The 225,507-nt window shown below is 71.9% G+C and carries 209 protein-coding genes, 4 pseudogenes and 1 riboswitch (1 of these 214 only partly in view); of the genes and pseudogenes, 114 read left to right on the top strand and 99 right to left on the bottom strand.

Translation table 11 applies throughout. From position 1 onward, the window contains the following. Together ACFYMM_RS04425 and ACFYMM_RS04420 are read right to left on the bottom strand one after the other, a co-directional pair. A protein-coding gene (locus tag ACFYMM_RS04425; protein WP_388383710.1) for a hypothetical protein crosses the window boundary here: on the bottom strand, positions 1-345 show its 5' portion. The gene continues 84 nt to the left of window position 1, outside the view; the window shows 345 of its 429 coding nt (coding positions 1-345); its start codon is at positions 343-345; the stop codon falls past the left edge of the window. Next, positions 342-1,019, bottom strand: a complete 678-nt coding sequence (locus tag ACFYMM_RS04420; protein WP_388383708.1) for an ATP-binding protein — start codon at positions 1,017-1,019, stop codon at positions 342-344. The genes ACFYMM_RS04425 and ACFYMM_RS04420 overlap by 4 nt, the downstream gene beginning before the upstream one ends. A gap of 240 nt (positions 1,020-1,259) precedes the next feature. On the opposite strand from ACFYMM_RS04420, the gene ACFYMM_RS04415 reads away from it, so the two are divergent. Together ACFYMM_RS04415 and ACFYMM_RS04410 are read left to right on the top strand one after the other, a co-directional pair. Beyond that, positions 1,260-2,120 carry a helix-turn-helix domain-containing protein gene (locus ACFYMM_RS04415; protein WP_388383706.1) on the top strand — a complete coding sequence of 287 codons (861 nt, stop codon included), beginning with the start codon at positions 1,260-1,262 and terminating at the stop codon, positions 2,118-2,120. Further along, positions 2,121-2,375, top strand: a complete 255-nt coding sequence (locus ACFYMM_RS04410) for a DUF397 domain-containing protein (RefSeq protein WP_132854465.1) — start codon at positions 2,121-2,123, stop codon at positions 2,373-2,375. It abuts the gene before it with no gap. Positions 2,376-2,424: 49 nt separating this feature from the next. On the opposite strand, the gene ACFYMM_RS04405 is transcribed toward ACFYMM_RS04410, so the two are convergent. Further along, entirely contained in the window at positions 2,425-3,849 is a 1,425-nt protein-coding gene (locus ACFYMM_RS04405; protein WP_388383704.1) for a PLP-dependent aminotransferase family protein, read from the bottom strand. 134 nt (positions 3,850-3,983) lie between these two features. Between ACFYMM_RS04405 and ACFYMM_RS04400 the strand changes: the two genes are divergently transcribed. After that, complete coding sequence (locus tag ACFYMM_RS04400; protein ID WP_388384492.1) at positions 3,984-4,493, top strand: carboxymuconolactone decarboxylase family protein; 510 nt, start codon at positions 3,984-3,986, stop codon at positions 4,491-4,493. Positions 4,494-4,510: 17 nt separating this feature from the next. Here ACFYMM_RS04400 and ACFYMM_RS04395 read toward each other — a convergent pair whose 3' ends face one another. The 3 genes from ACFYMM_RS04395 to ACFYMM_RS04385 form a co-directional block, all read right to left on the bottom strand. Then, the gene (locus tag ACFYMM_RS04395; RefSeq protein WP_388383702.1) at positions 4,511-5,998 is read right to left on the bottom strand and encodes a glutamate synthase subunit beta; all 1,488 of its coding nucleotides are present in this window, start codon (positions 5,996-5,998) and stop codon (positions 4,511-4,513) included. A 176-nt stretch (positions 5,999-6,174) separates the two neighbouring features. Beyond that, the gene (locus ACFYMM_RS04390; RefSeq protein WP_388383700.1) at positions 6,175-6,615 is read right to left on the bottom strand and encodes a DUF1772 domain-containing protein; all 441 of its coding nucleotides are present in this window, start codon (positions 6,613-6,615) and stop codon (positions 6,175-6,177) included. A 178-nt stretch (positions 6,616-6,793) separates the two neighbouring features. Further along, positions 6,794-7,489, bottom strand: coding sequence for a DUF2293 domain-containing protein (locus ACFYMM_RS04385; RefSeq protein WP_388383698.1), 696 nt, complete (start codon positions 7,487-7,489; stop codon positions 6,794-6,796). Between the two features lie 59 nt (positions 7,490-7,548). Here ACFYMM_RS04385 and ACFYMM_RS04380 point away from each other — a divergent pair, with 59 nt between their 5' ends. After that, positions 7,549-8,190 carry a uridine kinase gene (locus ACFYMM_RS04380; protein ID WP_388383696.1) on the top strand — a complete coding sequence of 214 codons (642 nt, stop codon included), beginning with the start codon at positions 7,549-7,551 and terminating at the stop codon, positions 8,188-8,190. A gap of 52 nt (positions 8,191-8,242) precedes the next feature. On the opposite strand, the gene ACFYMM_RS04375 is transcribed toward ACFYMM_RS04380, so the two are convergent. Next, entirely contained in the window at positions 8,243-9,370 is a 1,128-nt protein-coding gene (locus ACFYMM_RS04375) for a magnesium and cobalt transport protein CorA (protein WP_388383695.1), read from the bottom strand. Between the two features lie 155 nt (positions 9,371-9,525). Between ACFYMM_RS04375 and ACFYMM_RS04370 the strand changes: the two genes are divergently transcribed. Continuing rightward, positions 9,526-10,329: a methyltransferase domain-containing protein gene (locus ACFYMM_RS04370; RefSeq protein ID WP_388383693.1), complete on the top strand. Its 804-nt coding sequence runs from the start codon at positions 9,526-9,528 to the stop codon at positions 10,327-10,329. A gap of 13 nt (positions 10,330-10,342) precedes the next feature. Here ACFYMM_RS04370 and ACFYMM_RS04365 read toward each other — a convergent pair whose 3' ends face one another. The 4 genes from ACFYMM_RS04365 to ACFYMM_RS04350 all read right to left on the bottom strand — a co-directional run bounded on the left by ACFYMM_RS04365 (position 10,343) and on the right by ACFYMM_RS04350 (position 13,774). Next, positions 10,343-11,296 (bottom strand): carbohydrate kinase family protein, encoded by a 954-nt coding sequence (locus ACFYMM_RS04365; RefSeq protein ID WP_388383692.1) that lies wholly within the window; start codon positions 11,294-11,296, stop codon positions 10,343-10,345. Next, positions 11,281-12,189 (bottom strand): pseudouridine-5'-phosphate glycosidase, encoded by a 909-nt coding sequence (locus ACFYMM_RS04360; RefSeq protein ID WP_388384490.1) that lies wholly within the window; start codon positions 12,187-12,189, stop codon positions 11,281-11,283. The genes ACFYMM_RS04365 and ACFYMM_RS04360 overlap by 16 nt, the downstream gene beginning before the upstream one ends. A 104-nt stretch (positions 12,190-12,293) precedes the next feature. Beyond that, complete coding sequence (locus ACFYMM_RS04355) at positions 12,294-12,848, bottom strand: methylated-DNA--[protein]-cysteine S-methyltransferase (RefSeq protein WP_388383690.1); 555 nt, start codon at positions 12,846-12,848, stop codon at positions 12,294-12,296. Between the two features lie 56 nt (positions 12,849-12,904). Continuing rightward, positions 12,905-13,774: a glycerophosphodiester phosphodiesterase gene (locus ACFYMM_RS04350; protein ID WP_388383689.1), complete on the bottom strand. Its 870-nt coding sequence runs from the start codon at positions 13,772-13,774 to the stop codon at positions 12,905-12,907. Between the two features lie 279 nt (positions 13,775-14,053). On the opposite strand from ACFYMM_RS04350, the gene ACFYMM_RS04345 reads away from it, so the two are divergent. From ACFYMM_RS04345 to ACFYMM_RS04320, 6 genes and pseudogenes are all read left to right on the top strand, one after another. Next, positions 14,054-14,935 (top strand): MHYT domain-containing protein, encoded by an 882-nt coding sequence (locus ACFYMM_RS04345; protein ID WP_388383687.1) that lies wholly within the window; start codon positions 14,054-14,056, stop codon positions 14,933-14,935. A gap of 40 nt (positions 14,936-14,975) precedes the next feature. Next, on the top strand, positions 14,976-17,123 hold the full coding sequence (uvrB, locus tag ACFYMM_RS04340; RefSeq protein WP_388383685.1) for an excinuclease ABC subunit UvrB: 2,148 nt from the start codon (positions 14,976-14,978) through the stop codon (positions 17,121-17,123). Positions 17,124-17,279: 156 nt separating this feature from the next. Next, positions 17,280-17,858 carry a TerD family protein gene (locus ACFYMM_RS04335; protein ID WP_388383683.1) on the top strand — a complete coding sequence of 193 codons (579 nt, stop codon included), beginning with the start codon at positions 17,280-17,282 and terminating at the stop codon, positions 17,856-17,858. 13 nt (positions 17,859-17,871) lie between these two features. Continuing rightward, positions 17,872-18,824, top strand: a pseudogene (locus tag ACFYMM_RS04330) (export associated protein); the annotation flags it as partial. A gap of 219 nt (positions 18,825-19,043) precedes the next feature. Beyond that, a complete protein-coding gene (locus ACFYMM_RS04325) occupies positions 19,044-20,045 on the top strand; it encodes a TerC family protein (protein WP_388383682.1) in 1,002 nt (333 codons plus the stop codon). Positions 20,046-20,153: 108 nt separating this feature from the next. Further along, positions 20,154-21,254, top strand: coding sequence for a calcium:proton antiporter (locus tag ACFYMM_RS04320; protein ID WP_388383681.1), 1,101 nt, complete (start codon positions 20,154-20,156; stop codon positions 21,252-21,254). An 8-nt stretch (positions 21,255-21,262) separates the two neighbouring features. Here ACFYMM_RS04320 and ACFYMM_RS04315 read toward each other — a convergent pair whose 3' ends face one another. Continuing rightward, positions 21,263-22,534, bottom strand: a complete 1,272-nt coding sequence (locus ACFYMM_RS04315; protein WP_388383679.1) for an MFS transporter — start codon at positions 22,532-22,534, stop codon at positions 21,263-21,265. A 170-nt stretch (positions 22,535-22,704) separates the two neighbouring features. On the opposite strand from ACFYMM_RS04315, the gene aroQ reads away from it, so the two are divergent. Next, entirely contained in the window at positions 22,705-23,178 is a 474-nt protein-coding gene (gene aroQ, locus ACFYMM_RS04310) for a type II 3-dehydroquinate dehydratase (protein WP_388383677.1), read from the top strand. A 29-nt stretch (positions 23,179-23,207) separates the two neighbouring features. Here the strand turns inward: aroQ and ACFYMM_RS04305 are convergent, their stop codons facing one another. The 7 genes and pseudogenes from ACFYMM_RS04305 to ACFYMM_RS04275 form a co-directional block, all read right to left on the bottom strand. Further along, positions 23,208-23,960 carry an amino acid ABC transporter ATP-binding protein gene (locus tag ACFYMM_RS04305; RefSeq protein WP_388383675.1) on the bottom strand — a complete coding sequence of 251 codons (753 nt, stop codon included), beginning with the start codon at positions 23,958-23,960 and terminating at the stop codon, positions 23,208-23,210. Then, positions 23,957-24,844 carry an amino acid ABC transporter permease gene (locus ACFYMM_RS04300; RefSeq protein ID WP_388384488.1) on the bottom strand — a complete coding sequence of 296 codons (888 nt, stop codon included), beginning with the start codon at positions 24,842-24,844 and terminating at the stop codon, positions 23,957-23,959. Before ACFYMM_RS04300 ends, ACFYMM_RS04305 begins: the two co-directional genes overlap by 4 nt. Before the next feature lie 50 nt (positions 24,845-24,894). Beyond that, positions 24,895-25,779, bottom strand: a complete 885-nt coding sequence (locus tag ACFYMM_RS04295) for an ABC transporter substrate-binding protein (protein ID WP_388383673.1) — start codon at positions 25,777-25,779, stop codon at positions 24,895-24,897. 324 nt (positions 25,780-26,103) lie between these two features. Further along, a pseudogene (locus ACFYMM_RS04290) lies at positions 26,104-26,289 on the bottom strand (MBL fold metallo-hydrolase); the annotation flags it as partial. A 140-nt stretch (positions 26,290-26,429) separates the two neighbouring features. Next, entirely contained in the window at positions 26,430-28,031 is a 1,602-nt protein-coding gene (locus ACFYMM_RS04285; RefSeq protein WP_388383671.1) for an FAD-dependent oxidoreductase, read from the bottom strand. After that, positions 28,028-28,639 (bottom strand): class I SAM-dependent methyltransferase, encoded by a 612-nt coding sequence (locus tag ACFYMM_RS04280; RefSeq protein ID WP_388383669.1) that lies wholly within the window; start codon positions 28,637-28,639, stop codon positions 28,028-28,030. The genes ACFYMM_RS04285 and ACFYMM_RS04280 overlap by 4 nt, the downstream gene beginning before the upstream one ends. Positions 28,640-28,680: 41 nt before the next feature. Next, a complete protein-coding gene (locus ACFYMM_RS04275; protein WP_388383667.1) occupies positions 28,681-29,877 on the bottom strand; it encodes a lycopene cyclase family protein in 1,197 nt (398 codons plus the stop codon). A 489-nt stretch (positions 29,878-30,366) separates the two neighbouring features. Between ACFYMM_RS04275 and ACFYMM_RS04270 the strand changes: the two genes are divergently transcribed. The 5 genes from ACFYMM_RS04270 (at position 30,367) to ACFYMM_RS04250 (ending at position 35,713) form a co-directional block, all read left to right on the top strand. Then, positions 30,367-31,590 (top strand): polyprenyl synthetase family protein, encoded by a 1,224-nt coding sequence (locus ACFYMM_RS04270; protein WP_388383665.1) that lies wholly within the window; start codon positions 30,367-30,369, stop codon positions 31,588-31,590. Further along, positions 31,587-33,119: a phytoene desaturase family protein gene (gene crtI / locus ACFYMM_RS04265; protein WP_388383663.1), complete on the top strand. Its 1,533-nt coding sequence runs from the start codon at positions 31,587-31,589 to the stop codon at positions 33,117-33,119. Before ACFYMM_RS04270 ends, crtI begins: the two co-directional genes overlap by 4 nt. Further along, positions 33,116-34,120, top strand: coding sequence for a phytoene/squalene synthase family protein (locus ACFYMM_RS04260; protein ID WP_388383661.1), 1,005 nt, complete (start codon positions 33,116-33,118; stop codon positions 34,118-34,120). The genes crtI and ACFYMM_RS04260 overlap by 4 nt, the downstream gene beginning before the upstream one ends. Further along, positions 34,117-35,118 (top strand): DUF5914 domain-containing protein, encoded by a 1,002-nt coding sequence (locus tag ACFYMM_RS04255; RefSeq protein WP_388383659.1) that lies wholly within the window; start codon positions 34,117-34,119, stop codon positions 35,116-35,118. The genes ACFYMM_RS04260 and ACFYMM_RS04255 overlap by 4 nt, the downstream gene beginning before the upstream one ends. A gap of 451 nt (positions 35,119-35,569) precedes the next feature. Continuing rightward, a complete protein-coding gene (locus ACFYMM_RS04250; protein ID WP_388383657.1) occupies positions 35,570-35,713 on the top strand; it encodes a hypothetical protein in 144 nt (47 codons plus the stop codon). Positions 35,714-36,033: 320 nt separating this feature from the next. Here the strand turns inward: ACFYMM_RS04250 and ACFYMM_RS04245 are convergent, their stop codons facing one another. Both ACFYMM_RS04245 and ACFYMM_RS04240 read right to left on the bottom strand, forming a co-directional pair. Next, complete coding sequence (locus tag ACFYMM_RS04245; protein ID WP_388383655.1) at positions 36,034-36,687, bottom strand: MBL fold metallo-hydrolase; 654 nt, start codon at positions 36,685-36,687, stop codon at positions 36,034-36,036. 46 nt (positions 36,688-36,733) lie between these two features. Next, positions 36,734-37,420 (bottom strand): maleylpyruvate isomerase family mycothiol-dependent enzyme, encoded by a 687-nt coding sequence (locus ACFYMM_RS04240; protein ID WP_388383653.1) that lies wholly within the window; start codon positions 37,418-37,420, stop codon positions 36,734-36,736. Between the two features lie 223 nt (positions 37,421-37,643). On the opposite strand from ACFYMM_RS04240, the gene uvrA reads away from it, so the two are divergent. Continuing rightward, on the top strand, positions 37,644-40,691 hold the full coding sequence (uvrA, locus tag ACFYMM_RS04235) for an excinuclease ABC subunit UvrA (protein ID WP_388383651.1): 3,048 nt from the start codon (positions 37,644-37,646) through the stop codon (positions 40,689-40,691). Positions 40,692-40,784: 93 nt separating this feature from the next. Here uvrA and ACFYMM_RS04230 read toward each other — a convergent pair whose 3' ends face one another. Both ACFYMM_RS04230 and ACFYMM_RS04225 read right to left on the bottom strand, forming a co-directional pair. Next, positions 40,785-41,696 carry a carbohydrate kinase gene (locus ACFYMM_RS04230; RefSeq protein ID WP_388383649.1) on the bottom strand — a complete coding sequence of 304 codons (912 nt, stop codon included), beginning with the start codon at positions 41,694-41,696 and terminating at the stop codon, positions 40,785-40,787. 26 nt (positions 41,697-41,722) lie between these two features. After that, positions 41,723-42,865, bottom strand: coding sequence for a LacI family DNA-binding transcriptional regulator (locus ACFYMM_RS04225; protein ID WP_388383646.1), 1,143 nt, complete (start codon positions 42,863-42,865; stop codon positions 41,723-41,725). A 262-nt stretch (positions 42,866-43,127) separates the two neighbouring features. Here ACFYMM_RS04225 and ACFYMM_RS04220 point away from each other — a divergent pair, with 262 nt between their 5' ends. Next, positions 43,128-43,556 (top strand): ubiquinol-cytochrome c reductase iron-sulfur subunit, encoded by a 429-nt coding sequence (locus tag ACFYMM_RS04220; RefSeq protein ID WP_388383644.1) that lies wholly within the window; start codon positions 43,128-43,130, stop codon positions 43,554-43,556. 27 nt (positions 43,557-43,583) lie between these two features. Here the strand turns inward: ACFYMM_RS04220 and ACFYMM_RS04215 are convergent, their stop codons facing one another. Next, complete coding sequence (locus ACFYMM_RS04215; protein ID WP_388383642.1) at positions 43,584-44,531, bottom strand: hypothetical protein; 948 nt, start codon at positions 44,529-44,531, stop codon at positions 43,584-43,586. 281 nt (positions 44,532-44,812) lie between these two features. Between ACFYMM_RS04215 and uvrC the strand changes: the two genes are divergently transcribed. The 11 genes from uvrC (at position 44,813) to pgi (ending at position 59,085) form a co-directional block, all read left to right on the top strand. Further along, positions 44,813-46,864: an excinuclease ABC subunit UvrC gene (gene uvrC, locus ACFYMM_RS04210; RefSeq protein ID WP_388383640.1), complete on the top strand. Its 2,052-nt coding sequence runs from the start codon at positions 44,813-44,815 to the stop codon at positions 46,862-46,864. Next, on the top strand, positions 46,861-47,829 hold the full coding sequence (rapZ, locus tag ACFYMM_RS04205; RefSeq protein ID WP_388383639.1) for an RNase adapter RapZ: 969 nt from the start codon (positions 46,861-46,863) through the stop codon (positions 47,827-47,829). Before uvrC ends, rapZ begins: the two co-directional genes overlap by 4 nt. Then, the gene (gene yvcK, locus ACFYMM_RS04200) at positions 47,826-48,893 is read left to right on the top strand and encodes a uridine diphosphate-N-acetylglucosamine-binding protein YvcK (RefSeq protein WP_388383637.1); all 1,068 of its coding nucleotides are present in this window, start codon (positions 47,826-47,828) and stop codon (positions 48,891-48,893) included. The genes rapZ and yvcK overlap by 4 nt, the downstream gene beginning before the upstream one ends. Beyond that, positions 48,884-49,873 (top strand): DNA-binding protein WhiA, encoded by a 990-nt coding sequence (gene whiA, locus ACFYMM_RS04195; protein WP_388383635.1) that lies wholly within the window; start codon positions 48,884-48,886, stop codon positions 49,871-49,873. The genes yvcK and whiA overlap by 10 nt, the downstream gene beginning before the upstream one ends. 146 nt (positions 49,874-50,019) lie before the next feature. After that, positions 50,020-52,974: a M14 family zinc carboxypeptidase gene (locus ACFYMM_RS04190; RefSeq protein ID WP_388383633.1), complete on the top strand. Its 2,955-nt coding sequence runs from the start codon at positions 50,020-50,022 to the stop codon at positions 52,972-52,974. 251 nt (positions 52,975-53,225) lie between these two features. Beyond that, entirely contained in the window at positions 53,226-54,233 is a 1,008-nt protein-coding gene (gene gap / locus ACFYMM_RS04185; protein WP_388383631.1) for a type I glyceraldehyde-3-phosphate dehydrogenase, read from the top strand. A 147-nt stretch (positions 54,234-54,380) separates the two neighbouring features. Beyond that, positions 54,381-55,592 (top strand): phosphoglycerate kinase, encoded by a 1,212-nt coding sequence (locus ACFYMM_RS04180; RefSeq protein ID WP_388383629.1) that lies wholly within the window; start codon positions 54,381-54,383, stop codon positions 55,590-55,592. Positions 55,593-55,597: 5 nt separating this feature from the next. Then, a complete protein-coding gene (gene tpiA / locus ACFYMM_RS04175; protein WP_388383626.1) occupies positions 55,598-56,374 on the top strand; it encodes a triose-phosphate isomerase in 777 nt (258 codons plus the stop codon). 113 nt (positions 56,375-56,487) lie between these two features. Beyond that, positions 56,488-56,718, top strand: a complete 231-nt coding sequence (secG, locus tag ACFYMM_RS04170) for a preprotein translocase subunit SecG (protein WP_388384486.1) — start codon at positions 56,488-56,490, stop codon at positions 56,716-56,718. A 212-nt stretch (positions 56,719-56,930) separates the two neighbouring features. Further along, entirely contained in the window at positions 56,931-57,266 is a 336-nt protein-coding gene (locus tag ACFYMM_RS04165) for an RNA polymerase-binding protein RbpA (RefSeq protein ID WP_003976875.1), read from the top strand. 166 nt (positions 57,267-57,432) lie between these two features. After that, positions 57,433-59,085, top strand: coding sequence for a glucose-6-phosphate isomerase (gene pgi / locus ACFYMM_RS04160; protein ID WP_388383624.1), 1,653 nt, complete (start codon positions 57,433-57,435; stop codon positions 59,083-59,085). Between the two features lie 32 nt (positions 59,086-59,117). On the opposite strand, the gene ACFYMM_RS04155 is transcribed toward pgi, so the two are convergent. Genes ACFYMM_RS04155 through ACFYMM_RS04145 form a run of 3 tightly spaced genes read right to left on the bottom strand, consistent with a single transcriptional unit; the run spans position 59,118 to position 62,681 of the window. Further along, positions 59,118-61,400 carry an FtsX-like permease family protein gene (locus ACFYMM_RS04155; protein WP_388383622.1) on the bottom strand — a complete coding sequence of 761 codons (2,283 nt, stop codon included), beginning with the start codon at positions 61,398-61,400 and terminating at the stop codon, positions 59,118-59,120. A gap of 7 nt (positions 61,401-61,407) precedes the next feature. After that, positions 61,408-62,169 carry an ABC transporter ATP-binding protein gene (locus ACFYMM_RS04150; protein ID WP_388383620.1) on the bottom strand — a complete coding sequence of 254 codons (762 nt, stop codon included), beginning with the start codon at positions 62,167-62,169 and terminating at the stop codon, positions 61,408-61,410. Next, on the bottom strand, positions 62,166-62,681 hold the full coding sequence (locus ACFYMM_RS04145) for a PadR family transcriptional regulator (protein ID WP_388383618.1): 516 nt from the start codon (positions 62,679-62,681) through the stop codon (positions 62,166-62,168). Before ACFYMM_RS04145 ends, ACFYMM_RS04150 begins: the two co-directional genes overlap by 4 nt. A gap of 116 nt (positions 62,682-62,797) precedes the next feature. Here ACFYMM_RS04145 and ACFYMM_RS04140 point away from each other — a divergent pair, with 116 nt between their 5' ends. The 5 genes from ACFYMM_RS04140 (at position 62,798) to ACFYMM_RS04120 (ending at position 69,460) form a co-directional block, all read left to right on the top strand. Continuing rightward, on the top strand, positions 62,798-64,069 hold the full coding sequence (locus tag ACFYMM_RS04140) for an ABC transporter substrate-binding protein (RefSeq protein ID WP_388383616.1): 1,272 nt from the start codon (positions 62,798-62,800) through the stop codon (positions 64,067-64,069). 135 nt (positions 64,070-64,204) lie between these two features. Beyond that, positions 64,205-65,815: an alpha-amylase family glycosyl hydrolase gene (locus ACFYMM_RS04135; RefSeq protein WP_388383614.1), complete on the top strand. Its 1,611-nt coding sequence runs from the start codon at positions 64,205-64,207 to the stop codon at positions 65,813-65,815. Positions 65,816-65,930: 115 nt separating this feature from the next. Next, complete coding sequence (locus tag ACFYMM_RS04130) at positions 65,931-67,259, top strand: ABC transporter substrate-binding protein (RefSeq protein ID WP_388383612.1); 1,329 nt, start codon at positions 65,931-65,933, stop codon at positions 67,257-67,259. Between the two features lie 6 nt (positions 67,260-67,265). Next, a complete protein-coding gene (locus ACFYMM_RS04125; RefSeq protein WP_388383610.1) occupies positions 67,266-68,624 on the top strand; it encodes an ABC transporter permease subunit in 1,359 nt (452 codons plus the stop codon). Continuing rightward, on the top strand, positions 68,621-69,460 hold the full coding sequence (locus ACFYMM_RS04120; RefSeq protein WP_388383608.1) for a carbohydrate ABC transporter permease: 840 nt from the start codon (positions 68,621-68,623) through the stop codon (positions 69,458-69,460). The genes ACFYMM_RS04125 and ACFYMM_RS04120 overlap by 4 nt, the downstream gene beginning before the upstream one ends. A gap of 73 nt (positions 69,461-69,533) precedes the next feature. Here the strand turns inward: ACFYMM_RS04120 and pgl are convergent, their stop codons facing one another. The 5 genes from pgl to tkt are packed head-to-tail and all read right to left on the bottom strand — an operon-like array spanning position 69,534 to position 76,141. After that, positions 69,534-70,316, bottom strand: coding sequence for a 6-phosphogluconolactonase (gene pgl, locus ACFYMM_RS04115; protein WP_388383605.1), 783 nt, complete (start codon positions 70,314-70,316; stop codon positions 69,534-69,536). Further along, positions 70,313-71,377: a glucose-6-phosphate dehydrogenase assembly protein OpcA gene (opcA, locus tag ACFYMM_RS04110; protein ID WP_388383603.1), complete on the bottom strand. Its 1,065-nt coding sequence runs from the start codon at positions 71,375-71,377 to the stop codon at positions 70,313-70,315. Before opcA ends, pgl begins: the two co-directional genes overlap by 4 nt. Beyond that, on the bottom strand, positions 71,374-72,897 hold the full coding sequence (gene zwf / locus ACFYMM_RS04105; RefSeq protein ID WP_388383601.1) for a glucose-6-phosphate dehydrogenase: 1,524 nt from the start codon (positions 72,895-72,897) through the stop codon (positions 71,374-71,376). Before zwf ends, opcA begins: the two co-directional genes overlap by 4 nt. Before the next feature lie 4 nt (positions 72,898-72,901). Then, positions 72,902-74,020, bottom strand: a complete 1,119-nt coding sequence (tal, locus tag ACFYMM_RS04100) for a transaldolase (protein ID WP_388383599.1) — start codon at positions 74,018-74,020, stop codon at positions 72,902-72,904. 33 nt (positions 74,021-74,053) lie between these two features. Beyond that, the gene (tkt, locus tag ACFYMM_RS04095) at positions 74,054-76,141 is read right to left on the bottom strand and encodes a transketolase (protein WP_388383597.1); all 2,088 of its coding nucleotides are present in this window, start codon (positions 76,139-76,141) and stop codon (positions 74,054-74,056) included. A gap of 376 nt (positions 76,142-76,517) precedes the next feature. Between tkt and ACFYMM_RS04090 the strand changes: the two genes are divergently transcribed. The 3 genes from ACFYMM_RS04090 to ACFYMM_RS04080 all read left to right on the top strand — a co-directional run bounded on the left by ACFYMM_RS04090 (position 76,518) and on the right by ACFYMM_RS04080 (position 79,115). Next, on the top strand, positions 76,518-77,471 hold the full coding sequence (locus ACFYMM_RS04090; protein WP_388384484.1) for a heme o synthase: 954 nt from the start codon (positions 76,518-76,520) through the stop codon (positions 77,469-77,471). An 88-nt stretch (positions 77,472-77,559) separates the two neighbouring features. Continuing rightward, on the top strand, positions 77,560-77,892 hold the full coding sequence (locus ACFYMM_RS04085) for a hypothetical protein (RefSeq protein ID WP_388383595.1): 333 nt from the start codon (positions 77,560-77,562) through the stop codon (positions 77,890-77,892). A 113-nt stretch (positions 77,893-78,005) separates the two neighbouring features. After that, positions 78,006-79,115 carry an amidohydrolase family protein gene (locus tag ACFYMM_RS04080; protein ID WP_388383594.1) on the top strand — a complete coding sequence of 370 codons (1,110 nt, stop codon included), beginning with the start codon at positions 78,006-78,008 and terminating at the stop codon, positions 79,113-79,115. A gap of 7 nt (positions 79,116-79,122) precedes the next feature. Here the strand turns inward: ACFYMM_RS04080 and ACFYMM_RS04075 are convergent, their stop codons facing one another. The 4 genes from ACFYMM_RS04075 to ACFYMM_RS04060 all read right to left on the bottom strand — a co-directional run bounded on the left by ACFYMM_RS04075 (position 79,123) and on the right by ACFYMM_RS04060 (position 82,770). After that, a complete protein-coding gene (locus ACFYMM_RS04075) occupies positions 79,123-80,139 on the bottom strand; it encodes a heme A synthase (RefSeq protein WP_388383592.1) in 1,017 nt (338 codons plus the stop codon). Between the two features lie 93 nt (positions 80,140-80,232). Continuing rightward, positions 80,233-80,949 (bottom strand): ABC transporter permease, encoded by a 717-nt coding sequence (locus tag ACFYMM_RS04070; RefSeq protein WP_388384482.1) that lies wholly within the window; start codon positions 80,947-80,949, stop codon positions 80,233-80,235. 50 nt (positions 80,950-80,999) lie between these two features. Beyond that, on the bottom strand, positions 81,000-81,923 hold the full coding sequence (locus ACFYMM_RS04065; protein WP_388383590.1) for an ABC transporter ATP-binding protein: 924 nt from the start codon (positions 81,921-81,923) through the stop codon (positions 81,000-81,002). A 31-nt stretch (positions 81,924-81,954) separates the two neighbouring features. Beyond that, a complete protein-coding gene (locus tag ACFYMM_RS04060) occupies positions 81,955-82,770 on the bottom strand; it encodes an aminoglycoside N(3)-acetyltransferase (RefSeq protein ID WP_388383588.1) in 816 nt (271 codons plus the stop codon). A 173-nt stretch (positions 82,771-82,943) separates the two neighbouring features. Here ACFYMM_RS04060 and ACFYMM_RS04055 point away from each other — a divergent pair, with 173 nt between their 5' ends. The 8 genes from ACFYMM_RS04055 to ACFYMM_RS04020 are packed head-to-tail and all read left to right on the top strand — an operon-like array spanning position 82,944 to position 89,553. Beyond that, a complete protein-coding gene (locus tag ACFYMM_RS04055) occupies positions 82,944-83,678 on the top strand; it encodes a helix-turn-helix transcriptional regulator (protein ID WP_388383586.1) in 735 nt (244 codons plus the stop codon). After that, positions 83,675-85,096 (top strand): Fe-S cluster assembly protein SufB, encoded by a 1,422-nt coding sequence (gene sufB, locus ACFYMM_RS04050; protein WP_388383584.1) that lies wholly within the window; start codon positions 83,675-83,677, stop codon positions 85,094-85,096. The genes ACFYMM_RS04055 and sufB overlap by 4 nt, the downstream gene beginning before the upstream one ends. Before the next feature lie 60 nt (positions 85,097-85,156). Next, entirely contained in the window at positions 85,157-86,377 is a 1,221-nt protein-coding gene (gene sufD, locus ACFYMM_RS04045; RefSeq protein WP_388383581.1) for a Fe-S cluster assembly protein SufD, read from the top strand. Further along, positions 86,374-86,697 carry a non-heme iron oxygenase ferredoxin subunit gene (locus tag ACFYMM_RS04040; RefSeq protein ID WP_388383578.1) on the top strand — a complete coding sequence of 108 codons (324 nt, stop codon included), beginning with the start codon at positions 86,374-86,376 and terminating at the stop codon, positions 86,695-86,697. The genes sufD and ACFYMM_RS04040 overlap by 4 nt, the downstream gene beginning before the upstream one ends. Before the next feature lie 7 nt (positions 86,698-86,704). Continuing rightward, the gene (sufC, locus tag ACFYMM_RS04035; protein ID WP_388383576.1) at positions 86,705-87,490 is read left to right on the top strand and encodes a Fe-S cluster assembly ATPase SufC; all 786 of its coding nucleotides are present in this window, start codon (positions 86,705-86,707) and stop codon (positions 87,488-87,490) included. Continuing rightward, positions 87,487-88,743 carry a cysteine desulfurase gene (locus ACFYMM_RS04030; protein ID WP_388383574.1) on the top strand — a complete coding sequence of 419 codons (1,257 nt, stop codon included), beginning with the start codon at positions 87,487-87,489 and terminating at the stop codon, positions 88,741-88,743. The genes sufC and ACFYMM_RS04030 overlap by 4 nt, the downstream gene beginning before the upstream one ends. A gap of 10 nt (positions 88,744-88,753) precedes the next feature. After that, positions 88,754-89,224 carry a Fe-S cluster assembly sulfur transfer protein SufU gene (gene sufU, locus ACFYMM_RS04025; RefSeq protein ID WP_388383572.1) on the top strand — a complete coding sequence of 157 codons (471 nt, stop codon included), beginning with the start codon at positions 88,754-88,756 and terminating at the stop codon, positions 89,222-89,224. Then, positions 89,221-89,553, top strand: a complete 333-nt coding sequence (locus tag ACFYMM_RS04020; protein ID WP_388383570.1) for a metal-sulfur cluster assembly factor — start codon at positions 89,221-89,223, stop codon at positions 89,551-89,553. The genes sufU and ACFYMM_RS04020 overlap by 4 nt, the downstream gene beginning before the upstream one ends. A 59-nt stretch (positions 89,554-89,612) precedes the next feature. Here the strand turns inward: ACFYMM_RS04020 and ACFYMM_RS04015 are convergent, their stop codons facing one another. Then, positions 89,613-90,446, bottom strand: coding sequence for an AbfB domain-containing protein (locus ACFYMM_RS04015; RefSeq protein ID WP_388383569.1), 834 nt, complete (start codon positions 90,444-90,446; stop codon positions 89,613-89,615). 255 nt (positions 90,447-90,701) lie between these two features. Here ACFYMM_RS04015 and ACFYMM_RS04010 point away from each other — a divergent pair, with 255 nt between their 5' ends. From ACFYMM_RS04010 to ACFYMM_RS03995, 4 genes and pseudogenes are all read left to right on the top strand, one after another. Then, on the top strand, positions 90,702-91,022 hold the full coding sequence (locus ACFYMM_RS04010; RefSeq protein ID WP_388383567.1) for a DMT family transporter: 321 nt from the start codon (positions 90,702-90,704) through the stop codon (positions 91,020-91,022). Beyond that, a complete protein-coding gene (locus ACFYMM_RS04005; protein WP_388383564.1) occupies positions 91,022-91,555 on the top strand; it encodes a TetR/AcrR family transcriptional regulator in 534 nt (177 codons plus the stop codon). Before ACFYMM_RS04010 ends, ACFYMM_RS04005 begins: the two co-directional genes overlap by 1 nt. A 64-nt stretch (positions 91,556-91,619) precedes the next feature. Beyond that, positions 91,620-92,606: a 2,3,4,5-tetrahydropyridine-2,6-dicarboxylate N-succinyltransferase gene (dapD, locus tag ACFYMM_RS04000; RefSeq protein WP_388383562.1), complete on the top strand. Its 987-nt coding sequence runs from the start codon at positions 91,620-91,622 to the stop codon at positions 92,604-92,606. A 151-nt stretch (positions 92,607-92,757) separates the two neighbouring features. Then, positions 92,758-93,069 (top strand): annotated as a pseudogene (locus tag ACFYMM_RS03995) (SRPBCC family protein); the annotation flags it as partial. A gap of 72 nt (positions 93,070-93,141) precedes the next feature. On the opposite strand, the gene dapA reads toward ACFYMM_RS03995, so the two are convergent. Continuing rightward, positions 93,142-94,038, bottom strand: a complete 897-nt coding sequence (gene dapA, locus ACFYMM_RS03990) for a 4-hydroxy-tetrahydrodipicolinate synthase (RefSeq protein ID WP_388383560.1) — start codon at positions 94,036-94,038, stop codon at positions 93,142-93,144. A 168-nt stretch (positions 94,039-94,206) separates the two neighbouring features. Between dapA and ACFYMM_RS03985 the strand changes: the two genes are divergently transcribed. The 4 genes from ACFYMM_RS03985 to ACFYMM_RS03970 all read left to right on the top strand — a co-directional run bounded on the left by ACFYMM_RS03985 (position 94,207) and on the right by ACFYMM_RS03970 (position 96,030). Continuing rightward, on the top strand, positions 94,207-94,371 hold the full coding sequence (locus tag ACFYMM_RS03985; protein WP_388383558.1) for a hypothetical protein: 165 nt from the start codon (positions 94,207-94,209) through the stop codon (positions 94,369-94,371). Further along, a complete protein-coding gene (locus ACFYMM_RS03980; RefSeq protein ID WP_388383556.1) occupies positions 94,368-95,060 on the top strand; it encodes a hypothetical protein in 693 nt (230 codons plus the stop codon). Before ACFYMM_RS03985 ends, ACFYMM_RS03980 begins: the two co-directional genes overlap by 4 nt. Positions 95,061-95,122: 62 nt before the next feature. Next, complete coding sequence (locus ACFYMM_RS03975) at positions 95,123-95,542, top strand: phage holin family protein (protein WP_388383554.1); 420 nt, start codon at positions 95,123-95,125, stop codon at positions 95,540-95,542. Continuing rightward, positions 95,539-96,030, top strand: a complete 492-nt coding sequence (locus tag ACFYMM_RS03970) for a DUF3618 domain-containing protein (RefSeq protein WP_388383552.1) — start codon at positions 95,539-95,541, stop codon at positions 96,028-96,030. Before ACFYMM_RS03975 ends, ACFYMM_RS03970 begins: the two co-directional genes overlap by 4 nt. A 127-nt stretch (positions 96,031-96,157) precedes the next feature. On the opposite strand, the gene ACFYMM_RS03965 is transcribed toward ACFYMM_RS03970, so the two are convergent. Next, a complete protein-coding gene (locus tag ACFYMM_RS03965; protein WP_388383550.1) occupies positions 96,158-97,984 on the bottom strand; it encodes an endonuclease/exonuclease/phosphatase family protein in 1,827 nt (608 codons plus the stop codon). 266 nt (positions 97,985-98,250) lie between these two features. Here ACFYMM_RS03965 and ACFYMM_RS03960 point away from each other — a divergent pair, with 266 nt between their 5' ends. From ACFYMM_RS03960 to ACFYMM_RS03950, 3 genes are all read left to right on the top strand, one after another. Next, positions 98,251-99,678, top strand: coding sequence for a hypothetical protein (locus ACFYMM_RS03960; protein ID WP_388383547.1), 1,428 nt, complete (start codon positions 98,251-98,253; stop codon positions 99,676-99,678). Positions 99,679-99,748: 70 nt separating this feature from the next. Beyond that, a complete protein-coding gene (locus ACFYMM_RS03955; RefSeq protein ID WP_388383545.1) occupies positions 99,749-100,420 on the top strand; it encodes a GntR family transcriptional regulator in 672 nt (223 codons plus the stop codon). Between the two features lie 19 nt (positions 100,421-100,439). Next, a complete protein-coding gene (locus tag ACFYMM_RS03950) occupies positions 100,440-101,492 on the top strand; it encodes a 1-aminocyclopropane-1-carboxylate deaminase (protein ID WP_388383543.1) in 1,053 nt (350 codons plus the stop codon). 10 nt (positions 101,493-101,502) lie between these two features. On the opposite strand, the gene ACFYMM_RS03945 is transcribed toward ACFYMM_RS03950, so the two are convergent. Beyond that, a complete protein-coding gene (locus tag ACFYMM_RS03945; RefSeq protein ID WP_388383541.1) occupies positions 101,503-102,942 on the bottom strand; it encodes an MFS transporter in 1,440 nt (479 codons plus the stop codon). Positions 102,943-103,089: 147 nt separating this feature from the next. Here ACFYMM_RS03945 and ACFYMM_RS03940 point away from each other — a divergent pair, with 147 nt between their 5' ends. Further along, a complete protein-coding gene (locus ACFYMM_RS03940) occupies positions 103,090-103,680 on the top strand; it encodes a TetR/AcrR family transcriptional regulator (protein WP_388383539.1) in 591 nt (196 codons plus the stop codon). A gap of 52 nt (positions 103,681-103,732) precedes the next feature. Here the strand turns inward: ACFYMM_RS03940 and ACFYMM_RS03935 are convergent, their stop codons facing one another. The 7 genes from ACFYMM_RS03935 to ACFYMM_RS03905 form a co-directional block, all read right to left on the bottom strand. Next, positions 103,733-104,932 (bottom strand): TerD family protein, encoded by a 1,200-nt coding sequence (locus ACFYMM_RS03935; protein WP_388384480.1) that lies wholly within the window; start codon positions 104,930-104,932, stop codon positions 103,733-103,735. Between the two features lie 61 nt (positions 104,933-104,993). Beyond that, positions 104,994-105,986, bottom strand: a complete 993-nt coding sequence (locus tag ACFYMM_RS03930) for a zinc-dependent alcohol dehydrogenase family protein (protein WP_388383537.1) — start codon at positions 105,984-105,986, stop codon at positions 104,994-104,996. Continuing rightward, complete coding sequence (locus ACFYMM_RS03925) at positions 105,983-106,828, bottom strand: carbohydrate ABC transporter permease (RefSeq protein ID WP_388383536.1); 846 nt, start codon at positions 106,826-106,828, stop codon at positions 105,983-105,985. Before ACFYMM_RS03925 ends, ACFYMM_RS03930 begins: the two co-directional genes overlap by 4 nt. Beyond that, entirely contained in the window at positions 106,825-107,763 is a 939-nt protein-coding gene (locus ACFYMM_RS03920; RefSeq protein WP_388383534.1) for a carbohydrate ABC transporter permease, read from the bottom strand. Before ACFYMM_RS03920 ends, ACFYMM_RS03925 begins: the two co-directional genes overlap by 4 nt. After that, complete coding sequence (locus tag ACFYMM_RS03915) at positions 107,760-109,133, bottom strand: ABC transporter substrate-binding protein (protein WP_388383532.1); 1,374 nt, start codon at positions 109,131-109,133, stop codon at positions 107,760-107,762. The genes ACFYMM_RS03920 and ACFYMM_RS03915 overlap by 4 nt, the downstream gene beginning before the upstream one ends. 107 nt (positions 109,134-109,240) lie before the next feature. Next, complete coding sequence (locus tag ACFYMM_RS03910) at positions 109,241-110,011, bottom strand: DeoR/GlpR family DNA-binding transcription regulator (protein WP_388383530.1); 771 nt, start codon at positions 110,009-110,011, stop codon at positions 109,241-109,243. 274 nt (positions 110,012-110,285) lie between these two features. Further along, positions 110,286-111,095, bottom strand: a complete 810-nt coding sequence (locus ACFYMM_RS03905) for an NAD-dependent epimerase/dehydratase family protein (protein ID WP_388383528.1) — start codon at positions 111,093-111,095, stop codon at positions 110,286-110,288. Between the two features lie 222 nt (positions 111,096-111,317). Here ACFYMM_RS03905 and ACFYMM_RS03900 point away from each other — a divergent pair, with 222 nt between their 5' ends. Then, the gene (locus ACFYMM_RS03900; RefSeq protein WP_388383526.1) at positions 111,318-112,259 is read left to right on the top strand and encodes a 5-dehydro-4-deoxyglucarate dehydratase; all 942 of its coding nucleotides are present in this window, start codon (positions 111,318-111,320) and stop codon (positions 112,257-112,259) included. Beyond that, entirely contained in the window at positions 112,256-113,422 is a 1,167-nt protein-coding gene (locus ACFYMM_RS03895) for a hypothetical protein (RefSeq protein ID WP_388383525.1), read from the top strand. The genes ACFYMM_RS03900 and ACFYMM_RS03895 overlap by 4 nt, the downstream gene beginning before the upstream one ends. On the opposite strand, the gene ACFYMM_RS03890 is transcribed toward ACFYMM_RS03895, so the two are convergent. Beyond that, entirely contained in the window at positions 113,359-114,603 is a 1,245-nt protein-coding gene (locus ACFYMM_RS03890; RefSeq protein ID WP_388383523.1) for an MFS transporter, read from the bottom strand. The genes ACFYMM_RS03895 and ACFYMM_RS03890 overlap by 64 nt on opposite strands. A 180-nt stretch (positions 114,604-114,783) precedes the next feature. On the opposite strand from ACFYMM_RS03890, the gene ACFYMM_RS03885 reads away from it, so the two are divergent. From ACFYMM_RS03885 to ACFYMM_RS03825, 13 genes are all read left to right on the top strand, one after another. After that, on the top strand, positions 114,784-115,440 hold the full coding sequence (locus ACFYMM_RS03885; RefSeq protein ID WP_388383521.1) for a GntR family transcriptional regulator: 657 nt from the start codon (positions 114,784-114,786) through the stop codon (positions 115,438-115,440). After that, entirely contained in the window at positions 115,437-116,348 is a 912-nt protein-coding gene (locus ACFYMM_RS03880; protein WP_388383519.1) for a dihydrodipicolinate synthase family protein, read from the top strand. Before ACFYMM_RS03885 ends, ACFYMM_RS03880 begins: the two co-directional genes overlap by 4 nt. Further along, a complete protein-coding gene (araD, locus tag ACFYMM_RS03875; protein WP_388383517.1) occupies positions 116,336-118,066 on the top strand; it encodes an L-arabinonate dehydratase in 1,731 nt (576 codons plus the stop codon). The genes ACFYMM_RS03880 and araD overlap by 13 nt, the downstream gene beginning before the upstream one ends. Before the next feature lie 78 nt (positions 118,067-118,144). Then, positions 118,145-119,080, top strand: a complete 936-nt coding sequence (locus ACFYMM_RS03870) for a carbohydrate ABC transporter permease (RefSeq protein WP_388383515.1) — start codon at positions 118,145-118,147, stop codon at positions 119,078-119,080. Continuing rightward, positions 119,077-119,961, top strand: a complete 885-nt coding sequence (locus tag ACFYMM_RS03865; RefSeq protein ID WP_388383513.1) for a carbohydrate ABC transporter permease — start codon at positions 119,077-119,079, stop codon at positions 119,959-119,961. The genes ACFYMM_RS03870 and ACFYMM_RS03865 overlap by 4 nt, the downstream gene beginning before the upstream one ends. 55 nt (positions 119,962-120,016) lie before the next feature. Next, the gene (locus tag ACFYMM_RS03860; RefSeq protein WP_388383511.1) at positions 120,017-121,165 is read left to right on the top strand and encodes a Gfo/Idh/MocA family protein; all 1,149 of its coding nucleotides are present in this window, start codon (positions 120,017-120,019) and stop codon (positions 121,163-121,165) included. Then, entirely contained in the window at positions 121,162-122,007 is an 846-nt protein-coding gene (locus ACFYMM_RS03855; RefSeq protein WP_388383510.1) for a PmoA family protein, read from the top strand. The genes ACFYMM_RS03860 and ACFYMM_RS03855 overlap by 4 nt, the downstream gene beginning before the upstream one ends. Continuing rightward, entirely contained in the window at positions 122,004-123,506 is a 1,503-nt protein-coding gene (locus ACFYMM_RS03850) for a family 43 glycosylhydrolase (protein WP_388383508.1), read from the top strand. The genes ACFYMM_RS03855 and ACFYMM_RS03850 overlap by 4 nt, the downstream gene beginning before the upstream one ends. Before the next feature lie 126 nt (positions 123,507-123,632). Further along, a complete protein-coding gene (locus ACFYMM_RS03845) occupies positions 123,633-124,967 on the top strand; it encodes an ABC transporter substrate-binding protein (RefSeq protein WP_388383506.1) in 1,335 nt (444 codons plus the stop codon). Positions 124,968-125,067: 100 nt separating this feature from the next. Further along, entirely contained in the window at positions 125,068-125,862 is a 795-nt protein-coding gene (locus tag ACFYMM_RS03840; RefSeq protein WP_388383504.1) for a rhamnogalacturonan acetylesterase, read from the top strand. A 33-nt stretch (positions 125,863-125,895) separates the two neighbouring features. Further along, positions 125,896-127,212, top strand: a complete 1,317-nt coding sequence (locus ACFYMM_RS03835; protein ID WP_388383502.1) for a polysaccharide lyase family 1 protein — start codon at positions 125,896-125,898, stop codon at positions 127,210-127,212. Positions 127,213-127,294: 82 nt separating this feature from the next. Further along, a complete protein-coding gene (locus tag ACFYMM_RS03830; RefSeq protein WP_388383500.1) occupies positions 127,295-128,422 on the top strand; it encodes a pectinesterase family protein in 1,128 nt (375 codons plus the stop codon). Between the two features lie 114 nt (positions 128,423-128,536). Then, a complete protein-coding gene (locus tag ACFYMM_RS03825) occupies positions 128,537-129,334 on the top strand; it encodes an HAD family acid phosphatase (RefSeq protein ID WP_388383498.1) in 798 nt (265 codons plus the stop codon). A 15-nt stretch (positions 129,335-129,349) separates the two neighbouring features. Here the strand turns inward: ACFYMM_RS03825 and ACFYMM_RS03820 are convergent. The 3 genes and pseudogenes from ACFYMM_RS03820 to ACFYMM_RS03810 form a co-directional block, all read right to left on the bottom strand. Beyond that, positions 129,350-130,399, bottom strand: a pseudogene (locus tag ACFYMM_RS03820) (glycoside hydrolase family 43 protein); the annotation flags it as partial. Positions 130,400-130,705: 306 nt separating this feature from the next. Beyond that, entirely contained in the window at positions 130,706-131,551 is an 846-nt protein-coding gene (locus ACFYMM_RS03815) for a hypothetical protein (protein ID WP_388383496.1), read from the bottom strand. Further along, complete coding sequence (locus tag ACFYMM_RS03810) at positions 131,548-132,114, bottom strand: SigE family RNA polymerase sigma factor (protein ID WP_388383494.1); 567 nt, start codon at positions 132,112-132,114, stop codon at positions 131,548-131,550. The genes ACFYMM_RS03815 and ACFYMM_RS03810 overlap by 4 nt, the downstream gene beginning before the upstream one ends. 235 nt (positions 132,115-132,349) lie before the next feature. Between ACFYMM_RS03810 and ACFYMM_RS03805 the strand changes: the two genes are divergently transcribed. Beyond that, complete coding sequence (locus ACFYMM_RS03805; protein ID WP_388383492.1) at positions 132,350-133,801, top strand: NCS2 family permease; 1,452 nt, start codon at positions 132,350-132,352, stop codon at positions 133,799-133,801. 10 nt (positions 133,802-133,811) lie between these two features. Here ACFYMM_RS03805 and ACFYMM_RS03800 read toward each other — a convergent pair whose 3' ends face one another. The 3 genes from ACFYMM_RS03800 to ACFYMM_RS03790 all read right to left on the bottom strand — a co-directional run bounded on the left by ACFYMM_RS03800 (position 133,812) and on the right by ACFYMM_RS03790 (position 136,645). Next, a complete protein-coding gene (locus ACFYMM_RS03800; protein ID WP_388383489.1) occupies positions 133,812-135,263 on the bottom strand; it encodes a peptidoglycan D,D-transpeptidase FtsI family protein in 1,452 nt (483 codons plus the stop codon). 65 nt (positions 135,264-135,328) lie between these two features. Then, on the bottom strand, positions 135,329-135,829 hold the full coding sequence (locus ACFYMM_RS03795) for a GNAT family N-acetyltransferase (RefSeq protein WP_388383488.1): 501 nt from the start codon (positions 135,827-135,829) through the stop codon (positions 135,329-135,331). A gap of 42 nt (positions 135,830-135,871) precedes the next feature. Further along, positions 135,872-136,645 carry an IclR family transcriptional regulator gene (locus ACFYMM_RS03790; protein WP_388383487.1) on the bottom strand — a complete coding sequence of 258 codons (774 nt, stop codon included), beginning with the start codon at positions 136,643-136,645 and terminating at the stop codon, positions 135,872-135,874. Positions 136,646-136,784: 139 nt separating this feature from the next. On the opposite strand from ACFYMM_RS03790, the gene ACFYMM_RS03785 reads away from it, so the two are divergent. From ACFYMM_RS03785 to ACFYMM_RS03765, 5 genes are all read left to right on the top strand, one after another. Beyond that, positions 136,785-138,314: an aldehyde dehydrogenase (NADP(+)) gene (locus ACFYMM_RS03785; RefSeq protein ID WP_388383485.1), complete on the top strand. Its 1,530-nt coding sequence runs from the start codon at positions 136,785-136,787 to the stop codon at positions 138,312-138,314. Continuing rightward, positions 138,315-138,920 carry a DUF1349 domain-containing protein gene (locus ACFYMM_RS03780; protein WP_388383484.1) on the top strand — a complete coding sequence of 202 codons (606 nt, stop codon included), beginning with the start codon at positions 138,315-138,317 and terminating at the stop codon, positions 138,918-138,920. A gap of 73 nt (positions 138,921-138,993) precedes the next feature. Beyond that, positions 138,994-139,500, top strand: a complete 507-nt coding sequence (locus tag ACFYMM_RS03775; protein ID WP_388383482.1) for a GNAT family N-acetyltransferase — start codon at positions 138,994-138,996, stop codon at positions 139,498-139,500. A 95-nt stretch (positions 139,501-139,595) separates the two neighbouring features. Beyond that, positions 139,596-140,312, top strand: coding sequence for a DsbA family oxidoreductase (locus ACFYMM_RS03770; protein WP_388383481.1), 717 nt, complete (start codon positions 139,596-139,598; stop codon positions 140,310-140,312). A gap of 97 nt (positions 140,313-140,409) precedes the next feature. After that, positions 140,410-141,471: an aminotransferase class V-fold PLP-dependent enzyme gene (locus ACFYMM_RS03765; protein WP_388383479.1), complete on the top strand. Its 1,062-nt coding sequence runs from the start codon at positions 140,410-140,412 to the stop codon at positions 141,469-141,471. 6 nt (positions 141,472-141,477) lie between these two features. Here the strand turns inward: ACFYMM_RS03765 and thpD are convergent, their stop codons facing one another. The 5 genes from thpD to ACFYMM_RS03740 form a co-directional block, all read right to left on the bottom strand. Next, positions 141,478-142,368 carry an ectoine hydroxylase gene (thpD, locus tag ACFYMM_RS03760; protein WP_388383478.1) on the bottom strand — a complete coding sequence of 297 codons (891 nt, stop codon included), beginning with the start codon at positions 142,366-142,368 and terminating at the stop codon, positions 141,478-141,480. Positions 142,369-142,375: 7 nt separating this feature from the next. Next, the gene (locus ACFYMM_RS03755) at positions 142,376-142,780 is read right to left on the bottom strand and encodes an ectoine synthase (protein ID WP_388383476.1); all 405 of its coding nucleotides are present in this window, start codon (positions 142,778-142,780) and stop codon (positions 142,376-142,378) included. Positions 142,781-142,845: 65 nt separating this feature from the next. Continuing rightward, positions 142,846-144,117, bottom strand: coding sequence for a diaminobutyrate--2-oxoglutarate transaminase (gene ectB, locus ACFYMM_RS03750; RefSeq protein WP_388383474.1), 1,272 nt, complete (start codon positions 144,115-144,117; stop codon positions 142,846-142,848). Between the two features lie 13 nt (positions 144,118-144,130). Beyond that, on the bottom strand, positions 144,131-144,646 hold the full coding sequence (ectA, locus tag ACFYMM_RS03745) for a diaminobutyrate acetyltransferase (RefSeq protein ID WP_388383472.1): 516 nt from the start codon (positions 144,644-144,646) through the stop codon (positions 144,131-144,133). A gap of 243 nt (positions 144,647-144,889) precedes the next feature. Further along, positions 144,890-145,951, bottom strand: coding sequence for a pyridoxal-phosphate-dependent aminotransferase family protein (locus ACFYMM_RS03740; protein ID WP_388384478.1), 1,062 nt, complete (start codon positions 145,949-145,951; stop codon positions 144,890-144,892). Positions 145,952-146,147: 196 nt separating this feature from the next. Here ACFYMM_RS03740 and ACFYMM_RS03735 point away from each other — a divergent pair, with 196 nt between their 5' ends. From ACFYMM_RS03735 to ACFYMM_RS03720, 4 genes are read left to right on the top strand one after another with little or no spacing between them, the layout of a single operon-like run. Continuing rightward, positions 146,148-147,026: an ABC transporter substrate-binding protein gene (locus tag ACFYMM_RS03735; protein ID WP_388383469.1), complete on the top strand. Its 879-nt coding sequence runs from the start codon at positions 146,148-146,150 to the stop codon at positions 147,024-147,026. 4 nt (positions 147,027-147,030) lie between these two features. Beyond that, complete coding sequence (locus ACFYMM_RS03730; protein WP_388383467.1) at positions 147,031-147,867, top strand: amino acid ABC transporter permease; 837 nt, start codon at positions 147,031-147,033, stop codon at positions 147,865-147,867. After that, a complete protein-coding gene (locus ACFYMM_RS03725) occupies positions 147,864-148,655 on the top strand; it encodes an amino acid ABC transporter ATP-binding protein (protein WP_388383465.1) in 792 nt (263 codons plus the stop codon). Before ACFYMM_RS03730 ends, ACFYMM_RS03725 begins: the two co-directional genes overlap by 4 nt. Before the next feature lie 21 nt (positions 148,656-148,676). Next, positions 148,677-149,768 carry an amidohydrolase family protein gene (locus ACFYMM_RS03720; RefSeq protein WP_388383463.1) on the top strand — a complete coding sequence of 364 codons (1,092 nt, stop codon included), beginning with the start codon at positions 148,677-148,679 and terminating at the stop codon, positions 149,766-149,768. Between the two features lie 198 nt (positions 149,769-149,966). Here the strand turns inward: ACFYMM_RS03720 and cobC are convergent, their stop codons facing one another. The 6 genes from cobC to cobM are packed head-to-tail and all read right to left on the bottom strand — an operon-like array spanning position 149,967 to position 156,296. Beyond that, positions 149,967-151,040: an Rv2231c family pyridoxal phosphate-dependent protein CobC gene (gene cobC / locus ACFYMM_RS03715; RefSeq protein ID WP_388384476.1), complete on the bottom strand. Its 1,074-nt coding sequence runs from the start codon at positions 151,038-151,040 to the stop codon at positions 149,967-149,969. Then, positions 151,030-151,959 carry a sirohydrochlorin chelatase gene (locus ACFYMM_RS03710; protein ID WP_388383461.1) on the bottom strand — a complete coding sequence of 310 codons (930 nt, stop codon included), beginning with the start codon at positions 151,957-151,959 and terminating at the stop codon, positions 151,030-151,032. The genes cobC and ACFYMM_RS03710 overlap by 11 nt, the downstream gene beginning before the upstream one ends. Continuing rightward, complete coding sequence (locus tag ACFYMM_RS03705; RefSeq protein ID WP_388384474.1) at positions 151,956-152,546, bottom strand: precorrin-8X methylmutase; 591 nt, start codon at positions 152,544-152,546, stop codon at positions 151,956-151,958. Before ACFYMM_RS03705 ends, ACFYMM_RS03710 begins: the two co-directional genes overlap by 4 nt. A 5-nt stretch (positions 152,547-152,551) precedes the next feature. Continuing rightward, positions 152,552-154,243, bottom strand: a complete 1,692-nt coding sequence (gene cobJ, locus ACFYMM_RS03700) for a precorrin-3B C(17)-methyltransferase (protein ID WP_388383459.1) — start codon at positions 154,241-154,243, stop codon at positions 152,552-152,554. Continuing rightward, positions 154,240-155,481, bottom strand: coding sequence for a precorrin-6y C5,15-methyltransferase (decarboxylating) subunit CbiE (cbiE, locus tag ACFYMM_RS03695; protein WP_388383457.1), 1,242 nt, complete (start codon positions 155,479-155,481; stop codon positions 154,240-154,242). Before cbiE ends, cobJ begins: the two co-directional genes overlap by 4 nt. Beyond that, positions 155,478-156,296 carry a precorrin-4 C(11)-methyltransferase gene (gene cobM, locus ACFYMM_RS03690; RefSeq protein WP_388383455.1) on the bottom strand — a complete coding sequence of 273 codons (819 nt, stop codon included), beginning with the start codon at positions 156,294-156,296 and terminating at the stop codon, positions 155,478-155,480. The genes cbiE and cobM overlap by 4 nt, the downstream gene beginning before the upstream one ends. A gap of 110 nt (positions 156,297-156,406) precedes the next feature. Here cobM and ACFYMM_RS03685 point away from each other — a divergent pair, with 110 nt between their 5' ends. Next, entirely contained in the window at positions 156,407-157,138 is a 732-nt protein-coding gene (locus tag ACFYMM_RS03685) for a ZIP family metal transporter (RefSeq protein ID WP_388383453.1), read from the top strand. Between the two features lie 20 nt (positions 157,139-157,158). Here ACFYMM_RS03685 and cobI read toward each other — a convergent pair whose 3' ends face one another. The 9 genes from cobI to ACFYMM_RS03640 form a co-directional block, all read right to left on the bottom strand. Continuing rightward, positions 157,159-157,890, bottom strand: coding sequence for a precorrin-2 C(20)-methyltransferase (gene cobI, locus ACFYMM_RS03680; protein WP_388383451.1), 732 nt, complete (start codon positions 157,888-157,890; stop codon positions 157,159-157,161). Then, a complete protein-coding gene (locus tag ACFYMM_RS03675; protein ID WP_388383449.1) occupies positions 157,887-159,272 on the bottom strand; it encodes a cobyrinate a,c-diamide synthase in 1,386 nt (461 codons plus the stop codon). The genes cobI and ACFYMM_RS03675 overlap by 4 nt, the downstream gene beginning before the upstream one ends. After that, on the bottom strand, positions 159,266-159,865 hold the full coding sequence (gene cobO / locus ACFYMM_RS03670) for a cob(I)yrinic acid a,c-diamide adenosyltransferase (RefSeq protein ID WP_388383447.1): 600 nt from the start codon (positions 159,863-159,865) through the stop codon (positions 159,266-159,268). Before cobO ends, ACFYMM_RS03675 begins: the two co-directional genes overlap by 7 nt. Further along, a complete protein-coding gene (locus ACFYMM_RS03665; protein WP_388383444.1) occupies positions 159,865-161,877 on the bottom strand; it encodes a putative cobaltochelatase in 2,013 nt (670 codons plus the stop codon). The genes cobO and ACFYMM_RS03665 overlap by 1 nt, the downstream gene beginning before the upstream one ends. After that, positions 161,874-165,530 (bottom strand): cobaltochelatase subunit CobN, encoded by a 3,657-nt coding sequence (cobN, locus tag ACFYMM_RS03660; RefSeq protein ID WP_388383443.1) that lies wholly within the window; start codon positions 165,528-165,530, stop codon positions 161,874-161,876. Before cobN ends, ACFYMM_RS03665 begins: the two co-directional genes overlap by 4 nt. Next, positions 165,527-167,035: a cobyric acid synthase gene (locus ACFYMM_RS03655; protein ID WP_388383441.1), complete on the bottom strand. Its 1,509-nt coding sequence runs from the start codon at positions 167,033-167,035 to the stop codon at positions 165,527-165,529. Before ACFYMM_RS03655 ends, cobN begins: the two co-directional genes overlap by 4 nt. Continuing rightward, the gene (locus ACFYMM_RS03650; protein WP_388383440.1) at positions 167,032-167,976 is read right to left on the bottom strand and encodes a cobalamin biosynthesis protein; all 945 of its coding nucleotides are present in this window, start codon (positions 167,974-167,976) and stop codon (positions 167,032-167,034) included. The genes ACFYMM_RS03655 and ACFYMM_RS03650 overlap by 4 nt, the downstream gene beginning before the upstream one ends. Positions 167,977-168,076: 100 nt before the next feature. Next, positions 168,077-168,217, bottom strand: a riboswitch (cobalamin riboswitch). A 166-nt stretch (positions 168,218-168,383) separates the two neighbouring features. Further along, positions 168,384-168,611, bottom strand: coding sequence for a hypothetical protein (locus ACFYMM_RS03645; protein ID WP_388383438.1), 228 nt, complete (start codon positions 168,609-168,611; stop codon positions 168,384-168,386). Between the two features lie 49 nt (positions 168,612-168,660). Continuing rightward, positions 168,661-169,932 carry an anion permease gene (locus ACFYMM_RS03640; RefSeq protein ID WP_388383436.1) on the bottom strand — a complete coding sequence of 424 codons (1,272 nt, stop codon included), beginning with the start codon at positions 169,930-169,932 and terminating at the stop codon, positions 168,661-168,663. A gap of 314 nt (positions 169,933-170,246) precedes the next feature. Between ACFYMM_RS03640 and ACFYMM_RS03635 the strand changes: the two genes are divergently transcribed. The 3 genes from ACFYMM_RS03635 to ACFYMM_RS03625 all read left to right on the top strand — a co-directional run bounded on the left by ACFYMM_RS03635 (position 170,247) and on the right by ACFYMM_RS03625 (position 173,936). Beyond that, positions 170,247-170,978, top strand: coding sequence for a class II aldolase/adducin family protein (locus tag ACFYMM_RS03635; RefSeq protein WP_388383434.1), 732 nt, complete (start codon positions 170,247-170,249; stop codon positions 170,976-170,978). A 162-nt stretch (positions 170,979-171,140) separates the two neighbouring features. After that, positions 171,141-172,259, top strand: coding sequence for an alpha/beta hydrolase (locus ACFYMM_RS03630; RefSeq protein ID WP_388383432.1), 1,119 nt, complete (start codon positions 171,141-171,143; stop codon positions 172,257-172,259). A 276-nt stretch (positions 172,260-172,535) separates the two neighbouring features. Then, a complete protein-coding gene (locus ACFYMM_RS03625; protein WP_388383431.1) occupies positions 172,536-173,936 on the top strand; it encodes a hypothetical protein in 1,401 nt (466 codons plus the stop codon). A 43-nt stretch (positions 173,937-173,979) separates the two neighbouring features. Here the strand turns inward: ACFYMM_RS03625 and ACFYMM_RS03620 are convergent, their stop codons facing one another. Then, positions 173,980-174,393: a VOC family protein gene (locus tag ACFYMM_RS03620; protein ID WP_388384472.1), complete on the bottom strand. Its 414-nt coding sequence runs from the start codon at positions 174,391-174,393 to the stop codon at positions 173,980-173,982. A gap of 223 nt (positions 174,394-174,616) precedes the next feature. Between ACFYMM_RS03620 and ACFYMM_RS03615 the strand changes: the two genes are divergently transcribed. The 3 genes from ACFYMM_RS03615 to ACFYMM_RS03605 all read left to right on the top strand — a co-directional run bounded on the left by ACFYMM_RS03615 (position 174,617) and on the right by ACFYMM_RS03605 (position 177,692). Continuing rightward, positions 174,617-176,215 (top strand): ABC-F family ATP-binding cassette domain-containing protein, encoded by a 1,599-nt coding sequence (locus ACFYMM_RS03615; protein WP_388383429.1) that lies wholly within the window; start codon positions 174,617-174,619, stop codon positions 176,213-176,215. A 323-nt stretch (positions 176,216-176,538) separates the two neighbouring features. Next, entirely contained in the window at positions 176,539-176,760 is a 222-nt protein-coding gene (locus tag ACFYMM_RS03610) for a helix-turn-helix domain-containing protein (protein ID WP_004002281.1), read from the top strand. 128 nt (positions 176,761-176,888) lie between these two features. After that, on the top strand, positions 176,889-177,692 hold the full coding sequence (locus ACFYMM_RS03605) for an enoyl-CoA hydratase/isomerase family protein (protein WP_388383428.1): 804 nt from the start codon (positions 176,889-176,891) through the stop codon (positions 177,690-177,692). Positions 177,693-177,793: 101 nt separating this feature from the next. Here the strand turns inward: ACFYMM_RS03605 and ACFYMM_RS03600 are convergent, their stop codons facing one another. From ACFYMM_RS03600 to ACFYMM_RS03580, 5 genes are all read right to left on the bottom strand, one after another. Continuing rightward, complete coding sequence (locus ACFYMM_RS03600) at positions 177,794-178,549, bottom strand: SDR family oxidoreductase (RefSeq protein ID WP_388383426.1); 756 nt, start codon at positions 178,547-178,549, stop codon at positions 177,794-177,796. 5 nt (positions 178,550-178,554) lie between these two features. Then, positions 178,555-180,339, bottom strand: coding sequence for a glycoside hydrolase family 15 protein (locus ACFYMM_RS03595; RefSeq protein ID WP_388383424.1), 1,785 nt, complete (start codon positions 180,337-180,339; stop codon positions 178,555-178,557). A 111-nt stretch (positions 180,340-180,450) separates the two neighbouring features. After that, positions 180,451-181,242 (bottom strand): SURF1 family protein, encoded by a 792-nt coding sequence (locus tag ACFYMM_RS03590; RefSeq protein ID WP_388383422.1) that lies wholly within the window; start codon positions 181,240-181,242, stop codon positions 180,451-180,453. Between the two features lie 76 nt (positions 181,243-181,318). After that, positions 181,319-181,552, bottom strand: coding sequence for a hypothetical protein (locus ACFYMM_RS03585; protein WP_388383419.1), 234 nt, complete (start codon positions 181,550-181,552; stop codon positions 181,319-181,321). Between the two features lie 195 nt (positions 181,553-181,747). Further along, positions 181,748-182,737, bottom strand: a complete 990-nt coding sequence (locus tag ACFYMM_RS03580; protein WP_388383418.1) for a DEDDh family exonuclease — start codon at positions 182,735-182,737, stop codon at positions 181,748-181,750. Positions 182,738-182,895: 158 nt separating this feature from the next. Here ACFYMM_RS03580 and ACFYMM_RS03575 point away from each other — a divergent pair, with 158 nt between their 5' ends. From ACFYMM_RS03575 to ACFYMM_RS03555, 5 genes are read left to right on the top strand one after another with little or no spacing between them, the layout of a single operon-like run. Beyond that, complete coding sequence (locus tag ACFYMM_RS03575; protein WP_388383416.1) at positions 182,896-183,717, top strand: acetoacetate decarboxylase family protein; 822 nt, start codon at positions 182,896-182,898, stop codon at positions 183,715-183,717. Next, complete coding sequence (locus ACFYMM_RS03570; protein WP_388383414.1) at positions 183,717-184,601, top strand: SDR family NAD(P)-dependent oxidoreductase; 885 nt, start codon at positions 183,717-183,719, stop codon at positions 184,599-184,601. The genes ACFYMM_RS03575 and ACFYMM_RS03570 overlap by 1 nt, the downstream gene beginning before the upstream one ends. 20 nt (positions 184,602-184,621) lie before the next feature. Beyond that, the gene (locus tag ACFYMM_RS03565) at positions 184,622-185,911 is read left to right on the top strand and encodes an amidohydrolase family protein (RefSeq protein ID WP_388383412.1); all 1,290 of its coding nucleotides are present in this window, start codon (positions 184,622-184,624) and stop codon (positions 185,909-185,911) included. Next, on the top strand, positions 185,908-187,206 hold the full coding sequence (locus ACFYMM_RS03560) for an amidohydrolase family protein (protein ID WP_388383410.1): 1,299 nt from the start codon (positions 185,908-185,910) through the stop codon (positions 187,204-187,206). Before ACFYMM_RS03565 ends, ACFYMM_RS03560 begins: the two co-directional genes overlap by 4 nt. 25 nt (positions 187,207-187,231) lie before the next feature. Continuing rightward, positions 187,232-187,942: a VIT family protein gene (locus ACFYMM_RS03555; RefSeq protein WP_388383407.1), complete on the top strand. Its 711-nt coding sequence runs from the start codon at positions 187,232-187,234 to the stop codon at positions 187,940-187,942. Between the two features lie 51 nt (positions 187,943-187,993). Here ACFYMM_RS03555 and ACFYMM_RS03550 read toward each other — a convergent pair whose 3' ends face one another. The 3 genes from ACFYMM_RS03550 to ACFYMM_RS03540 all read right to left on the bottom strand — a co-directional run bounded on the left by ACFYMM_RS03550 (position 187,994) and on the right by ACFYMM_RS03540 (position 192,100). Further along, positions 187,994-189,004, bottom strand: a complete 1,011-nt coding sequence (locus ACFYMM_RS03550) for a CopD family protein (RefSeq protein WP_388383405.1) — start codon at positions 189,002-189,004, stop codon at positions 187,994-187,996. A gap of 99 nt (positions 189,005-189,103) precedes the next feature. Then, positions 189,104-190,480: a CoA transferase gene (locus ACFYMM_RS03545; RefSeq protein ID WP_388383403.1), complete on the bottom strand. Its 1,377-nt coding sequence runs from the start codon at positions 190,478-190,480 to the stop codon at positions 189,104-189,106. 93 nt (positions 190,481-190,573) lie between these two features. Then, positions 190,574-192,100, bottom strand: coding sequence for a S8 family serine peptidase (locus ACFYMM_RS03540; RefSeq protein ID WP_388383401.1), 1,527 nt, complete (start codon positions 192,098-192,100; stop codon positions 190,574-190,576). Positions 192,101-192,435: 335 nt separating this feature from the next. Here ACFYMM_RS03540 and ACFYMM_RS03535 point away from each other — a divergent pair, with 335 nt between their 5' ends. The 3 genes from ACFYMM_RS03535 (at position 192,436) to moaA (ending at position 195,577) form a co-directional block, all read left to right on the top strand. Further along, positions 192,436-192,792 (top strand): DUF485 domain-containing protein, encoded by a 357-nt coding sequence (locus tag ACFYMM_RS03535; RefSeq protein ID WP_388383398.1) that lies wholly within the window; start codon positions 192,436-192,438, stop codon positions 192,790-192,792. Beyond that, on the top strand, positions 192,789-194,414 hold the full coding sequence (locus tag ACFYMM_RS03530; protein ID WP_388383397.1) for a cation acetate symporter: 1,626 nt from the start codon (positions 192,789-192,791) through the stop codon (positions 194,412-194,414). The genes ACFYMM_RS03535 and ACFYMM_RS03530 overlap by 4 nt, the downstream gene beginning before the upstream one ends. Positions 194,415-194,587: 173 nt before the next feature. Further along, positions 194,588-195,577 carry a GTP 3',8-cyclase MoaA gene (moaA, locus tag ACFYMM_RS03525; protein WP_388383395.1) on the top strand — a complete coding sequence of 330 codons (990 nt, stop codon included), beginning with the start codon at positions 194,588-194,590 and terminating at the stop codon, positions 195,575-195,577. Between the two features lie 28 nt (positions 195,578-195,605). Here moaA and ACFYMM_RS03520 read toward each other — a convergent pair whose 3' ends face one another. The 3 genes from ACFYMM_RS03520 to ACFYMM_RS03510 form a co-directional block, all read right to left on the bottom strand. Continuing rightward, complete coding sequence (locus ACFYMM_RS03520) at positions 195,606-195,863, bottom strand: hypothetical protein (protein WP_388383393.1); 258 nt, start codon at positions 195,861-195,863, stop codon at positions 195,606-195,608. A 24-nt stretch (positions 195,864-195,887) separates the two neighbouring features. Further along, positions 195,888-196,100, bottom strand: coding sequence for a hypothetical protein (locus ACFYMM_RS03515; protein ID WP_388383391.1), 213 nt, complete (start codon positions 196,098-196,100; stop codon positions 195,888-195,890). A 266-nt stretch (positions 196,101-196,366) separates the two neighbouring features. Then, a complete protein-coding gene (locus tag ACFYMM_RS03510) occupies positions 196,367-196,762 on the bottom strand; it encodes a DUF3099 domain-containing protein (RefSeq protein WP_388383390.1) in 396 nt (131 codons plus the stop codon). 245 nt (positions 196,763-197,007) lie between these two features. Here ACFYMM_RS03510 and ACFYMM_RS03505 point away from each other — a divergent pair, with 245 nt between their 5' ends. After that, a complete protein-coding gene (locus tag ACFYMM_RS03505) occupies positions 197,008-197,286 on the top strand; it encodes a GlsB/YeaQ/YmgE family stress response membrane protein (protein WP_388383388.1) in 279 nt (92 codons plus the stop codon). Between the two features lie 71 nt (positions 197,287-197,357). Here ACFYMM_RS03505 and tyrS read toward each other — a convergent pair whose 3' ends face one another. From tyrS to ACFYMM_RS03490, 3 genes are read right to left on the bottom strand one after another with little or no spacing between them, the layout of a single operon-like run. Beyond that, positions 197,358-198,626, bottom strand: coding sequence for a tyrosine--tRNA ligase (gene tyrS, locus ACFYMM_RS03500; RefSeq protein ID WP_388383386.1), 1,269 nt, complete (start codon positions 198,624-198,626; stop codon positions 197,358-197,360). 43 nt (positions 198,627-198,669) lie between these two features. Next, positions 198,670-200,064 (bottom strand): metallopeptidase TldD-related protein, encoded by a 1,395-nt coding sequence (locus tag ACFYMM_RS03495; protein WP_388383384.1) that lies wholly within the window; start codon positions 200,062-200,064, stop codon positions 198,670-198,672. Continuing rightward, a complete protein-coding gene (locus ACFYMM_RS03490; RefSeq protein ID WP_388383382.1) occupies positions 200,061-201,584 on the bottom strand; it encodes a TldD/PmbA family protein in 1,524 nt (507 codons plus the stop codon). The genes ACFYMM_RS03495 and ACFYMM_RS03490 overlap by 4 nt, the downstream gene beginning before the upstream one ends. Before the next feature lie 248 nt (positions 201,585-201,832). Here ACFYMM_RS03490 and fabG point away from each other — a divergent pair, with 248 nt between their 5' ends. The 3 genes from fabG to ACFYMM_RS03475 all read left to right on the top strand — a co-directional run bounded on the left by fabG (position 201,833) and on the right by ACFYMM_RS03475 (position 203,837). After that, complete coding sequence (gene fabG / locus ACFYMM_RS03485; RefSeq protein ID WP_388383379.1) at positions 201,833-202,537, top strand: 3-oxoacyl-[acyl-carrier-protein] reductase; 705 nt, start codon at positions 201,833-201,835, stop codon at positions 202,535-202,537. 2 nt (positions 202,538-202,539) lie between these two features. Then, positions 202,540-203,307 (top strand): enoyl-ACP reductase FabI, encoded by a 768-nt coding sequence (fabI, locus tag ACFYMM_RS03480; RefSeq protein ID WP_388383378.1) that lies wholly within the window; start codon positions 202,540-202,542, stop codon positions 203,305-203,307. A 179-nt stretch (positions 203,308-203,486) separates the two neighbouring features. Then, entirely contained in the window at positions 203,487-203,837 is a 351-nt protein-coding gene (locus ACFYMM_RS03475; protein WP_388383376.1) for a hypothetical protein, read from the top strand. On the opposite strand, the gene ACFYMM_RS03470 is transcribed toward ACFYMM_RS03475, so the two are convergent. Then, positions 203,815-204,507 carry a FadR/GntR family transcriptional regulator gene (locus ACFYMM_RS03470; RefSeq protein ID WP_388383374.1) on the bottom strand — a complete coding sequence of 231 codons (693 nt, stop codon included), beginning with the start codon at positions 204,505-204,507 and terminating at the stop codon, positions 203,815-203,817. The two genes, ACFYMM_RS03475 and ACFYMM_RS03470, sit on opposite strands and share 23 nt — an antisense overlap. Positions 204,508-204,577: 70 nt before the next feature. Here ACFYMM_RS03470 and ACFYMM_RS03465 point away from each other — a divergent pair, with 70 nt between their 5' ends. The 4 genes from ACFYMM_RS03465 (at position 204,578) to ACFYMM_RS03450 (ending at position 207,272) form a co-directional block, all read left to right on the top strand. After that, positions 204,578-205,903, top strand: a complete 1,326-nt coding sequence (locus tag ACFYMM_RS03465; RefSeq protein WP_388383372.1) for a CynX/NimT family MFS transporter — start codon at positions 204,578-204,580, stop codon at positions 205,901-205,903. 163 nt (positions 205,904-206,066) lie between these two features. After that, positions 206,067-206,183, top strand: coding sequence for an SGM_5486 family transporter-associated protein (locus ACFYMM_RS03460; protein WP_388383371.1), 117 nt, complete (start codon positions 206,067-206,069; stop codon positions 206,181-206,183). Positions 206,184-206,410: 227 nt separating this feature from the next. After that, entirely contained in the window at positions 206,411-206,617 is a 207-nt protein-coding gene (locus ACFYMM_RS03455) for a hypothetical protein (RefSeq protein ID WP_388383369.1), read from the top strand. A gap of 136 nt (positions 206,618-206,753) precedes the next feature. After that, entirely contained in the window at positions 206,754-207,272 is a 519-nt protein-coding gene (locus ACFYMM_RS03450; RefSeq protein ID WP_388383367.1) for a SixA phosphatase family protein, read from the top strand. Between the two features lie 84 nt (positions 207,273-207,356). Here ACFYMM_RS03450 and serB read toward each other — a convergent pair whose 3' ends face one another. Further along, positions 207,357-208,565, bottom strand: coding sequence for a phosphoserine phosphatase SerB (serB, locus tag ACFYMM_RS03445; protein ID WP_388383365.1), 1,209 nt, complete (start codon positions 208,563-208,565; stop codon positions 207,357-207,359). 359 nt (positions 208,566-208,924) lie between these two features. Next, a complete protein-coding gene (locus ACFYMM_RS03440) occupies positions 208,925-210,724 on the bottom strand; it encodes a streptophobe family protein (protein ID WP_388383363.1) in 1,800 nt (599 codons plus the stop codon). A gap of 231 nt (positions 210,725-210,955) precedes the next feature. On the opposite strand from ACFYMM_RS03440, the gene ACFYMM_RS03435 reads away from it, so the two are divergent. Continuing rightward, positions 210,956-213,544: an FHA domain-containing protein gene (locus tag ACFYMM_RS03435; protein ID WP_388383361.1), complete on the top strand. Its 2,589-nt coding sequence runs from the start codon at positions 210,956-210,958 to the stop codon at positions 213,542-213,544. 110 nt (positions 213,545-213,654) lie between these two features. On the opposite strand, the gene ACFYMM_RS03430 is transcribed toward ACFYMM_RS03435, so the two are convergent. From ACFYMM_RS03430 to ACFYMM_RS03420, 3 genes are all read right to left on the bottom strand, one after another. Further along, positions 213,655-214,434, bottom strand: coding sequence for a transglycosylase SLT domain-containing protein (locus tag ACFYMM_RS03430; RefSeq protein WP_388383359.1), 780 nt, complete (start codon positions 214,432-214,434; stop codon positions 213,655-213,657). 298 nt (positions 214,435-214,732) lie between these two features. After that, a complete protein-coding gene (locus ACFYMM_RS03425) occupies positions 214,733-215,818 on the bottom strand; it encodes an S-adenosylmethionine:tRNA ribosyltransferase-isomerase (protein WP_388383357.1) in 1,086 nt (361 codons plus the stop codon). Then, complete coding sequence (locus tag ACFYMM_RS03420; RefSeq protein ID WP_388383355.1) at positions 215,815-216,510, bottom strand: SDR family NAD(P)-dependent oxidoreductase; 696 nt, start codon at positions 216,508-216,510, stop codon at positions 215,815-215,817. Before ACFYMM_RS03420 ends, ACFYMM_RS03425 begins: the two co-directional genes overlap by 4 nt. 247 nt (positions 216,511-216,757) lie before the next feature. Between ACFYMM_RS03420 and ACFYMM_RS03415 the strand changes: the two genes are divergently transcribed. The 3 genes from ACFYMM_RS03415 (at position 216,758) to ACFYMM_RS03405 (ending at position 218,931) form a co-directional block, all read left to right on the top strand. After that, a complete protein-coding gene (locus ACFYMM_RS03415) occupies positions 216,758-217,936 on the top strand; it encodes a GAF domain-containing sensor histidine kinase (protein WP_388383353.1) in 1,179 nt (392 codons plus the stop codon). Continuing rightward, a complete protein-coding gene (locus tag ACFYMM_RS03410) occupies positions 217,929-218,570 on the top strand; it encodes a response regulator (RefSeq protein WP_388383351.1) in 642 nt (213 codons plus the stop codon). Before ACFYMM_RS03415 ends, ACFYMM_RS03410 begins: the two co-directional genes overlap by 8 nt. A 115-nt stretch (positions 218,571-218,685) precedes the next feature. Then, positions 218,686-218,931 carry a chaplin gene (locus ACFYMM_RS03405; RefSeq protein ID WP_388383349.1) on the top strand — a complete coding sequence of 82 codons (246 nt, stop codon included), beginning with the start codon at positions 218,686-218,688 and terminating at the stop codon, positions 218,929-218,931. 97 nt (positions 218,932-219,028) lie between these two features. Here the strand turns inward: ACFYMM_RS03405 and ACFYMM_RS03400 are convergent, their stop codons facing one another. Next, on the bottom strand, positions 219,029-219,817 hold the full coding sequence (locus tag ACFYMM_RS03400) for a hypothetical protein (protein ID WP_388383347.1): 789 nt from the start codon (positions 219,815-219,817) through the stop codon (positions 219,029-219,031). Between the two features lie 150 nt (positions 219,818-219,967). Here ACFYMM_RS03400 and ACFYMM_RS03395 point away from each other — a divergent pair, with 150 nt between their 5' ends. From ACFYMM_RS03395 to ACFYMM_RS03385, 3 genes are all read left to right on the top strand, one after another. Beyond that, positions 219,968-220,759, top strand: coding sequence for an ABC transporter ATP-binding protein (locus ACFYMM_RS03395; protein WP_388383345.1), 792 nt, complete (start codon positions 219,968-219,970; stop codon positions 220,757-220,759). Between the two features lie 48 nt (positions 220,760-220,807). Beyond that, a complete protein-coding gene (locus tag ACFYMM_RS03390; protein WP_388383342.1) occupies positions 220,808-221,239 on the top strand; it encodes an NfeD family protein in 432 nt (143 codons plus the stop codon). A 129-nt stretch (positions 221,240-221,368) separates the two neighbouring features. Then, positions 221,369-222,316, top strand: a complete 948-nt coding sequence (locus tag ACFYMM_RS03385; RefSeq protein ID WP_388383340.1) for an SPFH domain-containing protein — start codon at positions 221,369-221,371, stop codon at positions 222,314-222,316. A 63-nt stretch (positions 222,317-222,379) separates the two neighbouring features. On the opposite strand, the gene ACFYMM_RS03380 is transcribed toward ACFYMM_RS03385, so the two are convergent. The 3 genes from ACFYMM_RS03380 to ACFYMM_RS03370 form a co-directional block, all read right to left on the bottom strand. Beyond that, on the bottom strand, positions 222,380-222,886 hold the full coding sequence (locus tag ACFYMM_RS03380) for an HNH endonuclease (protein ID WP_388383338.1): 507 nt from the start codon (positions 222,884-222,886) through the stop codon (positions 222,380-222,382). Positions 222,887-223,041: 155 nt separating this feature from the next. Continuing rightward, entirely contained in the window at positions 223,042-223,581 is a 540-nt protein-coding gene (locus ACFYMM_RS03375; RefSeq protein WP_388383336.1) for a YbhB/YbcL family Raf kinase inhibitor-like protein, read from the bottom strand. Positions 223,582-223,621: 40 nt separating this feature from the next. After that, positions 223,622-224,404 carry a sporulation protein gene (locus ACFYMM_RS03370; protein WP_388383334.1) on the bottom strand — a complete coding sequence of 261 codons (783 nt, stop codon included), beginning with the start codon at positions 224,402-224,404 and terminating at the stop codon, positions 223,622-223,624. Positions 224,405-224,505: 101 nt separating this feature from the next. Between ACFYMM_RS03370 and ACFYMM_RS03365 the strand changes: the two genes are divergently transcribed. Continuing rightward, positions 224,506-225,147, top strand: a complete 642-nt coding sequence (locus ACFYMM_RS03365) for a DNA-3-methyladenine glycosylase (RefSeq protein ID WP_388383332.1) — start codon at positions 224,506-224,508, stop codon at positions 225,145-225,147. Positions 225,148-225,507 lie beyond the last annotated feature (360 nt).

Genomic DNA, 225,507 nt, shown 5'->3' with positions numbered 1-225,507 from the left:
CGGAATCGTGCCCTCGGGACGGTGGAAGAGGCGGGCGGCCCCGGGGACCAGGGCGCCGGGGGCGTAGCGCGCGGGGGCGGGCCAGGGCAGCGCGTAGTCGGAGTCGGACGGAACGATCCACCACCAGTGCGCCTCGCCGGCGTACAGACATCCCACCCGGGGCAGTCGCGGCACGAGGAGCGGGCCGAGGCGCGCCGGTACGGCTACGGCGTCCCAGCCGAGCGCCGCGGTCATGCCCTCGGGGAGCGGCAGTCTCCCGGCAGGCCCGGTGGAGGGCCGGCGACGCTCCAGACGCACCAGGGTGTCGAGGCCGAGCGGCCGGGTGGAGCCGGTGCCGCCGCTCAAGACCGCTCCCACGTCCGGTTCGGCCTGGGCAGCGGAGCGGGGACCGCGTCGTGCCCGCCCCGGGCCGGCTCCGACCCGCCCGAGCCGTGCGGCGTGCCGTGTGAAGCGCCGTGCGAGTTGCCGTGCGGGGTGCCCGGCTTGGGGCGGGCGCCCCAGCCCAGGTCGTTGCGCACCTGCGCGGTGTCGTGGGCCGCGTCGCTCTGCCGGGGCAGCTCGGCCCAGACCAGCAGACCCGGGCCGTGCTCGTGGGCACCCCAGGCCCGGCACAGGGCGTCGACGAGGAACAACCCCCTCCCCTGTTCCTCGTCCGGCCGCTGTGGGGAGGGGTGGGGCTCGCCGGGTGCGCGGCCCTCGTCGTGCACGGCGATGCGCACCGTGTCGTCGTGGTCGTGCAGCTCGCACACCACCCGACTGCTCACCGTGTGCATGATGGCGTTGGTGACCAGCTCGGACATGACCAGGACGGCGGTGTCGCAGGTGTCCGCGCACACCGACCAGCCGGACAGCCGAGCCCGCGTCAGACGTCTCGCCTGGGCGGCGGAACCCGGATGTGCGGCCAGCTCGAAGCGGAACCGGCGCTCGGCAACGCCCCTGCCAGGGGCGGTTCCCGCGGCGGCACCGAGACCGAGTCGGTCTGCGGCGGCGTCTGTTCCTAAGGGCGCGGACGGAATCACGCTGCCACTATCGCTCCGCCATGAACACTTGGCAAGAGTCACTCTGAAAATTGCAGAGTGCTGTGTGACGCGGTGAAGGGCCGTGGCACACTGCTCACAACAGCACGTTGAGCGGCGCCAGTTGGGATCGTCGGGATCCACGGGATCTTCGAACGGGTCTTCGAATGGCGCCGTAGGTATGTCGGGATTCGTTCGGAAATCGTCCGCGATTCCCTCGCATCAGTCCATGGAGGTGGGAGCGTGAGCGAACCACGGTCCGCGCCGACGGTGGGCCAGGTGGTCCTCGGACGGCGCCTGCTGGACCTGAGGGAACGCGCCGGGCTGAAGCGCGAGGAGGCCGCACGCATCCTCCGCGTCGCCCCCGCCACCGTCCGCCGGATGGAGATGGCCGAGGTCACCCTCAAGATTCCGTACCTCCAACTGCTCCTGAAGGCCTACGGGGTGTGCGACGAGGAGGCCGACGCCTTCGTCCAGCTGGCCGAGGACGCCAACAGGCCCGGCTGGTGGCAGCGGTTCCACGACATCCTGCCCGGCTGGTTCTCGATGTACGTCAGCCTGGAGGGTGCGGCCGGCCTCATCCGTTCCTACGAGCCGCACTTCGTGCCGGGCCTGCTGCAGACCGAGGACTACGCGCGCGGGGTGCTGAAGGCCGGCGCCATCGGCCAGACCAGCCCCGACGAGATCGAGCGCCATGTCGCGTTGCGCATGCAACGCCAGGCCCTGCTCACCCGTGCCGACGCGCCCCGCTTCTGGGCGGTGATGGACGAGACCGTCCTGCGCCGGCCGGTCGGTGGGCCACAGGTGATGCGCGCGCAGCTCGACAGGCTGCTGGAGGCGACGGAGCTGCCCCATGTGACGTTGCAGGTCGCGCCGTTCGCCAACGGGCCGCACCCCGGCACCTACGGCCCCTTCGTGCTGTTCCGATTCGCCATGCCCGAACTGCCGGACATGGTCTACAGCGAGTACCTGACCGGCGCCGTCTACCTGGACGCGCGCACCGAGGTGGCCACCCACCTGGAGGTCATGGACCGCATGGCGGCGCAGGCCGCCACGGCACAACGCACGAAGGAGATCCTCCGGGATCTCCGCAAGGAGCTGTGAATGGATCGCATCAAGCCGCGCAGTCGCGTCTACAACGGCATGCCCGCGCGGGAGTTGGGCAGCGAGGGGTGGCACAAGCCCTGGAGCGGCGGCAACGGCGGCAACTGCCTGGAGGCGATGAAGCTCGCCGACGGCCGGATCGCGGTCCGTCAGTCGACCGACCCGGACGGTCCGGCACTGATCTACACCACGGACGAGATGACCGCGTTCATCGAGGGCGCCAAGGCCGGGGAGGCCGATTTCCTGCTGTCCTGACCAGCCCTGTTGATGGTGACCATGTCCCAGGTGTGTCCTGTCCCGAGGTCTACGGCGGCGGCAGCACCCCGCACAACGCCTCCAGTGCCGCCCCGAACGCGTGCTCGGGGGGTGTCGCGTAACCGACCACCAGGCCGTCGTCGGCGCGCATCCCCGTCTCCGGGTGCCGGAACGCTGCCAGGCCGTCGAGAGCGATGCCCTGCCAGACGGCGGCCTTGACGGCGGTCCGTTCGGTGCCGGGAGGAAGCCGCAGCACCGCGTGCAGCCCGGCGGCGATGCCGCTGACCTGGATGTGCGGCGCGTGCGCGGCGAGCGCCCCGACGAGCCGGTCACGGCGGCGCCGGTACTGCTGCCGCATGCGCCGCACATGACGGTCGTACGATCCCGAGCCCACGAAGTCGGCGAGCGCCAGCTGTTCCGGGACGCTCGCCCACCCCTCGCGCTCGCCCTTGGCCGCCAGCACGGGGGCCACGTACCGCTCCGGCAGCACCATCCAGCCCAGCCGCAGCGCGGGCGACAGGCTCTTGCTGACCGAGCCGACGTACACCACCCGCTCGGGATCGAGGCCCTGAAGGGCGCCGACGGGCTTGCGGTCGTAGCGGAACTCGCCGTCGTAGTCGTCCTCCAGCACCACCGCCCCACGCGCGCGTGCCCAGTCGATGACCGCCGCCCGGCGCTCCGGGCGCAGCGGGCCGCCGGTCGGGAACTGGTGGGCGGGCGTGAGCAGCACGGCCCGTTCCCGCCCCAGTCCGGCCACCAGCGCGCCGTGTTCGTCCAGCGCCAGCGGCACGGTCCGTACGCCGGCCGCCGCGAGCAACTCCCGGTGGAAGCCCAGCCCATACGCCTCCACGGCCAGGGGACCGTCCAGCACACCGCCGCCGCCCTGCCCGAACAGCAGCCGCAGCGCATGCGCGAACCCGGAACAGATCACGATCCGGCCGGGCTCCGTGCGCACGCCACGCGCGCGTGCCAGATACGCGGCGAGTGCCCGGCGCAGTTCGGGCCGGCCGGCGGGATCGCCCGGCCCGAACGCCTCGCTCGGCGCCCCCTGCAGGGCCCTGCGGTACGAGGCCGCCCAGGCCGCCCGCGGGAACGCCGACGCGTCCGGTGTGCCCTGCCTGAGGTCGTGCCGCGGCCCACGCGCGCGTGCGGGTGCCTTTCCGGGCACCCGCACGGCGTCCCGGGCCGGCGGCTCCACGCGCTCCGCGACCCGCGTCCCGGATCCCTGCCGCGCGGTCAGCCAGCCCTCGGCGACCAGTTCCGCGTAGGCGTCCGCCACCGTGTTGCGGGCCACGCCCAGGTCGGCGGCGAGCGAACGGTACGGCGGCAGCCGGGTACCGGGCGCCAGCCGCCCGCCGGCCACCGCCTCCCGCAGCGCCTGGATCAGTGCCGCCCGCCGCCCACCCGAACCCGGCATGTCGAGGTGCAGGTCGGCACCGATCCGCTGCGCGGAATTGACCCATGATTCCGTCATGGAAATGCACCCTACAACCGGTCTTTGAGCCCCGTAGGTTGAAACACATGACGACGCACACGATCACCGACGACACCCGCATCGGCACCCACACCCACACGCCCGCGCACAGCGACACGCCCGCGCACACCGGCATGCACGGGCACACCGGCACCGGGGGCCCTTCCTCCCTCGCCGCGGCGGAGGCCGCCCGCAGCCGCCTGGACTTCGCCAAGTCCGCCCCGAAGGTCTTCCGCGCGCTGATCGGCTTCGACGCCGCCGCCCGCGCGGGCCTCGACCCGGCCCTCGTCGAGCTGATCCAGATCCGCGCCTCGCACCTGAACCACTGCGCCTACTGCTTGCACATGCACACGAACGACGCCCGCAAGGCAGGCGAGAGCGAGGACCGGCTGCACATGGTCGCCGTCTGGCGCGAGGCCCGTCACTTCTTCACCGCGAAGGAACAGGCGGCCCTCGCGCTGACCGAGGCGGTCACCCTCGTCGCCGACGGCGGGGTCCCCGACGACGTCTACGCCGAGGCCGCGACCCGGTTCGACGAGGAGGAACTGGCGCAGGTCCTCGCCCTCATCCTCGCGATCAACACCTGGAACCGGGTGGCGCTGTCGACGGGCAAGGTCGCGGGGACGGACGAGCGCCGCCGCTGACCCACGGCCGGCGGGGGTCAGACCGTCATGGGCCGGTCGTGCGGCGTTATCGGCGCCGGCAGCCGCGAACTCCCCGTCAGATACCGGTCGACGGCCGCCGCCACCGCCCGGCCCTCCGCGATCGCCCACACGATCAGCGACTGCCCGCGCGCGGCGTCCCCGGCGGCGAACACGCCGGGGACCCGGGTCGCGAAACCGCTGTCGCGGGTCAGCGTGCCGCGCGGCTCCAGGGCCAGCCCGAGCTGGTCGATGATCCCGTCCTCCCGGTCCGGCCCCGAGAATCCGAGGGCGAGCAGCACGAGATCGGCGGGCAGCGTCCGGCCGGTGCCCGGCACCGGCTGCCGCCGCGCGTCCACCTCGACCAGGTGCAGCCCCTGTACGTGCCCGCTCCCGTCGCCGGTGAACCGGAGCGTGGAGGCCGCGAACAGCCGCGCGTCCGCGTCCGCCGCCGGCGCCGTCTCCAGGTCCCGGGCCTCCTCGTGCGCGGCCGACAGCCGGTAGACCTTCGGGTACGTCGGCCAGGGCTCGGCGTCCTCGTCGCGCTCGGCACCCGGCTGGGCGTAGATGTCCAGCTGGGTCACGGAAGCGGCCCCTTCGCGCACCGCCGTGCCCAGGCAGTCGGCGCCCGTGTCCCCGCCGCCCACGATCACCACGTGTTTCCCGGCGGCGGACATCGGCGAGGCGTCGAGATCGCCCTCGCACACCCGGTTGGCCAGCGGCAGGTACTCCATCGCCTGGTGTATCCCGGCCAACTCCCGCCCTGGAACGGGAAGTTCCCGCCAGGCCGTGGCCCCCGTGGCGAGTACCACGGCGTCGTACCGGGTCCGCAGCTCCGCCGCCCCGACGTCCCGCCCGACCGTCGTGGAGGTGCGGAACTTGGTCCCCTCGGCCCGCATCTGCGCCAGCCGCCGCTCCAGATGCCGCTTCTCCATCTTGAACTCGGGGATGCCGTACCGCATCAGCCCGCCGATCCGGTCGTCCTTCTCGTACACGGCGACGGTGTGTCCGGCCCGGGTCAGCTGCTGCGCGGCGGCGAGCCCGGTCGGCCCCGAACCGATCACCGCGACCGTGCGCCCCGACAGCCGCTCCGGCGGTCGCGGCTGCGCGAACCCCTCCTCCCAGGCCCGGTCGGCGATCGCGCACTCGACGTTCTTGATGGTGACCGCCGGCTGGTTGATGGCCAGCACACACCCGGCCTCGCACGGCGCCGGGCACAACCGCCCGGTGAACTCGGGAAAGTTGTTCGTGGCGTGCAGCCGGTCGCTCGCCGCCCGCCAGTCCTCCCGCGACACCAGGTCGTTCCACTCGGGGATCAGGTTGCCCAGCGGGCAGGCTTCGTGGCAGAACGGGACACCGCAGTCCATGCAGCGGTCGGCCTGCTTGCTGATGATGGGCAGCAACGCCCCCGGAACGTACACCTCGTCCCAGTCCCGGACCCGTTCCTCGACGGGCCGCCGCGGCCACTCCTGGCGCGGTGTGGTCATGAACCCCTTGGGATCGGCCATGGTCGTCTTCCTCGCGTGCGTCCACCACGGGCCGTGCGTCATCGGGCGGCACTCTTCCGGCCACGATACGTCCCCTCCGGCGGCCCCGCAGAGTGGTGGACAGCGCTTTCTGGGGTGATTCCCGACGGGCGGGCAGCCGGTTTCCGATGCGGCGGACAACCGGACGGCGCTCGCGCTCAGGCGGGGGCCAGCATGCACACGAGTGCGGCGGCGGCCGCGGCCGCGGCACGGACGTGGTTCCACCGGGTCCACTCGCGGACGTACGCCGGCCAGTACGCGGTCGCGTCGGGAGCGCCCGGCTCCAGTCCGGCCGGCGTCTCGTTGCGGGGCACGTTCACGACCAGGGTCAGTCCGAACGAACCGAACAGGTACAGCGCGCTGCCCAGCAGCAACTCCGCCTTGCCGTCGTCCGGCCACACCACGAAGGTCACCACGGCGATCATCGCGCAGAGCACCGCGGAACCGGCGAACAGCAGCATGAACGCGGGCGTCAGGGCGGCCACGTTGATCGCCCTCATCGCGGCGACGCCCTGCGCGGGCGGCAGCACGGCGAGCCCCCTCATCACGAACGTCGAGAACCCGCAGAACACCCCGGCCACCAGGCCGGTCCCCAGCACACCCAGCACGATCAGGACGACCTACGGCCCCGTGATCACGGCGCCGCCCACCTCCCTCTCCCACCCCGACCGGCCGGCCCGGCACCACACCTCACCTCTCCCTCACCCCCGAACCCCGCCCCCAACCCCCGCTCCCCACCCTCACCCCCAACCCTCCACCCCTCGCCCCCACTTCGGCTCAGCCGGCCGCCTCCTCGGACCCCCGCCAGCCCCGCAGCACCGTCTCCACGGCCGCAGCGATCCGTCCACGCGCCTCCGCTCGTGCCACCCCGCTCATCAGCAGCTGGTCGTACGGCGTGTCCAGATGCCGCACGGACGCGACGACCGCCGAGAGCACCGCCCGCTCGGACAACGCCCGCCCGGCCGCGCTGCGCCCCACCCGCCCGCTGCCCCGCAGCGAGGCGTGCCCGGCGATCGCCCGCGCCCGCTCGGGCGGGCACCCGGGAAACAGCCGCCGGATCTCCGCCGCGAACGCCTCCGCGAACCGCGCGTCCTCGGCCGCCCTGCGCCCGGCGTCCCGGGCCCGGCGCCGCCGCCGAGCCTCCGCGTCCGCCAGACACCGCTCCTCGGCCCGGGCCAGGGCCGCCTCCTCCACCAGGACGCCCTGCCGCTCGTACCGGCTGCGGCGCCGGTTGAACCGCACCACCACCGCCGACAGCGCGCTCTCCTCCCGCGACCTGCGGGTCAGCGCGGTGTCGCCGCGCGGCAGGAACACCAGGTGCCCGAGATCGGCGCAGTCGAGACAGCGCGGCACCCCGTCCTCCAGCACCAGCATCGACAGCGGCCCGCGCAGGCACGCCGCACAGCGCTTGCGCCGCAGCGGCTGGACGACCAGGGGTCCCGTGCGCGGAGGGGGAGTGGGGAGGCGGGCCACAAGGTCTTCCTTCCCTCCCGGGACCCACCTTTCCCGCTCGTCCGCAAGGAACCGGCATCATGGCCGCTGTGCGACTCGAAGCGATCACCTGGGACCGGCTCGGCGAGCGGCTTGCCGAGCGGCTGGCCGGTCTGAAGCCCTCGGACGGAGGTGACTGGCCCCGCGTGGGCTTCGACGGCGCTCCGGCCGGCCGGCCCGGAGACCTCGCGCAGCGCGTCGCCGAGGAGCTGCGCGTTCGGGGCAGACCGTCGCTCGTCGTCGGCACCGAGGGCTTCCTGCGCCCCGCCTCGCTCCGCCTGGAGCACGGACACCGGGACGCCGAGTCGTACTACGACGGCTGGTTCGACACCGGCGCCCTGTGGCGCGAGGTCTTCGGCCCGCTCGACCCGGGCGGGACCGGCCGGGTGCTGCCCGACCTGTGGGACCCGGCCGCCGACCGCGCCACCCGCAGCCCCTACGTCCAACTACCGTCCGACGCCGTCCTGTTGATGCACGGCCCCCTCCTTCTGCGGCACTGGTTCCCTTTCGACCTGACCGTCCACGTCCTCCTCTCGCCGGGCGCGCTGCGCCGCCGCACCCCCGAGGCCGAGCACTGGACGCTGCCCGCCTTCGAGCGCTACGCGGCCGAGACCGACCCGGCCGCGACCGCCGACGTCCTGGTCCGCGCCGACGACCCACGGCACCCGGCCTGGAACGGCTGACCGGCGACCCTCCAGGGCTGGCGCCCGGGCCGGAAGGCCGGTCAGAGCCGGGTCACAGCCAGCCGTTGCGCCTGAAGCCCCGGTACAGCGCCAGACACGCCGCGAATATCACCCCGAGGACGAGCGGATAGCCGAACCGCCAGTGCAGCTCCGGCATGCGATCGAAGTTCATGCCGTAGACCCCGCACACCATCGTCGGCACGGCGATCACCGCGGCCCACGCCGTGATCTTCCGCATGTCCTCGTTCTGGGCGACGGTGACCTGCGCCAGATGCGCCTGCAGGATGGAGTTGAGCAGTTCGTCGAAGGCGGCGATCTGCTCCTTCGCCCGCATCAGATGGTCGAGGACGTCCCGGAAGTACGCCTGTATCTCCGGGTCGACCACCCGTATCGGCCGGGTGGCGAGATCCTCGATCGGACGGCCGAGGGGCGCCACCGCCCGCTTCAGCTCCAGCAGTTCGCGCTTCATCTGGTAGATGCGCCCCGGATCCAGCCGCGCGCCGTTCTCCGAGAACACGTCCGTCTCGACCTGGTCGATGTCCGCCTGCACCGCGTCCGTGACGGTCAGGTAGTCGTCGACGACATGGTCCGCGATCGCGTGCAGCACCGCCGCCGGCCCCTTGGCCAGCTGCACCGGAGCCGACTCCAGCTCCTCGCGCAGCGGGCCCAGCGAGCCGTGCCGCCCATGTCGCACCGTGATGACGAAGTCGGGGCCGATGAACGCCATGATCTCGCCGGTGTTCACCACCTCGCTCGTCGCCGTCAGCTGTTCGTGCTCGACGTAGCAGACGGTCTTGAACACCGCGAACAGCGTTTCGCCGTACCGCTCCAGCTTGGGCCGCTGATGGGCCTCGACCGCGTCCTCCACGGCCAGCGGATGCAGATCGAACAGCTCGGCGATGCCGGCGAACTCACGGTCCGTCGGCTCGTGCAGACCGAGCCAGACGAACCCCTCGCCGCTCTTGCGTACCAGCTTCACGGCGTCCACCAGATCCCCGCTGCCGGCCACCCGCACGCCGTCCTGGTAGGTCACGCAGTTCACCACCGAGGAGCCCAGGGGGGAACGGGCGGGGTGGCTCAGGTCGACCCGGGGCCGCCGCCTGGCCAACCGCGCCACCTTGCGCAGGCCACCGACCTTGTCGAGCCCCGTGACCTTCCGCAGATTCCCTGCCATCGACATCTGGATCTCCTCGCGTGGAACTCCTCGCACAACCCTTCCGCGCCTTGCCGGGACAGTCTGCCAGTCCGGCGTGAGACGCGGGTAAGCCTGTGGGAACAGGTCATTCCGCTTTGTTCCCGCCTGTGGACGAGCGGGGCGGCTGGGATGATCGAGGCATGACGCCAACCGACCGGTACCTCCTCGACAACCGGCAGACCGAGGCGGGACAGCGCTTCGACGCCTTCGCCACCCTCTTCGACCCCACCACGTTCCGGCACCTCGAAGGGCTCGGCGTCGGGCCCGGGCTGCGCTGCTGGGAGGTCGGGGCCGGCGGCAGCTCCGTGGTGTCCTGGCTGGCCGGGAAGGTCGGCCCCACCGGCAAGGTCGTCGCCACCGACATCGAGCCCTCGCTGCTCGCCGCCGCCTCCCACCCCTGCGTCGAGGTCCGCGTCCACGACGTCGGCGCCGAGGAACCGCCGGGAGAGGACTTCGACCTGGTGCACGCCCGGCTGGTGCTCGTCCACGTGCCCGGCCGGGAGAGGGCGTTGCGCTCCATGGTCCGGTCACTGCGGCCCGGCGGCCGGCTCCTGCTGGAGGACGCCGACCCCGCTCTGCAGCCCCTGACCTGCCCCGACGAACACGGCCCCGAGCAGCAGCTCGCCAACCGGCTGCGGCGGGGTTTCCGCAAGCTGCTCGCCGACCGCGGCGCCGACCTGGCGTACGGCCGCAAGCTGCCGCGCCTGCTCCGCGAGGCCGGACTGTGCGAGGTGGAGGCCGAGGCCTACTTCCCGGTCACCTCGCCCGCCTGCGCCGCCCTGGAGACCGCGACCGTCCGGCAGATCCGGAACCGGCTCGTGACGGCGGGCCTCGCCACCGACGAGGACATCGACCGGCACCTGGCCAACGTCGCCGCCGGCGGCATGGACCTGGCCACGGCACCGATGATCTCGGCATGGGGACACAAGCCGCAGCCGGCCTGACCCCGGGCAGAGATCAGGGCGACTGAGCGGCCACCGTACGGTCACCGCGCGGTGGGGGGCGGCCGCCCACCCGCCGCACCGCCAGCGCGCCCGCCCGGCAGCCGTGTGCCGCCGCCTCCGTGGGATCCGCGCCCGCGACGAGGGCCGCGAGGAACGCACCGGTGAAGGCGTCCCCGGCGCCCGTCGTGTCCCGGGGCGTCGCCGGTGCGGCCGGGACCCTGGCAAGGACGGACCCGGAGCGGGCCACCAGCGCACCCTCCGCGCCCGACTTCGCCACCACCAGCGGGACCCGGCGGCTCAACTCGGCCGCCGCGTCCGCCGGATCGGGCAGCCCGGTCAGCAGACACGCCTCGTCCCGGCTGGGCAGCAGCACGTCCAGACCCTGCGCGAAGGCCAGGAACCGGGCCGGCCCCGACCGCGCCAGGAAGCCGGCCGACGCCGGATCCAGGCTCACCGGCACGCCCCGCGCGCGTGCCGCCGCGAGCGCCACCGCCGCGAGCGCCCGGCTCGGCTCGGAGAACAGGAGATAACCCGACAGGTGCAGCCGGGCGACCCCGTCCAGCAACGCGTCCGACCAGTCGGCCGGTTCCAGCCGCAGGGAGGCGCCGCTGTCCGTGAGGAACGTACGCTCCGCCGAGGCCCCCGTGTCGACGAGACAGATCACCGTCCCGGTCGCCGCCTCCGGGTCCACCACCAGCCGGGGCGAGACCCCGGCCGCGACCAGCTCCCGCTCCTGCCACCCCGCGGCGTCCGCACCCACCCGCCCCAGCAGCCGTACGTCCGCGCAGCCCGCGTGGGCCGCCCAGCAGGCCACATTGGCGCCGGCCCCACCGGGCACCGTCCGGATCACGGCGGCCGTGTCGGTGCCGGCCGCCAGCGGCCCCCGGTACCGGGCGACGACATCGGTGATGACGTCCCCGACGACCAGCAGTGCCCCGCGCGGGCCGGCCGTCACCCCCTGGTCCACGCCGCGGCGATCCGCGCCGCCAGCCGCACGTTGCCGCGCACGGCCGCCAGGTTCGCGCTCAGCGAGGCGCCGTCCGTGTGCCGGACCAGATGGTCGAGCAGAAACGGGGTGACCGCCTGACCGGTGACTCCCGCGGCCTCGCACGCCCGGAGCGCGTCGGCGAGCACGCGCGCGTGCAGCGCGGGATCGAGCTGCTCCTCCTCCGGCACCGGCTGTGCGACGATCAGCGCCGACTCCACCGCGCCGAGCGCGTCCTGGGCCCGCATGACCTGCGCCACCTGCTCAGGAGTCTCCAGCGTCCAGTCGACCGGATGCCCGGAGTCGGACAGGTAGAAGCCGGGGAAACGGTCCGTACCGTACCCGGCGACGGCCACACCCAGGGTCTCCAGCCGCTGCAGGGTCGCCGGCACGTCCAGGATCGACTTCACACCCGCGCACACCACCGTGATCCGGGTGCGGGCCAGCAGCCCCAGGTCGGCGGACTCGTCCTGGCTCACCGTCCACTCCCGGTGCACCCCGCCCAGCCCGCCCGTCGCGAACACCCGCACACCCGCCAGGGCCGCGAGCCGCGCCGTCGCCGACACCGTGGTCGCCCCGCTCGCACCCGCCGCCACGGCCAGGGGCAGGTCACGGTGGCCCAGCTTGCGTATCCCGTCCTCGTTCGCGACCCGCTCCAACTGCTCCTTGTCCAGGCCGACACGAGGGCGTCCGTCCAGCACGGCCACGGTCGCGGGCACGGCTCCCTCCCGCCGCACCACCTCCTCCAGCTCCAGCGCGACCTGGAGATTGCGCGGGCGCGGCAGCCCGTGCGCGATGATCGTGGATTCCAGTGCCACGACCGGTTGACGCGCGTCGATCGCCGCCCGGACTTCTTCCGACACCACCAGCACCACGTGCCCGCCTCCTGTCAGTCGGTCCTCCCTCATCTCTGGCGGGTGCCACACCGGGCTAAACGCCTGGGGACCGTGGGCGCGGCCACAGGACCGACCGCGTCCCCTCAGAAGAGCGGCTCGGGCAGGACACCCTCCAGCGCCAGCAGCCTCCGCTTGGTCTCCAGACCGCCCCCGAAGCCGCCTATGCCGCCGTCGCTCTCCACCACCCGGTGGCACGGCACGACCACCGGCAGCGGGTTGGCTCCCATCGCCGCGCCCACCGCCTGCGCACCGCCGGGCTGCCCGACCCGCCCGGCCAGATCGCCGTACCCCACCACCGTGCCGTACGGAACGCCGGACGCCAGCTCGCGCAGCACCTGGCGGGGGAAGCCGGAGATCAGCGACCAGTCCAGCGGCAGGTCGAAGTCGTGCCGTTCGCCCGCGAAGTACGCCTCAAGCTGGCCTGCCGCCTTCGCCAGCAGCGGCGAGCCGGGGTCCTCGGCCGGCTCCGCGCCCAGCCGCGCCGCCAGCCGCTCCAGAGCCCGGTCGCGCACCGCGTCCGAGGCATGGAAGACGACGTTGACCAGGCCGTCCCGGGTCGCCGCCAGCATCAGCGGGCCGATGTCGGTACCGACCACGGCCCACACGACCCGCTGCTCGTCCTGCCCATGGCTGTCCATGCGATCCACCGTACGGCCCGCCACTGACAACGCCCGCCCCGCCGCCCGTCCGCGCCTCAGTTCGCGCTCAGCGCCGCCCGGACCACGTCGGGCCTGTTGCTGATCACCCCGTCGACGCCCTCGTCAGCGGCCCTGCGGGCGGTGGCCGCGTCGTTCACGGTCCACGCGAACACCCCGAGCGGCTTGTCGTGCGGTCCCTTCAGGCCGTGCACGGCGGAGACGTACGAGGCGGAGATCGACCCGAACGAAGGGTTGATCAGATCGGTGAAGCGCGCGTACCCGGGCAGCTGGACCACGGACGGCCGGCCGAGGAACGCGGTCGTCACACACGGCTTCAGCCCGTGGACGATCCGCACGCTGTCCGCGCTGAAGCTCTGCACGATCAGGCGCCCCAGGTGCCGGCGGTCCAGCCAGCCCTGGTTGCCCAGCAGCGCGAGGGTCTGCCGTTCGATGCCCGGGTACAACTCGGGGTTCTTGATCTCCAGAAGCAGCTTCTCGTGATTGTGGTCGACCCGGCGCATGTACTGCGCCAGCGTCGGTACGCGCGTGCCCGCGTAGCGGGGGGAGAACCAGCTGCCCGCGTCGAGCCGGGCGATCTCGGCGGCGGTGAAGTCCTTCACCTTCCAGGGCGCCCGGCCGGGGAAGACGTCCTCGACGTTCGTGGTGCGCGCGAGGCTGTCGTCGTGGATGACGACCAGCTCGCCGTCCTTGGTGCGCTGCACGTCGTTCTCCACCCAGGAGAAGCCCATCCGGGCCGCCCTGTCGATGGAGGCCAGAGTGTTCTCGGGGGCGTATGCGGAGGCCCCGCGATGGGCGATCACCGTGGGCTCGACGGCGTCGCCCGCCCGGGCGGCCGAGACGGGGCTCAGCAGGACGGCCGTCCCCACAAGCGCGGTGGTCGTGGCGGCAACTGCGCGCGCGTGCATGCGTACTCCTCGCGTCGAGCGAATACGGACAGGTCCAGACTGACAGCAGAACGTCATCCGCACGCGGGTGCAGGACGGCCACAGATCGAACGGAGATGTCCAAGTCCGCTCACCGGTGCCGCACAACTGGGGCAAGGGCGTGTTTCTTTGCCGGAAAATCGTTCGACCATTCCGGTGGGAGTCATACTCTCTGCGTCTACCCCGACCGCTCCAGCGGTCCTGCGGCAAGGCGCATTTCAGATCTTCACAGGACGCGACAGGGCGGGAGGGCAGCCGCGCATGCAAGGCACAGTCGACGGATTCAGCTACGGGGCCGTCACCCCGTTGGTGGCCTACCTGATGGCCTGCCTCGGCGGTGCCCTCGGCCTGCGCTGCACCACCCGCTCCATGCTCGGGGCGCGCTCGTGGCGCCCCGCCTGGCTCGCCCTGGGCGCGGCCGCGATCGGCTCCGGCATCTGGACCATGCACTTCGTCGCCATGATGGGCTTCACCGTCAAGGAGACGCCGATCCACTACGACGAAGCCACCACGTACGCGAGCCTCGGCCTCGCGATCGTCATGGTGGGCGTCGGGATCTTCATAGTCGGCTCCCGCGGCGCCACCGGCACCGCCCTCTTCACCGGCGGGACGATCACCGGCCTGGGCGTCGCCTCCATGCACTACCTGGGCATGGCGGGCATGCGCTTCAACGGGCAGTTCGGGTACAACACGTTCACCGTCGCCGCCTCGGTCGTCATAGCGGTCGTGGCCGCCACCGCCGCACTGTGGGCCGCCGGGCAGGTGCGGGGCTTCCTGTGGAGCGTGGGCGCCAGCCTGGTGATGGGGCTCGCCGTCAGCGGTATGCACTACACCGGCATGGCCGCACTCAGCGTGCACCTCCACGGCACCGCCGCCACCACCGAGGGCTCCTCGCCCGCCTCCCTCCTCGCGCCCATGCTGATCGGGCCCCTCGCCTTCCTGCTCCTGGCGGGCGTCGTCGTGATGTGCGATCCGCTCATGATCATGGGCAAGCCCGCCCGGACCGTCCTCGCCGAGCACAAGCCGGGCGTCCCGGCCGGCGCCGTGGCCTCGCACCCGGGCCGCCGCCCCCAGCTCCACCCCGCCCGTGAGTACGCCCGCCACCAGGAACACCACGATTCGCGGACCCCGCAGAACCGGTGATCGGGACCCGTTGTCAGTGCGGGGTCGTACGGTGGGTTCCATGCGGCCCGTTTCCCACATCGAACGCACGGTGGCGCCCTTCGAGGTCGTCAGCCAATACCAGCCCAGCGGTGACCAGCCGGCGGCCATCGCCGAGCTGGCCCGGCGCATCGAGGCCGGTGAGAAGGACGTCGTCCTGCTGGGCGCGACCGGCACCGGCAAGTCCGCCACCACCGCCTGGATGATCGAGAAGCTCCAGCGCCCCACCCTCGTGATGGCGCCGAACAAGACCCTGGCCGCCCAGCTGGCCAACGAGTTCCGCGAGCTTCTCCCCAACAACGCGGTCGAATACTTCGTCTCGTACTACGACTACTACCAGCCCGAGGCGTACGTCCCCCAGTCGGACACCTACATCGAGAAGGACTCCTCGATCAACGAGGAGGTCGAGCGTCTGCGCCACTCGGCGACCAACTCGCTGCTCACCCGCCGTGACGTCATCGTGGTCGCCTCCGTCTCCTGTATCTACGGCCTGGGCACCCCGCAGGAGTACGTGGATCGGATGGTCCCCCTGCGGGTCGGCGACGAGATCGACCGTGACGAGCTGCTGCGCCGCTTCGTCGACATCCAGTACACGCGCAACGACGTGGCCTTCTCCCGGGGCACGTTCCGGGTGCGCGGCGACACCATCGAGATCTTCCCGGTCTACGAGGAGCTGGCCGTCCGCATCGAGATGTTCGGCGACGAGATCGAGGCCCTGTCCACGCTCCACCCCCTCACCGGCGAGATCATCAGCGACGACCGGCAGCTGTACGTCTTCCCGGCGTCCCACTACGTCGCGGGCCCCGAGCGCATGGAGCGGGCCGTCAACGACATAGAGAAGGAGCTGACCGAACGCCTGGCCGAGCTGGAGAAGCAGGGCAAGCTCCTGGAGGCCCAGCGGCTGCGCATGCGCACCACGTACGACATCGAGATGCTCCGCCAGATCGGCAGCTGCTCCGGCGTCGAGAACTACTCGATGCACTTCGACGGCCGACTGCCCGGCTCGCCGCCCAACACCCTGCTCGACTACTTCCCGGACGACTTCCTGCTCGTCATCGACGAGTCGCACGTCACGGTCCCGCAGATCGGCGCCATGTACGAGGGTGACGCCTCCCGCAAGCGTACTCTCGTCGACCACGGCTTCCGGCTGCCCTCCGCCCTGGACAACCGCCCCCTGAAGTGGGAGGAGTTCCAGGAGCGGATCGGCCAGACCGTCTACCTGTCGGCCACCCCCGGCGCCTACGAGCTGTCCCGCGGGGACGGCGTCGTCGAGCAGATCATCCGCCCCACCGGCCTGGTCGACCCGGAGGTCGTCGTCAAGCCCACCGAGGGCCAGATCGACGACCTGGTGCACGAGATCCGCAAGCGCACCGAGAAGGACGAGCGCGTCCTGGTCACCACGCTCACCAAAAAGATGGCCGAGGACCTCACCGACTACTTCCTGGAGCTCGGCATCCAGGTGCGCTACCTGCACAGCGACGTCGACACCCTGCGTCGCGTCGAACTGTTGCGCGAACTGCGCTCCGGCGAGTTCGACGTCCTGGTCGGCATCAACCTGCTGCGCGAGGGCCTCGACCTGCCCGAGGTCTCCCTGGTGGCGATCCTCGACGCCGACAAGGAGGGCTTCCTGCGCTCCGGGACCTCGCTGATCCAGACCATCGGCCGTGCGGCGCGCAACGTCTCCGGTCAGGTCCACATGTACGCCGACAAGATCACACCGGCGATGGAGAAGGCCATCGACGAGACCAACCGGCGCCGCGAGAAGCAGGTGGCGTACAACAAGGCGAACGGCGTCGACCCGCAGCCGCTGCGCAAGAAGATCAACGACATCGTCGCGCAGATCGCCCGCGAGGAGGTCGACACCGAGCAGCTGCTCGGTTCCGGCTATCGCAAGCTGAAGGACGGCAAGGGTGCCAAGGCCCCCGTCCCGTCACTGGGCGACAAGGCGGCCAAGGGAGCGAAGGCCACCAAGACCGCCAAGGGCGGGGCGAAGGAGACCGTGCCCACGGACCGGCCGGCGGCGGAACTCGCCGAGCAGATCGAGGAGATGACCGAGCGCATGCGCGCCGCCGCCGCGGACCTCCAGTTCGAGATCGCCGCCCGGCTGCGCGACGAGGTCTCCGAGATGAAGAAGGAACTGCGTCAGATGCGGGAGGCGGGTCTGGCCTGACCCCCGCCCGCCGTGCCGGACCCCGGCGTGTACGCGCCGTGTTGCAACACCGCCACAAAGCGCGTGCCGGGGTTCGGCACCGTCAGTGCCTCTGCATAGGGTTCTGTGCACCGCGCACTGCGCGGCAACAGGGGAAATCCGAGAGGGGAAACAGCCGTGACCGTCAACATGACCAAGGGTCAGGCCATCAGCCTGGAGAAGAAGGACGGGGGCTCCCTGACCGCGGTCCGCATGGGTCTCGGCTGGCAGGCGGCGAAGCGACGCGGGCTGTTCGGCTCGCGCACGCGCGAGATCGACCTGGACGCCTCGGCGGTCCTCTTCGCCGACAAGCAGCCCGTCGACGTCGTGTTCTTCCGCCACTTGGTGAGCGACGACGGCTCCGTGCGCCACACCGGCGACAACCTCGTCGGCGGCGTCGGCCAGGGTGGCGACGACGAGGCCATCCTCGTCGACCTCCAACGCGTCCCGGTCCACATCGACCAGATCGTCTTCACCGTGAACTCCTTCACGGGCCAGACCTTCCAGGAGGTCGAAAACGCGTTCTGCCGCCTGGTCGACGAGACCAACGGACAGGAACTCGCCCGCTACACACTGGCGGGCGGCGGCGAGTACACCGCCCAGATCATGGCCAAGGTGCACCGGGCAGGCCAGGGCTGGACGCTGACCGCCCTGGGCACCCCGGCCAACGGCCGCACCTTCCAGGACCTCATGCCGACGATCCTGCCGAGCCTGTAGGACTACCAGGGCGTCACGGGGCGGCCGGCGGTCGGCGCGCGAGACGGCCCTGGCCAGACGCGGTCTGCTGGTCGGCCGGGCACAAGCCGTATTCGACCGGGACCTGGCCCAGCTCACCGCCGAGTCCGAGGTCGTCGAACCAGCGCTGCCACCCGCCCACGCCCGCTGGGACAGCCCCGTCTGGCACGGCTACCGGACACCGGCCGAGCCGCCGATGGCCGTGCGCCTGTGCGATCTCCATCTCCCCGAAAGCGAGCCGCTGCGCATTCCGATGCTGGTCGGACTGCCGCTGGAACGGGGGCTGTGGATCGACAGCGTCCGTACACCGGCTCCCGACGGCTCCCTCCCCGACGCCGGGGAGACGCGGCGGCTCGCGATGGACGTCGCGGTGGCGCTGGCGGTGAGACTGCTCGCCGTGCACCCGGCGGGGCAGTTCGGCGTGCGGGTCGTCGATCCGGCCGGTGCGGCGGCACCGGCGCTCGTACCGCTGGTACGGGCCGCGGGGTGCTCGCGGCTTTGCCCGCGAGCGGTGCGACGGGCGTCGCGGACGTCCTGGGCCGGCTCACCCGGCACGTCGACCTGGTACGGATGGCGGCCGGTGGCGGTGCGGCCGAGTCATTGCCGGCGGGCTTCGACACCGCCCGGCAACTGCTGATCGTCAACGACTTCCCGCACGGCTTCGACGACCGGGCGGTGACCCGGCTGCGTTACCTCGCGGACGAGGGACCGTCCGTCGGCGTCCACCTGCTGATGGTTGCCGACCGCGAGGACGCCACCGCCTACGGCCCGCTGCTCGACCCGCTGTGGCGTTCGCTCACGCGACTCACCCCCGTGCCGGACGACCACTTCGCCGACCCCTGGGTCGGGCACGCCTGGACGTTCGAGCCATTCCTCGCGCCGGCCGGCGGCGGGGTGCTCCAGCAGGTGCTCGACGAAGTCGCGACGGGTCGCGCCAAGCACAGGTAAAGCACAGGTGAACAGGGGTTTTGGTATTTCCTTTGCCAAACACTTTACCTTCCTTGGTGATTGGGTATGGTTTTCCGTACGGAGGGGAGTACTCCCTGACTGCGGCGCACCCGTCAGTACGGATCCGTTCGGATCCCGGGGCGTCGGCCCATCGCGGGTGGAAGAGACCTCCGGCAGCGACGACGCTGACTGTTTGCCGTGACAACTGCCGGAGGCGTAGTGGAAGTTTCCGTAAACCTGTGGGTCCTGACCGTCGTCGGCCTTGCCGCCCTGATCGCGGTCGACTTCTTCATCGGACGCAAGCCCCATGACGTGTCCGTCAAGGAAGCCGGCATCTGGACCGTCGTCTGGATCGCCCTGGCCGCCCTCTTCGGACTCGGCCTGCTCGCCTTCGCCGGCGGTGAGCCCGCCGGTGAGTTCTTCGCCGGGTTCATCACCGAGAAGTCGCTGAGCGTCGACAACCTCTTCGTCTTCGTCCTGATCATGGCGAAGTTCGCCGTGCCCTCGCAGTACCAACAGCGGGTCCTGCTCGTCGGTGTCCTCATAGCCCTGGTGCTGCGGGCCGTCTTCATCGCCGCGGGCGCGGCCATCCTCGCCAGCTTCTCGTGGGTGTTCTACCTCTTCGGCGCCTTCCTGATCTGGACCGCCTGGAAGCTGATCCAGGAGGCCCGCGCCGACCAGGACGACGAGGAGTTCGAGGAGAACAAGCTGCTCAAGGCGGCGGAGCGCAAGTTCGGCGTGGCCGACCGGTACCACGGCACCAAGCTGTGGATCCAGCAGAACGGCAAGCGGGTCATGACCCCGATGCTGGTCGTGATGCTCGCCATCGGCACGACGGACGTCCTGTTCGCCCTGGACTCCATCCCCGCGATCTTCGGCCTGACCCAGGACCCGTACATCGTCTTCACCGCCAACGCCTTCGCCCTCATGGGCCTGCGCCAGCTGTACTTCCTCATCGGCGGCCTGCTCAAGAAGCTGGTCCACCTCTCGTACGGCCTGTCGATCATCCTCGGATTCATCGGCGTCAAGCTGGTGCTGCACGCCCTGCACGAGTCCGGTGTGCACGTCCCGGAGATCAGCATCCCGGTCTCCCTCGGGGTGATCTGCGCGGTCCTGGCCGTCACCACGATCACCAGCCTGATCTCCTCCAGGAGGCAGGCAGCGGCCGAGGCGGCGGGGACATCCGGCGAGAGCACGCGCACGGACAGCGTCGAGGCCTGACCGCGGGGCACCGGAACACGCACAGGGGGCTCGGGCGCGCCGGCGCCCGGCCCCCGCACCAGAAAGGAACGGAATGCGAAGCCTGTACACCTCTGCCACCATCGCTGCATGATCACTCGGCTGAGGTCGCTCACCACTCAGTGGACGCTCTTCGTGCCGGTGCTCGCGGTCGTCCTCCTCCTCTTCACCTGGGGCCGTCATCTGCCCGGGGCGGTCGTCCCGCTGGTGACCCTGGTCCTCGCGGGATCGGTGCTGGCCGCGGTGCACCACGCGGAGGTGGTCGCCCACCGGGTCGGCGAACCCTTCGGCTCCCTGGTCCTCGCCGTCGCCGTCACGATCATCGAGGTCGCCCTGATCGTCACCCTCATGGCCGACGGCGGCGACAAGAGTTCCACCCTGGCCCGGGACACCGTCTTCGCGGCGGTGATGATCAGCTGCAACGGCATCGTGGGCCTGTGCCTCCTGGTCGCCTCGCTGCGGCACGGCACGGCGGTCTTCAACCCCGAGGGCGCCGGTGCCGCGCTCGCGACGGTGGCGACCCTGGCGACGCTCAGCCTCGTCCTGCCGACCTTCACCACCAGCAAGCCCGGCCCGGAGTTCTCGGTCGTCCAACTGACCTTCGCCGCACTGTCCTCACTGATCCTGTACGGCCTGTTCGTGACCACCCAGACCGTGCGGCACCGCGACTACTTCCTGCCCATCACCCGGCAGGGAACGGTGATCACCGCGGACGAGCACGCGCAGGCCCCGGCCGCCCGCATCGCCTGGATCAGGCTCGCGTTCCTCGCGCTCGCCCTGATCGGCGTGGTCGGTCTGGCGAAGGGCGTGTCGCCGACCATCGAGTCCGGTGTGCAGGCGGCCGGTCTGCCTCAGGCCGTCGTCGGTGTGATCATCGCGCTGCTGGTTCTGCTGCCCGAGACGATCGCCGCGCTGCGCTCCGCTCGCCGCGACCGGGTGCAGATCAGCCTCAACCTCGCCCACGGTTCGGCGATGGCCAGCATCGGCCTGACCATCCCCGCCGTCGCCCTCGCCTCCGTCTGGCTCTCCGGGCCCCTGATCCTCGGCCTCGGTGCCACGCACATGCTGCTGCTCCTGCTGACGGTCGTGGTCAGCTCCCTGACCGTGGTGCCGGGACGGGCCACCCCTCTCCAGGGCGGCGTCCACCTCGTCGTGTTCGCGGCCTACCTGGAGCTGGCGATCAACCCGTAGGCGGTCGGTCAGCCGGTCGCCGGTTCCACCACCGCCACGGGCACCGGGCGGGTCTCCGGCAGAAGCGCGAAGCAGCACAGGCTCAGCAGCGCGATCCCCGTCAGATACGCGCCCACCCCCCAGGGAACGCGCCCGCCCCGCTCCGCGAGCGCCGTCGCCACGATCGGGGTGAGGGCACCACCGAGCACCCCGCCCAGGTTGTAACCCACGGCGGCGCCGGTGCAGCGCACCCGCGGCTCGTACAGCTCCGGCAGATAGGCCGCGATCACCGCGAACACCGTGATGAACGCGATCAGCGCGCCCAGGAAGCCGAGGAACATCAGCAGCGGCTCGCCGGTCGCCAGCAGCGCGACCATCGGGAACATCCACAGGGCGCAGGCCGTGCACCCCGCCAGACACATCGGCCGTCGCCCGTAGCGGTCGCCGAGCAGCGCCATGAAGGGCGTCAGGGACCCCTTCACCAGCACCGCGGCCATGATGCAGGTCAGCATGACGGTACGGCTCACCCCGAGCCGCTCCGTCGCGTACGCCAGCGACCAGGTCGTCACCGCGTAGAACACCGCGTAGCCCACGGCCATCGCCCCGGCCGTCAGCAGCACCAGCCGCCAGTGGTTCCGCACGACCTCCGCGAGGGGCACGCGCGCGTGGTCCTCGATCTCCAGGAAGCGAGGACTCTCGGCGAGCGACGAGCGCAGCCACAGTCCGGCCACGGCGAGCGCCCCCGCCGCCCAGAACGGCACCCGCCACCCCCACCGCGCGAATTCCGCCTCGGACAGCACCGCCGACAGGGCGAGCATCACACCGTTGGCGAGCAGGAAGCCCAGCGCGGGCCCCACCTGGGGAAAGCTCGACCACAGGGCGCGCCGCCCGGCGGGCGCGTGCTCGGCGGTCAGCAGCACCGCCCCGCCCCACTCCCCGCCCAGTCCCAGCCCCTGCAGGAAGCGAAGAGCGAGCAGCAGCACGGGAGCGGCGACGCCGATCGAGCCGTACGACGGCACGCAGCCGACCGCGACCGTCGAGGCGCCGGTCAGCAGCAGCGAGACGACGAGGACCGGCCGGCGCCCCCGCCGGTCCCCGATGTGCCCGAACAGCACCGAACCCAGCGGTCGGGCCAAGAACCCCACGCCGAACGTCGCGAAGGCGGCCAGGGTGCCCGCCACCGGCGAGAAGGTGGGGAAGAACAGCGGCCCCAGGACGAGGGCCGCCGCGGTCCCGTAGACGAAGAAGTCGTAGAACTCGACCGCCGTCCCCGCGAGGGAGGCCGCCGCGAGCCGCGGCATGGAGGGAGGCTTGACGGTGCGTACATCATGCATGTCGCGTCAACTACCCACCGTGATCATCGGTTACGGGGGCGCGCGGAGGCGCGGCGTCCGGTTCCGCGCGCCGTGATAGACCGGGTGTGAGCAGCGGTCGTCGACGCGCCGCCCACCCCGAACGGACCGGAGGAACCGTGCCCCGCACCCTGGCCAACGCCCCGATCATGATCCTCAACGGGCCCAACCTGAACCTGCTCGGGCAGCGCCAGCCCGAGATCTACGGGTCCGACACCCTCGCCGACGTCGAGGCCCTGTGCGCCAAGACGGCCGCCGCGCACGGCGGCACCGTGGACTTCCGGCAGTCCAACCACGAGGGCGAGCTGGTCGACTGGATCCAGGAGGCGCGGCGTGACCACTCGGGCATCGTCATCAACCCCGGTGCCTACTCGCACACGTCGGTCGCCATCCTGGACGCGCTCAACACCTGTGACGGACTGCCCGTGCTGGAGGTCCACATCTCCAACATCCACCAGCGCGAGTCGTTCCGGCACCACTCGTACGTCTCGCTGCGCGCCGACGGTGTGATCGCCGGGTGCGGGGTGCAGGGCTACGCGTTCGGCGTCGAGCGGGTCGCCGCACTGGTGGGGGCGGCCCAGGCCGACGCATAGCGTCCTGCGGGCATGGGGCGAGTGCCCCCTCAGAGGCGTCCTGCCTCCACGATCCGCCGCAGGAAGCGCCGGGTGCGCTCCCGCCGGGGATCGCCGAAGACCTGCTCGGCGGTGCCGCGCTCCAGCACGACCCCTCCGTCCAGAAAACAAACCTGGTCGGCGACGTCCCGCGCGAAGCCCATCTCGTGGGTGGCCAGCACCATGGTCATGCCCTCGTCCTTCAGGTCCCGGACCACGTTGAGCACCTCGCCCACGAGTTCGGGATCCAGGGCGGCGGTGATCTCGTCGAGCAGCAGCAGCCGGGGCCGTACCGCGAGGGCCCGCACGATCGCCACCCGCTGCTGCTGACCGCCGCTCAGCCGGTCCGGATAGGCGTCCGCCTTGCCCGCAAGACCCAGGCGGTCCAGCAGTTCCCTGGCCCGCTCCTCGGCCTGGGCGCGCGAGGCGCCGTGCACCCGGCGCGGGGCGAGCGTGATGTTGTCCAGCACCGTCATGTGCGGAAAGAGGTTGTAGGCCTGGAAGACCACGGCGATACGGCGCCGTACCGCGTCCTGGTCGGCGCGCGGGTCGGTGATCTCCTCGCCGTCCAGCCAGATCGCCCCGTCGTCGATGTCCTCCAGCAGGTTGGCACAGCGCAGCAGCGTCGACTTGCCGGATCCGGAGGCACCGATCAGCGCGGTCACGGTGTGCGGGGCGACCTCCAGATCGACGTCCCGGAGCACGACCGAGCCCCCGAAGGTCTTGCGGACGGCCTCCATCCGAAGCACCGGAGCGTCGCTCATATCGATCCTCCCTGGGCCCGCTGCCGGTCCATCCTGGCCGTCACCCAGTCCGTGAGACGGGTCATCGGGATGGTCAGCGCCACGAAGACCAGCCCGGCGATGATGTACGGCGTGTAGTTCAGGCTGCGTCCCACGATGATGTCCGCGGCCCGTACGGCGTCCACCGCGCCGCCGATCGACACGAGCCCGGTGTCCTTCTGCAGCGACACCAGGTCGTTGAGGAGCGGCGGCACCTGACGGCGCACGGCCTGGGGCAGCACCACGTACCGCAGGGCCTGCCGGTTGGTCAGGCCGAGCGAGCGGGCGGCGGCGCGCTGCGAGGGGTGGACGGACTCGATGCCGGCCCGGAACACCTCGGCGACGTACGCCGAGTAGGTCAGTGTCAGCGCCGTACCGCCCAGCAGCACCGGATCGACCGTCACACCCTGCAGCCGCAGCGCGGGGACACCGAGGACCACGATCATCAGGTTGATGATCAGCGGCAGCCCGCGGAAGAAGTCCGTGTACGCGGCCGCCAGCACCCGCAGCGGGAAGAAGACCGGCCCGCGCAGCGTCCGGGCGACGGCGATCAGCATGCCGAGGACCAGCACGGCGACGCCGCAGACGAGCAACAGCCGGACGTTCAGCCACAGTCCGTCGAGGACCTTGGGCAACGCCTCGCGCGCGTACTGCCCGTTGAAGAACGTCTCCCTGGTGCGCGGCCAGCCGGGCGCGCCGACCACGACCAGGTACAGCACGACGGCCGTGAGCAGGGTCGAGACAGCGGCGACGGCCGTGGCCCGGCGGGCGCGCGCCCGCTTGTAGCGCTCGCGTTCCAGCCGCCGCCCGGAGGGCACGTAGCCGTCGTCCGCGCCGGAGGCGCCGTCCCCGGCGCCGTCCGGCATGTCGCCCTCGTCGTCCGCGCCCTCCGGGGCGGACTCGCCCTCGGTGACCGTCACTTGAGCACCGGGGCGTCGACGGCCTCGGAGAGCCACTGCTTCTCGATCTTCGCCAGCGTGCCGTCCTTGCGCAGGGCGTCGACGGCGCCGGACACGCACGGGGTGAGCGCGCTGCCCTTGTCGAGGACGAGCCCGAACTGCTCGGCGGTGCCGCCCTGGTTCTCGAACTGACCGACGATCTTCGCGTTCGTCACCTCGGCCGCGGTGATGTAGAACGCGGTCGGCAGGTCGGTGACGATGGCGTCCACCTGGCCGTTCTTCAGCGCTGACTTGGCCTGGTCGTTCTTGGCGTACACGGCGGCCTCCTGCGTCGGCCTCACCACGTCGCTGATGTAGTTCAGGCTGGTGGTGCCCACCTGGGCGCCCAGCTTGAGGCCCTTCAGGTCGGCGACGCTCGTCGCCTTGGCGGCCTTCGAGCCCTTGAGGGCGATGACCGCCTGGCGGACGTCGTAGTAACCGGACGAGAAGTCCACGGCCTTCTTGCGTTCGGGGCTGATCGACACCTGGTTGATGTCGAAGTCGAAGCTCTTCACGCCGGGCGCGAACGCCTTGTTGAACGGCACGCTCTGCCAGACCACCGCGCTCCGGCCGTAACCGAGTTGCCGCGCCACCGCGTAGGTGACGGCCGATTCGAAGCCCTCGCCGTTCGCCGGCTTGTCGTCCTTGAACCACGGTTCGTACGCCGGCTCGTCCGTCGCGACGGTCAGCTTGCCGGACGTCTTGGTGGCCAACGCGCCTTTGGCGCAGCTCTTCGAGGCCGAGCCGGACGGCGTGCCGGCCGCCTTCTGCTCGGGCTGCGGAGCGCAGCCGACGGCGGTGGCGAGCAGGGCTACGGTCGCGGCGGCGACGGCGCGGTGCAGGGCGCGAGGAGCAGGGTGCATGGCGGGAGAGTGGCAGCGAAAGACGCGTTTGTCGAGGTCACGACCGTAATTGTCCGCATGGTGGGAACGGGTGTTGCGGTCGTGTGAACGCTTCCGGTCGATGTCTGGGCCGGGCCGCCGGCCGAGGGCGGGGTTGTGGACCGGCGGCCCTCCGCGCAGGAGCCGTCATCCCGTGCGGACTGTTCTCAGTTGACCGCGCAACAACCCGCGCCGGGAGCGCGCGTACGCCCCCGGCGCGTGCGAACCGTTCACACGGGGCGCGCGGACGGATCCGCGCGCCGGGGCGCATTCGTCACCGTATCCGTCGGCGCCCGGCGGGAGTTGTCACCACCCGCGCGCGTGCCACTCCGGCAGATGCGGGCGTTCGGCGCCCAGCGTGGTGTCGTCGCCGTGTCCGGGGTATACCCAGGTCTCGTCCGGCAGTACGTCGAAGATCTTCGTCTCGACGTCGTGGATCAGACTGGCGGAGGCCTTCGGGTCCTTGAACGTGTTGCCGACCCCGCCGGGGAACGTCAGGGGTGGTGATCACACACCTTGAAAGGCGGCTACGAGATCGTCCGCCGCGACACCACCCTCACCAGGTCACTGATCGCCTACGGCCACTGAGCCACATCGGAACTACTCGTCCGGGGCGGCGCCAGGACAGCGCGTCATGCGAGCCCCGTGCGCTCCCGCTTCCCGCTGCTCTCACCCCTCCGAGGCTTGGGTCGGCGGCGTGCCGCCAGGGCTCGCAACAGCGCTGACCGGCCGCGGTCGGGGACTGTCCATACTTCCTCACCGCGCACCCCCCACCGCTCCAGCAGGGCGTTGGCGGCGAGGAAGCCCGAGGTGGCAGCGCGTTCCATCAGCGCCACGGGCAGGTCGGTGCGGACCAGGTCACCGGCGACGACGACGGCCGGATCAGGGGTGCGCACTGTAGGACGGTGGACGTACCCGCCGACGGGGAAGAGGGGACAGTCCGCCCGCCACTCGTGCCGCGCGGCGAGGACACGGGCGCGGCGCGTCTCCGGGTACACCCGGTGGAGTTGCTCGACGAGATCCCGTTCGGCGGTGTCGCGGTCGGTGGCCGGCGGCACGGCGTAGGCGTGGAGTTCGACGACCGAGCCCCCGGTGCGTGCGGCCCAGCGTCGCGCCTCGCCCTCCCACCGGGCGAGAACACTGACGTTGTCCAGCGCTCCGTAGCCGCTGGTGCCGAGGAAGCCAGGGCGGGTGGGGTCCAGGGGGCGGTCCAGCCACAGCCGGGACACGAGGAAAGGCGCGGCCGTGCGCAGCCGCGCGATCCGGTCGCGCCACGCGCTGTCGCCGAGCCGCGGGGAGCGGCCCACCACCGCTTTCAGACCACCGGTGTCCATGGCCAGCACCACGGCGTCGAAGAGCCGGGTGCCGGACGCGTCGACCACGAGGTGCCTTCCGTCCGGGACCGGATGGACGGTCTCGACGGGTGTGGCGGTGCGCAGGACAGCTCCGTACTGCGCCAGATGCCCCGCCAACGGCTCCCAGAGAGCCGTGGGGAAGGGCTCTCGGGGCACGTCGAACAGCAGACCCTCGCTCGAGCCGAGGAAGTAGATGTGGAACATCAGCGCCATCTCGGCCGCCGAAAGCTCCCGGGGCTCGGCGAAGAAGCTCCGGGAGAACACCTCGAAGGCCAGATGCCGCGCGGCCTCAGGGAAGCGCACGGCGTCCAGGAAGGCGTCGGCGCTGACGTGGTCGAGGTCCTCGTGCACTCGGAGGGTACGGACGTCCAGCAGGGGCAGCGCGGCGACCGGGCGCAGGGACAGCAGGTCCCCGAGCCGAAACGTGGGGCTGAGCGCCGCGAAGCCGAGCACGCTCCACGGCGGGGTGCGCGGCACGCGGCGGAAGCTGTCGCACAGGCCGCCGCTGTGCCGAAGGGGATAGTCGGGCAGGCCGGTCAGCATGCCCAGCCCTGGATCCACCCGGCGCAGCAGGGCCCGCAGGTTGTAGTACTGCCGGAAGAAGGCGTGGAAGCCCCGGCTCATCGTGGCGCGGCTGCCGTCGGGCAGGGTGACCGGCCACCCCGCCACCCGGCCGCCGAGGAAGGGCTCCCGCTCGTACAGCACCACGCGCACGCCCCGCTCCGCCAGCACCGTGGCCGCGGCCAGACCGGCGATGCCGCCGCCGATCACCGCGGTGACCGGTGGATCGGCCGGGACGTGGTCCGTTCCCGGCCGGACGGCCACCCTCTGCGCCCGCCGGTCCCGGCCGGGCGGCCGGCCGCTGGTTCGGCCGTTCACCGGGCACCGCCGGGACGCTCCGGTGGCCGCCGGGCGAGGAAGGTGTGCGTGATGCCCGTCTGCCAGCCCGGCAGCGGCAGCACACGGAGGATGACGCCCGCGCAGACCGTGGACCACACCGCGCGGTCCACGCGCCGTCCGCTGAGCGCGTACTCGTGCACCGCGAGTCGGCCACCCGGCGCAAGCAGTTCCAGCACCGTACCCAGCACGGCGTCACAGTCGGCCAGGTTGCGGAACAGATAGGCGGCGAAGACCGCGTCGAACGGGCCGTGCACACCGGCCGCGGCGAGGTCCTCCGCCGGGGCGTGGACGAAGCTCACCCGGGTCGGCCACTCCTTGGCGGCGGCCCGGCGCAGCATGCCCGCCGACGCGTCCACCCCGACGATCCGCGCACGCGGCAGGGCGGCGGCCAGGGCCGCGGTCGAGGCACCCGTGCCACAGCCGAGGTCGAGTACCCGGTGCCCGGCCGTGCCGGCCGCCTGGGCGAGGCGCCGGGCGGAGCGGCGCAACTGCGCGTGATAGCCCGGGTTCAGCGTCACCAGACGGTCGTAGCTGCTGGCGCCGCGGTCGAACGCTTCGGCCAGCGCCGCATCGTGCAGCAAGGTCATCAGCAACTCCTGTGCGGAGGCCGCCTGCCTGGACAGGCCGGTCAGGGGGCGGGGAAGGGGCGGCGGGGCAGCCACCGCAGTTCCGCGGCCGTGCGCAGCATCGGTGCCACCGGGGCGTGCGCGCCGACGGCGAGGTCCTCGTACAGCCGGGTCCGCCCGTCCAGGAACCGCAGCAGCCGCGTGACGGGCACACGGTCGAACAGCCGGCAGAAGAAGTCCGGGCCGTCGACGCGGCCGGTGTCCAGAGCGCGCAGGAGGACGGCGTCCATCATCCGCGCGCGCCTCGGGTGGGGCGGCGGTGGAGCGGGACGGCGGCCCGCGCGGACGGCCCGGGCGACGGCCTCTGTCTGCCGCTGGATGGCGGCGAAGGTGTATCCGGTGGAGGGACGTGTGCAGCCGCCGGCGACTCCGATGCGGAACACCGTGGGTGCGGCGCGGGCGGTGAGGACTGCGTCGGTCATGGGGATCACCCCTTGTTCCGTGGCCAGGACCTGCACCGGGCCGATGCCGAGCACCTGGTGCGTGTAGTGCTCCAGCGCGGTGTCATAGGCGTCGGCGGTCAGCGGCGCCGGGCCGAACTCGGTGTACTCGACCAGGGCGGTGTGGCGGCTGGTGGGCAGGACGTACCCGAAGGACAGTCCGCGCGCCGGCTGCGGTGTGCGGAAGTCCATCAGCTCGGCCACGGCCGGGTCGAACACCGGCCGCCTGGTGCGGACGAACCAGCCGCGGAAGTGCTGAAGCAGGTGGGTGCGGGCGGCGGGCAGGCGGTGCAGGGGCCGGGAGTCGAACACCCAGCGGGCCGCCAGATCGACCCGGGCACCTGAGGCGTCCGTGGCCCGCACGTGCGCCGGGCCGCCGGCACGGAACACCACGTCGTGAACGGTGGCCTCGATCCGTCGGATCCACGGCCGCTGCGCCAGGTCGCCCGCCACCAGCGCCTCGAAGTCGTCGGAGCGGATCATCTTGTAGCGCAGGGGTGCGATGGGGCGCAGCACGGGCGTCCCGCGCCGGCTGTGGATGCGCAGCCATTCCCAGGAGGCCGTCACCGCGGAGTGGTAACGGCCCCGGTCGGCTTCCCAGAAGCACCAGGTCCGCGGCGGTGCCCGCAAAGGACCGGCCGGCGCGTCGACCAGGACGGCGGACACCGCCTGCCGCCGGACCGTGTTCCTCGGCAAGCGGTGCGCCAGGGACAGTCCCGCGGCCCCGCCACCGACGATGACGATGTCCGACTCGACCACTCCTCCTCCGTTCCCGAGCCCGCTCTCCACCGGCCCGCGCCGGTGCCGTCCGCCGCGTCGTCGGCCGGTCCGCACCGACGCCCTCCGCCGCGTCGTCCACCGGGGCCAGCTGGCTGCGCCGGAGTATTCCGGCCCGGCCCCGCCCCCGGGTGCGTGCCACGCTGGTCCGCTTTCCGACGGGTGCCCGCCGAACGGGTGGTGGCGGGGGCCATTCGGTGCCCCGCCCGCGGCAGACCGGCCGCGGCGGGGAAGGCATCGGGGCGTCCGGGTTCCAGGCGTGGGAGGCCGGGACGCGGGCATGCCCGCGTCCCGGCCGCGCGGTGCGGGAGACGCCCCGCTGCCCCGGCACCAGGAAGCGCGCTGCCGGGCGACCGGCTTGCGGTGCACCGCGCGCCCCGCGCTTCCCCGTGCCATGGCGGCGGCGCATCCGAAGCGCTGTGTGCGGCCGAACCACCCCACGACGTCCCCCTGCCTACGAGAGGAAACGGGATGCTCTCCAGCGGAGCCAACGACGTCTCCGACGGGACCCGGCAGCCGCCGCTCACGCCCGCCGGCGCCCGCCCGGGGCCGTTCGCCCCGCACCCGGCGGCCGTGGACGCCGACGTGTCCGCCGCCGTCCGGCGCTGCCTGGAGCAGATCATCGGCGAGCGCCTCGCCCACTGCCGGACGCTCGACCCCGTCTTCGGCGACGACCTGGCCGCCCGGCTCGCCGCTTTCACCCTGCACGGTGGCAAGCGGGTCCGCCCCCAACTGTTGTGGTGGTCCTTCCGCGCCGGCGGGGGAGAGGCCCGGCACACCGCGGCTGTGCTGCGGATCGCGGCGGCCCTGGAACTTCTGCAGACGTGCGCACTGGTGCAGGACGACGTGATGGACGGCTCCCCCCTGCGCCGCGGCCGCGCCGCGCTGCACACCGACGTCGCTCACCAGTACCCCGAGGCCGGCCCGGACTTCGCGAAGGCCGCGGCGGTCCTCGTCGGCGACCTGGCCCTGGCGTGGGCGGACGACGTCGTCGCCGGTACGACCCTGCCGGCGCCGGTGGCCGACGCCGTACGGGAGATCTGGCGGGTCATGCGCACCGAGATGGTCGCCGGGCAGTACCTCGACCTGCACGGCCAGGTGACCGGGACGCCCTCCGCGGCCCGCGCCGTACGGATCGCCTGTCTGAAGAGCGGGCTGTACTCGGTCGAGCGGCCGATGGTCCTCGGCGCCGCGCTCGCCGGGGCCGACGCGCGGACCACGGAGATCCTGTCGGCGGCCGGACGCTGCGCGGGCGTCGCCTTCCAGCTCCGTGACGACCTGCACGGAGTGTTCGGAGCTCCCCGTGCCACCGGCAAGCCCTCGGGCGACGACATCCGGCAGGGCAAGCCGACCCACCTGGTCGCCGTGGCCCGGGCCAGGGCCGGGACCGACGGCGACACCGAGGCGCTGGCCGTGCTGGACGACTGTGTGGGTGCCGGTCGGCTGACCGAGGACCGGCTCGCCGAGGTGCGGCAGGTGCTGGAACGCACCGGAGCCCGCGAGGCGGTGGAACGCCGGGCGGAGCGGCTCGGCTTCCGTGGCCTGCGGCGGCTGGCGGAAGCCGCCCTGCCGGAGCCTGCCGCCGGGCGGCTGCGGGAGCTGCTGCGCGCGGCGGCCGGCTGCGGGCCCGGCCCCCGCACCAGAGCGGTGGACGACGGGGGCGCACCGCTGGGCGCCGGAAAGGGGCGGCGATGAGGACGGTGCGCGGCCGGACGGACCACGTCGTGGTGGTGGGAGCGGGCCTTTCGGGCCTGTCGGCGGCCCTGCACCTGCTGGGTTCCGGCCGCCGGGTGACCGTCGTCGAACGCGACGCCCTCCCCGGTGGCCGAGCCGGACGACGCGACCTCGGCGGCTACCGCATCGACACCGGACCGACCGTCCTGACGATGCCGCAGCTGGCCGACGAGGCGTTCGCGGCGGTCGGCGAGCGCCTCGCCGACCGCGTCGACCTCGTCCCCCTCCACCCCGCCTACCGGGCCTGCTTCGCCGACGGAAGCACCCTGGACGTCCACACCGACGCCGCCGCGATGGAGGCGGAGGTCGAGCGGTTCGCCGGAGCCCGGGAAGCGGCCGGCTACCGGCGGCTGCGCCGCTGGCTCAACCAGCTGTACGCGGTTCAGATGCGCAGGTTCATCGACGCCAACTTCGACTCCCCGCTGGGCCTGCTGACGCCCGACCTGGCGCGGCTCGCCGCGCTGGGCGGTTTCGGCCGGCTGGACACACGCATCGCCCGGTTCCTGACCGACGAGCGCCTCCAGCGGGTGTTCTCCTTCCAGTCCCTGTACGCCGGTGTCGCACCGTCGCGCGCCCTGGCCGCGTACGCCGTCATCGCGTACATGGACACGGTGGCCGGCGTGTACTTCCCGCGCGGCGGCATGCACGCCCTGCCTCGTGCCCTGGCCGCCGCCGCTGCCGACGCCGGTGCCGAACTGCGCTTCGGCCAGGAGGTCACGCGCCTGGAGCGGCGGGGCGACCGGGTCACGGCGGTGCGCACCGAGCAGGAGCGCATCGCGTGCGACGCGGTCGTCCTCACTCCCGACCTCCCCGTCGCCCACCGGCTGCTGGGCCGTGGCCCGCGTCGCCCGGTCCGCCTGCGCTACGCGCCGTCGGCCGTCGTCCTGCACGTCGGCACCACCCGCACCTGGTCACACCTCGCCCACCACACGCTGTCCTTCGGCTCCGCGTGGCGGCGCACCTTCGAGGAACTGACCAGGACGGGCAGCCTGATGACCGACCCGTCCCTGCTGATCACCCGCCCCACCGCCGACGACTCCGGCCTGGCGCCCCCGGGACGGCACCTGCACTACGTCCTGGCCCCCTGCCCCAACACCGAGGTCGGGATGCCGGCCGCGGCCTGGGAAGTGCTCGCCCCCCGCTACCGGGACAGCCTCCTGGCCACCCTGGAGCGCCGGGGAATGACCGGTATCGCCTCCGCCGTCGAAGAGGAGTGCCTGGTGACACCCGCCGACTGGACCGCGCAGGGCCATGCCGCCGGCACGCCCTTCTCAGCCGCCCACACCTTCGCCCAGACCGGCCCGTTCCGCCCTCGCAACCTCGTGCGCGGCGTCGACAACGTCGTCCTGGCGGGCTGCGGCACCACCCCCGGCGTCGGCGTACCGACCGTGCTGATCTCCGGCAGGCTCGCCGCGGCACGGATCACCGGATCCACGTCCCCGCGCCGCCCGCCACAGCGCCCCGCGGCCCCGCGGGGGGCGGAGCGATGAGCCGGCGCGAACTGGACGCCGCCGGCATCACCGACCCGGCCCTGCGTGCCGCTTACGAGCGGTGCCGACGGCTCAACGCCCGCCACGGCCGCACCTACTTCCTGGCCACCCGGCTGCTGCCCGCGGCGCGCAGACCCGCCGTGCACGCGCTGTACGGCTTTGCCCGGTGGGCCGACGACATCGTCGACGACCTGGGCGGACCTGCCACACCCGCGCAGCGCGCGGCAGCTCTGGACCGGCTCGAGGCACAGCTGCGGCAAGCACTCGACGGGGCCCCGCCGGCCGGTGAACCGGTCGTCCTCGCCGTCGCCGACACCGCCTCCCGCCACGCCATCGCCCCGGCCCACTTCACCGACTTCATGGCGTCGATGCGCAGCGACCTCACCGTCGGCGCGTACGCCACCTACGACGACCTGTACGCGTACATGCACGGTTCCGCCGCGGTCATCGGACTGCAGATGCTGCCCGTGCTCGGCACCGTCGTGCCCCGGGACGAGGCGGCGCCGCACGCGGCCGCGCTGGGGGTTGCGTTCCAGCTCACCAACTTCTTGCGCGACGTCGGTGAGGACCTGGACCGCGGCCGGGTCTACCTGCCCGAGGACCTGCTCGCCGCGCACGGTGTCGACCGGGACCTGCTGCGCTGGAGCAGGAGCACCGGGCGCCGGGACCGGCGCATCACGGCCGCTGTGCGGGCCGGGGAGGACATGACCCGGGCCGTCTACCGGCAGGCCGCGCCGGGCCTCGCCATGCTGGACCCGGTGGCGCGGCCCTGCATCAGGACCGCCTACGTGCTCTACGGGAGCATCCTCGACGCCATCGCCGACGACGGGTACGCGGTGCTGCACCGGCGCGCGGTGGTCTCCCGGCGCCGGCGCGCGGTGGTCGCCGCCGACGGACTCACCCGGGTCGCCGCCGCCCGGCTCGCCGCCCGCCGCAAGAGCGGGCCGGCCCCCGTCACCGTGACCAGGTCCTGCCCGATCCCCGTCGAGGAGAGCGGATGACCCCCGGCCCGAGCCCGCGCAGGGCTCGTTATCCGCTGAGTCTGCGCCGCCGCCCGGTGCGCTGGGATCGCCAGTCGCCCACGTGGCGGCACGCCCGGCCCGCCGTCATCGCGGGAGCGCTCAAGCGCGCCCTGGCCCGCCCGTCGGGCAACTGGTTCGTGGTGGGCGCGACCGGGGACGTCCCGCCCACCCGCCCGCTGCCGGTCACCGTCGCGGGCACGGAGGTCGTCGTCTGGCGCGACGCGCGCGGGCGCCTGGTGGGCGGCCCCGGCCGGTGTCCCCACCTGGGCGCCCCGCTGGCGGACAGCCCGGTGCGCTGCGGCACCCTGGTCTGCCACTGGCACGGTCTGTCCCTCGACGGATCGGCGTACGCCGGCTGGGAGCCGCTGCCCGTCCACGACGACGGCGTGCTGGTGTGGGTGAGGCTGGACGCGGTCGGCCGTGAGGAGCCGACGCCCGCTCCGGTGGTGCCGGTCAGGCCCGCGCTCCCGCAGTCCCTCTACGCGGTCTGGACGGGCGTCGGGACCTGTGAGCCGAGGGACGTCGTCGCCAACCGCCTCGACCCCTGGCACGGCGCGTGGTTCCACCCGTACTCGTTCGTCGACCTCACCGTCGTCCGGGCCCCCGGCAACGGGACGGAAGACGACACCTTCGTCGTAGACGTCTCCTTCCGCCTGGCCCGGCGGATCGTGGTGCCGGTGCGGGCGGAGTTCACCGCTCCCGAGCCGCGCACGGTGCTCATGCGCATCACCGACGGTGAGGGAGCCGGGTCCGTCGTGGAGACCCATGCCACCCCCCTCGGCCCGGACGAATTGGGCCGGCCCCGCACCGCCGTCGTGGAAGCCGTCTTGGCCACCTCCGAGCGGCCCGGCTTCGCCCTCGCCCGCGTCCTGGCCCCGGCCCTGCGCCCCCTGCTGCGCACGGCGGCAGGCCGCCTCTGGCGCGACGATCTCGCCTACGCCGAGCGGCTTTGCGACCTGCGGGAAAGCGACCGGTGACCCGGCTGACCCCGGGCGTGCCGGTACTCCCCGAACGCCACATCATCAGTGCGTCCTCGCAGGCGAACCAGCGCGCGAATCGTGCAAGGCGGTCAGGGCCATCGTCGGGCACCCGCTCGGCGGCCACCGCTCCCGGTGACGCGGTGGCACACGGTGCGGCGAGGAGCAACCGGTCGATCTCGGCGCGGTCGGCCGACAGCGAGAACGGGTGGGCAACCGGCCGAGAACGAACCTGCCCATGTTTCGGTCAACCGCCGACGCCGGGCCACCTCCATGCGTGAGTACCGAACCACCAAGCGACAACACTCACGAAGACCAGAACGAAGAGGACCACAAACAGAACACAGCCGCACCCGCCAAGCAGGACCTGTGCCCACAGACCTCGGCCGTCGAGGTGTGGTCCGCGTGACGGTGCTTCCGCGTTCGAACCACGCTGTGACGAAAGACGTGGGTGCCGCATGCCTTCATCGTCCGTTCCCGGCCCGCTTGCTGCACCTCCGAACGGCGCTGCCCCCTGAACGCCACCGACTTCCTCACCGGCCGGTACGCCAACGACGCGGCCGACCGCCACACCATCGACGGGGAAGAGATCTGAACCTGCGGGACCGCACCACGCGTACCCGTACGCCGCGCGCCACCGTTTCGCGCGATCCTGGCAGCCACAGCGGACGCCAAAGGCAAAGGAACTCTCCCCTTGCCCTTCTCCGCACATAGCGCGCCGGGCCGGATACCGGGTCTGGATGCTCATGTGCGCAGACAGGCCCGGCGCCTCCGGTGACGGACTGCGCCGGGCCCTTCGTCTGTCCTGGCCGGTCGCTACGGTCGCTGTCACCGCCTGGTCCCCTCGATCGGGGTCGGCTCACTGCTGTGGCCGGCGACGGGCGTGAGCGGCAAGGTTGCCAACCGCGTACGGAACTACCAGCCGCGCTCGCGCCACTCCGAGAGGTGGGGCCGTTCCGTGCCGATGGTCGTGTCGTTGCCGTGGCCGGGGTAGACCCAGGTCTCGTCGGGCAGGACGTCGAACAGCTTGGCCTCGAGGCCGTCCATCAGGGAGTTGAACTCTGCGGGCTGTGTTGTCCGGCCAGGGCCGCCCGGGAAGAGGCAGTCGCCGGTGAAGACGTGCGGGTGCCCGTGCGGGTCGTCGTAGACCAGCGCGATGGACCCCGGCGTGTGCCCGACGAGATGGCGTGCGGTGAGTTCCACCTGCCCGACCCGGATGGTGTCGCCGTCGTCGACGAGGACGTCCGTGGGCACGGGGATGCCGGGGGCGTCGTCCCGGCCGGCGTGGGTGCGCGCGCCGGTGGCGGCGACGACCCGGGCGAGCGCCTGCCAGTGGTCACCGTGCTGGTGGGTGGTGACGACGGACGCGATGCCGTCGTCACCGATCATGCCGAGGAGCGTGTCCGCCTCGTTGGCGGCGTCGATCAGCAGCTGCTCGTCCGTGGCCCGGCAGCGCAGCAGGTAGGCGTTGTTGTCCATCGGGCCGACCGCGATCTTGGTGATCATCAGGTCCTTGAGCTCGTGCACGTCCGCCGGCCCGCCGACCGTCACCTCTCCGCTGTACGTCATGACGATCAGCCTATAGCGGGTGAGCGGCCGGCGGACGGTCGCCGCCCTACAGCGGGGGCAGCGCCGGCAGCGGCCCGCCCCGCACCTCGAGGGCGGCTCCGTCGCGGCGCCCGGCCAGCCAGCCCAGCAGGTCCTCCGGGCTGCCCTCGACCGTGACCTCCGCCTCGGATGCCTGCCGTCCCGTGCGCCACGCGCGCGTGCCGTCCGTCAGACGTGTCGCGGGCACCCGGGGATGCCCCGAGAAGCGCTCCACGAGGAACTCGGTCTCCCGCTCGACGAACTCGGCCGGAAGATCCTCCAGCTCGTACCCGATCCCGAGGTCCACGTGGTGCAGTTCGACCTCCCCCCAGCGCCGGAACGGCACCCGCGCGGCGGAGTCGGTGACCCCGTTGCGCAGCTCCACCGTGCGCGACCAGTCCGCGGGCGCGGCCGCCGTCCCGTGGAAACGGGCCGCGCTCTCGCGCAGGTCGGCCAGCTGGACGTCGAGGGGGCGCTTGGCGTCCCGCTCGATGTCGGCCTCCCGGGCCTCGGCGCTGTCGTACATGGGGCGCCCCTGGAGGACGTTCACGAGGGCGTCGGCGTTTCGGGCGAGGTGGGCGAGGAGGTGCAGCCGGTTCCAGCCGGGCAGCCGTGACGGCTCGGCGACGGACGCGTTGTCCAGTCGGGCGGCTGCGCTGAGGAGCCGTTCGGTCGCGTCACGTACACATGCCAGGTCATGGGCGTGATCAATCATGGTGCTGACCCTAGTCCGCCGACACCTTCGGGTGAAGCCGGTGAAGGCCGCCCGGTAATCGAATGCGCGTGCTATATCGTCGGGGGTGGCGTCGGGCATGCTGGATGGGCGGGGATTGTTATGCATCCGGGAATCCGACCGGCGTTGTCAGTGGCTCCCCCTAGTCTGAAGAAGCACGGGGGCCCCGCCCCTGTCACTTCTCTCAAGAAAGGTGCGGACCGGCGTGGCCGACCGTCTCATCGTCCGTGGCGCGCGCGAGCACAACCTCAAGAATGTCTCGCTCGACCTGCCACGCGACTCGCTCATCGTCTTCACGGGCCTGTCGGGGTCGGGCAAGTCCTCGCTGGCCTTCGACACCATCTTCGCCGAGGGGCAGCGCCGTTACGTGGAGTCGCTCTCCTCGTACGCCCGGCAGTTCCTCGGCCAGATGGACAAGCCGGACGTCGACTTCATCGAAGGCCTCTCGCCGGCGGTCTCCATCGACCAGAAGTCGACCTCGCGCAACCCGCGCTCCACGGTCGGCACGATCACCGAGGTCTACGACTACCTGCGGCTGCTCTTCGCGCGCATCGGCAAGCCGCACTGCCCCGAATGCGGCCGCCCGATCTCGCGCCAGTCGCCGCAGGCCATCGTCGACAGGGTGCTGGAGCTGCCGGAGGGGAGCCGCTTCCAGGTGCTCTCGCCGCTGGTGCGTGAGCGCAAGGGCGAGTTCGTCGACCTCTTCGCCGATCTGCAGACCAAGGGCTACAGCCGCGCGCGCGTGGACGGCGAGACCGTCCAGCTCTCCGACCCGCCCACCCTGAAGAAGCAGGAGAAGCACACCATCGAGGTGGTCATCGACCGCCTCACGGTGAAGGACTCGGCCAAGCGGCGCCTCACCGACTCCGTGGAGACCGCCCTCGGCCTCTCCGGCGGCATGGTCGTGCTCGACTTCGTCGACCTCCCCGAGGACGACCCCGAGCGCGAGCGCATGTACTCGGAGCACCTGTACTGCCCGTACGACGACCTGTCCTTCGAGGAGCTGGAGCCGCGCTCCTTCTCCTTCAACTCGCCCTTCGGCGCCTGCCCCGAGTGCACCGGCATCGGCACGCGCATGGAGGTCGACCCGGAACTGATCGTTCCGGACGAGGACAAGTCCCTCGACGAGGGCGCCATCCACCCCTGGTCCCACGGCCACACCAAGGACTACTTCGGCCGGCTGATCGGCGCCCTCGCGGACGCGCTGGGCTTCCGGACGGACATCCCCTTCGCGGGCCTGCCGCAGCGCGCCAGGAAGGCCCTGCTGTACGGCCACAAGACGCAGATCGAGGTCCGCTACCGCAACCGGTACGGACGCGAGCGCGTGTACACCACGCCCTTCGAAGGGGCCGTGCCCTTCGTGAAGCGCCGGCACGGCGAGGCCGAGAGCGACGCCAGCCGCGAGCGCTTCGAGGGCTACATGCGCGAGGTGCCCTGCCCCACCTGTGACGGCACGCGCCTGAAGCCCATCGTCCTCGCGGTCACGATCATGGGGAAGTCGATCGCCGAGGTCTCCGCGATGTCGATCAGCGACTGCGCCGACTTCCTGGGTGAGCTGAAGCTGGACGCCCGCGACAAGAAGATCGCCGAGCGGGTGCTCAAGGAGGTCAACGAGCGGCTCCGGTTCCTGGTCGACGTCGGCCTCGACTACCTCTCGCTCAACCGGGCGGCCGGCACGCTCTCCGGCGGCGAGGCCCAGCGCATCCGCCTGGCCACCCAGATCGGCTCCGGCCTCGTCGGCGTCCTCTACGTCCTCGACGAGCCGTCCATCGGCCTCCACCAGCGCGACAACCACCGGCTGATCGAGACCCTGGTCCGGCTGCGGGACATGGGCAACACGCTCATCGTCGTCGAGCACGACGAGGACACCATCAAGGTCGCCGACTGGGTCGTCGACATCGGCCCGGGCGCCGGCGAGCACGGCGGCAAGGTCGTGCACAGCGGCTCCCTGAAGGAGCTGCTCGCCAACGCCGAGTCGCAGACCGGTCAGTACCTGTCCGGCAGGAAGGCGATCCCGCTGCCCGCCGTCCGGCGCCCGCGCGACCTGTCCCGGCAGCTCACGGTGCACGGGGCCCGCGAGAACAACCTGCAGGACATCGACGTGTCCTTCCCGCTGGGCGTGTTCACGGCGGTCACGGGTGTCTCCGGCTCCGGCAAGTCCACGCTGGTCAACGACATCCTCTACACGCACCTGGCCCGCGAGCTGAACGGCGCCCGCAATGTGCCCGGCCGGCACACGCGCGTGGACGGCGACGACCTCGTCGACAAGGTCGTGCACGTCGACCAGTCGCCCATCGGCCGCACCCCGCGCTCCAACCCGGCGACGTACACGGGTGTCTTCGACCACGTCCGCAAGCTGTTCGCCGAGACCACCGAGGCGAAGGTCCGCGGCTACCTGCCCGGCCGCTTCTCCTTCAACGTCAAGGGAGGCCGCTGCGAGAACTGCGCGGGCGACGGCACGATCAAGATCGAGATGAACTTCCTCCCGGACGTCTACGTCCCGTGCGAGGTCTGCCACGGTGCCCGGTACAACCGGGAGACCCTGGAGGTCCACTACAAGGGCAAGTCCATCGCCGACGTGCTGAACATGCCGATCGAGGAGGCCACGGACTTCTTCGAGGCCGTACCCGCGATCGCGCGCCACCTCAACACGCTGAAGGACGTCGGCCTCGGCTACGTCAGGCTCGGCCAGTCCGCGACCACCCTGTCCGGCGGCGAGGCACAGCGGGTCAAGCTCGCCAGCGAGCTGCAGCGCCGCTCCACCGGACGGACGGTCTACGTCCTGGACGAGCCGACCACCGGTCTGCATTTCGAGGACATCAGCAAGCTGCTGAAGGTCCTCTCCGGCCTGGTGGAGAAGGGCAACACGGTCATCGTCATCGAGCACAACCTCGATGTGATCAAGACCGCCGACTGGATCGTCGACATGGGTCCGGAGGGCGGGGCCGGCGGTGGTCTCGTCGTCGCGGAGGGCACACCCGAGGAGGTCGCCGGGGTACCGGCCAGCCACACGGGCAAGTTCCTGCGCGAGATCCTGCGGCCGGAATCGATCAGCGACGCCACACCGTCGGCCAAGGCCAGGGCCACGGCGAAGGCGACGGCCGGGAAGACGGTCGCCGCCGGGTCGACGGCGAAGAAGACCGCGACGGCGAGGACGGCGAAGGCCGTCAACAACACGGCGGCGAAGAAGGCCGCGGCCGCCACGACGAAGGCGGCACCCGCGAAGAAGACGACGCGGGCACGCAAGGCCTGAGAGCGGCGGCCGGGACACCCGGCAGCAGGGAGCGGCGCCCCACGGAACCTCCCGTGGGGCGCCGCCCGTTCCGTCCTCAGGCACCCCGGCCGGTCACCGTCCCGCCAGCTCGGCGGCGTACGGCGGCTCCGCCCCGGCTCGGGAACAGGTGAGGGCGGCCGCCCGCGCCGCGAACCGCAGCAGCCGCGTCCAGGCGTCCGCCCCCAGAGCGGCGAGTGCCTCACCGGAGAGCGCGTCCTGAGCGGACAGGCCGTGCAGCAGGGCCGCGTTCACCGTGTCCCCGGCGCCGATGGTGTCCACGACGTCGACCTTCTCACCGGGCACGGAGTACTCGGCGCCGTCCCGGGTGAAGGCGGTCAGGCCGTCGCCGCCCCGGGTGACCACCACGGCGGAGGGCCCGGCGGCCAGCCACTCGCGCGGGCTTCCGCCCAGCCACCGGGCGTCCTCCTCGGAGAGTTTCAGCAGCGTGATCGAGGGCAGCCAGTTCTCGAAGCGCGCCCGGTAGGCGTCCGGGTCGGGGATCAGACCTGCCCTGATGTTGGGATCGAGCGCGGTGAACAGCCCCTGCCGGGCGGCGGCCCGCATCAGCTCCTCGTAGGCGCTCGCGCCCGGTTCAAGGACGAGGGAGCAGGTGCCGAAGGAGACGGCACGTGCGCCGGCCGGGAGTGCGGCGGGGGTGGTGAAGAGGCGGTCGGCGGTGCCGTCGACGTAGAAGGAGTAGGCGGCCGAGCCGTTCCGGTCGATGGTGGCGACCGCGAGGGTGGTCGGCTCCGCGCCGCGCTGCACGCCCGAGACGTCCACACCGGCCTGCCGCAACCCGTCGAGCAGGGCCTCGCCGAAGGCGTCGTGGGACGTGCGGGAGCAGAAGGAGGTGGGGGAGCCGAGGCGGCCGAGCGCCACGGCGGTGTTGTACGGGCCGCCGCCGAGCGCCGGCCGCAGTCCGGCGAGGGCGCCGGTGCCCTGGGGTACCAGGTCGATGAGTGCCTCACCGGCTACGACGATCACGAGGCGGATCCCTTCTCGAATTGTTTCTACGGCTCGGACGGCTCGGACGGCTCGGACGGCTCGGATGGCTCGGGTTGCCGGGCCTGCTGAGTCTGCCGGGACCGCTGGGCCTGCTGGGCCTGTGGGGACTGCTGCCCGGGTTCGTCCGGGCAGCCGCACGACGTCCGGTGGACGAAGGCGCAGGGCAGCCGGAGGGTCCGGACCGGGCGGTCCGGCGCGGCCAGGCGGTCGAGGAGCACCCGTACGGCCAGGGCGCCGATCTCCCGGCTGGGCTGGGCGACGGCGGTGAGCCGGGGGGAGAACAGGTCGGCCCAGGCGAAGTCGTCGAAGCAGCACAGGGCGATGTCGTCGGGCACCGCAAGGCCGCGTTCCCGCAGGGCGCGCAGGGCACCGAGGGTCATCGCGTTGTTGGCGGTGATCAGCGCGGTGGGCGCGGCGGTGCGGGACAGAAGATCGGTGGTGGCCCGGGCGGCCCCGGCCGACTCGGAGTTGCCGGACACCACGAGACGTTCGTCGGGGGCCAGCCCGGCGGCGGCGAGGCCGTCGCGGTAGCCGGTGATCCGCTCACTGGTGGTGCTGAGCCCGGGCAGGCCCGCGACCAGGCCGATCCGGCGGTGCCCCAGCCCGGCGAGATGGGCGACGAGCCGGGCCGTCGGCTCGGCGTTCTCGGCGCAGACCTGGTCGAAGAGCGGCTCGCGGCCCGTCTCGTCGGCGCCCCGCCCCTGCGGCACGCGATCCAGGAACACCGTCGGAACGGCATGCCGGGCGAGGTAGGCGAGGAGGGCGCGCGGGTTCGCCGAGGGGGCGACGATCATGCCGTCCACTCGGCGTTCGTGGAGAAGCCGGACGACCTTGTGCTCGTGCTCGGGGTCGTCGTGCGGGTCGGCGATGAGCAGGCTGTAGCCCTCCTCCAGGGCGGCCGCCTCGACGCCCTGGAGGATCTCCGTGAAGTAGGGGTTGCTGATCGCGGACACCGCGAGCCCGATGGAGCGGGTGCGGGAGGTCACCAGGGAACGGGCGAGGGTGTTGGGCGTGTAGCCGAGTTCGTCGATGGCGTCGAGGACCGCCTGGCGGGTGTGCGGCAGCACCGGCCGGGTCCCGTTGAGCACGTGGGAGACGGTCGCCACGGAGACTCCGGCGCTGCGGGCGACGTCGGCCATGGTGGGCATCGCGTTCCCCTCCCGGGCGGTGTCAGGACCGGTCTCGGCACCGGATCGGCGGGCCTTCCGACCGGCAAGTTATCCCATCCGGCGCGTGACGTAAACGCTTGCGCAATCGTTTACGCCCAGCAGTCGGCGAGAAAAGCAGCCTCGCGCGCCTCGCCGGCCCCGGCCGCACCCTGCGACCACTTGCCCAGGTATCGTCGCCCCGCCCCGCCCCGCCCCGCCCCTGTCCGTGTCCCGCCCCCGTACCCGACCTGTGGAGTCCCAGATGCCCGGCCGACCGTCCGCGAGCCGCCGTTCCGTTCTGCGAGGAGCCGCCGCCACCCCGCTCGCCGGGCTGGGCCTCACCGCCTGTTCCGTGCCGGGGGCCGGCGGATCGGTGGCGGCGACCCCGACCGCACCGGTCGAGCTGGGGGCCGACAGCGAGGTCGCGAAGGGGAGCGCCAAGCTGTACCGGGACCACGACGTGGTCGTCGGCCGGGACGCCCACGGCACCCTCAAGGCGTACAGCACGGTGTGCACGCACGCCGGGTGCCCCATCGACAGGCTTCAGGGGACGACCCTGATCTGCCCCTGCCACGGGAGCGAGTTCGACGCGCTGACCGGCAAGGTGGTGCGGGCGCCGGCCACCGAGCCGTTGAACGCGCTGCCGGTCAGGACCGCGAACGGAAAGATCGTCGCGGGGCCCGGGGCCTGATCCGCGGCTGCCCGGGGGAGCCCGTGGTCACTCCCAGTCCCAGCCGATGCCCACGATGCCCGGCCGTACCCGGGGCTCGACCAGGTGGACGCAGCGGTGCAGCCCGCTGAGCGGCAGCTGCTGCCGGCCACTGCGCGGGGCGGCCGGGGAGTGCTGGGTGAAGCGGTGGCAGCGCACCGGCAGCACCGCCGCGTCGAAGCGCACCTGCAGGGCGTACTGGCCGCCCGCGAAGCCGAACCCGCGGACGTACTCGCGGGAGGGGCCGGCGGTGCCGTCCTCGACGCCGTACCGGAAGAGGAAGGTCTCGCCGGTGCGCAGCCGGGTGTCGAAGAGCAGCTCGGCCACCAGGACGCCGGTTTCCTCGTCCCAGCGGACCCGCCCGGTCCGGCAGTTCTCCAGGGCGCGCACCGTCATCCGCTGCGGGGCGGCGCCGGGGTCGCCGTGATGGACGGCGACGAAGCGGTCCACGCCGTCCCGGTGCGCCCGGACGATGTGGTGGGACTCGCGGCTCGCCAGCTCGCGGCGCCCCCCGATACGGACCCGTTCGTGGTGCCCCAGCGTGTGCAGCCCGCCGTCGAGGGACCAGCCCAGCTCGGCCTGGAGCCGCTCCAGGACGTCGGAGGCCTCGATCAGGGACCGGTAGGAGCGGGCGGCCGGGCGCCCCGTGACGGAGCGCTCGTCGGCCTCGGCGAGCAGCCGGATGAGGGACTCGTCCGGCAGCTGGAGGATCTCCTCCAGGGCCCGCACGGCGCGCAGGGACTCGGGACGCTGCGGACGCCGGGCGCCCTGCTGCCAGTAACTGAGGCTGGTGACACCCACCTTGACCCCGTGCCGTGACAGATGGTGCTGCACGCGCTGCAGCGGCAGCCCGCGCGCGGCGATCGCGGCGCGCAGCGCCACGTGGAAGGGGCCGCCCCGCAGGGCCGTGTCCAGTTCCGCGGTGGCGACGTCCGCGTGCTGTGTGGCGTGCCGCATGCAGAGGGGCCTTTCTGTGAGGTGTCCCTACGGCTGGTCAGACCGTCGGCGCGGGTCTTCGGGGCCGCCCCGTGGGCGCCGGGGTGCCCGCGCATGCGTACGCGCTTGGGTGCGCCGTCGTTCACGGCCCCGAGTTCCCCCGCATTGAAGCGTGTTGACCTAGCCCCGACAACACCTCGGGCTCCGCCACCGCCCGCACCTGGCCGATAGGCCCCCCGCCGGGCCCCGGCGTCGTCCACGGGCCCGTCACGGTGTCGGTGCTCGCCAGTAGGGTGTGAGACATGGCCGACCCCTCCAGCTACCGCCCCGAGCCGGGACAGATCCCGGACACCCCCGGGGTCTACAGGTTCCGCGACGAGCACCGCCGGGTGATCTACGTCGGAAAGGCGAAAAGCCTGCGCCAGCGCCTGGCGAACTACTTCCAGGACCTGGCGAACCTGCACCCCCGCACCCGGACGATGGTCACCACCGCCGCGTCCGTGGAGTGGACCGTGGTGTCCACGGAGGTCGAGGCGCTCCAGCTGGAGTACTCCTGGATCAAGGAGTACGACCCCCGGTTCAACGTCAAGTACCGCGACGACAAGAGCTACCCCTACCTCGCGGTGACGATGAACGAGGAGTTCCCGCGCGTACAGGTGATGCGCGGTCACAAGAAGAAAGGCGTCCGGTACTTCGGGCCGTACGGGCACGCGTGGGCCATCCGGGACACCGTCGACCTGCTGCTGCGCGTCTTCCCGGTGCGCACCTGCTCGGCCGGTGTCTTCAAGAACGCCACCCGCACCGGCCGCCCCTGCCTGCTCGGCTACATCGGCAAGTGCTCGGCCCCCTGCGTCGGACGGGTCGACCCCGTGGAGCACCGGGAACTGGCCGAGGAGTTCTGCGACTTCATGGCCGGCCGCACCGGCGCCTACCTCCGCCGTCTGGAGAAGCGGATGACGGAGGCGGCCGAGGAGATGGAGTACGAGCGGGCCGCCCGCCTGCGCGACGACATCGAGGCCCTGAGGAAGGCCATGGAGAAGAACGCGGTCGTTCTCGCCGACGCGACGGACGCCGACCTCGTCGCCGTCGCCGAGGACGAGCTGGAGGCGGCCGTCCAGATCTTCCACGTGCGCGGCGGCCGGGTGCGCGGCCAGCGCGGCTGGGTCACCGACAAGGTCGAGGAGATCACCACCGGCGCCCTCGTCGAGCACGCCCTGCAGCAGCTGTACGGCGAGGAGAGCGGGGACGCCGTCCCCAAGGAGGTCCTGGTCCCCGCCCTGCCCGACCCGGTGGACCCGGTCCAGGAGTGGCTGACCGGCCGCCGTGGGTCGAACGTGTCGCTGCGCATCCCGCAGCGCGGCGACAAGAAGGCACTCATGGAGACCGTGCAGCGCAACGCCCTGCAGGCGCTCGCCCTGCACAAGACCAAGCGCGCCTCCGACCTCACCACCCGCTCGCGCGCCCTGGAGGAGATCGCCGAGGCCCTCGACCTGGACAGCGCCCCGCTGCGCATCGAGTGCTACGACATCTCGCACCTGCAGGGCGACGACGTGGTCGCCTCGATGGTCGTCTTCGAGGACGGCCTGCAGCGCAAGAGCGAGTACCGGCGCTTCCAGATCAGGGGATTCGCCGGCCAGGACGATGTCCGGTCCATGCACGAGGTGATCACCCGGCGCTTTCGGCGCTACCTCGCCGAGAAGGAGAAGACCGGCGAGTGGGTGGACGACGGCTCGGCGGACGGTGAGATCAGGGAGGGCCTCAAGGACGAGGACGGCCGGCCCAGGAAGTTCGCCTACCCGCCTCAGCTCGTCGTCGTCGACGGCGGGCAGCCGCAGGTCGCGGCGGCGAAACGGGCGCTGGACGAACTGGGCATCGACGACATCGCCGTCTGCGGCCTCGCCAAGCGCCTGGAGGAGGTCTGGCTGCCCGGCGACGACGACCCCGTGGTCCTGCCCCGCACCAGCGAGGGCCTCTATCTGCTCCAGCGCGTCCGTGACGAGGCCCACCGCTTCGCCATCACCTACCAGCGCGCCAAGCGGGCCAAGCGCTTCCGGTCGAGCCCCCTGGACGAGGTCCCCGGGCTGGGGGACACGCGCAAGCAGGCACTTCTGAAACATTTCGGTTCCTTGAAGAAGCTACGATCCGCCACCATCGACCAGATCTGCGAGGTCCCCGGCATAGGCCGCAAGACGGCCGAGACCATCGCCGCGGCCCTCGCCCAGGCGGCCCCGGCCGCGCCCGCCGTGAACACGGCCACTGGAGAGATCATGGAGGAGGAACCCGGCACCATGGGTTCCGGAGGGCACCCCGTGACGACGGGCGCCCCGGACGAACGACGGGGGCAGGAGACATGAATGTGAACAAGCACGACGAACAAGACGGGCAAACGGGCCAAGGTGGAGACGGAGCACTGGTGAGTACGGGCACGACCAGCGAGACGGCCGGGCTTCCCGAGGCGGCCATCCCCGAACTGGTGATCATCTCCGGCATGTCCGGAGCGGGCCGCTCGACGGCCGCCAAGTGTCTGGAGGACCTCGGCTGGTTCGTCGTCGACAACCTCCCGCCGGCCCTGATCCCCACCATGGTGGAGCTGGGCGCCCGCTCGCAGGGCAACGTGGCGCGGATCGCGGTCGTCGTCGACGTACGCGGCCGGCGCTTCTTCGACAACCTGCGCGAGTCCCTGGCGGACCTGGAGGCGAAGCACGTCACCCGGCGGATCGTCTTCCTGGAGTCCTCCGACGAGGCCCTGGTGCGCCGCTTCGAGTCGGTGCGCCGCCCGCACCCGCTGCAGGGCGACGGCCGCATCGTCGACGGCATCGCCGCCGAGCGCGAGCTGCTGCGCGAGCTGCGCGGCGACGCCGACCTGGTGATCGACACCTCCAGCCTCAACGTGCACGAACTGCGCGCCAAGATGGACGCCCAGTTCGCCGGCGAGGAGGAGCCCGAGCTGCGGGCCACCGTGATGTCCTTCGGCTTCAAGTACGGCCTTCCGGTCGACGCCGACCTGGTGGCGGACATGCGCTTCCTGCCCAACCCGCACTGGGTTCCGGAGCTGCGCCCCTTCTCCGGCCTCAACGAGGAGGTGTCGGCGTACGTCTTCAACCAGCCCGGCGCCAAGGAGTTCCTCGACCGGTACGCGGAACTGCTGCGGCTCATCGCGGCCGGCTACCGCCGTGAGGGCAAGCGATATGTGACCATCGCCATCGGCTGCACCGGCGGAAAGCACCGCTCCGTGGCCGTGTCGGAGAAGCTCGCCGCGCGCCTCGCGGCCGAGGGCGTGGAGACGGTGGTCGTACACCGGGACATGGGACGGGAATGACGGAACGTACACCGCGGCTGGGCAGGCTGCGCCGGATGGCGCCGGAGGCCCGCGCGGGCCGGCCCGTCGAGGCCCGTGGCGCCAGGCCGCGCCGGCGCGGCGCCCAGCCCAAGGTGGTCGCCCTCGGCGGCGGCATGGGCCTGTCCGCCTCGCTGGCCGCGCTGCGCCGGATCACCGGCGACCTCACCGCCGTGGTCACCGTGGCCGACGACGGCGGCTCCAGCGGGCGGCTGCGCGACGAACTGGGCGTGCTGCCGCCCGGCGACCTGCGCAAGGCGCTGGCCGCGCTGTGCGGGGACGACGACTGGGGCCAGACCTGGGCCCGGGTCATCCAGCACCGCTTCCAGTCCCGGGGCGAGATGCACGGCCACGCGGTCGGCAACCTGCTGATCGTCGCCCTGTGGGAGCAGCTCGGCGACCATGTCCAGGCCCTGGACCTGGTCGGCAAGCTGCTCGGCGCGCACGGGCGGGTCCTGCCCATGTCCGCCGTGCCGCTGGAGCTGCAGGCCCTGGTCAAGGGGCACGATCCGGAGCGCCCGGACGACGTGGACACCGTGCGCGGACAGGCCACGGTCGCCCTCACCCCCGGCGAGGTGCAGTCCGTGCACCTGGTGCCGCACGACCCGCCCGCCGTCCCGGAGGCCGTCGCCGCCGTCCTGGACGCGGACTGGGTGGTGCTCGGCCCCGGCTCCTGGTTCTCCTCGGTCATCCCGCACCTGCTCGTCCCCGATCTGCTGGACGCGCTGACCGAGACCAAGGCCCGCCGGGTACTCTCCCTGAACCTCGCCCCGCAGCCGGGAGAAACCGAGGGCTTCTCCCCGCAGCGTCATTTGGAGGTTTTGGGGCGACACGCCCCTAAACTCGCCCTGGACGTGGTGCTGGCCGACGAGGCCGCCGTGCCCGACCGCGACTCGCTCACCGAGGCCGCCAAGCGGTTCGGAGCCGCGGTCGAGCTGGCGCCGGTCGCCCGGCCCGACGGGACCCCGAGGCATGACCCGGAGCTGTTGGCCGCCGCGTACGACCGTATTTTTCGGATGCATGGAAGGATCGGCCCATGGCGATGACGGCAGCGGTGAAGGACGAGATCTCCCGGCTCCCCGTCACCCGGACCTGCTGCAGGAAGGCGGAGGTCTCCGCCATCCTGCGGTTCGCCGGCGGCCTGCACCTGGTGAGCGGGCGCATCGTGATCGAGGCGGAGCTGGACACCGCGATGGCCGCCCGGCGCCTCAAGCGGGACATCCTGGAGATCTTCGGCCACAGTTCCGAACTGATCGTGATGGCACCCGGCGGCCTGCGCCGCGGTTCGCGGTACGTCGTGCGGGTGGTCGCGGGCGGCGACCAGCTGGCCCGGCAGACCGGCCTGGTGGACGGCCGGGGCAGGCCCATCAGGGGGCTGCCCCCGCAGGTGGTCTCCGGCGCTACCTGTGACGCCGAGGCGGCCTGGCGTGGCGCCTTCCTGGCGCACGGCTCGCTGACCGAGCCCGGCCGTTCCTCCTCCCTGGAGGTCACCTGCCCGGGCCCCGAGGCCGCGCTCGCGCTGGTCGGCGCCGCCCGCCGGCTGTCGATCGCCGCCAAGGCCCGCGAGGTGCGGGGCGTGGACCGGGTGGTGGTCCGCGACGGTGACGCGATCGGCGCCCTGCTCACCCGGCTCGGCGCGCACGAGTCGGTGCTGGCCTGGGAGGAGCGCCGGATGCGCCGCGAGGTGCGTGCCACGGCGAACCGGCTGGCCAACTTCGACGACGCCAACCTGCGCCGCTCGGCCCGCGCCGCCGTCGCCGCCGGAGCCCGTGTCCAGCGCGCCCTGGAGATCCTCGGCGACGAGGTCCCCGAGCACCTCGCCGCCGCCGGACGGCTGCGCATGGAGCACAAGCAGGCCTCGCTGGAGGAGCTCGGCGCGCTCGCCGACCCGCCGCTGACCAAGGACGCCGTGGCCGGCCGTATCCGCCGGCTGCTGGCGATGGCCGACAAGCGCGCCTCCGACCTCGGCATCCCGGGCACCGAGGCCAACCTCTCCGAGGACCTGGCCGACAACCTCGTGGGCTGAGACGTCGTCAACTCGCCGGTGCGGGTCACTCGTTCGGGTGGCCCGCACCGGCGTTTACGTGTCCATGAAGCGCTCTTGACTCGATCATGAAGTGTCATGAGCCTGGCAGGGTTCGCCGCTGTGGCGGACCACTGCTAGGGGGGTACATGAGACACAGAGCGAGATCGATCCTCGCTGTCGGCGCGCTCCTGATCGGCGCGGCGAGCCTCGCGCCCGTCGCCCGGGCGCAGAGCGCGAGCCCCGGGAAACCCGACCCCGACGAGGTCAGGGTCTTCCGCGCCGACGTCACCCAACAGCAGATACCCCTGCTGCTCAAGGCCGGGCAGGACAGCCATGAACTCGGCGACAAGGTCACCGGCGGCGGCCGGACCGCCGTCGAGGTCTACCTCACCGACAAGCAGGCCCGGAAGCTGGAGAAGCAGGGCGTCGCCCTCACCGAGCACACCCTCTCGGCCGGGGCCCGGGCCCGCGTCAAGGACGCCTCCCAGCACGTCTTCCGCCCGTACGGCACCAGCGGCGGCCTGAAGGAGGAGATCCTCCGGACCGGGCAGCGGAACCCCGGTCTCACCAAGGTCGAGTCCATCGGCAGGACGGTCGACGGCCAGGACATCCTCGCGCTCAAACTGACCAGGAACGCGAAGACGTCCAAGGACGGTTCCAAGCCCTCCGTGCTGTACTTGTCCAACCAGCACGCGCGCGAGTGGATCACGCCGGAGATGACCCGCCGGCTGATGCACTACTACCTGGACCACTACAGGACCGACCCGCGCATCAAGAAGATCGTCGACTCCACGGAGCTGTGGTTCGTGCTCTCGGCCAACCCCGACGGCTACGACTACACCTTCCGGAACGCCCAGACCCGCATGTGGCGCAAGAACCTGCGGGACGTCAACGGGGACGGAGTCATCGGCACGGGCGACGGCGTCGACCTCAACCGCAACTTCCCCTACAAGTGGGGCTACGACGACGAGGGTTCGTCCCCCAACCCGACCAGCGAGACCTACCGGGGCGCGAGCCCCGAGTCCGAGCCCGAGACCAAGGCGCTGGACTCCTTCGAGAAACGCGTCGGGTTCACGTACGGCATCAACTACCACTCGGCCGCCGAACTCCTCCTCTACGGCGTCGGCTGGCAGGTGGCGACCCCGACCCCGGACGACGTGCTCTACAAGGCCCTCGCCGGCACCCCGGACAACCCGGCGGTCCCCGGCTACCGTTCGCAGGTCTCCTCGGAGCTGTACACCACCAACGGGGAGGCGGACGGACACGCCTCGAACGTCAACGGCATGGCGATGTTCACCCCCGAGATGTCGACCTGCGAGACCGCGTCGAACGTCGACCCGAACGACGCCTGGAAGCCCGAGGACTGCCAGTCGGTCTTCAACTTCCCCGACGACGAGAAGCTGATCCAGCAGGAGTTCGCCAAGAACATCCCGTTCGCGCTCTCCGTCGCACAGACCGCCGCCCACCCCGACCGGCCGGTCTCCCCGGTCGGCCTGAACGCCGCGGACTTCACCCCGGCCGCCTTCTCCACGTCCTACGCACGCGGCGCCGGCCAGGAGGTCTCGGTCGTCGTACGCAAGGCCGTCCGGGACAAGGAGCTCAAGTACCGCGTCAACGGCGGCCGTACCCGCGAGCGGACGCTCAGGCCCTGGAAGGGCGGCGAGACCTACGGCGGTCAGGACAACCTCTACTTCGACGAGTACCGGGCCAGGATCCCGGGCGGTGCGCCGGGCGACAAGGTCGAGGTGTGGTCCACCGGCCGGACGAAGAGCGGCGGGACGGTCTCCGGCCCGCACTTCACCTACACCGTCGCCCAGCGCCCCCCGGCCGACACGCTGGTGGTCGCCGAGGAGGGCACGCCCGCCACACAGGCACGAAGCTACGCGGACGCGCTGCGGGCGGACGGCCACCGGGCGATCGTCTGGGACGTGGCCACCCAGGGCGCACCCGACGCGTTCGGCGTCCTCAAGCACTTCCGGACCGTCGTCCACTACTCCGGCACCGGCGGGCCGGGCAACGCCACCCAGCTCCAGCTGCGCGCCTATCTCAACGAGGGCGGCAGGCTGATCGAGGCCGGAGAGCTGGCCGGCGGCAGCGTCGACCTCGGCGACGGAACCCGCTCGGACGACTTCAGCCAGTACTACCTCGGCGCCTACTCCCGTACGTCGACCCCGGGAGCCACCGGCTTCACCGGCTCAGGCGGCCTCGACGGCTTCACGGGGGCCCTCGGCGACGCGCCCGGCAACCCCCTCGACAAGGCGGGCACCTACGGGCTCACCTCGGACGTGCTGTCCGCCGCCGCCCACCCGCAGTTCGCGGGCGCGGGCGCGGGCCGGTTCGCCGGGGCCGTCAACCCCTACGGGCCCTACGCGGGTTCCTACATGGCCGCCGCCGTGCACACCGACGACGCCTACAAGCGCCTCACCCGCACCATCGACCTCAGCGGTGTCGGCGCCGCCGACAAGCCCACCCTGCGCGCCCGTCTGCTGTGGGACACCGAGCCCGGCTACGACCACGCCGTGATCGAGGCCCACACCGTGGGCGCCGACGACTGGACGACGCTCCCGGAGGCGGGCGGCGCCACCAGCGACGCCGTGCCCGCCGACTGCGGAGCCGGGTTCCTGATCGGCGAGCACCCCTGGCTCAAGCACTATCTGACACTCGCCGGCAACGCCTGCACGGCACAGGGCACCAGCGGCTCCTGGCACAGCCTCACCGGCAGCTCCAGTGGCTGGCAGCCGGTCGACTTCGACCTGAGCGCCTACGCCGGCAGGTCGGTCGAGGTCTCCCTGAGCTACATCACCGACCCGGGCACCGGCGGCCACGGCGTCCTCGCCGACGACGTCTCCCTCGTCGTCGCCGGCACGGCAGGACAGACCGAGGGCTTCGAGACCTCGCTCGGCGCATGGAGCGTTCCCGGGCCGCCCGCCGGCAGCCCCGCCGTCCTCAAGGACTGGACGCGCAGCGGCGCCCTCTTCCAGACCTACGGAGCGGTCACCACCGGCCGGACCGTGCTGCTCGGCTTCGGTCTGGAACAGGTGCCGTCGGCCGCCGATCGCGCGGCTCTGCTGAAGAAGGCGATGGCGACGCTCGACAGGTGAGCCGACCCGCTCACGAACGAGTGAAAATGACGCCAACGAGCATCGGCATTACCTGACATAACGGTGCCATCCGGCGCCCGGACCAGGGCGGTCCGTACCCCTACTGGCCGGTACGGACCGCCTGCCCGTGTATGGGGCATCTCGATGTCACCGAGGGGGCCTCAGGGAGGTAGGGTCGGGGGTGGTCGGGGACATCCCAAATACAGCTCGCCGGCATCTCATGGCCGGCGTACCAACGAGGAGATCGGTTCGTGACGATCCGCGTAGGCATCAACGGCTTCGGCCGCATCGGACGTAACTACTTCCGCGCGCTGCTGGAGCAGGGTGCAGACATCGAGATCGTGGCTGTCAACGACCTGGGCGACACCGCGACCACCGCGCACCTGCTGAAGTACGACACGATCCTGGGGCGCCTCAAGCAGGAGGTCACCCACACCGCCGACACGATCACCGTCGACGGCCACACCATCAAGGTGCTCTCCGAGCGCAACCCGGCCGACATCCCCTGGGGTGAGCTGGGTGTCGACATCGTCATCGAGTCGACCGGCATCTTCACGAAGAAGGACGACGCCGCCAAGCACATCGCCGGCGGCGCGAAGAAGGTCCTCATCTCGGCTCCGGCCAAGGACGAGGACATCACCATCGTGATGGGCGTCAACCAGGACAAGTACGACCCGGCGAGCCACCACGTCATCTCCAACGCCTCCTGCACCACCAACTGTGTGGCGCCGATGGCGAAGGTCCTCGACGAGAACTTCGGCATCGTCAAGGGCCTGATGACGACGGTGCACGCGTACACGAACGACCAGCGCATCCTGGACTTCCCGCACAAGGACCTGCGCCGCGCCCGTGCCGCCGCCGAGAACATCATCCCGACCACGACGGGTGCCGCCAAGGCCACCGCCCTGGTCCTGCCGCAGCTCAAGGGCAAGCTGGACGGCATCGCGATGCGCGTCCCGGTCCCGACCGGCTCGGTCACCGACCTGGTCGTCGAGCTCTCCCGCGAGGTCACCAAGGAAGAGATCAACGCCGCCTTCCAGAAGGCCGCCGAGGGCGAGCTGAAGGGCCTCCTGGAGTACACCGAGGACGCGATCGTCTCCTCCGACATCGTCAACGAGCCGGCGTCCTGCACCTTCGACTCCTCCCTGACCATGGTCCAGGAGGGCAAGAACGTGAAGGTCATCGGTTGGTACGACAACGAGTGGGGCTACTCGAACCGCCTTGTCGACCTGACGGTCTTCGTCGGCAACCAGCTCTGATCGGCCGCAGCAGGCAGCTGATGCGATAAGCAGGGCTCGGGCAGTGCAGGGTCGCACTGCCCGAGCCCTGACGCGCGTCCGGATCGCCCCGGCCGACCTGCGAAGATCAGCCCCCGTACGATCAAGAGCCTTCTCAGGAGTCCCCTCATGAAGACCATTGACGAACTTCTCTCCGTGGGCGTGGACGGCAAGCGGGTCTTCGTCCGCGCCGACCTGAACGTCCCGCTCGCCGACGGCGTCATCACCGACGACGGCCGTATCCGCGCCGTCCTGCCGACCGTCAAGGCCCTCGCCGACGCGGGCGCCAAGGTGGTCGTCGCCTCGCACCTGGGCCGCCCCAAGGGTGCCCCGGACCCCGCCTTCTCGCTGCTGCCCGCCGCCGAGCGCCTCGGCGAACTCCTCGGCGCCCCGGTCGCGTTCGCCGAGGACACCGTCGGCCCCGCAGCGCACGACGCGGTGAACGGCCTGCAGCCCGGCCAGGTCGCGGTCATCGAGAACCTGCGCTTCAACGCCGGCGAGACCTCCAAGGACGACACCGAGCGCGGCGAGTTCGCCGACCGGCTCGCGGCCCTCGCCGACGTGTACGTGGGCGACGGCTTCGGCGCGGTCCACCGCAAGCACGCGTCCGTCTACGACCTCCCGGCCCGCCTGCCGCACTACGCCGGCCACCTCATCGCCGCCGAGGTCGGCGTCCTGAAGAAGCTCACCGAGGACGTCAAGCGCCCCTACGTCGTCGCGCTCGGCGGCGCCAAGGTCTCCGACAAGCTCGCCGTCATCGACCAGCTGCTCGGCAAGGCCGACCGCCTGCTCATCGGCGGCGGCATGGCCTACACCTTCCTCAAGGCCAAGGGCTACGAGGTCGGCATCTCCCTGCTGCAGGAGGACCAGATCCCGGCCGTCACGGAGTACCTGGAGCGCGCCGAGAAGCAGGGTGTGGAACTGGTGCTCCCCGTCGACGTCGTGGTCTCTCCCGGGTTCCCGGACCTGAAGGCCAAGGCGCCGACCGAGCACACCCTGGTCGACGCGGACAAGATCCCCGCCGACCAGGAGGGCCTGGACATCGGGCCGAAGACCCGAGAGCTGTACGCCTCGAAGCTCACCGACGCCGAGACCGTCTTCTGGAACGGTCCCATGGGCGTCTTCGAGCACCCCGACTACGCGGGGGGCACCGTGGCGGTGGCCCAGGCCCTCCTCGACTCGGACGGCTTCACCGTCGTCGGCGGCGGTGACTCCGCCGCGGCCGTGCGCACGCTCGGCTTCGACGAGAACGCGTTCGGGCACATCTCGACCGGTGGCGGCGCCTCCCTCGAATACCTTGAGGGCAAGACGCTCCCCGGCCTCGCCGCACTGGAGGACTGACCCTTATGAGCACGCGCACGCCGCTGATGGCGGGCAACTGGAAGATGAACCTCAACCACCTCGAGGCCATCGCACACGTCCAGAAACTCGCCTTCGCCCTGGCCGACAAGGACTACGAGGCCGTCGAGGTCGCCGTCCTGCCGCCCTTCACCGACCTGCGCTCCGTGCAGACCCTGGTCGACGGCGACAAGCTGAAGATCAGGTACGGCGCCCAGGACCTCTCGGCGCACGACTCCGGCGCCTACACCGGCGAGATCTCCGGCTCGATGCTGGCCAAGCTGAAGTGCACGTACGTGGCGATCGGCCACTCCGAGCGCAGGCAGTACCACAACGAGACCGACGAGCTGGTGAACGCCAAGGTCAAGGCGGCCTACAAGCACGGCCTGACCCCGATCCTGTGCGTCGGCGAGGAGCTGGAGGTCCGCGAGGCGGGCAACCACGTCGGCCACACCCTCGCCCAGGTCGAGGGCGGTCTCAAGGACCTCCCGGCCGAGCAGGCCGAGACCGTCGTGATCGCCTACGAGCCCGTGTGGGCCATCGGCACCGGCAAGGTCTGCGGCGCCGAGGACGCGCAGGAGGTCTGCGCCGCCATCCGCGGCAAGCTGGCCGAGCTGTACACGCAGGAGCTGGCCGACAAGGTCCGGATCCAGTACGGCGGCTCCGTGAAGGCGGGCAACGTCGCCGAGATCATGGCGCAGGCCGACATCGACGGCGCGCTGGTCGGCGGTGCCTCGCTGGACGCCGACGAGTTCGTCAAGATCGTGCGCTTCCGCGATCAGTGAGCCGGCCGTGAGTATGCGGTAACGGCGATTCGTCGTACCCTTGCGGGGTCCAGCGGTGTTTCGCTGGGCCCCGTCGTCCATCCGAATCCGAGGAAGTTGGTCCAGCCGTGGTTCTGGGGTTCTCGATCGCCCTGATCGTCTTCAGCCTGCTGATGATGCTGCTGGTGCTGATGCACAAGGGAAAGGGCGGCGGCCTGTCCGACATGTTCGGTGGCGGCATGCAGTCGTCCGTGGGCGGCTCCTCGGTCGCCGAGCGCAACCTCGACCGGATCACCATCGTGGTCGGTCTGCTCTGGTTCGCGTGCATCGTCGTCCTCGGCCTGCTGATGAAGACGAACAGCTGATCAGCCTGGCACAAGCACCCACATTCCGTACGTAGGGCCCCATGTTCGGTACGCGCAGCTGAGCGCGGCCTATCATGGGGCTTGCGTCTATGAGCGGGTTCCTTGTAACTCCAATCACTGGACGCGCGTTGGGCCTTACGTAGACTGAGGCGCTCGCAACGAAGCGACACGCCGACTCGCTTCGCGGCACCATCACGCAGGGAGTTACGACCGTGGCAAGTGGCAACGCGATCCGAGGAAGCCGGGTCGGGGCGGGGCCGATGGGCGAGGCCGAGCGCGGCGAGTCCGCGCCACGTCTGCGCATCTCCTTCTGGTGCTCCAACGGGCATGAGACGCAGCCGAGCTTCGCGAGCGACGCGCAGGTGCCCGAGACCTGGGACTGCCCGCGCTGCGGCTTCCCGGCCGGCCAGGACCGGGACAACCCGCCGGACCCGCCGCGCACCGAGCCGTACAAGACGCATCTGGCGTACGTACGCGAGCGGCGCAGTGACGCGGACGGCGAGGCGATCCTCGCCGAGGCCCTCGCCAAACTGCGGGGCGAGATCTAGGACTTCTTGACCGGCCGGGTGCCCGAGGGTGCCTGGCCGGAGCCGTCTGTGCGCCTTCTTCGTCCTCGTCGTGCCGTGCCGTGCCGTTCTGATCAACTAGGTTGGGACGGCAGCGGGGCAGGTACGCAGGCAGGACAGGCGCAGGAAAGAAGGCTGAAAGAAGCACATGAACGCAGACGGCCGTACCAGGCTCAACCAGAGGCCCGAGTGGGCCGCTCTCGCCGAGCACCGGGAGGAACTCGCCGGCGCCCATCTGCGGGATCTGTTCGCCGCCGATCCGGGACGCGGCAGCGGGTACACGCTCCAGGTCGGTGACCTGTACATCGACTACTCCAAGCACCTGGTCACCGACGAGACCCTGCGGCTGCTGCGCGAGCTGGCCGCCGCCACCGACGTCTTCGGTCTGCGCGACGCCATGTTCCGCGGTGAGAAGATCAACGCCACCGAGAACCGTGCGGTGCTGCACACCGCGCTGCGCGCCCCGCGCGAGGCGGTCGTCGAGGTCGACGGGGAGAACGTGGTCCCGGCCGTGCACGCCGTCCTCGACAAGATGAGCGACTTCGCCGAGCGGGTCCGCTCCGGAGCCTGGACCGGACACACCGGCAAGCGCATCAAGAACGTCGTCAACGTCGGCATCGGCGGCTCCGACCTCGGTCCGGCGATGGCCTACGAGGTGCTGCGCGCCTTCACCGACCGCGGCCTCACGGTCCGCTTCGTGTCGAACGTCGACGGCGCGGACCTGCACGAGGCCACCCGTGACCTGGACGCCGCGGAGACGCTGTTCGTCATCGCCTCCAAGACCTTCACCACCATCGAGACGATCACCAACGCCACCTCCGCCCGCAACTGGGTGCTCACCGAGCTGAAGGCCGGCCAGGAGGCCGTGGCCCGGCACTTCGTCGCGCTCTCGACGAACGGGGAGAAGGTCGCCGAGTTCGGCATCGACCCGGCCAACATGTTCGAGTTCTGGGACTGGGTGGGCGGCCGCTACTCCTACGACTCCGCCATCGGGCTGTCCCTGATGATCGCCATCGGCCCGGACCGCTTCCGGGAGATGCTCGACGGCTTCCGCCTCGTCGACGAGCACTTCCGCACCGCCCCCGCCGAGTCCAACGTGCCACTGCTCCTCGGTCTGCTGGGCATCTGGTACGACAACTTCCACGACGCCCAGTCGCACGCGGTGCTGCCGTACTCGCACTACCTGTCGAAGTTCACCGCCTATCTGCAGCAGCTGGACATGGAGTCCAACGGCAAGCACGTGGCGCGCGACGGGCGCGAGGTGGAGTGGCAGACCGGGCCGGTGGTGTGGGGCACCCCGGGGACCAACGGGCAGCACGCCTACTACCAGTTGATCCACCAGGGTACGAAGCTGGTCCCGGCCGACTTCATCGGTTTCGCCGAGCCGGTGGCCGAGCTGAGCGCGGAACTCAGGGCGCAGCACGACCTGCTGATGGCCAACTTCTTCGCGCAGACGCAGGCGCTCGCCTTCGGCAAGACCGCCGAGGAGGTCCGGGCGGAGGGTGTGCCCGAGGAGTTGGTCGCGCACAAGACGTTCGAGGGCAACCGGCCGACCACGACGATCCTGGCGCGGGAGCTGACGCCGTCGGTGCTCGGTCAGCTCGTCGCGCTCTACGAGCACAAGGTGTTCGTGCAGGGCGCGGTGTGGAACATCGACTCCTTCGACCAGTGGGGTGTGGAGCTGGGCAAGGTGCTCGCCAAGCGGGTCGAGCCGGCGCTGACCGAGGGGGCGGAGGTGGCCGGGCTGGACGCGTCGACACGGGCGCTGGTCGCCAAGTACCGTTCCCTGCGCGGGCGCTGACGGACTCTCCGCTTCGCACCCCGCCCTGCGGGTCAGGCGACCGCGCTCAGCGTGTCCGCTGAGCGCCGCCTGGTCGCCTGTCTCGCCGGCAGCGCGGCCAGCGCCCCCGCGCCCAGGACCGCCGCCACCCCGAGCAGCAGCAGGAGCGCGGGCGGCGGTCCCTGGGCGATCCCGGCACCGATGCCGCTGGAGCGGCCCTGCAGGTCGATCAGCCAGTGGGCCAGCGGCAGCCCCAGCGCCGTACCGGCGAGCACCGCGACCAGGGCCGTACAGCTGGTGGCCGTCACGGTGATCGCGCCGATCTGGCGGGGGGACATGCCGATCGCCTTGAGCGCCAGCAGGTCCCGTTCGCTCTCACGCAGCGCCGCGCCGATGGCGGTGAGCAGTTCGATGAGGCCGATCGACGCCAGCACGGCGATCAGGCCGGCGACCACCGCGCGCAGCGGGGAGAGCCCGTCGGCCGGGTTGGCCACGGGGTGGACGTCCAGGTGTCCGCGGCCGGCCGTGGTCAGCTCGGCCGCGACGCGGTGCGGGTCGGCGCCCGGGCGCAGGCGCAGCTGGTACAGGGTCGGTGCCAGGCCCGGGTCGTTCTCGCGCAGGGTGTCCAGCGAGGTGGAGATGACCCGGCCGGCATTCTCCGGCTCGATGCTGCGGCCCACGATGTGCAGGATCTGCGGCTGGTCGCCGACCGTCATCCGCACCCAGTCGCCGACCCGTACACCAAGCAGGTCGAGCAGGCCCTGTCCGGCCACCGCCTCGTCGGGACCGTGCGGGGCACGGCCGGCGGCGAGGGCGCGGGGGTAGGGGTGCGCGCTGGTGCCGAGACCGCGCAGGGCGATGGTGGCGGTCTGCCCGGGGACCAGGGCGGCCACCTCCACACCCGGGTAGGCGGCGGCGACCCGCGGGTCGCGGTGCAGCAGGGCCCGGGTGGCCGCGTCACCGAGGCCGGCGTCGGCACGTACCGTGAGCCCGGTCGGCAGACCCATCCGCTCGGGCGTGCTGTGGAAGCGGTCGATGGTGGTCCAGGCGCTCATCGCCACCACGATCAGCAGCAGCGGCAGGGTGAGCCGGCCGACCGTGGCGAGGGTGCGGGCGCGGCGCGGGAACGCCTTGTGCCAGCCCAGTACCAGCGCCGGCGGCAGCCGCAGGCCGAGGGCGCGGCGCGCCAGGCCGGTCAGCCCCGCGCCGGCCGGGGCGACGGGGCGGGGCACGGGCACCGGCGGTACCCGTCCGGCCCGCCAGGCCGCGAGCCCGGTGACCGCGCCGATGAACAGCACCGCGCCCACCGGCACCGCGGCCAGCGCGAGCGCGTGCCCCGGCAGCCCCTCCCACACGCCGACCGCGTCACCGAGCCGCCCCGGGACGCGGGTGCCGAGCCCCTGGATCAGCGCGCCGGCGGCGACCGCGCCCAGCAGGGCGTACGCCACGTGCTGGAGCAGGAAGATCCGGACGACCTGGGCGGGGGTGAAGCCGATCGCCTTCAGGACCGAGATGTCCCGCAGATGGCCGCGGATGCGGGTGCTGATCGCGCCGTGCACCGCGAAGGCGGCGGCGAGCAGCGCGCCGAGGCCGAACAGGCCCAGCACCTGGCCGAGCAGCCGGTTGTCGCCCTGTGCGTCGGCGCGCGCCTGCTGCCAGGTGGAGACCTCGCCGACCGCGCCGGAGCCGAGGACGGTGACCGCGCGCTGGACGGCGTAGTCCGTGTCCGCGGGATCGGCCAGGCGCAGCCCGATCACCCGGCCGCCCGGTGCGCGTACGGCCGACGGCGGGGCCCAGACCAGGCCCGGCTGCTCGCCGGCGCGGTAGCGGGGTTCGGCGCTGTCGGCGACACCGACGACGGTCAGGGTGCGGGCCGTACCGGGCAGGGTGAGCGTGTCCCCGGGCTCGGCCAGCAGGGCGCGGGCGAGGTGGCTCTCCAGTACCACCCCGTCGGGTTCGCGGGGGTCGAGCCAGTGGCCGGAGGTGAGCAGCGGTCGGCCCACCGAGGGCCGTGCGGGCGTGCCGCGCAGTTCGGCCGAGGCGCGGGTGCCGCGCGAGGAGACGGTGACGGACTCGGTGGGGTAGGGGCCGGCGACCGCTGTGACGCCGTCCAGGGTGGCCAGCCGGCCGGTGTCCGCCGACTTGACCGTGTGGATCCACACATGCGCGCCCCGGGACTGGGCGAAGATCCGCTGCCAGGGGTTGGTGGCGTACCCGAACAGCGCCGTGGCCAGCAGCAGCGAGGCGACGATGCCGGCCGTGGCCAGCACGATGAACAGCGCCTCGCCGCGGTGCGTGCGCAGATCGGAGTGCGCCCAGCGCAGGGTGGCCCGCATGGTCCGGTCAGTCCTTCAGTTCGAGTACGCCCGAGACACCCGGCAGCCGGGCACCGCGCGGGGACGGCGCCCCGTCCAGCTCGGCGTCGTCGGCGATCCGGCCGTCGAAGAAGCAGATGACCCGGTCGGCGGCGCTCGCCAGCCGGGCGTCATGGGTGACCAGGACGATGCTCTGCCCGCGCTGGTGGAAGCGGGACAGCAGCCGCATCACCTCGCGGGTGCCCTTGCTGTCCAGGCTGCCGGCCGGCTCGTCGGCGAGCAGCAGCGGGGGATGGTTGACCAGGGCCCGGGCCAGGGCGACCCGCTGCTGCTCGCCGCCGGACAGCTCGCCCGGCATGCTGCGCTCCTTGCCCCCGAGGCCCAGCTCGGCCAGCAGTTCCTCCCGCGCGGCGCGCGCCTGCTTGGGCGAGCGGCCGACCAGCAGCGCGGGCAGCTCGACGTTGTCGGCGACCGACAGGTTGGAGACCAGGTTGAAGAACTGGAAGACGATCCCGATCCGCTTGCGGCGCTCCTCGGCCCAACGGGCCTCCCCGTAGCCGTCGGTGCACCGGCCGTCCAGCCAGATGCTGCCCTCGTCGGGCCGCTGAAGGCCGCCGAGCAGGTGCAGCAGGGTCGACTTGCCGGCTCCGGACGGGCCGGTGACCGCCACGAACTCGCCCTGCCGCACGGTCAGGTCGACCCCGCGCACGGCCCGGGCGGGAGCGCCCTCGCCGTGGTGGGTCTTGACCAGTCGTTCGGCCCGCAGCACGGGAGCGGGGCTCTCGCTCACTCCAGCTCCTCCAGTTCCTCCTGGCACCGTTCCAGCCAGTCCAGGTCGGCCTGCAGGTGCAGCATCGCGCCCTCGATCAGCAGATGGGCGATTCGGTTGTCCCGGCTCTCGGCCGCGGCCAGCTTCGACAGATCGCGCATGGTGTTGAGGTACTGGCGCCGCTGCTTGTTGATGAGGGCGATCTGGTCGGCGAGACCGGTCTGCGGGGCCAGGGCGAGCTTCATGAAGAACTCGTCCCGCACCCGCGGCTCGTCCTCGGTCTCCTCGTACCAGGCGCGCAGCGCCTCCTGCCCGGCGTCGGTGAGGTGGTAGATCTTCTTGTTGGGCCGGCTCGACTGCTCGACCTCCTCGCCCTCGATCAGTCCCGACTTCTCGAGGCGGCCGAGGGTCACATAGATCTGGCCGACGTTCGGCTGAGGGTACGCGGAGCCCAGCAGTTGCTCAAGGTCTCGCTTCAGCTCGTAGCCGTGGGCGGGGCCACGCGCGAGGAGTGCCAGGAGGGGCAGGCGCACTCATCCTCCCGTCCTTGTAATGTGCTCCAGGCCCTAGTATCGCCCATACCTAACAGGTATACATGGCCTGTCCCCGGGCGAGGATGCCCGTGGTGCCGGTGTACAGGGAGGAACCTATGCGGTGGACGCGCGCCGCCGGTAGGGGCCTCCTCGCCCTGGTCGTGGTCATGGCAGGTTACGTCGCCTCGGGCGCCCGCGCCGACGAGGGTGCCGGAAGCGGCCGGGGGCCCCTGACCCTGGCGACGGCCGGAGACCTCACCGGCTATCTCGGCCCGCTGCTCCAGGGCTGGAACCGCGCCCACCCCGGCGAGAAGGTCACCCTCGTCGAACTCCCGGACTCCTCCGACGAGACCCGCGCGCAGATGACCACCGACCTGCGCGACGGCGACCGCGGCCGGTTCGACGTGCTCAACATCGACGTCAACTGGACCTCGGAGTTCGCCGCCGCCGGCTGGATCCGCCCGCTGCCCCGCGACCGCTTCCCGCTCGGCACCTTCCTGCCCCCGGTCGTCGACACGGCCACCTACGACGGGCGGCTGTACGCCGTCCCCTACGTCACCAACGCCGGGCTGCTCCTGTACCGCGCGGACGTCCTCGCCAAGGAGGGCGTCCCGCCGCCGCGCACCTGGGCCGAGCTGGAGCACGACGCCGAGGTCATCGCGCCCAGGTACGGACTCGACGGCTACGCCGGACAGTTCCTGCCCTACGAGGGCCTGACCGTCAACGCGGCCGAGGCCGTGTACTCGGCGGGCGGGAGCATCCTGCGCGAGGAGGGCCGGCGTGTCAGTGTCGACTCCGCAGCCGCCCGCGAGGGCATCGGGTTCCTGGCGCGCGGCGTGCGCGAGGGCTGGATCCCGAAGCGGGCGCTGACGTACAAGGAGGAGGAGTCCAAACAGGACTTCCAGGACGGCCGTCTCCTCTTCCTGCGCAACTGGCCCTACGCGTACGCCGTCGCCTCGGCCAAGGGCTCCAAGGTCGCCGGGAAGATCGGCGCCGTACCGCTGCCCGGGCTGCGCGGACCGGGCACGAGCGTCCTCGGCGGCTCCGACCTGGCCGTCAACACGCACGCCCGGCACCCCGAGTCGGCCGCGCGCCTCATCGCGTACCTCACCAGTGAGCCGGTCCAGCGCCAGGTCCTCACGCGCGGCGCGCTGCCGCCCGTGCGGGCCGCGCTCTACCGGGATCCCGGGCTGATCCGGCGGTTCCCGTATCTGCCCACCCTGCGGGCCGCCGTGATGGCGGCCCGGCCGCGCCCCAAGAGCCCGCGCTACGACCAGGTCAGCCTGGTGGTGCAGGCGGTCGTGCACGACGCGCTCACCGGGCGCGAGACGCCCGAGGCGGCGGTGCGGCGACTGGCGCGCGAGCTGGCGGCCGTTTCCAGCCGCTAGTTACTTGTTAAGTAACGCGGACGTCTCATCTGACTTCAATGCGTCCGGTTAAGTCCGTGTTTGTCGCCCCAACTGGGCAGTAGTCTGCGTTCTTTTCATTGACACCCTCAGGACACGCCTACCTAACATGCATGCATGTTGAGTAAGTACCGCTGGTGGCGGGACGCGGTGATCTACCAGGTGTACGTCCGTAGCTTCCTGGACAGCACCGGCGACGGCATCGGCGATCTCGCCGGGGTCAGGGCCGGGCTGCCGTACCTGAGGAAACTCGGGGTCGACGGCGTCTGGCTGAGCCCCTTCTACCCCTCGCCGCAGCACGACCACGGCTACGACGTCGCCGACTACCGCGACGTCGACCCGCTCTTCGGCGACCTCGCCGAGTTCGACCTGCTGATCGCGGCGGCCCGGCGGCTCGGCGTCAAGGTGCTCCTCGACATCGTCCCCAACCACTGCTCCAGCGAGCACCCGTGGTTCCGGGAGGCGCTGGCGGCCGGACCCGGCAGCCCGGCCCGGGCCCGGTTCCACTTCGCCGACGGACGCGGCCCGGACGGCGCCGAGCCGCCCAACAACTGGCACGCCATGTTCGGCGGCCCCGCCTGGACGAGGGTCGGCGACGGCCAGTGGTACCTGCACATGTTCACGCCCGAGCAGCCCGACTGGAACTGGCGCCACCCGGAGATCCCCGCCGAGTTCGACCGCACCCTGCGCTTCTGGCTGGACCGGGGCGTCGACGGCTTCCGCATCGACGTCGCCGCCGGCCTCTACAAACACCCCGACCTGCCCGACTCGGACGATCCCGAGGCCGACGCCCGCACCCGCGACTCGGTCAACCCGCTCGCCTGGAACCAGCCCGAGGTGCACGACGTGTGGCGGCGCTGGCGGGCCCTGTGCGAGGAGTACGCCGCCCAGGACGGCGATGAACGCCTGCTGGTGGGCGAGGTGTCGGTGCCGACCGCCCGCGAGCACGCCCTGTACGTCCGCCCGGACGAACTCCACCAGGCGTTCTTCTTCGACCTGCTCAGCGCCCCCTGGGACGCCGACGCCTTCCGCAAGGTCATCTCCGAGGCCATGGCGGACATCGCCGGCACCGGCTCCACGGTCACCTGGGTCCTCAACAATCACGACCAGGTCCGCACCGTCACCCGCTACGGCGAACCCACCCCGCAGGGCAGCGGCCTCGGCGCCGCCCGGGCCCGCGCCGCCGCGCTGCTGATGCTGGCCCTGCCCGGGGCCGCGTACATCTACCAGGGCGAGGAACTGGGCCTGCCCGAGGTCGTCGACCTGCCCGACGACGTGCTCACCGACCCGATCTTCCGGCGCACCGGCAGCCGGGCCCGGATCCGCGACGGCTGCCGGGTGCCGCTGCCCTGGTCCGGACAGGCCTCCCCGTTCGGCTTCACCTCCGGGGCCGAGGGCGCGCGGCCGTGGCTGCCGCAGCCGGAGTACTTCGCCGAGTACGCCACCGACCGCGCCCTCGCCGACACCCGCTCCTTCTGGCACCTGTACCGCGACGGCCTGCAACTGCGCGCCTCCCTGCCCCAGTTGGGTGAGGGCACGCTGCGCTGGCTGGACACCCCGCCCGGCGTCCTGGGCTTCGCCCGCGGAGACGGCCTGGTCTGCGCCGTCAACTTCGGTACGGCCCCCACGCCCGCGCCGGTCCCCGGCACCCCGCTGCTGGCCAGCGGCCCGTGCCCGGCCGGGGTGCTGCCCGGTTCGACAGCCGCCTGGTGGCTCACCGGCCTCTGATCCTCCCGCCCGCCTCACCACCGCTCCCACCCCCTCGAAGAACTCGAAGAACTCGAAGAACTCGAAGACCTCGAAGACCTCGAAAACCTCGAAAACCTCGAAAAGGACACCGACGATGACGCGACGACGCACCACCCTGCTCACCGGCAGCACCGCCCTCGCCCTGGCCCTCGGCGCCACCGCCTGCGGGGGTGGCGGGCCCGTCTCCGCGGGCGGCGGCGACAAGGAACTCAGCGGACAGACGGTCACCGTGGCCGGTGTCTGGTCCGGCAGCGAGCAGAAGAACTTCCAGAAGGTGCTCGACGCCTTCAGCGCGAAGACCGGCGCCACCACACAGTTCGTCTCCACCGGCGACAACGTCTCCACCGTCGTCGGCAGCAAGATCGAGGGCGGCAACGCACCCGACGTCGTGATGGTCCCGCAGGTCGGCGTGCTCCAGCAGTTCGCCAGGAAGGGCTGGCTCAAGCCGCTGTCCGGCACCGCCCGCCAGACGATCGACGCCGACTACGCGCCGGTGTGGCGCACGTACGGCAGTGTCGGCGGCACCCTCTACGGCCTCTACTTCAAGGCGGCCCACAAGTCGACCGTCTGGTACAGCCCCCAGGCGCTCGCCCAGGCCGGGGTCACACCGCCGAAGACGTACGACGAGATGCTCAAGGCCGGCCACACCGTCTCCGACTCCGGACTCGCCGCCTTCGCGGTCGCCGGACAGGACGGCTGGACCCTCACCGACTGGTTCGAGAACATCTACCTCTCCCAGGCCGGGCCCGCGAAGTACGACGCCCTGGCCGCCCACCGGCTCAAGTGGACCGACGCCAGTGTGGTCAGGGCCCTGGGCACGCTCGGCAAGCTGTTCAAGGACAGGCAGCTCATCGCGGGCGGCCAGAAGGAGGCCCTCAACACCGACTTCCCCGGCTCCGTCGAGAAGGTGTTCGGACCCAAGCCCGAGGCCGGCATGGTCTACGAGGGCGACTTCGTCGCCGGAGTCGCGCACGACCAGTTCGGCAGGTCCATCGGCAAGGACGCCGACTTCTTCCCGTTCCCCGCGGTCGACGGCGGCAGCGCGCCCGTCGTCAGCGGCGGGGACGCCGCGGTCGTCCTGAAGGACGCCAAGAACTCGAAGGCCGGCATGAAGCTCCTGGAGTACCTGGCCACCCCCGAGGCCGCGGCCGTGTGGGCCAAGGCGGGCGGCTTCCTGTCCCCGAACCGGAAGCTGGACCTCTCGGCATACGCCGACGACGTCACCCGCGCCACCGCCAAGTCACTGGTCTCGGCGGGCGACACGGTCCGCTTCGACATGTCCGACCAGGCACCCGCGGCCTTCGGCGGCACCAAGGGCGTCGGCGAGTGGAAGCTGCTGCAGGACTTCCTGCGCGACCCCTCGGACCCGAAGGCGACCGCGGCGCGGCTGGAGAGCGCGGCGGCCAAGGCCTACCAGGGCTGACGGGCCATGACCGCGACCTTGGTGAAAGAGACGAGCCCGCCGGTGACAGCACCGGCCGCCCGCGCCCGGCGCTCGCGCCGGCGCGCCCGGACCGTCGCCCTGCTCTTCGTCTTCCCCGCGCTGCTCCTGCTCGGCGCGCTCGTCGTCTACCCGGTGCTGTTCTCGGTCGGCCGCAGCTTCTTCGACGCCTCCGGCACCCGCTTCGTCGGCGGTGACAACTACACCGCGATGTTCCGCGACCCGGCGACCCTCAAGGCCATCCGCAACACCGTGATCTGGGTGGTGGTGGCCCCGGCCCTGCTCACCTCACTGGGCCTGATCCTGGCCGTCCTGGTGGAGAAGGTCCGCTGGGCGACGGCGTTCAAGCTGCTGCTGTTCATGCCGATGGCGGTCTCCTTCCTCGCCGCCGGGATCATCTTCCGGCTCGCCTACGACGAGGACCCGGCCAAGGGCGTGCTGAACGCCGCCGCGGTCTCGGTCCACGACGCCTTCGAGGGCACGTCCTCCTACCCGACGGCGCGGGCCCGCGAGGGGCAGGGGCTGACCCGGGGCCGCGACGGCTCGTACACCACCGACTCGGCTGTCCCGCCCGGCAGTTCGGTGACCTTTCCGATGGTCGGCGTGCTGCCCGGGGACCTGCCGAAGGGCGCCTCGCCGGCCTACCGGGCGGCCGGCCTGAAGGCCGCCCCCGGTGAACTGCGCGGGGTCGTCTACCTCGACTTCACGCCCGGCGGCTCGGGCCGGCCGGGCAAGGTCGACCGGCGGGAGAGCGGCCTGCCCGGGATGCGGGTCGAGGCGGTGCGCGACGCGAAGACGGTCGCCGGCGCGACGACCGCGTCCGACGGATCCTTCCGCTTCGAGGGGCTGCGCCCCGGGTCGTACGACGTGAAGCTGCCCGCGTCCAACTTCGCCGCGCCCTACCAGGGCGTCTCCTGGCTCGGCCCGACCCTCGTCACACCGGCGATCATCGGGGCGTACCTGTGGATCTGGACCGGCTTCGCGATGGTGCTGATCGGCGCCGGACTGTCCACCCTGCCCCGGGACGCGCTGGAGGCGGCGCGGATGGACGGAGCGGGCGAGTGGCAGATCTTCCGCCGCATCACCGTCCCGCTGCTCGCGCCCGTGCTCACCGTGGTCTTCGTGACCCTGGTGATCAACGTGATGAAGGTCTTCGACCTCGTCTACATCATCGCCCCCGGACCCGTGCAGGAGGACGCCACCGTCCTCGCCACCCAGATGTGGCTGGTGTCCTTCGGCGGCGGCAACAACCAGGGCCTGGGCAGCGCGCTGGGCGTCCTCCTGCTGCTGCTCGTCATCCCCGCGATGGTCTTCAACGTCCGCCGTTTCCGAAGGAGTCAGCGATGAACGCGGTCAGGCGGGGCCTCGGCAACGGACTGGTGCAGGCCTTCCTGGTGGTGGTCGGCCTGCTCTGGCTGACCCCGCTGGCCGGACTGTTCCTGTCCTCGCTGAGGTCGGCCCAGGACACCGCCAAGGGCGGCTGGTGGACGGCACTGGCCAGCCCCGGGCAACTGTCCTTCGCCAACTACTCGACGCTGCTCGGGAACGCCGGGATGACCCGGGCCTTCTGGAACACGGTGCTGATCTCGGTACCGGCGACCGTCCTGGTGGTGGTTCTCGCGGCCCTGGCCGGATACGCCTTCGCCTGGCTGGACTTCCCGCTGCGGGAACCGCTCTTCCTGCTGGTGGTCGCCCTGCTGGTGGTGCCCGTCCAGATCGGACTGCTGCCGGTCGCCAAACTCTTCGGTCAGCTAGGCCTGTTCGGCACGATTCCCGGCGTCGTCCTCTTCCACGTGGCGTACGGCCTGCCGTTCGCGGTGTTCCTGCTGCGCAACTACTTCGCGGAGATGCCCAAGGAGATGCTGGAGGCGGCCCGGATGGACGGGGGCGGCGAGTGGCGGATCTTCACCCGGCTGGTGCTGCCGGTGGGACGGCCTGCGATCGCGAGCCTGGCCATCTTCCAGTTCCTGTGGGTCTGGAACGACATGCTGGTGGCGCTGCTCTTCGCCGACAGCTCCGCCCAGCCGCTGACCGTGGAACTCCAGTCGCAGATACGGCAGTTCGGCAGCAACATCGACGTGCTGGCGCCCGGGGCGTTCCTGTCCCTGATCGTGCCGGTGGTGGTGTTCTTCGCCTTCCAGCGGCACTTCGTGCAGGGCGTGATGGCGGGGTCGGTGAAGTGACGGGACCCGTGAGCGTCACGGCACCGGTGGGGTGAGAAGGGCGGCGGGGCCGGTGGCCCCGCCGCCCCGGTGCTCACGGCGAAGCCGGCGGATACAGCGACCGCGGCAGCCGCGAGGCCGCCGCCGCGTCCAGCAGCCACAGGGTGCGCTGCCTGCCCTGCGCGCCCGCCGCCGGCGCCTGGATCTCGCCCGCGCCCGACAGGGCGATGGCCGCGGCCTGCGCCTTGTCCTCGCCGGCTGCCAGCAGCCACACCTCGCGGGCCGCGCGGATCGCCGGCAGGGTCAGGCTGACCCGGGTCGGCGGCGGCTTGGGGGCGCCGTGCACCCCGACCACCGTGCGCTCGGTCTCCCGGACGGCGGGCAGCTCCGGGAAGAGCGAGGCCACGTGCGTGTCCGGGCCGACGCCCAGCATCAGCACGTCGAAGGTGGGCACCGAGCCGTGGTTCTCGGGACCCGCCGCCCGCGCCAGTTCCGCCGCGTACGCCTGCGCCGCCGCGTCCACGTCGCCGCCGTGGGGACCGTCCGAGGCGGGCATGGCGTGCACGCGCTTCGGATCCAGCGGTACGGAGTCCAGCAGGGCCTCGCGGGCCTGCGTCACATTGCGTTCCGGATCGCCCTCGGGCAGGAAGCGCTCGTCGCCCCACCACAGGTCGAGGCGGCCCCAGTCGATGGCGTCCCGGGCCGGCGCCGCAGCCAGCGCGGCGAGCAGGCCGTTGCCGTTGCGTCCGCCGGTCAGGACCACGGACGCCTCGCCCCGGGAGGCCTGGGCGTCCACGATCCGCGTGATCAGCCGGGCCGCGGCGGCCCGCGCCATCAGTTCCTTGTCGCGGTGCACGACCAGCTGCGGGGTGCTCACTTCGCCGCCGCCCTGCGCGCGGGAGCCTTCTTGGCGGCGGCCTTCTTCGCGGGCGCCTTCGCGGCCTCCCGAACCGGTTCCGCCACCGGCTCCTGCCCCGGCTCGGCCACCGCTTCCGGTGCGGCCTCCTGCTCCGGAACCGTCAGCCGCTCCACCCCGAACCGCAGCGCCGACGCGTAGGTGTCGTCCGGGTCGAGCCGGCGCAGCTCCTCCGCGATCAGCTCGGCCGTCTCGCGCCGCTTCAGCGCCACCGCGCGGTCCGGCTGCCCCTCGATGGAGAGGGTGGCCAGCGAACCGTCGGCACGGTCCAGGCTGATCGGGCCGTGGCTGGTGTCCATCCGGACCGCCGTGAGCCCCGGTCCGGACGACAGGGAACGCCTGACCGGCACGTCCAGCCGGTCCGCGAGCCACATCGCCAGCAGCTCACAGCTGGGGTTGAACTCCTCGCCCTCCACCTCGACGGCGTTGACCTCGCACACGACCTGGTCCAGGGCCGCCGCCAGCATCGAACGCCACGGCGTGATCCGGGTCCAGGACAGGTCCGTGTCTCCGGGCGTGTACGCGTCGGCGCGGGCCGACAGCTCCCGTACCGGCTGCTCGGCCGCGTAGGTGTCGGTGACCCGGCGCTGCGCGAGCGCGCCCAGCGGGTCCTTCGCCGGGTCCAGCGGGGCGTTCACCGGCCACCAGACGACGACCGGCGCGTCCGGCAGCAGCAGCGGCAGCACCACCGAGTCGGCGTGGTCGGACACCTCGCCGTACAGCCGCAGCACCACCGTCTCGCCGGTGCCCGCGTCCGCGCCGACCCGCACCTCGGCGTCCAGCCGGGACTGCGTGCGGTCGCGCGGGGTGCGCGAGACGCGCCTGATGACGACCAGCGTGCGCGAGGGGTGCTCGCGCGAGGCGTCGTTGGCGGCCTTCAGGGCGTCGTAGGCGTTCTCCTCGTCGGTGACGATGACGAGGGTCAGGACCATCCCGACGGCCGGCGTGCCGATGGCGCGACGGCCCTCCACCAGCGCCTTGTTGATCTTGCTGGCCGTGGTGTCCGTGAGGTCTATCTTCATGGCCGCCGCCAGCTCCGTCCGTCTCGTGCGAGCATCTCGTCGGCCTCCGCGGGACCCCAGGTGCCCGACGGGTACTGCGCGGGCCTGCCGTTGGTGTCCCAGTACTCCTCGATCGGGTCGAGGATCTTCCAGGACAGCTCGACCTCCTCGGTGCGCGGGAAGAGGTTGGCGTCGCCCAGCAGCACGTCCAGGATCAGCCGCTCGTACGCCTCCGGGCTGGACTCGGTGAACGACTCGCCATAGGCGAAGTCCATCGACACGTCCCGGATCTCCATCGAGGTGCCCGGCACCTTGGAGCCGAAGCGGACCGTGATGCCCTCGTCGGGCTGGACGCGGATGACGACCGCGTTGGAGCCCAGCTCCTCGGTGGCCGTGTGGTCGAAGGGGGAGTGCGGGGCGCGCTGGAAGACGACCGCGATCTCGGTGACCCGGCGGCCCAGCCGCTTGCCGGTGCGCAGGTAGAAGGGGACGCCCGCCCAGCGGCGGTTGTCGACCTCGACCTTGATGGCCGCGTAGGTGTCGGTCTTCGACTTGGCGTCGATGCCGTCCTCTTCGAGGTAGCCGATGACCTTCTCGCCGCCCTGCCAGCCCGCCGCGTACTGCCCGCGCACGCTGCTGGCGCCCAGGTCCTTCGGCAGCCGTACCGCGCCGAGCACCTTGGTCTTCTCCGCGGCCAGCGCGTCCGCGTCGAAGGAGGCAGGCTCCTCCATGGCGGTCAGCGCCATCAGCTGGAGCAGGTGGTTCTGGATGACGTCACGGGCGGCGCCGATGCCGTCGTAGTAGCCGGCCCGGCCGCCGATGCCGATGTCCTCGGCCATGGTGATCTGGACGTGGTCCACGAAGGACCGGTTCCAGATCGGCTCGAACATGGTGTTGGCGAAGCGCAGCGCCAGGATGTTCTGGACGGTCTCCTTGCCGAGGTAGTGGTCGATCCGGAACACCTGGTCCGGCTCGAACACCTCGTGCACGACCTTGTTCAGCTCCTCGGCCGACTTCAGGTCGTGGCCGAACGGCTTCTCGATGACCGCGCGCCGCCAGGAACCGCCCTCCTGGTCGGCCAGCCCGTGCTTCTTCAGCTGCTGGATGACGACCGGGAAGGAGCGCGGCGGCACGGAGAGGTAGAAGGCGAAGTTGCCGCCCGTGCCCTGTGCCTTGTCCAGCTCCTCGATGGTGGCACGCAGCCGCTCGAAGGCGTCGTCGTCGTCGAAGGTGCCCTGGACGAAGCGCATCCCCTGGATGAGCTGCTGCCAGACCTCCTCGCGGAACGGCGTGCGGGAGTGTTCCTTGACGGCGTCGTGGACCTCGGCGGCGAAGTCCTCGTTCTCCCACTCGCGGCGGGCGAAGCCGACCAGGGAGAAGCCCGGCGGCAGCAGACCCCGGTTGGCCAGGTCGTAGACGGCGGGCATCAGCTTCTTGCGCGAGAGGTCGCCGGTGACGCCGAAGATGACCAGGCCCGACGGCCCCGCGATACGCGGGAGCCGTCGGTCCGCCGGGTCACGCAGCGGGTTGCTGCTCGACAAAGTGTCAGCCCTCCGAGGGAGCGAGGCGCAACAGCTCCGCCTCGGTCGACTTGAGCAGGTCGGTCCAGGACGCCTCGAACTTCTCGACGCCCTCGTCCTCCAGGACCTGGACCACGTCGTCGTAGGAGATCCCGAGCTTCTCCAGCGCCTCGATGTCGGCGCGCGCCTGCTCGTAGGTGCCGGCGACGGTGTTGCCGGTGATCTGCCCGTGGTCCTCGGTGGCCTCCAGCGTGGCCTCCGGCATGGTGTTCACCGTGTTCGGCGCCACCAGGTCGGTGACGTACATGGTGTCCTGGTACGCCGGGTCCTTCACGCCGGTCGACGCCCACAGCGGACGCTGCTTGTTGGCGCCCGCGTTCTCCAGCGCGCTCCACCGGTCGGACGAGAAGACCTCCTCGTACGCCTGGTAGGCGAGCCGCGCGTTGGCCACGGCGGCCTTGCCGCGCAGCGCCTTGGCCTCGTCGGTGCCCAGCGCGTCCAGCCGCTTGTCGATCTCGGTGTCCACACGGGACACGAAGAACGACGCCACGGAGTGGATCTTGGACAGGTCCAGGCCCTTGGCCTGTGCCTTCTCCAGACCGGAGAGGTACGCGTCCATGACGGCCCGGTAGCGCTCCAGCGAGAAGATCAGCGTGACGTTGACGCTGATGCCGTTGCCGATGGTGTCGCTGATCGCCGGGATGCCCGCCATGGTGGCCGGGATCTTGATCAGGGTGTTCGGGCGGTCCACCAGCCAGGCCAGCTGCCTGGCCTCGGCGACGGTCGCCTTCTCGTTGTGCGCCAGGCGCGGGTCGACCTCGATGGAGACCCGGCCGTCCTGGCCGCCGGTGGCGTCGAAGACGGGACGCAGGATGTCGGCGGCGTCGCGGACGTCCGCCGTGGTGATCATGCGGATGGCCTCTTCGACCGTGACCTTGCGGGCGGCGAGGTCGGACAGCTGCTGGTCGTAGCCGTCGCCCTGGGAGATCGCCTTCTGGAAGATCGTCGGGTTGGTGGTGACGCCCACGACGTGCTGCTGGTCGATCAGCTCGGCGAGGTTGCCGGACGTGATCCGCTTGCGCGACAGGTCGTCCAGCCAGATCGCGACGCCTTCTTCGGAGAGGCGCTTGAGTGCGTCTGTCATGGAATTACATCTCCTACGGGTCGTATATGAGCGTCAGCGCTGGGCGGCGGCGAGGGATTCCCGGGCCTGGGCGGCCACGTTCTCCGCAGTGAAACCGAACTCGCCGAAGAGAACCTTGCCGTCGGCCGAAGCACCGAAGTGCTCCAGGGAAACGATGCGGCCGGCGTCCCCGACGTACTTGTGCCAGGTGAGGCCGATACCCGCCTCGACGGCGACCCGGGCCTTCACGGACGGCGGCAGCACCGAGTCCCGGTACCCCTGGTCCTGCTCGTCGAACCACTCCACGCACGGCATGGACACGACCCGGGTCGGCACCCCGTCGGCCTGCAGCCGCTCGCGCGCCTCGACGGCCACGTGGACCTCGGAGCCGGTGGCGATGAGGACGACCTCGGGCTCGCCGCCGTCGGCCTCGAACAGGACGTAACCGCCCTTGGCGGCGTCGTCGTTGGACTCGTACGTCGGCACGCCCTGCCGGGTCAGCGCCAGACCGTGCGGGGCCCCCTTGCCGAAGACCTTCGTGTAGCGCCCGAGGATCTCGCGCCAGGCGATCGCGGTCTCGTTGGCGTCGGCCGGGCGGACCACGTTCAGGCCCGGGATGGCGCGCAGCGAGGCGAGGTGCTCGACGGGCTGGTGGGTGGGGCCGTCCTCGCCCAGGCCGATGGAGTCGTGCGTCCACACGTACGTCACCGGCAGGTGCATCAGGGCCGACAGCCGCACGGCGTTGCGCATGTAGTCGGAGAACACCAGGAAGGTGCCGCCGTAGACGCGGGTGTTGCCGTGCAGCGCGATGCCGTTCATCTCCGCGGCCATGGAGTGCTCACGGATGCCGAAGTGGACCGTGCGGCCGTACGGGTTCGCCTCCGGCAGCGGGTTGTCCGCCGGGAGGAAGGAGCTGTCCTTGTCGATGGTGGTGTTGTTCGAGCCGGCCAGGTCGGCGGAGCCGCCCCACAGCTCCGGGACGACCGCGCCGAGCGCCTGCAGCACCTTGCCGGAGGCGGCACGGGTGGCGACGCCCTTGCCGGGCTCGAAGACCGGGAGCTTCTCCTCCCAGCCGGTGGGCAGCTCGCCCTTGGCGATCCGGTCGAACTCGGCGGCCCGCTCGGCGTTGCTCGCGCGCCACTCCTGGAACGACTTCTCCCATTCCTCCTTGGCCTGACGGCCCCGGTCGAGGGCCTCGCGGGTGTGCTTCAGCACCTCCTCGGCGACCTCGAAGGACTTCTCCGGGTCGAAGCCCAGGACGCGCTTGGTGGCCGCGACCTCGTCGTCGCCGAGCGCCGAGCCGTGCGCGGCCTCGGTGTTCTGCGCGTTCGGGGCCGGCCAGGCGATGATCGAGCGCATCGCGATGAACGACGGCCGGTCCGTGACCTGCTTGGCGGCCTCGATCGCGTTGTAGATGGCGTGCGGGTCGAGGTCGCCGTCCGGCTTCGGGGCGATCCGCTGCACATGCCAGCCGTAGGCCTCGTACCGCTTGACGGTGTCCTCGGAGACGGCCGTCTCGGTGTCGCCCTCGATCGAGATGTGGTTGTCGTCCCACAGCAGGATCAGGTTGCCCAGCTTCTGGTGGCCGGCCAGCGAGGACGCCTCGGCGGAGATGCCCTCCTGGAGGCAGCCGTCACCGGCGATCGCGAAGATGAAGTGGTCGAAGGGAGACTCGCCCTGCGGGGCCTCCGGGTCGAACAGACCGCGCTCGTAGCGGGCGGCCATCGCCATGCCCACCGCGTTGGCGACACCCTGGCCCAGCGGGCCGGTGGTGGTCTCGACGCCCTTGGTGTGCCCGTACTCCGGGTGGCCCGGGGTCTTCGAACCCCAGGTGCGGAAGGACTTGAGGTCGTCCAGCTCCAGGCCGAAACCGGCCAGGTAGAGCTGCGTGTAGAGGGTCAGGGACGAATGGCCGGCGGACAGGACGAAACGGTCCCGGCCCACCCACTGGGGGTCGGCGGGGTCGTGCCGCATCACCTTCTGGAAGAGGGTGTAGGCGGCCGGCGCCAGGCTCATCGCCGTACCAGGATGGCCGTTGCCGACCTTCTGTACGGCGTCGGCGGCCAGGACGCGAGCGGTGTCGACGGCCCGCTGGTCCAACTCGGTCCACTCGAGGTCTGTGGTGGTCGGCTTGGTGCTCACCCTGGGTCAGGGCTCCTCTCCACATGATCGAATACCGGTGTTTGGGCGCGCGCCCACCGGCTGCCGGTGCACTGGGTGCCCACCGGCCGCTGTCGAGCCTACCCCTGTGAGTACGTGCGTTTTTTCGAGCCATTCCAGACTGCCGGGCCTGTCGGCGCTCCGCCTCCCGGCCGGGCGGGACCCCGTTCGGCACATGAATACGGACCCGCTCATCTGACTGCTCAATCGAGCCCTCGTGCGACCGATGAGCACCCCCGCCGAACACGACCGGACCCCCGCGAAGATCGGGGTATGGGCAACGTCTAAAGTGGCGTGGTACGCGCGAGCCTTTACCGGTGCTTCACACGGGCGGCTTGCTGGGATGTCTCTGTCAGGGGTGTGCGTGACGGCCGTCGAATCCCGTCCATCCGGGGTACTCGGTGCGAGCGAGAGCCCGAGCCACCGGCCGTTCGGGGCCCGTGTCAAAGCTTTCGTGGCACTGACCAAGCCTCGGATCATCGAGCTGCTGCTGATCACCACCGTTCCGGTGATGTTCCTGGCGCAGCGGGGTGTGCCCGATCTGAAGCTGGTGCTGCTGACCTGCGTCGGCGGCTTCCTCTCCGCGGGCGGCGCCAACGCCCTGAACATGTACATCGACCGTGACATCGACGCGCTCATGGACCGCACCTCGCAGCGCCCGCTGGTCACCGGCATGGTCAGCCCGCGCGAGTGCCTCGCCTTCGGTGTCTCCCTCGCCGTCGTCTCGACGCTGCTGTTCGGTCTCACCGTCAACTGGCTGTCCGCCTGGCTCTCGCTCGGAGCGCTCCTTTTCTACGTCGTCGTCTACACGATGATCCTCAAGCGGCGTACCTCGCAGAACATCGTGTGGGGCGGCATCGCGGGCTGTCTGCCGGTGCTGATCGGCTGGTCCTCCGTCACCGACTCCATGTCGTGGGCGCCGGTCATCCTCTTCCTCGTCATGTTCTTCTGGACGCCGCCGCACTACTGGCCGCTGTCCATGAAGGTCAGGGAGGACTACGCGCGCGTGGGCGTGCCGATGCTCCCGGTCATCGCCTCCAACAAGGTGGTCGCCCGGCAGATCGTGATCTACAGCTGGGTGATGGTGGCCGTCTCGCTGCTGCTGACCCCGCTCGGCTACACCGGCTGGTTCTACACCCTGGTGGCCCTCGCGGCCGGCGGCTTCTGGCTGTGGGAGGCGCACGGCCTGCAGAACCGGGCGAAGGCCGAGGTGACCGGGGTGAAGCTGAAGGAGATGCGGCTGTTCCACTGGTCGATCACCTATGTGTCGATCCTCTTCGTCGCGGTCGCGGTGGACCCCTTCCTGCGGTAGGGGCCCGATTCCTGCCCCAGGGGTCTGAGGCAAGGGTCACGCGACCCGCACGTCGCCGTTCGATCTACCCGTCGGTAGCATCCTGGTCATGGCAGACACGCAGCAGGTTGACCCCAAGGCCGAGCGCAAGGTGGCGCGACTCGCCCGGCAGATCAGTGCCTTCTCCACCGCACACGGCGGTGCCGAGGGCCAGGTGGCCTACATCGGCGAGCGCGGCGCCCGGATCGTGCTCGTCGGCGAGGACGGCGGCTGGGGCGACCTGGTGGCACCGTCGTACGAGATCGCCGAGAGGGCCGTGGAGAAGTCCGGCATCACGGTCCACGAGGCCTTCGACGGTGAGTTCGCCGCCAAGGTGAGGACGGGCCCCTACGAGTGGACGCGGATGGCCGGGATCCAGCTGGGCGGCCCCGCCAACCCCTGATCCACCTGCCACGGCCTCTCCGCCGGGCAACAGCCGGCCGGTCGAGCAACACCTGACACCCGGTTCACCCGTTAGGCCCTCGGAAGGACGAGGTCCAGTCACGGGGAGTCCGGATGATCGAAACGCCGTCCCTGGTGGACCAGTACTGCCACGGCGTCCTGCGCACAGAGCTGGGCCTGGGCACCTTCGAGGCCCAGCTGGCCCGCACCGAGGGGCCGCCGGCGGCCGGCACCACGCTCTTCGACACCCAGACCGGGTTCGCCGTACGACGCTGGTGCCCGCCGCTGCTCGGTCTGGAGCCGCACTCGGCGCCCGCCCGCTATCTCGCCCGGCGCCGGGAGCTGGGCGTCCTCGAGGCGGGACGGCGGCTGCTGCGGGGCAGCGGTATCACCACCTACCTCGTCGACACCGGGCTCCCCGGTGACCTCACCGGTCCCGACGAGATGGCGTCCACCGGAGCCGCCGAGGCCCGGGAGATCGTCCGTCTCGAACTCCTCGCCGAGCAGGTCGCCGACACCTCCGGCACCGTCGAGTCCTTCCTCGCCAACCTCGCCGAGTCGGTGCACGGGGCCGCCGCGAACGCCGTCGCCTTCACCTCCGTCGCGGGCCTGCGGCACGGCCTGGCCCTCGCGCCGGAGCCGCCCGGGCCGGGAGAGGTGCGCGGCGCGGCGGGCCGCTGGCTGGCCGGCCGGAGGGTCGGCGGCGAGCTGAACGATCCGGTGCTGCTACGGCATCTGCTGTGGATCGCCGTCGCCTCGGGCCTGCCGCTCCAGCTGCACGCGGGGCTCGGCGAGCCGGGGGCCCGCATCGACCGCACCGACCCGGTGCTGCTGACCGACTTCGTACGGGCCACGGCCGGCCTCGGCACGGACCTCGTCCTGCTGCACGGCTACCCGTACCACCGCCACGCCGCCCATCTGGCCGGCGTCTTCCCGCACGTCTACGCCGACTCCGGTGCCGCCCTCGTGCGCACCGGCGCCCGCGCCGCGACGATCCTCGCCGAGATCCTGGAACTCGCCCCCTTCGGCAAGATCCTCTTCTCCAGCGGCGCCCATGGTTTGCCCGAACTCCATGTCGTGGCGGCCCGGCTGTTCCGTGAGTCCCTCGGCCGGGTGCTGGGCACCTGGGTCGCCGAGGGGGCGTGGTCGCTGACGGACGCCCAGCGGGTGGCCCGGATGCTGGCGGCGGGGAACGCGCACCGGGTGTACGGGCTCGCGGAGTGAGGCGCGGTTACGCGCGCGTGCCGACCGGCACCTCGGCCGAGGGGCCCGGGTCCGCGAGGTCCGCTGCCGTCCCGGGGCGCTCGCGCAGGGCCAGCAGCACCCGCAGCACCCAGATCCACATCACCGAGGAGCCCAGCATGTGCAGGGCGACCATGGCCCCGGGCAGGTGCGTGAAGTACTGGACGTAGCCGATGACGCCCTGGCCGAGCAGGACCAGGAACAGCTCCCGGGTGCGGGCCAGCGGAGCCCTGGGCGCGTCCACCGCCTTCAGCACGAACCACAGCGCGAAGGTCAGCGTCACCACGATCCAGGCGAGCACCGCGTGCAGCTTGGCCACCGTCTCCCAGTCGATCGGGATCCGCTCGACCTCGCTGGAGTCACCCGCGTGCGGTCCGGCCCCGGTCACCACCGTGCCGGCCGCGATGAGCAGCACCGAGGCGGCGACCAGGAACCACACCAACTGCTGGACCGCCTTGCCGACCGTCGGACGCGGCGCCCCGTCGCCCTCGCGGGTGCGCTGCCAGGTCACCGTGGCCACCGCGATCAGGGCCGAGGCGAGCAGGAAGTGCGCCGCGACGGTGTACGGGTTGAGGCCGACGAGGACCACGATGCCGCCGAGGATCGCGTTGCCCATCACGAGCCAGAACTGCGCCCAGCCCAGCCGGGTCAGGCCGCGCCGGTACGGCTTCTCCGACCGCGCCGCGATGATCGCCCAGCCGACGGCCGCGCACAGCACGTACGTCAGCATGCGATTGCCGAACTCGATGGCGCTGTGGTAGCTCAGCGCCCGCGTCGGAGTCAGCGAGCCGTCGGTGCACTCGGGCCAGGTCGGGCAGCCCAGGCCCGAGCCGGTCAGCCGGACGGCACCGCCGGTGACCACGATGACCACCGCCATGACGAGCGCGGCGAGGGCGGCCCGCCGGACGGTCCGGGGGTCCGGGGTCCAGCGGTCGGCGATGAAGGCGAGCGGGTTGCGCAGGGCCGCTACGGCGTCGGCGCGGGTCAGCTTAGGCACGCCCACCATCGTAGGCCGCCCGCTTGTGCATGCTTTCACGAGGGTCCCGCCCGGCAGGCGTCGGCCGGGTGTCACCCCGTCATGCCCGGCGTCGGCCGGGCGTCACTCCCAGCGGAAGAACCTCCCGGCCGCCGCCAGGGCGACGACCGCCCACCCGGCGAGGATCCCCAGGTCGCCCCAGGGCATCCCGGCCCCGTGCTGGAGCACGTTCCTGAGCCCGTCGGACAGCGCGGAGATCGGCAGCAGCCCGAGGACGTGCTGTCCGGTCGCCCCGAACCTGTCCAGCGGCACGATGACCCCGCCGCCGACGAGCAGCAGCAGGAAGACCAGGTTGGCGGCGGCCAGCGTCGCCTCCGCCTTCAGCGTGCCCGCCATCAGCAGGCCGAGCCCGGAGAAGGCGGCCGTACCGAGGACGAGCAGGAGCAGGACGGCGAGGGGGTCGCCGTGCGGGGACCAGCCCAGGGCGAGGGCGATCACCGTCAGCAGGATGACCTGGAGGACCTCGGTGACCAGGACCGACGCCGTCTTCGCCGCCATCAGGCCCCAGCGCGGCAGTGGTGAGGAGGCCAGCCTCTTCAGCACGCCGTAGCGGCGCTCGAAGCCGGTGGCGATGGCCTGCCCGGTGAACGCCGTCGACATCACGGCGAGGGCCAGGATGCCGGGGGCGAGGAAGTCGACGGCCTTGCCGGCGCCGGTGTCGACGATGTCGACGGAGCTGAAGAGCACCAGCAGCAGCGTGGGGATCACGACCGTCAGCAGCAGCTGCTCGCCGTTGCGCAGCAGCATCCTCGTCTCCAGCCCCGCCTGCGCCCCGATCATCCGGGGCAGGGGCGCGGCGCCCGGCTTGGGGGTGTAGGTACCCGCAGTGGTCACGAGCGCAGCTCCTTGCCGGTCAACTCCAGAAAGACGTCCTCCAGGGTGTGCCGTTCGACCGAGATGCGGTCGGGCATCACCCCGTGCTGGGCGCACCAGGAGGTCACGGTGGCCAGCAGTTGCGGATCGACCTTGCCGACCACCCGGTAGGAGCCCGGCGTCAGCTCGGCGGCCGTGCAGTCGGCCGGCAGCGCCTTGAGCAGGGAGCCGACGTCGAGGCCGGGACGGCCGGTGAAACGCAGGGTGTTCTCGGCGCCGCCCTTGCACAGCTCCTCGGGGGAGCCCTGGGCGATGACCCGGCCGGCGTCGATGATCGCCACGTCGTCGGCGAGCTGCTCGGCCTCCTCCATGTGGTGGGTGGTGAGGATCGCCGAGACGCCGTCGGCGCGCAGGTCCCTGACCAGGTCCCAGGTGGCCCGGCGGGCCTGCGGGTCGAGACCGGCCGTCGGTTCGTCCAGGAACACCAGCTCGGGGCGGCCCACCACGGCCATGGCGAGGGCGAGCCGCTGCTGCTGGCCGCCGGACAGCCGACGGTACGAGGTGCGGCCGCAACCGCCCAGCCCGAGTCGCTCGATCAGCGCGTCCACGTCCAGCGGGTGCGCGTGCAGCTTCGCCACGTGCCGCAGCATCTCGTCGGCCCGCGCTCCCGAGTACACGCCGCCGGACTGGAGCATCACCCCCACGCGCGGGCGCAGCTCGGCGGACTGGCGGACGGGATCGAGCCCCAGGACGCGCACCGACCCGGAGTCCGGCCGTCGGTACCCCTCGCAGGTCTCGATCGTCGTCGTCTTGCCCGCCCCGTTGGGGCCGAGGACAGCGGTCACACCCGCCTGGGCCACCAGGTCGAGGCCGTCCACCGCGGTCTTCGTGCCGTACCGCTTCACCAAGGCCTGGACCTGGACCACTGGCTCACTTCGCATGGGTCCAGAGTCTAGGGAGCCGCCGGGTCACTCAGTCGGCCGGGTGCCAGAACTCCTCCGCACGGGGACGGTGCAGCGGCAGCCAGCGCTCGGCGTAGGCCACCGCGTCGGCCACCGGGAACAGCCGGGTGTCGGCCGCGCCGACCTTCCCGCGCAGCACCGCCCGGTCCCGCTCGAAGTCGTGGCCCAGCTCGTCGAACCGCTCCGAGGTGATGGACACCTCGGTCACCGTCTCCCAGCCGCCGCCCGCGGCCGGCCGGCCCACCCGGACCAGGGGCGTCGGTATGCGGTACTCGGCCAGGTGGAAGCTGGTGCACGCGTCGTAGCCCGCGCCGAGCAGCAGGACCCGGGCGCCCAGCTTCTCCAGCCGGGCCAGCGGGCTGCGCTCGCCGAGCCGGCAGTCGCTCGCGTGGCCTTCGGTGATCTCCGCCGCGCGCGGGCCGAGGGCGGCGAAGGAGGTCTGCGGATGGGCGCTGCGCAGGGCACCCGGCCAGGTCCGCACGGTCTCCGGGACGACGCCGACCCCCCGGGAGGGCGTGAGAAGGGGGTCGTAACGGGGCATGGTGGCCCGGATGGTCTCCCACCACTGCTCGGGCACCGGCGGGTTCCCCCACACGGCCGGGTCGGAGAGGTCACCCGTCTGCGTGGGAACGACGAGCGTGCCGTACGGGCCGAGGGCGTCGAGGATGCCCTGGACGACCGCGACGGCGCCTCCGTTGACCCAGCCGAGGGAGCTGAGCGAGGTGTGCGCGAGGAGGATCTCGCCGGCCTCCACGCCCAGCGCGCGCAGCTGTGCGAAGACCGTGTCGCGGGTGACGAGAGGGCCGGTGGGAAGGGGGGTGGGCATGGTTCGCGAGTGTCCCGGAAGGCGGCTCGCGGCGCCACCCGTTCCGGCGGTCGCCGGCCACCGGGAAGATCGTTTCCGCAGGTCGGATTAGGTATGCCTAAGTGATGCAGCGCACCGCCCGGTGATCCCGACGCGGGTTGTCACGTGCTGAGGAATTACGCAACAATGGCGTTGTGAAAAACGTCGGCGAGGCTCGGGAGACCCCCACGGGGGCCCCTCAGGACGAACTCGCGACCGGTGAGCGCTCGACGCGCAACCGGGTCGCGCGCTCGATCCTGGACCACGGGCCGTCGACCGTCGCCGAGCTGGCCGGCCGGCTGGGACTGACCCAGGCGGCCGTACGCCGTCACCTGGACGCGCTCGTCTCGGACGACGTCGTCGAGGCGCGTGAACAGCGGGTGTACGGCACACGCACGCGTGGCCGTCCCGCCAAGGTCTTCGCGCTCACGGACTGCGGCCGTGACGCCTTCGACCAGTCCTACGACAAGCTCGCCGCCGACGCGTTGCGCTGGATCGCCGAGCGCGAGGGCGGGCAGGAGGCGGTCGTCGCCTTCGCCCGGGCCCGCATCGCCGCCCAGGCGCGCGCCTACCGCAAGGCCATCGAGGGGGTCGGCCCCGACCAGCGGGCCGAAGCCCTGGCCAAGGCCTTGAGTGTGGACGGGTACGCTGCTACGGCGCGCAGCGCACCGGTCGGCGAGCAGCTCTGCCAGCACCACTGCCCGGTCGCTCATGTCGCGGAGCAGTTCCCCCAGCTGTGCGAGGCGGAGACGGAGATCTTCGCCGAGCTGCTCGGAACGCACGTCCAGCGACTGGCGACCATCGCCCACGGCGACGGCGTCTGCACGACGTTCATCCCCAAGATTTCCACTGACGCATCTGCAAGCACGGCCGGGAGGAACCCCGCATGACTCTCCCCACGGAGACTGCCCACCCCGAACTCGAGGGCCTGGGCAAGTACGAATACGGCTGGGCCGACTCCGACGAGGCCGGTGCCTCTGCCAAGCGCGGTCTGAACGAGGACGTGGTCCGGGACATCTCGGCGAAGAAGAGCGAGCCGGAGTGGATGACCAAGCTCCGCCTCAAGGGTCTGCGCCTGTTCGAGAAGAAGCCCATGCCGAACTGGGGCTCGGACCTCTCGGGCATCGACTTCGACAACATCAAGTACTTCGTGCGCTCCACGGAGAAGCAGGCGGAGTCCTGGGAGGACCTGCCCGAGGACATCAAGAACACGTACGACAAGCTCGGCATCCCCGAGGCGGAGAAGCAGCGCCTCGTCGCGGGCGTCGCGGCCCAGTACGAGTCGGAGGTCGTCTACCACCAGATCCGCGAGGACCTGGAGGAGCAGGGCGTCATCTTCCTCGACACGGACACCGCGCTCAAGGAACACCCGGAGCTGTTCAAGGAGTACTTCGGCACCGTCATCCCGGTCGGTGACAACAAGTTCGCCTCGCTGAACACCGCCGTGTGGTCGGGCGGCTCCTTCATCTACGTCCCGCCGGGCGTCCACGTCGAGATCCCGCTCCAGGCGTACTTCCGCATCAACACGGAGAACATGGGCCAGTTCGAGCGGACCCTGATCATCGTCGACGAGGGTGCCTACGTGCACTACGTCGAGGGATGCACGGCCCCGATCTACAAGAGCGACTCGCTGCACTCCGCGGTCGTCGAGATCATCGTCAAGAAGAACGCCCGCTGCCGCTACACGACCATCCAGAACTGGTCGAACAACGTCTACAACCTGGTCACCAAGCGCGCCGTGGCGTACGAGGGCGCGACCATGGAGTGGATCGACGGCAACATCGGCTCCAAGGTGACGATGAAGTACCCGGCCGTCTACCTCATGGGCGAGCACGCCAAGGGCGAGACCCTGTCCATCGCCTTCGCGGGCGAGGGGCAGCACCAGGACGCCGGCTCCAAGATGGTCCACATGGCGCCGAACACGTCCTCCAACATCGTCTCCAAGTCGGTGGCGCGCGGTGGCGGCCGTACGTCCTACCGCGGTCTCGTCGAGATCGGCGAGGGCGCCCACGGCTCCAAGTCGAACGTGCTGTGCGACGCGCTGCTCGTCGACACCGTCTCCCGCTCCGACACCTACCCCTACGTGGACGTCCGCGAGGACGACGTGTCCATGGGCCACGAGGCGACCGTCTCCAAGGTCTCCGAGGACCAGCTCTTCTACCTGATGAGCCGTGGTCTGAGCGAGTTCGAGGCGATGGCGATGATCGTGCGCGGCTTCGTCGAGCCGATCGCCAAGGAACTGCCCATGGAGTACGCCCTCGAACTCAACCGGCTGATCGAGCTGCAGATGGAAGGCGCGGTCGGCTGAGACCCGCCCCGACAGCAGCGCAGCAATTTTCTGACGTAGGAAGAGAGCAGACCGACAGCCATGGCTGAGGCCCAGAACTCCCCCACCCTCAACTCCGTTCGGGCGGGGGGACCCCCACCGGTGGGCAGCACGACCGCCGGCCAGATCGCGGTGGCCGCCGAGTCGACCGTCGCCACCCGCATGAGCGCGCCCCCGTCGTTCGACGTGGCGGACTTCCCGGTCCCCCACGGCCGCGAGGAGGAGTGGCGGTTCACGCCGCTGGAGCGGCTGCGCGGGCTGCACGACGGCACCGCGGTCGCCACCGGCGACGGCGTGAACGTGGACGTCCAGGCCCCCGAGGGCGTCACGGTCGAGACCGTCGGCCGCGACGACGCCCGCCTCGGCCGGGCCGGCATCCCCGTGGACCGCGTCGCCGCCCAGGCGTACTCGGCGTTCGAGAAGGCCGGAGTGGTCACCGTCCCCAAGGAGACGGTGCTCACCGAGCCGATCCGGATCGCCGTGCACGGCCAGGGCGGGGTCGCCTACGGCCACCAGGTGATCGAGCTGGGAGCCTTCGCCGAGGCCGTCGTCGTCATCGACCACACCGGTGACGCCGTGCTCGCCGCCAACGTCGACTACGTCCTGGGCGACGGCGCCAAGCTCACCGTCGTCTCCGTCCAGGACTGGGACGACAAGGCCGTCCACGTCGGCCAGCACAACGCCCTGATCGGCCGGGACGCCACCTTCAAGTCGTTCGTGGTCACCTTCGGCGGTGACGTCGTACGCCTGCACCCGCGCGTCGCCTACGCCGGCACCGGCGGCGAGGCCGAGCTGTTCGGCCTGTACTTCACCGACGCCGGCCAGCACCAGGAGCACCGCCTCCTCGTCGACCACAACACCCCGCACTGCAAGTCCAACGTCATGTACAAGGGCGCGCTGCAGGGCGAGGAAGCGCACGCGGTGTGGATCGGCGACGTGCTCATCGAGGCCAAGGCCGAGGGCACGGACACCTACGAGATGAACCGCAACCTGGTCCTCACGGACGGCGCGCGCGTCGACTCGGTGCCGAACCTGGAGATCGAGACCGGCGAGATCGTCGGCGCCGGGCACGCCTCCGCCACCGGCCGCTTCGACGACGAGCAGCTCTTCTACCTGATGGCCCGCGGCATCCCGGAGCAGGAGGCCCGCCGCCTCGTCGTCCGCGGCTTCTTCGCCGGGCTGGTCCAGCAGATCGGCGTCACGGACATCGAGGAGCGCCTGATCGCCAAGATCGAGGAGGAGCTGGAGGCGTCGGTCGCATGAGCGGCGCATTCGTACGCGTCTGTGGGCTGAGCGAGCTGGAGGAGGACACCCCCAAGCGGGTGGAACTCGACGGCACGCCGGTCTCGGTCGTGAAGACCGAGGGGGAGGTGTTCGCCATCCACGACATCTGCTCGCACGCGAACGTCTCGCTCTCCGAGGGCGAGGTGGAAGACTGCCAGATCGAGTGCTGGCTGCACGGCTCCGCCTTCGACCTGCGCACCGGCAAGCCGTCCGGCCTCCCCGCGACGCGCCCCGTCCCCGTATACCCCGTACACATCGAAGGGGACGACGTTCTCGTCTCCCTCACCCAGGAGTCCTGAGGCACCCATGGCAACGCTTGAAATCCGAGACCTGCACGTCACCGTCGAGGCCGACAACGCCACGAAGGAGATCCTCAAGGGCGTCGACCTCACCGTGAAGCAGGGCGAGACGCACGCCATCATGGGCCCCAACGGCTCCGGCAAGTCGACCCTCGCCTACTCGCTCGCGGGCCACCCGAAGTACACGATCACCGGCGGCACCGTGCTGCTCGACGGCGAGGACGTCCTGGAGATGTCCGTCGACGAGCGCGCCCGCGCGGGCCTGTTCCTGGCGATGCAGTACCCCGTCGAGGTCCCCGGCGTCTCCGTCTCCAACTTCCTCCGTACGTCCGCCACCGCCATCCGCGGCGAGGCCCCCAAGCTGCGCACCTGGGTGAAGGAGGTCAAGGAGGCCATGGAGCGCCTCAACATGGACCCGTCCTTCGCCGAGCGCAACGTCAACGAGGGCTTCTCCGGCGGTGAGAAGAAGCGCCACGAGATCCTCCAGCTCGAACTGCTCAAGCCGAAGATCGCGATCCTCGACGAGACCGACTCCGGCCTCGACGTCGACGCCCTTCGCATCGTCTCCGAGGGCGTCAACCGCGTCCGCGAGTCCGGCGAGGTCGGCACCCTGCTGATCACGCACTACACGCGCATCCTGCGCTACATCAAGCCCGACCACGTCCACGTGTTCGCCGGTGGCCGCATCGTCGAGTCCGGCGGCCCGGAGCTGGCCGACAAGCTGGAGAACGAGGGCTACGAGGCTTACACCAAGCAGGACGCGGTCCACACGAAGGGTGGCGCATCCGAGTGACACAGCTGCCGGGCCTCCTCGACACCGAGGCGCTCCGCAAAGACTTCCCCATCCTGGACCGAGTGATCCACGACGGCAAGAAGCTCGTGTACCTGGACAACGCGGCGACGTCGCAGAAGCCGCGCCAGGTGCTGGACGCCCTGAGCGAGTACTACGAGCGCTACAACGCCAACGTCCACCGCGGTGTGCATGTGCTCGCCGAGGAGGCCACGGCGCTGTACGAGGGCGCGCGTGACAAGGTCGCCGAGTTCATCAACGCGCCCAGCCGCGACGAGGTGATCTTCACCAAGAACGCCTCCGAGTCGCTCAACCTCGTGGCGAACATGCTGGGCTGGGCCGACGAGCCCTACCGGGTGGACCACGAGACCGAGATCGTCATCACGGAGATGGAGCACCACTCCAACATCGTGCCCTGGCAGCTGCTGGCGCAGCGCACGGGCGCGAAGCTGAAGTGGTTCGGCCTGACCGACGACGGCCGCCTGGACCTGTCCAGCATCGACGAGGTCATCACCGAGAAGACGAAGATCGTCTCCTTCGTGCTGGTCTCCAACATCCTGGGCACGGTCAACCCGGTCGAGGCGATAGTCCGCCGCGCCCAGGAGGTCGGCGCGCTGGTCTGCGTCGACGCCTCCCAGGCGGCCCCCCACATGCCGCTGGACGTCCAGGCGCTCCAGGCCGACTTCGTCGCCTTCACCGGCCACAAGATGTGCGGCCCGACCGGCATCGGCGTCCTGTGGGGCCGTCAGGAACTGCTGGAGGACCTTCCGCCCTTCCTCGGCGGCGGCGAGATGATCGAGACGGTGTCGATGCACTCGTCGACGTACGCCCCGGCGCCGCACAAGTTCGAGGCGGGCACCCCGCCGATCGCGCAGGCGGTCGGTCTCGGCGCGGCGATCGACTACCTCACCTCGATCGGCATGGACAAGATCCTCGCCCACGAGCACGCGCTCACCGAGTACGCGGTGCGCAGGCTCGGCGAGGTCCCCGACCTGCGGATCATCGGCCCCACCACGGCCGAGGACCGGGGTGCGGCGATCTCCTTCACGCTGGGCGACATCCACCCGCACGACGTGGGCCAGGTCCTCGACGAGCAGGGCATCGCCGTCCGGGTCGGCCACCACTGCGCCCGTCCGGTCTGCCTGCGCTACGGAATTCCTGCGACCACGCGAGCGTCGTTCTATCTGTACTCCACGCCGGCCGAGATCGACGCTCTGGTCGACGGACTGGAGCACGTTCGGAACTTCTTCGGCTGAAGGGCTGGTCGTGAAGCTTGATTCGATGTACCAGGAAGTCATCCTGGACCACTACAAGAACCCGCACGGGCGTGGTCTGCGCGATGGCGACGCCGAGGTGCACCACGTCAACCCCACGTGCGGTGACGAGATCACCCTGCGCGTGAAGTACGACGGCACGAGGATCGAGGACGTCTCGTACGAGGGCCAGGGCTGCTCCATCAGCCAGGCCTCGGCCTCCGTACTCAACGAGCTGCTGGTCGGCAAGGACCTCGCCGAGGGGCAGAAGATCCAGGAGACCTTCCTGGAGCTGATGCAGTCCAAGGGCCGGATCGAGCCCGACGACGCGATGGAGGAGGTCCTGGAGGACGCCGTCGCGTTCGCCGGTGTCTCCAAGTACCCCGCCCGGGTCAAGTGCGCCCTCCTGAGCTGGATGGCGTGGAAGGACGCGACGGCCCAGGCGCTGGGTGGCGCGGCCGACGCCGAAAGGAAGACGGCATGAGCGAGACCGCTGAGATGAAGCCGGCCACGGAGGAGGAACTCCGCGAGGCGCTGTACGACGTCGTCGACCCCGAGCTGGGCATCGACGTCGTCAACCTGGGCCTGATCTACGGCATCCACATCGACGACGCGAACATCGCCACCGTCGACATGACCCTGACCTCTGCGGCCTGCCCGCTGACCGATGTCATCGAGGACCAGGCCAAGTCCGCCACGGACGGCCTCGTCAACGAGCTGCGCATCAACTGGGTCTGGATGCCGCCGTGGGGCCCCGACAAGATCACGGACGACGGCCGTGAGCAGCTCAGGGCGCTCGGCTTCAACGTCTGAGACCCCCGCACACGAAAGCGGCGGCACCCGGCCCGGGTGCCGCCGCTTCGTCGTGCGTCTCAGCTCAGCCCGTCCACGAGCCGGAAGAAGAAGTCCTGCCGGTTGGCCGTGTTGTAGCCGTACGGGTCCAGGCGCAGCTGGAAGTTCTGGTGGCGCAGGGCGTAGTTCGGGTAGTTCACCGACTGGAACATGACGTCGTCGGAGAACGGCGACGTCTGCGGGCAGAAGGTGGCGTCCTGCTTGAACAGGCTGCTGCCGTCGTAGCTCTCGGCGCGCAGCACGAAGTTCTGGTGGCGCAGATACAGCCCGTCATGTGTGGCGAAGGAGTAACAGGACGGATTCCACAGGCCTTTGACCAAGTTGAACGTGGAGTCCTGGCGGGACTCGGAGCCGTGGGGCGGGTCGAGCTTCACATAGCTGCCGCTCACGTGCCAGTAGCGGTCGGGGTAGTTGACCGAGTCGACCGACCTCCAGGTGGCGGAGGGCTTGGAGCCGGTGGAACCTCCCTGCGGGGCCGGGGACTTGGAGGGCTCGGCCGAGGCGGTCGGCGTGGCCGCCGGCTTGTCCTCGCTCGGGGACGGCGAGGGCGTGGGCGTGGCCGACGGCAGGCCGGTGTTCTTCGCCGACTTCGTGGTCGAACCCGACGAGGGAGAGGCGAAGGAGAGCAGTCCGGGGCCGTTGTCCGTAGTGGCGCCGGAGGACCCCGGGGAGGCCGTCTGCCGTACCGGCGCCTGCTGGTTCACGGCGATCGCCGTGACACAGGCGACGACCGTGGCCACGGCCAGTCCGCCGGCCAGCCAGAGTCTTCGGGTGCCCGGCGCGCGGGACGTGTCGGGGGCCCAGCCGTTCTCCCAGGGGTCGTTCCGCGGGGGCTGGGGTGTGCTTTCGTGCATGCGCTGTTCCTCCAGCGGCGCCCAGGGCGGCGGCCGGGGATGTGAGGGTGGGGTGGGTGGGGGGTGAAGCGATGGTGGAGCCGAGGGCTGCACACTAGTGGAGTCGAGGGGTCCCCGGGAGGCGTTTCAGCTAGCGGTTTCTATGAATGTGAAACATTCTCATGTGACGCATGGCCACAACTGTGCGCGAAGTGGTCCCATTTGGCGTCCGCCGTACCAGCGCGTGAGGGCCTCCCGCTGTGTACGCTCGTACATATGGGATACCTGTTGCTCGCCGCGGCCATAGCCGCCGAGGTGGCCGCCACGACGGCGATGAAGTACAGCGAGGGGTTCAGCCGGCCGGGACCCACGCTGCTGACGGCCCTGGGGTATGTCGTCTCCTTCCTGCTGCTCGCCCAGACCCTGAAGAGCGTTCAGATCGGCACGGCCTACGCGATCTGGGCCGGGGTGGGCACGGCGGTCGTCGCGGTGATCGGCCTGCTGCTGTTCGGCGAGGGACTGAACCCGGCGAAGGTCGCCGGCCTCGTCCTCATCGTCGGGGGAGTGGTGGTGCTGAACCTGGGCGGGGCCCACTGATGCCCCGGCGGTACGACCCCGAGCGGCGGCAGCGGATCATCGACGCCGCCATCCGGGTGGTCGGCGACAAGGGCATCGCGGGTCTGACCCACCGCTCGGCGGCCGCGGCGGCCGATGTGCCGCTGGGCTCCACGACGTACCACTTCGCCACCCTCGACGAGCTGTTGGTCGCCGCCCTGCGCCAGGCGAGCGAGGGCTTCGGCAAGGTGCTGGCCGAGCTGCTGCCCGAGGGCGGCCGGGGTGACCTCGCGACGGACCTCGCCCGGGCGCTGGGGGAGTGGCTGGACGGTGACCGCACCGGCGCCGAGCTGGAGTACGAGCTGTATCTCGCGGCGCTTCGGCGCCCCGCGCTGCGTCCCGTCGCGGCCGAGTGGACCGAGGAGACGGCGCTGCGGCTGGCCGGGCGCACGGACCCGGTCACGGCACGCGCGCTGCTCGCGCTGATGGACGGGATCTGCCTCCAGGTGCTGCTGACGGGCGCTTCCTACGACGAGGAGTACGCGCGCGAGCTGCTGGCCCGGCTGATCCCCTGAACCACCGCCCGGCAGGTGAGACGCGGTTCGCCCTCACGACCCCGCTCACGTTAGGTTTTCCCCCATGACCGAGTCTGCTTCCCGTACCACCGGCGCCGTCGCCGCCGGCCTTGCCACCATCGCCTCCGACGGCACCGTTCTCGACACCTGGTTCCCGGCGCCCGAGCTGGTCGAGGCGCCGGGGCCGGCCGGCACCGAGCGGCTGACCGCCGAGCGGGCGGCCGGGCTGCTGGGCGGCGGCGCGACCGCGGCGACCGGCCCGGACGCCCGCCGCGGTGTCGAGGTGGTGGCGGTCCGCACGGTCATCGCCTCCCTGGACGAGAAGCCGATCGACGCGCACGACGTCTATCTGCGGCTGCACCTGCTCTCGCACCGCCTGGTCAAGCCGCACGGCCAGAGCCTGGACGGCATCTTCGGCCACCTCGCCAACGTCGCCTGGACCTCGCTCGGCCCGGTCGCCGTCGACGACGTGGAGAAGGTGCGGCTGAACGCCCGCGCCGAGGGCCTGCACCTCCAGGTCACCTCCGTCGACAAGTTCCCGCGCATGACGGACTACGTGGCCCCGAAGGGCGTCCGCATCGCCGACGCCGACCGGGTCCGCCTGGGCGCGCACCTCGCCGAGGGCACCACGGTCATGCACGAGGGCTTCGTCAACTTCAACGCCGGCACGCTCGGCACCTCCATGGTCGAGGGCCGGATCTCGGCGGGCGTGGTGGTCGGCGACGGCTCGGACATCGGCGGCGGCGCCTCCACGATGGGCACGCTCTCCGGCGGCGGCAACGTCCGCATCACCATCGGTGAGCGCTGCCTGATCGGCGCCGAGGCGGGCGTGGGCATCGCCCTGGGCGACGAGTGCGTGGTCGAGGCGGGCCTCTACGTCACCGCCGGCACCCGCGTCACCATGCCCGACGGCCAGATCGTCAAGGCCCGCGAACTCAACGGCGCCTCCCACATCCTGTTCCGCCGCAACTCGGTCACCGGCACGGTCGAGGCCCGGCCGAACAACGCGGTCTGGGGCGGACTGAACGACATCCTGCACAGCCACAACTGACGTACGGCGGCCGGGTCACCCGTCCGGACCTGCCGGACTGGGCACGGGGTGGGGTCGGCACGAGGCTGGAGGCCGAGCCCATGGGCGGCCGGACGGTGAACCCGGCGCGGCCGCGCCCCGCCGGGCCCCGGCCTCCAGGAGCGTGATGAGCGTGGCCCGCAACCGCCGTCTGATCCTCAGCCCGCCCCCCGAGGTCTGGCGCCTGCTGTCCGACGGCCACCGCTACGGGGAGTGGGTGACGGGAACCCAGCGGGTCCTCGACGCGGACCCGCACTGGCCGGACGTGGGCGCCCGCCTGAAAGTCCGGGTCGGCGCCGGCCCGCTGACCCTCGACGACACCTGCGTCGTCCGTGTCTGCGAACCGCAGCGCCGTCTGGAGCTGGAGGCGAAGGCGGATCCCTTCGGCGCCGCCCGCATCGCCATGAAGCTGATCCCCTGGGGCGAGAACACCCTGCTCATTCTGCAAAGCTAAGGGGGCCGTCGACATCCAGGAACAGCAAGGGGCGGCTCACGGGAACAACGTACGGCAGCAGGGTCACGACCCGCTGAGCAGATCCTCGTACAGCCCGCGCAGTCGGCCGACCGTTTCCGGGCCTGCCGCCCGCAGCGGTGCGCGGACCGGGCCCGCGGGCAGTCGCAGGGCGTTGAGCAGGCCCTTGACGGTGACGGTGCCGGGCAGGTCGGCCGCGGTCATCGCCTCGACGAGCGGCGTGGCGCGGCGCTGGAGGCGGGCGGACACGGCGGTGTCGCCCGCCTCGAACGTGTCCAGGATGTCCCGGACCAGGCCCGGGACGACATTGGCGACCGTGCTGACGCAGCCGGCCGCCCCGACCGCGTACAGGGCGAGGATGTGCTCGTCGCAGCCGGCGTAGTACGCCAGGCCGGTGCGCTCCAGCACCTTCTGGGTGCCGAGGAAGTCGTAGGAGCAGTCCTTCACGGCCACGATCCCGGGATGGTCCGCGAGCCGGATCATGGTCTCCGGTTCGATGCGGGTGCCGGTGCGGCCCGGGATGTCGTACAGCATCACCGGCAGGCCGGCGGCGTCCGCGACCTCGCGGAAGTGCGCCTCCACCGCGTCCTGCGGCGGCCGGCTGTAGTACGGCGTCACCACCAGCACACCGTCGGCGCCGGCCTTCCCGGCCGCCAGGGCAAGCTCGACGGTGTGCCGGGTGTCCGCGGTGCCCACTCCCGCCAGCAGGCGGGCCCGGTCGCCGACCGCGTCCCGGACGGCCGCGATCAGTTCCGTCTTCTCCGCGTCCGTCGTGGTGGGCGACTCGCCGGTGGTGCCGTTGAGCACCAGTCCGTCGCAGCCCTCCGTCACGAGCCGGTCCGCGAGCCGCCCGGCTCCGTCGAGGTCCAGCGCCCCCGACTCGGTGAAGGGGGTGACCATCGCGCAGAGGGTGCGGCCGAAGGGGCGTGAGGGGTTCGTCATGAGGGTAGTCTCGGCGGCAGGTGAGTGAAGCTCCACTTAATTCTTCTATGAGGTATTGATAAGTATCACTGCGATATGTGAGGGTGGGCCGATCAGGCCCTATGTCCAACCCGGTCGTTCATGGGTCACCATGGGTGAAGGTCACCGAACGCAGTCATGGGAGGCACCATGAAGCTCGGCAAGGCACTGGCCACCGGCGTCGCCGAGGAGCGGCCGCTCGCCCACCAGGAAGAACCCGTCCTCCACGAGGAGACCACCGAACCGTCCGAGGCCGCCGCCGCATCCGTGCCCGTGGCCGCGCCCGCTCCCGAAGAGGTCCCGGCCGCCCGATGAGGCTGCGGCTCCCGGCCGAACGCCCCACGGAGCCGCCGACCGGATACAAGATCGCCCACCCGGTGCTGTCCCAGGACGGCACCCGGGCCGGGTTCACCGGTGTGTCGCTGGGCGGCGCGCTGCCGTACAAGGTCGTGGACGACGCGTCCTGCGTCTACGGCCGAAGGCACCGCCCGCCCGCGCGGCTGTGCGACTGCGGTTTCCACTGCGTGCACGACCGCGCGGCCGCCGAGGCCCTGCTGTGCACCGCGGAACACCGGGCGGCGGCCCTGCTCGACGTCCGCGTCCTCGGCGCCTACATCCGCTTCGAACGCGGCTTCCGCTACGCCCGGCAGCGGGTGCGGACCGCGACCGTCGGCCCCTGCGCCTGCGGCGCCGTCCCGGTCGCGCTCGCCGACGCGGGCTGGGGCCGGCCCGGCTGGCAGGCCCTGTCCCCCGCCTGCGCGGGCTGCCTGCGCGGTCGTACGTCCCTCTCGCTCGCCGGATTCGCCCGGCTGGCCGGGGACGGCCTGAGGGTGGTCGCGCGCGGCGGCGCCGGCACGGCGCCACTGGAGCAGGCCGGGTCCGAGGGGCTCGGCGTGCCCGAACTCGTCGCGGAGGCGGCGTTGTTGCAGGCCCGCCTCGACTGGTTCCAGACCCAGCTGGGCCGTCTCGGTGAACGCGGATCCCAAGGGGGCGATCAGGGCTAACGGCCGACGGCCGGGGTACCCGGATGGTCCGGACCGAGAGGACCGAGAGGAGGCCGGACACCGTGACCGGGACCACGGACGTACGGCCCAGGGCCGGCGAGCACCCCTCCACGGGCGAACTCGTCGGACGGGCCACCGAACAGCTTTCCCGTCTCCTGCGGCAGGAAGTGACCCTGGCCAAGGAGGAGTTGGCGGACAAGGGGCGGCGCGCCGGCCGCGGCGGCGGACTGCTGGGCGCCGCGGGCGCCGTCGGATACGTCGGCCTGATCACCCTGGCCGGCGCGGCCACCGCCGCCCTCTCCCTGGCGCTGCCCGTGTGGGCGGCGGCGCTCGTCGTCGCGGTGGTGTTCTTCACCGTGGCCGCGATCCTGGCCGCGACCGGACGCGCCCAGTTGCGCCACGCCGCTCCGCCGGCACCCGAGGAGACCCTCCACAGCGTCAGGGCCGATGTCGACGAGATCAGGGAAAGGGCACACCGATGACGCACAGGACCCCGCACGGCCGGGGCGCCAAGGGCCCCACCGAGCTGCGAGAACAGATCGAACAGACCAGGCACCAGCTCGGCGACACCATCGAGGAGCTGGTGGCGAAGGTGGACGTGAAGGGCCGCGCCTCGGCGCGCGCCGCCGACCTCAGGGACAAGGCGGGCGCGATGACCGTGCAGCTGCGCAGCAGCGCCGCGCTGGCCGGGCACGCCGCCCAGGAGCGGGCGGTCAAGGCCGGACACACCGTCCAGGAACGTGCCCTCAAGGCGGGTCACACCGTCCAGGAGCGGGCGGGCCGCGGCGGCCACGCCCTCCAGGAGACGGCCGGGCACGCGGGTCACACCGTGGAGCGCGGTGTCCCGGTGCGGGTGCGCGCGGTGGTCCAGGCCGGGATGCGGCATCCGCGGCTGGTGCTGATCGCCGGTGTGGCCGGCGCGGCCCTCGCGGCGGGCGTGCTGTGGCGCAAGGGCGGCACCGAGGCCTGACCGGCGTCCGAGGGCGCCGTCCGCGGGCCGCGCCCGAGGCCAGGCGCCCCCCGCCCGTGGCGAGAGCGCCTGGCGGGACTGGCTGGACGGGGCGTCCAGCCAGTCCCGAGCGGCTCGCCCGGCCGCGCTACGGACGGAACCGCAGCACCTGCGGGTCGTGGTCGCTGATCTGGTCGTTGAACTCCGCGTTGATGTGCACGCTGTCGTACCGGAAGTCGCAGCCGCGCCGGATCGCGGGGCTGATCAGGATCTGGTCGAGGACCTGCTCGTTGCCCTGGTAGTCGTAGGTGTACCGCTCGCTCCTGGGCAGCGACTTGATCGCCGACCACAGCTCGCCGTCGCCCTCGAGGATCTTCGCGGTGCCGGAGAACTCGAAGTCGTTCATGTCGCCGAGCGCGACGACGTCCGCGTTCCGCTGGACGGCCAGGATGTTCTTCACGAAGGCGTTCACCTCCGTCGCCTGGGCGTGACGCTGGACCTCGGAGCCGCGCGTCGGCGGCTGGTACTGCGAGGTCAGCCCCTGATCACCGCCCTTGGAGATCAGGTGGTTGGCGATCACGAACACCGTCCGGCCACGGAAGACGAACTGGCCGACCAGCGGCTTGCGGCTGTTCGTCCAGGCCGCGTTCGCCGGGTCGATCCGGCCCGGGGAGACCGTCAGCTCCGCCTTGCCGTGCACCCCGGTGACACCAACAGCGGTGGTGGAGTCGCCGCCCGGGCGGTCCACGAAGGACACCCGCTGCGGGTTGAACAGGAACACCTGGCGGATGTTGCCGCCGGGCTCGCCGCCGTCCTGGTCGTTGACCGGGTTGATCGAACGCCAGTCGTACTTCGGGCCGCCCGCCGCGACGATCGCGTCGATCAGCTTGTTCACCGTGACGCTCGCGTCGACCGTGCCGTCGTCGGTGGCACCGTCGTTGTCCTGGATCTCCTCCAGGGACACGATGTCGGGCGACTGCAGGTTGTTCACGATCGCGGCCGCGTGGTGGTCGAAGGTGGCGTCCGACGGGTCGAGGTTCTCGACGTTGTACGTCGCCACCGCCAGCTCGCCGTGCGACTGCTTGCGGGTCGTCTCGCGCTGCAGGCCGCCGCTCTTCAGCGTGCCGAGCCGGCTCGCGACCAGGGTGTAGCCGCCGAACTGGTTGTAGTCCAGCGGACCCGTGGTGGCGCCCTCCAGGGTGTCGCCGACGTTCGCCTTGGGGAAGTCGGCGGCCGGGCCGAGCGACTGGACCTGGAGGCGGCCGGTGTTCTGGGAGTCGTAGGAGCCGTAGACCGTGCCGCCTCGGCGGTTGCGGTGCTCCCACGGCTTCACCGTGACCCACAGCTCGCTGTACGGGTCGGTGCGCGTGACCACGCGGGTGTCGGCGACCTGGACGTTCATGCCCTCCAGGGACTCGTAGTAGTCCAGGGCGTACTTCTTCGGCTGCAGCGTCAGACCGTTGACGGAGCCGTTCGCGGCCGGGTCACCGCTCGGCGCGTACGCGTCCGGTACGGAGTCCTCGTCGATGACGACCGGCGCCGGGACCGGGTTGCCGCTGGAGACCGTGGTGACCACCGGCTTGGTGATCTCCGTGACCGACTGCTCGCCGGACGAGGCGCCGCCCGGCACGTACTCGGAGACCGTGCCGGTGACCGTGACGGAGTCGCCGACGGCCACCTTCGGCGCGGAGCCGGTGAACACGAACACGCCCTCGCTGGTGGCCGGATCGTCGTCCGGGGTCGGATCCTGGAGCCAGAAACCTCTGGACGAGCCGTAGGCGCGCGTGGCCGTGACGACACCGGGCACGTCCATGACCTTCTGGCCCGCGTACGGCGATATCCGGGTCGTGCCCTGGATGTCGTGGATGCGCACCGAGTCGGCGTGCGCGGGGGAGGTGAGGACGACGGCGGACGCCGCGCTGCAGACGGCGGCGACGGTGAGCGCGGCGAGGCGCGCGGAAGACCTGCTCGGCAAGGGATTCCCTCCGGAAACATGCGTGAGCGCCGGGACGAGGGTGGAACGGGAGCGTGCCGGGCCGGTAGCCCTCCGTGACACGCGTAGAGCCGAGTGAACAGTTGTCCCCCCAACTTCTACGCGCGTCAATCTCCTGCCTGTGCACGGGAGTTGTCAAGGTTTCGGCCATGTGCGAGGGCCGGCGGCGACAGGAACCGGGTGGCATGGGTGGAAATCCGTCTAGGCTGAGCGGCTGAGTCCTTTCACGGTCCGAGGAGAACCAGTCGATGTCAGACAGCTCCCCCCTGCCGCCGGTGCGGCTGCATCCCGAAGCGGAGCTGGCGCGCGCCGCGCTGTCCACGCCGTTGCTCTCCCGGGCCGCCCGGCTCGCCCGCTGGGCCGGACCCGGCACCCGCGTCGACTCCGGCGGCCAGCTGGTCGAGGAACAGCTGCCGGCCGCCGCCGAACTGCTCGGACTGAGCGGCGAGGACGCCGCCGCGCACATCGGCGAGGCCTGGCGGGTCGCCGTGGACGCCGGCCTGGTCGAGATCACCGACGCGGAGGCCGGGACCGTCGCCGCCGGGGAGGAACTCGCGCTGCTCACCGCCGGCTCACCGCGCGACGTGCTCGCGGTCTGGCTGTCCGGTCTGGAGACCGTGATCGCGGACGCCACCGTTCCCGACCTCGACGGACTGGTCGACGCCCTGGACGAGGGCGGCGAGGTCGATTTCTCGTCACTCGGCTGGAACCCCGAGGCGGAGGCCGAGTTCCTCGACGGCGTCCTCGGCAACCTCTACCTCCTGACCGTGAGTGAGGACGGCCCCGGCGACGGTCCGGTCCCGCTGCCCGCCCTCGCCGCCTCGATGATCGTCCCCAGCGACATGGGTGAGCCCACCAACGACGTCCTGGAGAAGGTCTCCGACGCGATGATGCGCCTGGACGACCAGTTCCGGATGCTGGAGCCCGCCGGGATCGTCGAGTACCGGCCCGTCGACGAGGCGCTCATGGCCGACACCGACGAGGAGCCCGCCGCGCCGGTCGACGAGACCGACGTCGCCCGCTACGGCATGGTCCGGCTCACCCCGCTCGGCGCCTACGGGCTGCGGGCGCGCCTGCTGGAGGCCGGCCTGCGGGCGCCCGCGGTCGGTGAACTCGCGGACAAGGGCGCCGACGTGCTGCTCGACGGCACCTCGGGCTTCCCGCCCGCCGCCGCCCAGGCGGAGACCGAGCAGTGGCTGGCCCGCCGCGAACCCCTCGCCGCCGCCCGCGAGTTGCTCGCCGCCGCCCGCGGCACGGACACCGGCGGCCCCCTGCGCCGCCTGCGCTGCCAGCAGGCCCTCTCCCTGGTCGGCGCGGAGGCGGAACCCGCCCTGCGCGAGGTCCTCGACGACCCCGAACTCGGCGGCCTGGCCCGCGTCTGGCTGAGCGAGCGCGGCGCCGCCGACGTGCCGGCGCCCTCGCAGGAACTGGTCTTCTGGCTCACCGTCGACACCGTCGCCGCCCAACTCGCCGCCGAGGGCAACTCGGAGGAACTCCAGGCCCTGGTGGAGGGACTCGCCCGGCAGCACGGCGGCTTCTTCGCGACGGCCTGGCGGGTGGAGCACCCGGCCACCGCCGACGTGCTGGAGGCGATGGGCCGGCTGCACCCGGACAAGAAGGTGGCCAAGGAGGCCCGCAAGGCGGCGTTCAAGGCGCGTTCGCAGCAGGCGGGGTGACGGCGGGCGGACCCTCCGGGAGGAGGCCTCCCGCTTGCCGCGAGGACAACTGACATCTAACATTTCAGCCGTGGAGGCCCTACGACCCGTCCAGCGCACCCTCCTCAGGGACCGTGCCTACGAAGCCATCCGGGACGCCATCGTGGCCGGGGAGATCGAGCCCGGCGCGGTGGTGCGCGACGCCGATCTCGCCGAGCGGCTCGGGCTGTCCCGGGCGCCGGTCCGGGAGGCCTTCTCCCGGCTGGTGGACGAGGGTCTGCTGGAGAGCAAGCCGCAGAGCTACACGCGGGTCACCCCGGTCCTCGCCTCCGACGTACGGGACGCGGCCGCCGTGGTCGGCGCCCTGCACGAGCTGGTCACCCGGGTCGCCGTGGCCCGGCTGTTCGCCGCCGACGTGCAGGCGATGCGCACCGCCAACGAACGGTTCACGGCGGCCGTCGGCGCGGGCGACGTCGACGGGGCCCTGCGCGCCGACGACGCCCTGCACGACGTCCTCGTCCGGGTCGCCGGAAACCGTGCGGCCGCCGCCACCATCGCCCGCTACACCCCGCTGATCCGCCGGCTGGAACGGCGCCGCTTCGCGGAGGGCGGCACCTGCCGCTCGGCCGGCCTGCACGACCGGCTGATCGAGGCCTGCGCGAGCGGCGACACGGACACGGCTGTCCGCGTCACCGCCAGGATCTGGCGCAGCCTCGCAGATCTCGTCGACCTGACCGACGGCGACCCGGCCGACGGCGACTGATCCGATCCCGGGAGGACCCGTGTCCCCGAACCTGCCACCGTCCCCGTCTCCGTCTCCGTCCCTGTCCTCGTACGAGCGCTACCCCCTCCTCTTCGGGCCCTCGCCCGTGCACCCCCTGGAGCGCCTGACCGCGCATCTCGGTGGTGCCTCGCTCTGGGCCAAGCGCGAGGACTGCAACTCCGGGATCGCCTACGGCGGGAACAAGACCCGCAAGCTGGAGTACCTGGTCGCCGACGCTCTGGCGCAGGGCTGCGACACCCTCGTGTCGATCGGCGGGGTGCAGTCCAACCACACCCGCCAGGTCGCGGCCTGCGCCGCCCGGGCCGGCCTCAAGTGCGTGCTGATCCAGGAGAGTTGGGTCGAGTGGCCCGACTCCGTCTACGACAAGGTCGGCAACATCCTGGTCAGCCGGCTCGCCGGAGCCGACGTACGGCTGGTGCGGGCCGGGTTCGGCATCGGGTTCAAGGAGAGCTGGGAACAGGCGCTGCGGGAGGTCGTGGAGGCGGGCGGAAAGCCGTACGCCATTCCGGCCGGGGCCTCCGACCACCCGCTCGGCGGCCTCGGCTTCGCGAACTGGGCCCATGAAGTCGCCGAGCAGGAGCGGGAGTCGGGGGTCTTCTTCGACACGGTGATCGTGTGCTCGGTGACCGGGTCCACCCAGGCCGGCATGGTCGCCGGGTTCCGCGCCCTGGAGGAGGCGGGCGGCCGGCCGCGCCGGGTGCTCGGGATCGATGCCTCGGCCGAGCCCGCCCGCACCCGGGAGCAGATCGCCCGGATCGCCCGGAACACCGGCCGGCTCATCGGGGTGAGGCGGGAGCTGACCGAAGCGGACGTCGAGCTGGACGAGCGGTACCACGCGGGGACCTACGGCATCCCCGACGAGACCACCCTGGACGCCATGCGGCTCGCCGCCCGCACCGAGGGCATGGTCACCGACCCGGTCTACGAGGGCAAGTCGATGGCCGGGCTCGTCGACCTGGTCCGGCGCGGGGAGATCGGCGCGGACTCCACCGTGCTGTACGCCCACCTCGGCGGCCAGCCCGCGCTGAACGCGTACAGCGCCCTGTTCTGAGCCCCTCCGCTCAGGGGGCGGCCGCCTTCCGGCCCCTGAGCGTCACGGCCGCCACCAGCAGCGCGCCCAGCGCGATCAGCGCACCCACGCCGAACGCGCGGGCCGCGCCCTCGGTGAGGACGGCGGCCGGACTTCCGCCGGCGTGCCGGGTCGCGGTGCCGAACACCGTGACCAGGACGGAGAGTCCGAGGGTGCCGCCGAGCCACTGCAGGGTCTGCAGCAGGCCGGAGGCGGCGCCCGCCTCCCCCGGTTCGACGGCGGCCAGGATCGTGGCGTTGAGCGGCATGAAGCTCAGCCCCACGCCCAGGCCGAGCACCAGCAGCGGACCGAGCAGCCCGGCCGCGTAGCCGTCCCCGGGCCCCAGCCGCCACAGCCACCCCGAGCCGGCGACCACCAGTGACATGCCGGTCAGCAGGACCGGCTTGGTGCCGAAGCGGGCCAGCAGGCGCGGCACCAGGCGGACGGTCGTGAACATCGTCAGGGTCATCGGCAGGAAGGCGAGCCCGGCCCGCAACGGGCTGAACATCAGGACCTGTTGACAGATGAGGGTGAGGAAGTAGAAGGCGCCGAACATGCCCGCCGGCAGCAGCATGATGCTCGCGTAGCCGCCCGCCCGGTCCCGGTCGGCGAACAGCCGCAACGGCATGACCGGCCCTGCCGCCCGGGACTCGATCAGGACGAAGCACGCCACCAGCGCGGCGGCCGTGCCGAAGCCGAGCAGCGCCTGGGCATCGCTCCAGCCCGCCTGGGAGACCCGGATGAACGCGTACACCATGGAGGCCGTGCCGGCCGTGCCGGTGAGCGCGCCGGCGAGGTCGAAGCGGCCCGCGTGCCGCTGGGTCTCGGTGACGAAGCGCGGGAGGGCGAGGACGAGGACCGCGCCGATGGGCACGTTGATGAGCAGGGCCCAGCGCCAGGAGGCCCAGGAGGTGAGCATGCCGCCGAGGACCAGACCGGCCGAGCCGCCGATGCCGGCCATGGACGAGTAGACGCTCAGGGCATGGTGGCGGCGCGGGCCCGCCGGGAAGTTGGTGGTGATCAGGGCGAGTGTGCTGGGGGCGATCAGGGCGCCGCCGACGCCCTGGAGCGCACGGGCGGCGAGCAGCCAGCCGCCCTCGGTGGAGATCCCGCCGAGCAGCGAGGACAGGGCGAACAGCCCCGCGCCCAGGGTGAGTGTGCGGCGGCGGCCGATGATGTCGCCGACCCGGCCGCCGAGCAGCAGCAGGCCGCCGAAGGTGAGGGTGTAGGCGTTGAGGACCCAGGACAGCCCGGTGCGGCTGAAGCCCAGGTCCTGTTGGATGTCCGGCAGGGCTACGTTGACGACGGTGGAATCGACGCCGACCATCACATAGGCGGTGACGATGACGAGGAGGGTGGTGCCGAGCCCGGCGGGGTGCGCCGGCCCGGTGGACGTGGCTGCCGTGGTGGACGGTGCGGACGGGGTGGACATGAGGGTCTCCCGGTCTGGGCGTCCCCGCCTCGGGCGCGTCAGGGCAGGTCGGACTGCCCACGGAGCACGCGACGATAAGCGGGGACTGTCTCCGTTTAGTGCTCGATAAGATACGGAGACGGTCCCCGGTTCGCAAGGAGTATCTGGATGGCGCAGGTCAGGCCCATGCGGGCGGACGCTCGGCGCAACTACGAGCGGTTGCTGGAGGTGGCGGCCGAGGCTTTCGCTGAGCACGGGGAGAACGCGTCGCTCGACGACATCGCCAAGCGGGCGGGCGTCGGCTCCGGCACGCTGTACCGGCATTTCCCCACCCGTCAGGCGCTGTTGGAGGCCGCGTACGTCGACCGGATCGAGGCGATGGTGACGCGGGCCGAGGAGCTGGCGAAGGAGCTGCCGCCGGGCGAGGCGCTGGGGGAGTGGCTCTACGAGCTGTGCGTGGGGACCATCCAGGTGCGCGGCATGAAGACCCTGCTGGGCTCGGCCGTCACGGACGCCACGGGTTCCGCCGCGCTCACGGCCTGCGGCACCTCGGTGCGGGCGGCGGCGACCCGGCTGGTCGAGGCGGCCCAGGCGGAGGGCGGCCTGCGCGCGGACATCGAGCCGATCGAGGTGCTGCGGCTGGCGCACGGTGTGGCGACGGCGTCCGAACTGGCGGACGGACGGGGCGGGTACATCCGACGGTATCTGTCGCTGCTGACGGAGGGGCTGCGGCCCGGCCCGGGGGAGGCGGCAGGCTGAGCCCCGGGCGCCCCGGCGGACCGGGGGCGCCCGTGGGCGTCGCTACGGTGGCCTACAGGGCCTTAGCGCCCGGTTCGACCATGTTCCGTACGGTGCGTGCCTTGACGAAGTCGCCCAGCGCGGTCATGTCCCACTCGCCGGAGAACTGCCTGACCAGCTTGGCCATCAGCACGCCGGTCTGCGGCTCGGCGCCGGTGAGGTCGAAGCGCACCAGCTCCTCGCCGCTGGCCGCGTCCACCAGCCGGCAGTAGGCCTTGGCGACCTCGGTGAACTTCTGCCCGGAGAAGGAGTTCACGGTGAAGACCAGCCCGGTGACCTCCTGGGGGATACGGCCGAGGTCGACCACGATCACCTCGTCGTCGCCCCCGCCCTCGCCGGTGAGGTTGTCGCCGGAGTGCTTGATCGCGCCGTTCAGGATGGACAGCTTGCCGAAGTAGCAGCTGTCGACGGGGTTGCGCTGCGGGCCGTAGGCGACGACCGAGGCGTCCAGGTCGATGTCCTTGCCGCGGAACGCCGGCTCCCAGCCGAGGCCCATCCGGACCTGGGTGAGCAGCGGCCGGCCGCCCTTGACCAGGGAAACGGTCTGGTTCTTCCGCAGGCTGACCCGGCCCTTGTCGAGGTTGATCTTCCCGGCGCCGGGGGCGGGGGAGGCCGGTGCCGGGGGCGCGGCGGGCGCCGGCGGCACCGGCTGGGAGGCGGGGGCCGGTGCGGGGGCGGGCGCGGGGGCCGGTGTCGCGGCCGGTGCCGGCGTGGCGGCCGGCTCCTCGACCGTCACACCGAAGTCGGTCGCGATGCCGGCCAGCCCGTCGGCGTACCCCTGCCCCACCGCGCGTGCCTTCCAGACCCCGCCCCGCAGATAGATCTCGACGACCACCAGCGCCGTCTCGGTCCCGAGCCGCGGGGGCGTGAAGGTGCCGAGGACGGAGCCGTCGTCGGCGTCGCGGATGGTCGCCGTGGGTTCGATGCCCTGGAAGGTCTGGCCGGTGGCGTCCGGGCTCGCGGTGACGACGATCTTCTCGATGCCGGGCGGCACGGACCCGGTGTCGACGGTGATCGCGTCCGGTGCCGTACCCCCGCCGGAGCGGTAGGTCACGCCCGGGCCGTTCGGCTGGTTGTAGAAGATGAAGTCGTCGTCGGAGCGCACCTTGCCGTCGGCGGTGAGCAGCAGGCCCGATACGTCGAGCCGCACCGGGGCGGTGACGTCGACCGTCACGCGGGCGGCGGCCAGGGGGATGTTCGAGCCGGGGGTCATAGCTGTCATGCCGGGTGAACGAGCGAGGCGACTTTGCCGTTCCCTTACCCGGCCGCCAGTTCTACGACGGCATGACCACGATCTTGCGCCCCACCCCGGCCGCGAACTGCTCCAGCGCCTGCGGATACCGCTCCAGCGGGACCCGGTCGCTGATGAACACCTCGGGGTCCAGCACCCCGTTGGCGAACAGTTCGGCCGCGCGTTCGAAACTGTGCAGCACTGCCATGGAACCGGTGATGGTGATCTCCTGGTTGTAGATCCGGTACGGGTCGATCGTCACCCGGGTCGCGTAGTCGGCCACCCCGAACTGCAGGAACGTTCCCGCCTTGGCGACCCGGTCCAGACCGTCCTGGATGGCCGCCGCGTTCCCGGTGGCGTCCACCACCACGTCCCAGCCCTGCGGGCGGTCGAGTTCGTCCGCGCTCGCGGCGGACGCCGAGACGCCGAGCCCGCGGGCGGTCTCCAGGCGGGCCGGGTTCACGTCCACCACGTCCACGCTCGCCGCGCCGGTCCGCTTGGCCAGCTCGAGCATCATCAGGCCCATCGTGCCGGAGCCGTAGACCAGGACGTGGGCGCCCAGCCGGGAGCGCAGGACGTCGTAGCCGCGTACCGCGCAGGACAGGGGCTCCACCAGGGCCGCGTCCTCGGTACGGACGTGCTCCGGGAGCCGTACGCAGTTCGCCACGGGGGCCACGGCGTAGCGGGCCGCGCCGCCGGCCGTGGTCACACCGATCGCCGCCCAGCGTTCGCAGAGGTTGTTGTGGCCGCTGCGGCAGTGGCGGCACTCGTGGCAGTACAGGGACGGGTCCACCGCCACCCGGTCGCCGACCGACACCTCATTGACCTGGCTGCCGACGCCGACCACCTCGCCCGCGAACTCGTGGCCGGGGACGATCGGCAGCTCGGGCGCGAACTCGCCCCGCAGGATGTGCAGATCGGTGCCGCACAGTCCGCAGGCGGCGACCTCGACGACGACCTCGCGCGGCCCGGGCGTCGGGTCGGGGACCTCGGTGACGACGGCGCGGCCCACGGACTCGATGACGGCGGCCTTCATTTCACTGCTCCCAACGACAGGCCCTGGACCAGCTTGTCCTGGGCGGCGAACCCCGCGGCGAGCACCGGCAGGGAGATGACGAGCGACGCGGCGCACACCTTGGCCAGGAACAGGCCCTGGCTGGTGATGAAGCCGGTCAGGAAGACCGGGGCGGTCTCGGCGACCACGCCGGTGAGGACCCGGGCGAACAGGAGTTCGTTCCAGCTGAAGATGAAGCAGATCAGGGCGGTGGCGGCGATGCCGGGCAGGGCGATCGGGGCCACCACGCGGGCGAGGACGGTCGGCAGCCGGGCGCCGTCGATCTGCGCCGCCTCGATCACCGCGACCGGCACCTCGGCCAGGAACGACTGCATCATCCACACCGCGATCGGCAGGTTCATGGAGGTGTAGAGGATGACCAGCAGCCAGATGTTGTCGAGCATCCCGGCGTTCCTGGCGAAGAGGTAGACCGGCAGCAAGCCCGCCACGGCCGGGAGCATCTTCGTCGACAGGAAGAAGAACAGCACGTTCGTCCATTTGCGGACCGGCCGGACCGACAGCGCGTAGGCCGCCGGGAGGGCGAGCAGCAGGACGCAGATTGTGGACGCCACGGACGCCACGGTGGAGTTGATCAGCGCGGGCCAGGGGCTGGCGCCGCCGCCGGTGCCGAAGAACTCGCGGTAGCCGTCCAGGGTGAGGGCGGCCGTGAAGGACGGCGGGTTGGTCGCCGCGTCCTGCTCCGAGTGGAAGGACGTCAGCGCCATCCACGCGACGGGCAGGAAGAACAGGATTCCGGCCAGCCAGGCGACCAGCCCCAGGCCGACGCCCTTACGGCGGCGTACTCGTACCGCGACGGCACTCATGCGCGGGACACCTCCTCGCGGAACAGGGACGACACCACGCGCAGGGCGAAGGTCGCGATGACGATCGAGCCGATGACCACCAGGACGCCGGCGGCCGAGGCGAGGCCGTTCTCGTGGGCCTGGTAGAAGCTCTGGTAGACGGTGTAGGGCAGGTTGGCGGTGCCGAGACCGCCGGAGGTGATGGTGAACACCGCGTCGAAGTTCTGGACGATGTAGATCGAGCCCAGCAGAGCGCCCAGTTCCAGGTAGCGGCGCAGATGGGGGAGGGTGAGGTGGCGGAAGACCTGCCAGTCGTTCGCGCCGTCGACCCGGGCCGCCTCGATCTGCTGCTGGTCCCGGCTCTGCAGCCCGGCCAGCAGGATCAGCATCATGAACGGCGTCCACTGCCACACCAGGGAGGCCTCGACCGCGAGCAGCGGAGTGCCCGAGATCCAGTCCGGCTGCGGGCCGCCCACATAGTGCAACAACCCGTTGAAAAGGCCGTATTCGGGGTTGTAGAGCACATGCTTCCAGAGCAGCGCGGCGGCCACCGGCACCACCAGGAACGGGGCGATCAGCAGGGTGCGTACGACGCCCCGGCCGCGGAACCTGCGGTCCAGCAGGAGGGCCAGGGCGAGGCCCAGGACCAGGCTGGCCAGCACCACCGCCACCGTGAGCAGCACCGTCGTCCACACCGAGTGGCGCAGGTCCGCGTCGGTGAGCACCTGGCGGTAGTTGTCGAGGCCGGTGAAGCGGCGGGCCTTGGGGTAGAGGGCGTTCCAGTCGAAGAAGGAGATCACCAGCGTGGCCACGAACGGCAGCTGGGTGACGGCGATCATGAAGACGAGGGCGGGCAGCAGCGGGGCTCTGGTGGCCCAGGCGCGCAGGCGGGCGGGGGGCCGGCTCGGCGTGCGGACGGGGGTGGCGGCGAGCGGGGCCGTGGTGGTGGCGGTCATCGTCCCTGGTACTCCTTGGCGACCTGGTCGGCGAGCTGCTGGGACTTCCTCAGGGCCGAGTCGACGGACTGGCGTCCGGCGATGGCCGAGCTGATCTCCTGGGAGACCTTGGTGCCGAGGTCGGTGAACTCGGGGATGCCGACGAACTGGATGCCGGGTGCGGGACGCGGCTGGACGCCGGGGTCGTCCGGCCGGGCGCTCTCGATGGCCTGCCTGGTCATCTCCTGGAAGGCGCCGGCCTCCTTGCGGTAGGCGGCGTCGGTGTAGGTCGAGGCGCGTTTTCCGGCCGGGACGTCGGACCAGCCGAAGGTGTCGCCGACCAGTCGCTCGTACTGCTTGCCGGAGGCCCAGGAGACGAACTTCCAGGCCTTGTCGGGGTTGTGGGAGGCCTTCTGGATGCCCCAGGCCCAGGTGTAGAGCCAGCCGGAGGACGGGGTCCGCTCCACCGGGGCGGGGGCGTAGCCGAGCCTGCCCTTGACGGCGGAGCCCTTCGCCTCCAGGGAACCGGCCGCGGAGGTGGCGTCGTACCACATGGCGACCTTGCCCTGGGTCATGTTGTTCAGGCACTCGGCGAATCCGGACTGGGCGGCGCCCAGCTCGCCGTGCCGGCGGACCAGGTCCACGTAGAACTTCGTCGCCTTCTCGAACTCGGGGGAGTCGAGGCGCGCCTTCCAGCCCTTGTCGAACCAGGTGCCGCCGAAGGTGTTCACCACCGTGGTCAGCGGTGCCATCAGCTCGCCCCAGCCGGGCAGTCCGCGCAGACAGATGCCGCGCATGCCGGGCCGCGCCCCGTCGGCCCTCGCCGCGAGGTCGGCGACCTGGGTCCAGGTGGGGTGGGCGGGCATGGTCAGGCCCTTGGCCGCGAACACGTCCTTGCGGTACATCAGGAAGGACGACTCGCCGTAGAAGGGCTGGCCGTAGAGCTTGCCGTCGTCACCGGTGAGGGACTGGCGCATCGGCTTCAGGACGTCCTGCTCGTCGTAGCCGGGGTCCCCGGCGACATAGCCGTTCATGTCCTTCAGCCAGCCGTTGCGGGCGTAGATCGGTATCTCGTAGTTGGACAGGGTCGCCACGTCGTACTGCCCGGCCTGGTTGGCGAAGTCCTGGCTGATCTTGTCGCGGACGTCGTTCTCGGGCAGGACCGTGAAGTTGACCTTGATGCCGGTCTCCGCGGTGAAGTGGGCGGCGGTGAGCTTCTGCAACTCGGTCATCTGCGGGTTGTTGACCATCAGGACGTTGATGGAATCGCCGCCGGAACCGGACCCGCCCGCTCCGACCCAGCAGCCGGAGAGCAGCGGGGCGAGCAGCGTCCCTGCGGCGGCCAGCGCGAGTGTGGCTCGCGGAGGCCGTCGTCGGCTCTGGGTTCGCATGGATCGCTCCTGGACGTAAGGGGAGATAAAGGGCGCTACCGGGTGTGGAGGTACTCCCGGGTGGTGAGTTGGGTTCTCGGACGGAGAGGGTGGGCCGGGTTCGGACGTCAGACCCGGATGACCTGCGGCCCCAGCAACGAGTACCGGTGGGCCTCGGCCGCCGGGAGCAGGGTGCTGGTCACGATCGCCTCCAGGACGCCGATCTCGGCGAACCGGCAGAAGCTCACCGCGCCGAACTTGGTGTGCACACCCGCGAAGACGGTGCGCCGGGCGGCACGCACGGCCTGCGCCTTGACCTCGCTGACGGCGGGGTCGGGCGTGGTCAGACCGTGTTCGCGGGAGATGCCGTTGGCGCCGATGTAGGCGAGGTCGACGACGAAGCCGGAGAGCATCCTCGTCGTCCAGTGGTCGACGGTGGCCAGGGTGCCGGAGCGGACCCGGCCGCCGAGCAGCAGCACCGACGTGTTCTCGGCGCCGGCCAGGCTGCCGGCCACCGGCAGGGACGCCGTGACCACGGTCAGCGGCCGGTCCCGGGGCAGGACCTCGGCGATGAGCTGCGGGGTGAAGCCCTCGTCGACGAAGACCGTCTCGGCGTCGCCCAGCAGGTCCGCGGCGGCGGTCGCGATCCTTCGCTTCTCGGGAACATGGCTGGTGGCCCGGAAGGCGAGCGTCGTCTCGAACCCGGCGCTCTCCACCGGATAGGCGCCCCCGTGGGTGCGGCGCACCAGGCCGTGGTCCTCCAGCGCGCGCAGATCGCGCCGGATGGTCTCCCTGGCCACGCCCAGCTCTGCGGCGAGCGCGGTGACGTCGACCGAGCCGGTGGCCCGCGCGGCCAGCACGATCTCGCGCCGGCGGTCCTCCGCCGTCCTGGTGCCCATGTCGTCACCCGCTTTCCCTGTGCCGCTGCCCGTTCGGGCTCATGGGGGAAGTTCTACAGCGGGGGCGCGGTGCTGACCAGGTCTGTTGCGGGCCCGATCCTGCCCGGGTGTGCCCGTTCGCCGGCCCCGGTGCCCGCCTCGGACCTGCGCGGCCGTGCTGGCTCGGGTGGGATCGGGCGCCTTCGGTGCCCGCATGGGGAGGCGGGCGGGCCCGTTCGCTGCCCGCCCGCCCTCGCGAACGCTCGTTTTCCGCCTTCCCCGGTACGGCGGAGGGTCAGTACGGCCAGATCGGCGGGTCGCTCACGAAGTGGCCGCCCAGGTGGGTGTGGGCCGGGTTCCCGGGATCCAGTTCGCCCTGCTCGGCGATGAGCTTGTCGGCGTACGGCTCGGAGTCGTCCCGCGGCTCGTAGCCGAGCGCCCGGGCGGTCGTCAGGTCCCACCACAGGCGCGTGTTGGCGGAGGAGCCGTAGACCACCGTGTGGCCGACCTCCTCGGCGGTCAGCGCCGCGTGGAAGAGGCGGGCGCCGTCGGCCGGGCTCATCCACACCGAGAGCATGCGCACGCTGGTCGGCTCGGGGAAGCAGGAGCCGATGCGCACGGAGACGGTCTCCAGGCCGTGCTTGTCCCAGTAGAGCTGGGCGAGGTCCTCGCCGAAGGACTTGGACAGGCCGTAGAAGGTGTCCGGGCGGTGCGGGGTGTCGACCGGGATCAGCGCGTCGCCCGCGCGCGGGGCCGGGGCGAAGCCGACGGCGTGGTTGGAGGAGGCGAAGACGACACGTGGCACACCCTCCTGGCGGGCGGCCTCGTAGAGGTTGTAGGTGCCCTCGATGTTCGAGCGGAGGATCTTCTCGAAGGGCGCCTCCAGGGAGATGCCCGCCAGGTGGAGGACCGCGTCCACGCCGCGCACCGCCTCGCGCAGGGCCGCCGGGTCGGTGAGGTCCGCGGTGATCGCGTCGGGCGCGCCCTCGACGGGGCGCACGTCGAACAGGCGCAGTTCGTAGCCGTACTCCGGGAGCAGGTCCCGCATCAGCGTCCCGAGCCCGCCTGCGGCGCCGGTGAGCAGAACGGTACGGGGAGCGGGCATCCTGGGTCTCCTAGCGTCGGGCGGCCTCATTCATGTCCAGCATTCACATGCGTGGACACCGTAAGGAGCGGTGGCGTACGGGGTCAAGTGTGGCGTGGCGTGCGGAAATCCGCTGCTGTGTTGCGGGTTTGCGTGCTTGACCCGCATTGTGCGGGGCCCTTAGCGTGGTCGGGTTCAGAAATATAGACGCCGATCAGAGACCTGCATCGACTGGGAGCGCCCGTGACGCCAGCCCCTCTCGCCGACCGGCTCCGTGACCCGCGCGGGCCGCTGTTCTTCCCCGTCACCGCGTACGGCCCGGACGGCTCGGTCGACCTCGACGTGTACCGCACCCATGTGCGCCGCGGAGTCGAGGCCGGGGCCGCCGCCGTGTTCGCCTGCTGCGGCACCGGCGAGTTCCACGCGCTGCTGCCCGAGGAGTTCGAGGTCTCGGTCCGGGCGGCCGTCGAGGCGGCCGAGGGGCGCGTTCCGGTGGTCGCGGGCGCCGGGTACGGCACCGCGCTCGCCGTCCGCTACGCGCGTCTCGCGCGCGAGGCGGGCGCCGACGGACTGCTCGCCATGCCCCCCTACCTGGTGCTCGCCGGACAGGAAGGGCTGCTGCGGCACTACCGGGAGCTGACGGCCGCCACCGACCTGCCGGTGATCGTCTACCAGCGCGACAACGCCCTGTTCACCCCGCGGACCGTGGTCGAACTGGCCCGCACGGACGGCATCATCGGCCTCAAGGACGGCCTCGGCGACCTTGACCTGATGCAGCGCGTCGTCAGTGCCGTACGCACCGAGGTCCCCGGCGACTTCCTGTACTTCAACGGCCTGCCGACCGCCGAACAGACCCAGCTCGCCTACCGTGCCCTCGGCATCACCCTGTACTCCTCGGCCGTCTTCTGCTTCGCCCCCGAGATCGCCCTCGCCTTCCACCGGGCCCTCGGCGAGGGCGACGAGCCGGCCGTACGGCGCCTGCTGGACGGGTTCTTCCGGCCCTTCGTCGAACTGCGCGCCCAGGGCCGCGGCTACGCGGTGGCGCTGGTCAAGGCGGGCGTGCGGCTGCGCGGCCTGGACGTCGGGGAGGTGCGGCCCCCGCTGCACGAGCCGACCGAGGACCATGTCGGACAACTCGCTCGGCTGATCGAGCGGGGTTACGCGCTGCTGGAGGAGGACGCGTGAAGGCGTCGGCATTCGTCTACCCCTGGGACGTCAACGGGGACCCGGAGGCACCCGCGCGGATCGCCGCGCTCGGCGTGGCCGGGGCGACCCTCGCGTCCGCCTACCACTCCACGCGCGCCCTCACTCCCCGCCATCCCCGCCACCGCGTGGTCACGGCCGAGCACGCCGCCGTGCTCTACCCCCTCGACGCCGACCGCTGGGCGGGCCGCCCCCTGCGCCCCCATCCGGCCGGCGACTGGGCCCCGGGCGACGCCCACGGCGAGGCCGCCGAGGCGCTCACCGCGGCCGGCCTGGAGGTGCACACCTGGGTCGTCCTCGCGCACAACTCCCGCCTGGGCGCCGAGCACCCGGACACCTCGGTCGTCAACGCCTACGGCGACCGCTACCCGTGGGCGCCCTGCGTCGCGCAGCCCGCCACGCGCGCGTACCTCGTCGACCTGGCCGCCGAGGCCGCCGTACGGCCCGGCGCGCGGGGCACCGAGCTGGAGTCCCTCGGCTGGTACGGGCTCCAGCACCTGCACGCCCACGACAAGACCTCCGGGGTGAGCCTCGGGGACGCCGGGCAGTACCTGATGTCGCTGTGCTTCTGCCCGGCCTGCCGCGCCGGGTACGGCGAACAGGGCCTGGACCCGGACGCGTTGGCCGCCGCCGTACGAGCCGCGCTGGAGCCGCTGTGGCGGGGCGCGCCGGACGATGGCGGCTGGCCGGCGGTCGAGAAGCTCCTCGGTGACACCACGGCGGCCGCCACGCGCGCGTGGCGCGAGGGAACCGCCCGCGGACTCCAGGAGGAGGCCGTCGCCGCCGTACGCGCCGCCGCGCCGGAGGGCTTCCAGGTGCTGCTCCACGCGGACCCGGTGCCGTACCACTGCGGTGCCAACGCGGGCGTGGACCCCGCGCACATCCTGTCCGTCGCGGACGGAGTCGTGGTGCCGTGCGCGGGTGGTACGGACCTGCTGGCGCCCTTCGCCGAGCGGGCGGGCGAGGACACCGTGCTGGCCGCCAACTTCACCGTGGTCTCCGGGATGGGCGGCAGCCCCGGCACTCTCGCCGCCGACGCGGAACGGGCGCGGTCGCTCGGCGCCACCGAACTGCGCCTGTATCACGCCGGGCTGGCGTCGGACGGGGACCTGGCGTCGGTGCGCGAGGCGCTGTCGGGACGCTGAACCAGGGAGGCCGCCGTCGCGGACAGCGCCAGGCCGAACAGGCCCAGCAGCAGCCGGTGGTCCACCAGTTCGACCAGTCCCGCACCGACGGCGAGGCCGAGCGCGGTCGGCGTGAACATCAGGGTGCCCGCGGTGGCGGTCGCCCGGCCCAGCAGCGGTCCGGGCGTCTCGCGCTGTACGGCGGTGAGCGCGGCGATCAGCACACAGGGCAGACCCAGCCCGCCCGCCACCGCGCATGCCAGCGCCACCGGCTCGGACGGCACCGCCCGCGCGGCCACCGACACCGCCGTCAGCGCGATCCCGGCGGCCGCGAACCGCCGCTCGCCCAGCCGCCGCAGCGCCGTCCCCGACACGAGCCCGGTGGCCACCGAGCCGACGCCCTGGCCGGCGTACAGCACGCCGGCGTAGGCGGGGGAGCGGCCGAGGGCGTCCACGACGGCGTAGGTCATCGTGCTGTTCAGGGCCGTGAAGAGCATCGTGGCACCGCCCGCGCGCACCAGCGGGCGCAGCAGCGGGTGGCCCCACAGATGGCGGGCGCCCTCGGCGGTCTGCCGCCGCCAGTCGCCGGCGGGCCGCTCCGGCCGCTCCTCGGGGGCGCGCACGGGAATCCACAGGACCGCCGCCAGTGCGAAGGTGAGGGCGTCCAGGCAGGCGACGCCCGGGCCGCCGTACGCCCCGTACAGGGCCGCGCCCGTCAGCGGGGCGGCCAGTTTCACGCTCTCCACCGCGGTCGTCCGCAGCCCGTTGAAGTCACCGAGCAGGTGACGGTCGACGGCGGCGGCGACCAGGGCCGACTCGGCGGCGTCCTGGACGACGGTGGTCGCGCCGTACACCAGCAGGACGGCGAAGAGCAGCCACAGTCCGGCCGGGGTGCGGACGGTGAGCAGGGCGGGCAGGAGGGCGGCCAGGCCCAGGTTGGTCCAGATGAGCAGGGGTTTGCGGCGGACGCGGTCGGCGATCGTGCCGAGCGCCGGGCCGGCCAGGGTCGGTGCCCAGACCGCGAGCAGGCACAGGGCGGCCAGGCCGTTCGAGCCGGTGAGGTCCTTGACCCACACGCCGGCCGCCAGGCCGAGCGCGGAGCTGCCGAAGGCGGAGATCACCAGACCGGCGAGATACAGGCCGGCGTTGCGGTCGCGCAGCACGCGCAGCACGCTCCAGGTCGATGTCGTCAAGCTCGTCATGCCTGGCCATCGTGGGTCTGAGGCCCGCCGCGGCGCATCGGGCAGATGCCCTACAGGACGCCCGGGGGCCACTTCCTCTGTCAGAAGCATTGACGGCGACGCCGCATCGCTCCTACTTTCATCGCGTCGTACTTCGTACGTCATATATGAGACGCCATATGTGAGATCCGAGAGGCGCGCATGACCTCTGTGCCCACGCCGATCCCGTCCCGCACGCAGTACGTGCTGGACGCGATCAAGCACCGCATCCTGACCGGTCGGCTGACGCCCGGACAGGCCCTGGTGGAGACCGAGCTGGCCGCGCAGTTCGGGGTCTCCAAGACCCCGGTGCGGGAGGCGCTGAAGACGCTCGCCGGGACCGGGCTGGTCGTGATGAGCCAGTACAAGGGCGTCACGGTGCGCATGGTCGACGCGGACATGGCGCGGGAGGTCTACGACGTACGGCTGCTGCTCGAACCCGAGGCGCTGAAGCGGGCGGTGCGGCGCGGGGCCTCCCTCGACGCCGCCCGTGACGCGCTGACCCGGGCCGACGACGCCACCGACACCGCCGAACGCTCCCTGGCCAACCGCGAGTACCACCGCGCCCTGTACCTGCCCTGCGGCAACCCGCTGCTCGGCCGGATGCTCGACGAAATCCGGGACCAGGCGGCCCTGGTCTCCGCCGTCGCCTGGGCCGCCGACCCCTCCTGGGAGCGGGAGGCCGCCGAGCACCGGGAGATCCTGCGGCTCGCGCTGGCCGGTGACGCGGACGGCGCGGCCGGCGCCCTGCACGCCCACATCGCGTCGTTCGTCCGGCGTGCGTTCCCCGACGCCCAGGCAGAGGAAGGCCAGGAATGAGCAGCGTGGCGTTCGACACCCAGCGGGCCGCCCTGGCCGACGTGGTGGCCATCCCGGTGACCCCGTTCGCCGAGGACGGCACCGTCGACCGGGACACCCACCGGGCCCTGCTGCGCCGCCTGCTCGACGGCGGGATCACCACCCTCACCCCCAACGGCAACACCGGCGAGTTCTACGCCCTCACCCCCGAGGAGCGGCAGCTGGTCACCGAGCTGACCGTCGAGGAGGCCGGCCGGCGCGCCGTCGTCCTCGTCGGCGTCGGCCACGACGTGCCCACCGCCATCGCCTCCGCACGCCACGCCCGTGAACTCGGCGCCCAGATGGTCATGGTCCACCAGCCGGTCCACCCCTACGTCTCGCAGGACGGCTGGGTCGACTACCACCGCGCCATCGCCGAGGCCGTCCCCGAACTGGGCGTGGTGCCCTACATCCGCAACGCCCAGCTGCTCGGCGCCCGCCTCGCCGAACTCGCCGACGCCTGTCCGAACGTGATCGGCGTCAAGTACGCCGTCCCGGACGCCGCGAAGTTCGCCTCCTTCGCGCGGGACGCGGGGCTCGACCGCTTCGTCTGGGTCGCCGGGCTCGCCGAGCCGTACGCCCCCTCCTACTTCTCCGCGGGCGCCACCGGCTTCACCTCCGGACTGGTGAACGTCGCCCCGGCCGTCTCGCTGAACATGATCGAAGCGCTCCGGGCCGGCGACTACCCGGCCGCCATGAAGGTCTGGGAGCAGATCCGCCGCTTCGAGGAACTGCGCGCCGAGGGCGGCTCCGCCAACAACGTCACCGTCGTCAAGGAGGCCCTCGCCTCCCTCGGCCTGTGCCGCCGCGAGGTCCGTCCGCCCAGCAGACAGCTGCCCGAGGACGAGCGCGCCGAGGTCGCCGCCATAGCCGCGGGGTGGTCCCTGTGAAGCGCCCGGAGGAGCTCAGGAGCCACCAGTGGTACGGGACCGAGGGCCTGCGTTCCTTCAGTCACCGCGCCCGCACCCGCCAGCTCGGCTACCTCCCCGAGGAACACCTCGGCAAGCCCGTCATCGCGATCCTCAACACCTGGTCCGACATCAACCCCTGTCATGTGCACCTAAGGGATCGGGCGGGGGCCGTGAAGCGCGGGGTGTGGCAGGCCGGCGGCTTCCCGCTGGAGTTCCCGGTCTCCACCCTCAGCGAGACCTTCCAGAAACCGACCCCCATGCTGTACCGCAACCTGCTCGCGATGGAGACCGAGGAACTGCTGCGGTCCTATCCGGTGGACGGCGCCGTCCTGATGGGCGGCTGCGACAAGTCCACGCCCGCGCTGCTGATGGGTGCCGCCACCGTCGACCTGCCGGCCGTCTTCGTGCCGGCCGGCCCGATGCTCCCCGGGCACTGGCGCGACGAGGTCCTCGGCTCCGGGACCGACATGTGGAAGTACTGGGACGACAAACGGGCCGGCCTCATCGGCGACTGCGAGATGGCCGAGCTGGAGAGCGGCCTGGCCCGCTCGCCCGGCCACTGCATGACCATGGGTACGGCGTCCACGCTGACCGCCGCCGCCGAGGCGCTCGGCGTCACCGTGCCGGGCGCGTCGAGCATCCCCGCGGTGGACTCCGGGCACGACCGGATGGCCGCCCGGGCGGGCCTGCGCATCGTCGAACTGGTCCACCAGGACCGCAGGCTGTCGCACATCCTCACCCAGGAGGCGTTCGAGGACGCCGTCACCACGGTCCTCGGCCTCGGCGGCTCCACCAACGCCGTCATCCACCTCATCGCCATGGCGGGCCGCGCCGGCGCACGGCTCACCCTCGACGACTTCGACCGCATCGCCCGCACGGTCCCGGTCCTGGCCAACGTCCGCCCCGGCGGCCGGACGTACCTCATGGAGGACTTCCACTTCGCCGGCGGCCTGCCCGGCTTCCTCTCCCGGATCACCGACCTGCTCCACCTGGACCGGCCCACGGTGTCGCACGACACCCTGCGCGAGCAGCTCGCCGGCGCGCGGGTGCACAACGACGATGTCATCCGCCCCCGGGACAACCCGGTCGCGAGCGAGGGCGGGGTCGCGGTGCTGCGCGGCAACCTCTGCCCGGACGGCGCGGTCATCAAACACATCGCCGCCGAGCCCCACCTGCTCAAGCACACCGGCCCCGCGGTCGTCTTCGACGACTACAAGCAGATGCAGCGGACCATCAACGACCCGTCCCTCGGCATCACCGCCGACAGCGTGCTGGTCCTGCGCAACGCCGGCCCCAAGGGCGGTCCCGGCATGCCCGAGTACGGCATGCTCCCGATCCCGGACCACCTGCTCAAGCAGGGCGTACGCGACATGGTGCGGATCTCCGACGCGCGGATGAGCGGGACCAGCTACGGCGCCTGTGTGCTGCACGTGGCACCCGAGTCGTACGTCGGCGGCCCGCTGGCCCTCGTGCGCACGGGCGACCGGATCACTCTGGACGTCGAGGCCCGCACCCTCCGGCTCGACGTGGACGACGCCGAGCTGGAACGCAGGAGGGCGCGGTGGGTGCCGCCGCCCACCCGCTACGAGCGCGGCTACGGAGCGCTCTACAACGAACAGATCACCCAGGCCGACACCGGCTGCGACTTCGAGTTCCTGGCCCGTCCGGGCACGGTGCGCGACCCCTACGCGGGCTGACCGCAGTGGTGCGGACTCGCACACCCATGCCCATGGAGAAAGCGCTTCCCGTACGACGTACCGAGAACGGAGACAGTCATGGCCCAAGCCGCAGCCGTGGCGAACCCCCCCGCGCCACCCCGGCGGCGCCGTGCCTCCGCGACGCCGCGCAGACTGCCGTACCTGCTGATCGCCCCGGCCGCCCTGCTCATGCTGGGCTTCATCGCCTACCCGGTCATCAGCGTCTTCTACTACAGCCTGCAGAACTACAACCCCACCAAGCCGTGGCGCAACGGGTTCGCGGGCCTCGACAACTTCACCCAGGCCTTCTCGCACGACCCGCAGTTCTGGGACACGCTGACCTTCAGCGCCAAGTGGGTGGTGGTCGAGGTCGGGCTGCAGCTGCTGTTCGGTCTGGTCCTGGCGCTGATCGTCAACCAGACCTTCGTGGGGCGGGCGGTGGGCCGCGCGCTGGTGTTCTCCCCGTGGGCCGTCTCGGGCGTCCTGACCTCCGCGATCTGGGTCCTGCTCTACAACTCCCAGACCGGCGTCACCCGTTACCTCGCCGACCTGGGCGTCGGCTCCTACGGCACCAGCTGGCTCTCGGACACCTCGACCGTCTTCCCGGCGGCGGTGGTCGCCGACCTGTGGCGGGGCGTCCCCTTCTTCGCGATCCTCATCCTCGCCGACCTCCAGTCCGTCCCCAAGGACCTGTACGAGGCCGCCGAGGTCGACGGCGCGAGCCGGCTCAAGCAGTTCCGGCACATCACCCTGCCCCACCTGAAGGACGCCATCGTCCTGTCCACGCTGCTGCGTGCGGTGTGGGAGTTCAACAACGTCGACCTGCTCTACACCCTCACCGGCGGCGGCCCGGCCGGCGAGACCACGACCCTGCCGCTCTACATCGCCAACACCAGCGTCGACGCCCACAACTTCGGCTACGCCTCCGCCCTGACGACGGTGGCGTTCGTGATCCTGCTCTTCTGCTCGATCGTCTATCTGCGGCTGAGCAAGTTCGGAGGCGACGAGAAGTGATCACCGAGATCGCGCCCGCACCCGAGCGCGTGGCGTCCGAGCCTGCCCGGCCGCGCCGCGGGCGACGCTCCTGGGACCAGGTGCCGCGCCGGCACATCTACGTCCCCCTGGGCATCTACCTCCTGTTCACGCTGATCCCCTTCTACTGGATCCTGCTCTTCGCCCTGCGCCCGGACGGCTCCACCTCGCTCCTGCCCTGGCCCGTCACCTTCGACCACTTCCGGAAGGTGTGGACCGGGCGCGGCTTCGGCACCTACTTCACCAACAGCGTCTACGTCGGCGTCGCGACGCTCCTGCTGACCACGGTCGTCGCGCTGGCCGGCGGCTACGCCCTGGCCCGTTTCGACTTCCGGATCAAGCGCGCCTTCATGCTGGCCCTGCTCTGCTCCCAGTTCGTGCCGGGCGCGCTGCTGCTGGTCCCGCTCTTCCAGATCTTCGCGAAGCTGTCGATGATCAACTCGCTGGGCAGTGTCATCCTCGCCGAGACCGTCTTCCAGCTGCCGCTGTCCATGATCCTGATCAGCGGCTTCATCCGGAACGTGCCGTACTCCCTGGAGGAGGCCGCCTGGGTGGACGGCTGCAACCGGCTGACCGCCTTCCGGATCGTCGTCCTGCCGCTGCTGCGGCCCGGACTGATCGCCGTCGGCTCCTTCGCCTTCGTGCACGCCTGGAACCACTTCCTGTTCGCCCTGATGTTCCTGTCCGACCAGAGCAAGCAGACCATCCCGGTCGGCCTCAACACCCTGATGAGCGTGGACAGCGTCGACCTGGGCGCACTGGCGGCGGGCGGCATCATCGCCGCCGTACCCGTGGTGATCGTGTTCGCCTTCATCCAGAAGTGGCTGATCACCGGATTCAGCGCGGGGGCGGTGAAGGGGTGAGCCCGCGCCGTGCCACCCTCGTCGGCGACCGGACACCGAGCGCGGGGAGGATCCCATGAACAGCACAGCCCCACCGATCGTCCTGGCCGGCGCGCGCGGCCACGGCCACTGGCACCTCGACAACATCCGCCGGCTCCAGCGCGCGGGGCTCGTGCGGCTGGCCGGGATCTGCGAGCTGACCCCGCTCACCGACGAGGAGATCCCGCACGGACTGGGCACGCCCGCGCAGTCCCCCGACTTCGGGGGCCTGCTCGACTCCACCGGCGCCCGCATCGCCGTCGTCTGCACACCGATCCCCACCCACACCGGCCTGGCGCTGACGGCCGCCGAACGCGGGGTGCACATCCTGCTGGAGAAGCCGCCCGCGCCGTCGTACGCCGAGTTCCGCCGGATGGCCGACGGCGTCGCCGAGGCCGGGGTCGGCTGCCAGATCGGCTTCCAGTCGCTCGGCTCGCACGCCGTGCCCGCCATCCGCCGGCTGATCGCCCAGGGCGCGATCGGCGAGATCGTCGGAGTCGGCGGCGGCGGCGCCTGGGCCCGGGACGAGGCCTACTACCGGCGGGCCCCCTGGGCGGGCAGGCGACGCCTGAACGGTGTCGACGTCGTCGACGGCGTCCTCACCAACCCCCTCGCGCACGCCGTCGCCACCAGCCTCGCCGTGCTCGGCACCACCCGCGCCGAGGACGTCACCGGCATCGAGACCGAACTGCTGCGCGCCAACGACATCGAGTCCGACGACACCTCCTGCGTCCGTGTGAGCACCCCGCTGGGCCCGGTCACCGTCGCCGCGACCCTGTGCGCGGAGGAACCGGGGGAACCGTACGTCCTGGTGCACGGCTCCAGCGGCCGGATCACCTACTGGTACAAGCAGGACCGGGTGCTGCTCCAGCGGGCCGGGCACGGCCCGGAGGAGACCGAGTACCGGCGCACCGACCTGCTGGAGAACCTGGTCCAGCACCTCACCACGGGCGCCGGGCTGCTGGTCGAACCCGACGCGACCGGCGCCTTCATGAAGGTCGTCGAGGCGATCCGGCTGGCCGACGACCCGGCCCCGCTGCCCGCCGACGCCTGGCACCTGCTGCCCGCCGAGAACCGCCGGGTGGTGCACGGCATCGACGGCCTGGTCGCCGCCGCCGCCGACACCCTCGCCCTCTACTCCGAGCTGGGCGCCTCCTGGGCCCTTCCGAAGGAGGTGAGCACATGACGGCCCACGACAACCTGGTCCTGCGCGTCGCGGGCCGCCCGGTCGGCCGCTACGTCACCCGGCCCGAACTGCCGGCCCGCCTCTCCCCGCGCCCCTACCTGCACCCCGTCACCACCCTGTCCGGTACGGCGGTCACCGAGCTGAGCCCGGCCGACCACACCCACCACCTCGGCGTCGGTGTCGCCGTTCCCGACGTCGAGGGTCACAACTTCTGGGGCGGGCGCACCTACGTGCGGGACCAGGGGCCGACCGACCTCGACAACCACGGGGCCCAGCGCCACATCTCCTTCCAGCTGCGCGACCAGGACGGCTTCGTGGAGGAGCTGCGCTGGGTGGCGTCGGGAGCGGAACTGCTGCGCGAGCGCCGCACCGTGGCGGCCACCGGACTCACCCGGACCGCCTGGGCCCTGGACTTCACCTTCTCCCTCACCAACATGACGTCCGCCCCGCTCTCCTTCGGCAGCCCGGCCACGAACGGCCGCCCGGGCGCCGCGTACGGCGGCTTCTTCTGGCGCGCCCGCAAGGAGCCCGAAAACCCCCACGTCTTCACCCCCGACCGGGCAGGCGAGCCGGAGGTGCACGGCAGCCGCGCCGACTGGCTCGCCCTCGCCGGCACCACCTGGACCCTCGTCCTGGCCGGTGCCACGGACGCCACCCGCCGCGACCCCTGGTTCGTGCGGAGCGCCGAATACCCGGGCGTGGGCTCCTCGTTGGCGCACGACGAACGCCTCGCGATCGAGCCGGGCGACACCGTCGTCAGGCGCGTCGTCACCGTCGTCGCCGACGGCCGGCTCGACCGCGACGGAGCGGCGGCACTGGTGCGCAAGGCGGTGAGCCGGTGACTACGTACACCAACCCGATCCTCGACGCCGACTGGTCCGACCCGGACGTCCTCCGCGTCGGCGAGGACTTCTACCTCACCGCCTCCAGCTTCGGACGTGCTCCCGGCCTGCCGCTGCTGCACTCCCGCGACCTGGTCAACTGGACGCTGGTGGGCCATGCGCTCACCCTCCTGGAGCCCGCGGCCGAGTTCCGGACCCCGCGCCACGACCGCGGCGTCTGGGCGCCGTCGCTGAGACATCACGACGACCGCTTCTGGATCTTCTGGGGCGACCCCGACCAGGGCGTCTTCCAGGTCAACGCCCCCGCGATCCGCGGCCCGTGGACCCGCCCCCACCTGGTCAAGTCCGGCAAGGGCCTCATCGACCCCTGCCCCCTGTGGGACGACGAGACCGGCGAGGCGTACCTCGTGCACGCCTGGGCCAAGTCCCGCGCCGGTGTCAAGAACCGCCTCACCGGCCACCGGATGCACCCCGACGGCACCGAACTCCTCGACGAGGGCAAGCCGATCGTCGACGGCGACCGGATACCGGGGTGGTTCACCCTGGAGGGCCCCAAGCTCTACCGGCACGACGGCTGGTTCTGGATCCTCGCGCCCGCCGGCGGAGTGGAGACCGGCTGGCAGGGCGCCTTCCGCTCGCGCGACTTCTTCGGGCCGTACGAGGAGAGGATCGTCCTGGAGCAGAAGGACACCGACGTCAACGGACCGCACCAGGGGGGCTGGGTGCGCACCCCGTCCGGCGAGGACTGGTTCGTCCACTTCCAGCGGCGGGGCGCGTACGGCCGTGTCGTGCACCTCCAGCCGATGCGCTGGGGCGACGGGGGCTGGCCGGTGATCGGGAACGAGGGCGCCCCCGTCGCCGTACACGCGAGGCCCGACCTGCCGCCGCAGCCGCCCGCCGCGCCCGCCACCGACGACGACTTCCCCGGCGGACGCTTCGGCCGGCAGTGGAGCTGGACCGCCAACCCACAGGTCGGCTGGGCCACCCAGCACGCGGGCGACGGCCTCAGGCTGACCTGCGTCCGTTCACCCGACGCCCATGACCTGCGGAAACTCGCGAACGTGCTCACTCAGCGGCTGCCCGGCAGCCCGTCTGCGGTCGAGGTGGAGCTACGCCTGCACAGCGAGGAGCCGGGGGCCCGGGCCGGGCTCGCGGTGCTGGGGGACACGTTCGGCTGGATCGGGCTGCGGCGGGCGGCCGACGGGGCGGTGCGCCTGGTGCACCGGTTCGCCGAGGCCGACGCCGAGCAGGAGCGGGAGGCCGCACACGAGCGGCCCGCGCCCGAGGGGCACGCCCGGCTGCGCATCGAGATCGGGGCGGGGGCCCGCTGCCGGTTCCTCGCCGACACCGGGGACGGGTTCCGCCCCTCGGGCCCCGTCTTCGCCGCCACCGCCTGGCGCTGGGTCGGCGCGCTGCTCGGCCTGTTCGCCGTCGCGCCCACCGGACCGGGGCACGCCGGTGCCGCCGCCTTCACGCACTTCCGCGTCACTCCGCTCTGACCTCACCCCGCACGCCTGTTGGGAGCCGCCGTGCCACACCCCCGTAGCAAGCGCTTGCCGACCCATCTCTCCGTATCCCCCGGATCCAGCAGAACCCAGACGAACCCGGAAGAAGAGAGCCGACCGATGAAGAGCAGAATCCGCAGAAGCAGGCGCGCCGCCCTGGCCGTCGCCCTGGGCTCCGTCCTCGTGCTGGCCGCCACCGCCTGCGGTGACAACGGCAGCGGCGGCGCCGGGGACAAGGGCAACGAGGGCTCCGGCAAGGGCACCATCACCTTCTGGGACAACAACGGCGGTGTCCGGACCGACATCTGGAAGCAGATCATCGCCGACTTCGAGAAGCAGAACCCGGACATCAAGGTCGAGTACGTCGGGATTCCCGCCGCGAGCGCCCAGTCCAAGTACGACACCGCCATCCAGGGCGGCGGCCTGCCCGACGTGGGCGGTGTGGGGACCGCGATGCTCGCCGAGGTCGCGGTCCAGGGGGCGCTGGAGCCGCTGGACGGCCGGCTGCGGAAGAGTGCGCTGAACGGCAAGCTGAGCCAGAGCCTGCTGACGAGCAGCCGGGCCGCCGGCGGCGGGGACGAGCTGTACCAGCTGCCGACCTCCGCGAACAACGGCACGCTGTGGTACCGCACCGATCTGTTCCAGAAGGCCGGACTGGACGCGCCGACCACCTGGGCGAAGTTCTACGAGGCCGCCGACAGGCTCACGGACAGGGGCAAGAACCGGTTCGGCTTCACCATTCGCGGCGGCAAGGGGTCCATCGCGCCGGCCCTGGACGCGGCGTACAGCCAGAGCGGGATCACCTCGTTCTGGAACGGTGACAGGACCACCGTCAACGACCCGAGGAACGTGGCCGCCCTCGCGAAGTACGTCGCCCTGTACAAGAAGGACACACCGTCCGCCGACGTCAACAACGACTTCACCAAGATGGTCGCCCAGTGGGACAGCGGCACCATCGGCATGCTGAGCCACAACCTCGGCTCCTACCAGGACCATGTGAAGGCGCTGGGCGACAGGTTCAAGGGCATTCCGAACCCGACGCTCCAGGACGGCACGCGGGTGCAGATCTCCAACCCGGTCGACGGGCTGAGCCTGTTCAAGGCAGGCAAGAACAAGGCGGCCGCCTGGAAGTTCATCGAGTTCGCCGTCTCGCACGAGGAGAACTCGAAGTTCAACAGGTCGGCGGGGCAGGTGCCGGCGAACGTCGAGGCCGCCAAGGACGCCTGGATCCAGCAGGCCGAGCCCACCAAACTCGCGGCCGAGGCGCTGAACGGCGGCAGCACGAAGATCGTCCAGCTGCCGTACTACCTGCCGGACTGGAACACCATCTCCAAGTCGGACAACGAGCCCGACTTCCAGAAGGTGCTGCTCGGGAAGTTGAGCGCGAAGGACTTCCTGGACACGTTGGCCGATCAGCTGAACAAGGCCCAGGCCGACTGGAAGAAGAACCACTGAGTTTCCGGCCGGACCCGGTTCGTGGGGGGCACAGCCGCACAGGACACGGTCCCGCGCCCCCCGGCACGTCGCCCTGCCCCCTGTTCGAAAGGACACCGCAGTGCCGCTTTCCCGTCGACAGGTCACCCTGGCCGCCGCGGCGGCCGTTCCTCTCGCCCTCGCCGCCACCGGTACCGCCCAGGCCGTCCGCCGGCAGCGCACCCTGTACATCGCGGGTGATTCCACCGCCGCCCAGAAGTACGCCGACGAGGCACCCGAGACCGGATGGGGAATGGCCCTGCCGTTCTTCCTCCGCAAGGAGATCCAGGTCGCCAACCGCGCCATGAACGGACGCAGTTCCAAGAGCTTCGTCGACGAAGGTCGGCTCGACGCCGTCCTTTCCGTGATCCGGCCGGGTGATCTCCTGCTCGTCCAGTTCGGGCACAACGACGAGAAGTCCGCCGACCCCACCCGCTACACCGAGCCCTGGACGACCTACCAGGACTATCTGCGGCGGTACGTCGAGGGGGCCCGCGCCCATGGCGCCCGGCCCGTGCTCGCCACCTCCGTCGAGCGGCGGAAGTTCGACGCCGACGGCAACGCCCTGCCCACCCACGGCGACTACCCGGCGGCCATGCGGGCGCTCGCCCGGCGGGACGGCGTGGCGCTGCTGGACATCCAGGCGCTGTCGCTGGCGCTGTGGCAGCGGCTCGGCGTGGAGGCGACGAAGACGTACTTCAACTGGACCGCCACCGAGCAGGACAACACGCACTTCAACCCGCCCGGCGCGATCGCGGTGGCCCGGCTCGTGGCGCGGGAGCTGCTGCGCACCGGCGTGCTGGCCCGGCCGGACGTCGTCCGGCTGGACGAGGACATCCCCACGTCCTGGATCACCTGGCCCGCGCCGGGTGCCTGACCCGACGACCTTCCGACAAAGGAGAGCCGCACAGTGCGCACACGGAAATGTCATGGTCGCGTCATTGCAGTGCTCGGAGGCTGCACGGCCCTCGTCCTGTCCGTCACCGCGACGGCGTCCGCGCGGGCCGGGAACCTCCCCGGCCTCGACCGCCAGGTGCTGGCCGCGGAGGACGGCTGGGGCGCCTCGGGCACCGGGACCACCGGCGGTGCCGCCGCCGACCCCGCGCACGTCTACACCGTCACCACCTGGGACGCCTTCAAGGCCGCCCTCGCGGACGGCGGCAGCGCGCCGAAGATCATCAGGGTGCGGGGGACGATCGACGCCGACGGGCCGAGCTGCGACTCGTTCGCGGTGCCCGGCTACGACTTCGCCGCCTATCTGGCCACGTACTCCCCGCAGGCGTGGGGGCACTCCACCAACCTCGACGGCGAGCCCGCCGGCAGTCCGGAGGGCCTGCGCCGCGCCTCGGAGGCCAGGCAGGACGCCTACGTCAAGGCGTACGTCCCGGCCAACACCACGATCGTCGGCGTCGGCAAGGACGCCGGATTCAAGGGCGCCAGCCTCCAGATCAAGGGCGTCGACAACGTCATCGTCCGCAATCTGAGCCTGGAAAGCCCCCTCGACTGCTTCCCGCAGTGGGACCCGACCGACACCGCCGACGGCAACTGGAACTCCGAGTACGACAGCGCCGTGGTCTACGGCTCGACCCATGTGTGGATGGACCACAACACCTTCACCGACGGGGACCACCCGGACAGCACGCTGCCGTACTACTTCGGGCGGATCTACGAGCGGCACGACGGCGAACTGGACATCGTCAAGGGCGCGGACCTCGTCACCGCCTCCTGGAACGTCTTCGAGGACCACGACAAGACGATCCTGATCGGCAACAGCGACGGCGCCTCCACGGCCGCCGTCGACCGGGGCCACCTCAAGGTCACCTTCCACCACAACCTGTTCGCCAACCTGGTGGAGCGCGCCCCGCGCATCCGGTTCGGCCAGGTCGACTCCTACGACAACCACTTCGTCGCCGAGGACGGCTTCTCCTACAGCTACGGCATCGGCATGGAGTCGCAACTGGTCGCCGAGCACAACGCGTTCACCCTCCCGGACGGGATCCAGGCCGGTTCGATCCTGAAGAAGTGGAAGGAGGCGCCGCTCACCGCCGACGACAACTACGTCAACGGCGCCCCGACGGACCTGATCGCCGTCCACAACGCCCAGATCCCGTCCGAGATCCTCCAGTCGGGCGCGGGCTGGACGCCCACCCTGCGCACCAGGGTGGACCCGGCACGGGCCGTGCCCTGGATCGTCGACCACCAGGCGGGCGCCGGCCACCTGTGCTGAGACCCGTGCCCACGGGTCGGGGCACCCCGCCCCGGCCCACCCCTTCCTCTTCCTCCTCCCCGTGCTGCGAAGGAGCACCCGCATGCCCTCGCCCCACTCCCGACCGTCCCTGTCCCGGCGGGGTTTCCTCGTGGCGGGCGCCGGGGCGGGCGCCGCTCTCGGCCTCGCGACCGCCCCCGCCCGGGCCGCCGGCGGCCACCGCCCCTTCGGCCGGTACGGGACCCCGGCCCGCCGCCTCGACGACCGCACCCTCTACGTCGACCCGCACGGCCGGGGCGACTTCACCTCCGTCCAGGCCGCCGTGACCGCCGCGAGCGGCGGCGGCCGGACCCTGGTCCTGGCTCCCGGCACCTACCGGGAGACGGTCACCCTCGACGTCACCCGCACCGACGCGACCTGGATCGGCGCCTCCGAGGACGCGCGTGACGTCGTGATCGTGTACGACAACGCGGCCGGCACCGCCAAACCCGGCGGCGGCACCTACGGCACCACCGGCTCGGCCACCACCACCGTCCAGGCCGACGGCTTCACCGCCCGCTGGATCACCTTCGCCAACGACTGGCTGCGCGCCGACCACCCGGACATCACCGCCACCCAGGCCGTGGCGATCAAGGTCCAGGGCGACCGCAGCGCCTTCCTGCACTGCCGGTTCCTCGGCCACCAGGACACCCTGTACGCCGACACGACGGCCCTCGCCGCCTTCGCCCGCCAGTACTTCGCGCACTGCTACGTCGAGGGCGACGTCGACTTCGTCTTCGGCCGGGCGACGGCCGTCTACGACCACTGCCACTTCCGCACCCTGAACCGCACCGACCTCACGGCGCCGCCCTACGGGTTCGTGTTCGCGCCCTCCACGGCCCTCGCCGACCCGCGCGGCTACCTCGTCACCCGCGGCCGGATCAGCAGCGAGGCCCCGGACGCCTGCTACAAGCTGGCCCGCCCCTGGGTGCCCGGCTCGGACAGCACCGCCCGCCCGATGCTCACGGTCCGCGACACCTGGCTGGGCCCCGGCATCGACGCGGTCGCGCCCTACACCGACATGTCGGCCGCCCATCCATGGCAGGACCAGCGGTTCGCCGAGTACCGCAACACCGGGCCGGGCGCGGTCGTCACCGTGCCGGAGAACCGGCCCCAGCTCACCGACGCCCAGGCCGGATCGGCGACCAGGGAGGCCTACCTCGGGGACTGGACCCCGTGGAAGGGGTGCTGACGGCGATCCGCAGACACCCGGACGGGGGACGCGAGGGCCGTCCGGCCGGCCGAATGGTATCGATCGGGCAACGGGCCTCGCGCTCACCGGGGTGACGCGCGTAGAAAACCTGTCATGCATAAGCCACTTCGCTTCGCGGCCGTTGCCGCCGCCTGTGCCCTCGCCGGTGGGGCCCTGTACGGCGCCGGCGCGGCCACCGCGGGTCAGTCGACCGCCAACTCCACCCACGAGCCCTACAACATCGGGCAACTGGTGAAGGACATCGACACCTACTACGGCACCACGGCCGACAGCAACGGCGTGTACCAGGCGTCCCCGGACAGCCCGTACGCCAAGGACCTCGCGCGGCTCGACGCCGCCGCCGAGCGCTACATCGACCGGGCCGCGCGCAAGGCCCACCACCGGGGCGAGAAGCCCGCCGTCATGTTCGACATCGACGACACCCTGCTGCTCAGCCTCGACTACGAGAAGCGCTACAACTACACCTACAACGGCACCACCTGGGCCGACTACGTGAACAAGGCCGACCGTCCGGCCGTCTTCGGCAGCCCCGAACTGGTGCGGTACGCCGAGTCCAAGGGTGTCGAGGTCTTCTACAACTCGGGCCTGAGCGAGGCGCAGCGCACGGCGGCGGTGCAGAACCTGAAGAAGGTCGGCGCCGATGTGAACCTCGACGCCGGTCACATGTTCCTGAAGGACAAGGCCGACCCGCCGTCCTACCTGAGCGCCTGCGCGACCCCGGGCACCTGGAACTGCACGACCGTGCAGTACAAGTCCGGGACGCGCAAGCACATCGAGGACGACCTCGGGTACGAGATCATCGCCAACTTCGGCGACCAGTACTCGGACCTCGACGGCGGCTACGCCGACCGCACGTACAAGATCCCGAACCCGACGTACTTCGTGTCGTGACCGCCCGGCTCAGCCGTACGTCCTGAGCAGCCGGTCGTACTCGGCCCTCGTCACCGGCATCACCGTGCCGTGGCGGGGGCTGGCGGGCAGTTCGTAGCCGGTGGACTCGGTCCACTTGCCGGAGTCGAGGTCGGTGGTCTCGAAGGGGACGTAGCCGCGCAGTCCGTACTCGTCGATGAACAGGTACCACTTGTGCTCGGTGTTCGACTTGAACACCGTCGGCCCCTCGCCGCGCTGGATGGAGCCGCTGCCGATGCAGTCGGCGACGAAGCCGTACGCCGTGCTGGTCAGGCTCGTGGACTTCTCGCCGGTGATGAACTTCGCGCAGGGGGAGCTGGACGAGGGGTCCCGCTCGTCCTTGGTGTAGCGGTAGTAGGTGTCCTTGTACTTGACCACGGTCGAGTCGATGACCGAGTGCCCCGGGTCGTCCCAGACCTTCGGCGCGCTGAAGGTGCGGAAGTCCCTCGTCGTCGCGTACAGCATCTTGTTGTACGTCGATCCCGTGTGGCCGGGGTCGTCGTCCGCGTACAGCTTCGACGCCCAGAAGACCACGTACTGACCGAGCGCGTCGTCCCAGTACGCCTCGGGCGCCCAGGTGTTGCCCGCGTTGTCCGGGGACACCTTCGCCAGTCGCCGGTCGGTCCAGTGCACCAGGTCCCGGGACTCCCAGACCATGATCGACCTACTGCCGTGCCGCTGCACGTAGTCCCAGCTGCCGCTGCTGTTCTGGTACATGCGCAGGTCGGTGGCGATGAGGTAGAACCTGTCGCCCTCGGGGGAGCGGATGACGAAGGGGTCGCGCAGGCCCTTCTCGCCGATGGTGGAGGTCAGCACCGGCTTACCGTCGTTCAACTCCCGCCAGTGCAGCGGGTCGTTGCCCTTGCTGAGGGCGTAGCGGATCTGTTCGCCGTCGGCGGTTCCCTCGCCGGTGAAGTAGGCGAAGAGGTAGCCGGCGTAGTGGGGGTGTCTCACGGGCGGGGCTCCGGAGTGCGCGGTGCTGGGCGGGGCCGTCAGCAGGGCCAGCAGAAGGGCGGCGAGGGGAACGAGCAGGGTGCGGGGGCGCATAGCGATCCTGTGGGGGTGTGGGGGATTCTGTGGGATGGTGCGCGTTCTGGGGAGTCTGGCCAGGGGTAAAGCGCACGTCAATCGATCAGCACGCGATCAGACCTCGCGAAACTTTCGACCGTTCGCGAGCGGGGGACGGAGAAGCGCCCCGTCGGTCGTCACCGACGGGGCGCTTCCGTTGGCCGGTGGAGGGGGGCTCCAACCGGCCGGTGCCGGCCGAGGGGGGCTCAGGCCGGCAGCTCGGGGTCGTGCTGGTAGGGACGCGGAAAACGAACAAGTGGTTGTTTCCGCGTCGGCGCCCCGCCGCTACGCACGGCCGCCGTCACCGGTGTGCGGGACGAATCCGCCCCGTACCGCGTGCTGTCCGTCGGCCGCCGTGCCGGTGATCGTGTAGCCGTCGTTCTTCGCGCTGCGGCCGCCGCGCTCGTGGTTGTACTGCCCGGCGAAGACCCACTCGCCCACGGGGACCGTACGGCCCTCCTTGAGTACCCAGGTGTAGACGAGGAACCCGTCCCGCTGCTCCACGGTCTGGGTGAAGTCGGTCTCCGGCAGCGTCCGCCAGGCACCGGTCGGGGACACCCCGCCGGTCTCCGCCACCGTCAGCCGCACGGTCAGCGCGGTCAGTTGCTTCGAGGTCCTCAGGGTGATGTCGCTCTGCGCCCAGAAGTCGTTGCCGTGCGGATCGACCGAGCCGTCCGACCACAGCGGACCGTCCTGCTCGCCCGGGGCGGTGGTGGCCTGCGGGGCGCCCGGGGTCCCCGTGGCCGGGGCCGGGGGTGAACCCGGGTCGTGGGAGGAGCGCGTGGCGCCGGCGCTCGGGACGGCCGAACGGACCGGCGGCCGCATCGTGGCGTCCGGCGAGGGGGCCGGCGTGGGGGAGACGGCGACCGTCTGCCGGGCGGGCGGGTCGCCCTTCACCGCGGACGCCACCGCGTACCCGCCGGCCGCCAGCATCCCGGCCGCCGCGGCCGTGGCGCCGGCCACGCGGAGCCAGCCGTGGAGGGGCGGCCGGACGGCCCGGTGGTCGGGGCGGGTCTGCGCGGCCATCCCCCGCTCGACGCGGGCCAGGATGCGCGCGCGGTCGGGCTCGTGGGCCTCGGCCGCCTCGTGCAGCCGGGCGCGCAGTTCGTCGTGCACGTCCTGCTGCCTCATCGGCTCCGACCTCCGCTCTCACCGCTGCGCGCCATCGCCGCCTGCATCTGCCGCGGCACCCCCTGGGCGCCGAGCAGCCGCTGCAGTTCGGCCATGCCCTTGGAGGTCTGGCTCTTAACCGTACCCACCGACACTCCGAGCGCGAGCGCGGTGTCCTTCTCCGACAGGTCGAACGCGTGCCGCAGCACCACACACGCCCGTTTGCGGAACGGCAGCCTGCGCAGCGCCTCCTGTACGTCGACCACGCCGGCGATGTCGGGGTTCTCGGTCAGCTCCTCCCGGTGCGACCAGAACAGGGCGATCCGGCGGCGCTCGCGCACCGCGCCGCGGATGCGGGTACGGGCCAGGTTGGCGACGACGCCCCGCGCGTAGGCCACCGGGTGGTCGGCCGCGCGCACCCGGTCCCAGCGGTGCCACAGCGCCAGCAGCGCGTCCGCCGCCAGGTCGTCGGCGGCGTCCGCCTCACCGGTCAGCAGACGGGCGAGACGGGAGAGTTCGGCGTAGTGCCGTTCGAAGAAGGCATGGAACTCCACGGAGGCGGCGTCGTCGACGACTGTGCCCACGGGGGGAACCCTCTCTGTGTGTGTCAGGTGAATGACATGTAAGCATCCGGGGGTGGCCCGAGTGAGATGCGGAAGCGTAGCAGCGATCAACAGTTTGGTTCGTACGGGGGTACGAACGCCGTATGACGGGCCGGCACTCGATTCCGTAACACGGGGAAAACCTGAAACGGGTTCGACGCGGGAACAATCCAGCCAGCATCCGCACACCGCTCAGCAGGCGACGAGGAGTTCGACCATGTCCGAGACGCAGAAGGTGGACCAGCGGCCGAGCGCCGCGCCACCGGCCGGGAACAGCGTCGACCGGTACTTCAGAATCTCCGAACGGGGATCCACCTTCGGCCGGGAGATACGCGGCGGCTTCGCCACGTTCTTCACGATGGCCTACATTCTTGTCCTGAATCCGATCATCCTGGGCAGCGCCAAGGACAAGTTCGGCCACACCCTCGACACCGGCCAACTGGTCACCGCCACCGCCCTGGTGGCCTGTGTGATGACGATCATCATGGGCGTGGGCGGCAACCTCCCCCTCGCGATCGCCGCCGGCCTCGGCCTGAACGCCGTCGTCGCCTTCCAGCTGGCTCCCCTGATGAGCTGGCCCGACGCCATGGGCCTGGTGGTCCTCGAAGGCCTCCTCATCTGCGTCCTGGTGGTCACCGGGCTCCGGGAAGCGATCATGAACGCGATCCCGCAGCAGCTCAAGCAGGCCATCGGCGTCGGCATCGGCCTGTTCATCGCGTTCATCGGCTTCGTGGACGCCGGGTTCGTCAGCCGCGTCCCGGACGCGGCGAACACCACCGTCCCGGTGCAGCTCGGCGCGGCCGGCCGGCTCACCGGCTGGCCGGTGCTGGTGTTCTGTCTCGGCGTGCTGCTCACCATCGCGCTGGTCGCGCGCAAGGTGAAGGGCGCGATCCTCATCAGCATCGTGACCATGACGGCCCTCGCCGTCGTCATCGACGCCGTCGCCGACATCAAGAGCTGGGGCCTGACCACCCCGAAGCTGCCGGACAGGATCGTCGCGCCCCCGGACTTCGGACTCGTCGGTCACTTCAGCCTGTTCGGCGGCTTCGCCAAGGCCGGCGCGCTCACCGCCGTCCTGCTGGTCTTCACCCTCATCCTGTCCGACTTCTTCGACGCCATGGGCACCATCGTCGGCATCAGCGCCGAGGCCGGGCTGCTCGACGACGAGGGCCGGGTGCCCGGCATCGGCCGCGTGCTGTTCATCGACGGCGCCGCCGCCGTGGCCGGCGGCATCGGCTCCGCCTCCTCCAACACCGCCTACATCGAGTCGGCGGCCGGCGTCGGCGAGGGCGCCCGCACCGGCTTCGCCAACCTGGTCACCGGCGGCCTCTTCGGCCTGGCGCTCTTCCTCACCCCGCTGCTGACCATCGTCCCGCTCCAGGCGGCGGCCCCCGCGCTGATCGCGGTCGGCTTCCTGATGATGACCCATGTCAAGCACATCGACTGGGACCGGTACGAGATCGCCGTCCCGGCCTTCCTCACCATCGCCGCCATGCCGTTCACGTACTCCATCACCGACGGCATCGGCGCCGGCTTCGTGGCCTACGTCCTCGTCAAGACCGTCCTCGGCAAGGCCAAGGAGGTCAACTGGCTGCTGTGGGGCGTCTCCGCGCTGTTCCTGGTGTACTTCGCGATCGACCCGGTGGAGCAGGTGCTGGGCGTGAAGTAGCCGACGGAACTCAGTTCTTGAGGGCCGCCTCCATCATCGCCCTGGCCACGGGGGCGGCCAGTCCGTTGCCGCTGACCTCCGAACGAGCCGCGTTCGACTGCTCGACCATCACCGCCACCGCGATCTCCTTGCCGCCGCTCTTCCCGAAGGACGTGAACCAGGCGAACGGCGTCTGGCTGTTGTTCTCGCCGTGCTGGGCCGTGCCCGTCTTGCCGCCCACCGTCACACCGGAGATCTTCGCGCTCGTGCCCGTGCCCTGCTCGACCACCGTCTGCATGGCCGACTGCAACTGCTCGGCGGTGGAGGAGCTGACGATCTCCTTGCTGTCGGCGCTGTCGTCGAAGTTCTTCAGCACGTCACCGCCGCTGTTGGTGATCTGCGACACCATGTGCGGCGAGACCAGTTTGCCGCCGTTGGCTATCGCGGCGGACACCATGGCCATCTGCAGCGGGGTCGCGGTGACATCGAACTGGCCGATGCCGGACAGCCCGGTCTGCGCCTTGTCCATGCCGGACGGATACACGCTGGCGTAGGCCCGCACCGGTATGTCCTGGTGGTCGTCGTTGAAGCCGAACTTCTCGGCCATGGCCCGCACCTTGTCCTGCCCGAGGTCGACGGCCATCTTGCCGAAGACGTTGTTGCAGGAGTACTGCAGGGCGACGCGGATCGAGGCGTTCTCACACGGTGCCGACCTGTTCTCGTTCGCCAGCGGACGCACGGTGCCCGGCAGCGTGTACGGGTTGGGGCTGGCGGTGTGGTCGTCCACGTTCTTGTACAGGCCGTTCTCCAGCGCGGCCGCCGCCACGACCAGCTTGAACGTCGAGCCCGGCGGCAGCGGCTGGCGCAGCGCGCGGTTGGTCAGCGGCTTGTCCTTGTCGGCGTTGAGCGCCTGCCAGGCCGCACCGGCGGTGTTCGCGTCGGTGAGCGACGAGGGGTCGTACGACGGCGTCGAGACGGCCGCGAGGATCTTCCCCGTCTTCGGGTCGATCGCCACCGCCCCGCCCTTCTTGCCGCCGAGCGCGTCGTACCCCGCCTTCTGCACGTCCGGGTCGACGGTGGTGACCACGTCGCCCGGATCGGCCCGCTGGCCCGTGATGGTGTCCATCATGGTCTTCAGCCGGCTGTCGGTGCCCTTGAGGAGATCGGCGTAGAGGCCCTCCAGCTGGGTCGGGGCGTACGCCTGCGAGGCGTAGCCCGTCACCGCCGCGTACAGCTTGCCGTTCGTGTACGTCCGCTTGTACGCGAGGTCGCCGCCCTTCGTCCGCGCCGAGCCGGTGACCGGCTTGCCGGCCACGATGATGTTCCCGAGCGGCGCCGAGTACGTCTCGATCGCGTTGCGCCGGTTGTCGTTGTCATTCGCTAGGGCCTGGCCGTCGTAGAACTGCACCCAGGTCGCCCTGACCAGCAGGGCGAGCACGAGCAGCAGCGCGAAGACGGATGCCCGCCTGATCGTCTTGTTCATCCCGCCCGTGAAGACGAGCGGGCGCGGACGATCGTTCCCGTACGCCCGTGATTCTCATGGGCCTTTCAGGAACCGTCACTTCCGGAACCGGTGCTCCTGGGGCCCAGCGTCAGCACCACCTCGTCGATCTCCGCGTCGCGCGCGTTCGCGAACCCCCGCACCCGCACGCTCTCGCGGAAACCGCACTTCTCCAGCACCCGCAGCGACCCCGCGTTGTCCGCCGCCGCCCGCGCGTACAGCGGCCGTTCGGGCACCTCGGCGAGCAGGGCGCGCAGCGCCGCCGTGGCGATGCCGCGTCCCCAGTGCGCGCGCTCGATCCAGTACGTCACCTCGCGCTCGCCCGGCTCCCCGTACACCGCCGCGCTGCCCACCACCTCCCCGTCGGCCAGCACCGCGCGCGGCACGGCGGACGAGGAACGGATCCGCGCCCAGTGGGCCTCGAAGGCGGCGCGGTCGGCCGGGTCCTTGGGACCGAACGCGGCCATCCACAGCGCCTCGGGGTCGTTCAGCTGCCGGAAGAACACCGGCAGATCACGGTCACGGACTTCGCGCAGCACGATCTCCATCGGCCCAGGCTACGTCGGCCACGCCGGCCGGGGCCCGTGGGGTCACAGTCTCCGTGTGGCGAGCGTCAGCCGGTCCCTGGCGTCGAACAGGGCGTCCTTGATCATCTGCTCGTGGGCCGGGGTCAGCCGGGCCACCGGTACCGAGCAGCTGATCGCGTCCCGGGCCGGGGTGCGGTACGGGACGGCCACGCCGAAGCAGCGCAGTCCCAGCGTGTTCTCCTCGCGGTCCACGGCGAAGCCCTGCTCCCGCACCTGGTGCAGCTCCTCGATGAGCTTCTCCCGGTCGGTGATGGTGTGCTCGGTCAGCGCCGGCAGGGTCTCCGGCAGCAGCTTGCGGACCTGCTCGTCGGTGTGGGTGGCCAGCAGCGCCTTGCCCAGGGAGGTGGAGTGGGCCGGCAGCCGGCGGCCCACGCGGGTGAAGGGGCGCAGGTAGTGCTGCGACTGGCGGGTGGCCAGGTACACCACGTTCGTGCCGTCCAGACGCGCCAGGTGGATGGTCTCCGTGGTGTCGTCGGAGAGCCGGTCCAGGGTCGGCCGGGCCGCCGCCACCACCTCGTCGCCGTCGATGTAGGAGGTGCCGACCAGCAGCGCCCGCACCCCGATCCCGTACCGGGTGCCCGTCGCGTCCGTCTCCACCCAGCCCAGCTCCACCAGCGTGCGCAGCAACATGTACAGGCTGGACTTGGGGTAACCCACGGCCTCCTGGACGGCCGCCAGGGAGTGCATACCGGGCCGGCCGGCGAAGTACTCGAGCAATTCAACGGTCCGAACCGCGGACTTGACCTGTGCCCCGCCGCCTGCCTCGCCTGCCGTCATCGCCGTTGACCCCTTCGTTCGACGAGATGCTGGAGTTATAGTCTCCGAACAGCATATTCATCATCAGAGACAGCGTTCAGTATATCGAACGCCACTGGTGGATGACGAAGATCTGCGGCACTACATGGAGGGACCCGCGGTGGCAGCAGCACCAGTCTGGAGTGTCGACCCGCGCACCGGGAAGCAGCGTGAGCAGGTTGCGGTGGAGGCCACGGCCGAGGAGGTGGACGCCACCGTCGAGGCGGCGTACTCCGCGCGCGGAGCCCTCGCCGACCGCACCGTCCGCGCCGCCTTCCTGCGCTCCGCCGCCACCGGTCTGGAAGCGGCCGGGGACGCGCTGGTGGAGACCGCCGACGCCGAGACCGCCCTCGGCCCCGTGCGGCTGACCGGCGAACTCGCCCGGACCTGCTACCAGCTGCGCGCCTTCGCGGACATCGTGGACGAGGGCGCCTTCCTCGACGTCGTCATCAACCACCCCGACGACACCGCGACCCCGCCGATCCCGGACCTGCGCCGCTACAAGGTGCCCCTGGGTGTCGTGGCCGTCTACTCGGCGTCCAACTTCCCCTTCGCCTTCTCCGTCGCCGGCGGCGACACCGCGAGCGCGCTGGCCGCCGGCAACCCGGTGGTCGTCAAGTCCCACCCCGACCACCCGGGCCTGTCCGAGCTGGTCGCCAAGGTGCTGCGGCGGGCCGCCGCCGAGCACGGCATCCCCGAGGGCGTGCTCGGCCTGGTGCACGGCTTCGAGGCCGGCCTGGAGCTGATCCGGCATCCGCGGATCGCCGCCGCGGGCTTCACCGGTTCGGTGCGCGGCGGCCGTGCCCTCTTCGACGCGGCGGCCGCCCGTCCGGTGCCGATCCCGTTCCACGGCGAGCTGGGCTCGCTGAACCCCGTCGTCGTCACCGAGGCGGCGGCTGCCGAGCGCGGGGAGGCGATCGGCGCGGGGCTGGCCGGTTCGATGACGCTGGGCGTCGGCCAGTTCTGCGTGAAGCCCGGTCTGGTCCTGGTGCCCTCCGGCAGCGCCGGTGACGGCCTGGTCAAGTCCCTCACGGACGCGGTCAGCGACACCGACGCGGGTGTCCTGCTCGACCACCGCATGCGGGACAACTTCCTCGCCGGTGTCACCGAACGGGCCGGCCTGGACGGCGTGGACAGCCCGGTGACCCCCGGCGCGGGCGGCGAACACACCGTCAGCGCCGGATTCCTGACGGTGCCCGCGGCCAAGCTGACCGAGGAGGGGGCCCACGACCTGCTCCTGGAGGAATGCTTCGGACCGGTGACCGTGGTCGTCCGGTACGACGACGAGGGCGAGGCGACGGCCGTGCTGTCGCGGCTGCCGGGCAACCTCACGGCGACGGTCCACCTCTCCGAGGAGGAGGCGGCAGGTGCCGGGCGCGGGCAGGACATCCTCGCCGAGCTGACGCCGCTGGCCGGCCGGGTCCTGGTGAACGCCTGGCCGACGGGTGTCGCCGTCGCGCCGGCCCAGCACCACGGCGGTCCCTACCCGGCGACCACCTCCACCTCGACCTCCGTCGGCGGCACCGCCATCGAGCGGTGGCTGCGGCCGGTCGCCTACCAGAACGCCCCCGAGGCCCTGCTGCCCGCGGAGCTGCGGGACGACAACCCGCTGGGCCTGCCCCGCCGGTACGACGGAGTCCTGGAGCGCTGAATGCACCTGCCCGAACTGCCCTTCGAGCTGCGCACCTACGGACCCGACGGCAACTGGTCCTACGACGACGGCGTGCTCACCGGGTGGGCCGGCCCCCGGCAGGACCGGTTCGTGCCGCCCACCGAGGAGGCGCTGGAGCCCGCCTCCGACGCGCCCCGGCTGCTGGGAGCGCCCTCCGAGGCCGACTTCCAGCTGATCGCACGGGTCACCGTGGGCTTCGCCGGCGCCTTCGACGCGGGCGTGCTGTACGTCCACGTCGGCGACCGGGCCTGGGCCAAGCTGTGCCTGGAGTACTCCCCGGACGTGCCCACCGTCTGCACGGTGGTCACCCGGGGACGCTCCGACGACGCCAACTCCTTCACCGTGAACGGCAGTTCCGTCTGGCTCCGGATCAGCCGCACCGGCCGGGCCTTCGCCTTCCACGCCTCCCGGGACGGCGAGCGCTGGACCTTCGTACGGCTGTTCACCCTCGGCGAGGAGAAGGAGACCGGCGCGGCGCTGGTCGGCTTCATGGCCCAGTCGCCGATGGGGGAGGGCTGCGTGGTGACGTACGACCACATCGAGTTCCGGGACGGCTGGCCGAAGGACCTGCGGGACGGAAGCTGAGCCGCCGGACGAGGGCGGGCGGGCCGCGCCGCCGGCGGGGAACCGCGGGCGGCGCCGGCACGTCCTCCACTGCATGATCAAAGCGCACCGGACCAACGACTCCCTGGTGATCAGGACCGCTCTGCCCGCGGAGGCGGAGATCATCGCAGACCTGCACGTCCGCGCCCGCTCGACGTACTACCCGGACGGACTGCCCCAGCAGGACATCGACTGGGCCGAGGCCTGGCGGGGCTCCATCGAGCGGCCGGACGGCCAGGTGCTGTGCGCCGTCGGGCAGGGCCGTACCGTCGCGATCGCCTCCTTCCGCACCCCGGAGGGCGCCCCCGCCGACCGGGTGAAGCTGTTCCAGTTCCACGTCGACCCCGGGCAGTGGCGGGCCGGCATCGGCACGGCCCTGCACGCGGCCTGCGTCGAACAGTGGCGGGCCGACGGCAGGCGGACCGCCGTACTCGACGTCCACGTGGACAACGCCCGCGCCCAGGCCTTCTACGCCCGCCAGGGCTGGGTACCGGACCCGGAGAACCCGCCGGCCGAGGACGACCACCACCTCTTCCTGCGCTTCGACGTGCGGGGCGGATGACGGCGGGGAGCGGGGAATGAAACCGGCTGCTTGAACGTTCATCCACCTGGCGGAGGGAGCCTCCGCAGTGGTACGAGCCGGAAAGAGCCGAGAACATGCGCGTCGAGATCTGGTCGGACATCGCCTGTCCCTGGTGCTACGTGGGCAAGGCCCGCTTCGAGAAGGCGCTGGCCTCCTTCCCGCACCGTGACCAGGTCGAGGTGGTGCACCGCTCCTTCGAGCTGGACCCCGGCCGCGCCAAGGGCGATGTGCAGCCGGTGCTCGCCATGCTCGGCAAGAAGTACGGCATGAGCGAGGCGCAGGCCCAGGCGGGCGAGGACAACCTGGGCGCGCAGGCCGCCGCCGAGGGCCTGGACTACCGCACCCGCGACCGCGACCACGGCAACACCTTCGACCTGCACCGCCTGCTGCACCTCGCCAAGGAGCAGGGCAGGCAGGACGAGCTGATCCAGATCCTGTACCGGGCGAACTTCGCCGAGGAGCGCTCCCTGTTCAGCGAGGGCGACGAACGGCTGGTGGAGCTGGCCGTCGAGGCGGGCCTGGACGCCGACGCCGTTCGCGCGGTTCTCGCCGACCCGGCCGCCTACGCCGACGAGGTCCGCGCCGACGAGCGCGAGGCCGCCCGGCTCGGCGCGAACGGCGTCCCCTTCTTCGTCCTCGACCGCGCCTACGGGGTCTCCGGCGCCCAGCCCGTCGAGGTCTTCACCCAGGCGCTGACCCAGGCGTGGGGCGAGCGTTCGCCGCTTCGGCTGATCGACCGGGGTGACGCGGACGCCTGCGGCCCGGACGGGTGCGCGGTGCCCCAGGCCTGAGAAGACCAGGCCGGGCCGGGTGTATAAGCATCGCTTGGCGAAACCACGTAGAAATCGGCGATGGACGGGGACTTCCCGGGGGCCGCACAGTGGTCCCATGGAGACCACGGAGACGTTCGAGACCCTCGTCCGCGCCGAGTTCGCCCCGAAGAACACCTACCTGAACACCGCGACCAGCGGCCTGCTCCCGGCCCGTACCGTCGCCGCCCTGCACGAGGCGCTGGCGATCAGGGCCGAGGGCAGGCCGCTGGACCCGTTGTTCGAGGACGTGGAGACGGCCCGCGCCGCCTTCGCCCGGCTGGCCGGGGTGCCGGCGGCCCGGGTGGCGGCGGGCGCCTCGGTCTCCGCCCAGAGCGGACTGGTCGCCGCCGCGCTGCCGCCCGGCGCCGAGGTCCTCACCGCCGAGGACGACTTCACCTCCGTGGTGAACCCCTTCCACACCCGCGGCGACCTCAAGGTCCGGGCCGTACCGCTGGAGCGGCTCGCCGAGTCCGTCCGACCCGGCACCGCGCTGGTCGCGGTCAGTGCCGCCCAGTCCGCCGACGGCCGGATCGCCGACCTGCCCGCCCTGCGCGAGGCCGCCCGCACCCACGGGGCACGCACCTACGTCGACTTCTCGCAGGCCGCGGGCTGGCTGCCGATGGACGCGAGCCGCTACGACTTCACCGTCTCCACCACCTTCAAGTGGCTGCTCGGCCCGCACGGGGCGGCCTTCCTCGTCGTCCCGGAGGACTTCGGCGGGCTTACCCCGCTGCTGGCCGGCTGGGTCGCGGCCGAGAACCCGTGGGACAGCTGCTACGGCCCCGTCCGGGAACTCGCCCGCACCGCCCGGCGGTTCGACGTCAGCCCGGCCCTGTTCACCTACGCCGGGGTGCGTCACTCGCTCGCGTTGATCGAGGAGCTGGGCGTGGCCGCCGTACACAGCCACGACCTGGCCCTCGCCGGCCGTTTCCGGGCCGGGCTCGCGGACCTCGGGCACGAGGCGCTGCCCGCGCCCGGCTCGGCCATCGTCTCCGTGCCCGGACTCGGCGGGCGGCAGCCCGAGCTGGGGCGGGCCGGGATCGAGGTGTCCGACCGGGCGGGCAACCTGCGCGCCTCGTTCCACCTGTACAACACGCCGGCCGACGTGGACCGCCTGCTGGACGTGCTGTCCGGCTGACGCCGGCTACCTGACCGGGGTGAAGTCGCGGGCGCCGATGAACTCCGGGCGGCGGATGGGTGCCGCGAAGGGCTCGACCGCGGTGTTCTCCACGCTGTTGAAGACGATGAAGACGTTGCTGCGCGGGAACGGCGTGATGTTGTCGCCGGACCCGTGCATGCAGTTGCAGTCGAACCAGGTCGCCGAACCGGCCCGGCCGGTGAACAGCCGGATGCCGTGCTCGCCCGCCAGGGCGGTCAGCGCCTCGTCGGAGGGCGTGCCCGCGTCCTGCATCTGCAGCGACTTCTTGTAGTTGTCCTCGGGCGTGGCGCCGGCGCATCCCAGGAACGTCCGGTGCGAGCCCGGCATGATCATGAGCCCGCCGTTGGTGTCGTAGTTCTCGGTCAGCGCGATCGAGACGGACACGGTCCGCATGTTCGGCAGCCCGTCCTCGGCGTGCCAGGTCTCGAAGTCCGAGTGCCAGTAGAAGCCGCTGGCCCCGAAGCCCGGCTTGACGTTGATCCGGGACTGGTGGACGTACACGTCGGAGCCGAGGATCTGCCGGGCCCGCCCGACCACGCGCTCGTCGCGCACCAGCCCGGCGAACACCTCGCTGATCCGGTGCACCTCGAAGACCGAGCGGATCTCCTTGGACTTCGGTTCGACGATGGACCGTTCGTCGGCCCGGATCCCCGGGTCGGTGACCAGCCGCTCCAGCTCCCGCTGGTAGACGGCGACCTCGTCCGGGGTGATCAGCTGGTCGACGGCGAGGAAGCCGTCCCGCTCGTACGCCTGGAGGTCGGCGGTCGGGATCGGGCCGGGCGTGTCGGGGGAGCCCCAGACGACCGGGTCCTGGCGGGGGACGGAGGCCTCGGTGGTGCCTCGGGTGGGGTAGAGATCGGTGACGGTCGTGGTCATGGTGATGTCACACCTCCTCGGGTTCGGTGAGCAGCGGGTAGACGCCGTTCTCGTCGTGGTCCTCCCGGCCGGTGACCGGCGGGTTGAACACGCAGACGCAGCGGAAGTCCTCCTTGACGCGCAGCGAGTGCCGCTCGTGGCCGTCGAGGAGGTACATGGTGCCGGGGGTGATCGTGTACGACGTCCCGGTCTCGTGGTCGGTCAGCTCGGCCTCGCCCTCGACGCAGACGACGGCCTCGACGTGGTTGGCGTACCACATCGACGTCTCGGTCCCGGCGTACAGGATCGTCTCGTGGAGGGAGAAGCCGACCCGCTCCTTGGCGAGGACGATCCGTTTGCTCTCCCAGGTGCCGGACGCCGCTTTCACGTGCCGGTCGGTGCCTTCGATGTCCTTGAACGAACGGACGATCACGGTGGTGCACTTCCTCCTGTTGGACGGTTTCCCGGACGGTTCGCCGGGGCTTGCCCGGCGGTCTCTCAGGCCGTTTCGCGGACGGCGCGGGCGAGGACGCTCAGTCCCTCGTCCAGCTCGTCGGGGGTGATGGTCAGGGCCGGCAGCAGCTTGACGACCTCGCTCTCCGGACCGGAGGTCTCGATGAGCAGTCCGAGGTCGAAGGCGCGCCGGGCCACACGGGAGGCCCGCGCCTTGTCGTGGAACTCCAGGCCCCACACGAGTCCGCGGCCGCGGTACTCCTTGACGTCGGCGAGGTTCTCCTCGGTGATGGCGATCAGTGCCCGCTCGACCTGCTCGCCGCGGGAGCGGGTCTGCTTCTCCATGGCGGAGCCGTCGGCCCAGTACGTCTCCAGCGCGGCCGTGGCCGTCACGAAGGCGGGGTTGTTGCCGCGGAAGGTGCCGTTGTGCTCGCCCGGCTCCCACACGTCGAGTTCCGGCTTGAACAGGCACAGCGACATCGGCAGCCCGTAGCCGCTGATGGACTTCGACACGGTGACGATGTCCGGCACGATCCCGGCCTCCTCGAAGGAGAAGAACGCGCCGGTACGCCCGCAGCCCATCTGGATGTCGTCGACGATCAGCAGCATGTCCTGCCGCTCGCACAGCTCCTTGAGCGCGCGCAGCCACTCGGGGCGGGCCGCGTTGATGCCGCCCTCGCCCTGCACGGTCTCCACGATCACCGCGGCGGGCTTGTTCAGCCCGGAGCCCTGGTCCTCCAGCAGCCGCTCGAACCACAGGAAGTCCGGGACCTTGCCCTCGAAGTAGTTGTCGAAGGGCATCGGCGTGCCGTGCACCAGCGGGATCCCGGCCCCGGCCCGCTTGAACGCGTTGCCGGTGACGGCGAGGGAGCCCAGCGACATCCCGTGGAAGGCGTTGGTGAACGACACGATCGCCTCGCGCCCCTTCACCTTCCGGGCCAGCTTCAGCGCCGACTCCACGGCGTTGGTGCCCGTCGGGCCCGGGAACATGACCTTGTACGGCAGATCACGCGGCCGCAGCACCAGATCCTGGAAGGTCTGCAGGAAGGACCGCTTGGCCGTGGTCGACATGTCCAGGCCGTGCGTGACCCCGTCCCGCGACAGATAGTCGATCAACGCCCGTTTGAGCACCGGGTTGTTGTGGCCGTAGTTGAGTGACCCGGCACCGGCGAAGAAGTCGAGGTACGCGTGGCCGTCCTCGTCGTACATCCGGCTGCCCTGCGCACGGTCGAACACGGTGGGCCAGCCACGGCAGTAGCTGCGCACCTCGGATTCCAGGGTCTCGAACACGCTGAGGTCGGGCTGGGTGATGGTCACGGGGAATCGCTCCTCAAGCCGAGGGGGTGGTCAACGGGCCTATGCGGTACAGGACTTCGGGGTCGTGCGGGCCGTCCGGGAACAGGTCCGTGGCGAACAGCACCTCGCGGGTGACCGAGGCGCCGTGGCGGGCGGCGTACGAGGTGAACAGACGTTCGGAGGCGGTGTTGCCCGGGGTGATGGTGGTCTCCACCTCGGTGATCCGGCGCTCGGCGGCGAGCCGTGCGGTCAGTCCGTCGAGCAGCTTGGCCGCGATGCCGTGACCCTGGTGGGCGGCGTCGACCGCCACCTGCCAGACGAGCAGGGTGTGCGGCCGCTCCGGCCGTACGTACCCGGTGACGAAGCCGACCGCCTCGCCGTCGGCGCCGCGTGCCACGGCGGAGGTCGCGGCGAAGTCCCGGCACCACAGCAGATAGCTGTAGGACGAGTTCAGGTCGAGATTTCCGGAATCCTTGGCGATACGCCAGAGCGAGGCTCCGTCCGCCACCGCCGGTTGGTCGATGAGCAGGTCTGCTTGTACGGCAGTCATACGGCTTGAATTTAGCGAGGCAAATTCAAAAATGCACGGGAGGGTCTGTTGGAGAGCGCGTGAAGGTCTGCGAAATGTCCGCTTTCATCCCGGGCAAAAACGGTCAAAACGCCCATCGTGTGGAGTGTGTCACAGAGGTGAAACCCGGACGAAACTCTCTTTGTTTAGCTCCGCAAAAAGCGGGCAGAAGAATACGGGAAGCTATCCTCAGGGGAATTGTGAAATTAATTTGAATTCGCGGAATCAGTTTCGCGATTCCGTCATGGACTCCAGGGCGGAGCCCAGGGCCGTCAGGGTCGCCCGGACCGCTTCCGGTGTCGCGTCGGCGCCGTAGTGGTTGACCCGGACCATCTCCCCGGCCAGGGCTCCGCCGCCCGCGGCCAGGGGCACCGAGGGGTCGGCCCGCAGGGCGCGGGCCACCAGTTCCGACGCCACCACCCCGGCCGGCACCCGCAAGGTCGTCGCCACCGGTGCCGCGTGCCGCTCCTCGTGCACGTACGGCTCCAGACCGCCGCCCAGTGCCGCCGCCCCGGCCCGGGTGGCCCGCGCGGCCTCGCGGTGGCGGGCCATCACCGTCTCCAGCCCCACCGACTCGATCCGCTCGACGCACGCCTGAAGGGCCAGCATCTCCAGCTGCGCCGGAGCATGGGGCAGCGCCTTGCGTCCGCCGTCGATCCAGCGCTCCTTCCAGTCGAGCAGGGAGAGGTACGAGCGGCGTGGCGCCGCCGGGTTCGCCGCCATCCGGGCCCACGCCCGCTCGCTCACCGACACCGCCGACACCCCCGCCGGCCCGCCCATCGCCTTCTGCGCGCCGATCACGCACAGGTCCACGCCCCACGCGTCCGGCAGCACCGGCTCCGCCCCGACGGAGGCGACCGCGTCCAGGTAGAAGAGGGCGCCCTGCTCCCGTACCGCCTCGCCGATCTCCGCGACCGGGTTGGTGTTGCCGGTCGCCGCCTCCGCGTGGACGAGTGACACGAAGTCGATCTCCGGGTGCTCGGCGAACGCCTCCCGGACCTGGTCGGCGCCTACCGCCGCGTGGAAGGGCACGGCGAGGTCGTGCACCGTCGCCCCGCAGTCCCGCAGCCAGTCCCCGAAGGTCTGCCCGTAGGGGCCGGTGATCACGTTCAGCGCGGTGGTCCCCGGACCGGCCGTCGCCCGGATCGCCCCCTCCAGCGGCAGCAGCGCCTCGCCCTGCGTGATCACGACGTCCTGCCGGGTGCCGAGCAGCCGGGCCACCCGGTCCTCGATGGAGGCGAAGTGCGCGGCGCTCAGCGGCGGAAGGTCGAGGAAGGGGTGGGTCACGGCGGTGCTCTCTTCGCTCACGGTAGGAGTCAAGGGGCGGTCACGGGGTAACGAAGTCGAGGGTATCCGGCCCGCTCCCCACCCCTCCGACTGGTGACTTCTCAGGTCGGACGGCCCAGTGACCAACGGTTTGATTTGAGAGACCCAAACTTCTCCTTATAATCGGAACCCACAGTTCCCCCACAGGAGGCCCCCCGTGCACACCTTCTCCGGGCGCCGGACCCGTATCCGGGCCGCCATCACCGCGACGGCAGGGCTGGCGCTCGTGGCTGTCGGTGCCTCCGCCTGCACCTCCACCGGCAACAGCGGCGGCTCGAAGACCGCCGTCGGCGGCGTCGAGGTCGTCAAGGCCGGGCAGCTCACCACCTGCACCCACCTGCCGTACCCGCCCTTCCAGTCCGAGATCGGCGGCAAGGTCCAGGGCTTCGACGTCTCCCTCGTCGACCTGGTCGCCAAGGACCTCGGAGTGAAGCAGGCCGTCGTCGACACCCCCTTCGAGAACTTCAAGACCGGCGCGTTCCTCAACTCCGGCCAGTGCGACCTCGCGGCGGCCGGCATGACGATCACCGCCGAGCGCGCGAAGCACGTCGACTTCTCCGCCCCCTACTTCAACGCCACCCAGGCCGTCCTCGTCGACAAGAAGAGCGGCCTGACCTCCCTGGCCGACGTCAAGGCCAAGGGCAGGAAGCTCGGCGCCCAGGCACAGACCACCGGCGAGGACTACGCGAAGAAGCGGGGCTTCGACGCCGTCTCCTTCGAGTCCTCCGACGCGCTCCTCAACGGTCTGCGCACCGGCCAGGTCCAGGCCGTCATCATCGACTACCCCGTCGTCCAGGGCTGGCTCAAGGACACCACCAACGCCGGCGCCTTCAAGGTGGTGGACAACCTCAACACCGGCGAGCAGTACGGCTTCACGGTGAAGAAGGGCAACACCAAGCTCCTCGCCGCCATCAACAAGGCGCTCGCCGACGCCAAGGCCGACGGCACCTACAAGAAGCTGTACGAGAAGTGGATCGGCCCCTACGACGCCTCCGCCGCCTCCCCGGCCGCCACCGCCTCCCCCTCGGCCTCCTGACCCGATGACCGCCACCGACGTACAGGTACGCCCGCCCAGGAGGAAGGGCCTGACCCGGCGCCAGAAGCGCCGGCTGTCGCGCGGCATCCAGTACACCGTCTTCCTCGGCGTCGTGATCGCCCTGGCGGCCGGCGCCGACTGGGGACGGCTGCAGAACCAGTTCGCGCAGTGGGACATCGCCCGTCAGATGTTCCCGGACGTCATCACGCTGGCCCTGAAGAACACCGTGCTGTACACCCTGTTCGGCTTCGCCGTGGGGCTCAGCCTCGGCCTGGTGCTCGCGCTGATGCGGCTGTCGTCCGTGGCGCCCTACCGCTGGCTCGCGGGCCTCTACATCGAGATCTTCCGCGGCCTGCCCGCCCTGCTGATCTTCATCTTCGTCGGCGTGGCCGTCCCCCTGGCCTTCCCCGGCACGGAGATCATCGGCGGCACCTACGGCAAGGCGGCCATCGCGCTCGGCGTGGTCGCCGCCGCCTACATCGCGGAGACCGTCCGCGCCGGCATCCAGGCCGTCCCCAAGGGACAGCTGGAGGCGGCCCGTTCGCTGGGCTTCTCGCACGCCCGGGCCATGGTCTCCATCGTCATCCCGCAGGCCTTCCGCATCATCCTGCCGCCGCTGACCAACGAACTCGTCCAGTTGTTCAAGGACTCCTCGCTGGTCCTGGTCATCGGCGTCACCCTGGAGGAACGCGAGCTGTCCAAGTTCGGCCGCGACCTGGCCAGCACGACCGCCAACTCCACGCCGATCCTCGTCGCCGGACTGTGCTACCTGCTGGTCACGATCCCGCTCGGCTTCGTCGTCCGCCGCATGGAGGCCAAGGCCCGGGAGGCCGTCAAGTGAGCACCCCCGAGATCCGGATCCGGGACCTGCACAAGTCCTTCGGCGACAACCAGGTGCTGCGCGGCATCGACCTGGAGATCGGCCAGGGTGACGTGGTCTGCGTCATCGGCCCCTCCGGCTCCGGCAAGTCGACCCTGCTGCGCTGCGTCAACCTGCTGGAGGAGCCGACCAGGGGCCAGGTCTTCGTCGGCGGCACCGAACTGACCGACCCGGACGTCGACATCGACGCCGCACGCCGCCGTATCGGCATGGTCTTCCAGCAGTTCAACCTGTTCCCGCACCTCACCGTGACCGAGAACCTCACGCTGCCGCAGCGCCGGGTGCTCGGCCGGGACAAGGCGGCGGCCGCGCGGGTGGCGGCCGAGAACCTGTCGCGCGTGGGCCTGTCCGAGAAGGCGGACGCCTACCCGGCCTCCCTCTCCGGCGGCCAGCAGCAGCGGGTGGCGATCGCCCGCGCGCTGTCCATGGACCCCGAGGTGATGCTCTTCGACGAGCCGACCTCCGCGCTCGACCCGGAACTGGTCGGCGACGTGCTCGCGGTCATGCGGATGCTCGCCCACGAGGGCATGACCATGATGGTCGTCACCCACGAGATGACCTTCGCCCGCGAGGTCGCCGACCGGGTCGTCTTCATGGACGGCGGAGTGGTCGTCGAGGACGGCCCCCCGGACCAGGTCATCACCCGCCCCGCCCACGACCGCACCCGCCACTTCCTCTCCCGCCTCCTCGACCCGGCGATGGCCGAGGTGGAGGAGGGAACCTCCGACCAGGTGGGGACGCGCGAGTAGGGCTTCACTAGGGTGCGGTACATGAGCGATCAGGCGGTGCTGCACCTGAAGGGGCCAATCCTCGTCGGCCCCGACGAGGTCCGTGACGAGCTGTGGGTGGTGGACGGACGGATCTCGTACGACCGTCCGGGCGGCGCCCGCGATGTGCGGGAGGTGCGGGGCTGGGCGCTGCCCGGGCTGGTCGACGCGCACTGCCATGTGGGCCTCGGCGCGCACGGGCCGGTCGACGCCGACACGGCCGAGAAGCAGGCGCTGACCGACCGGGAGGCCGGCACTCTGCTCGTCCGGGACGCCGGCTCGCCCTCCGACACCCGGTGGGTCGACGACCGCGAGGACCTCCCGGAGATCATCCGGGCCGGCCGGCACATCGCCCGCACCCGCCGCTACATCCGCGGCTACGCCCATGAGATCGAGCCGGAGGACCTGGTCGCGTACGTCGCCCAGGAGGCCCGGCGCGGTGACGGCTGGGTCAAGCTGGTCGGCGACTGGATCGACCGCGACCTCGGCGACCTGGCGCCCTGCTGGCCCCGCGAGGCGGCCGGCGCGGCCATCGCCGAGGCGCACCGGCTCGGCGCCCGCGTCACCGCGCACTGTTTCGCCGAGAACAGCCTGCGCGACCTGGTGGAGGCGGGCATCGACTGCGTCGAGCACGCCACCGGCCTGACCGACGACCTGATCCCGCTCTTCGCCGAACGCGGGGTCGCGATCGTCCCGACCCTCGTCAACATCGCCACCTTCCCGCGGCTCGCGGACGGCGGCGCGTCCCGCTACCCGCGCTGGTCGGCGCACATGCGCCGGCTGCACGAGCGGCGCTACGACACCGTGCGCGGCGCCTACGACGCCGGGATCCCGGTGTTCGTCGGCACGGACGCCGGCGGCTCGCTGCCCCACGGCCTGGTCGCCGCCGAGGTCGCGGAACTGGTCACCGCCGGCCTCCCGCCCCTCGCCGCGCTGTCCGCGGCCACCTGGGGCGCCCGCGCCTGGCTGGGCCGCCCGGCCCTCGAAGAGGGCGCCCGAGCCGACCTCGTCGTCTACGACGAGGACCCCCGCGCGGACGTACGCGTACTGGCGGCACCGCGCCGGGTGGTACTGCGCGGCCGAGTCGTCGGGTGAGCCCCGGCGCCGGCCGGCCCCGGACCGCGGGTTCCGCTTGTGCGGGCGGGGGCGGGGGCAGGGGAGGGCGGCGCACCAGGGCGTACGGGCGCCGGCGGCGGCGCTACGGGCGGGCCGTGGCGCCGCCGGGCGCTCCGGGCCCGGGTTCCGCTCGAGAGCGAGCCCGGCGCCGGCCGGCCCTCGGGGGCCGGTTCCGGTTCAGCGGGCTGGGAGGGCGGGGGAGGCCAGGGCGGTGTTCAGGGCCCGTACGAACCCGGTCACCGTCGCCCGGTCGCGCACGGCGATCCGTACCCACTTCTCGTCCAGGCCCGGGAACGTGTCCCCGCGCCGCACCGCGTAGCCCAGGGCGCGCAGCCGTCGCCGTACCCCCGCCGCGTCCGGCATGCGTACCAGCACGAACGGGCCCTCGGCAGGCTCGACCACCCGGACCCCGTGCCCCGCGCAGGCGGCCAGGCCCGCCACCAGATGGGCCCGGTCGACGGCGATCCGATGGGCCGCGTGCGCCGCCTCGGCCAGGGCGCGCGGCGCCACACAGGCCCGCGCCGCCGCCAGCGCGGGCGTGGACACCGGCCACAGCGGCTGCGCCCGCTCCAGCTCCGCGATCGTCTCCGGCGCGGCCAGCACATAGCCGATGCGCAGCCCGGCCAGCCCCCAGGTCTTGGTCAGGCTGCGCAGCACCACGAGCCCCGGCACATCGGTGCGTCCGGCCAGCGCCTCCCGCTCACCCGGCACCGCGTCCATGAACGCCTCGTCCACCACCACCGTCCGCCCCGGCCGTGCGAGCCGGGCCAGGGCGGCGGCCGGGTGCAGCACCGAGGTCGGGTTCGTCGGGTTGCCGATCACCACCAGGTCCGCGTCCTCGGGCACGGCCGCCGGCTCCAGCCGGAAGCCGTCCTCCTCGCGCAGCAGCACCCGGTCCACCGTGTGCCCCGCGTCCCGCAGCGCCGCCTCCGGCTCCGTGAACTGCGGGTGCACCACGACCGGCCGGCGGACCTTCAGGGCCCGGGCGAGCAGCACGAACGCCTCGGCCGCCCCGGCCGTCAGCAGCACCCGCTCCACCGCGACCCCGTGCCGCGCCGCCACCGCCGCCCGCGCCTCCCGGCCGTCCGGATAGGCGGCCAGCGACGTCAGCGACCCGGCGATCACCTCCCGCAGCCAGCCCGGCGGGGTGTCCGCGCGGACGTTGACGGCCAGGTCCACCAGCTCGGCCCCGTCGTCGCGCACCTCCGCGTCCCCGTGGTGGCGCAGGTCATGAGCGCCCTCAGTGCGCATGGGCATGCCCGCCGTGGTGGTGGTGCCCAGGCCCGTGGTGGTGTCCCTCGTCGTCCGGGTGGAAGTGCGGCTGCTGCGGCAGCCCCACCTTGTCCTCGAACCCCGGCAGCGCGATGCGGTACACACACGAGTCGCAGTTCATCCGCAGATCGCCCTCGACGGCCTCCTCGTACCGCTCCCACACGAGGTCCAGCAGCTCCGGTTCGGGCCCGATGACGTCGGCCGAACGCACCTCGGTCTCCGGATGCGCGGCCGCCCAGCCCTCGGTCTGCTGCCGCACCCGGTCCGGCAGGACGCCGGTGAACAGGAAGTAGGGGAGTACGACGATCCGCCGCGCCCCCAGCCGCGCGCACCGGTCGAGCCCGCTCGGCACGTCCGGCGCCGCCAGCGACACGAACGCCGTCTCCACCCCCGCGTACCCGCGCCCCTCCCACAGCAGCCGCGCCGCCTTGTACACCTCGGCGTTGGCGTCCGGGTCGGTCGAGCCGCGCCCCACCAGCAGCACGGTCACGTCCGACCGGTCCCCGGGGGTACGGTCCGAGGCCCCCAGCGCCTCGTCCAGCCGCCGCTCCAGCACCGACAGCAGCGCCGGATGCGGACCCAGCGGACGCCCGTAGGTGTACGAGATCCCCGGGTGCCGCTCCTTCTCCCGGACCAGCGCGGCCGGGATGTCCCCCTTGGCGTGCCCGGCGGCCACCAGCATCAGGGGCACGGCGGCGAACCGGCGTACCCCGCGCTCCACCAGTTCGGTGACGGCCTCGCCCAGCGGCGGCGGGGACAGCTCGATGAAGCCGCCGGCGACCGGCAGTTCGGGGTGGCGGCGGCCCAGCTCCCGGACGAAGTCGCGGAACGCCTCGGCTCCGGCCTCGTCCCGGGTGCCATGGCCGGCGATGAGCAGGGCGGGCGGCGGGGTGGTCACGATTGCTCCTCGGAAGGTGAAACGGGGTGGTACAGCAGGGCGTTGAGCGCGGCGGCGGCGACCGCCGAACCGCCCTTCTCGGACACGTTGCTCACGGCGGGCAGCCCGCTCCCGCGCAGCGCCGCCTTGGACTCGACCGCGCCGACGAAGCCGACGGGCAGTCCGATGACCAGGGCCGGGGCGGCGTCCAGGGTCAGCAGCTCCTCCAGCGCGGTCGGCGCGTTGCCGATGACCCAGAGGGCGCCGGGTCCGACCTGTTCGTACGCCAGCCGGATCGCGTGCGCCGAACGGGTCAGCCCCGGACCGGCCTCGGCGTCCCCGAGCCGGCAGACGGTCTCGCGCCGGGTGATGCCGGCGCCGACCATCGCGACGTCGACGACCACCGGCGCACCGGCGTGCAGCGCGGTGTGCGCCCGCGCCAGATCGCCCTCGTCCATGACGAGATCGGTGGCGTAGCCGAGGTCGGCGGCGGAGTGGACGACCCGCTCCACCACCGCCCGGGTCAGCGGCGGGAGGTGCGTGGTGTCCAGCCGGGCGCGCATCCGCCGGTAGGACTCCCGCTCGATGGGATGGACCACACGGGCCACGGGGTTCACCGGGAGTCCTCCTGCCAGCGGTAGCCGCGCGGGGTCACCATGCGCCCCGCGATGTCACAGGTCGCGGTGTTGCCCACGGTGACGACCGTCATCATGTCGACCGTCGCCGGGTCGAGGGCGGCCAGGGTCGTCAGCAGGCTGGACTCGTCCGGCCGTGAGGCGTTGCGTACGACACCGACCGGTGTCGTCGGCTCCCGGTGCCCGGCGAGGATCGCGAGCGCCTTCGGCAGCTGCCAGTCCCGGCCCCGGGAGCGGGGGTTGTAGAAGGTGACCACGAGGTCCGCCTCGGCGGCGGCCCGCACCCGCCGTTCGATGACCTCCCACGGGGTGTGCAGGTCGGACAGGCTGATGGACACGTGGTCGTGGCCCAGCGGCGCGCCCAGGATCGCCCCGGCCGCCAGGGCCGCCGTCACACCCGGCACGCCGACCACGTCGATGTCGTCGGACGCCTCGGCGAGCGCGGGGGAGGCCATGGCGTACACGCCCGCGTCCCCGCTGCCGATCAGCGCGACCGCGTGCCCCCGGCGGGCCTCGGCGACCGCCGTCCGGGCCCGCTCCTCCTCGGCGCCGAGCCCCGACTCCAGCACCCGGGTGCCCGGCCGCAGCAGATCGCGGATCTGGTCGACGTACTGGTCGAGGCCGACGACCACGGAGGCCCGCCGCAGTTCGGCCTCGGCGCGGGGGGTGAGCAGGTCGCGGGCGCCCGGACCGAGCCCGACCACCGCGAGCCGCCCGCGCCCCGGCCGCCGTACCACGGCACAGGTCGCCCGGGCGGGCCCCGCGTCCGCGCGCCGCGACTTCCGCTTCGGCACGACGAGTTCACCGCCGCGCACCAGCGCCGCCGCCTCCGCGACGGAGGGGGTGCCGACCGCCGCGAGCGGCGCCTCGGAGGGGTTGGGCACCTCGACGGCCGCGAGTTCCCCGGCGGAGTACGTCACCAGCGGGACGCCGAGGCGTTCGGCCGCCCCGACGATGCCGGGCTCCCCGGCCTTGGCGTCGACGGTGGCGAGTTCGGCGACGGACCTCCCCGACAGGCCCGCCTCGCGCAGGGTCGTCGTGACCAGCCCGAGGACCTCCTCGACGGGCGCGCCGGTGGAGGCGCCCACGCCGATCACGAGGGTGGGGGGCCGCAGGACGGCCTCGCGCTCGCCCGGCTCCACGAGACGGTCCGTCAGACGGACCGTGTACGAGCCGCTCACCGCCACCGGCAGGGCGGGCAGCGGCCAGGACACCTCGGTCTCCAGGGCGACCGGCTCGCCGTCCAGAAGAGCCCGCGAGACGGCCGCGACGGCCCCCTCCACGGGCAGGCCGAGCGTGTCGAGGCCCGGCAGCCCGACCGCGTCGGTCGCCGTCGTCACCACCGGCGTCGCCCCCAGCACCCGCCCGACCCCGGCGGCGAGTTCGTTCGCCCCGCCGCCGTGCCCGCCCACCAGCGACACGGCGAACCGGCCGCCCTCGTCGACGCACACCACGCCCGGGTCGGCCGCCTTGTCGCCGAGCAGCGGCGCCAGCAGCCGTACCACCGCCCCCGTCGCCAGGAAGCACACGAGCTGCTCGCACTCGGCGAACGCGGCCCGTACGGCCTCACCGACGGGACCCTCGTACACCCGCGTGCGGTCCGGCCACGCCACGGCCAGCCGGTCCCGCGCCGCAGCCCCCGCCGAGGTGGCGGAAATGAGGCCGATCACTGGGCAACTCCTTCTCGGAAAAGGGGGGTTCTGGTCCCCCACAGCAGGAAAACGGGATTGGTCGCCGCCAGCCGGGTCACGTCCCCCGGCAGCGGCGCGAGCCGCGACGACTGCAACAGCACCCCGTCGCAGGAGAACCCGGCGGCACCCAGCGCCTCGCGCGCCGCCGGCACCCGGTCCAGGGCGGCCACGGCCACCACCACGGCCCGCCGGGCCCGCCGCGCGCACTCGGCGACGACCGCGGGCAGCTCGCGCCCGCCCCCGCCGACGAACACGGCGTCCGGATCGGGCAGTCGGGCCAGCACGCCCGGCGCCGACCCGGACACCACCCGCACGTCCACCCCGTGCGCGGCCGCGTTCGCACGGATCCGCTCGACGCCGTCCGGGTCCTTCTCCACGGCCACGACGGCGGCACCGAGCCGCGCGCACTCCACCGCCACCGAACCCGAGCCCGCGCCGACGTCCCACACCAGGTCGCCCAGGCGCGGCCCGAGCCGGGCCAGGGCCAGCGCCCGCACCTCGAACTTGGTGATCATCGAGTCCCGGTGCGCGAACTCGTCCTCCTCCAGCGCCCACCGCTCGGGCATCACGGGCACCCCCGCGACCGTGCGCACGGCACCCGGCGCCCGCGTCCCGTCCAGGCACAGCACCACGTTCACCGCCGTGCCCCAGTCCCGGCCCGCCGCCTCGGCGGCCGTCACCCGCCGTACGCTCTCGTGCTGCGGGTCGCCGAGCGCGCTCGCCACCACCAGCACCCGGTCCGGGGGCAGCGCGGCCCCCAGCTCGGCGGGCCCCGCGCCCGGACCGGTCAGCACGGCGACCTTGGGATGGGCCAGGCAGACGTTGACGGCCGTCCGCGGATCCCGCCCGTGCGCGCTGACCACGACCGCGTCGTCCCAGGGCAGCCCCAGCCGCGCGAACGCGGCGGCCACCGACGACACCCCCGGCCGCACGTCGAGCCGCTCCGCCCCGAACCGCTCGGCCAGCACCCGCACGACCCCGAAGAACCCGGGGTCACCGGAGGCCAGCACGACCACCGGCAGGTCCTTGCCGACGTACTCCCCGATGGTGTCCAGGGCCGGCCCCAGCGCCCCGAGCACCACCCGCCGCGCACCCTCCGGCAGCCGTACGGCGTCCAGGTGCCGCCGCCCGCCGACCACCAGGGCGGCCCCGGCGAACACCTCCTCGGCGACCGGCGCACCCGTGCCCGTGCCGAGCACGGCGATCTTCGGGCTCATGTGCTCGCACCCCGCTCGCGCAGCTCCCGGCGCGCCTCGGGGTCGGCCTTGCGGAAGCCGTGGAAGTGACCGGGGTGGTACAGGTGCGAGCGGGTGCCGTGGGCGTCCAGGGCAGGCCCGACCAGGAACAGCGTGTGCTTCCACAGCCGGTGCTCCTTGACCGTCTCCTCCAGCGTGCCGATCGTGCACCGCACGAGAAGCTCCTCCGGCCAGGTGACCTGGTAGGCGACGACGACCGGTGTGTCGGTGGGGTAGCCGCCCTCCAGCAGCTCCCGCACCAGCTGCCCGCTGCGGGCCGCCGACAGGAAGATCGCCATGGTGGTGCCGTGCCGGGCGAACTCGCGCACCTCCTCGCCGGGCGGCATCGGCGTCTTGCCGCCGCCGAGCCGGGTGAGGACCACGGACTGGGCGACCTCGGGGATGGTCAGCTCCCGCTGGGCGAGCGCGGCCACGGCCGAGAAGGACGAGACCCCGGGCACGATCTCCGTCTCGATCCCGAGCCCGGCACACCGGTCGAGCTGCTCCTGCGTACCGCCCCACAGGGCCGGGTCGCCGGAGTGGATGCGCGCCACCCGCAGGCCCTCGGCGCGGGCCCGCTCGTACACGGCGACGACGTCCTCCAGGGACATGGCCGCCGAATCCAGGATCTCCGCGTCCGCACGCGCGTGCTCGAGGACCTCCGCCTGCACCAGGCTGGCCGCCCAGATCACCACGTCGGCCTCCGCGATGGCCCGCGCGGCCCGGAATGTCAGCAGGTCGGCGGCGCCGGGGCCGGCACCGACGAAGGTCACCTTGCCGGTGGGGGCATCGGCCATGAGAATCTGTCCTCTCCTACAAGTGGTACGCACGTGGTAATCAAGTCGTACGAGCACGCCGGCTAGGGCCGGACGTGCGCGAGCGCGGGCTGATCGGATAGCAAGAACACATGGCGGTCTTCGTCGCGCTCGGCGCGTTCCTGATGACGCTGGCCGGCGGCTGGACGGCACAGCGCGTGACCGACCGCCGCCACCTGGTCCTCGGCCTGGCCGGCGGCCTCATGCTCGGCGTGGTGGGCCTCGACCTGCTGCCGGAGGCGCTGCGGACGGCCGGCCGCGAGGTGCTCGGCGTCCCCGCCGCGCTGCTGCTGTTCGTGGCCGGCTTCCTCGTGGCCCATCTGGTGGAACGCCTGCTGGCCGCCCGCCAGGCCGCGCACGGCGCAGCCGGGGAACACAACCACCGGGCGCCCGAGGTGGGCCTGACGGCGGCCGGCGCCATGGTCGGGCACAGCGCCATGGACGGCGTGGCGATCGGCGCCGCCTTCCAGGTGGGCGGCGGCATGGGCACCGCCGTCGCGCTGGCCGTGATCGCCCACGACTTCGCGGACGGCTTCAACACCTTCACCATCACCAGCCTGTACGGCAACGCCCGCCGCAAGGCGCTGGCGATGCTCGTCGCCGACGCCTGCGCACCCGTCCTGGGCGCCCTGTCGACCGCTTTCTTCACCATCCCGGCGCAACTGCTCGGCGGCTACCTCGGCCTCTTCGGCGGCGTCCTGCTCTACCTGGCCGCCGCCGAGATCCTCCCCGAGGCCCACCACGAACACCCCGCCCACTCGACCCTGCTGTGCACGGTGGCGGGCGCCGCGTTCATCTGGCTGGTGGTCGGCGTCTCCGGCTGACCGGACGCGCGCGACGGGACTCACAGCTTCCCGCCCCGCCCGCCCGTGCGCCGGGCCGGCGCGATCAGCGTGGACAGGTACGGCAGCGGGCCGCCGTCGAGATCGGCGGCCGGCCGGATGGACTCCTCCGCCAGCCCCAGCGCCGACCCCCACACGGCGTCCGCCAGCCGCCCGCTCACCCGCAGCGCCTCGGCCACCTCGGCGGCCTGTCGGCCGAACTTGTACGCCACGACCGTCCCGGGCCCCTCCAGCGCCTCCTTCAGCACGGCCGAACCGGCCGTCACCGGCACCAGCGTCAGCGGCTCGGTCCCTTCGGTGAGCACCGCCCCCGACCGCGCCGCGAGGTCCTGCATCGCCGTGATCCCCGGCACCGTCTCCACGCCGACGCCCGGCACCAGCTCGGCGATCGTCTGCGCGAGATAGGTGAAGGTCGAGTACACGTTGGGGTCGCCGATGGTGGCGAAGGCCACCGTGCCGTGCTCCCGCAGCAGTTCGGCGACCCGCTCCCCGGCGGCGTCCCAGGCGGTCTCGCGCCGCGCCCGGTCGCTGCGCTCGTTCAGCGCGAACACGACCCGCACCACCTTGTCGCCGGGCACGTAGTGCAGCACGGTGGCCTCGGCCCGTCCGCGCTCGCCGCCGTCCATCACCGGTACGACGACCACCTCGGCGGCCCGCAGCGCGTTGACGCCCTTGACGGTCACCAGCTCCGGATCCCCGGGGCCCACCCCGATCCCCACCAGCCTGCTGTTCATGACGTCCGGCACCTCTCGACGAACCGACGGGCCACACCGGGCACGGACGCCCAGTGCGTGTGCAGATAACTCGCGTGCACGCCCTGCTGTACGAAACCCTCGACGCGCCTGGCCGGCGCGCGCACCCCCCAGGCCGGCGCCGTCCCCGCCCCGGGCTCGACGGCCGTCCGGTGGAACTCGTGGCCGCGCATCCGCGTCCCGGCGGCGGCGAGCGCGCTGTCGCCCACGGCCACGGCGTCCCGGTAGCCGAGGGTGAGCCGCTCGGTCATCCGCGCGGTGGCGTCCAGCACCCCGCACATCGGCCGCCCGTCCAGCTCCCGGCACAGGTACAGCAGTCCGGCGCACTCGGCGGCGACGGGAGCGCCGGACAGCGCGAGGTCCGCGACGGCCTTGCGCAGCGGCTCGTTGGCGGACAGCTCACCGGCGTACACCTCGGGGAAGCCGCCCCCGACGACCAGCCCGGCCGTCCCTTCGGGCAGCCGCTCGTCGCGCAGCGGATCGAAGGCGACGACCTCGGCACCGGCGGCGGTGAGCAGCTCCGTGTGCTCGGCGTAGGAGAAGGTGAAGGCGGCACCGCCGGCGACGGCGACCCGGGGCACCGGCTGCCCGGCGCCCGGACCCGGCCGGCCGGGTGCGGGCGCGGCGAGGGCCTCGGCCGCGTCCCAGGGGGCGTCCGGCAGCGCACCCGCGCTCCGCGCCAGCGCCGCCAGCGCGTCCAGGTCGCAGCCCTGCGACACCTGCGCCGCCATCGCCCGGACGGAGTCGACCGCGGCGGCCTCCCGCTCCGCGACCGGCACCAGCCCCAGATGCCGAGACGGCGTGGCCACCTGCCGGGCCCGCCGCAGGACCCCCAGCACCGGCACCCCGGCCGCGTCCAGCGCCTCCCGCAGCAACTCCTCGTGCCGGTCCGAGGCGACCTTGTTCAGGATCACACCCCCGACCCGCACCCGCGGATCCCAGGACGCGAACCCGTGCACCAGCGCGGCCACCGACCGGGACTGCGACGACGCGTCCACGACCAGCACCACCGGCGCCCGCAGCAGCTTCGCCACCTGGGCGGTGGACGCCAGCTCACCCTCGCCGGCGGCCCCGTCGTACAACCCCATCACGCCCTCGACCACGGCGATGTCACAGCCCCGCGCCCCGTGCAGGAACAGCGGAGCGACAAGCTCCGGCCCGCACAGGTACGCGTCGAGGTTGCGCCCGCGACGCCCGGTGGCGAGCGCGTGGTACCCGGGGTCGATGTAGTCGGGTCCGACCTTGTGCGGGGAGACGGCGAGCCCCCGCGCGGCGAACGCGGCCATCAGCCCCGTGGCGACGGTGGTCTTGCCGCTGCCCGAGGAGGGCGCGGCGATGACCAGCCGGGGCACGGATGTCACCACTCGATGCCCCTCTGGCCCTTCTGGCCCACGTCCATCGGGTGCTTCACCTTGGACATGTCGGTCACCAGATCGGCGAAGCCGACCAGCTTCTCGGGCGCGTTCCGCCCGGTGATCACGACATGCTGGGTCCCGGGCCGGTTCCGCAGGACCTCCACGACCTCGTCGGTGTCGACCCACCCCCAGTGCATGGGGTAGGCGAACTCGTCCAGCACGTACAGCCGGTACGTCTCGGCGGCCAGGTCCCGCTTGACCTGCTCCCAGCCCTCGCGCGCCTTCTCCTCGTTGTCCAGCTGCTCGTCCCGCTGCACCCAGGACCAGCCCTCGCCCATCTTGTGCCAGTCGACGGTCCCGCCCTCACCGGAGGCGCCGAGCACGCGCAGCGCGTTCTCCTCGCCGACCTTCCACTTCGCCGACTTGACGAACTGGAACACCCCGATCGGCCACCCCTGGTTCCAGGCGCGCAACGCCAGCCCGAAGGCGGCGGTCGACTTGCCCTTGCCGATCCCGGTGTGCACGACGACCAGCGGCCGGTTGCGCCGCTGCCGGGTCGTCAGCCCGTCCTCCGGTACGACACTCGGCTGTCCCTGCGGCATTACGCGGCCCTCCTCGACGTCCCCTGCACATCCCTGACCAGCCCGGCGATCGAGTCCGCCCGCAACTCGTCGAGCGTCACCGCCGTACCCCCGAGCTCACCCGCGAGCTGCCCGGCGAGCCCGAGCCGCACCGGCCCCGACTCGCAGTCCACGACCACGGACGCGGTCCCGTCGGCGGCGAACAGCCGCGCCGCGCGCCCCGCGAGCGCGACCGGCTCCGGGCCGCCGGTGGCCCGCCCGTCGGTCACCACCACGACCAGCGCCCGACGCGCCGGATCCCGCAGCCGTTCGATCCGCAGCACGTCGTGCGCCTTCAGCAGCCCGGCGGCGAGCGGGGTCCGCCCGCCGGTCGGCAGCGACTCCAGCCGGGCGGCGGCCGCGTCCACGGACGAGGTCGGCGGCAGCGCGACCTCGGCCGCCGCACCCCGGAACGTCACCAGCCCCACCTTGTCCCGCCGCTGGTAGGCGTCCAGCAGCAGCGACAGCACGGCGCCCTTCACCGCGCCCATCCGCTGCCGCGCCGCCATCGACCCGGAGGCGTCCACGACGAACAGCACGAGGTTGCCCTCCCGGCCCTCCCGCGTCGCCTGCCGCAGATCGTCCCGGCGCACCACCAGCCCCGGCCCGGACCGGCCGCGCGCCCGCTGGTGCGGTGCCGCGGCCCGCACGGTCGCCGCCAGGTGCAGCTTGGTCAGCGCTCCCCGGGGCCGCCGGGCCCCGATGGTCCGCCCGTGCTCGGTCCGGGCCCGCGAACGCCGGCCGGCCGCGCCCTCCCCGAGCCCGGGCACGCTCAGCATCTTGGTCCGGAACGGCTCCGAGGCCCGTACCGGCGACTGCTCCCCGGCGCCGGACGCCTGCGGCTCGCCGTCCTCCCCGGCCTCCGGCCGGGCGCCCGCGTCACCGCCGCTCGGCCCCTCCTCCGGCGAGGGCCGGCCGCCCCCGCCGCCCCCGGGCCCGTCGGGGCCGGGATCGTCGTCGCCCTCGTCCTGGTCCTCGCTGCCGCCGGAGAACTCCTCCAGCGTCCGGTCGAGCTTGTCCTCGTCGAGTCCGGGCGCGTCGAACGGATTGCGGCGCCGCCGGTGCGGCAGCGCGAGCAGCGCCGCCTGCCGCACGTCCTCGGCGAGCACGTCGGTGCGCCCCGCCCAGGCGGCCAGCGCGGTGGCGGTCCGGGCCATGACGATGTCGGCGCGCATCCCGTCCACCTCGAAGGCCGCGCAGGTCGCCGCGATCTGCCGCAGCGCGCCGTCGCCCAGCCGCACCGACGGCAGCAACTCCCGTGCCGCGACGACGCGTCGGCGTACGGCGGTCTCCTCCTCGGCCCACCGGGCGGCGAAACCGGCCGGGTCGTCGTCGTAGGCGAGCCGCCGCCTGACGACCTCCACGCGCTGGTCGGGCTCCCGGGAGGCGGCGACCTCCACGGTCAGCCCGAACCGGTCGAGCAACTGCGGCCGCAGCTCACCCTCCTCCGGGTTCATCGTGCCGACGAGCAGGAAACGGGCGGCGTGCCGCACCGAGACACCCTCGCGCTCGACGTAGGAGGCGCCCATCGCGGCGGCGTCCAGCAGCAGGTCGACGAGATGGTCGTGCAGCAGGTTGACCTCGTCGACGTAGAGGATCCCGCGGTGCGCGTCGGCGAGCAGGCCGGGCTCGAACGCCTTCACGCCCTCCGCCAGCGCCCGCTCGATGTCGAGCGCGCCGACGAGCCGGTCCTCGGAGGCACCGACGGGCAGCTCGACCATCCGCGCCGCACGCGTCTCGACCGCCCCCGGCCCGTGCGGCCCGTCCGGGCACGCCGGGTCGGGGGAGCCGGGGTCACAGGAGAAACGGCAACCGGAGACGACGTCGACCCGCGGCAGCAGCGCCGAGAGGGCGCGCACCGCCGTGCTCTTCGCGGTGCCCTTCTCGCCACGCACGAGCACTCCGCCGACAGCGGGGCTCACCGCGTTCAGGAGCAGCGCGAGCCGCAGGTCGTCCTGGCCGACGACGGCCGTGAACGGAAAGGGGGTACTCACTTCTCGTCGCCCTCCAGGTCGCCTTCCAGCTCCAGGTAGGTGGCCCGCAGCCGCTCCAGGGTCTCGGCGTCCGGCTCGGCCCACAGCCCGCGGTCGGCGGCCTCCAGCAGCCGTTCGGTGATGCCGCGCAGCGCCCACGGGTTGGACTTCTTCATGAAGTCCCGGTTCTCCGCGTCGAAGACGTACTCGGCGCTGAGCTTCTCGTACATCCAGTCGTCGACCACGCCCGCCGTGGCGTCGTAGCCGAACAGGTAGTCCACGGTCGCCGCCATCTCGAAGGCGCCCTTGTAGCCGTGCCGGCGCATCGCCGCCATCCAGCGCGGGTTGACCACCCGGGCGCGGAAGACACGGTGGGTCTCCTCGCCCAGGGTGCGGGTCCGCACCTGGTCCGGTACGGCGCTGTCGCCCACGTACGCCTCGGGGTTGGCGCCCGTCAGGTGCCGCACCATGGCGACCATGCCGCCGTGGTACTGGAAGTAGTCGTCCGCGTCCACGAGATCGTGCTCACGGGTGTCGACGTTCTTCGCGGCGACGGCGATCCGCTTGAACGCCGTCTCCATGTCGCCGCGCGCGGCCCGCCCGTCGAGACCGCGCCCGTAGGCGTAACCGCCCCACACGGCGTACACCTCGGCGAGGTCCGCGTCGCTGCGCCAGTTCCGCGCGTCGATGAGCGGGAGCAGGCCGGCGCCGTAGGCCCCCGGCTTCGACCCGAAGACGCGGGCCGTGGCGCGCCGCCGGTCGCCGTGCGCCGCCGTGTCCTCGTCCACGTGCGCGCGCACGAAGTTGGACCCGGCCGGCTCCGCCAGCTCGGCCACCGCCCGTACCGCGTCGTCGATCAGCCCCACCACATGCGGGAACGCGTCCCGGAAGAACCCCGAGATGCGCACCGTCACGTCGATGCGCGGCCGTCCCAGCTCCTCCAGCGCGACCACCTCGAACCCGGTCACCCGGCGCGACGCGTCGTCCCACACCGGCCGGCAGCCCAGCAGCGCCAGGATCTCGGCGATGTCGTCGCCCTGGGTGCGCATCGCGGACGTACCCCACACCGTCAGGCCGACGGACTTCGGGTACTCGCCGGTGTCCTGCAGATAGCGCTGCACCAGCGAGTCCGCGAGCGACTGCCCGACCTCCCAGCTGAGCCGGGACGGGATCGCCTTGGGGTCGACGGAGTAGAAGTTCCGGCCCGTCGGCAGCACGTTGACCAGACCCCGGGTCGGCGAACCCGAGGGCCCCGCCGGGACGTAACCGCCGTTCAGGGCCCGCAGGATGTGCCCGATCTCGTCGGTGGTCCGCGCCAGCCGGGGTACGACCTCGGTGCAGGCGAACTCCAGTACCGCCACCGCGTCCGGGAGCCCGGTGCCGAGCACGTCGCCGACGAGGGCCGGGACCGCGCCCGCGTCCCACGCCCGGGACTCCATCCCCTCCGCGAGCCGCCGGCACAGCTGCTCCAGCAGGTCGACCGCGTCGGCGGCCGTCCGCGCCGGCCCCTCCACCAGCTCCGTCAGCTCCACCGGCACCTTCACCGGCGCCCCCGGCTCGGCCAGCAGCTCCTTCTCCACCAGCCCGAAGTGCGCGGCCAGCGAGGCCCGCAGCCCCGGCAGGGCGTTCGCCCGCCCGCCCCACACCTGCGAGGCGCGCAGCACGGCGAGGACGAGGTTGACGCGCGGCTCGCCCACCGGCCCGCCGCCCAGGATGTGCAGACCGTCCCTGATCTGCACATCCTTGATCTCGCACAGATAGCCGTCGATGTGCATGACGAACTCGTCGAAGGCCTCGTCGTCGGGCTGTTCGTCCACGTGCAGGTCGTGGTGCAGTTCGGCCGCCTTGACGAGGGTCCAGATCTGCGCGCGAACCGCCGGTGCCTTCGTCGGGTCCAGGTCGGAGACCAGCGCGTACTCGTCGAGGAGCTGTTCCAGCTTCGCCAGGTCGCCGTAGGTGTCGGCGCGCGCCATCGGCGGGACCAGGTGGTCGACGACCGTGGCGTGCCCGCGCCGCTTGGCCTGGGTGCCCTCACCGGGGTCGTTGACGATGAACGGGTAGACGAGCGGCAGGTCCCCGAGGACGGCGTCCGGCGCGCAGCCGCCGCTCAGGCCGAGGCCCTTGCCGGGCAGCCACTCCATCGTGCCGTGCTTGCCCATGTGGACGATCGCGTCGGCGCCGAAACTGTTCTCCAGCCACCGGTACGCGGCCATGTAGTGGTGCGACGGCGGCATGTCCGGGTCGTGGTAGATCGCGATCGGGTTCTCGCCGAAACCGCGCGGCGGCTGGATCATCACCACGACGTTCCCGAACCGCAGGGAGGCGAGCACGATGTCGTCCCCGTCGACGTACAGCGACCCCGGCGGCTCGCCCCACGCCTCCAGCATCCCGTTCCTGAGCTCCGGGTCCAACTTGTCGAACCACGCCCGGTAGTCGGCGAGCGGCACCCGCGCGGGCGCGGCGGCCAGCTGCTCCTCGGTGAGCCACTCCACGTCATGACCGCCGGCGTTGATCAGCCGGTGGATCAGCTCGTCGCCGTTGTCCGGATGCCCCTCGACGACGTACCCGGCATCCCGCAGCGCGTCCAGCACCCGCACCGCCGACGCGGGCGTGTCCAGGCCGACCGCGTTGCCGACGCGTGAGTGCTTGGTCGGGTAGGCGGTGAAGACGAGCGCCAGCTTCTTGTCGGCGTTCGGCTTGTGCCTCAACCGCGCGTGCCGTACGGCGATCCCGGCGACCCGCCCGGCCCGCTCCGGGTCGGCGACGTACACGGGAACGTCGTCGGGACCCTGCTCCTTGAAGCTGAACGGCACGGTGATCAGCCGCCCGTCGAACTCCGGGATCGCCACCTGCATCGCCGCGTCCATGGGGGAGAGGGCGGCGTCCGACGCCTCCCAGGCGGCGTGCGAGGAGGTGAGGCAGAGGCCCTGCAGCACGGGGATGTCGAGGTCGGCGAGCGCCCCGATGTCCCAGGCCTCCTCGTCACCGCCGGCCGAGGCCTCGGAGGCGTGCGTGCCGCCGGCGGCGAGAACGGTGGCGACCAGGGCGTCGGCCCGCGAGAGGAGCTCGTACAGTCCGGCGTCCGCGCCGCGCAGCGAACCGCAGTACACCGGAAGGGCGTTGGCCCCGCGAGCCTCGATCGCGTCGCACAGCGTGTCCACGAAGGCGGTGTTGCCGCTCAGCTCGTGGGCCCGGTAGAAGAGCACCCCGACGGTCGGCCGGCCGTCCACCCGGGAACGCTCCCCGTGCACCCCGTACTCCGGCATCTTCCGCGGCTCGACGAACCCCTCGCCGGTCAGCAGCACGGTGTCGGACAGGAAGCGGGCCAGCTCCACCAGGTTGCCGGGACCGCCCTCCACCAGATAGCGCAGCGCCTCGGCCACCACACCGGCCGGCACCGAGGACTCGGCCATCAGCTCCGCGTCCGGCACCGCCTCACCGCCGAGCAGCACGGTCGGGACGCCGGACGCCTTCAGCGCGGCCAGCCCGTCCTCCCAGGCGCGCCTGCCGCCGAGCAGCCGTACGACGGCGAGGTCGGCGCCGTCCAGGAGAGCGGGCAGCTCCCGCGCCACGTCGATCCTGGTCGGGTTGCCGATCCGGTAGGAGGCACCGGAGGCGGCCCGCGCCGCCAGCAGATCGGTGTCGGCGGTCGACAACAACAACACTGTGCTCATGCGGGCGCTCCCGGTGGGATGAAGGGCAGTCCTTGTGGCGCGCCCGACTCGATGAGCCGCCAGAGCGCGTCCGTGTCCGCGTGCTGTTCGATCAGGTCGCCGAGCCGGTCGAGCTGCTCCTCGCGCAGCGCGGCGAACGAGGTGTCGGCGGCGGGCACGAACCGGCGGCCCGCGGCGGCCGCCACTTCGCGCAGGAACGCCCGTCGGAAGCCGTCCGACTCCAGCGAGCCGTGCCAGTGCGTCCCCCAGGTCTGGTCGACCCGGCAGCCGTCCAGGAACGGCTCCCCGCCTCTCACGTCCCCGATCCCGTGGTGGATCTCGTACCCCTCGACGGGTTCGCCGAGGGCTTCCCCCACCGGGCGGGTGAGGGTCTTCTCGCGGGCGAACCGCACCCGCACGGGCAGGACCCCGAGCCCGTCGACCGCACCGACGCGCGACTCCACCTCGTCCTCGATGCGTTCGCCGAGGATCTGGAAGCCGCCGCAGATGCCGAGGACGGGCCGGTGCTCGGCGGCCCGCCGCACGAGGGCCCGGGCCAGCCCCCGCTCCCGCAGCCACTCCAGGGCCCGCACGGTCCCGCGCGTGCCTGGGACGACGACGAGGTCGGCGTCGGCCAGTTCCTCGGGCCGGTCCACGAACCGTACGAGCACCCCGGGTTCGGCGGCGAGCGCGTCCACGTCGGTGAAGTTGGACATCAGGGGGATCGCGCAGACCGCGACGCGCAGCACGTCCTGCCCGACGGGCGCGGCGGTGGCCGACTCCCGGACCGTGCCGCGCAGGGACACACGCAGCCCGTCCTCCTCGTCGATGCCGAGCCCGTGCCGGAAGGGCAGGACACCGTACGTCCGCCGCCCGGTGAGCCCGCGCAGCATGTCCAGGCCGGGTTCGAGCAGCGAGACGTCGCCGCGGAACTTGTTGACGAGGAACCCGGCGACGAGTTGCTGGTCCTCAGGGGAGAGCAGCGCGACGGTCCCGAAGAAGGAGGCGAAGACACCGCCCCGGTCGATGTCGCCGACCACGAGCACGGGAAGCCGCGCATTGCGCGCGATCCCCATGTTCACGATGTCGGTCCGGCGGAGGTTGATCTCCGCCGGGCTTCCCGCCCCCTCACAGATCACCGCGTCATACGTGCCCCGCAACTCGGCGAGGCAGTCCAGCACGGTCCCGAGCAGCCGCTGCTGCCGCCCCCCGTGGTACCCGCGGGCGCTCAGCTCACCGACGGGCCTGCCCAGCAGCACGACCTGACTGCTCTGCTCGCCACCGGGCTTGAGCAGCACGGGGTTCATCAGCGCGGTCGGCTCGACCCGGCACGCCTGGGCCTGCATGGCCTGGGCGCGCCCGATCTCGGCGCCCTCGCGCGTGACGAAGGAGTTCAGGGACATGTTCTGCGCCTTGAAGGGCGCCACCTTGACGCCCTGTCGTACCAGCCACCGGCAGATCCCGGCCGTCACGACGCTCTTGCCGGCGTCGGAGGTGGTGCCGGCGACGAGCAGACCGCCGCTCATGCGTCACGTCCCTTCGCGATCAGGCGCGCGGCGACGGTGACGCCGAGCGCGAGCAGGCCGACCCGGCGGGAGAGCCGTACGGCCCGCTCGATGTCGGTGACCCGGACGGCCCGCCCCCGGTCGCCGTTGAGCACGGGACGGTGTTCGACGCGGCCGCCGTAGGAGAGGGTCCCGCCCAGCCGCACGCCGAGGGCTCCCGCGAACGAGGCCTCCACCGGGCCGGCGTTGGGGCTCGGATGCCGGTGTGCGTCGGCCCTCCAGGCGCGCACCGCACCCCGGGGGTCGGGTCCGGACGCGGCGGCGAGTACGGCGGTCAGGCGGGCCCCGGGCCAGCCGGCGAGGTCGTCGAGGCGGGCGGAGGCCCAGCCGAAGCGGCGGTGGCGCGGGGACTTGTGCCCGACCATGGCGTCGAGGGTGTTCACGGCCCGGAACCCGAGCAGCCCCGGCATCCCGCCCACGGCACCCCACACCAGGGCGCCCACGACGGCGTCGGAGGTGTTCTCGGCGACGGACTCCACCACGGCCCGGGCGACACCGTCGGCGTCCAGCGTCTGCGGATCGCGCCCGCACAGGTGCGGCAGCCGGTCCCGGGCCCGGTCCAGGTCCCCGGCCTCCAAAGCCCGCCCGATGCTCCGGGCCTCCCGGGCCAGCGAGGTCCCGCCGACGACGGCCCAGGTGGCGGCGCCGGTCAGCACGACGGACGCGGCGGGAGAGGTATGGACGAGGCGCTGCGCCACGGCCCCGAGGGCGACGGCGCTCCCGGCGCAGACGGCGGTGTGCAGCGCCCCCCATCCGCGGTGGTCGTGCCACAGCACCCGCTCCACGGCCCCCGCGGCCCGCCCGAACACGGCGACCGGATGTCCGCGGCGGGGATCGCCGAGGAGCAGGTCACCGAGAAGGCCGGCGGCGGCGCCGTACGCGTATCCGCGATCGGCACCCATCGGCTCAGCCGGCCGTGGGGCGGGACAGCGAGGCGGTGCTGGACCTCAACAGGCAGCCGAGCATGGCGATATGTCCTCACTCAGGGTGTCCGCGCCCTGGTTCGACGAGACCGGCGGTGGGAGTTCCTGGCTCCCGGGGCTTCCTACCCCGGTGACAGTGGCGGGACCGCGCCGGATTCGCACCGGCTTCCTCCCTTGCCGCCGTACATGGCTCCGGCAGTCCACCACGCCCCCGGAACGGCCGTCAACTTGCTGTTGACCTGCGACGCGGGAGTGTGCTGAGGCCCACAGTGGACCCACCGGAGTCGGACCCCGGCCATGCCGGAGCCCCGCGCGTCCCGGTCCGAAGTCCGGGCCCGCGCGGGGCTCCGAGGTGCTGAGTGGTGCTCAGGCCGAGGCTGGGGCGGTCAGGCCTTCGCCGTGATCAGGTAGATGCCGTACGCCACCGCCGCCGCGCATCCCGCGAAGCAGACGTACGCGCCGGTGAGGGCCAGTGCGGCCGAGTCGCCCCGGGTGGCGGCGCGTTCGCGGCGGGACAGGCCGGCGACGCCGAGGGTGAACAGGGCCACCAGGCCCACGGTGGCCACGAGGCTGACGCCGAAGACGGAGCCGATGGCCGCCCAGTCGATCTTCATGGGTTGCTTCCTTGGTTGACCGGGTTTAACCGGGTGCTCGTGGGCGGGCTCAGACGGCGGCGGCCGGCGGGACCGCCGGGGCGACCGGGTCGGTGACGGTCGGGACCGGGGCGGGGATGGTGGCGGTCAGACCCTCGGTCACCGTGCCGGTGGGGGGCGGGGTCACGGCGGCGATCGCCGTGGTCACCACGCCGGCCGGCTCCTCGGGCTCGTTGACGTTGCTCGCGTCGACCACCTCGCGGCGGGAGATCTTCCAGATCGCGGCGCTGGAGGCGACCAGGAAGACGGCGACGAGCGCGGTGCCCCAGTCGCCGAGGCCGGTCACGCTCTCGGCGAGCGCGCCGACCACGGCGGCGGCCGGGAGCGTCAGCACCCAGGCGACGACCATGCGGGTGGCCGTGGACCAGCGGACCACGCCTCCCTTGCGGCCCAGGCCCGCGCCCATCACGGAACCGGAGACGACATGCGTGGTGGAGAGCGAGAAGCCGAGGTGGGAGGAGGCCAGGATGGCCGTGGCCGCGCTGGTCTGGGCGGCGAAGCCCTGCTGCGGCCGGAGGTCGGTCAGGCCCTTGCCCATCGTGCGGATGATGCGCCAGCCGCCGAGCCAGGTGCCGAGCGCGATGGCCATGCCGGCGGAGACGATGACCCAGGTGGGAGGGTTGGAGCCGGGAGCGATGGCACCGCCCGCGATCAGCGCGAGGGTGATGATGCCCATCGTCTTCTGCGCGTCGTTGGTGCCGTGCGCGAGGGAGACCAGGCCGGCGGAGGCGATCTGGCCGACGCGGAAGCCCTTGCGGGTGGCGTCGTCCTCGGTGGCCGCGCCGGTCCCGGCGTTCCGGTGGACCGCGTACGAGAACCGGGTGGCCACCATCGCCGCGACGCCCGCGACGACCGGAGCCGCGACGGCCGGCAGCAGCACCTTGGTGACCAGGACGTCGCCGTGCACCGCGCCGGTGCCGGCGGAGGCGATGGTGGCGCCGATCAGACCGCCCATCAGGGCGTGCGAGGAACTGGAGGGCAGGCCCACCAGCCAGGTCACGAGGTTCCAGAGGATCGCGCCGACCAGGGCGGCGAAGATGACCTCGGGACGGATGCCGTTCTCGTCGACAAGACCCTTGGAGATCGTGTTGGCGACCTCGACGGAGAGGAATGCGCCCACAAGGTTGAGCGTGGCGGACATGGCCACGGCGACCTTGGGCTTGAGGGCACCGGTCGAGATGGTCGTGGCCATCGCGTTGGCTGTGTCGTGGAAACCGTTCGTGAAATCGAACGCGAGTGCGGTTACGACCACAATCGCGAGGATCAGCGAGAAGCTTTCCATTTACCCAGGCAATCGTTCGAGCGTCATTGGCTGGTTGACCGTAGGCAACCAGGGTGAACGGAAGATGAACTGGGGCGGGCGTCGGGGTGTCGGCATGGAGGGGTCGTCATTCCGCTTCGGTCCGACGACCCGTACGCCCCTTGGTCGCTCACCCCGGGTGAACACCCTCGGGCCGGCGGACGAGCCGTCGAGGAGATTCTGGTCACCCGGCACGCCGTGCGCGACTCGGCGCGGGTCCGTATACGGCTCGCGGCAGGTGGCATGGACGCGGCAGGCGACGTGGACGCGCCGATCCGGACTGGCAGGATCGCGGCATGGCTGAACAGCGGTGGGAGCGGCGGGACGCGGAGGACGGCCGGGAGGGCGCGGGAAAGGCGCCGGAGCCGGGGAGACGGGGGGTGCGCGCGGAGGAGGCTCGGGCCTGGGAGGCGCTGGTCGCGGCGGCCCGCCGGACCGTGACCGACGGGCTGGTCGTCGGAACCTCGGGGAACGTGTCCGTACGGGTCGGCGACACCGTGCTGGTCACACCGTCGGGCGTGCCCTACGACCGGCTCACCCCGGACGACGTCACCGGCGTCGACCTGGCCGGCCGGCAGGTGCTCGGCACGCTGGTGCCGACCAGCGAACTGCCCATGCACCTGGCCGTGTACGGCGCCACCGGGGCCCGCGCCGTCGTGCACACCCACGCCGTGCACGCGACGGCCGTCTCCACCCTGGTGAGCGAGCTGCCGTCGATCCACTACATGTCCGCCGCGCTCGGCGGAACCGTCCGGGTCGCCCCGTACGCGCCCTACGGCACCGAGGAGCTGGCCGGGAACATGCTGAGCGCCCTCACCGGCCGCACCGGCTGCCTCCTGCGCAACCACGGCACGATCACCCACGGCACCACCCTCGACCAGGCCTACGACCGCACCGCCCAGCTGGAGTGGATGTGCCGCCTGTGGCTGACGGCGTCCTCGGTGCCCGGACTGACGCCGTCGCTGCTGACCGATGCACAGATCGCCGAAGCCGGGGAACGTCTCAAGGGGTACGGCCAACGGAGGTGACCCTTGTTCCCCAGCGCCCTGATCCACCGGAGTGCCTCGATCCACCGGAGTGCCTCGATCCACCGAGGCGAAGTCCGCCGCGCCGCTCCCCGTCCCGCCGCCCGCTCCCTCGTCGGCGCACTCCCGCTGGCCGGTGGCGGGACCCGCCGGGACACTGGTCCCGTGCGCACTGTCAGAACGGCGGCCGCCGCCGTCACCGCGGTCCTGGCGGCCGGTGCGGTCGGCGTGGCCGCCGGACGGATGGCGAGCGCCGCCGCGCTCAAGGCGCACCCCGGACAGCCGCTGCCCACCGAACCCCGGCTCACCGTGCACGGGGCGGCGGCGGGGCGGCTCACCCTCACCCGTGACCTGGCCTCGCTGCGGCCCGGCACCTACGGTCTCGCCGGTGACGGCTCGCATGCCGTGGTCGGTCCCGTCCTGCAGTCGGCCGAGCACACCGCCGACACCGTCGTACGGCGCCTGGAGCGCGTCACCCACGGCACCCTGGAAGCCGGCGACAAGGTGTGGCTCACCCCGAACGTGCACGTCGGCAACCCCGGCACGGCCCTCGGCCTGGACCACGCGGACGTCGACGTGCCCGGTGAACTCGGCGCGCTCCCCGCCTGGTTCGTGCCCGGACAGCGGGACACCTGGGTGATCACGGTGCACGGTCTGGGCACCACCCGCGAGCACCCGATGAACGTCATGAAGTTCCTGCACGGCCGCCGGCTGCCGGTCCTCGACCTCGCCTACCGCGGCGACCTCGGCGCCCCGCGCCCGCCGGACGGGCTGAACCACCTGGGGGAGACCGAGTGGCGCGACCTGGACGCGGCGATCCGCTACGCGGTCCGCTACGGCGCCCGCCGCGTCGTCCTGTACGGCTGGTCCACCGGCGCCGCCATGGCGCTGCGCGCCGCCGCGCACTCCCCGGTCCGCGACCGTATCGCCGGCCTGGTCCTGGACTCGCCGGTGCTCAGCTGGGAGGCCACGCTGCGCGCCCTGGCCCGGGCCCGGCACACCCCGGAGCCGCTGCTTCCGCTCGCGGTCCGGGCCGCGCAGGGCCGAGCGGGCCTGCGCGCCGACCGCGTCGCCCGGCCGGCCGCCCCGGACGCCCCGACCCTGATCATCCACGGCCCCGACGACACGGTCGCCCCCTGGCACCTCTCCCGCGGCCTCGCCGCCCGTCACCCCGACCGGGTGTCGCTGCACACGGTGTCCCAGGCGCCCCACGCGGCCATGTGGAACCCGGACCCCGAGGACTACGAGGAACGCCTGCGCCGTTTCCTGACCCCCTTGATGTGACCGGCCCGGGCGGGAGGCGGGAGCCGGGGGTCGGCAGTGGCGCGAGTGGCCCGAATGGCGCGAGTGGCCGGAGCGGCGGGAGTGGTCCGGCGGGACAGTGGTCCGGAGTGGGGCGGAACGGATGGTTCCAGGGGATGCGCGCATTCCGTTTAAGGCCGTACCACTGGCTTGAACGCGCCTCTTCCGGCCGTGCCGGAGCCCGTGCCTTGGCCAGCCCCGTCGCCCGGCGTGACATTCCGTTTGGGTTTTCGGACCGTCAACCGGAAGACTGCACCCGTGACGTCCCGTATCCCGCGCGACTCCAGGCTTCGACTCGTCCGACCGCGACCCCTGGCCGCCGCCCCCGGAGCAGTGAACCAGCGACGCCCGCGCCGCCCCGCACCCCGGCCGCCGGAGGGCACCCCGGCCCCCGCCGAACTGGCCAGAATGGCTCGCTCCGGCCTGGCCGGCGCGGCCCGCGTCGCCCGCTGGGCCGACGCCGCCCTCGGCCCCGGCCGCGACGGCGCGACCGACGACGGCAAGGCCACCCTCTCCGCCGCCACCGCCGAACGCGCGGCCGGTGACCTCGGCCTGACACCCGGCCAGGTCCGCGCCGACTGGGACACCGCCCGCCTCGCCGGACTCGTCGAGGTGCACGGCGACAGCGCCCGCCCCGGCTGGCGGCTGCGCGCCTGGAACCGGGACGACAGCGCCGTGCTGCGCGGCTGGGTCGCCCTCTTCGACGCCTGGTCGCTCGCCCACCCGGAACCCGCCGACCACGAGCCCGCCGCCGTCGCGGAGGTCGTCTCGGCCATGCCCCAGGTGCTCTCCTTCCTCCAGCTGTCCGCCGGCCCCGTCCCGGTCGAACAGCTCCTCGACCTGCTCCAGCAGCGGGTCACCGAACTGCGCACGGAGCGCTGCGAGGTCCCCTACGGCCCCCGGCCCGCCGAGCCGGCCGAACCCGCCCCCGCCGAGGACACCCCGCTCGCCCCCCTTCTCGACTGGGCCCTGCACGCCCTGGCCTCCGTCGGCGCCCTGACCTACGGCGACGGCCAGGCCACGCTCACCCCGCTCGGCAGCTGGGCGGTCTGGGTCAAGCTGGAGCAGATCTGCGTGGCCGCGCAGAGCCCCGCCGGGAACATCGAGCAGGCCGCCGAGGACATGCTCCGCGGCTGCGCCCAGCTCCGCCCCAACGCCGCCCGCGCCGAATACCGGGCCTGGCTCGCCGCCCGCCCCGTCGGCAGCGCCGTCTCCCAGCTCATCGAGGCCGCCCGCGGCGAGGACGCCCTGCTGCGCGGCCTCGCCTTCGAGGCGCTGCGGGTCGTCGGCGCCCCCGCCGAGCCCGACGTCCGCGCCGTCGTCGACGAGCCGGCGCTCAGGCCGTACGCCCTGCTGTGGCTCGCCGAGCACGACGGCATCGACCCGGAGGACGCGCACGAGGTCCTCACCCGGGACGAGGCCACCTGGCTGTGGGTGGACACCGCCGCGGCCGTCGCCGACCACGGCGAGGCGCCGATGCTGGTACGGCACCTGGAGTCCGCCGTGCAGCCCACCGTCCCCGCGCTGCTCGACGAGGTGCGCGCGGTCGGCCACCCCCGCACCGTCCAGGTCCTGGTCGCCCTGGCCGCCGCCCACCCCGACCCGGCCCTGGCCAAGGCCGTCCGCCGGGCCGCCTTCCAGGTCCACACCGGCGGCTGACCGGCCCGCCGCCGGCGGCCCCCGGCCGGGAGGCGGCCACCGGTCAGGCGGCGACCTCCGGCGCGTAGGTGCCGAAGCTCCAGATGTTGCCCTCGGTGTCGCGGGCCATGTAGTCCCGCGAGCCGTAGTCCTGGTCCGTCGGGGGCATGAGGATCTCCACACCGTGGTCCACGGCCCGCTGGTGGTGGGCGTCGACGTCGTCCACCACGACGTACACCCCGGCAGGTCCCGCGTCCTTCATCGCCGCGTCGAACACACCGCCGCGGCCCTTGGAGCCGATCATCACGGCGCCGTTGCCCTGGACCAGCTCGGCGTGCATCACCGTGCCGTCCTGCGTCTCGTACACCGACAGCTCGGTGAAGCCCAGGGCCTCGGTGAGCTGCCTGATCGCCGCCTTCGCGTCCGCGTACAGCAGCGTGGGAAAGATGCTCGGTCGTCCGCCCACCGTGCCCGCCATGCCGATCACTCCCTCGTACACCGACCCGGAACTGCCCCGGGTGCCCAGTCTCGCAGCCGCCACTGACAACGCCCCCGGCCAAGCGGATCGAACGCCCGAACTGAAAAAGTGCTTGCGTCACCCCGTTAGAATTGCCGCCATGGCCATTCTCCTCGCGCATTAGACGGCGGGAACGTCCTCAGCCGCCCACCCGCCAAAACCACGTAAGCCCTGGAGTCTGTCCATGATCTCCGCCTCCGGAATCGAGCTGCGCGCCGGCGCCCGCATCCTCCTCGAGAACGCCACCTTCCGGGTCGCCAAGGGCGACCGCATCGGCCTGGTCGGCCGCAACGGCGCCGGCAAGACCACCCTCACCAAGTGCCTGGCCGGCGAGGGCATCCCGGCCGCCGGCCAGATCGCCCGCTCCGGCGAGGTCGGCTATCTCCCGCAGGACCCCCGCACCGGCGACCTCGACGTCCTCGCCCGCGACCGCATCCTCTCCGCGCGCGGGCTCGACGTACTGATCCGCAAGATGCGCGAGAACGAGCAGCGCATCGCCAACGGCCAGGGCGCGACCCGCGAGAAGGCCCTCAGGCAGTACGAGCGCCAGGAGACCGAGTTCCTCACCAAGGGCGGGTACGCCGCCGAGGCCGAGGCCGCCACCATCGCCGCCGCGCTCAACCTGCCCGACCGGGTGCTCGGCCAGCCGCTGCACACCCTCTCCGGCGGTCAGCGCCGCCGTATCGAGCTGGCCCGCATCCTGTTCTCCGACGCGGACACCCTGCTGCTCGACGAGCCCACCAACCACCTCGACGCCGACTCGATCATCTGGCTGCGGGACTACCTGAAGACCTACCGCGGCGGGTTCATCGTGATCAGCCACGACGTCGACCTGGTGGAGACGGTCGTCAACAAGGTGTTCTACCTGGACGCCAACCGCTCCCAGATCGACGTCTACAACATGGGCTGGAAGCTCTACCAGCAGCAGCGCGAGGCCGACGAGAAGCGCCGCAAGCGGGAGCGGGCCAACGCCGAGAAGAAGGCCGCCGCGCTCAACGCCCAGGCCGACAAGATGCGCGCCAAGGCCACCAAGACCGTCGCCGCGCAGAACATGGCCCGCCGCGCGGACAAGCTGCTGGCCGGCCTGGAGGCGGTCCGCCAGTCCGACAAGGTCGCCAAGCTCCGCTTCCCCGAGCCCGCGTCCTGCGGCAAGACCCCGCTGATGGCCGAGGGCCTGTCGAAGTCGTACGGCTCGCTGGAGATCTTCACCGACGTCGACCTGGCCATCGACAAGGGCTCCAGGGTCGTCATCCTCGGCCTCAACGGCGCCGGCAAGACCACCCTGCTGCGCCTGCTGGGCGGTGTGGAGAAGCCCGACACCGGCGAGGTCGTCCCCGGCCACGGCCTGAAGCTCGGCTACTACGCCCAGGAGCACGAGACCCTCGACCCCGAGCGCACGGTCCTGGAGAACATGCGCTCCGCCGCCCCCGACATGGACCTGGTCGAGGTCCGCAAGGTGCTCGGCTCGTTCCTCTTCTCCGGAGACGACGTCGACAAGCCCGCCGGCGTCCTCTCGGGCGGTGAGAAGACCCGGCTCGCCCTGGCCACCCTGGTGGTCTCCTCGGCGAACGTGCTGCTCCTCGACGAGCCCACCAACAACCTCGACCCGGCCAGCCGCGAGGAGATCCTCGGCGCGCTGCGCACCTACAAGGGCGCCGTCGTCCTCGTCACCCACGACGAGGGCGCCGTGGAGGCGCTCCAGCCGGAGCGGATCATCCTGCTGCCGGACGGCGTCGAGGACCTGTGGGGCGCCGACTACGCGGACCTCGTCGCCCTGGCTTGATCCACTGGGTATGGATCATTCGGCCGAGTCGTGATCCATCATCTGTGTGAGATCTCCTCGTATCGAGGTGTGTCGTACATCGATTTCGCGGCCGATCCCCGTGCCACCAAGGGATCGGCCGTGTCGCGCCTCTGACCTGGCATTTCGCGAAACCGCCCGTTCGGCCCAGCGTACGGACACGCATGGAATCGTCGATTCCGTATGTGGGGGCGTGCTCCTGTCGTCACAACCTTGTCTCACGGACCTTGCCGAATGGGTGGCCATCGGGCCCCGGAGGGGTGATCATGAGGGGACCAGAGCGCACTTCCCATGAGGAGGCACGGGTGGCCGAGACTCTGAAGAAGGGCAGCCGGGTGACCGGCGCCGCGCGCGACAAGCTCGCGGCAGACCTGAAGAAAAAGTACGACTCCGGTGCGAGCATCCGGGCGCTGGCCGAGGAGACCGGCCGCTCGTATGGCTTCGTACACCGGATGCTCAGCGAGTCGGGCGTCACCCTTCGTGGGCGTGGCGGCGCGACTCGGGGCAAGAAGGCCGCATCGTCCTGAACCCGGGCGGCCCATCGGCTTCGATGGTGACCACCCGGTCGGTTCTCTGATCGGCCGGGTGGTTACTGTGCAGTCACTTAGTCATGCCGTCCGGCATGCGTGATGACCGCACTCATCGGAGGCGCCCCATGGCTTCGCCCGACCAGGACCTCGCCGCTGTACTCGACAAGGACGGCGTACGGCTCACCGTGGACGACGCGCTCGCCACGGTGACGCTGACCAACCCGGACCGGCGCAACGCCCAGAGCCCCGCACTGTGGCGGGCGTTGGCCGAGGCCGGGCGGCTGCTGCCGGGCTCCGTCCGGGTCGTGGTGCTGCGCGGCGAGGGCAAGTCCTTCTCCGCCGGGCTGGACCGTCAGATGTTCACCCCGGAGGGGATCCCGGGCGAGCCGACCTTCGTCGATCTCGCGCGCCGTGACGACGCCGGGCTCGACGCGACCATCGCCGGATTCCAGGAGGCGTTCACCTGGTGGCGGCGTAGCGACATCGTGTCCATCGCCGCCGTCCAGGGACATGCGATCGGTGCCGGCTTCCAGCTGGCCCTCGCCTGCGACCTGCGGGTCGTCGCGGACGACGTGCAGTTCGCCATGCGCGAGACCGGCCTCGGCATCGTGCCGGACCTGACGGGCACCCATCCGCTCGTCGGGCTCGTCGGCTATGCCCGCGCGCTGGAGATCTGCGTGACCGGGCGCTTCGTGCAGGCCGAGGAGTCGGTGGCGTCGGGGCTGGCCAGTGTCGCGGTGCCCGTCGGGGAACTCGACGGCGCGGTGCGGGACCTGGCCGCGGCGATCCTGGCCGCGCCCCGGGACGCGGTGGTCGAGACGAAGGCCCTGCTGCGCGGCGCGGTGGAGCGTACCTACGACGAGCAGCGTGCCGCGGAGCGGCAGGCCCAGGCACGGCGCCTGCGGGATCTGGCCGGCCTGGGCGAATGAGCCGTGCGCTGTCCGCGGGGCGGCGGGTCTGAGCCTGCCGTCCCGCGGGCAGCGCAGCGGCGGGCCCGTCGGCTCCGCCGCGCCCGCGCCGCTGGGCGGGCTCAGAACCCGTGCCGCATTCCCCCGTCCACCGGCACCATGATCCCGGTCAGATAGGAAGCGGCCGGCGACAGCAGGAACGTCGCCACCCGGCCGAACTCCTCCGGCGTCCCGTACCGCCGCAACGGGATACGGGACTCGTTGGCCGCACGGGTGGCCTCGGGATCCGCGGACAGCCCGTCGAGTTCGCGCACCCGGTCCGTGTCGATGCGGGCCGGGAGCAGCCCCACCACCCGGATCCCGCGCGGCCCCAGCTCGTCCGCGATCGACTTGGCGAACCCGGCGAGCCCCGGCCGCAGCCCGTTGGACACGGTCAGCGCCGGAATCGGCTCGTGCACCGACCCCGACAGCACGAACCCGATGACACCCCCGGCCGCCAGCTCGGCCGCCGCCGCGCGCGCGAGCCGCACCGCGCCCAGGAACACCGACTCGAACGCGTCCCGCCACTGCTCGTCCGTGTTGTCGGCGACGAACCCGGGCGGCGGTCCGCCGACGCTGATCAGGACGCCGTCGAAGCCGCCGAAGTGGGCGCGGGCGGCCGCGATCAGCCGTTCGGGAGCACCGGCGTCGGAGTTGTTGACGGCCACCCCGACCGCGTTCGCGCCCAGTTCGGCGGCTGCGTCGGCGACCCGCTTCTCGTCGCGCCCCGTGATGACCACCTTCGCGCCGTCGGCCACGAGTTCGCGTGCGGTGGCGTTGCCCAGCCCGCGGGTGGCGCCGGTGACGACGTACACCCGGTCCTTCAGTCCAAGATCCATGGCCCCTATCCTGCCTGGTCGCTCCCGAACAGGGCGAAGGCGGTGGTCACCAGCCCGATGTGACTGAACGCCTGCGGGAAGTTGCCGAGCTGACGACCCTCCACCGGGTCGTACTCCTCCGCCAGCAGACCCACGTCGTTGGCCAGCCCCACCAGCCGTTCGAACAGCTCCCGGGCCTCCTTGGTACGGCCGCTCATGTGCAGGGCGTCCGCGAGCCAGAACGAGCACACCAGGAAGGTGCCCTCACTGCCGGGCACTCCGTCGACGACCGTCCCGTCGGCGGTGTAGCGGCGCAGGAAGCCGCCGTGGTCCAGGTCCTCGCGGACCGCGTCGATGGTGCCGAGCACGCGCGGGTCGTCGTGCGGCAGGAAGCCGACGCGCGGGATGAGCAGCAGCGCGGCGTCCAGGTCCCGTGAGCCGTAGTACTGCGTGAAGGTGTTCCGCTCCCGGTCGAAGCCCTTCTCGCACACCTCCCGGTGCACCTCGTCACGCATTGCGCGCCAGCCGTCCAGGTCGCCCTCCAGCTCGGGGTGCTCCTCGAGGGCGCGCACCGCCCGGTCGGCGGCCACCCACACCATCACCTTCGAGTGAACGAAGTGGCGGCGCCCGCCGCGCACCTCCCACAACCCCTCGTCCGGCTGCCGCCACCGCGAGGACAGCCAGTCCATGAGCGCGGTCTGGATCTCCCACATGTGCGGCCGGGTGGACAGGCCGGCCGTGCGGGCCAGCGAGAGCGAGTCCATGACCTCGCCGTACACGTCCAGCTGCAGCTGGTTCACGGCGTCGTTGCCGATGCGTACCGGCGAGGAGGCGGCGAAGCCGGACAGCCACGGCAGCTCCGTCTCCGGCAGTCTGCGCTCGCCCGCCAGGCCGTACATGATCTGCAGGTCGGCGGGGTCGCCGGCGACCGCGCGCAGCAGCCAGTCGCGCCAGGCCTCGGCCTCCCCGTGGTAACCCGCCGTCAGCAGGGCGCCCAGGGTGAGGGTGGAGTCGCGCAGCCAGGAGTAGCGGTAGTCCCAGTTGCGCACCCCGCCCAGCTCCTCGGGCAGCGAGGTGGTCGGGGCGGCGACGATACCGCCGGTCGGGTCGTACGTGAGGGCCTTGAGGGTGATCAGGGAGCGTACGACGGCATCGCGGTACGGGCCGTCGTAGTGGCACCGGGACGCCCACGTGCGCCAGCCCGCGACGCTGGCCCGCAGCGCGTCGTGCGGGTCGGTCAGCGGCGGACGCGGGTGGTGCGAGGGATGCCAGGTCAGCACGAAGGCGACCTTCTGCCCCTCGGACACGGTGAACTCCGAGAGGGTGCCGAAGTCCTCGCCCCAGGTGCGCACGGACGGTTCGGCGCGCAGCCACACCGAGTCCGGGCCGGCCACGGCGACGCGGTGGCCGCCGGACCTGCGCACCCACGGGGTGATGGAGCCGTAGTCGAAGCGGAGCCGCAGTGTGCTGCGCACGGTGACGCGTCCGCTGACGCCCTCCACGATCCGTACGACGTCGGGAGCCTGGTCCCGCTGGGGCATCAGGTCGGTGACCCGTACCGTGCCGTCCGGGGTGTCCCACTCGGTGTCGAGGACGAGGGTGTCCTCGCGGTAGCCGCGTCTGGCGCAGGTGTCCGCGCCCTTGGGGGCGATCCGCCACTGGCCGTTGTCCTCGTCGCCCAGCAGCCGGGCGAAGCAGGCGGGGGAGTCGAAGCGGGGCAGGCACAGCCAGTCGATGGAGCCGTCCCTGCCGACCAGGGCCGCCGTCTGTTCGTCGCCGATGAGGGCGTAGTCCTCGATGCGGGGGTGCACGGGTTCCGGCTTCCCTGGGGACCGGAGGGCCAATCAGGGGATGCGCCGACGGAGTGAGGGTGTTGCCGGGCCCTCGTCACCGGGCCCCGGCGACGGCGTGCGCGGGCACGGTCACACCGGGGCGGGTTCCGACTCCTCGGCCGTCTCCCGCGCCGCCGCCTCGGCGCGCTCGCGTGCCTCGCGGCGGTACAGGACCCACCAGCCGACCGGGACGCCCGCGGCGAACAGCCACCACTGGATCATGTAGGCGTAGTTCAGCGGCGCGTCCTCCTTGCCGGGGTCGGAGATCTGTTCGGGGCTGCCGCCCTTCGGCTCCGGCGCCGTCTGCTGGATGTAGCCGCCGAGCACCTGGGCGCCGAGCCGCCGCGCCTGCTCCTCGCTGTTGATCAGCATGACCTGCCGGTCCGGCAGACCCTTGATCTCCTTGATGCCGCTGGCCGCGGTCGTCTCGTCGGACATCAGCCGCCCGGTGACGGTGGTACGGCCGCCGGGCGGGGCGGGGATCCTCGGGAAGGCGGTCTGTGCCCCGTTCGCCGGGATCCAGCCGCGGTTGACCAGCAGCACCTTGCCGTCGGTGAGGACGAAGGGGGTCAGGACGTGGAAGCCCACCTCGTCGTCGGAGTTGACCCGGCGCCGGACGACCACCTCGTGCGCGGTGTCGAAGGTGCCGGTGGCCGTGACGCTGCGGTACTTGTCCTTCCGGGTCACCGAGTGCCCGGGCGAGGTGAGCTGCTCCACCGGCACCGGCTTGGCCGCCAGCGCGTCGGTCACCAGCTGGTTCCGGGCGCTGCGCATCTCGTACCGGTGCTTCTGCCAGATGCCGAGCCGGATCATCGTCGGGATGAGCAGCAGGGCGACCAGGGTGAGGATCACCCACTGGCGGGTCAACAGGAAGCGGTGCACCCATTGACCGTACCTCGCCCGCGACGGCCCGCCACGAGAGGGTCCCGCAGCGGGCCGGCGGCCCGGGAGAGTGCGCTCACGCTCGGTCCACGACCCCCACTTTCCCCTCCTCGCGGGCACAGTGCGCCCCGCAGAACCACTGGCCCTCGGCCTCCACGCCCTGGCCGATGATCTGTACCCGGCAGTGTTCGCAGATCGGGGCCATGCGGTGGATCGCGCAGGAGAAGCAGTCGAAGACGTGTACCACGCCCTGGGCGTGGACCTCGAAGGTCATTCCGTAGTCATTGCCGCAAACTTCACATGTCGCCATGGGCCACAGGGTGGGCCGTCGCCGCGGTCCGGGCGAGCGGGCGCCGGGCGAGTCGTACGACAATCACCCATCCGCACGGCCACTCGTCCGCACGACCACTCGTCCGTGTGGTCACCCGCCGGTGCGGTCACTCGTCCGTGCGGTCACTCCCCTGTCCGCACGGTCCCCCGTCCGTACCGTCCCCCGTCCGTACGGTCACTCGTCCGACGCGGGCTCCACGTCCCTCAGGAGCTGGCCGAACGCCGCCTCGTCGACCACCGGCGTCCCGAACTGCCTCGCCTTGACCACCTTCGACGTGCCCGAGTCGGGGTCGTTGGTGACCAGCAGGCTGGTCAGCCGGGACAGGCTCGTCGCCACGTGCAGCCCCGCCTCCGTGGCCCGGTCCTCCAACAGGTCCCGCTCGACGGAGGTGTCCCCGGAGAACGCCACCCGCATGCCCTGTTTGAGCGGTTTGCCCTCTTCGTAGCGGCCGGGGTTGGGGTGGGGGCAGGCGGGCCGTTTGCGCGCCGGACGCCAACCGCCCGCCCTCTGTCCGCCGTGGCCACCGCTCGCCTGACGGCCGATCCGGGGCGTGTCGGACCACTCCGTCAACGGCCGGCACTCCAGCAGCGGCAGCCGTACCCCGCCCTCGGCGGCGGCCCGCAGACTCGGCCGGAACGCCTCCGCGAGCACCCGCGCGTCGTCCAGCGCGTGGTGCGCCCGCCGCTGCACGACGCCGAAGTGCGCGGCGAGCGACTCCAGCTTGTGGTTCCGCAGCGGCAGCCCCAGCTCCTTGGAGAGCGCGATGGTGCACAGCCGCTGACGCACCGGCGCCTCCCGCTTCGCGCGCGCGTACTCCCGCGCGATCATCTGCCAGTCGAAGACCGCGTTGTGCGCGACGAGCACCCGGCCGTCGAGCCGCGCGGTGAACTCCTCCGCGATGTCCGCGAACAGGGGCGCGCCCTCCAGCACCTCGCTCGTCAGACCGTGGATCCACACGGGCCCCGGATCGCGCTCGGGGTTGACCAGCGTGTACCAGTGGTCCTCGACCTCACCGCGCGCGTCCAGCCGGTAGACGGCCGCGGAGATGATCCGGTCGTCCCGGGCCAGTCCGGTGGTCTCCACGTCAACGACCGCGTATCCCTGCGGATACGCGGCCGGCCACCGGGTGGGGGAGGGCGCTGCGGTCGTCTGGTCTTCGAGCATGGTCATTGAGGATACGGGCCGCGACTGACAGTCCCCGCCCGGACGTTCAAGCCCGGCGCCGCGATTGTCCACGTGCGCGGCTATGGACCTTTTCACCGCCCGGTGCGACCGTGCTTGCCGCCCGGCGGTTGACGGCCCAGGGAAGGGCGGTACGGCGTATGGCACGCGTACGGTACGGCGCACGGACCGAGGCGGAGGCCGCGGCCACGCGCACCGCGAGCGCGCGGCTCCCGGACATCTGGTCCACCGGTGTGGTGGCCCTCTGGGAGACCGACCCGGACGCGGTGGCGGCGGTGCTGCCGCCCCCGCTGAAACCGGTCGCCCGCCCGCTGGTCCGGGTCGGCGTCAGCAAGGTCGACCTGCCCGGATACCCGCTGGGCGCGGGCTCGTTCGCGGTCGCCGCCGCCCATGACGGGACCGAGGGCTGGTATCCGCTGGTGATGCCGATGACGCACGAGCGGGCCCTGACCGGCGGCCGCGAGGTCTTCGGGGAACCCAAGAAGCTCGGCGAGGTGACCGTCGAACGCGACGGCTCCGGGGTGCGCGCGACGCTGGCCCGGCACGGCATCGCCTTCGTCGAGGTGCGCGGCACGGTCGGCGCCGAGCTGCCACCGCCCCCGCCGTCACGCAAGACCGACTTCTACTTCAAGTTCCTTCCCGCGGTGGACGGTTCGGCGGGCACCGGTTCGGGCTTCGACGGCGACCCGGTCCTGGTGCACTGCGTGCGCCACGAGAAGGTGCGCAGACTGCGGGCGGTCACCGGGGACGTGGTCCTGCGCGAGTCCCCGTACGACCCCGTCGCGGACCTGCCCGTGCTGCGCCTGCTGGAGATCACCCTCGGCGAGAAGACCAGCGACCAGCGGGGCCGGGTCGTCGAACGGGTGGACCCCCGGGCGCTGTTGCCGTACGTCCACCAGCGCTACGACGATCCCCTGCAGATCCTCGACGCGCCTCCCGAGCCCTCCCCGGCGGGTGCCTGATGCACCTGCAGGCCGGACAGGTCGCCGTCGTCACCGGCGCGGCGAGCGGGATCGGGCTCGCGATGGCCCGCCGGTTCGCGGCCGAGGGCCTGAAGGTGGTTCTCGCCGACGTCGAGGAGACCGCGCTGGACAAGGCCGCCGCGGACCTGCGCGCCGACGGCGCCGAGGTGTACGCGCGCGTGGTCGACGTCGGCGAGCGGCAACAGGTCCTCGACCTCGCCGAGTCGGCGTACCGGACGTACGGCGCCGTCCATGTGCTGTGCAACAACGCCGGGGTCGGCTCCGGCGCCGAGGGCCGGATGTGGGAGCACGAACCCAACGACTGGAAATGGGCCTTCGCCGTCAACGTGTGGGGCGTCTTCCACGGCGTCCAGGCGTTCGTCCCCAGGATGATCGAGTCGGGTCAACCCGGTCATGTCGTCAACACGTCCTCCGGCGACGGCGGCATCGCCCCGCTGCCCACCGCCTCCGTGTACGCCGTCACCAAGGCGGCCGTCGTCACCATGACCGAGTCCCTGTACGCCCACCTGAGGGCGGAGCACACGCGCGTGGGGGCCTCGGTGCTCTTCCCGGGGCCGCACATGCTGCGCACCGGCCTGTGGGAGTCGCATCGCAACCGGCCCGCCCGGTACGCCAAGCAGCGCCCGCGCCGGACGCCGTACCGCAGCCTGGGGCAGTGGGAGGCCGCGGTGCGCGCGGCCGGCCAGGACGTCCGCTTCACGCCCGTCGAGGAGGTCGCGGACCTGGTGGTGGCCGGCGTCCGTGCGGACCGTTTCTGGCTGCTGCCCGAGAGCGAGCACAGCGACGCGCGGATCAGGGCGCGGGCGCGGTCGATGCTGGAGCGCGCGAACCCGTCGTACCTCGAAAGCTTCATTCTCGACTGAGGAGGACCGAGGAGGCTGTGGTGACCGACGACCCCCAGGACCCGTATCTGATCATCTCCTCCGACTGCCACGCCGGACTGCCCACCGAGGAGTACCGGCCCTATCTGGACTCCCGTTTCCACCGGGACTTCGACGAGTTCCTCGCGGGGCGCGACCGGCGCCGCGAGGAGATGACCCGGCTCGGCATCCGCAACGAGGCGTTCGCGCACAAGTGGTTCCAGGACAACGAGGAAGGCCTGCGCGGCGGTTGGGACACCGCACGGCGGCTGAAGGAACTGGACGGCGACGGGGTGGCCGCCGAGGTCGTCTTCCCGGACGCCGACGCCGTGGACAGCCGGACCGCCGCGCCCTTCGGCGTGGGCCTCGGCCTCTCCGGTGACCAGGACCCGGAGCTGGGCATGGCGGGCGCGCGGGCCCACAACCGGTGGCTCGCGGACTTCGTCGCCGAGCACCCCGAACGGCACTGCGGGGTCGCGCTGCTGCCCATCACCGCCCCCGCCGATCAGGTCGTCGCCGAGATCCACCGGGCCCGCCGCTCCGGCCTCGGCGCGCTGATGATCCCCGCGATGTGGGCCGGCGAGGAGCCCTACCACGACCGCCGTTACGACCCGGTGTGGGCGGCGGCCGCCGACTGCGGGATGCCGGTCCTCACCCACTCCGGCACCGCACCCCGCCACGAGTACGGCGACCACCTGGGGATCTTCGTGAGCGAGGTGACCTGGTGGCCGGCCCGGCCGCTGTGGTTCCTGCTGTGGTCCGGTGTCTTCGAACGCCATCCGGGCCTGCGCTTCGGCGTCGCCGAGTCGGGCTGCTGGTGGCTGCCCAACCTGCTGTGGTTCATGGACCGCCTCTACCTGGGCGCGCACGGCGGCAAGAAGCTCTCCCCGTTCCAGGAGCTGAGCCGTCCGCCGCACGAATACCTCGACCGGCAGGTCTTCGTCTGCGCGACCAACACCAAGCGCAGGGAACTCGCCCACCGGTACGAGATCGGCGTCGACAACATCCTGTGGGGCAGCGACTTCCCCCACCCCGAGGGCACCTGGCCCGACACGCGCGGGTGGCTGCGGCGCACCTTCCACGACATCCCGGTGACCGAGACCCGCCGCATGCTGGGCCTGGCGGCGGCCGAGGTGTTCGGCTTCGACGTCGGGAAGCTGACCCCGCTGGCCCGCCGCATCGGCCCCACCCCCGCCGACCTCGGCCAGCCCGACGACCAGGCGGCCGTGGAGGCGTCCTGGGCGCGCTCGCGCGAGGCGGGCCGGCACTGGCTGACCGGCCACGACTTCCCGGTGCTGGGGGTGGCCCCGTGAGCGACCGCTACACCGTCATCTCGGCCGACTGCCACGCGGGCGCCGACCTCCTCGACTACAAGCCCTACCTGGAACGGCGCCACCACGACGACTTCGACCTCTGGGCGGCCACCTATGTCAACCCCCACGAGGACCTGCTCGCCGACTCCGCCGACCGCAACTGGAACTCCGAGCGCCGTCTGGCGGAGCTGGAGCGGGACGGGATCGTGGCGGAGGTGGTCTTCCCGAACACCATCCCGCCGTTCTTCCCGTCCGGTTCGCTGATGGCCCCGGCGCCGACCGGGGAGGAACTCGACCGGCGCTGGGCGGGCCTGCGTGCCCACAACCGCTGGCTCGCGGACTTCTGCGCGGCGGCACCGGGCCGCCGGGCGGGCGTCTTCCAGGTCCTCCTCGGCGATGTCGAGCAGGCGGTGAAGGAGATCAGGTGGGCGGCCGGGGCCGGTCTGCGGGGCGGTCTGATGCTGCCCGGCACGCCTCCCGGCTCGGGCCTGCCCGAGCTGCACGCGCGCGTGTACGACCCGATCTGGGCCGTCTGCGAGGAACTGGGCGTGCCCGTCAACCACCACGGGGGCTCGGCCTCCCCGCCGCTCGGTGACGAGCCGGCCGCCCGGGCGGTGTTCATGGTGGAGACGACCTGGTTCTCCCACCGCGCCCTGTGGCACCTGGTCTTCGGCGGCGTCTTCCGCCGCCATCCCGGCCTGCGGCTGGTCCTGACCGAACAGGGCTCGGGCTGGATCCCCGGGGTGCTCGACATGCTGGACTACTACCACGGCCGGCTGGTCGGGGCGGCGGGCGCGGCATCGCCGTCATCGCAGACATCGCAGACATCGCAGACATCGCAGGCACCGCCGTCATCGCAGGCATCGCCGTCATCGTCGGCGGAGGCCAAGTTCGGGGTGGGGCTGGCGGCCGGCATGGGTGAGCGCCCCTCCGAGGTCTGGCGGCACAACTGCTTCGTCGGCGCCAGCTTCATGCGCCCGCACGAGGTCCCGCTGCGCGACCGCATCGGCGTCGACAAGATCATGTGGGGCAGCGACTACCCGCACGACGAGGGCACCTACCCGTACACCCGCCAGGCCCTGCGCCACGCCTTCGCCGGCGTGCCCCGCGGGGAACTCGCGGCCATGCTCGGCGGCAACGCCGCCCACCTGTACGGCTTCGACCTGGACCTCCTCGATCCCATCGCGGCGAAGGTCGGCCCCACGGTGGAGGAACTCGCCGAACCCCTGACGGAGCCGCCGGCGGGCGCCACCAGTCCGGTGTTCGCCCGGGGGGCGTCGGTGCGGGTCTGGTGAGGCCCGGGGTGCGATCCTCCGTTCTGTGACCGAACCCACCCACGCCGAGGCCCACGGCGGTGCCCTCGGATCCCGGCTGAACTGGCTGCGGGCCGCCGTACTGGGCGCCAACGACGGCATCGTCTCCACCGCGGGGCTCGTCGTCGGCGTGGCCGGCGCGACGGACTCCCGGGCCGCCCTGCTCACCGCCGGACTGGCCGGGCTGCTCGCCGGGTCGATGTCGATGGCGGCGGGGGAGTACGTGTCCGTCTCCACCCAGCGGGACTCCGAGATGGCCGCCCTGGCCGTGGAGAGGCGGGAGCTGAGGGAGCAGCCGGAGGCCGAACTGGAGGAGCTGACCGAGCTGCTGGAGGAGCGCGGACTGTCCCGGGAGGTGGCGCGGGAGGCGGCCGAGCAGCTCACCGCGCGGGACGCGCTCAGGGCTCACGCGCGCGTGGAGCTGGGCATCGACCCGGACGAGCTGGCCAACCCCTGGCACGCGGCCTGGGCGAGCTTCCTCGCCTTCACCGTGGGCGCGCTGCTGCCCCTGCTGGCCATCGTCCTGCCCCCGCCGCACTGGCGGCTCCCGGTCACCGTCGGGTCCGTCCTGGCCGCGCTGGTCCTCACCGGGTGGAGCAGCGCCCGCCTGGGGGCGGCGGCCCCGCGGCGGGCGGTCCTGCGGAACGTGGTGGGCGGGGCGCTGGCGATGGGGGTGACCTATCTGGCCGGGAGCCTGCTCGGCGCGGCCGGGGTCTGAGACCGCCGAGGCCCGGCCCTGTCCCTCAGGGCCGGCGGATCGCCCTGTCGCTCAGGACCAGCGGATCGGCAGCGGCAACGCCGTCAGCAGGCCCGACACCGCGACCACCAGGCCCAGCGCGAGGACCTCCACGCGCGCGGGGACGCAGGCGGACAGCGGGTCGGCCGCGCGGCGCAGCCGCCGGCGGGCGCACAGGGCGAGCACGGTGACGGCACCGACGAGGACCACCTTGGCCAGCACGGTGCGCCCGTACGCCGTCGTCGTCAGCTGGTCGAGGACCGTGCCCGGCGGCATGCGCCGCAGCGAACTCCATGCCCCGCTCGCGGTGATCGCCGCGAGCAGCACGGCCGCCACGCGCGCGTAGAGCCCGAGCAACCCCGCCCCGGCCGCGTCGCTCCGCCACCGTCCGAGCGTCCGCAGCGCGGACAGCAGACCGCCCACCCAGAGCGCCGCGCAGGTCAGGTGCACCAGGGTCAGCCCGGAGCCGAGCAGCGGACCGTGCTCGGTCGTGGGGTGCGCGCGCAGCGCCTCGGCGACCACCACGGCGGCCAGCGGCCCCGCCTGCGTCGCCGGCCGGCGCGACAGCGCGCACAGGCCCGCCAGCAGGAAGGCGTTGACCTCCAGCAGCGCCAGCCTGCCCTCACGGGACCGGTAGAGGCCGCCCACGTCGATCTGGCCGAGGCTGTGGGGCACCAGGTCGCCGGTGGAGACCACCGAGGCGAGCCCCAGCGCGGCCACGAACCCGGCGGCGGCCGCGTACGGCGCCCACCTGGCCGGCCGTTCGTCCGGGACGCCGGGCAGCCGGCGGACGAGCCGGTCGACGAACAGCTCGCCGGCCGGGACGCACAGGGCGGCGAACAGCACGGCGCGCAGCAGCGCGATACCGCTCACGCCGGGTGCCGCTGCCTCCCCGGTGCCGCGCAGCGCGGCGGACGGACCGAGCAGGGGTATCAGGGCGCCGAGGGCCACGAGGGTCAGTAGAGCGACGGCGCGGGCCGCCCCGGCGCGTCCTGCGGAGCCCTTCGCTTCGGCTGCCTCGGTGGTCGGTCCTGTCAACGTCATCCCAGGAGCTTGACGAACCTCCCAGAACCGGGCAACTGCTGTGAAACAACCGGGTGAACGGCATTCCGCGCATGGCTGTGTTTCCAGCCGTTCCCCCGCTCACGCCCAGCGGGCAGGGTCCGACCCCCAGGGCACCGGCGGCCGCGCCCAGTCCGCGGGACCGCCCGCGAAGGAAACCGGTGGCAGTGCGTACCGCAGCCGTCCCAGCGCGCTGTCCCGCTCGGCCAGCCACACCCGCGGCCCGGCAGCGGGAACGCCTGCCCGTGACTCCGGCCGGATCCCGTCCGTCAGCCAGCGCGCCGTCCGCGCGAGGGCCAGCCGCACGAGCCGGCTGCCGCCGTCGTACGACTGCTCGGTCAGCGCCCGCAGGACGGCCGCCGCCAGCAGATAGCCGGTGCCGTGGTCCAGCGCCTGCGCGGGCAGCGCGCCGGGCTGCCCGGCCGAACCCTCGACCGCCGCGATGCCGGAGGCGACCTGCACCAGGCTGTCGAAGCCGCGCCGGCCGCCCCAGGGCCCGTACGCGCCCCACGCCGACACCTGCGCCACCACCAGCCCGGGCCGCCGGTCGGCCAGTGCGCGCGGAGAGAGCCCGAACCGGTCGAGGGCGCCCGGCCGGTAGCCGGTGACCACGACGTCCGCCGAGGCGAGCAGTTCCTCGAAGGCGGCCCGGCCGGTGGCGAGGTCGAGCGTCGCCGACCGCTTGCCCATGCCCGTGTCGGCCTGCTGGTCGGCCAGTTCGGGCATCTGGGGGGCGTCCAGACGCAGCACGTCCGCGCCCAGCAGGGCCAGCGTGCGGGTGGCGACCGGGCCGGCCAGGACCCGGGTCAGGTCGAGCACGCGCAGCCCGGCGGCGGGCAGCAGGGGCGAGGAGGCCGCGGTCGGCGGCGGGAGCACGCGGGCGGGGGCGGAGTCCAGCCGGACGCGCTCGACGAGGGGGCGTGCGGCCACCTCCACGGCCTGCTCGTGCGCCGCCCACTCCTTCGGGCAGCGCAGGGCGATGGCGAGCCCTCCGGCGCCGCAGACGGCACTCTCCGCCTCCAGGGCGGGCCGCTGGGCCAGCCGGCCGGCCACCTCCTCCACCGACGCGGAGTCCGGGAGGTCCAGGGCGGCCAGCAAGCGGGCCCGGTGGTGCGGGTAGTTGGCGTGGGTGCGCACCCAGCCGTCCGACGTCCGCCAGAACCGCGACAGCGGCGCGAAGGCCACGGGTGCCCGCCCGTCGACGCGCAGCAGCCGCTCACTGTGGAAGGCGGCCGCGACCGCCCCGTCGTCCACCCGGACCGCGGGCACCTCGGCGAGTCCGGCCCGCTGGGCCCCCAGCTCGGCGGCGGCCAGCGCGCACGCCCCCACGCAGGCCCGCGCCAGCTGCCGTACGGGAAGGCGCGCCTCCAGCGCGCCCTCCCGCGCCACGGTGGTGACCCGGGCGGGCAGAGCGGGGTCTCCGCCCAGGGCGGACCATGCGAAGTTGATTTCGGTCATGACTGTACTATGCAGTATTGACTCAATCAACATATCGCCTATGCCGCCTGTGGATCGCCCCGGCCGCCGGGGAACGACAGGGTCCGGTCGGCCCTACTTGGTCACCGCTGCCAGGGCGTCCGCCGTGCCCCAGCCGTAGAAGCCGTTGTAGTTCCTCGGGCCCTCGCACACGGCGTCGACCTTGCCGTCGCCGTTGATGTCGTAGGGATCCGGGCACGCGGTGGCGTCGGCCTCGGCGTACAGCAGGGCCTTCACCAGGGCCGCCGGGGCGTGTGGATGGGTTGACTTGATCAATGCGGCGACACCGGCGACGTGCGGGGTCGCCATCGACGTACCGGCCATGTAGCCCCACTTGCCGCCCGGCAGCGGGCCCAGGATCTGGCCGCTGGTCGCCGGGGGCTCCGGCTTCTGGTAGGCCGTGGAGTCGCCGCCCGGCGCCGCGATGTCGATGACCCCGAGACCGTAATTGGAGAACGAGGACTTCAGACCCTTGGCGCCGGTCGCCGCGACGGTCACCACGCCCGGCAGCTGGGTGGGTATGTCGTAGCACTTGTGCGGGTCGATCACCCGGTCCGACGGGGTGCCGTCGTTCGGGGAGACCGGGTCGGTGATCGAGTGGGAGGCGAGGTCGTAGCTCTCGTTGCCCGCCGCCGCGACATTGACCGTGCCCCTGCTCTCCGCGTACCGCGACGCCCGGGTGACGGCGTCCACCAGTGCCTTCTGGCCGGGGTCGGTCGTGCAGTTGAAGTACCAGGGGTCGGTGTAGTAGCTGTTGTTGGTCACGTCGACGTGGTGCTCGGCCGCCCACATGAAGCCGCAGACCACGGCCTCCGTGTAGAAGTAGCCGCTCGGATTGGCGACCTTGATGCCGGCCACCTTGACGCCCGGCGCCACACCCGTGATGCCGACGCCGTTCTTCGCGCCCGCTATCTCACCGGCGACGTGCGTGCCGTGCGGGCTCTCGGAGGCGCTGGGCCGCCAGGCGCCGTCGGTCGTGTCCGGCTTGCCCGAGACGCAGTTCGCGGAGGCGGCGCGGTCGAAGTTGGGCGCGATGTCGGGGTGGGTGTCGTCGACGCCGGTGTCGATGACGGCGACCGTGACGTCCGGGCTGCCCAGGGTCCTCTCGTGCGCCTTGTCCGCCTTGATGGCCGGCAGGTCCCACTGCAGCGGCTCCAGCGGGTCCTGGCCGTCGGCCGCCTTCGCGCCGGCGGCGGCGACCTGCCGGGCGCTGAGCACCTGCGGGGCGCCCACGTCGGTGGTGGACTGGGCGGGCAGCGGCGCGTTGCGGGTGGCGCCGGCCGAATCCACTCCGCGCACCTTGCGGATCGCCTCGGCGAAGCCCGGATTCGAGGAGTGGACGACGATCACGCCGATCCGGCCGTACGTGGCGACGACCGTCCCCCCGGCCTCGCCGATCGCCGCCCGCACCGACTCGATCGTGCGATGGTCCGTTCGTGTGTTGACGACATAGGCCAGGTTCGGGCCGTCGGCCGCCCGCGCCGCCGGGGCCGTCAGCGGAGCCGCCGAGGCCGCCGCCGGCAGGAGGCCGAGCGAGGCGGTCAGCGACAGGGCGACCGGCACGGCGAGCGCCAGCCGGCGGCTGGAGCGCAGATGAGGCATGGGATCTCCACATCATCCGGAAACGAGACCGCCCGAGACGCGGAGGCCGTTCGGGCAGGTACATGACGAGTGGTGCAGGGCGAAGCTAACCCCCGCACTCACCGGCCAGCAATGCCCCCTCGGCCCCCGCTCCACGGCGAACCGGCCCCGCCTCGCGCGAATGACCCGAAGGAGTTGAACCGACTCGCGCGTGGCGCCGTGACCCCGGACAAGGGGCCCACCAGGATCGTGGCCCCCCGCCGGAATCACGCACGGGAGCCGAACCGTCGCTCCCGGTCACGTGATCCCCGTCCCGTGAGGTCCGAAAGCGCATGTCCGCAACGCGAGGAGACTCCGTGGCCACCGAGACACCGCCCCCCGCGAAACCGCAAGCCCCCCTACCCTCCACCGAGGAGTTCGCCGAGGTGCAGCAGAGCGCGGAGTTCGGTGAACTGCGCCGCTCCCACCGCTCGTTCGCCTTCCCGCTGACCATCGGCTTCATCGCCTGGTACCTGCTCTACGTCCTGCTCTCCAACTACGCGGGCGGGTTCATGGGCACCAAGGTGGCCGGAAACATCAACGTGGCCCTGGTCCTGGGCCTCGCCCAGTTCCTCACCACCTTCCTCATCGCCTGGTGGTACGCCCGGCACGCCGCAACCAGGCTCGACCCCCAGGCCGAGGCCATCAAGTCCCGGATGGAGGGCGGAGAATGAGCCCCGCGCAGCACACCCTGCTGGCCGCCGGCGAGGCGAGCCAGCACCGGCCGCTGATCATCACCCTGTTCGCGGTGTTCGTCGCCGCGACCCTCGTCATCACCGTCTGGGCCGGCCGCCAGACCAAGGACGCCGCCGACTTCTACGCCGGCGGACGCCAGTTCACCGGCTTCCAGAACGGCCTCGCCGTCTCCGGCGACTACATGTCCGCCGCGTCCTTCCTCGGCATCGCCGGCGCCATCGCCCTCTTCGGCTACGACGGCTTCCTGTACTCCATCGGCTTCCTGGTCGCCTGGCTGGTCGCCCTGCTCCTGGTCGCCGAACCCCTGCGCAACTCCGGCCGCTACACCATGGGCGACGTGCTCGCCTACCGGATGCGCCAGCGCCCGGTGCGCACGGCGGCCGGTACGTCCACCATCGTGGTCTCGATCTTCTACCTGCTGGCCCAGATGGCGGGCGCCGGCGTCCTCGTCTCGCTCCTGCTGGGCATCACCAGCGACAGCGGCAAGATCGGCATCGTCGCCCTGGTCGGCGTCCTGATGATCGTCTACGTCACCATCGGCGGCATGAAGGGCACCACCTGGGTCCAGATGGTCAAGGCCGTCCTGCTCATCGTGGGCGCCCTGCTGCTGACCTTCCTGGTCCTGCTGAAGTTCCACTTCAACGTCTCCGACCTGCTGGGCAAGGCCGCCGACAACAGCGGCAAGGGCTCGGCGTTCCTGGAGCCCGGCCTGAAGTACGGCGCCACCGGCACCACCAAGCTGGACTTCCTCTCCCTCGGCCTCGCCCTGGTCCTGGGCACCGCCGGCCTGCCGCACATCCTGATCCGCTTCTACACGGTCCCCACCGCCAAGGCCGCCCGGAAGTCGGTCATCTGGGCCATCGGACTGATCGGCACCTTCTACCTGATGACCCTCGCCCTCGGCTTCGGCGCCGCCGCGCTGATCAAACCGGCCGAGATCATCGCCTCCAACAAGGCCGGGAACACCGCCGCCCCGCTCCTCGCCCTCCATCTCGGCGGCGTCGACTCCAACTGGGGCGCCGTCCTGCTGGCCACCATCTCGGCGGTCGCCTTCGCCACCATCCTCGCGGTCGTCGCGGGCCTGACTCTCGCCTCGTCCTCCTCCTTCGCCCACGACATCTACGCCAACGTCATCAAGAAGGGCACCGCCACCGAGAAGCAGGAGATCAACGCGGCCCGGTACGCCACCGTCGGCATCGGCGCCGTCTCCATCCTGCTCGGCGCCCTCGCCCGGGACCTCAACGTCGCCGGCCTGGTCGCCCTCGCCTTCGCGGTCGCCGCCTCCGCCAACCTGCCGACGATCCTCTACAGCCTGTTCTGGAAGCGGTTCACCACCTCCGGCGCCCTGTGGTCCATCTACGGCGGCCTGGTCACCGCGGTCGGCCTGGTGCTGTTCTCGCCGGTGGTCTCCGGCAAGGAGTCGTCGATGTTCCCGCACGCCGACTTCCACTGGTTCCCGCTGGAGAACCCCGGCATCATCTCGATCCCCGTCGGCTTCCTGCTGGGCATCGTCGGCACCCTCTTGTCGAAGGAAGCCCCGGACGCCGGCAAGTACGCGGAACTGGAGGTGCGGTCCCTGACCGGAACCGGAGCGCACTAGATCCTGTCGTCAGGGCCTGGCTCGGTGACGCGGCCGCGTGGTCCGGGATCGTACGGTCCTACGACGCGGCCGTGTCCCACCTCGTCGGATCCGGTCGCTGTCGTTGTCAGTGGTCTCGCGTAGGCTCGCAGGTGACGGGAAAAGAGTGATCCGGACCGAGGGAGGGGGCCCACGTGCTCATCGACACCTACGGCCGAGTGGCCACCGACCTGCGGGTCTCGCTCACCGACCGGTGCAACCTGCGCTGTACGTACTGCATGCCCGAGGAGGGCCTGCAGTGGCTGGCCAAGCCCGACCTGCTCACCGACGACGAGATCGTCCGCCTGATCGACATCGCCGTGCGCATCCTCGGCATCGAGGAGGTCCGCTTCACCGGGGGCGAGCCCCTGCTGCGCCCCGGTCTGGTCGGCATCGTGGAGCGCGTCGCGGCCATGGCACCGCGCCCCCAGACGTCACTGACCACCAACGGCATCGGCCTCAGGCGCACGGCGACCGCCCTGAAGGCGGCAGGCCTGGACCGGGTCAACGTCTCCCTGGACACCCTGCGCCCGGACGTCTTCAAGACCCTCACCCGCCGGGACCGCCACAAGGACGTCGTCGAAGGCCTGGAGGCCGCCCGCGCGGCGGGACTGACCCCGGTCAAGGTCAACTCGGTGCTGATGCCGGGCCTGAACGACGACGAGGCCCCGGACCTGCTGGCCTGGGCCGTGGAGCACGACTACGAGCTGCGCTTCATCGAACAGATGCCCCTGGACGCCCAGCACGGCTGGAAGCGCGAGGGCATGGTCACCGCCGGGGACATCCTGGCGTCCCTGCGCACCCGCTTCGACCTCACCCCCGAGGGCGCCGACGAACGCGGCTCGGCCCCGGCGGAGCGCTGGCTGGTCGACGGCGGCCCGCACCGGGTCGGTGTCATCGCCTCCGTCACCCGCCCGTTCTGCTCCGCCTGCGACCGCACCCGCCTCACCGCCGACGGCCAGATACGCACCTGCCTGTTCGCCACCGAGGAGACCGACCTGCGTGCCGCCCTGCGCTCCGGCGCCCCCGACGAGGAGATCGCCCGCGTCTGGCGCCTGGCGATGTGGGGCAAGAAGGCGGGCGCGGGCCTGGACGACCCGTCCTTCGTCCAGCCGGACCGACCGATGTCCGCGATCGGCGGCTAGTGCCCGCTGCGGCACGAGGACATACCGATCAGGGGCCGACCGGAGGCCGGCCCTCCTCGTCCGCCTGCCACTCCTTCAACGGCACGACGTCCTTCAGGAACCCCCGCACCCCGAGGAACTGCGACAGCTGCTCGCGATGCTCCTCGCACGCGAGCCAGGTCTTGCGCCGCTCCGGCGTATGGATCTTCGGGTTGTTCCACGCCAGCACCCACACGGCGGCGGCGCGGCAGCCCTTGGCTGAGCAGATCGGGGAGACCGGATCGGTACCGGAGGCGTTCGGGATCACGCCTAGACCCTAGTCGAAACCGCCTCACGGATTCCGGGCGGACGTCCGCTGCCCCGCCACGAGCACCTCTGTGACCTGCCGGAGGATGCCCATCGCCGGGAACGCGCTCGGATGGCGTGACGGCGGCAGCACCAGCACGGCCAGCCCCAGCAGGAGGAGCGTCAGGGAGACGAACGCCAAGGGCAGGAGAACCGTGAGCGTGGAGACAAACCTGACATTTTGCCAGACGGTGAGCATGCCGAACCTCCTGGCGCGCAGCAGCGGGATGCGGGAGTGCACGGGAACGGTCGGCCCTCGTGCTGAAAAGGCGACGCCGAGCAGCCACGGGGGGAGCTGCCCGGCGTCGGTCCGTCGCTCCGACGGGGGATGCGGAGCGCGTACGCAGTATGTCACGGGGGACCCGCCGCCCGGCACAGGAACTTCATGATTGATCTGAGCTTTTCTTGAGCAAGGCCCGGTGGCGAAGGCCGTCCCGGCCCCGGCTCAGCAGGCATCCCCGATGGTCACGCGGGGTGAGGCCGTTCCCCGTGAACCCCGGCCGCCGGGTCCCCCGGCGCGTCGTCCATGGCCGAGTCCGCCGACGGATCCTCCGCCCGGGGCGGTGTGATCATCGGCGCGGTCGGCATGGTGACGAAGGTCGACGGCAGCGACGGCGGCCGCTCCCGGCCCGCGTTGGCGATCACCACGGCGATGTAGGGGAGGAGCGCACCCAGCACCAACGCCACGATCGCGACATGCCGTTCCACGTTCCAGAGCGTGACCGCGAGAATCACCGAGACGGTACGGATCGACATCGAGATGACGTACCGCCGCTGCCGGCCCCGCACATCCTCGGCCAGGCCCGTCCGGGCTCCGGTGATCCGGAACACCTGGACGCCGCCGCCATGCTGTTTCCGCATCACAATCCACCATCCGCCAGCATCGGACTCTCCCCCCGCCCGCACACCGTCCGAGCCCGGCGGGGAACCGGGCCAGGGACACTTCCACGGTACGCCGCACCTGCGTCGCCTTCGAGACCGGGTCACCTCCGGCCTGCGCGAACGCCATCGGACCCGTCACGTACGGCCGTACCCGGCATGCGCCGTACACCGGCCGGACCCACACTGGCCGTGAAGCTCACGTCGAGTCGTACGAGGAGGCAGCCATGGGCTGGTTGTGGGCGATCATCGTGGGCTTCGTGCTCGGCCTGATCGCGAAGGCGGTCATCCCGGGCAAGCAGCACATGCCCCTGTGGCTGACCACCATCTGCGGCATGCTCGGCGCCATCGTCGGCAACGCGGTCGCCCGCGCGTTCGGGGTCGCGGCGACCCCGGGCATCGACTGGACCCGACACGCCTTCCAGCTGGTGGCCGCGATCATCATCGTCGCCGTCGGAGACATGGCGTACATGGCGACGATCGGCCGGCACAAGCAGCGAGCCTGACGGCACACACCGAAGGGGACGGCCCTCCCGCACTCGGGAAGAGCCGCCCCTTCGCGCCGTACCGAGGCCGGCTAGGCCCCGGTCACCTCGACCGCCGCCAGGTTCTTCTTGCCCCGCCGCAGCACCAGCCAGCGCCCGTGCAGAAGGTCCTCCTTGGCCGGGACCGAGTCCTCGGCGGCGACCTTGACGTTGTTCACGTAGGCGCCGCCCTCCTTCACCGTGCGACGCGCGGCCGACTTGCTGGCCACCAGGCCGACCTCGGCGAACAGGTCGACCACCGGCGCCGGCTCGGCGACCTGGATGTGCGGCAGCTCGGACAGCGCGGCCGCCAGCGTCCTGTCGTCCAGCTCCGCCAGCTCGCCCTGGCCGAAGAGCGCCTTGGACGCGGCGATCACGGCGGCCGTCTGGCCGGCGCCGTGCACCAGTGTCGTCAGCTCCTCGGCGAGCGCGCGCTGCGCCGCCCGGGCCTGCGGACGCTCCTCGGTCTGCCGCTCCAGCTCCTCCAGTTCCGCGGGGGACTTGAAGGACAGGAAACGCATGTACGTCGAGACGTCCCGGTCGTCCGTGTTCAGCCAGAACTGGTAGAACGCGTACGGCGTGGTCATCTCCGGGTCGAGCCAGACGGCGGTGCCCTCGGACTTGCTGAACTTGGTGCCGTCCGCGCGGGTCATCAGCGGTGTCGCCATCGCGTGCACGTTGGCGTGCGGCTCCAGCTTGTGGATCAGGTCGAGGCCCGCGGTGAGGTTGCCCCACTGGTCGCTGCCGCCCTGCTGGAGCGTGCAGCCGTAGCGCCGGTGCAGCTGCAGGAAGTCCATGCCCTGCAGCAGCTGGTAGCTGAACTCCGTGTAGCTGATGCCCTCGGAGGACTGCAGCCGCCTCGCGACCGAGTCCTTCGTCAGCATCTTGTTGACCCGGAAGTGCTTGCCGATGTCACGCAGGAACTCGATGGCGGACAGCCCCGCGGTCCAGTCGAGGTTGTTGACCATGACGGCCGCGTTCTCGCCCTCGAAGGACAGGAACGGCTCGATCTGGCCGCGCATCTTCTCGACCCAGCCCGCCACCGTCTCCGGATCGTTCAGCGTGCGCTCCGCGGTCGGGCGCGGGTCGCCGATCAGGCCCGTCGCGCCGCCCACCAGCGCCAGCGGCCGGTGCCCGGCCAACTGGAGCCGACGCACGGTGAGCACCTGGACCAGATGCCCGATGTGCAGGGACGGCGCGGTCGGGTCGAAGCCGCAATAGAACGTGACGGGACCGTCCGCGAGAGCCTTGCGCAAAGCGTCCTCGTCAGTGGACAGGGCGAGCAGCCCGCGCCACTTCAGCTCGTCGACGATGTCCGTCACGGTTCTCGTGTCTCCTCGGGTGGGCTCGTGGTCAGGTACGAGGTTATACGCCCTGGCTGACAGAGCTCATATTGAAGTCCGGCACCCTGAGGGCCGGCATCGCAGCCCTAGTGAACCAGTCGCTCCACTCCCTCGGCAGCGTCTTTTCCGTGCGCCCGGCCTCCGTGGCCCGGCCCAGCAGGTCCACCGGCGACTCGTTGAACCGGAAGTTGTTCACCTGACCGGTCACCTCGCCGTTCTCCACCAGGTAGACGCCGTCCCGGGTCAGCCCGGTCAGCAGCAGCGTCGCCGGGTCGACCTCACGGATGTACCACAGGCAGGTCAGCAGCAGGCCCCGCCCGGTGGCCGCGACCATCTCCTCCAGGGAGCGGTCGTCCCCGCCGTCCAGGACGAGGTTCCCGAGCACCGGGGCGACCGGCAGCCCGGTCAGGCCGGCACTGTGCCGGGTGGTCGTCAGGTGCTCCAGCACACCGCCGCTGATCCACTCGGTGGCCCGCACCGGCAGCCCGTTGTCGAACACCGACTGGTCGGCGCCCGAGGAGTGCGCGACCGCGAACGGCGGGCACTCGAGCCCCGGCTCGTTCGGGTCGCTGCGCAGGGTCAGCGGCAGCCGGGACAGCCTGTCGCCGACCCGGGTGCCGCCTCCCGGCTTGGAGAACACCGTCCGGCCCTCGGCCGCGTCCCGGCCCGACGCCGACCACAGCTGGTAGATCAGCAGGTCGGCCACGGCGGTCGGCGGCAGCAGCGTCTCGTAGCGGCCCGCGGGCAGCTCGATCCGCCGCTCGGCCCAGCCCAGACGCACGGCCAGCTCCGCGTCGAGCGCGCCCGGGTCGACGTCCTTGAAGTCCCGGGTGGAGCGGCCGGCCCAGGCCGAGCGCGTACGGTCCGGGGACTTGGCGTTCAGCTCCAGCGTGCCGGTGGGCTGGTCGTGCCGCAGACGCAGGCCCGTCGACGTGCCCAGGTAGGTCGACACCAGTTCGTGGTTGGCGAAGCCGTACAGCTCCCGGCCGCCCGCACGCGCGCGTGCGAAGGCCTCGCCGAGCGCCGGGGCGAAGTCGGCGAACACGGCGGAGGAGGTCTCGGCGGGAGCGTCCGCGAAGTCCGGCGACTGGGGTACGCCGGTCACCAGCGGCTGCGCGTCCTCGGCGGCCCCGGCCGCCCGCGCGGCGGCCTCGGCGGCCCGTACCAGCGGCTCCAGCTCGTCGGCGGTCACGGCGGACCGGGAGACGACACCGGAGGCGGTGCCCTCCTGGCCGTCCACGGTCGCGATCACCGTGAGGCTACGGCCGCGGGTGACGCCGTTGGTGGTCAGCGTGTTGCCCGCCCAGCGCAGATTGGCGGTGGACCGCTCGTCGGCGATGACGACACAGCCGTCGGCCCGGGACAGCGCGAGGGCCTGTTCGACGACCTCGTGCGGCTTGCTGGTGCGGGCGCTCATCGGCCGGCCTCCTGGGTGGTGTTGAGGATGTTGACGCCCTTGAAGAGGGCCGAGGGGCACCCGTGGGACACGGCGGCGACCTGCCCCGGCTGGGCCTTGCCGCAGTTGAAGGCGCCACCGAGGACGTACGTCTGCGGACCGCCGACGGCGGCCATCGAGCCCCAGAAGTCGGTGGTCGTCGCCTGGTAGGCGACGTCCTTGAGCTGGCCGGTGATCCGCCCGTTCTCGATCCTGAAGAAGCGCTGGCCGGTGAACTGGAAGTTGTATCGCTGCATGTCGATGGACCAGGACCGGTCACCGACGACGTAGATGCCCCGGTCGACGCCCCCGATGAGGTCCTCCGTGGACAGCCCGGCCGGATCCGGCCGCAGCGACACGTTGGCCATGCGCTGCACCGGCACATGCCCGGGGGAGTCGGCGAACGCGCACCCGTTGGACCGCTCGAACCCGGTCAGCCGCGCGATCCTGCGGTCCAGCTGGTAGCCGACGAGCGTGCCGTCCTTCACCAGGTCCCAGGACTGCCCCTCGACGCCCTCGTCGTCGTACCCGATGGTCGCCAGGCCGTGCTCGGCGGTGCGGTCACCGGTGACGTTCATCAGTTCGGAGCCGTACTTCAGCCTGCCCAGCTGGTCGAAGGTGGCGAAGGACGTGCCGGCGTACGCGGCCTCGTACCCGAGCGCCCGGTCCAGCTCGGTCGCGTGCCCGATCGACTCGTGGATGGTCAGCCACAGGTTGGACGGGTCGACGACGAGGTCGTACAGGCCCGCCTCGACGCTCGGCGCCCGCATCTTCTCGGCGAGCAGCTCCGGGATCCGCTCCAGCTCCGCGTCCCAGTCCCAGCCGGTGCCCGTGAGGTACTCCCAGCCGCGCCCGACCGGCGGCGCGATGGTGCGCATCGAGTCGAACTCACCGCTGGACTCGTCCACCGAGACGGCCGTCAGCTCGGGGTGCAGCCGCACCCGCTGCTGTGTGGTCACGGTGCCCGCGGTGTCGGCGTAGAACTTGTTCTCGTGGACGGTGAGCAGCGAGGCGTCCACGTGGTCGACCCCGCTGGCCGCCAGCAGCCGCGCGCTCCAGTCGGCCAGCAGCGCCGACTTCTCCTGGTCCGGCACGGAGAACGGGTCGATCTCGTACGAGGAGATCCACGTCCTGTCGTCGTGCACCGGCTCGTCGGCCAGTTCCACCCGCTCGTCCGACCCGGCGGCCCGGATCACCTGCGCCGAGAGCTTCGCCATCGCCACCGCCTGCGAGGCGACCTTGGCGGCCGCGTCCAGGCTCAGGTCCACCCCGGAGGCGAAGCCCCACGCACCGCCGTGCACGACCCGCACCGCGTACCCGAGGTCGGTGGTGTCCGAGGACCCGGCGGGCTTGGCGTCCCTGAGCCGCCAGGAAGCGCTGCGCACCCGCTCGAACCGGAAGTCCGCGTGCTCGGCCCCCAGCGCACGCGCGCGTGCGAGCGCGGCGTCGGCCAGGGCCCTCAGCGGCAGCGCCGTGAAGGCTTCGTCGATGGAATGAGGCACCGAGGTCTCCCTGCTGTCGTGGCCTGTCGGATCCGATCATGTCGCGGGATCGGGGCCGGGGACCACAGGTTTCGGTCCGGTGGCCGCCGTTTCTGTAGGGACCCGACAGTGACTCCCCCGAGCCACTGTCGGTGCCCGCTTCCCCCCGGACGCGGCGCTACCGATAGGTTTTCGATGAAGCCGCCTGTCATCCAGGTGTTCGGGCGGGTTGTCGGACCGCTTCAGACCGCTATCGAAAGGGTGATCCGTTGAGCCGCTCGGTTCTCGTCACTGGAGGCAACCGGGGCATCGGCCTCGCCATCGCCCGCGCGTTCGCCGACGCCGGCGACAAGGTCGCCATCACGTACCGCTCGGGTGAGCCGCCGGCCGGCTTCCTGGCGGTCAAGTGCGACATCACCGACCCCGAGCAGGTGGAGCAGGCCTACAAGGAGATCGAGGACCAGCACGGTCCGGTCGAGGTCCTGGTCGCCAATGCCGGCATCACCAAGGACCAGCTCCTGATGCGCATGTCCGAGGAGGACTTCACCTCGGTCATCGACACCAACCTCACCGGCACCTTCCGGGTCGTCAAGCGTGCCAACCGCGGCATGCTGCGCGCCAAGAAGGGCCGCGTCGTCCTGATCTCGTCGGTCGTGGGCCTCTACGGCGGTCCCGGCCAGGCGAACTACGCCGCCTCCAAGGCCGGCCTGGTCGGTTTCGCGCGCTCCCTCGCCCGTGAGCTGGGCTCGCGCAACATCACCTTCAACGTCGTCGCGCCCGGCTTCGTCGACACCGACATGACCAAGGTGCTCACCGAGCAGCAGCGCGAGAGCATCGTCTCTCAGGTCCCGCTCGGCCGTTACGCGAAGCCGGAGGAGATCGCCGCGGCGGTGCGGTTCCTCAGCTCCGACGACGCCTCGTACATCACTGGAGCCGTCATCCCCGTTGACGGCGGACTGGGAATGGGTCACTGATCATGAGTGGAATCCTCGAGGGCAAGCGCATCCTGATCACGGGTGTGCTGATGGAGTCCTCCATCGCCTTCCACGTCGCCAGGCTCGCTCAGGAGCAGGGTGCCGAGATCATCCTGACCGCGTTCCCGCGGCCCACGCTCACCGAGCGCATCGCCAGGAAGCTGCCGAAGCCGGCCAAGGTCATCGAGCTGGACGTCACCAACGACGAGCACCTCGCACGCCTGGCCGACGTGGTCGGCGAGGAACTGGGCGGCCTGGACGGCATCGTCCACTCCATCGGGTTCGCCCCGCAGGACGCGCTCGGCGGCAACTTCCTCAACACGCCGTTCGAGTCCGTGGCCACCGCGATGCACGTCTCGGCGTTCTCCCTGAAGTCGCTGACCACGGCCTGCCTGCCGCTGATGCAGAACGGCGGCTCGGTCGTGGGCCTCACCTTCGACGCCTCGTTCGCCTGGCCGCAGTACGACTGGATGGGCCCGGCCAAGGCCGCGCTGGAGGCCACCAGCCGCTACATGGCGCGTGACCTGGGCAAGCAGAACATCCGCTGCAACCTCGTCTCGGCGGGCCCGATCGGTTCCATGGCCGCCAAGTCCATCCCCGGCTTCGCCGAACTGGCTTCCGTGTGGGACACCCGCTCGCCCCTGGAGTGGGACCTCAAGGACCCCGAGCCGGCCGGCAAGGGTGTCGTCGCCCTGCTGAGCGACTGGTTCCCGAAGACCACCGGCGAGATCATCCACGTCGACGGCGGGCTGCACGCCATCGGCGCCTGACCTCCTGCCTCCTGCCTCGTGCCTGGTACGGGGCCGACGCCCCGCTCTCCGTGTCGCACGAAGAGCGGGGCGTCACCCGTTCGGCTCACCGGCCGGGCGGGGGTGGGCGATGACGGCGCAGTGTGGATGACACGTCCGCCGCCGTGCCCCCTCCCCAGCCCGGCCGAGGAGGTCCCCTTGTGCGCCTGTCCCGCAGCCTGGCCTCAGTGACCGTAGCCGTGACCCTCGTGCTGTCCCTGCCGTACGAGGCGATGCCGCACCCGCGCGTGAAGAACGGCGATCCGCCGGCCCCCGACCTCTTCGGCTCCCAGTGCCGTACGGCCGTGCGCGGCTCCCATGTGGTGGTCCACTGCCACAACCCCTATGTCGACACGGACCGCGTGCGCCTGCACATCGAGTGCGCCCGCTGGTGGGACATCGACACCGACGGCGCCCCGGCCGACATCGGACCCGCCCTGACCGTACGGCTCACCGGCCGGTGCTGGAAGGAGGTCCGTTCGGTGTGGGTCACTCACCAGAAGGTGCGCTGAACCTCCCCGGACGGCACAGGAACGGATAGCTCGCGGCCTCCGCGGCGGCCGCCTCGGCGTCGCCCGCGCGGATCGCGTCCACCAGCCGGGTGTGGTCCATGTACGTCTCGGGGGTCAGCTGCGCGCCCACGTCGGCGCGCAGCCAGTCCCGCAGCACCTCGCCCAGATCGGCGTACATCGCCGTCATCACGTCGTTGTGGGAGGCGGCCACCACGGCCAGGTGGAAGGTCGCGTCCGCCGCCACGAAGGCCTCCGCCTCACCGGTCTCCCAGGCCTCCTCGCGGCGCACCAGGAGCGCGTGGAGCTGCTTGAGGTCCTTCTCGGTGCGCCGCCCGGCGGCCAGCTTCGCCGCCGCCGACTCCAGCGTGGAGCGCAGTTCGGCGATGTGGCGCGGGTCCGCGTCCGCGAAGCGGCGGTGCATCACGCCGGCCAGCTCGCTGGTCGCCACGACGTAGGTCCCGGAGCCCTGGCGGATGTCCAGCAGACCGTTGTGCGCGAGCGCGCGGACGGCTTCGCGCACGGTGTTGCGGGCGACCCCGAGCTGCTCGACCAGCTCCGGCTCCGTCGGGATGCGGGAGCCGACCGGCCACTCGCCCGACGTGATCTGGGTCCGCAGCTCCGCGATGACCTGCTCGGACAGCGCCGAACGGCGCGGGTGGCTCAGGGGCATGGAACACCTTCGCAGGAGGGGACCGAGAGGCGACGGCCCAGGGATGGACAACCAATCATCCTATGATTCTATGATGGATGGCATGGCACGCGAGGAGACACGCACGGCACCCCGGAGCACCGCCACGTCCGGCGCCACCACGTCCGACCGACCCGGTACGACCGCAGCACCGCCCACGCGCGCGTGGGCGACCCGTCTCGTCGTCCTCGGGATCGTGCTGTCCGCGCTGAACCTCCGGCCCGCGATCACCAGCCTCGGCGCGCTCCTGGAGGAGGTCCGCGGCGGCCTCGGGATGAGCGGTGGCGTGGCGGGCCTGCTCACCTCCGTGCCCCCGCTGTGCTTCGCGGTCTTCGGAGTCACGGCCCCGCGTCTGGCCCGCCGCTTCGGACCGGTCGCGGTGGTCTGCGCCGGCATGGTCGCCATCACCGTGGGCCTGCTGGTACGGCCGTACGCCGGCGGCACGGCCGGATTCCTGGCCGCCAGCGCGCTCACCCTGATGGGCATCGCGGTCAGCAACGTCCTGATGCCGGTCATCGTCAAGCGCTGGTTCCCCGACCGTGTCGGCTCCATGACCGGCCTCTACTCGATGGCCCTCGCCCTCGGCACCTCGGTGGCCGCCGCGGTGACCGTGCCCGTGACGCACGCGATGGGCGGCGACTGGCGGTCCGGGCTGGCCGTGTGGGCGGGTCTGGCGGCAGCCGCGGTGCTGCCCTGGCTGCCGCTGATACGGGACCGGGGGCCGGCCCCCGCCGCGCGGGCCACCGAGCGGCAGGCCCGTACGGAGCCGCAGGCGCCCGCGCTGCGGATCACCCGGAGCCGTACGGCCTGGGCGCTCGCCGTCTTCTTCGGGCTGCAGGCCACCGCCGCTTACATCACGATGGGCTGGATGGCGCAGATCTTCCGCGACGCGGGGGTCTCCGCCGGCACCGCGGGCCTGCTCCTCGCCGTCACGATGGTGATGGGCGTGCCGCTGGCCTTCGTCATCCCCCGGCTGGCCACCCGACTGCCCCACCAGGGCCCGATCGTCCTGGCCCTCGGCGCCTGCGGCCTCGCCGGCTACGCGGGCCTCTACCTCGCACCGGCCGGCGGCGCCTGGGCCTGGGCCCTGCTCCTCGGCGTCTCCAACTGCGCCTTCCCGCTGGCCCTCACCATGGTCGGCATGCGCGCCAGGACCGGCGCGGGCGTCGCCCAGCTGTCCGCCTTCGCGCAGAGCACCGGCTACCTGATCTCCATCCCCGGCCCCCTTCTGGTCGGCGTCCTCTACCAGCACAGCGGCGGCTGGGGGCTCCCGCTCGCCCTGATGGCCGCGCTGATGCTCCCGCAGATGGCGGTGGGCGTCCTGGCGGGCCGCGACCGGACGGTGGAGGACGAGGCGGGGGTCGAGGGCGGGGCTTGAGGCCGGGCTTGAGGGCCGGGGCCGAGCGCGCCGGGACTGAGTGCCGGGGCTGAGGCGCCGGGGCTGAGTGCCGGGCGCTGCCCCCGAGGGGAGGGCTGTGACAGGCGGGACGCGCGGGCACCCCGCGCGGAGGAACGGGGGCGAGAGGTGCGAGACTGGCCCCATGCCAGTGCTCGACCCGAACCCTCAGAACGGCCAGAAGAAGATGCTGCTCGTCTTCGGCTCGTTCTTCGCCATCTTCGTGATCATCGCCATCATCGCGACCCTCGCCTCCCCGTGATCCACGCCTCCCCGTGATCCACGCCTCCCCGTGATCCACGCCTCGCCGGGCCTCCGCCCGGCGGGGGATGGTGGGGCTGGCCCCACCATCCCCTAGGGGGTGAGGGTCAGGGTCAAGTGGGTGGGTCACCGGATGGGTTGGCGCCCGCGGGTTCCGTAACTTCGAGATGTGGCCGCGACCGGCGGCCGGGCACCACTCGGAGACAGCGGAGACCCGCGGAGGCGATCATGTCGGCCCGTACGCACACCCGGCCCCACCCGGCGACCTCGGGCCGCGTCGACATCCGGCTGCCCTGGTGGGCCCTCGCCCTGCCCGCGCTCGCCTTCGTCTCCCTGCTCCTGCTGATACTGAACCCGTCGGACGCCCACGCGGCCACGGGCGACCCGGCGGTCACGCACCTCTTCGAGCGGATCCAGCAGCTCGTCGCACGCTAGCCGCGCCCCCGGACGCCACCGGTGTGTGGATCAAGGCGGTCCGGGTACCCGCACTGTTCGACGGTCCCTTCGATCATGCGAAGCCGCATGTCAACTCCCTGCGCCGGGTGGCCTGTTTCGTGCGAAGCTGGGTTCCATGAGCGTCGCAGAACCCCGCAGGATTGTCCTCTTCCGGCATGCGAAAGCAGACTGGCCCCAGGTGACCGATCACGAGCGGCCGCTCGCTGAGCGGGGCCGCAAGGACGCCGCAGTCGCCGGACGCAAGCTCGCCGACACCGGCATCACCTTCGATCTGGCCCTGTGCTCCACCGCGACCCGGACCCGCGAGACGTGGAAGCTCGCCGTCCACGAACTCCCGCACCGGCCGAAAACCGTCTACGAGGAGCGGGTCTACGAGGCCTCACCCGGCGAACTGATCGCCGTCCTCAACGAAGTCCCCGACGACGCGCAGAACGTCATCCTCATCGGTCACAATCCGGGCGTGCACGGTCTGGCCGACATCTTGGCCGGCTCGGCCGAGGGGGACGCCGGCGACCGGATGAGCCAGCGCGGCTTCCCCGCCGCCGCTTACGCCGTGCTGACCTTCGAGGGCTCCTGGAAGAGCCTGGAGCCGGCCGCGGCCACACTGGCGGACTACTGGGAACCGTCCGAGTGACAGACCGCTGTCCGCCCGAGGGCCCGGCTCCGCGATGGTGCCGGGCCCTCCCGCCTTCCGGCCACCCCGGCCGGGGCGACCGGCTCAGTCCTCGTCGTGCGTGTCCGCCGCCTCGACCTCTTCGCGGGTGATGCCCAGCAGGTAGAGCACGGTGTCCAGGAAGGGGAAGTTCACCGCCGTGTGCGCGGCCTCGCGGACCACCGGCTTGGCGTTGAAGGCGACACCGAGTCCGGCCGCGTTCAGCATGTCCAGATCGTTGGCGCCGTCGCCGATCGCCACCGTCTGGGAGAGGGGTACCCCGGCCTCGGCGGCGAACCGGCGCAGCAGCCGCGCCTTGCCCGCCCGGTCCACGATCTCGCCGACCACCCGCCCGGTCAGCTTCCCGTCGACGATCTCCAGGGTGTTGGCCTGCGCGAAGTCCAGCCCCAGCCGCTCCTTCAGATCGTCGGTGACCTGGGTGAAGCCGCCGGAGACCACGCCCACTTGGTAGCCGAGCCGCTTCAGCGTGCGGATCAGGGTGCGGGCTCCCGGAGTCAGCCGCACCTCGGTGCGCACCTTCTGCACCACCGAGGAGTCCAGCCCCTTCAGCAGTGCCACGCGCGCGTGCAGCGACTGCTCGAAGTCCAGCTCCCCGCGCATCGCGGCCGCCGTCACCTCGGCGACCTTGTCCTCGCAGCCGGCGTGGGCGGCGAACAGCTCGATGACCTCGTCCTGGATGAGGGTGGAGTCCACGTCCATCACCACCAGGCGCTGGGCCCGCCGGTGCAGCCCCGCCGAGACGACCGCGACATCGACGCCGAGCGCCGCCGCGTCGGAGACCAGGGCGGTGCGCAGCGGCCCGGTCTCCACACCGGACACCGCGAACTCCACAGCGGTCACCGGGTACTTGGCGAGCCGGAAGATACGGTCGATGTTGCCGCCCGTCTTGGCGATCCGGGCGGCGATGGCGGCCGTCGACTCGGCGGTGAGGGGATGGCCGAGGACGGTCACCAAAGAACGTCCGAGCCCACGCGGGCGGTTGTCGCCACGACCGGAGATGATCTCCGCCTGCATCTTCATCGACTCGGCCCAGCTGTGCACGGTGGACCTGAGGTCGCCCTCCAGCCCGGCGGGCGGCTGGGTCACGAGCACGCACAGCACCAGACGGCCACGCGTGACGACCTGCTCGATGTCGACCACGTCGACCAGGTACGCGGCAAGGGTGTCGAAAAGGCCGGCCGTGATGCCCGGCCTGTCCTTGCCGAAAATCTTGACGAGGAGAGTGGGGACCTCGGAGGTCTGCGAAGCGCTCATGGTGCCTCCACCGTATCCGGCACCGAGTGCCTCCCGCCCGGGAGGTCCGCCTGACGGACACCGAACAATCGGTGTCGGCCAGGTGACGCGGACCTTGCCCCCGGGCTGCGGTCAGGTGCCCACCACGCCCCTGAGCTGCGAGATCCCGCGCAGGCGAGCACAGCGGGCCGGCCCCGGCCCGTTCGAGGCAGCCGGTCGCCGACGAAACGGCTCCAGTACGACTGTCCCACCGCTGCAGTACCGACTCCACCGGCGCTGCCTCCACGCCCCGGCGCGGCCCCCGGCCGCCGGTGCCCGAACGTCGTCGGACCGCTCCCGATGCCGACCGCAGGCCCGCCGGCGAGCGGCGGCCACCGCTCTCACCTCCTGGGGCTCCGCGGCGGAGGCGGGGGCGGGGGCGGAGCCGGTGGTGGGGGAGGTGGCGGAGGCGGACCGAACTGCCGGGCCATGGTCGGGGCGCCGTACACGTCGCCGGACGAAGGCGATCCCTCGGCCTCGGCGGATCCGGCTTCTTCCCCCTGGTCACCCGCCGGGCGCGCGTCCTCCGGGCGCCGCAGCTCGTCCGGCACCCGGAGGTACGGGTTGGTGGCGGGGTCGGGCGGCCGGTACGGCGTGCCCGGCACATAGGGCCCGGGCTCACCGGGGCCCGCGTCCTCGCCGTACCCCGGGCCGTACTCGCGGCCGTACTCCCGGACGCGCCCCGATCCGTGCTCAGGGACGCGCCCCGCGTACCCGGCGGCGACGCCCGAGTCACCCCGTGCCAGGGGCGCCGCCCGGGACCCCGCCGCCCCGCTCACCCGGGCCAGCAGTGCCCCCGCGGCCCCCGCCCCGGCACCCCACGCCGCCCCCAGGAGCAGCGCCATGCCGAGGTGCCCCCGCAGACGGATGCCGGCGCCGAACGCGTCGAAGCCGAGGACGGACAGCGAGGCGTCCACGGACACCTCCGTAAGCCAGGCGAGCGACGGCAGCGCGATCGCCGTGACGATGCCCAGCCGCAGCGCGCAGCGGCCCGCGAAGCCGAGGGCGCCGCCGGGCGTGACCGGCGTCCGGACCGCCGTGAGGACCCCCGCCAGCAGCATCACCAGCGCCGCCGCGACCCCCAGCAGCCACACCCGTCCGTCCAGCTCGGCCAGTCGGCCCAGTGTCACCGGCCGCCCGGACCCCGCGCCCAGGAACCGGTCGAGAGGATGGGGCAGCACCGTGGCCAGGGCGCCGGTGGCCTTGCCGTCCCAGGGCACGAACAGTCCGAGGGGGACGCCGAGCCACACCCCGTTCGGCGCGCCCAGCAGGGCCGCGCCGGCGATCCGCCGGGGGTGGTCGTCACCGACGGCCGCGTACGCCGCCGCCGCGAGCCCCGCCACGACCGCCGTCAGCAGTACGCCGACGAGCGCCGACACGGCGGGCCGTACCACCCGGTGCAGGGCCTCGCAGCCGGGTGGCAGGGGAGTGCGGCGGGAGGCGAGCAGCGCGATCAGCAGGATGCCGGCCGACCAGCCGAGGCCCCCGAGGAGCGTCGGCGCGGTGTCCACGGTGAAGCCGACCGCCGCCTTGGCGTGCACCAGCTCACCGAGCCGGTCCGGCAACAGCCCGCCGATGTTCCCGAGGTCACCCAGACCGGGAATGCTGATCCCGCCTCCCTTGCCGCCTCCGCCTCCGCCCCCGCCGGGCAGCTTGTCGAGCCCGAGCCTGCCGCCGTCGAGGGTGATGACGTCATGACCGGCCCAGGCCAGCCCGCCCAGCATCGCCACGAACAGCGCGACCACCGCGCCCGCGCGCGCGAGGAGTTCGGACGGCGCGATGTCGACGGAGGCCGTGCGCAGGGACCGTAAGAAGAACCACGACAGCAGCAGCGCACCGACCAGACTCACCCCAAGTGGCGTGATCTGGATGGCGGTGGTGGCCTGAGCCCCTTTCAGACCGAAGACCGACACGTCGCCGGACGGCGAGACCGAACCACCCGCCCCGAGCGCCACGACGGCCGCGGTCATCGGTCCCAGCGAACCCGCCGAATCCGCGTCCAGCAGATGCAGTCCGAGCGCGGCCGTGCCCGCCATCCCGATCAGCGCCCAGCTCACCGCGGCCACGGCGGACAGCGTGATGTCCCCCCACGGCAACCGCGCGCCGCGCCCCGCGTTCCCGACGTCCGTGGCACGGCTCATGGCAGCCCCCCCCCGATCCCGCGGCACGACGGCATCGCCGCGCATGTCCCCCTCGCGGAGGATTACCACTCTCCGGGCTGGTTTCAACCCCGTCAACGGGGCGGGTGGAAGCGCGCGTACGCGCCCTTCGCAAGGCCCGGGTTTCGGTCACAGGGCGGAGCCTGAAATAGTTCCCGACGATGTTCGACATCCCTAGACTCCCTGTGATGGGGGTAACTCGGGGGACTACTCATGGGGCATGGAGTGCCGGAACTCGTACTGGAATCAAACGGACAGACCTGGACGCTCGACCCGTCCAGGCCCTACACCCTCGGCCGCGATCCGCAGGGTGACATCGCCTTCGACGACGCCAGGGTCTCCTGGCGGCACGCCACCGTCCGCTTCGACGGCCGCAGTTGGGTCATCGAGGACCACGGCAGCACCAACGGCACCTTCGTGCAGGGGCAGCGGATCCAGCGGATGGAGATCGGTCCGGGCTCGGCCGTCCATCTCGGCAACGCCACCGACGGGCCGCGCCTGAACCTCTCCGGCGCCGCCGCGGCGGCCGCCCGGCCCCGGCAACAGCCCGAGCAGCAGCCGCAGTTCCAGCAGCAGCCGCAGGCCGCGCCGTACGCCGCCCAGGGCGCCGGTGCCGGCTGGGCGCAGCAGTCCGCGCCGCAGCAGGCCCCGCAGCCGCGGCCTCAACAGCCCGACTGGCAGCAGCCCGGCCCCTCGATCCCGCAGCAGAGCGGTCCGGGCGAGCAGCACGCGCAGCACGCCCCCGGTGGTGGCGCGGGGGCGCCGCCGGTCTACGGCGACCGCAGCCCGACCACCTTCCACCAGTTCGCCATCGGCCGCGTCATGCGCATCGGCCGTGCCCTGGAGAACGAGCTGGTCGTCTCCGACCTGCAGGTCTCCCGGCACCACGCCGAGTTCCACTCGACGCCCGACGGCCGCTTCGAGATCCGTGACCTCGGCTCGCACAACGGCACCTACGTCAACGGCCAGCCCATCGCCAAGAGCGGCTCGGTGCTGCTCGGCCCGAGCGACATCGTCGGCGTCGGCCACTCCACCTTCCGCATCGTCGGCGACCGCCTCGAGGAGTTCGTCGACACCGGTGAGGTCTCCTTCTCCGCGCGTCATCTGACCGTCACGGTCGACGGCGGCAAGCAGATCCTCAAGGACGTCTCCTTCGGCGTCCCGGAGAAGTCGCTGATCGCGGTGATCGGCCCGTCGGGCTCCGGCAAGTCCACCCTGCTCAAGGCGCTCACCGGCTACCGGCCGGCGAACCAGGGCGAGGTCCTGTACGACAACCGGAACCTGTACAAGCAGTTCGCCGAGCTGCGCCAGCGCATCGGTCTGGTCCCGCAGGACGACATCCTGCACAAGGAGCTGACCGTCAAGAAGGCCCTGAAGTACGCGGCCAAGCTGCGGTTCCCGGCCGACACCACGGGGCAGGAGCGCGACGCCCGCATCGACGAGGTGCTGCGCGAGCTGAAGCTCGACATCCACAAGGACAAGAAGGTCACCTCCTTGTCCGGCGGCCAGCGCAAGCGGGTCTCGGTCGCCCTGGAGCTGCTGACCAAGCCGTCGCTGATCTTCCTGGACGAGCCGACCTCCGGTCTCGACCCGGGCATGGACCGCGATGTGATGCAGCTGCTGCGCGGCCTCGCCGACGACGGCCGCACCGTCCTCGTCGTCACCCACTCGGTGGCCGAGCTGGCCCTGTGCGACAAGCTGCTGGTGATGGCGCCGGGTGGCGCGGTCGCCTACTTCGGCCCGCCCGAGGAGGCGCTGAACTTCTTCGGCTACGACACCTGGGCCGACGTTTTCTCCGCCTTCGAGAACTACCGGGACTACGACTGGGCGGGCCGCTGGAAGGGCTCGCAGCACTACCAGATGTACGCCGCGGACATCGACGCCGTGGCGCCGCAGTCCGTACACATGCCACCGCCGCAGGCCATCAAGCCGCCCAAGCCGCAGGGCTGGGGCTCCCAGTTGACGACCCTGATCCGGAGGTACGTGTCGGTCATCGCCTCCGACAAGGGCTTCCTGGCGCTGACGGTGATCCTGCCGGCGGTGCTCGGCGCGGTCAGCCTGCTGATCGACCACAACAAGGGTCTGCTGGTGAACCCGGTGAACCCGAGGACCCACGTGCCCATCCCGAACGGCACGGCGACCACGGTCCTGCTGATCCTCGCCGTCGGCGCGTGCTTCGCGGGCGCCGCCAACTCCGTGCGTGAGCTGATCAAGGAACGGGTCATCTACGAGCGGGAGCGCGCGACCGGCCTGTCCCGGTCGGCGTACCTGATGTCCAAGGTGGTCGTCCTCGGCGCGGTCACCGTGCTGCAGGGCCTGATGGTCGGCCTGATCGGCTTCTCCAGCCGGCAGATCCCCGACCAGGGCCTGGTCCTGGGCGGCTCCACGCTCTTCGAGCTGTGCCTGCCGATCATGGCGCTCGGCTTCAGCTCGATGATGTTCGGCCTGGTCATCTCCTCGCTGGTGAAGACCGCCGAGAAGACCATGCCGCTGCTGGTGATGTTCGCGATCATCCAGGTCGTCTTCACCGGTTGCCTGTTCACCCTGCACGGCACGCTCGGCGTCAACGAGTTCTCGTACCTGATGCCGTCCCGCTGGGCGGTGGCCGCCGCCGGCACCACGCTGGACTTCAACAACATCGCCCCGAACGCCGACGACCCGACCAGCACCGACCCGCTGTGGAACCACACGGCCTCGGCCTGGAGCCTGGACATGTTCGCGCTGATCGCCCTCGGTGTGGTCTGCGGCTTCTTCGTGGCCCGCTTCCTGCGCCGCCACGAGCCGGAGGTCATGCGCAAGTAGCCCGCGCCCGCGCCCGACGCCGAAGGGCGGCACCCCGATGCGGGGTGCCGCCCTTCGGCGTACGCGCCGAGGTCCGCGCCGACCTCGGTACGCAGACTCGGTGCGCGTACTCAGTACGCGCTGTTGACGTTGTCGATCGAGCCGTACTTGTCGGCCGCGTAGTTGGCCGCGGCGGTGATGTTGGCGACCGGGTCGTAGATGTTCGTCGAGGTTCCGGCGACGTGGTACGCGTTGAAGGTCGGCTGGATGACCTGGAGCAGACCCTTGGACGGGATGCCGTTGACGGCGTTGACGTCCCAGTTGTTGATGGCGTTGGGGTTGCCCGAGGACTCCCGCATGATGTTGCGGTGCAGCCCGTTGTAGCTGCCCGGGATGCCCTTGCTCCGCATGATGTCCAGGGCGTGCCGGATCCAGCCGTCCAGGTTGTCGGCGTAGGTCGTCGCGGCGACCATCTGCATCTGGGGACGCACCGCGGACCGGGCGGCGGCCTCCTTGGCGGCGCGGTCCTGGGCGGCCTTCGTGGCCGCTGCGTCCTCGGCGGCCTTCTTCGCGGCGGCGTCCTGGGCGGCCTTCTTCGCGGCCGCGTCCGCGGCGGCCTTCTTGGCGGCGGCGTCGGCCACGGCCTTCTTCTGCGCCGCGATGGCGTCGATCTTCACCGACTCGGTGGCCAGCTGGTCGGTGACCGTGCCCTTGACGTCCTTGACCGGACCGGTGCCGTAGTTCACCTGGGCCACCGTGGCCGGGGCCCCGGTGGTGACCGTCCCGGCGTTGCCGGGAACGGCCGAGAAGGCGAGGGCGGCGGCGCCGAGCGCGGAGACACCGGCGATCGCGATCCTGTGGCGCTGGATCAGCGCGCGACTGTGACCACGGGTGAGGATGTACTTGGGCATGGCAGACGGACCTCTTCGAATAGCGCGGAGGTCGCTCTTGGTCCAGCGGGGGAGGCGGCTCCGGCCCGCACGAACGCCGCGGGGGAAACCGCGGCGCTGAGCGACGGCTGCAATTCTTAGCGGCCGCAAAATGCCTAGGCAAAGGTGTGACGTACGATCCCGGGTAGTGGATCAGCGAAGGGCAAAATAGGACAGACTAGGCCGTCTTTCCCGCTCGTGCGGGGGCTCTTTATCTCCTATGTCCGTTCGTACGTGATGTGGGCCCTATGTGCGGGCTCACATCCAGCAGGCGACGATCTTACGAAGAGTTGCCGCCGCAACGCTCTGCGTGAGGGGCGTCCTCCGGAAGGAGGAGATGGACGTCCCCGAACTCATGCCACAGATAGAGGCCCCGCAGCGCCTCCTCGTAACCCCGGTCGACCGCGGCCCTCCCCGCCACCGCCTCCAGCATCAGCAGATGCGAGGCCTCCGGCTCGTGCAGCCCGGTCAGCAGCCCGTCGACCACCCGCACCCCGCGCCCGGGCGTCACCACGAGATCGGTCCACCCCCCGGCCGGCCGCACCACCCCGTCCGGCCCCGCCGCCGACTCCACGGCCCGTACGGCCGTCGTCCCGACCGCGATCACCCGCCCCCCGCCGGCCCGCACGGCGTTGATCAGCAGCGCCGACGCCCGCGGCACCGTGAACCGCTCCGGATACGGCGGCTCGTGCGCCTCCGCCGACGCCACTCCCGTGTGCAACGTGACCGGCGCGAACCCCACCCCCCGGCTCACCAGCTCCGTCACCGTCCGCGCCGTGAACGGCCGCCCCGCACTCGGCATCTCCGCACTGCCCGCGCCGTCCGGCGACGGCACCGCGAACACCGTCTGGTACGCGGACAGCGGCTGGTCCCGCTCCGTATAGGAGTACCGGATCGGCCGCCCGTGCTCCCGCAGCACCCCGAGGACCTCCGCCCCGGACACCCGCGCCCACCACAACCGCTGCCCGCGCCCGCTCAGCGGCTCCTCCAGCACCAGCCGCCCTCCGCCCGGCAACCCCACCGCCGCCCCGGCGGGCCCGCCCGCACGCGCGCGCGTGGTTCCCGTTCCGTCCGGTTCCCGCAGCTCCACCGCCCACCGGCCGTCGTCCCCGCGCGTGGAGAAATGGACCACCACGCGCGCGTGCCCGATCCGCCCGTCCACCGCCGCGGCCAGCGTGGGCGAGGTGTTCACCACGAGCAGGTCCCCGGCCCGCAGCAGCCCATGCAACTCGGCGAACGTGTGGTGCGTCACCGCGCTGCCCCGCGACACCAGCAGCCGTACGGCGTCCCGGCCGAGCCCCGCCCCCCGCTGCTCGGCCGGCACCCGCGCGGACAGCTCCTCCGGCACGCGCACCGCCGTACTCACCGCTCCTCCAGCAGCGCCGGCGCCGCAAAGCGCCCGCTCGCCGGCCGCTCGGCCAGCAGCCGCAGAAAGGCCGGTACGACACCGGCGGGCGCCGGCCGCGGATCACCGTCGTCCGGTACGGCCGCCGCGTACAGGTCCGTCGCCATGTCCCCGGGGTCGACCGCCCACACCCGCAGGCCCGGCTCCTCGGCGCCGAGCACCGCCGCCAGCTGGTCGAGGGCCGCCTTCGACGCCCCGTAGCCGCCCCACGTCTCGTACGCCTCAGCCGCCGCGTCCGAGCTGACCGCGATCACCGTGCCCGCCGCCGACTCCCGCAGCAGCGGCAGCGCCTCCTGGACCAGGCCCAGCGCGGCCACCGCGTTCACCTCCAGCGCCCTTCGCAACCCCTCCAGGGGCAGCCGCGCCAGCCGCACCAGCGGCTCGGCACCCAGCGCGCTCGCGTTGTTCACCACCAGATCGACACCGCCCAGCCCGGCCGCCGCCGCGACCAGCTCCGCCCGGTGTCCGGCGTCCGTGACGTCCCCGGGCAGCGCCCGCACCCGCGTGCCGTGCGCGGCGACGGCCGTCGCGGCCCCGGCGAGGGCCTCGCCGCCACGGGCGTCGAGCACCAGATCCCAGCCCAGCGCGGCCAGCGCCTCGGCGAGCGCCCGCCCCAGCCCCTTGGAGGCCCCCGTGATGATCCCTACCGGCATGACAACCGTCCCCTCGGTCGAGCCCGCCCCGATCGGCGGTGACCTCAACCTAGGAACGGCACCCTCGCGCCCGCCTCGGCCAACGGCCGCAGAGCGACGGGTCCCTTCGCCCTACGCCACCCGTCCCGCCCCGCGCCCCGGCCCGCCGAGGCCACCCGACCTAGGTCACCAGGCCTACGACCACCGGCCCGGCGCCCGCGTCACCGGTCCGATCCGCGCTGTCACACCCCGCCGGTACCGTGAGGACATGAGTCAAGGCCCCCGGTCCGGCCTCGCCGCGGTGAGTTCCGCGCTACTGGCCATGAGCAGGCACCTGGAGGTGCGCGACGTCCTCAAGACGATCGTCGCCTCCGCCCGCGAACTGCTCGACGCGCAGTACGCCGCCCTCGGCGTCCCCGACGACCACGGAGGCTTCGCCCAGTTCGTGGTCGACGGCATCAGCGACGCCCAGTGGAAGGCCATCGGCCCCCTGCCGCGCCAGCACGGCATCCTCGCCGCGATGCTGCACGAGGCCCGGCCCGAACGCCTCGCGGATGTCCGCAAGGACCCGCGCTTCGAGGGCTGGCCCTCCGCGCACCCGGACATGTCCGACTTCCTGGGCCTGCCCATCCGCGACGGCGACGAGGTGATCGGCGCCCTCTTCCTGGCCAACAAACTGCGCCCGGCGGCCGGCCACCACCCACCCGCCCCGCACGCCGAGCCCCAGGGCGGCTGCGGCTTCACCGAGGAGGACGAGGAACTCCTCTCCATCCTCGCCCAGCACGCCGCCATCGCCCTCACCAACGCCCGCCTCTACGAGCGCAGCCGCGAGCTGACCATCGCCGAGGAACGCTCCCGCCTCGCCCACGAACTGCACGACGCGGTCAGCCAGAAGCTCTTCTCCCTGCGCCTGACCGCCCAGGCGGCGGCGGCCCTCGTCGACCGCGACCCCTCCCGCGCCAAGGGCGAGCTGCAGCAGGTGGCCGCCCTCGCCGCCGAGGCCGCCGACGAACTGCGCGCCGCCGTCGTGGAGCTGCGCCCCGCCGCCCTCGACGAGGACGGCCTGATCGCCACCCTGCGCACCCAGACACAGGTCCTCGACCGCGCCCACACCGCGCGCGTGACCTTCACCGGCACCGGCTTTCGCGCCGTGCCCGCGGCCCAGGAGGAAGCCCTCCTGCGGGTCGCCCAGGAGGCCCTGCACAACGCGCTCAGACACTCGGGCGCACGGCACGTCGACGTGAGCGTGGACCGGCGCGGCGGCGGAGCCGTCCTGCGGATCACCGACGACGGCAGCGGCTTCGACCCGAGATCCGTCCGCAGGGCGGGCCGCCACCTCGGCCTGGTCTCGATGCGGGACCGGGCGAGCGGCGTCGGCGGCACGCTCACCGTGGAATCGGCGCCCGGCAGGGGCACCACGATCGAGATGGAGGTTCCCGGTGGCTGACGCGATCCGGGTGCTGCTCGTCGACGACCACCAGGTCGTCCGCCGGGGCCTGCGCACCTTCCTGGAGGTACAGGACGACATCGAGGTCGTCGGAGAGGCCGCCGACGGTGCCGAAGGCGTCGCCCGCGCCGAGGAGTTGACGCCCGACGTCGTCCTCATGGACGTCAAGATGCCGGGCATGGACGGCATCGAGGCGCTGCGCCGGCTCCGCGACCTCGACAACCCCGCGCGCGTGCTGATCGTCACCAGCTTCACCGAGCAGCGCACGGTGGTCCCGGCCCTGCGCGCCGGCGCCGCCGGGTACGTCTACAAGGACGTGGACCCCGACGCGCTGGCCGGCGCCATCCGCTCCGTGCACGCCGGCCACGTCCTGCTCCAGCCCGAGGTGGCGGACGCCCTGCTCTCCCAGGAGGAGACCAACTCCGGGCATGGCAGGGGAAGTTCGCTCACCGAGCGGGAGCGCGAGGTGCTCGGTCTGATAGCGGACGGCCGCTCCAACCGGGAGATCGCCCGCGCCCTGGTCCTGTCCGAGAAGACCGTCAAGACCCACGTCTCGAACATCCTGATGAAGCTCGACCTGGCGGACCGGACCCAGGCGGCGCTTTGGGCCGTACGTCATGGTGTGACGGGCTGAGATTCATACCGTCGTGGGAATGTCACCCTCATGGCGCATCCTCCGCGGGGCCCCCGCGTTCTCCAGTGCGTGCCGCGGCGACCGCCGCGGTGATCGCAAGGAGGGGTTGGAAGAAGTGAAGAACCTGAAGAAGGCAGCGGCCGTGACGATGGTGGCCGGTGGTCTGGTGGCCGCCGCCGCGGGGCTGGCTTCGGCCAACGACGGCGCCTGCGCGGGCGGCGAGGCCCACGGCTCGCCGGGCGTCGTCTCGGGCAACGTCGTCCAGGCCCCGGTGGACATCCCGCTGAACGTGGTCGGCAACAGCGTGAACGTGGTCGGTGTCCTGAACCCGGCCTTCGGCAACCTCGGCCTCAACCACTGAGACCGCGCCGCACAGCGACTTCCGGCCCCCCGGGTCCACCCGGGGGGCCGGTCCGTCCGCCGCGCACCGGTTCTTCGGCCCCACGGGCCGGCGGCTGTCAGCGAACGCCCCGCTCCCGCTCCTCCACGACGGAGTTGTAGGCGGCGACCTGCGCCCGCCGAGCCGTCCGCTCCACCGGCCGCAGCGCCTCCGCCCGCGCCGCCATCTCGGCGGAGCTGACCGCGCCCCCATGCCCGTTCCCGTACGCCAGCGACACCAGCAGCCCCACCCGCTGAGCCAGCTCCAGCACCCGCACCGCCCGCGACGGATACCCCGGCGCCAGCACCTCCCGCTCCCGCTCGGCCCGAGCCCGGTACGCGTCGATCGTCGCCTCCGCCACCGGCCCCGACCCGGCGACGTCCAACCGCGACAACACCCGCGTCGCGTCCCGCAACGCCTCCGCCAGCTCCCGCTCGGCCTCACCCAGCGAGGGCACGTCGGCGGGCGGAGCCTCCCGCACCGGCAGCACCTGCCACACCACCTCGACATGCACATCGCCAGCCGGCCCGGCCTCGTACACCCGCGGCACCAGCCCCAGCGCGGCCCCGTGACAGACCACCGCCTCCTCGGCCTCCAGCGCCCGCGCGTTGAACTCCGGCGGCCCGCTCAGCCCCAGCGGATGCCCGGGCCGGGGCAGCGCCACCCGCAGCCCGGTCGCCCCCAGCGTCCGCAGCCGCCCGAGGCCCAGCGTGAGCCCGACCGGCGCCGGCTCACCCTCCAGCCCCTCCACCCGGTGCACCGCGTCCTCGCCCACGATCGCGAGCACGGCGTCATCCGGAGAGACAAGTCCGGCCAAAAGGGCATTTCCCCAAGCGGCGAGGCGTCCTGAACGCGGTTCCGAGAGCATGCCCCCACCCTAAGGACCAGACCGATGGAATGGAGCGCCGTACTCGTGGCGTAGATTTCGTAGGGGCTGCGCCCACCGGCGCGGCGGACCGAGCCACAGGCGTAAGCGACAGCCGAGACCGGCCACAATGCAAGGGGAGACAACGCGCTCATGAGCGATGTTCTGGAGCTTCAGGACGTATCCGTGGTCCGCGAGGGCCGGGCTCTGGTGGACCAGGTCTCCTGGTCGGTGAAGGAGGGCGAGCGCTGGGTCATCCTCGGCCCCAACGGTGCCGGCAAGACCACCCTCCTGAACGTCGCCTCCAGCTACCTCTTCCCCAGCAAGGGCACCGCCACCATCCTCGGCGACACCCTCGGCAAGGTCGACGTCTTCGACCTGCGCCCCCGCATCGGCGTGGCCGGCATCGCCATGGCCGAGAAGCTCCCCAAGCGCCAGACCGTCCTGCAGACCGTGCTGACCGCCGCGTACGGCATGACGGCCGGCTGGCAGGAGGAGTACGACGAGATCGACGAACAGCGCGCCCGCGCCTTCCTCGACCGCCTCGGCATGAGCGACTACCTCGACCGCCGCTTCGGCACCCTCTCCGAGGGCGAGCGCAAGCGCACCCTGATCGCCCGCGCCCTGATGACCGACCCCGAACTGCTGCTGCTCGACGAGCCCGCCGCCGGTCTCGACCTCGGCGGCCGCGAGGACCTGGTCCGCCGCCTGGGCCGGCTCGCCCGCGACCCCATCGCCCCCTCGATGATCATGGTCACCCACCACGTCGAGGAGATCGCCCCCGGCTTCACCCACGTCCTCATGATCCGCCAGGGCAAGGTGCTCGCCGCCGGCCCCCTGGAGCTCGAACTCACCTCCCGCAACCTCTCCCTCTGCTTCGGCCTCCCCCTCGTCGTGGAACAGGTCGGCGAACGCTGGACCGCGCAGGGCCTGCCCCTGTCCTGACCCCGTCGCGCCCTGTCCCCGGCACGAGCCCGGCCCTACCATGACGATGTGAACGACATCGACGCATGGGTGTGGTGGCTCGTCGGCGCGGCAGCGCTCGGAATCCCGCTCGTCGTCACCGCCATGCCGGAGTTCGGCATGCTGGCGGTGGGTGCCATCGCGGCCGCGGCCGTCGCCGGCCTCGGCTCCGGTCTCGTGATCCAGGTACTCACCTTCGTCGTCGTCTCGGTCGCCCTCATCGCCGTCGTCCGCCCCATCGCGGCCCGCCACGGCAGACAACGGCCCCAACTCGCAACCGGCATCGACGCGTTGAAGGGCAAACAGGCGGTCGTGACGGAGCGGGTCGACGGTTCGGGCGGCCGGATCAAGCTCGCCGGAGAGATCTGGTCCGCACGCTCCCTGGACACCGACCGCGCCTACGACGTGGGCCAGGAGGTGGACGTCGTGGAGATCGAGGGAGCCACCGCCATCGTCATCTGACCTCGAAGGACTTCAACTGGACCGAACGCCTCCCGAGTTCGGCGACGGTCTGTCAGACTCGACCAGCAAGATCTTCAACAGCCATAAGATCTTCCCAGGCGCCGAGGCGGAGAAGGGTACGGGGACTCGATGGAACCGGTCATCATCGTCCTGATCATTCTGGTGGTGTTGGTCTTCATCGCCCTGATCAAGACCATCCAGGTCATCCCACAGGCCAGCGCGGCCATCGTCGAGCGCTTCGGCCGCTACACACGGACCCTGAACGCGGGCCTCAACATCGTCGTCCCGTTCATCGACACCATCCGCAACCGCATCGACCTGCGCGAACAGGTCGTCCCGTTCCCGCCGCAGCCCGTCATCACCCAGGACAACCTGGTGGTGAACATCGACACGGTCATCTACTACCAGGTGACCGACGCCCGGGCGGCCACCTACGAGGTCGCCAGCTACATCCAGGCCATCGAGCAGCTCACCGTCACCACGCTGCGCAACATCATCGGCGGCATGGACCTGGAGCGCACCCTGACCTCCCGCGAGGAGATCAACGCGGCCCTGCGCGGCGTCCTCGACGAGGCCACCGGCAAGTGGGGCATCCGCGTCAACCGCGTCGAACTGAAGGCCATCGAGCCGCCCACCTCCATCCAGGACTCGATGGAGAAGCAGATGCGCGCCGACCGTGACAAGCGCGCCGCGATCCTCACCGCCGAGGGCACGCGCCAGGCGGCCATCCTGACCGCGGAGGGCGAGAAGCAGTCCCAGATCCTGCGCGCCGAGGGTGAGGCCAAGGCCGCCGCCCTGCGCGCCGAGGGCGAGGCCCAGGCCGTGCGCACGGTCTTCGAGGCGATCCACGCCGGCGACCCGGACCAGAAGCTCCTGTCCTACCAGTACCTCCAGATGCTCCCGAAGATCGCCGAGGGCGACGCCAACAAGCTCTGGATCGTGCCCAGCGAAATCGGCGACGCCCTCAAGGGCCTGTCCGGCGCAATGGGCAACTTCGGCCCGATGGGCGGAGGTTCCGGCGGCAACGGCTCCGGGAACGTCCCCGACCAGCGTCGCGAGAAGCCGTCCATCGACTGACGCACATGCTGTCGTACGGCGTGGGGCCCACCTTCCCGGAAGGTGGGCCCCACGCCGTACGCGTCACGCCGCGTTCTGTGCCAGCCAGTCCGGCAACGCCTCGAAGTCGTCCTGCCCCAGAGCCAGCAGCATCGCGTCCGCCGGAGTCGGCTCGAACGGCTCCCGCAGCAACGTCATACCGGCCTCCGCCGGAGTGCGGTTCGCCTTGCGGTGATTGTCCTCGGCACACGCGGCCACCGTGTTCAGCCAGGTGTCCTGCCCGCCTTGCGCCCGCGGCACCACATGGTCCACGGTGGAGGCCCGGCGCCCGCAGTACGCGCACCGGTGCCGGTCCCTGACCAGCACTCCCCGCCGCGACCACGGGGCTTGTCTTCGGAACGGCACCCGTACGTACCGGCACAGCCTGATCACCCGGGGCGCGGGTATGTCCACCTCGGCACCGCGCATGCGCAGTTCGGGGTGGGCCTGCTCGACGACGGCCTTGGCCTGGAGAACCAGCACGACGGCGCGGTTCAACGTCACCGTCGACAGCGGCTCGAAGCTCGCGTTCAGCACCAGCGTGTCACGCATCCAGCCCACCTCCCATGTGCACCGGCCCACCCACCGGCGGGCTTGCGATCAACTCTGGACGGGCGCGCCGAGATGGACAACGCAATAAAAAATGCCCGCCCCCGATCACTTCCAAGACCGGGGGCGGGCAAACGTTCTATGAACGCTGGGCTTACTCAGCACTTCCCGGGGTGCTCGTACTCCCCGATGAGCTGGGCGCGGGCGATCGCGTGGAACCGCAGATTGAAGCCCACGACGGCCGGTGACGCGTCGGCGTCCGGGCCGAGCTTCTCCTGGTCCACCGCGTACACCGTGAAGACGTACCGGTGCGGCCCGTCCCCGGGCGGCGGGGCGGCACCGCCGAAGTCCTTCGACCCGTAGTCGTTGCGCGCGTGCACGGCACCCTCCGGCAGCCCCTCGAACTTGCCGCCGCCCGCACCGGCCGGCAGCTCCGTCACGGAGGCCGGAATGTCGAACAGGACCCAGTGCCAGAACCCGCTGCCGGTGGGCGCGTCCGGGTCGTAGCAGGTCACGGCGAAGCTCTTGGTCTCCGGCGGGAAGCCCTCCCATCGCAGCTGCGGCGAGGTGTTGCCCGCCGCCTGGACCTGAGCGTCCTTGAGCGTGGCGCCCTCCCGGACGTCCTCGCTCGTCACCGTGAACGACGGAACGGGCGGATGGAAGTCATGGGGGAGCGGCCGCCGCTTGAGCTCGGTCACCTCGGTACCTCCTGATCGGTTCGTACAGTGGCCTCCGAGCCTAGAACCAGCTGCGCTTGCTGCCGACCTCGGCGATCCACTGGTGGAGGTACGCCGCCCAATCGGTCCCCTGGTAGTCGTGCAGACCCACCTGGAAGGCGCGGTAGGTGTCGCTGCTCTCGCTGAACAGTCCCGGCTTCTTGTCCATCTCCAGCACCACGTCCATGGCGTGCTCGTCGGCGACGAAGCTCAGCTCGACCTGGTTCAGCCCCCGGTACTGCGACGGCGGGTAGAACTCGATCTCCTGGTAGAACGGCAGCCGCTGCCGGGTACCCCGGATGTGACCGCGTTCCATGTCGGCGTTCTTGAAGCGGAAGCCCAGCTGGACGAAGGCGTCCAGGATCGCCTTCTGAGCCGGCAGCGGGTGCACGTTGACGGGGTCGAGGTCACCGGAGTCGACGGCCCGGGCGATCGCCAGCTCGGTGGTCACCCCGATGTGCATCCCGCGCAGCGCCTGGCCGTCGATCATCGTGACCGGCGTCTCCCACGGGATCTCCAGTCCGAACGGCACCGCGTGCACGGCTCCCGCCCGCAGCTCGAAGGCCCCGCCGAGGCTCACCTTCGTGAACTCGATGTCCTGCTTGTACTCGTGGTCGCCGCTCTCCACCTCGACCTTGGCCTGCAGGCCGACGGACAGCCCTTCGATGTCCTGGTTCACGGAGCCGCCCTGGATCCGCACCTCGCCCTGGACCACACCGCCCGGTACCACGTTGACCTCGGTCAGCACCGTCTCGACCGAAGCCCCGCCGGCTCCGAGGCTCGCGAGCAGCTTCTTGAACGCCATGACTCTCCCTTTACGAAACGATTCCTGATCCCTCAAACGCGATCGGGCGGTGGCCGGTTCCCCCCGGGGCGGGTGACACACCTGCACTACCCTCGGAGGGCATGATCGCGCCCCCGGACCGTACGCCACTGCCCCGAGAGTTCTTCGACCGTCCGGTTCTGGAGGTCGCCCCCGACCTCCTCGGCCGCATCCTGGTCCGTACGACCCCGGACGGGCCGATCGCGGTGCGCCTCACGGAGGTCGAGGCGTACGACGGCCCGAACGACCCCGGTTCGCACGCCTATCGCGGCCGCACGGCCCGCAACGAGGTGATGTTCGGTGAGCCCGGCCACGTGTACGTCTACTTCACCTACGGCATGTGGTTCTGCATGAACCTCGTGTGCGGTCCGGAGGGCACCGCGAGCGCGGTCCTGCTCCGCGCCGGCGAGATCATCGAAGGCGCCGAACTGGCCCGCAAACGTCGACTCTCGGCCCGGAACGACAAGGAACTGGCCAAAGGCCCGGCGCGCCTGGCCACGGCCCTGGGTGTCGACCGGAGCCTCGACGGAACCGACGCCTGCGCCTCCGGGGAGACCCCCTTGCGCATCGTGACCGGTACTCCCGTCCCCTCCCACCAGGTACGCAACGGTCCGCGTACCGGAGTCGCGGGTGACGGCGGCGTCCACCCCTGGCGCTTCTGGACCGCCAACGACCCGACGGTGAGCCCGTATCGGGCCCATGTGCCCAGGCGCCGCCGAAGTTGACTCGCTTCGGCAAGGTGCGTAATGTGGCCCGAGCCGCTGAACCGGGTACGGCAATCGCCAGCAGCCGGAGCGGCCAACCCACTACCTACGTCTTCCCCATCGGGGTCGCATTTTGGTGTGCCCGCACGCCCGAATTCGAGCCCGCGCAACTCGATTATGAGTCGGCGAGGGAATCGGCTAACGTAGTGAATGTCGAAAGGCCGACGGCGAAAGCCCAAAGCCTCGAGGCAAATCCCGCCGACCGGGAATCGGACACCGAAAGGATCTGATAGAGTCGGAAACGCAAGACCGAAGGGAAGCCCGGAGGAAAGCCCGAGAGGGTGAGTACAAAGGAAGCGACCGTTCCTTGAGAACTCAACA

The organism is Streptomyces sp. NPDC006739 (assembly GCF_042869815.1).
GTDB lineage: Bacteria > Actinomycetota > Actinomycetes > Streptomycetales > Streptomycetaceae > Streptomyces.
The sequence above is the reverse complement of the archived record's forward strand: the minus strand, read 5'-3'. Positions and strand labels throughout refer to the sequence as shown.

Excerpts from the sequence above, each read along its gene's own strand:
- ACFYMM_RS03365 (WP_388383332.1), top strand. The coding sequence starts at position 224,506 with ATGATCGCGCCCCCGGACCGTACGCCACTGCCCCGAGAGTTCTTCGAC.
- ACFYMM_RS04015 (WP_388383569.1), bottom strand. The coding sequence starts at position 90,446 with ATGCACGAAAGCACACCCCAGCCCCCGCGGAACGACCCCTGGGAGAAC.
- ACFYMM_RS03545 (WP_388383403.1), bottom strand. The coding sequence starts at position 190,480 with ATGACCGAAATCAACTTCGCATGGTCCGCCCTGGGCGGAGACCCCGCT.
- sufC (WP_388383576.1), top strand. The coding sequence starts at position 86,705 with ATGGCAACGCTTGAAATCCGAGACCTGCACGTCACCGTCGAGGCCGAC.
- ACFYMM_RS03960 (WP_388383547.1), top strand. The coding sequence starts at position 98,251 with ATGTCAGACAGCTCCCCCCTGCCGCCGGTGCGGCTGCATCCCGAAGCG.
- ACFYMM_RS03575 (WP_388383416.1), top strand. The coding sequence starts at position 182,896 with ATGGCACGCGTACGGTACGGCGCACGGACCGAGGCGGAGGCCGCGGCC.
- ACFYMM_RS03620 (WP_388384472.1), bottom strand. The coding sequence starts at position 174,393 with ATGGCGGGCACGGTGGGCGGACGACCGAGCATCTTTCCCACGCTGCTG.
- pgi (WP_388383624.1), top strand. The coding sequence starts at position 57,433 with ATGAACGCAGACGGCCGTACCAGGCTCAACCAGAGGCCCGAGTGGGCC.
- ACFYMM_RS03795 (WP_388383488.1), bottom strand. The coding sequence starts at position 135,829 with ATGGAGATCGTGCTGCGCGAAGTCCGTGACCGTGATCTGCCGGTGTTC.
- ACFYMM_RS03980 (WP_388383556.1), top strand. The coding sequence starts at position 94,368 with ATGAGGCTGCGGCTCCCGGCCGAACGCCCCACGGAGCCGCCGACCGGA.
- ACFYMM_RS04040 (WP_388383578.1), top strand. The coding sequence starts at position 86,374 with ATGAGCGGCGCATTCGTACGCGTCTGTGGGCTGAGCGAGCTGGAGGAG.
- ACFYMM_RS03920 (WP_388383534.1), bottom strand. The coding sequence starts at position 107,763 with ATGACCGCCACCACCACGGCCCCGCTCGCCGCCACCCCCGTCCGCACG.
- ACFYMM_RS04085 (WP_388383595.1), top strand. The coding sequence starts at position 77,560 with ATGGCAGACACGCAGCAGGTTGACCCCAAGGCCGAGCGCAAGGTGGCG.
- dapA (WP_388383560.1), bottom strand. The coding sequence starts at position 94,038 with ATGACGAACCCCTCACGCCCCTTCGGCCGCACCCTCTGCGCGATGGTC.
- ACFYMM_RS03550 (WP_388383405.1), bottom strand. The coding sequence starts at position 189,004 with ATGACGTTGACAGGACCGACCACCGAGGCAGCCGAAGCGAAGGGCTCC.
- cbiE (WP_388383457.1), bottom strand. The coding sequence starts at position 155,481 with ATGAGCCCGAAGATCGCCGTGCTCGGCACGGGCACGGGTGCGCCGGTC.
- ACFYMM_RS04140 (WP_388383616.1), top strand. The coding sequence starts at position 62,798 with ATGCGGTGGACGCGCGCCGCCGGTAGGGGCCTCCTCGCCCTGGTCGTG.
- ACFYMM_RS04380 (WP_388383696.1), top strand. The coding sequence starts at position 7,549 with ATGGCCGCTGTGCGACTCGAAGCGATCACCTGGGACCGGCTCGGCGAG.
- ACFYMM_RS03880 (WP_388383519.1), top strand. The coding sequence starts at position 115,437 with ATGAGCAGCGTGGCGTTCGACACCCAGCGGGCCGCCCTGGCCGACGTG.
- ACFYMM_RS03685 (WP_388383453.1), top strand. The coding sequence starts at position 156,407 with ATGGCGGTCTTCGTCGCGCTCGGCGCGTTCCTGATGACGCTGGCCGGC.
- ACFYMM_RS03825 (WP_388383498.1), top strand. The coding sequence starts at position 128,537 with ATGCATAAGCCACTTCGCTTCGCGGCCGTTGCCGCCGCCTGTGCCCTC.
- ACFYMM_RS03945 (WP_388383541.1), bottom strand. The coding sequence starts at position 102,942 with ATGTCCACCCCGTCCGCACCGTCCACCACGGCAGCCACGTCCACCGGG.
- tpiA (WP_388383626.1), top strand. The coding sequence starts at position 55,598 with ATGAGCACGCGCACGCCGCTGATGGCGGGCAACTGGAAGATGAACCTC.
- ACFYMM_RS03890 (WP_388383523.1), bottom strand. The coding sequence starts at position 114,603 with ATGACGAGCTTGACGACATCGACCTGGAGCGTGCTGCGCGTGCTGCGC.
- ACFYMM_RS04260 (WP_388383661.1), top strand. The coding sequence starts at position 33,116 with ATGAGCCGGCGCGAACTGGACGCCGCCGGCATCACCGACCCGGCCCTG.
- ACFYMM_RS04400 (WP_388384492.1), top strand. The coding sequence starts at position 3,984 with ATGCACGGGCACACCGGCACCGGGGGCCCTTCCTCCCTCGCCGCGGCG.
- ACFYMM_RS03465 (WP_388383372.1), top strand. The coding sequence starts at position 204,578 with ATGATGGATGGCATGGCACGCGAGGAGACACGCACGGCACCCCGGAGC.
- ACFYMM_RS03640 (WP_388383436.1), bottom strand. The coding sequence starts at position 169,932 with ATGGAAAGCTTCTCGCTGATCCTCGCGATTGTGGTCGTAACCGCACTC.
- ACFYMM_RS04075 (WP_388383592.1), bottom strand. The coding sequence starts at position 80,139 with ATGGTGGGCGTGCCTAAGCTGACCCGCGCCGACGCCGTAGCGGCCCTG.
- ACFYMM_RS03775 (WP_388383482.1), top strand. The coding sequence starts at position 138,994 with ATGATCAAAGCGCACCGGACCAACGACTCCCTGGTGATCAGGACCGCT.
- ACFYMM_RS03645 (WP_388383438.1), bottom strand. The coding sequence starts at position 168,611 with ATGAAGATCGACTGGGCGGCCATCGGCTCCGTCTTCGGCGTCAGCCTC.
- ACFYMM_RS04280 (WP_388383669.1), bottom strand. The coding sequence starts at position 28,639 with ATGACCTTGCTGCACGATGCGGCGCTGGCCGAAGCGTTCGACCGCGGC.
- ACFYMM_RS03385 (WP_388383340.1), top strand. The coding sequence starts at position 221,369 with ATGGAACCGGTCATCATCGTCCTGATCATTCTGGTGGTGTTGGTCTTC.
- ACFYMM_RS04315 (WP_388383679.1), bottom strand. The coding sequence starts at position 22,534 with ATGCCGCGGCTCGCGGCGGCCTCCCTCGCGGGGACGGCGGTCGAGTTC.
- cobM (WP_388383455.1), bottom strand. The coding sequence starts at position 156,296 with ATGGCCGATGCCCCCACCGGCAAGGTGACCTTCGTCGGTGCCGGCCCC.
- ACFYMM_RS04215 (WP_388383642.1), bottom strand. The coding sequence starts at position 44,531 with ATGCGGCACGCCACACAGCACGCGGACGTCGCCACCGCGGAACTGGAC.
- ACFYMM_RS03940 (WP_388383539.1), top strand. The coding sequence starts at position 103,090 with ATGGCGCAGGTCAGGCCCATGCGGGCGGACGCTCGGCGCAACTACGAG.
- ACFYMM_RS03905 (WP_388383528.1), bottom strand. The coding sequence starts at position 111,095 with ATGCCCGCTCCCCGTACCGTTCTGCTCACCGGCGCCGCAGGCGGGCTC.
- ACFYMM_RS04240 (WP_388383653.1), bottom strand. The coding sequence starts at position 37,420 with ATGATTGATCACGCCCATGACCTGGCATGTGTACGTGACGCGACCGAA.
- ACFYMM_RS04270 (WP_388383665.1), top strand. The coding sequence starts at position 30,367 with ATGCTCTCCAGCGGAGCCAACGACGTCTCCGACGGGACCCGGCAGCCG.
- ACFYMM_RS03605 (WP_388383428.1), top strand. The coding sequence starts at position 176,889 with ATGGCTTCGCCCGACCAGGACCTCGCCGCTGTACTCGACAAGGACGGC.
- ACFYMM_RS04005 (WP_388383564.1), top strand. The coding sequence starts at position 91,022 with ATGCCCCGGCGGTACGACCCCGAGCGGCGGCAGCGGATCATCGACGCC.
- ACFYMM_RS03505 (WP_388383388.1), top strand. The coding sequence starts at position 197,008 with ATGGGCTGGTTGTGGGCGATCATCGTGGGCTTCGTGCTCGGCCTGATC.
- ACFYMM_RS04010 (WP_388383567.1), top strand. The coding sequence starts at position 90,702 with ATGGGATACCTGTTGCTCGCCGCGGCCATAGCCGCCGAGGTGGCCGCC.
- ACFYMM_RS03925 (WP_388383536.1), bottom strand. The coding sequence starts at position 106,828 with ATGAGTGCCGTCGCGGTACGAGTACGCCGCCGTAAGGGCGTCGGCCTG.
- ACFYMM_RS03460 (WP_388383371.1), top strand. The coding sequence starts at position 206,067 with ATGCCAGTGCTCGACCCGAACCCTCAGAACGGCCAGAAGAAGATGCTG.
- ACFYMM_RS03495 (WP_388383384.1), bottom strand. The coding sequence starts at position 200,064 with ATGAGCGCCCGCACCAGCAAGCCGCACGAGGTCGTCGAACAGGCCCTC.
- ACFYMM_RS04345 (WP_388383687.1), top strand. The coding sequence starts at position 14,054 with ATGCAAGGCACAGTCGACGGATTCAGCTACGGGGCCGTCACCCCGTTG.
- ACFYMM_RS03420 (WP_388383355.1), bottom strand. The coding sequence starts at position 216,510 with ATGCCGGTAGGGATCATCACGGGGGCCTCCAAGGGGCTGGGGCGGGCG.
- ACFYMM_RS03985 (WP_388383558.1), top strand. The coding sequence starts at position 94,207 with ATGAAGCTCGGCAAGGCACTGGCCACCGGCGTCGCCGAGGAGCGGCCG.
- cobC (WP_388384476.1), bottom strand. The coding sequence starts at position 151,040 with ATGCGCACTGAGGGCGCTCATGACCTGCGCCACCACGGGGACGCGGAG.
- ACFYMM_RS03650 (WP_388383440.1), bottom strand. The coding sequence starts at position 167,976 with ATGGGTGCCGATCGCGGATACGCGTACGGCGCCGCCGCCGGCCTTCTC.
- ACFYMM_RS04295 (WP_388383673.1), bottom strand. The coding sequence starts at position 25,779 with ATGCACCCTGCTCCTCGCGCCCTGCACCGCGCCGTCGCCGCCGCGACC.
- ACFYMM_RS04135 (WP_388383614.1), top strand. The coding sequence starts at position 64,205 with ATGTTGAGTAAGTACCGCTGGTGGCGGGACGCGGTGATCTACCAGGTG.
- ACFYMM_RS03440 (WP_388383363.1), bottom strand. The coding sequence starts at position 210,724 with ATGAGCCGTGCCACGGACGTCGGGAACGCGGGGCGCGGCGCGCGGTTG.
- ACFYMM_RS03765 (WP_388383479.1), top strand. The coding sequence starts at position 140,410 with ATGGAGACCACGGAGACGTTCGAGACCCTCGTCCGCGCCGAGTTCGCC.
- ACFYMM_RS04255 (WP_388383659.1), top strand. The coding sequence starts at position 34,117 with ATGACCCCCGGCCCGAGCCCGCGCAGGGCTCGTTATCCGCTGAGTCTG.
- uvrB (WP_388383685.1), top strand. The coding sequence starts at position 14,976 with ATGCGGCCCGTTTCCCACATCGAACGCACGGTGGCGCCCTTCGAGGTC.
- ACFYMM_RS04220 (WP_388383644.1), top strand. The coding sequence starts at position 43,128 with ATGCCCGGCCGACCGTCCGCGAGCCGCCGTTCCGTTCTGCGAGGAGCC.
- ACFYMM_RS03540 (WP_388383401.1), bottom strand. The coding sequence starts at position 192,100 with ATGCCTCATCTGCGCTCCAGCCGCCGGCTGGCGCTCGCCGTGCCGGTC.
- ACFYMM_RS03395 (WP_388383345.1), top strand. The coding sequence starts at position 219,968 with ATGAGCGATGTTCTGGAGCTTCAGGACGTATCCGTGGTCCGCGAGGGC.
- ACFYMM_RS03915 (WP_388383532.1), bottom strand. The coding sequence starts at position 109,133 with ATGCGAACCCAGAGCCGACGACGGCCTCCGCGAGCCACACTCGCGCTG.
- ACFYMM_RS03805 (WP_388383492.1), top strand. The coding sequence starts at position 132,350 with ATGTCCGAGACGCAGAAGGTGGACCAGCGGCCGAGCGCCGCGCCACCG.
- yvcK (WP_388383637.1), top strand. The coding sequence starts at position 47,826 with ATGACGGAACGTACACCGCGGCTGGGCAGGCTGCGCCGGATGGCGCCG.
- dapD (WP_388383562.1), top strand. The coding sequence starts at position 91,620 with ATGACCGAGTCTGCTTCCCGTACCACCGGCGCCGTCGCCGCCGGCCTT.
- ACFYMM_RS03870 (WP_388383515.1), top strand. The coding sequence starts at position 118,145 with ATGGCCCAAGCCGCAGCCGTGGCGAACCCCCCCGCGCCACCCCGGCGG.
- ACFYMM_RS04080 (WP_388383594.1), top strand. The coding sequence starts at position 78,006 with ATGATCGAAACGCCGTCCCTGGTGGACCAGTACTGCCACGGCGTCCTG.
- fabI (WP_388383378.1), top strand. The coding sequence starts at position 202,540 with ATGAGTGGAATCCTCGAGGGCAAGCGCATCCTGATCACGGGTGTGCTG.
- ACFYMM_RS04355 (WP_388383690.1), bottom strand. The coding sequence starts at position 12,848 with ATGGACAGCCATGGGCAGGACGAGCAGCGGGTCGTGTGGGCCGTGGTC.
- ACFYMM_RS04405 (WP_388383704.1), bottom strand. The coding sequence starts at position 3,849 with ATGACGGAATCATGGGTCAATTCCGCGCAGCGGATCGGTGCCGACCTG.
- tal (WP_388383599.1), bottom strand. The coding sequence starts at position 74,020 with ATGACAGACGCACTCAAGCGCCTCTCCGAAGAAGGCGTCGCGATCTGG.
- ACFYMM_RS03450 (WP_388383367.1), top strand. The coding sequence starts at position 206,754 with ATGAGCGTCGCAGAACCCCGCAGGATTGTCCTCTTCCGGCATGCGAAA.
- ACFYMM_RS04225 (WP_388383646.1), bottom strand. The coding sequence starts at position 42,865 with ATGCCCACCATGGCCGACGTCGCCCGCAGCGCCGGAGTCTCCGTGGCG.
- ectA (WP_388383472.1), bottom strand. The coding sequence starts at position 144,646 with ATGACTGCCGTACAAGCAGACCTGCTCATCGACCAACCGGCGGTGGCG.
- ACFYMM_RS04300 (WP_388384488.1), bottom strand. The coding sequence starts at position 24,844 with ATGCCGGACGGCGCCGGGGACGGCGCCTCCGGCGCGGACGACGGCTAC.
- crtI (WP_388383663.1), top strand. The coding sequence starts at position 31,587 with ATGAGGACGGTGCGCGGCCGGACGGACCACGTCGTGGTGGTGGGAGCG.
- ACFYMM_RS04155 (WP_388383622.1), bottom strand. The coding sequence starts at position 61,400 with ATGCGGGCCACCCTGCGCTGGGCGCACTCCGATCTGCGCACGCACCGC.
- ACFYMM_RS03415 (WP_388383353.1), top strand. The coding sequence starts at position 216,758 with ATGAGTCAAGGCCCCCGGTCCGGCCTCGCCGCGGTGAGTTCCGCGCTA.
- ACFYMM_RS03855 (WP_388383510.1), top strand. The coding sequence starts at position 121,162 with ATGACGGCCCACGACAACCTGGTCCTGCGCGTCGCGGGCCGCCCGGTC.
- ACFYMM_RS03380 (WP_388383338.1), bottom strand. The coding sequence starts at position 222,886 with ATGCGTGACACGCTGGTGCTGAACGCGAGCTTCGAGCCGCTGTCGACG.
- opcA (WP_388383603.1), bottom strand. The coding sequence starts at position 71,377 with ATGAAGATAGACCTCACGGACACCACGGCCAGCAAGATCAACAAGGCG.
- ACFYMM_RS03400 (WP_388383347.1), bottom strand. The coding sequence starts at position 219,817 with ATGCTCTCGGAACCGCGTTCAGGACGCCTCGCCGCTTGGGGAAATGCC.
- ACFYMM_RS03455 (WP_388383369.1), top strand. The coding sequence starts at position 206,411 with ATGTCGGCCCGTACGCACACCCGGCCCCACCCGGCGACCTCGGGCCGC.
- ACFYMM_RS03515 (WP_388383391.1), bottom strand. The coding sequence starts at position 196,100 with ATGCTCACCGTCTGGCAAAATGTCAGGTTTGTCTCCACGCTCACGGTT.
- ACFYMM_RS04070 (WP_388384482.1), bottom strand. The coding sequence starts at position 80,949 with ATGATCGGGGCGCAGGCGGGGCTGGAGACGAGGATGCTGCTGCGCAAC.
- ACFYMM_RS03970 (WP_388383552.1), top strand. The coding sequence starts at position 95,539 with ATGACGCACAGGACCCCGCACGGCCGGGGCGCCAAGGGCCCCACCGAG.
- ACFYMM_RS04375 (WP_388383695.1), bottom strand. The coding sequence starts at position 9,370 with ATGTCGATGGCAGGGAATCTGCGGAAGGTCACGGGGCTCGACAAGGTC.
- ACFYMM_RS04320 (WP_388383681.1), top strand. The coding sequence starts at position 20,154 with ATGATCACTCGGCTGAGGTCGCTCACCACTCAGTGGACGCTCTTCGTG.
- sufB (WP_388383584.1), top strand. The coding sequence starts at position 83,675 with ATGACTCTCCCCACGGAGACTGCCCACCCCGAACTCGAGGGCCTGGGC.
- ACFYMM_RS04125 (WP_388383610.1), top strand. The coding sequence starts at position 67,266 with ATGACCGCGACCTTGGTGAAAGAGACGAGCCCGCCGGTGACAGCACCG.
- ACFYMM_RS04130 (WP_388383612.1), top strand. The coding sequence starts at position 65,931 with ATGACGCGACGACGCACCACCCTGCTCACCGGCAGCACCGCCCTCGCC.
- ACFYMM_RS03430 (WP_388383359.1), bottom strand. The coding sequence starts at position 214,434 with ATGCCCAAGTACATCCTCACCCGTGGTCACAGTCGCGCGCTGATCCAG.
- ACFYMM_RS04410 (WP_132854465.1), top strand. The coding sequence starts at position 2,121 with ATGGATCGCATCAAGCCGCGCAGTCGCGTCTACAACGGCATGCCCGCG.
- ACFYMM_RS03510 (WP_388383390.1), bottom strand. The coding sequence starts at position 196,762 with ATGCGGAAACAGCATGGCGGCGGCGTCCAGGTGTTCCGGATCACCGGA.
- ACFYMM_RS04065 (WP_388383590.1), bottom strand. The coding sequence starts at position 81,923 with ATGCGAAGTGAGCCAGTGGTCCAGGTCCAGGCCTTGGTGAAGCGGTAC.
- ACFYMM_RS04020 (WP_388383570.1), top strand. The coding sequence starts at position 89,221 with ATGAGCGAGACCGCTGAGATGAAGCCGGCCACGGAGGAGGAACTCCGC.
- ACFYMM_RS03885 (WP_388383521.1), top strand. The coding sequence starts at position 114,784 with ATGACCTCTGTGCCCACGCCGATCCCGTCCCGCACGCAGTACGTGCTG.
- ACFYMM_RS03730 (WP_388383467.1), top strand. The coding sequence starts at position 147,031 with ATGACCGCCACCGACGTACAGGTACGCCCGCCCAGGAGGAAGGGCCTG.
- ACFYMM_RS03370 (WP_388383334.1), bottom strand. The coding sequence starts at position 224,404 with ATGGCGTTCAAGAAGCTGCTCGCGAGCCTCGGAGCCGGCGGGGCTTCG.
- cobO (WP_388383447.1), bottom strand. The coding sequence starts at position 159,865 with ATGCCGCAGGGACAGCCGAGTGTCGTACCGGAGGACGGGCTGACGACC.
- ACFYMM_RS03580 (WP_388383418.1), bottom strand. The coding sequence starts at position 182,737 with ATGCTCGAAGACCAGACGACCGCAGCGCCCTCCCCCACCCGGTGGCCG.
- uvrC (WP_388383640.1), top strand. The coding sequence starts at position 44,813 with ATGGCCGACCCCTCCAGCTACCGCCCCGAGCCGGGACAGATCCCGGAC.
- ACFYMM_RS04395 (WP_388383702.1), bottom strand. The coding sequence starts at position 5,998 with ATGGCCGATCCCAAGGGGTTCATGACCACACCGCGCCAGGAGTGGCCG.
- ACFYMM_RS03800 (WP_388383489.1), bottom strand. The coding sequence starts at position 135,263 with ATGAACAAGACGATCAGGCGGGCATCCGTCTTCGCGCTGCTGCTCGTG.
- ACFYMM_RS03615 (WP_388383429.1), top strand. The coding sequence starts at position 174,617 with ATGATCTCCGCCTCCGGAATCGAGCTGCGCGCCGGCGCCCGCATCCTC.
- ACFYMM_RS03830 (WP_388383500.1), top strand. The coding sequence starts at position 127,295 with ATGCCCTCGCCCCACTCCCGACCGTCCCTGTCCCGGCGGGGTTTCCTC.
- ACFYMM_RS04350 (WP_388383689.1), bottom strand. The coding sequence starts at position 13,774 with ATGCACGCGCGCGCAGTTGCCGCCACGACCACCGCGCTTGTGGGGACG.
- whiA (WP_388383635.1), top strand. The coding sequence starts at position 48,884 with ATGGCGATGACGGCAGCGGTGAAGGACGAGATCTCCCGGCTCCCCGTC.
- ACFYMM_RS03470 (WP_388383374.1), bottom strand. The coding sequence starts at position 204,507 with ATGCCCCTGAGCCACCCGCGCCGTTCGGCGCTGTCCGAGCAGGTCATC.
- ACFYMM_RS03845 (WP_388383506.1), top strand. The coding sequence starts at position 123,633 with ATGAAGAGCAGAATCCGCAGAAGCAGGCGCGCCGCCCTGGCCGTCGCC.
- ACFYMM_RS03860 (WP_388383511.1), top strand. The coding sequence starts at position 120,017 with ATGAACAGCACAGCCCCACCGATCGTCCTGGCCGGCGCGCGCGGCCAC.
- cobI (WP_388383451.1), bottom strand. The coding sequence starts at position 157,890 with ATGAACAGCAGGCTGGTGGGGATCGGGGTGGGCCCCGGGGATCCGGAG.
- ACFYMM_RS04180 (WP_388383629.1), top strand. The coding sequence starts at position 54,381 with ATGAAGACCATTGACGAACTTCTCTCCGTGGGCGTGGACGGCAAGCGG.
- ACFYMM_RS03435 (WP_388383361.1), top strand. The coding sequence starts at position 210,956 with ATGGGGCATGGAGTGCCGGAACTCGTACTGGAATCAAACGGACAGACC.
- ACFYMM_RS03720 (WP_388383463.1), top strand. The coding sequence starts at position 148,677 with ATGAGCGATCAGGCGGTGCTGCACCTGAAGGGGCCAATCCTCGTCGGC.
- ACFYMM_RS04370 (WP_388383693.1), top strand. The coding sequence starts at position 9,526 with ATGACGCCAACCGACCGGTACCTCCTCGACAACCGGCAGACCGAGGCG.
- ACFYMM_RS04120 (WP_388383608.1), top strand. The coding sequence starts at position 68,621 with ATGAACGCGGTCAGGCGGGGCCTCGGCAACGGACTGGTGCAGGCCTTC.
- ACFYMM_RS03600 (WP_388383426.1), bottom strand. The coding sequence starts at position 178,549 with ATGGATCTTGGACTGAAGGACCGGGTGTACGTCGTCACCGGCGCCACC.
- ACFYMM_RS03935 (WP_388384480.1), bottom strand. The coding sequence starts at position 104,932 with ATGACCCCCGGCTCGAACATCCCCCTGGCCGCCGCCCGCGTGACGGTC.
- sufD (WP_388383581.1), top strand. The coding sequence starts at position 85,157 with ATGGCTGAGGCCCAGAACTCCCCCACCCTCAACTCCGTTCGGGCGGGG.
- ACFYMM_RS03530 (WP_388383397.1), top strand. The coding sequence starts at position 192,789 with ATGAGCCCCGCGCAGCACACCCTGCTGGCCGCCGGCGAGGCGAGCCAG.
- ACFYMM_RS03655 (WP_388383441.1), bottom strand. The coding sequence starts at position 167,035 with ATGAGCGGCGGTCTGCTCGTCGCCGGCACCACCTCCGACGCCGGCAAG.
- ACFYMM_RS04190 (WP_388383633.1), top strand. The coding sequence starts at position 50,020 with ATGAGACACAGAGCGAGATCGATCCTCGCTGTCGGCGCGCTCCTGATC.
- ACFYMM_RS04305 (WP_388383675.1), bottom strand. The coding sequence starts at position 23,960 with ATGAGCGACGCTCCGGTGCTTCGGATGGAGGCCGTCCGCAAGACCTTC.
- ACFYMM_RS04245 (WP_388383655.1), bottom strand. The coding sequence starts at position 36,687 with ATGACGTACAGCGGAGAGGTGACGGTCGGCGGGCCGGCGGACGTGCAC.
- cobN (WP_388383443.1), bottom strand. The coding sequence starts at position 165,530 with ATGAGCACAGTGTTGTTGTTGTCGACCGCCGACACCGATCTGCTGGCG.
- ACFYMM_RS03930 (WP_388383537.1), bottom strand. The coding sequence starts at position 105,986 with ATGAAGGCCGCCGTCATCGAGTCCGTGGGCCGCGCCGTCGTCACCGAG.
- ACFYMM_RS03635 (WP_388383434.1), top strand. The coding sequence starts at position 170,247 with ATGGCTGAACAGCGGTGGGAGCGGCGGGACGCGGAGGACGGCCGGGAG.
- serB (WP_388383365.1), bottom strand. The coding sequence starts at position 208,565 with ATGAGCGCTTCGCAGACCTCCGAGGTCCCCACTCTCCTCGTCAAGATT.
- ACFYMM_RS04060 (WP_388383588.1), bottom strand. The coding sequence starts at position 82,770 with ATGCCCACCCCCCTTCCCACCGGCCCTCTCGTCACCCGCGACACGGTC.
- thpD (WP_388383478.1), bottom strand. The coding sequence starts at position 142,368 with ATGACCACGACCGTCACCGATCTCTACCCCACCCGAGGCACCACCGAG.
- ACFYMM_RS03790 (WP_388383487.1), bottom strand. The coding sequence starts at position 136,645 with ATGACGGCAGGCGAGGCAGGCGGCGGGGCACAGGTCAAGTCCGCGGTT.
- ACFYMM_RS03770 (WP_388383481.1), top strand. The coding sequence starts at position 139,596 with ATGCGCGTCGAGATCTGGTCGGACATCGCCTGTCCCTGGTGCTACGTG.
- ACFYMM_RS03910 (WP_388383530.1), bottom strand. The coding sequence starts at position 110,011 with ATGGGCACCAGGACGGCGGAGGACCGCCGGCGCGAGATCGTGCTGGCC.
- ACFYMM_RS03780 (WP_388383484.1), top strand. The coding sequence starts at position 138,315 with ATGCACCTGCCCGAACTGCCCTTCGAGCTGCGCACCTACGGACCCGAC.
- ACFYMM_RS03585 (WP_388383419.1), bottom strand. The coding sequence starts at position 181,552 with ATGGCGACATGTGAAGTTTGCGGCAATGACTACGGAATGACCTTCGAG.
- ACFYMM_RS03815 (WP_388383496.1), bottom strand. The coding sequence starts at position 131,551 with ATGAGGCAGCAGGACGTGCACGACGAACTGCGCGCCCGGCTGCACGAG.
- rapZ (WP_388383639.1), top strand. The coding sequence starts at position 46,861 with ATGAATGTGAACAAGCACGACGAACAAGACGGGCAAACGGGCCAAGGT.
- ACFYMM_RS03570 (WP_388383414.1), top strand. The coding sequence starts at position 183,717 with ATGCACCTGCAGGCCGGACAGGTCGCCGTCGTCACCGGCGCGGCGAGC.